This is a genomic window from Arthrobacter sp. TMP15 (assembly GCF_039529835.1).
In the GTDB taxonomy this organism is placed as follows: Bacteria; Actinomycetota; Actinomycetes; order Actinomycetales; family Micrococcaceae; genus Specibacter.
This window is the reverse complement of record NZ_CP154262.1, coordinates 460,010-690,695: the sequence shown is the minus strand read 5'-3', so window position 1 is coordinate 690,695 and position 230,686 is coordinate 460,010. Positions and strand designations below refer to the sequence as shown.

Annotated in this window: 186 protein-coding genes, 1 tRNA gene, 6 rRNA genes, 5 pseudogenes and 2 riboswitches (1 of these 200 only partly in view); of the genes and pseudogenes, 109 read left to right on the top strand and 89 right to left on the bottom strand. The window is 57.8% G+C overall.

Going from position 1 to position 230,686, the window contains the following annotated elements; genetic code table 11:
- A protein-coding gene (gene groL / locus AAFM46_RS03045; protein WP_283530829.1) for a chaperonin GroEL crosses the window boundary here: on the bottom strand, positions 1 to 1,375 show its 5' portion. It extends 254 nt beyond the left edge of the window; the window shows 1,375 of its 1,629 coding nt (coding positions 1-1,375); its start codon is at positions 1,373 to 1,375; its stop codon lies off the left edge, out of view.
- Positions 1,376 to 1,833: 458 nt separating this feature from the next.
- Here groL and AAFM46_RS03040 point away from each other — a divergent pair, with 458 nt between their 5' ends.
- Positions 1,834 to 2,382 carry a TM2 domain-containing protein gene (locus AAFM46_RS03040; protein ID WP_343319489.1) on the top strand — a complete coding sequence of 183 codons (549 nt, stop codon included), beginning with the start codon at positions 1,834 to 1,836 and terminating at the stop codon, positions 2,380 to 2,382.
- Between the two features lie 99 nt (positions 2,383 to 2,481).
- Here AAFM46_RS03040 and AAFM46_RS03035 read toward each other — a convergent pair whose 3' ends face one another.
- Positions 2,482 to 3,081: a LytR C-terminal domain-containing protein gene (locus AAFM46_RS03035; RefSeq protein ID WP_343319488.1), complete on the bottom strand. Its 600-nt coding sequence runs from the start codon at positions 3,079 to 3,081 to the stop codon at positions 2,482 to 2,484.
- 41 nt (positions 3,082 to 3,122) lie between these two features.
- Positions 3,123 to 3,398: a DUF3263 domain-containing protein gene (locus tag AAFM46_RS03030; protein ID WP_343320337.1), complete on the bottom strand. Its 276-nt coding sequence runs from the start codon at positions 3,396 to 3,398 to the stop codon at positions 3,123 to 3,125.
- A gap of 304 nt (positions 3,399 to 3,702) precedes the next feature.
- On the opposite strand from AAFM46_RS03030, the gene AAFM46_RS03025 reads away from it, so the two are divergent.
- On the top strand, positions 3,703 to 4,359 hold the full coding sequence (locus AAFM46_RS03025) for a uracil-DNA glycosylase (protein WP_283530877.1): 657 nt from the start codon (positions 3,703 to 3,705) through the stop codon (positions 4,357 to 4,359).
- A gap of 76 nt (positions 4,360 to 4,435) precedes the next feature.
- Positions 4,436 to 5,290, top strand: coding sequence for a siderophore-interacting protein (locus tag AAFM46_RS03020; protein ID WP_343319486.1), 855 nt, complete (start codon positions 4,436 to 4,438; stop codon positions 5,288 to 5,290).
- A gap of 34 nt (positions 5,291 to 5,324) precedes the next feature.
- Here the strand turns inward: AAFM46_RS03020 and AAFM46_RS03015 are convergent, their stop codons facing one another.
- From AAFM46_RS03015 to mmsB, 8 genes are all read right to left on the bottom strand, one after another.
- A complete protein-coding gene (locus AAFM46_RS03015) occupies positions 5,325 to 7,106 on the bottom strand; it encodes a threonine/serine exporter family protein (RefSeq protein ID WP_343319484.1) in 1,782 nt (593 codons plus the stop codon).
- Positions 7,107 to 7,176: 70 nt separating this feature from the next.
- Positions 7,177 to 8,250, bottom strand: a complete 1,074-nt coding sequence (locus tag AAFM46_RS03010) for a peptidoglycan bridge formation glycyltransferase FemA/FemB family protein (protein ID WP_343319483.1) — start codon at positions 8,248 to 8,250, stop codon at positions 7,177 to 7,179.
- Between the two features lie 128 nt (positions 8,251 to 8,378).
- Positions 8,379 to 9,968, bottom strand: a complete 1,590-nt coding sequence (locus AAFM46_RS03005) for an MDR family MFS transporter (RefSeq protein WP_343319481.1) — start codon at positions 9,966 to 9,968, stop codon at positions 8,379 to 8,381.
- Positions 9,965 to 10,594, bottom strand: a complete 630-nt coding sequence (locus AAFM46_RS03000) for a TetR/AcrR family transcriptional regulator (RefSeq protein ID WP_283530837.1) — start codon at positions 10,592 to 10,594, stop codon at positions 9,965 to 9,967. The genes AAFM46_RS03005 and AAFM46_RS03000 overlap by 4 nt, the downstream gene beginning before the upstream one ends.
- A gap of 165 nt (positions 10,595 to 10,759) precedes the next feature.
- Positions 10,760 to 11,578, bottom strand: coding sequence for an enoyl-CoA hydratase/isomerase family protein (locus AAFM46_RS02995; RefSeq protein ID WP_343319479.1), 819 nt, complete (start codon positions 11,576 to 11,578; stop codon positions 10,760 to 10,762).
- The gene (locus AAFM46_RS02990; protein WP_343319477.1) at positions 11,575 to 12,810 is read right to left on the bottom strand and encodes a CoA transferase; all 1,236 of its coding nucleotides are present in this window, start codon (positions 12,808 to 12,810) and stop codon (positions 11,575 to 11,577) included. The genes AAFM46_RS02995 and AAFM46_RS02990 overlap by 4 nt, the downstream gene beginning before the upstream one ends.
- The gene (locus AAFM46_RS02985) at positions 12,803 to 14,296 is read right to left on the bottom strand and encodes an aldehyde dehydrogenase family protein (RefSeq protein ID WP_343319475.1); all 1,494 of its coding nucleotides are present in this window, start codon (positions 14,294 to 14,296) and stop codon (positions 12,803 to 12,805) included. Before AAFM46_RS02985 ends, AAFM46_RS02990 begins: the two co-directional genes overlap by 8 nt.
- 10 nt (positions 14,297 to 14,306) lie before the next feature.
- Positions 14,307 to 15,221: a 3-hydroxyisobutyrate dehydrogenase gene (gene mmsB, locus AAFM46_RS02980; RefSeq protein WP_343319474.1), complete on the bottom strand. Its 915-nt coding sequence runs from the start codon at positions 15,219 to 15,221 to the stop codon at positions 14,307 to 14,309.
- A gap of 178 nt (positions 15,222 to 15,399) precedes the next feature.
- On the opposite strand from mmsB, the gene AAFM46_RS02975 reads away from it, so the two are divergent.
- Complete coding sequence (locus AAFM46_RS02975; RefSeq protein ID WP_343319473.1) at positions 15,400 to 16,326, top strand: LysR family transcriptional regulator; 927 nt, start codon at positions 15,400 to 15,402, stop codon at positions 16,324 to 16,326.
- A gap of 40 nt (positions 16,327 to 16,366) precedes the next feature.
- On the opposite strand, the gene AAFM46_RS02970 is transcribed toward AAFM46_RS02975, so the two are convergent.
- From AAFM46_RS02970 to AAFM46_RS02960, 3 genes are all read right to left on the bottom strand, one after another.
- Positions 16,367 to 17,758 carry an MFS transporter gene (locus AAFM46_RS02970; RefSeq protein WP_283530843.1) on the bottom strand — a complete coding sequence of 464 codons (1,392 nt, stop codon included), beginning with the start codon at positions 17,756 to 17,758 and terminating at the stop codon, positions 16,367 to 16,369.
- 185 nt (positions 17,759 to 17,943) lie between these two features.
- On the bottom strand, positions 17,944 to 18,684 hold the full coding sequence (locus AAFM46_RS02965; protein WP_343319471.1) for an SRPBCC domain-containing protein: 741 nt from the start codon (positions 18,682 to 18,684) through the stop codon (positions 17,944 to 17,946).
- 30 nt (positions 18,685 to 18,714) lie between these two features.
- On the bottom strand, positions 18,715 to 19,839 hold the full coding sequence (locus AAFM46_RS02960; protein ID WP_343320335.1) for an alcohol dehydrogenase catalytic domain-containing protein: 1,125 nt from the start codon (positions 19,837 to 19,839) through the stop codon (positions 18,715 to 18,717).
- A gap of 454 nt (positions 19,840 to 20,293) precedes the next feature.
- Here AAFM46_RS02960 and AAFM46_RS02955 point away from each other — a divergent pair.
- From AAFM46_RS02955 to AAFM46_RS02910, 10 genes and pseudogenes are all read left to right on the top strand, one after another.
- Positions 20,294 to 22,183 (top strand): annotated as a pseudogene (locus AAFM46_RS02955) (ABC transporter ATP-binding protein).
- Positions 22,180 to 24,072, top strand: coding sequence for an ABC transporter ATP-binding protein (locus tag AAFM46_RS02950; protein ID WP_343319469.1), 1,893 nt, complete (start codon positions 22,180 to 22,182; stop codon positions 24,070 to 24,072). The pseudogene AAFM46_RS02955 and the gene AAFM46_RS02950 overlap by 4 nt, the downstream one beginning before the upstream one ends.
- 91 nt (positions 24,073 to 24,163) lie before the next feature.
- Complete coding sequence (locus tag AAFM46_RS02945; RefSeq protein WP_343319468.1) at positions 24,164 to 24,679, top strand: MarR family winged helix-turn-helix transcriptional regulator; 516 nt, start codon at positions 24,164 to 24,166, stop codon at positions 24,677 to 24,679.
- Positions 24,676 to 25,098, top strand: a complete 423-nt coding sequence (locus AAFM46_RS02940) for an organic hydroperoxide resistance protein (RefSeq protein ID WP_283530848.1) — start codon at positions 24,676 to 24,678, stop codon at positions 25,096 to 25,098. Before AAFM46_RS02945 ends, AAFM46_RS02940 begins: the two co-directional genes overlap by 4 nt.
- A gap of 151 nt (positions 25,099 to 25,249) precedes the next feature.
- Positions 25,250 to 25,813, top strand: a complete 564-nt coding sequence (locus AAFM46_RS02935; RefSeq protein ID WP_283530849.1) for a DNA starvation/stationary phase protection protein — start codon at positions 25,250 to 25,252, stop codon at positions 25,811 to 25,813.
- Between the two features lie 202 nt (positions 25,814 to 26,015).
- Positions 26,016 to 26,786, top strand: coding sequence for a sulfite exporter TauE/SafE family protein (locus AAFM46_RS02930; RefSeq protein WP_343319465.1), 771 nt, complete (start codon positions 26,016 to 26,018; stop codon positions 26,784 to 26,786).
- Between the two features lie 220 nt (positions 26,787 to 27,006).
- Positions 27,007 to 27,540: a 2-oxo-4-hydroxy-4-carboxy-5-ureidoimidazoline decarboxylase gene (gene uraD, locus AAFM46_RS02925; RefSeq protein WP_343319463.1), complete on the top strand. Its 534-nt coding sequence runs from the start codon at positions 27,007 to 27,009 to the stop codon at positions 27,538 to 27,540.
- Positions 27,537 to 27,878, top strand: a complete 342-nt coding sequence (gene uraH, locus AAFM46_RS02920; RefSeq protein WP_283532377.1) for a hydroxyisourate hydrolase — start codon at positions 27,537 to 27,539, stop codon at positions 27,876 to 27,878. Before uraD (AAFM46_RS02925) ends, uraH (AAFM46_RS02920) begins: the two co-directional genes overlap by 4 nt.
- 3 nt (positions 27,879 to 27,881) lie before the next feature.
- Entirely contained in the window at positions 27,882 to 28,793 is a 912-nt protein-coding gene (gene pucL / locus AAFM46_RS02915) for a factor-independent urate hydroxylase (RefSeq protein ID WP_283532378.1), read from the top strand.
- 171 nt (positions 28,794 to 28,964) lie between these two features.
- Entirely contained in the window at positions 28,965 to 30,467 is a 1,503-nt protein-coding gene (locus AAFM46_RS02910) for a nucleobase:cation symporter-2 family protein (protein WP_343319461.1), read from the top strand.
- A 117-nt stretch (positions 30,468 to 30,584) separates the two neighbouring features.
- Here AAFM46_RS02910 and AAFM46_RS02905 read toward each other — a convergent pair whose 3' ends face one another.
- Complete coding sequence (locus AAFM46_RS02905; protein ID WP_343319459.1) at positions 30,585 to 31,427, bottom strand: SDR family oxidoreductase; 843 nt, start codon at positions 31,425 to 31,427, stop codon at positions 30,585 to 30,587.
- A 292-nt stretch (positions 31,428 to 31,719) separates the two neighbouring features.
- Here AAFM46_RS02905 and aceE point away from each other — a divergent pair, with 292 nt between their 5' ends.
- On the top strand, positions 31,720 to 34,461 hold the full coding sequence (gene aceE, locus AAFM46_RS02900; RefSeq protein ID WP_343319457.1) for a pyruvate dehydrogenase (acetyl-transferring), homodimeric type: 2,742 nt from the start codon (positions 31,720 to 31,722) through the stop codon (positions 34,459 to 34,461).
- A 237-nt stretch (positions 34,462 to 34,698) separates the two neighbouring features.
- Here the strand turns inward: aceE and AAFM46_RS02895 are convergent, their stop codons facing one another.
- Entirely contained in the window at positions 34,699 to 35,454 is a 756-nt protein-coding gene (locus tag AAFM46_RS02895; RefSeq protein ID WP_283532354.1) for an IclR family transcriptional regulator, read from the bottom strand.
- A 206-nt stretch (positions 35,455 to 35,660) separates the two neighbouring features.
- Here AAFM46_RS02895 and AAFM46_RS02890 point away from each other — a divergent pair, with 206 nt between their 5' ends.
- Genes AAFM46_RS02890 through AAFM46_RS02875 form a run of 4 tightly spaced genes read left to right on the top strand, consistent with a single transcriptional unit; the run spans position 35,661 to position 40,766 of the window.
- Entirely contained in the window at positions 35,661 to 37,067 is a 1,407-nt protein-coding gene (locus AAFM46_RS02890) for an NAD-dependent malic enzyme (protein ID WP_343319455.1), read from the top strand.
- A complete protein-coding gene (gene aceB, locus AAFM46_RS02885) occupies positions 37,064 to 38,671 on the top strand; it encodes a malate synthase A (RefSeq protein ID WP_343319453.1) in 1,608 nt (535 codons plus the stop codon). The genes AAFM46_RS02890 and aceB overlap by 4 nt, the downstream gene beginning before the upstream one ends.
- Before the next feature lie 2 nt (positions 38,672 to 38,673).
- Positions 38,674 to 39,942: an aldolase gene (locus AAFM46_RS02880; protein ID WP_343319451.1), complete on the top strand. Its 1,269-nt coding sequence runs from the start codon at positions 38,674 to 38,676 to the stop codon at positions 39,940 to 39,942.
- An 11-nt stretch (positions 39,943 to 39,953) separates the two neighbouring features.
- On the top strand, positions 39,954 to 40,766 hold the full coding sequence (locus AAFM46_RS02875) for a bifunctional allantoicase/(S)-ureidoglycine aminohydrolase (RefSeq protein WP_343319449.1): 813 nt from the start codon (positions 39,954 to 39,956) through the stop codon (positions 40,764 to 40,766).
- 92 nt (positions 40,767 to 40,858) lie between these two features.
- Here the strand turns inward: AAFM46_RS02875 and AAFM46_RS02870 are convergent, their stop codons facing one another.
- A complete protein-coding gene (locus AAFM46_RS02870) occupies positions 40,859 to 41,170 on the bottom strand; it encodes a hypothetical protein (RefSeq protein WP_343319448.1) in 312 nt (103 codons plus the stop codon).
- A gap of 161 nt (positions 41,171 to 41,331) precedes the next feature.
- Here AAFM46_RS02870 and AAFM46_RS02865 point away from each other — a divergent pair, with 161 nt between their 5' ends.
- From AAFM46_RS02865 to sucB, 6 genes are all read left to right on the top strand, one after another.
- Complete coding sequence (locus tag AAFM46_RS02865; RefSeq protein ID WP_283532360.1) at positions 41,332 to 42,126, top strand: TIM barrel protein; 795 nt, start codon at positions 41,332 to 41,334, stop codon at positions 42,124 to 42,126.
- Positions 42,127 to 42,160: 34 nt separating this feature from the next.
- Positions 42,161 to 43,039 carry a 2-hydroxy-3-oxopropionate reductase gene (locus AAFM46_RS02860; protein ID WP_343319446.1) on the top strand — a complete coding sequence of 293 codons (879 nt, stop codon included), beginning with the start codon at positions 42,161 to 42,163 and terminating at the stop codon, positions 43,037 to 43,039.
- A 152-nt stretch (positions 43,040 to 43,191) separates the two neighbouring features.
- Positions 43,192 to 44,970 (top strand): glyoxylate carboligase, encoded by a 1,779-nt coding sequence (gene gcl, locus AAFM46_RS02855; protein ID WP_343319445.1) that lies wholly within the window; start codon positions 43,192 to 43,194, stop codon positions 44,968 to 44,970.
- 9 nt (positions 44,971 to 44,979) lie between these two features.
- Positions 44,980 to 46,137, top strand: coding sequence for a glycerate kinase (locus tag AAFM46_RS02850; RefSeq protein WP_343319444.1), 1,158 nt, complete (start codon positions 44,980 to 44,982; stop codon positions 46,135 to 46,137).
- The gene (gene allB, locus AAFM46_RS02845; protein WP_283532364.1) at positions 46,130 to 47,521 is read left to right on the top strand and encodes an allantoinase AllB; all 1,392 of its coding nucleotides are present in this window, start codon (positions 46,130 to 46,132) and stop codon (positions 47,519 to 47,521) included. The genes AAFM46_RS02850 and allB overlap by 8 nt, the downstream gene beginning before the upstream one ends.
- Positions 47,514 to 48,902 (top strand): 2-oxoglutarate dehydrogenase, E2 component, dihydrolipoamide succinyltransferase, encoded by a 1,389-nt coding sequence (sucB, locus tag AAFM46_RS02840; protein WP_343319443.1) that lies wholly within the window; start codon positions 47,514 to 47,516, stop codon positions 48,900 to 48,902. The genes allB and sucB overlap by 8 nt, the downstream gene beginning before the upstream one ends.
- 99 nt (positions 48,903 to 49,001) lie before the next feature.
- On the opposite strand, the gene AAFM46_RS02835 is transcribed toward sucB, so the two are convergent.
- From AAFM46_RS02835 to AAFM46_RS02825, 3 genes are read right to left on the bottom strand one after another with little or no spacing between them, the layout of a single operon-like run.
- The gene (locus tag AAFM46_RS02835; protein WP_283532366.1) at positions 49,002 to 49,832 is read right to left on the bottom strand and encodes an SDR family oxidoreductase; all 831 of its coding nucleotides are present in this window, start codon (positions 49,830 to 49,832) and stop codon (positions 49,002 to 49,004) included.
- Entirely contained in the window at positions 49,829 to 50,395 is a 567-nt protein-coding gene (locus AAFM46_RS02830) for a MarR family winged helix-turn-helix transcriptional regulator (protein WP_283532367.1), read from the bottom strand. The genes AAFM46_RS02835 and AAFM46_RS02830 overlap by 4 nt, the downstream gene beginning before the upstream one ends.
- Positions 50,388 to 51,131 carry an SDR family NAD(P)-dependent oxidoreductase gene (locus AAFM46_RS02825; RefSeq protein WP_343319441.1) on the bottom strand — a complete coding sequence of 248 codons (744 nt, stop codon included), beginning with the start codon at positions 51,129 to 51,131 and terminating at the stop codon, positions 50,388 to 50,390. Before AAFM46_RS02825 ends, AAFM46_RS02830 begins: the two co-directional genes overlap by 8 nt.
- Positions 51,132 to 51,372: 241 nt before the next feature.
- Between AAFM46_RS02825 and bcp the strand changes: the two genes are divergently transcribed.
- The 5 genes from bcp (at position 51,373) to AAFM46_RS02800 (ending at position 55,685) form a co-directional block, all read left to right on the top strand.
- Complete coding sequence (gene bcp / locus AAFM46_RS02820) at positions 51,373 to 51,840, top strand: thioredoxin-dependent thiol peroxidase (protein ID WP_283532370.1); 468 nt, start codon at positions 51,373 to 51,375, stop codon at positions 51,838 to 51,840.
- Positions 51,841 to 52,213: 373 nt separating this feature from the next.
- A complete protein-coding gene (gene uraD / locus AAFM46_RS02815) occupies positions 52,214 to 52,747 on the top strand; it encodes a 2-oxo-4-hydroxy-4-carboxy-5-ureidoimidazoline decarboxylase (protein ID WP_343319439.1) in 534 nt (177 codons plus the stop codon).
- The gene (uraH, locus tag AAFM46_RS02810) at positions 52,744 to 53,085 is read left to right on the top strand and encodes a hydroxyisourate hydrolase (protein ID WP_283532377.1); all 342 of its coding nucleotides are present in this window, start codon (positions 52,744 to 52,746) and stop codon (positions 53,083 to 53,085) included. The genes uraD (AAFM46_RS02815) and uraH (AAFM46_RS02810) overlap by 4 nt, the downstream gene beginning before the upstream one ends.
- Positions 53,086 to 53,088: 3 nt before the next feature.
- Positions 53,089 to 54,000 carry a factor-independent urate hydroxylase gene (gene pucL, locus AAFM46_RS02805; RefSeq protein ID WP_283532378.1) on the top strand — a complete coding sequence of 304 codons (912 nt, stop codon included), beginning with the start codon at positions 53,089 to 53,091 and terminating at the stop codon, positions 53,998 to 54,000.
- Between the two features lie 182 nt (positions 54,001 to 54,182).
- Complete coding sequence (locus tag AAFM46_RS02800) at positions 54,183 to 55,685, top strand: nucleobase:cation symporter-2 family protein (protein WP_343319435.1); 1,503 nt, start codon at positions 54,183 to 54,185, stop codon at positions 55,683 to 55,685.
- Between the two features lie 93 nt (positions 55,686 to 55,778).
- On the opposite strand, the gene AAFM46_RS02795 is transcribed toward AAFM46_RS02800, so the two are convergent.
- A complete protein-coding gene (locus tag AAFM46_RS02795) occupies positions 55,779 to 57,230 on the bottom strand; it encodes an MFS transporter (protein ID WP_343319433.1) in 1,452 nt (483 codons plus the stop codon).
- 110 nt (positions 57,231 to 57,340) lie between these two features.
- Here AAFM46_RS02795 and AAFM46_RS02790 point away from each other — a divergent pair, with 110 nt between their 5' ends.
- The 3 genes from AAFM46_RS02790 (at position 57,341) to AAFM46_RS02780 (ending at position 59,408) form a co-directional block, all read left to right on the top strand.
- Positions 57,341 to 57,829 (top strand): MarR family winged helix-turn-helix transcriptional regulator, encoded by a 489-nt coding sequence (locus tag AAFM46_RS02790; RefSeq protein ID WP_343319431.1) that lies wholly within the window; start codon positions 57,341 to 57,343, stop codon positions 57,827 to 57,829.
- 61 nt (positions 57,830 to 57,890) lie between these two features.
- Positions 57,891 to 58,394: a MarR family transcriptional regulator gene (locus AAFM46_RS02785; RefSeq protein WP_343319430.1), complete on the top strand. Its 504-nt coding sequence runs from the start codon at positions 57,891 to 57,893 to the stop codon at positions 58,392 to 58,394.
- 36 nt (positions 58,395 to 58,430) lie between these two features.
- On the top strand, positions 58,431 to 59,408 hold the full coding sequence (locus tag AAFM46_RS02780) for a zinc-binding dehydrogenase (protein ID WP_343319428.1): 978 nt from the start codon (positions 58,431 to 58,433) through the stop codon (positions 59,406 to 59,408).
- A gap of 85 nt (positions 59,409 to 59,493) precedes the next feature.
- On the opposite strand, the gene AAFM46_RS02775 is transcribed toward AAFM46_RS02780, so the two are convergent.
- Positions 59,494 to 60,828, bottom strand: coding sequence for an LLM class flavin-dependent oxidoreductase (locus AAFM46_RS02775; RefSeq protein ID WP_343319426.1), 1,335 nt, complete (start codon positions 60,826 to 60,828; stop codon positions 59,494 to 59,496).
- Between the two features lie 16 nt (positions 60,829 to 60,844).
- Complete coding sequence (locus AAFM46_RS02770; protein WP_343319424.1) at positions 60,845 to 61,609, bottom strand: 3-oxoacyl-ACP reductase; 765 nt, start codon at positions 61,607 to 61,609, stop codon at positions 60,845 to 60,847.
- A gap of 71 nt (positions 61,610 to 61,680) precedes the next feature.
- A riboswitch (TPP riboswitch) is annotated at positions 61,681 to 61,774 on the bottom strand.
- A gap of 224 nt (positions 61,775 to 61,998) precedes the next feature.
- Here AAFM46_RS02770 and nrdI point away from each other — a divergent pair.
- The 7 genes from nrdI (at position 61,999) to AAFM46_RS02735 (ending at position 71,817) form a co-directional block, all read left to right on the top strand.
- Positions 61,999 to 62,481, top strand: coding sequence for a class Ib ribonucleoside-diphosphate reductase assembly flavoprotein NrdI (gene nrdI / locus AAFM46_RS02765; protein WP_283531686.1), 483 nt, complete (start codon positions 61,999 to 62,001; stop codon positions 62,479 to 62,481).
- A complete protein-coding gene (gene nrdE / locus AAFM46_RS02760; protein ID WP_283531687.1) occupies positions 62,478 to 64,640 on the top strand; it encodes a class 1b ribonucleoside-diphosphate reductase subunit alpha in 2,163 nt (720 codons plus the stop codon). Before nrdI ends, nrdE begins: the two co-directional genes overlap by 4 nt.
- A gap of 26 nt (positions 64,641 to 64,666) precedes the next feature.
- Positions 64,667 to 65,692 carry a class 1b ribonucleoside-diphosphate reductase subunit beta gene (gene nrdF, locus AAFM46_RS02755; RefSeq protein WP_343319421.1) on the top strand — a complete coding sequence of 342 codons (1,026 nt, stop codon included), beginning with the start codon at positions 64,667 to 64,669 and terminating at the stop codon, positions 65,690 to 65,692.
- Positions 65,693 to 65,838: 146 nt separating this feature from the next.
- The gene (locus AAFM46_RS02750; protein WP_283531689.1) at positions 65,839 to 66,681 is read left to right on the top strand and encodes a pyruvate, water dikinase regulatory protein; all 843 of its coding nucleotides are present in this window, start codon (positions 65,839 to 65,841) and stop codon (positions 66,679 to 66,681) included.
- A 60-nt stretch (positions 66,682 to 66,741) separates the two neighbouring features.
- Positions 66,742 to 69,156: a phosphoenolpyruvate synthase gene (gene ppsA / locus AAFM46_RS02745; protein WP_343319419.1), complete on the top strand. Its 2,415-nt coding sequence runs from the start codon at positions 66,742 to 66,744 to the stop codon at positions 69,154 to 69,156.
- Between the two features lie 247 nt (positions 69,157 to 69,403).
- Entirely contained in the window at positions 69,404 to 70,801 is a 1,398-nt protein-coding gene (locus tag AAFM46_RS02740; RefSeq protein ID WP_343319417.1) for an MBL fold metallo-hydrolase, read from the top strand.
- A gap of 80 nt (positions 70,802 to 70,881) precedes the next feature.
- A complete protein-coding gene (locus AAFM46_RS02735) occupies positions 70,882 to 71,817 on the top strand; it encodes a sulfite exporter TauE/SafE family protein (protein ID WP_283531692.1) in 936 nt (311 codons plus the stop codon).
- A gap of 217 nt (positions 71,818 to 72,034) precedes the next feature.
- Here AAFM46_RS02735 and AAFM46_RS02730 read toward each other — a convergent pair whose 3' ends face one another.
- Together AAFM46_RS02730 and AAFM46_RS02725 are read right to left on the bottom strand one after the other, a co-directional pair.
- Positions 72,035 to 75,010 carry a glycoside hydrolase family 2 TIM barrel-domain containing protein gene (locus AAFM46_RS02730; RefSeq protein WP_343319415.1) on the bottom strand — a complete coding sequence of 992 codons (2,976 nt, stop codon included), beginning with the start codon at positions 75,008 to 75,010 and terminating at the stop codon, positions 72,035 to 72,037.
- Between the two features lie 19 nt (positions 75,011 to 75,029).
- Positions 75,030 to 75,317, bottom strand: coding sequence for a hypothetical protein (locus AAFM46_RS02725; RefSeq protein ID WP_343319414.1), 288 nt, complete (start codon positions 75,315 to 75,317; stop codon positions 75,030 to 75,032).
- 238 nt (positions 75,318 to 75,555) lie between these two features.
- Between AAFM46_RS02725 and AAFM46_RS02720 the strand changes: the two genes are divergently transcribed.
- A complete protein-coding gene (locus tag AAFM46_RS02720; RefSeq protein ID WP_343319413.1) occupies positions 75,556 to 75,930 on the top strand; it encodes a hypothetical protein in 375 nt (124 codons plus the stop codon).
- A gap of 24 nt (positions 75,931 to 75,954) precedes the next feature.
- Here AAFM46_RS02720 and AAFM46_RS02715 read toward each other — a convergent pair whose 3' ends face one another.
- A complete protein-coding gene (locus tag AAFM46_RS02715; RefSeq protein WP_343319411.1) occupies positions 75,955 to 76,362 on the bottom strand; it encodes a hypothetical protein in 408 nt (135 codons plus the stop codon).
- Between the two features lie 157 nt (positions 76,363 to 76,519).
- Entirely contained in the window at positions 76,520 to 77,674 is a 1,155-nt protein-coding gene (locus AAFM46_RS02710) for an ROK family protein (protein ID WP_343319409.1), read from the bottom strand.
- Positions 77,675 to 77,909: 235 nt separating this feature from the next.
- Here AAFM46_RS02710 and AAFM46_RS02705 point away from each other — a divergent pair, with 235 nt between their 5' ends.
- The 5 genes from AAFM46_RS02705 (at position 77,910) to AAFM46_RS02685 (ending at position 83,697) form a co-directional block, all read left to right on the top strand.
- Positions 77,910 to 79,175 (top strand): extracellular solute-binding protein, encoded by a 1,266-nt coding sequence (locus tag AAFM46_RS02705; protein WP_343319408.1) that lies wholly within the window; start codon positions 77,910 to 77,912, stop codon positions 79,173 to 79,175.
- 148 nt (positions 79,176 to 79,323) lie between these two features.
- Entirely contained in the window at positions 79,324 to 80,154 is an 831-nt protein-coding gene (locus AAFM46_RS02700; RefSeq protein WP_343320334.1) for a sugar ABC transporter permease, read from the top strand.
- Positions 80,154 to 81,068 (top strand): carbohydrate ABC transporter permease, encoded by a 915-nt coding sequence (locus AAFM46_RS02695; protein ID WP_343319406.1) that lies wholly within the window; start codon positions 80,154 to 80,156, stop codon positions 81,066 to 81,068. Before AAFM46_RS02700 ends, AAFM46_RS02695 begins: the two co-directional genes overlap by 1 nt.
- A 52-nt stretch (positions 81,069 to 81,120) precedes the next feature.
- Positions 81,121 to 82,794 carry a glycoside hydrolase family 13 protein gene (locus AAFM46_RS02690; RefSeq protein WP_283531701.1) on the top strand — a complete coding sequence of 558 codons (1,674 nt, stop codon included), beginning with the start codon at positions 81,121 to 81,123 and terminating at the stop codon, positions 82,792 to 82,794.
- Positions 82,795 to 82,896: 102 nt separating this feature from the next.
- Positions 82,897 to 83,697, top strand: a complete 801-nt coding sequence (locus AAFM46_RS02685; RefSeq protein WP_343319403.1) for an ROK family protein — start codon at positions 82,897 to 82,899, stop codon at positions 83,695 to 83,697.
- 33 nt (positions 83,698 to 83,730) lie between these two features.
- Here AAFM46_RS02685 and AAFM46_RS02680 read toward each other — a convergent pair whose 3' ends face one another.
- Complete coding sequence (locus AAFM46_RS02680; protein ID WP_343319401.1) at positions 83,731 to 84,603, bottom strand: sugar phosphate isomerase/epimerase; 873 nt, start codon at positions 84,601 to 84,603, stop codon at positions 83,731 to 83,733.
- A gap of 18 nt (positions 84,604 to 84,621) precedes the next feature.
- The gene (locus AAFM46_RS02675) at positions 84,622 to 85,644 is read right to left on the bottom strand and encodes a Gfo/Idh/MocA family oxidoreductase (protein ID WP_343319399.1); all 1,023 of its coding nucleotides are present in this window, start codon (positions 85,642 to 85,644) and stop codon (positions 84,622 to 84,624) included.
- A gap of 150 nt (positions 85,645 to 85,794) precedes the next feature.
- On the opposite strand from AAFM46_RS02675, the gene AAFM46_RS02670 reads away from it, so the two are divergent.
- Positions 85,795 to 86,841, top strand: coding sequence for a LacI family DNA-binding transcriptional regulator (locus AAFM46_RS02670; RefSeq protein ID WP_343319397.1), 1,047 nt, complete (start codon positions 85,795 to 85,797; stop codon positions 86,839 to 86,841).
- Here AAFM46_RS02670 and AAFM46_RS02665 read toward each other — a convergent pair.
- The 3 genes from AAFM46_RS02665 to AAFM46_RS02655 are packed head-to-tail and all read right to left on the bottom strand — an operon-like array spanning position 86,838 to position 89,848.
- Positions 86,838 to 87,737 carry an ATP-binding cassette domain-containing protein gene (locus tag AAFM46_RS02665; protein WP_283531706.1) on the bottom strand — a complete coding sequence of 300 codons (900 nt, stop codon included), beginning with the start codon at positions 87,735 to 87,737 and terminating at the stop codon, positions 86,838 to 86,840. The two genes, AAFM46_RS02670 and AAFM46_RS02665, sit on opposite strands and share 4 nt — an antisense overlap.
- A 13-nt stretch (positions 87,738 to 87,750) precedes the next feature.
- Entirely contained in the window at positions 87,751 to 88,794 is a 1,044-nt protein-coding gene (locus tag AAFM46_RS02660) for an ABC transporter permease (protein ID WP_283531707.1), read from the bottom strand.
- 58 nt (positions 88,795 to 88,852) lie between these two features.
- On the bottom strand, positions 88,853 to 89,848 hold the full coding sequence (locus AAFM46_RS02655) for a substrate-binding domain-containing protein (protein WP_283531708.1): 996 nt from the start codon (positions 89,846 to 89,848) through the stop codon (positions 88,853 to 88,855).
- A gap of 272 nt (positions 89,849 to 90,120) precedes the next feature.
- On the opposite strand from AAFM46_RS02655, the gene AAFM46_RS02650 reads away from it, so the two are divergent.
- The 3 genes from AAFM46_RS02650 to AAFM46_RS02640 are packed head-to-tail and all read left to right on the top strand — an operon-like array spanning position 90,121 to position 92,864.
- Positions 90,121 to 90,861 carry a GntR family transcriptional regulator gene (locus AAFM46_RS02650; protein ID WP_343320333.1) on the top strand — a complete coding sequence of 247 codons (741 nt, stop codon included), beginning with the start codon at positions 90,121 to 90,123 and terminating at the stop codon, positions 90,859 to 90,861.
- A 17-nt stretch (positions 90,862 to 90,878) separates the two neighbouring features.
- Positions 90,879 to 91,772, top strand: a complete 894-nt coding sequence (iolB, locus tag AAFM46_RS02645) for a 5-deoxy-glucuronate isomerase (protein WP_343319394.1) — start codon at positions 90,879 to 90,881, stop codon at positions 91,770 to 91,772.
- Between the two features lie 39 nt (positions 91,773 to 91,811).
- Positions 91,812 to 92,864 carry an ROK family glucokinase gene (locus AAFM46_RS02640; RefSeq protein WP_283531710.1) on the top strand — a complete coding sequence of 351 codons (1,053 nt, stop codon included), beginning with the start codon at positions 91,812 to 91,814 and terminating at the stop codon, positions 92,862 to 92,864.
- A gap of 33 nt (positions 92,865 to 92,897) precedes the next feature.
- Here AAFM46_RS02640 and AAFM46_RS02635 read toward each other — a convergent pair whose 3' ends face one another.
- From AAFM46_RS02635 to AAFM46_RS02605, 7 genes are all read right to left on the bottom strand, one after another.
- Positions 92,898 to 94,325, bottom strand: coding sequence for a sugar porter family MFS transporter (locus tag AAFM46_RS02635; RefSeq protein ID WP_343319392.1), 1,428 nt, complete (start codon positions 94,323 to 94,325; stop codon positions 92,898 to 92,900).
- A 163-nt stretch (positions 94,326 to 94,488) separates the two neighbouring features.
- Positions 94,489 to 95,502: a Gfo/Idh/MocA family oxidoreductase gene (locus AAFM46_RS02630; RefSeq protein ID WP_343319390.1), complete on the bottom strand. Its 1,014-nt coding sequence runs from the start codon at positions 95,500 to 95,502 to the stop codon at positions 94,489 to 94,491.
- A gap of 79 nt (positions 95,503 to 95,581) precedes the next feature.
- Complete coding sequence (locus AAFM46_RS02625; protein WP_343319388.1) at positions 95,582 to 97,078, bottom strand: CoA-acylating methylmalonate-semialdehyde dehydrogenase; 1,497 nt, start codon at positions 97,076 to 97,078, stop codon at positions 95,582 to 95,584.
- Positions 97,079 to 97,096: 18 nt separating this feature from the next.
- Positions 97,097 to 99,013 (bottom strand): 3D-(3,5/4)-trihydroxycyclohexane-1,2-dione acylhydrolase (decyclizing), encoded by a 1,917-nt coding sequence (gene iolD, locus AAFM46_RS02620; RefSeq protein ID WP_343320331.1) that lies wholly within the window; start codon positions 99,011 to 99,013, stop codon positions 97,097 to 97,099.
- 18 nt (positions 99,014 to 99,031) lie between these two features.
- Positions 99,032 to 99,943: a deoxyribose-phosphate aldolase gene (locus AAFM46_RS02615; RefSeq protein ID WP_343319386.1), complete on the bottom strand. Its 912-nt coding sequence runs from the start codon at positions 99,941 to 99,943 to the stop codon at positions 99,032 to 99,034.
- Positions 99,940 to 100,926 (bottom strand): 5-dehydro-2-deoxygluconokinase, encoded by a 987-nt coding sequence (gene iolC / locus AAFM46_RS02610; RefSeq protein ID WP_343319384.1) that lies wholly within the window; start codon positions 100,924 to 100,926, stop codon positions 99,940 to 99,942. Before iolC ends, AAFM46_RS02615 begins: the two co-directional genes overlap by 4 nt.
- 249 nt (positions 100,927 to 101,175) lie before the next feature.
- Complete coding sequence (locus AAFM46_RS02605; protein ID WP_343319382.1) at positions 101,176 to 101,580, bottom strand: tautomerase family protein; 405 nt, start codon at positions 101,578 to 101,580, stop codon at positions 101,176 to 101,178.
- A gap of 180 nt (positions 101,581 to 101,760) precedes the next feature.
- Between AAFM46_RS02605 and AAFM46_RS02600 the strand changes: the two genes are divergently transcribed.
- The 8 genes from AAFM46_RS02600 (at position 101,761) to AAFM46_RS02565 (ending at position 111,545) form a co-directional block, all read left to right on the top strand.
- Positions 101,761 to 102,915 (top strand): ROK family transcriptional regulator, encoded by a 1,155-nt coding sequence (locus AAFM46_RS02600; RefSeq protein ID WP_343319380.1) that lies wholly within the window; start codon positions 101,761 to 101,763, stop codon positions 102,913 to 102,915.
- 63 nt (positions 102,916 to 102,978) lie between these two features.
- Positions 102,979 to 104,049, top strand: coding sequence for an extracellular solute-binding protein (locus AAFM46_RS02595; protein WP_283531719.1), 1,071 nt, complete (start codon positions 102,979 to 102,981; stop codon positions 104,047 to 104,049).
- A 75-nt stretch (positions 104,050 to 104,124) separates the two neighbouring features.
- Positions 104,125 to 105,210 carry an ABC transporter ATP-binding protein gene (locus tag AAFM46_RS02590; RefSeq protein WP_283531721.1) on the top strand — a complete coding sequence of 362 codons (1,086 nt, stop codon included), beginning with the start codon at positions 104,125 to 104,127 and terminating at the stop codon, positions 105,208 to 105,210.
- A complete protein-coding gene (locus AAFM46_RS02585) occupies positions 105,207 to 107,030 on the top strand; it encodes an iron ABC transporter permease (protein ID WP_343319378.1) in 1,824 nt (607 codons plus the stop codon). The genes AAFM46_RS02590 and AAFM46_RS02585 overlap by 4 nt, the downstream gene beginning before the upstream one ends.
- Complete coding sequence (locus tag AAFM46_RS02580; RefSeq protein WP_343319376.1) at positions 107,011 to 108,504, top strand: lyase family protein; 1,494 nt, start codon at positions 107,011 to 107,013, stop codon at positions 108,502 to 108,504. Before AAFM46_RS02585 ends, AAFM46_RS02580 begins: the two co-directional genes overlap by 20 nt.
- Complete coding sequence (locus AAFM46_RS02575) at positions 108,501 to 109,439, top strand: carbohydrate kinase family protein (RefSeq protein WP_343319374.1); 939 nt, start codon at positions 108,501 to 108,503, stop codon at positions 109,437 to 109,439. Before AAFM46_RS02580 ends, AAFM46_RS02575 begins: the two co-directional genes overlap by 4 nt.
- Before the next feature lies 1 nt (position 109,440).
- Entirely contained in the window at positions 109,441 to 110,487 is a 1,047-nt protein-coding gene (locus tag AAFM46_RS02570; protein WP_283531726.1) for an amidohydrolase family protein, read from the top strand.
- Between the two features lie 50 nt (positions 110,488 to 110,537).
- Positions 110,538 to 111,545 (top strand): NADP-dependent oxidoreductase, encoded by a 1,008-nt coding sequence (locus tag AAFM46_RS02565; RefSeq protein ID WP_343319372.1) that lies wholly within the window; start codon positions 110,538 to 110,540, stop codon positions 111,543 to 111,545.
- A 21-nt stretch (positions 111,546 to 111,566) separates the two neighbouring features.
- Here the strand turns inward: AAFM46_RS02565 and AAFM46_RS02560 are convergent, their stop codons facing one another.
- Genes AAFM46_RS02560 through AAFM46_RS02535 form a run of 6 tightly spaced genes read right to left on the bottom strand, consistent with a single transcriptional unit; the run spans position 111,567 to position 117,666 of the window.
- Positions 111,567 to 112,103 (bottom strand): histidine phosphatase family protein, encoded by a 537-nt coding sequence (locus AAFM46_RS02560; RefSeq protein ID WP_343319370.1) that lies wholly within the window; start codon positions 112,101 to 112,103, stop codon positions 111,567 to 111,569.
- A complete protein-coding gene (locus tag AAFM46_RS02555; protein ID WP_343319367.1) occupies positions 112,100 to 113,227 on the bottom strand; it encodes an ABC transporter ATP-binding protein in 1,128 nt (375 codons plus the stop codon). Before AAFM46_RS02555 ends, AAFM46_RS02560 begins: the two co-directional genes overlap by 4 nt.
- A gap of 20 nt (positions 113,228 to 113,247) precedes the next feature.
- Positions 113,248 to 114,978: an iron ABC transporter permease gene (locus AAFM46_RS02550; RefSeq protein ID WP_343319365.1), complete on the bottom strand. Its 1,731-nt coding sequence runs from the start codon at positions 114,976 to 114,978 to the stop codon at positions 113,248 to 113,250.
- A gap of 60 nt (positions 114,979 to 115,038) precedes the next feature.
- Positions 115,039 to 116,049: an ABC transporter substrate-binding protein gene (locus AAFM46_RS02545; RefSeq protein WP_343319364.1), complete on the bottom strand. Its 1,011-nt coding sequence runs from the start codon at positions 116,047 to 116,049 to the stop codon at positions 115,039 to 115,041.
- 55 nt (positions 116,050 to 116,104) lie between these two features.
- The gene (locus AAFM46_RS02540) at positions 116,105 to 116,941 is read right to left on the bottom strand and encodes a metallophosphoesterase (RefSeq protein WP_343319361.1); all 837 of its coding nucleotides are present in this window, start codon (positions 116,939 to 116,941) and stop codon (positions 116,105 to 116,107) included.
- A complete protein-coding gene (locus tag AAFM46_RS02535; RefSeq protein WP_343319359.1) occupies positions 116,935 to 117,666 on the bottom strand; it encodes a tyrosine-protein phosphatase in 732 nt (243 codons plus the stop codon). The genes AAFM46_RS02540 and AAFM46_RS02535 overlap by 7 nt, the downstream gene beginning before the upstream one ends.
- 381 nt (positions 117,667 to 118,047) lie before the next feature.
- On the opposite strand from AAFM46_RS02535, the gene AAFM46_RS02530 reads away from it, so the two are divergent.
- Positions 118,048 to 119,520, top strand: a complete 1,473-nt coding sequence (locus tag AAFM46_RS02530; protein WP_343319357.1) for a cytosine permease — start codon at positions 118,048 to 118,050, stop codon at positions 119,518 to 119,520.
- Complete coding sequence (locus tag AAFM46_RS02525) at positions 119,507 to 120,172, top strand: cyclase family protein (RefSeq protein ID WP_343319355.1); 666 nt, start codon at positions 119,507 to 119,509, stop codon at positions 120,170 to 120,172. Before AAFM46_RS02530 ends, AAFM46_RS02525 begins: the two co-directional genes overlap by 14 nt.
- 172 nt (positions 120,173 to 120,344) lie before the next feature.
- Here AAFM46_RS02525 and AAFM46_RS02520 read toward each other — a convergent pair whose 3' ends face one another.
- The gene (locus AAFM46_RS02520) at positions 120,345 to 121,148 is read right to left on the bottom strand and encodes an isocitrate lyase/phosphoenolpyruvate mutase family protein (protein ID WP_343319353.1); all 804 of its coding nucleotides are present in this window, start codon (positions 121,146 to 121,148) and stop codon (positions 120,345 to 120,347) included.
- 370 nt (positions 121,149 to 121,518) lie between these two features.
- On the opposite strand from AAFM46_RS02520, the gene AAFM46_RS02515 reads away from it, so the two are divergent.
- The 14 genes and pseudogenes from AAFM46_RS02515 to AAFM46_RS02450 all read left to right on the top strand — a co-directional run bounded on the left by AAFM46_RS02515 (position 121,519) and on the right by AAFM46_RS02450 (position 137,820).
- A complete protein-coding gene (locus tag AAFM46_RS02515; protein WP_283531739.1) occupies positions 121,519 to 122,388 on the top strand; it encodes an aldo/keto reductase in 870 nt (289 codons plus the stop codon).
- Between the two features lie 69 nt (positions 122,389 to 122,457).
- Positions 122,458 to 123,159, top strand: coding sequence for a type 1 glutamine amidotransferase domain-containing protein (locus AAFM46_RS02510; protein ID WP_343319351.1), 702 nt, complete (start codon positions 122,458 to 122,460; stop codon positions 123,157 to 123,159).
- A 399-nt stretch (positions 123,160 to 123,558) separates the two neighbouring features.
- Positions 123,559 to 124,722 (top strand): ROK family protein, encoded by a 1,164-nt coding sequence (locus AAFM46_RS02505; protein ID WP_343319349.1) that lies wholly within the window; start codon positions 123,559 to 123,561, stop codon positions 124,720 to 124,722.
- Positions 124,723 to 124,896: 174 nt separating this feature from the next.
- Positions 124,897 to 125,418, top strand: coding sequence for a PTS sugar transporter subunit IIA (locus AAFM46_RS02500; protein WP_343319347.1), 522 nt, complete (start codon positions 124,897 to 124,899; stop codon positions 125,416 to 125,418).
- 66 nt (positions 125,419 to 125,484) lie between these two features.
- Positions 125,485 to 125,757, top strand: a complete 273-nt coding sequence (locus AAFM46_RS02495) for a PTS sugar transporter subunit IIB (protein WP_283531744.1) — start codon at positions 125,485 to 125,487, stop codon at positions 125,755 to 125,757.
- A 33-nt stretch (positions 125,758 to 125,790) separates the two neighbouring features.
- Entirely contained in the window at positions 125,791 to 127,329 is a 1,539-nt protein-coding gene (locus tag AAFM46_RS02490) for a PTS ascorbate transporter subunit IIC (protein ID WP_283531745.1), read from the top strand.
- Between the two features lie 135 nt (positions 127,330 to 127,464).
- Positions 127,465 to 128,559 (top strand): annotated as a pseudogene (gene tal, locus AAFM46_RS02485) (transaldolase); the annotation flags it as partial.
- A gap of 33 nt (positions 128,560 to 128,592) precedes the next feature.
- Positions 128,593 to 130,299 (top strand): phosphoenolpyruvate--protein phosphotransferase, encoded by a 1,707-nt coding sequence (ptsP, locus tag AAFM46_RS02480; RefSeq protein WP_343320330.1) that lies wholly within the window; start codon positions 128,593 to 128,595, stop codon positions 130,297 to 130,299.
- A 32-nt stretch (positions 130,300 to 130,331) separates the two neighbouring features.
- A complete protein-coding gene (locus tag AAFM46_RS02475; RefSeq protein WP_343319344.1) occupies positions 130,332 to 130,607 on the top strand; it encodes an HPr family phosphocarrier protein in 276 nt (91 codons plus the stop codon).
- Positions 130,608 to 130,789: 182 nt separating this feature from the next.
- Entirely contained in the window at positions 130,790 to 132,868 is a 2,079-nt protein-coding gene (gene tkt / locus AAFM46_RS02470) for a transketolase (protein ID WP_343319342.1), read from the top strand.
- Positions 132,869 to 132,886: 18 nt separating this feature from the next.
- Positions 132,887 to 133,594: a deoxyribose-phosphate aldolase gene (gene deoC / locus AAFM46_RS02465; RefSeq protein ID WP_343319340.1), complete on the top strand. Its 708-nt coding sequence runs from the start codon at positions 132,887 to 132,889 to the stop codon at positions 133,592 to 133,594.
- An 80-nt stretch (positions 133,595 to 133,674) separates the two neighbouring features.
- On the top strand, positions 133,675 to 134,868 hold the full coding sequence (locus tag AAFM46_RS02460; RefSeq protein ID WP_343319338.1) for an ROK family protein: 1,194 nt from the start codon (positions 133,675 to 133,677) through the stop codon (positions 134,866 to 134,868).
- 137 nt (positions 134,869 to 135,005) lie between these two features.
- Positions 135,006 to 135,365 carry a hypothetical protein gene (locus tag AAFM46_RS02455; RefSeq protein WP_343319336.1) on the top strand — a complete coding sequence of 120 codons (360 nt, stop codon included), beginning with the start codon at positions 135,006 to 135,008 and terminating at the stop codon, positions 135,363 to 135,365.
- Positions 135,366 to 135,714: 349 nt separating this feature from the next.
- Complete coding sequence (locus AAFM46_RS02450; RefSeq protein WP_343319334.1) at positions 135,715 to 137,820, top strand: DUF262 domain-containing protein; 2,106 nt, start codon at positions 135,715 to 135,717, stop codon at positions 137,818 to 137,820.
- A gap of 1,905 nt (positions 137,821 to 139,725) precedes the next feature.
- Here the strand turns inward: AAFM46_RS02450 and AAFM46_RS02445 are convergent.
- On the bottom strand, positions 139,726 to 140,091 hold the full coding sequence (locus tag AAFM46_RS02445; protein WP_343319332.1) for a hypothetical protein: 366 nt from the start codon (positions 140,089 to 140,091) through the stop codon (positions 139,726 to 139,728).
- Between the two features lie 788 nt (positions 140,092 to 140,879).
- Between AAFM46_RS02445 and AAFM46_RS02440 the strand changes: the two genes are divergently transcribed.
- Complete coding sequence (locus tag AAFM46_RS02440; RefSeq protein WP_343319330.1) at positions 140,880 to 141,806, top strand: hypothetical protein; 927 nt, start codon at positions 140,880 to 140,882, stop codon at positions 141,804 to 141,806.
- 57 nt (positions 141,807 to 141,863) lie between these two features.
- Positions 141,864 to 142,307 carry a hypothetical protein gene (locus AAFM46_RS02435; RefSeq protein WP_343319328.1) on the top strand — a complete coding sequence of 148 codons (444 nt, stop codon included), beginning with the start codon at positions 141,864 to 141,866 and terminating at the stop codon, positions 142,305 to 142,307.
- Between the two features lie 1,161 nt (positions 142,308 to 143,468).
- Here AAFM46_RS02435 and AAFM46_RS02430 read toward each other — a convergent pair.
- Positions 143,469 to 143,894 carry a transposase gene (locus AAFM46_RS02430; protein WP_343319326.1) on the bottom strand — a complete coding sequence of 142 codons (426 nt, stop codon included), beginning with the start codon at positions 143,892 to 143,894 and terminating at the stop codon, positions 143,469 to 143,471.
- Complete coding sequence (locus tag AAFM46_RS02425) at positions 143,872 to 144,792, bottom strand: transposase (protein ID WP_343319325.1); 921 nt, start codon at positions 144,790 to 144,792, stop codon at positions 143,872 to 143,874. Before AAFM46_RS02425 ends, AAFM46_RS02430 begins: the two co-directional genes overlap by 23 nt.
- 6 nt (positions 144,793 to 144,798) lie before the next feature.
- Between AAFM46_RS02425 and AAFM46_RS02420 the strand changes: the two genes are divergently transcribed.
- Positions 144,799 to 145,197: a DUF4192 family protein gene (locus AAFM46_RS02420; protein ID WP_343319323.1), complete on the top strand. Its 399-nt coding sequence runs from the start codon at positions 144,799 to 144,801 to the stop codon at positions 145,195 to 145,197.
- 238 nt (positions 145,198 to 145,435) lie between these two features.
- Here the strand turns inward: AAFM46_RS02420 and AAFM46_RS02415 are convergent, their stop codons facing one another.
- From AAFM46_RS02415 to AAFM46_RS02405, 3 genes are all read right to left on the bottom strand, one after another.
- Positions 145,436 to 146,740, bottom strand: coding sequence for a hypothetical protein (locus AAFM46_RS02415; RefSeq protein WP_343319321.1), 1,305 nt, complete (start codon positions 146,738 to 146,740; stop codon positions 145,436 to 145,438).
- The gene (locus AAFM46_RS02410) at positions 146,727 to 150,137 is read right to left on the bottom strand and encodes an AAA domain-containing protein (RefSeq protein ID WP_343319320.1); all 3,411 of its coding nucleotides are present in this window, start codon (positions 150,135 to 150,137) and stop codon (positions 146,727 to 146,729) included. The genes AAFM46_RS02415 and AAFM46_RS02410 overlap by 14 nt, the downstream gene beginning before the upstream one ends.
- Before the next feature lie 935 nt (positions 150,138 to 151,072).
- Positions 151,073 to 151,699 carry a hypothetical protein gene (locus AAFM46_RS02405; RefSeq protein ID WP_343319319.1) on the bottom strand — a complete coding sequence of 209 codons (627 nt, stop codon included), beginning with the start codon at positions 151,697 to 151,699 and terminating at the stop codon, positions 151,073 to 151,075.
- Between the two features lie 544 nt (positions 151,700 to 152,243).
- Here AAFM46_RS02405 and AAFM46_RS02400 point away from each other — a divergent pair.
- The 13 genes from AAFM46_RS02400 (at position 152,244) to AAFM46_RS02340 (ending at position 164,625) form a co-directional block, all read left to right on the top strand.
- The gene (locus AAFM46_RS02400; protein WP_343319318.1) at positions 152,244 to 153,605 is read left to right on the top strand and encodes a site-specific integrase; all 1,362 of its coding nucleotides are present in this window, start codon (positions 152,244 to 152,246) and stop codon (positions 153,603 to 153,605) included.
- A 1,189-nt stretch (positions 153,606 to 154,794) separates the two neighbouring features.
- Positions 154,795 to 155,151 (top strand): hypothetical protein, encoded by a 357-nt coding sequence (locus AAFM46_RS02395; protein ID WP_343319317.1) that lies wholly within the window; start codon positions 154,795 to 154,797, stop codon positions 155,149 to 155,151.
- Between the two features lie 241 nt (positions 155,152 to 155,392).
- A complete protein-coding gene (locus AAFM46_RS02390) occupies positions 155,393 to 155,608 on the top strand; it encodes a hypothetical protein (protein WP_343319316.1) in 216 nt (71 codons plus the stop codon).
- 110 nt (positions 155,609 to 155,718) lie between these two features.
- Positions 155,719 to 156,018: a thioredoxin family protein gene (locus tag AAFM46_RS02385; protein ID WP_343319315.1), complete on the top strand. Its 300-nt coding sequence runs from the start codon at positions 155,719 to 155,721 to the stop codon at positions 156,016 to 156,018.
- Between the two features lie 60 nt (positions 156,019 to 156,078).
- Positions 156,079 to 157,431 (top strand): NAD(P)/FAD-dependent oxidoreductase, encoded by a 1,353-nt coding sequence (locus AAFM46_RS02380; protein WP_343319314.1) that lies wholly within the window; start codon positions 156,079 to 156,081, stop codon positions 157,429 to 157,431.
- An 808-nt stretch (positions 157,432 to 158,239) separates the two neighbouring features.
- Complete coding sequence (locus tag AAFM46_RS02375) at positions 158,240 to 158,758, top strand: hypothetical protein (RefSeq protein ID WP_343319313.1); 519 nt, start codon at positions 158,240 to 158,242, stop codon at positions 158,756 to 158,758.
- Positions 158,759 to 158,865: 107 nt separating this feature from the next.
- On the top strand, positions 158,866 to 159,468 hold the full coding sequence (locus tag AAFM46_RS02370) for a DUF305 domain-containing protein (RefSeq protein ID WP_343319312.1): 603 nt from the start codon (positions 158,866 to 158,868) through the stop codon (positions 159,466 to 159,468).
- An 83-nt stretch (positions 159,469 to 159,551) separates the two neighbouring features.
- Positions 159,552 to 160,439 (top strand): F510_1955 family glycosylhydrolase, encoded by an 888-nt coding sequence (locus tag AAFM46_RS02365; protein WP_343319311.1) that lies wholly within the window; start codon positions 159,552 to 159,554, stop codon positions 160,437 to 160,439.
- A 4-nt stretch (positions 160,440 to 160,443) separates the two neighbouring features.
- Positions 160,444 to 161,193 (top strand): cytochrome c biogenesis protein CcdA, encoded by a 750-nt coding sequence (locus AAFM46_RS02360; protein WP_343319309.1) that lies wholly within the window; start codon positions 160,444 to 160,446, stop codon positions 161,191 to 161,193.
- A 26-nt stretch (positions 161,194 to 161,219) separates the two neighbouring features.
- Positions 161,220 to 162,776, top strand: coding sequence for a multicopper oxidase family protein (locus AAFM46_RS02355; protein ID WP_343319307.1), 1,557 nt, complete (start codon positions 161,220 to 161,222; stop codon positions 162,774 to 162,776).
- Between the two features lie 12 nt (positions 162,777 to 162,788).
- Positions 162,789 to 163,721 carry a prolipoprotein diacylglyceryl transferase gene (gene lgt, locus AAFM46_RS02350; RefSeq protein WP_343319306.1) on the top strand — a complete coding sequence of 311 codons (933 nt, stop codon included), beginning with the start codon at positions 162,789 to 162,791 and terminating at the stop codon, positions 163,719 to 163,721.
- On the top strand, positions 163,714 to 164,349 hold the full coding sequence (locus AAFM46_RS02345) for a DUF3105 domain-containing protein (RefSeq protein ID WP_343319304.1): 636 nt from the start codon (positions 163,714 to 163,716) through the stop codon (positions 164,347 to 164,349). Before lgt ends, AAFM46_RS02345 begins: the two co-directional genes overlap by 8 nt.
- Positions 164,350 to 164,379: 30 nt before the next feature.
- On the top strand, positions 164,380 to 164,625 hold the full coding sequence (locus AAFM46_RS02340) for a hypothetical protein (protein WP_343319303.1): 246 nt from the start codon (positions 164,380 to 164,382) through the stop codon (positions 164,623 to 164,625).
- A gap of 68 nt (positions 164,626 to 164,693) precedes the next feature.
- Here the strand turns inward: AAFM46_RS02340 and AAFM46_RS02335 are convergent, their stop codons facing one another.
- The 3 genes from AAFM46_RS02335 to AAFM46_RS02325 form a co-directional block, all read right to left on the bottom strand.
- Positions 164,694 to 165,500 carry a M23 family metallopeptidase gene (locus AAFM46_RS02335; RefSeq protein ID WP_343319301.1) on the bottom strand — a complete coding sequence of 269 codons (807 nt, stop codon included), beginning with the start codon at positions 165,498 to 165,500 and terminating at the stop codon, positions 164,694 to 164,696.
- 5 nt (positions 165,501 to 165,505) lie between these two features.
- Positions 165,506 to 165,707, bottom strand: a riboswitch (cyclic di-AMP (ydaO/yuaA leader).
- Positions 165,708 to 166,071: 364 nt separating this feature from the next.
- A complete protein-coding gene (locus tag AAFM46_RS02330; protein ID WP_343319299.1) occupies positions 166,072 to 166,263 on the bottom strand; it encodes a hypothetical protein in 192 nt (63 codons plus the stop codon).
- Positions 166,264 to 166,366: 103 nt separating this feature from the next.
- The gene (locus AAFM46_RS02325) at positions 166,367 to 167,320 is read right to left on the bottom strand and encodes a LysR family transcriptional regulator (RefSeq protein ID WP_343319298.1); all 954 of its coding nucleotides are present in this window, start codon (positions 167,318 to 167,320) and stop codon (positions 166,367 to 166,369) included.
- A 97-nt stretch (positions 167,321 to 167,417) separates the two neighbouring features.
- Here AAFM46_RS02325 and AAFM46_RS02320 point away from each other — a divergent pair, with 97 nt between their 5' ends.
- The 4 genes and pseudogenes from AAFM46_RS02320 (at position 167,418) to AAFM46_RS02305 (ending at position 171,970) form a co-directional block, all read left to right on the top strand.
- Complete coding sequence (locus AAFM46_RS02320; RefSeq protein ID WP_343319296.1) at positions 167,418 to 168,614, top strand: TDT family transporter; 1,197 nt, start codon at positions 167,418 to 167,420, stop codon at positions 168,612 to 168,614.
- 766 nt (positions 168,615 to 169,380) lie between these two features.
- Positions 169,381 to 170,004, top strand: a pseudogene (locus AAFM46_RS02315) (STAS domain-containing protein); the annotation flags it as partial.
- Positions 170,005 to 170,381: 377 nt separating this feature from the next.
- A complete protein-coding gene (locus AAFM46_RS02310; RefSeq protein WP_343319295.1) occupies positions 170,382 to 170,699 on the top strand; it encodes a PadR family transcriptional regulator in 318 nt (105 codons plus the stop codon).
- Positions 170,696 to 171,970, top strand: a pseudogene (locus tag AAFM46_RS02305) (APC family permease). Before AAFM46_RS02310 ends, AAFM46_RS02305 begins: the two are co-directional and overlap by 4 nt.
- A gap of 347 nt (positions 171,971 to 172,317) precedes the next feature.
- Here the strand turns inward: AAFM46_RS02305 and AAFM46_RS02300 are convergent.
- From AAFM46_RS02300 to AAFM46_RS02280, 5 genes and pseudogenes are all read right to left on the bottom strand, one after another.
- Positions 172,318 to 173,400 (bottom strand): annotated as a pseudogene (locus AAFM46_RS02300) (MBL fold metallo-hydrolase); the annotation flags it as partial.
- Positions 173,401 to 173,537: 137 nt separating this feature from the next.
- On the bottom strand, positions 173,538 to 173,933 hold the full coding sequence (locus AAFM46_RS02295) for a DsrE family protein (protein WP_343319293.1): 396 nt from the start codon (positions 173,931 to 173,933) through the stop codon (positions 173,538 to 173,540).
- Between the two features lie 241 nt (positions 173,934 to 174,174).
- Positions 174,175 to 174,570: a metal-sensitive transcriptional regulator gene (locus AAFM46_RS02290; RefSeq protein WP_343319292.1), complete on the bottom strand. Its 396-nt coding sequence runs from the start codon at positions 174,568 to 174,570 to the stop codon at positions 174,175 to 174,177.
- A gap of 7 nt (positions 174,571 to 174,577) precedes the next feature.
- Positions 174,578 to 174,889 carry a rhodanese-like domain-containing protein gene (locus AAFM46_RS02285; RefSeq protein WP_343319290.1) on the bottom strand — a complete coding sequence of 104 codons (312 nt, stop codon included), beginning with the start codon at positions 174,887 to 174,889 and terminating at the stop codon, positions 174,578 to 174,580.
- Between the two features lie 64 nt (positions 174,890 to 174,953).
- Complete coding sequence (locus AAFM46_RS02280) at positions 174,954 to 175,718, bottom strand: methyltransferase domain-containing protein (RefSeq protein WP_343320328.1); 765 nt, start codon at positions 175,716 to 175,718, stop codon at positions 174,954 to 174,956.
- On the opposite strand from AAFM46_RS02280, the gene AAFM46_RS02275 reads away from it, so the two are divergent.
- From AAFM46_RS02275 to AAFM46_RS02265, 3 genes are all read left to right on the top strand, one after another.
- On the top strand, positions 175,708 to 176,073 hold the full coding sequence (locus AAFM46_RS02275; RefSeq protein WP_343319289.1) for a thioredoxin family protein: 366 nt from the start codon (positions 175,708 to 175,710) through the stop codon (positions 176,071 to 176,073). The genes AAFM46_RS02280 and AAFM46_RS02275 overlap by 11 nt on opposite strands.
- Before the next feature lie 139 nt (positions 176,074 to 176,212).
- Positions 176,213 to 176,620, top strand: coding sequence for a hypothetical protein (locus AAFM46_RS02270; RefSeq protein WP_343319288.1), 408 nt, complete (start codon positions 176,213 to 176,215; stop codon positions 176,618 to 176,620).
- Complete coding sequence (locus AAFM46_RS02265; RefSeq protein WP_343319286.1) at positions 176,557 to 176,853, top strand: hypothetical protein; 297 nt, start codon at positions 176,557 to 176,559, stop codon at positions 176,851 to 176,853. Before AAFM46_RS02270 ends, AAFM46_RS02265 begins: the two co-directional genes overlap by 64 nt.
- Before the next feature lie 288 nt (positions 176,854 to 177,141).
- On the opposite strand, the gene AAFM46_RS02260 is transcribed toward AAFM46_RS02265, so the two are convergent.
- Complete coding sequence (locus tag AAFM46_RS02260; RefSeq protein WP_343319285.1) at positions 177,142 to 177,399, bottom strand: hypothetical protein; 258 nt, start codon at positions 177,397 to 177,399, stop codon at positions 177,142 to 177,144.
- 26 nt (positions 177,400 to 177,425) lie between these two features.
- Between AAFM46_RS02260 and AAFM46_RS02255 the strand changes: the two genes are divergently transcribed.
- A complete protein-coding gene (locus tag AAFM46_RS02255; RefSeq protein ID WP_343319284.1) occupies positions 177,426 to 177,833 on the top strand; it encodes a class II aldolase/adducin family protein in 408 nt (135 codons plus the stop codon).
- Between the two features lie 93 nt (positions 177,834 to 177,926).
- On the opposite strand, the gene AAFM46_RS02250 is transcribed toward AAFM46_RS02255, so the two are convergent.
- The 4 genes from AAFM46_RS02250 to AAFM46_RS02235 all read right to left on the bottom strand — a co-directional run bounded on the left by AAFM46_RS02250 (position 177,927) and on the right by AAFM46_RS02235 (position 180,576).
- Positions 177,927 to 178,337 carry a DUF302 domain-containing protein gene (locus AAFM46_RS02250; RefSeq protein ID WP_343319282.1) on the bottom strand — a complete coding sequence of 137 codons (411 nt, stop codon included), beginning with the start codon at positions 178,335 to 178,337 and terminating at the stop codon, positions 177,927 to 177,929.
- A 56-nt stretch (positions 178,338 to 178,393) separates the two neighbouring features.
- Positions 178,394 to 179,881, bottom strand: coding sequence for a multicopper oxidase family protein (locus AAFM46_RS02245; protein WP_343319281.1), 1,488 nt, complete (start codon positions 179,879 to 179,881; stop codon positions 178,394 to 178,396).
- Positions 179,881 to 180,156 (bottom strand): SHOCT domain-containing protein, encoded by a 276-nt coding sequence (locus tag AAFM46_RS02240; protein WP_343319279.1) that lies wholly within the window; start codon positions 180,154 to 180,156, stop codon positions 179,881 to 179,883. The genes AAFM46_RS02245 and AAFM46_RS02240 overlap by 1 nt, the downstream gene beginning before the upstream one ends.
- Positions 180,157 to 180,318: 162 nt before the next feature.
- Positions 180,319 to 180,576 (bottom strand): metal-sensitive transcriptional regulator, encoded by a 258-nt coding sequence (locus AAFM46_RS02235; protein WP_186760291.1) that lies wholly within the window; start codon positions 180,574 to 180,576, stop codon positions 180,319 to 180,321.
- Positions 180,577 to 180,766: 190 nt separating this feature from the next.
- On the opposite strand from AAFM46_RS02235, the gene AAFM46_RS02230 reads away from it, so the two are divergent.
- Complete coding sequence (locus AAFM46_RS02230; RefSeq protein WP_343319277.1) at positions 180,767 to 182,167, top strand: MBL fold metallo-hydrolase; 1,401 nt, start codon at positions 180,767 to 180,769, stop codon at positions 182,165 to 182,167.
- Positions 182,168 to 182,368: 201 nt separating this feature from the next.
- Entirely contained in the window at positions 182,369 to 183,568 is a 1,200-nt protein-coding gene (locus AAFM46_RS02225) for an MFS transporter (protein WP_343320327.1), read from the top strand.
- 571 nt (positions 183,569 to 184,139) lie between these two features.
- On the opposite strand, the gene AAFM46_RS02220 is transcribed toward AAFM46_RS02225, so the two are convergent.
- The 3 genes from AAFM46_RS02220 to AAFM46_RS02210 all read right to left on the bottom strand — a co-directional run bounded on the left by AAFM46_RS02220 (position 184,140) and on the right by AAFM46_RS02210 (position 185,970).
- Entirely contained in the window at positions 184,140 to 184,904 is a 765-nt protein-coding gene (locus AAFM46_RS02220; protein WP_343319275.1) for a sulfite exporter TauE/SafE family protein, read from the bottom strand.
- Positions 184,901 to 185,509 (bottom strand): rhodanese-like domain-containing protein, encoded by a 609-nt coding sequence (locus tag AAFM46_RS02215; protein ID WP_343319273.1) that lies wholly within the window; start codon positions 185,507 to 185,509, stop codon positions 184,901 to 184,903. The genes AAFM46_RS02220 and AAFM46_RS02215 overlap by 4 nt, the downstream gene beginning before the upstream one ends.
- A 158-nt stretch (positions 185,510 to 185,667) precedes the next feature.
- Positions 185,668 to 185,970 carry a rhodanese-like domain-containing protein gene (locus tag AAFM46_RS02210; protein WP_343319272.1) on the bottom strand — a complete coding sequence of 101 codons (303 nt, stop codon included), beginning with the start codon at positions 185,968 to 185,970 and terminating at the stop codon, positions 185,668 to 185,670.
- A gap of 677 nt (positions 185,971 to 186,647) precedes the next feature.
- Here AAFM46_RS02210 and AAFM46_RS02205 point away from each other — a divergent pair.
- The 3 genes from AAFM46_RS02205 (at position 186,648) to AAFM46_RS02195 (ending at position 188,269) form a co-directional block, all read left to right on the top strand.
- Positions 186,648 to 187,013: a thioredoxin domain-containing protein gene (locus AAFM46_RS02205; protein WP_343319270.1), complete on the top strand. Its 366-nt coding sequence runs from the start codon at positions 186,648 to 186,650 to the stop codon at positions 187,011 to 187,013.
- A gap of 120 nt (positions 187,014 to 187,133) precedes the next feature.
- A complete protein-coding gene (locus AAFM46_RS02200; protein WP_343319268.1) occupies positions 187,134 to 187,322 on the top strand; it encodes a hypothetical protein in 189 nt (62 codons plus the stop codon).
- A 119-nt stretch (positions 187,323 to 187,441) separates the two neighbouring features.
- Positions 187,442 to 188,269: an IS30 family transposase gene (locus tag AAFM46_RS02195; RefSeq protein WP_343319267.1), complete on the top strand. Its 828-nt coding sequence runs from the start codon at positions 187,442 to 187,444 to the stop codon at positions 188,267 to 188,269.
- A gap of 74 nt (positions 188,270 to 188,343) precedes the next feature.
- Here the strand turns inward: AAFM46_RS02195 and AAFM46_RS02190 are convergent, their stop codons facing one another.
- The 5 genes from AAFM46_RS02190 to AAFM46_RS02170 form a co-directional block, all read right to left on the bottom strand.
- Positions 188,344 to 189,114: a hypothetical protein gene (locus AAFM46_RS02190; RefSeq protein WP_343319265.1), complete on the bottom strand. Its 771-nt coding sequence runs from the start codon at positions 189,112 to 189,114 to the stop codon at positions 188,344 to 188,346.
- A complete protein-coding gene (locus AAFM46_RS02185) occupies positions 189,111 to 189,494 on the bottom strand; it encodes a hypothetical protein (RefSeq protein WP_343319264.1) in 384 nt (127 codons plus the stop codon). The genes AAFM46_RS02190 and AAFM46_RS02185 overlap by 4 nt, the downstream gene beginning before the upstream one ends.
- Positions 189,495 to 189,939: 445 nt before the next feature.
- Positions 189,940 to 190,575 carry a hypothetical protein gene (locus AAFM46_RS02180; RefSeq protein WP_343319262.1) on the bottom strand — a complete coding sequence of 212 codons (636 nt, stop codon included), beginning with the start codon at positions 190,573 to 190,575 and terminating at the stop codon, positions 189,940 to 189,942.
- A gap of 1,071 nt (positions 190,576 to 191,646) precedes the next feature.
- A tRNA-Thr gene (locus AAFM46_RS02175) sits at positions 191,647 to 191,720 on the bottom strand.
- Between the two features lie 197 nt (positions 191,721 to 191,917).
- Positions 191,918 to 192,823, bottom strand: a complete 906-nt coding sequence (locus AAFM46_RS02170; RefSeq protein ID WP_343319261.1) for a thioredoxin domain-containing protein — start codon at positions 192,821 to 192,823, stop codon at positions 191,918 to 191,920.
- Positions 192,824 to 193,059: 236 nt separating this feature from the next.
- Between AAFM46_RS02170 and AAFM46_RS02165 the strand changes: the two genes are divergently transcribed.
- From AAFM46_RS02165 to AAFM46_RS02150, 4 genes are all read left to right on the top strand, one after another.
- On the top strand, positions 193,060 to 194,511 hold the full coding sequence (locus tag AAFM46_RS02165) for a trehalose-6-phosphate synthase (RefSeq protein WP_283531839.1): 1,452 nt from the start codon (positions 193,060 to 193,062) through the stop codon (positions 194,509 to 194,511).
- On the top strand, positions 194,508 to 195,344 hold the full coding sequence (gene otsB / locus AAFM46_RS02160) for a trehalose-phosphatase (RefSeq protein WP_343319259.1): 837 nt from the start codon (positions 194,508 to 194,510) through the stop codon (positions 195,342 to 195,344). The genes AAFM46_RS02165 and otsB overlap by 4 nt, the downstream gene beginning before the upstream one ends.
- Before the next feature lie 160 nt (positions 195,345 to 195,504).
- Complete coding sequence (ugpC, locus tag AAFM46_RS02155; RefSeq protein WP_343319257.1) at positions 195,505 to 196,608, top strand: sn-glycerol-3-phosphate ABC transporter ATP-binding protein UgpC; 1,104 nt, start codon at positions 195,505 to 195,507, stop codon at positions 196,606 to 196,608.
- A 100-nt stretch (positions 196,609 to 196,708) separates the two neighbouring features.
- Complete coding sequence (locus tag AAFM46_RS02150) at positions 196,709 to 198,076, top strand: DUF4032 domain-containing protein (protein WP_283531842.1); 1,368 nt, start codon at positions 196,709 to 196,711, stop codon at positions 198,074 to 198,076.
- 148 nt (positions 198,077 to 198,224) lie between these two features.
- Here AAFM46_RS02150 and AAFM46_RS02145 read toward each other — a convergent pair whose 3' ends face one another.
- The 10 genes from AAFM46_RS02145 to AAFM46_RS02100 form a co-directional block, all read right to left on the bottom strand.
- The gene (locus AAFM46_RS02145) at positions 198,225 to 199,610 is read right to left on the bottom strand and encodes an FAD-linked oxidase C-terminal domain-containing protein (RefSeq protein ID WP_343319255.1); all 1,386 of its coding nucleotides are present in this window, start codon (positions 199,608 to 199,610) and stop codon (positions 198,225 to 198,227) included.
- 148 nt (positions 199,611 to 199,758) lie between these two features.
- Positions 199,759 to 199,875 (bottom strand): 5S ribosomal RNA (gene rrf, locus AAFM46_RS02140).
- Between the two features lie 238 nt (positions 199,876 to 200,113).
- A 23S ribosomal RNA gene (locus AAFM46_RS02135) occupies positions 200,114 to 203,288 on the bottom strand.
- A 584-nt stretch (positions 203,289 to 203,872) separates the two neighbouring features.
- Positions 203,873 to 205,408 (bottom strand): 16S ribosomal RNA (locus AAFM46_RS02130).
- 815 nt (positions 205,409 to 206,223) lie between these two features.
- Positions 206,224 to 206,340: ribosomal RNA gene (rrf, locus tag AAFM46_RS02125) — 5S ribosomal RNA — on the bottom strand.
- A 244-nt stretch (positions 206,341 to 206,584) separates the two neighbouring features.
- Positions 206,585 to 209,759 (bottom strand): 23S ribosomal RNA (locus tag AAFM46_RS02120).
- Between the two features lie 584 nt (positions 209,760 to 210,343).
- Positions 210,344 to 211,879 (bottom strand): 16S ribosomal RNA (locus AAFM46_RS02115).
- Together the 16S, 23S and 5S rRNA genes form the textbook arrangement of a ribosomal RNA operon.
- Positions 211,880 to 212,333: 454 nt before the next feature.
- A complete protein-coding gene (gene glgB, locus AAFM46_RS02110; RefSeq protein WP_343319253.1) occupies positions 212,334 to 215,981 on the bottom strand; it encodes a 1,4-alpha-glucan branching protein GlgB in 3,648 nt (1,215 codons plus the stop codon).
- A complete protein-coding gene (gene treS / locus AAFM46_RS02105) occupies positions 215,981 to 217,768 on the bottom strand; it encodes a maltose alpha-D-glucosyltransferase (protein WP_343319251.1) in 1,788 nt (595 codons plus the stop codon). Before treS ends, glgB begins: the two co-directional genes overlap by 1 nt.
- 3 nt (positions 217,769 to 217,771) lie before the next feature.
- On the bottom strand, positions 217,772 to 219,790 hold the full coding sequence (locus tag AAFM46_RS02100) for an alpha-1,4-glucan--maltose-1-phosphate maltosyltransferase (protein ID WP_343320326.1): 2,019 nt from the start codon (positions 219,788 to 219,790) through the stop codon (positions 217,772 to 217,774).
- 346 nt (positions 219,791 to 220,136) lie between these two features.
- Between AAFM46_RS02100 and glgP the strand changes: the two genes are divergently transcribed.
- Entirely contained in the window at positions 220,137 to 222,752 is a 2,616-nt protein-coding gene (glgP, locus tag AAFM46_RS02095; RefSeq protein WP_283531429.1) for an alpha-glucan family phosphorylase, read from the top strand.
- Between the two features lie 164 nt (positions 222,753 to 222,916).
- Here glgP and glgX read toward each other — a convergent pair whose 3' ends face one another.
- The 6 genes from glgX to AAFM46_RS02065 form a co-directional block, all read right to left on the bottom strand.
- Positions 222,917 to 225,109 carry a glycogen debranching protein GlgX gene (glgX, locus tag AAFM46_RS02090; protein ID WP_343319250.1) on the bottom strand — a complete coding sequence of 731 codons (2,193 nt, stop codon included), beginning with the start codon at positions 225,107 to 225,109 and terminating at the stop codon, positions 222,917 to 222,919.
- Between the two features lie 8 nt (positions 225,110 to 225,117).
- Positions 225,118 to 226,107 carry a 23S rRNA (guanosine(2251)-2'-O)-methyltransferase RlmB gene (rlmB, locus tag AAFM46_RS02085; protein ID WP_283531427.1) on the bottom strand — a complete coding sequence of 330 codons (990 nt, stop codon included), beginning with the start codon at positions 226,105 to 226,107 and terminating at the stop codon, positions 225,118 to 225,120.
- 245 nt (positions 226,108 to 226,352) lie between these two features.
- Positions 226,353 to 227,771 (bottom strand): cysteine--tRNA ligase, encoded by a 1,419-nt coding sequence (cysS, locus tag AAFM46_RS02080; RefSeq protein ID WP_343319248.1) that lies wholly within the window; start codon positions 227,769 to 227,771, stop codon positions 226,353 to 226,355.
- Positions 227,768 to 228,304 carry a 2-C-methyl-D-erythritol 2,4-cyclodiphosphate synthase gene (gene ispF, locus AAFM46_RS02075; RefSeq protein ID WP_343319246.1) on the bottom strand — a complete coding sequence of 179 codons (537 nt, stop codon included), beginning with the start codon at positions 228,302 to 228,304 and terminating at the stop codon, positions 227,768 to 227,770. Before ispF ends, cysS begins: the two co-directional genes overlap by 4 nt.
- Before the next feature lie 12 nt (positions 228,305 to 228,316).
- Positions 228,317 to 229,096 carry a 2-C-methyl-D-erythritol 4-phosphate cytidylyltransferase gene (gene ispD / locus AAFM46_RS02070; protein ID WP_283531424.1) on the bottom strand — a complete coding sequence of 260 codons (780 nt, stop codon included), beginning with the start codon at positions 229,094 to 229,096 and terminating at the stop codon, positions 228,317 to 228,319.
- 186 nt (positions 229,097 to 229,282) lie between these two features.
- A complete protein-coding gene (locus AAFM46_RS02065) occupies positions 229,283 to 229,765 on the bottom strand; it encodes a CarD family transcriptional regulator (RefSeq protein WP_283531423.1) in 483 nt (160 codons plus the stop codon).
- Between the two features lie 275 nt (positions 229,766 to 230,040).
- On the opposite strand from AAFM46_RS02065, the gene AAFM46_RS02060 reads away from it, so the two are divergent.
- Entirely contained in the window at positions 230,041 to 230,595 is a 555-nt protein-coding gene (locus tag AAFM46_RS02060) for a hypothetical protein (RefSeq protein WP_283531422.1), read from the top strand.
- Positions 230,596 to 230,686 lie beyond the last annotated feature (91 nt).

The following is a 230,686-nucleotide window of genomic DNA, read 5'->3' as shown; positions in this document are numbered from 1 at the left end:
CAAATCCTGCGTTGAAAGCAATCTGCTTCAACGGAGCATCGATGGCAACGCGAACAATGTTAGCTCCGGTTGCTTCGTCGCCCGTCAGGTTAAGTCCCTCGAATGCCGTCACGCCAGCCTGGATGAGAGCAACGCCACCGCCGGGGACAATGCCTTCTTCAACAGCTGCCTTGGCGTTGCGCACTGCATCTTCAATACGGTGCTTGCGTTCCTTGAGCTCAACTTCAGTTGCGGCTCCGGCTTTGATGACTGCAACTCCACCGGCCAGTTTGGCCAGGCGTTCCTGCAGCTTCTCGCGGTCGTAGTCGGAATCGGAGTTTTCGATCTCGGCACGGATCTGAGCCACACGACCGGCGATGGCTTCGGCGTCGCCGGCTCCATCAACAATGGTGGTCTCATCCTTGGTTACAACAACCTTACGAGCCTTGCCCAAGAGATCCAGAGTGGTATTTTCCAGCTTCAGGCCAACTTCTTCAGCGATGACCTGGCCACCGGTGAGAACAGCAATGTCTGCCAGCTGGGCCTTGCGGCGGTCACCGAAGCCCGGAGCCTTGACGGCAACAGACTTGAACAGACCGCGGATCTTGTTCACGATCAACGTGGCAAGTGCTTCGCCTTCAATATCTTCGGCAATGATCAGCAACGGCTTGTTTGAAGCCATGACCTTCTCCAGAACGGCAACGAGGTCCTTGACGTTGGAGATCTTGGAGTTAACGATCAGGATGTACGGGTCTTCAAGAACCGTTTCCTGGCGTTCGGTGTCGGTGACGAAGTAAGCGGAGATGTACCCCTTGTCAAAGCGCATGCCCTCGGTGAGCTCAAGCTCCAGACCGAAGGTGTTGGACTCCTCAACAGTGATAACACCTTCCTTGCCAACCTTGTCCAGAGCTTCGGCGATGAGTGCGCCGATCTCGGGATCCCCAGCGGAAATGGACGCGGTGGCAGCAATCTGCTCCTTCGTCTCAATTTCCTTGGCGGAGGCGAGTAGCTGCTCGATGACGGCTGCAACAGCCTTCTCGATGCCGCGCTTCAAGGACAGCGGGTCGGCGCCGGCAGCTACGTTGCGCAGGCCTTCCTTGACCAGTGCCTGTGCCAACACAGTGGCTGTGGTGGTGCCGTCTCCTGCGATGTCGTCAGTTTTCTTGGCGACTTCCTTGACCAGCTCGGCGCCGATCTTCTCGTAGGGATCGTCAAGTTCAATTTCCTTGGCGATGGAGACACCATCGTTAGTGATTGTGGGTGCGCCCCACTTCTTTTCAAGAACAACGTTGCGACCGCGCGGCCCCAAAGTGACTTTGACGGCGTCGGCGAGGATATTCAACCCACGCTCAAGACCGCGGCGTGCCTCTTCATCAAATGCAATGAGCTTGGCCATACAGGCTTCAGTCCTTTCAGAACAGTCCTTTCGGGACTGTCGTTTCGGATACAAAGTTCCTCATTGCGGCGCCCGCGACGGACGGATACCCTGCCACTGATCTATTTACAGTGGCCGTGAACCCTCGCCCAATGAGGAAAGTTTAATCCTCCGACGGCGGTTGGACAGCTAATAATTAGCAGTCGCCACCTCAGAGTGCTAAGTCAATAATTAGCACTCGATACAGCAGAGTGCAAGCGCAGAGGCCGGTATGAGCTTGAGGCGAACGCGCCTCGAGCAGCTAAGAGGTCATAATCATGGGCAGCATCCCCACTCCGTGGGCACGCAACACTGGCAGAAGCGACCGTATAGACCCATGTCTAGGACACTTTCTTAGAACTTCAGTGTCCTGCACTTCCGGCTGGGCCCCTAAGCGGATATTGTGGGATCTGTAAGTATTCCGATGCACGCATACGCAAGTGACACCCACTGCCCCGGCAGCGACGCGTGCCACAGCTCAAGCACCAGGAGACACCTTGACTGAGAACATTAAGCCAGAGCACACCCCCGAACAACCGGGCACTCCCAATGACATCCCCGCAGGCTACGACGCGCCCGCCAAGACGGGCTATGAAACCCCTAGTTATCAAGCACCTGCTGCACCGGTAGCTCCCGAAGCGCCAGCCTACGAACAGCCCACCTACCAGCAGCCCGGGGCGCAGCAGGGCTACCCGCAGCAAAATATGCAGCAGCCTTACCAACAGCCTGCCTACAACGCAGCTCCGGGTACCGAGCAGAAGTCAAAGGTTGTTGCAGGTATTTTGGGCATCCTGCTTGGATCTTTGGGTATCCACAACTTCTACTTGGGCAAAACCAAGATCGCGTTGATCCAGCTTCTCGTGTCTGTGATCAGCCTGGGTATCCTCGCACCGCTTATGGCGATCTGGGGACTGGTTGAGGGCATCTTGATTCTCGTGGGCCAAGAAGGTTACCGCACTGATGTCAATGGTGTTCCGCTGAAGGACTAGTTTCCGCATTCACACCTGCACCACGCACGCGAGAAGCCACTTATGGTGTCCAAAACCGGGTTTTGGACACCATAAGTGGCTTCTCGCGTTGAAGAGCGTTTAGGCGCCTGGCCCAAGAACCACGGCCAGCGGAATTCCGAGCTCAGCGGTATCAACCAGCACCGTAATCTTTAGCACCGCGCCTAGCTCATCCGCGTTGGCTTTCTGTTCAATGCCGTTGTAGAAAATAACCGATGTGTTTTGACGCTGCCCTGCCCAGTTGGCCGACTGGGAGACTGCCCAACCGTCGGCCGTAACAAGCCCCGAATATCGGGCAGCCAGCCCGGGGGTGCCCGTTGCGTTGAATATTGCTACGGGAGCGCTCTTATCAACAACGGAATCCGGCGCAGCCTCAGTAGTCGTTTCAGGTTCCGGAGCCGGCGTTTCCACAGCAGAAGTAGCAGGAGCCTCGGTGGTGGCCTCTGCTTCCGCGCTTTCGGCCGGAGCGGAGGTGGTTTTCGCAACAACCGGCGCGTTCGTAGTGTTGAGCATCTTAGGCATGATGATAAATGCCAACAGCCCAATACACAGAGCCACAACACCAAAGATCATCAGCGGCATTAGGGAGCGCCCTTGCGGATCCATCGAAGCCCGGTGAACGCCGTGGCGTGCCGAGCTTTCCTCTACGGCGTCGAATTCATCCCGCGGGTATTTACTCATTGTGCAGTGCTGTCCTTGTGGGTGCGTTGGGTGAGGTGGCGTCAGTTGCCCAGCCGGCGCGCGGACCGGGCCTGTTGACGTGACACACGTAGTCTACGCAACCGTTTGACCAGCATGGGGTCATAAGTCAATGCAGCTTCCGTGTCGATCAACGCGTTCAGCACTTGGTAATAGTGAGTTGCTGAAAGGTCGAACATGTCGCGGATGGCTTGTTCCTTGGCACCAGCGTACTTCCACCACTGCCGTTCAAGGTCAAGCATCTGAGAGTCACGTTCGGTGATGCCGCCTTGAATTACCGGTACTGCGGCAGGGCCCACCGAGTCTTGCTCGTGCTGGATAGCATCGGCCACAATAGCCTCCCTTGAAAATTGCGCATAGGGCCATGATTCATGACCCGCTCTGTCCATAATAAGGGCGAATCACAACTATGTCATTTGAGCTCCTGTGGAAAGTCTCTGTGCATGCTCCGGGTGTGCGGGAATGGACGTACACCTCCTTGCATGAAGCACAATGGAAACCATGGAAAGCACACCCGGACTCTTTGACCTACCGGCACAAGACCCGTGGGACTCGCAGCAACTGCATGCTTTGGCCGCATTGCGGAACGATCCCTTGGGCCAAATGGCTTCCGATTGGGCTGCGGCGCTGGCTCCGCTGGATGCCACCTTGCGCAGCTTAGGGGCCATGTTGACCAAGGAGTACGACGCCGGAACTCGCTTCCTGCCACCGCCCACCCAGGTGCTGCGTGCGTTGAGCACACCCATGGTGGACGTCAAAGTTTTGGTCGTTGGCCAAGATCCTTACCCAACACCGGGACACTCTGTGGGTTTAGCATTCGCAGTTGATAAATCTACACGTCCGCTACCCCGCAGCTTGAAGAACATTTATAAGGAGCTGAGTTCTGACTTGGGCTTCCCCGCAGCCGCTCATGGCGATCTCAGCGCGTGGGCCAACCAAGGCGTTCTCTTGCTGAACAGGGTCCTGACGGTAGCCCCCGGCGCAGCCGGTTCGCACCGCAGACGCGGGTGGGAGGAAGTCACGGAGGCAGTCATCACAACCCTTGTCGCCAGAAAAAAGCCTCTGGTGAGTGTTCTCTGGGGCAAGGATGCGCAACGTCTAGCCCCGCTATTGGAGGGCACTGCTGTGATCGAGTCGGCTCACCCGAGTCCGCTTTCAGCCTCGCGAGGCTTCTTTGGCTCTAAACCTTTTAGCCGTGTAAACAATCTGCTTGTAGCTCAAGGCGCTTCACCGATCGACTGGATGATCCCCGTGGCCTAGACTGGTTAGGATCACCTAACTTCGCGCTATTGACGCGCTCACCACGCCGGGCTCTGCCCAGCCCAAGGAGCCCACTGTGACATCCCCAGACACTGCCGCCGCTGAAACCCCGGCCCGCACCACCCGGCCACGCGCTCAAATCACCCTTGAAGTTCTTCGCAAAGAACAGCTCAGCCCGCACATGGTGCGCATCATTGCCGGAGGCCCGGAGCTGGCGAAATTTGAGGCCAAGGACGCCACCGACATGTATGTAAAGATACATTTCCTGCGCCCTGATGTGCAGTACGCCGAGCCCGTGGACGTGTTCGCACTGCGAGAGGTGATGCCGCGTGAACACTGGTCAGTCACCCGCACTTATACCGTCCGCTGGATCAACATGGCCGCCAAGGAGATCGCCATCGACTTCGTAGTACACGGTGAGTCCGGACTTGCAGGGCCGTGGGCGGCGGCTGCAGCACCGGGTGAGCGCATCATATTCGTTGGCCCAGGCGGCGCCTATAAACCCAATCCCGATGCCGATTGGTACCTCTTTGTGGGGGACGAATCTGCCCTCCCGGCAATAGCCTGCGCACTTGAATCACTCCCGAACGATGCCCGCGGCCACGCATATATCGAAGCAGACACGGCGGCAGACATCCAGCCCATGGCCAAGCCCGACGGCGTAGAACTGACCTGGGTTTTCCGCAACGGCACCGCGCCAGATAAATGCACGCTGCTTCTAGATGCTGTTACCAACGGAGCATGGCCAGCCGGTACCGTAGACGCCTTCGTCCACGGTGAACGCGAGTGTATGAAGGCGTTGCGCGATCTACTGTTCAAACAGCGTGGACTTGAGCGTTCACAAGTATCCCTGTCGGGATACTGGGCTTATGGCCGCAACGAGGACAACTTTCAAGCCGAAAAGCGTGAGCCCATCGGCAAGATCCTCTAAAGTCCCCCACTGCGGGCGTAGCGCCCGTAGTTGATTAGCGCCTGCGGTTGCTGCGCTTGTCCTTAAGCCCGTTGCTGCGTGTGAATGGTCTGGCAGCATTATCCCCAAGCACCACACCCGCAGCAACGGCAAGGATGATCACCAAAGCGTTGAAAATGCCAACGGCACCGATCGCTGAATCTTCTGGTGTCAGCGTCATAACAAACATGGCCCGGAAGATGGACAAACCTACCAGCAGGAATATGATGGATGGCACGGCCACGACTAGTTGCGGAGCATCCAAGCGCAGGGCAACAACACGGGCAAGCATGCCAATAACAACAGCGGCAACGGCCGGGGCAAAGCGGTCACCCAGTCCGATTTGCAGGCCGAAGTGAAAAACAACGTAACCGGCCAGTGCCACCCCCATGGTGGGCAGCAGCAATCGAACCGCAGTTTGTTCAGCAATACAGATGGCCACGGTAGCCACGGCCACGAGCGCGAGTGCCCCATACAACGGCAGAGACGGCGTGAGAGTCTCAGCAACATTTAACCTGTCGGCCCCAAACATTGCACTTGAAACAAGGGCAACGGCGATGCCTGCCACAATGGCACCAAAAGTCAGAAAAGCCGAGAGGAAACGGCCCGCAGCTGTAACGGGGAACCCGTTGATAGCATCTTGGACAGCAGAGACCAGACGCCCCGAGGGAAGCATCAGCAAAATTCCGCCGGCAACCACAATTGAGGGGCTCAACGGCACTTGCGCCATGAAACATAACACCGCCACAACTGTGACAATAAATGAGCTGCTGGCGGTAATGAAGAAGTCAGGTACCCGCCACTTTCCAAGGACTCTTGCCACCTGTCCGGCCATGAATATGGTCACGAAGGCAACCAGCATGCCGAAAGCAGTCCCACCAATAACACCTACAACGGCGGCCGCAAATACAGCCTCCGCCATTGAAACCATCCACCGTGGAAACGGCTTGGGCCTTTTGACTATGACATCCAGGCGCCTGTGCGCTTCATCTCTGGAAACACCACCACTAGCAATATCTGTCACGAGCTCATGAATCTCCACCAAGCCTGCGTAGTTATTGGTCCAAGAACGCACCACCCGCAAAAGAGTGATGGGAACAGCATCCCTCGGCGCATAATTCAAAACTACCGACTGGTTGGTTATATCAACCTCAATGGTGCGCAGTCCCAGGGCTGCTGTGACAGCAATAATGCTCGTCTCAACTTCAAGTGCTCCGGCACCGTACCGGAACATGGTCTCAGCCAGGCGAAGAGCTAAATCAATCGTTTTTCGGGCAGACTCTTCGGCCTTGCCCACTTGGATCGTGAAGTTTGCATAAGGAGTACCGGCGAGCCTGTCGACGATGGACATGGGCGCCGTAGGGGGAGCCTCACCCTGCACGAGTTTACGCAGCACGGTCCGTGCAGCCTTGTTGGGACGGGCAGGAGCCACCACAGGAATCAGCCCGGCGACAGGTGCCGTAGTGTTCTCGCCCTTGGCCACTTTGACTTTCTTTACCGAACGGCCGTGCGCACTTCCGGCGTGCACGGTTCCGTCTTGCACACTCCCGCCTTTGGCACTGCGGCCTTTGGTACTGCGCTCTTTGGCAATGCGGTCTTTGGTACTGCGCTCTGGTACTTTGATGCCTGGCACGCTGGCGTTCGGCACCTTGGTGCTTGGGACCTTACTGCGCTGGACTTTGCGGCCCTGGCCGTTATCGCCCTGACCGTTATCGCCCTGGGCCGCATCCTTGGAGGCGCCATCACTGTGGGAGTTGCCTGCAACGTCTTGGTCCCGGCTACTGGGTGTGCTTGTCATTCATGCTCCCTGAGCCCTCGTTACCGGTGCTGGCGTTCTGATCCAATGACGCCTGCACCACAAAAAATAATTAGTAAAACTGCTTTCCGGTGCGGCGAGTGTAAAGCTGCCTGAACACGCGCTCACCGGCCCTAGACCATAATTTATACCGCACGGGGCTGAGCACTAAGTCATAGCAACCTACAAAATCGGTGACTGTTTTAGAGAAGCTCGTTTTAAACAAACCTAGGCCGTGGTGTGGGTGAGTGGGATCCTTGAGCCGGTCCGCTGGCGGCGTGCCACAGAAGTCGTACTCGAGAGCGCCAAGTTCCTTCATGTCATTGATGGCGGCCCACTGCACTAGGTGGGAATCTCCATACTGGCTGCGCTTCTGCAGCGAGCCACCATCCTTGTAGGTGGCTTTGGCACCGTAGTTAATGACAAACGCACCCACGGAGGCGACGCCGTCTTCAAAGACAAAATAGAAATGTCCCTGTTCGCGTTGGGTGAACTCTGTCCAGAACTGCCGGTAGTACTCAAAGTCGCGGGCCTGTGTGGTGGCTTTGGCAGCGATGGTGCCTACCATCAAGGAGTACATTGTGCGCATAGTTGATTCTGTCGGATCCATGCGAACAACTTCGACGTTTTCGCGGATAGCTCGACGCACTGCGTTGCGGCCGCGAGAATGCAGCTTGCGGAGTAATTCACTGGATTCCGGGGAAATATCAAGCAAAGCTGTGCTGTCGTTGGGCTGCAGGTCTGGAACCTCAACCAGGCCCGCCCCCCGAAGAACTGAATGGGCTTCTTCGGAAGCCACGATGTCCGGTTCTATCTTTACCGCAAAAACGTGAAGTTTGGCGTGTTTGACGAAGACTCGCAAAGCCTCGAGCACGGCTGGGACCTCAAAAACATCAGCAACATCGGGGCCCTTGATGAGATACCACAGCTTACCCAGCACCGGAAAAGACTTTTCCAGGACCAAGTTGTAGCTGGTGTAATGCGGTCCTTCAAAAGCCAAGAATTGCGTGTCCCAGCCGTAGTTCTTTTTAACGGCCGCAAAAGCCTCAGACTGGAGCAGGTTACCGCCGTTGGGATTGGCAGTGACGAGTGTGTCCCATTGTTCAATCTCGGCGGCTGTGGCAAAGCGGGCAGTAAATTCTGGCAAGAGACCCTCAATTACGTTGGCATGTATTCGCTTCGTCTACTCTACCGGCCATCAATACCCCCGCACACTCGCCAGCACACTCTCTGCACACGCTACTTATCAGCGACTTACGGCCACACGTTGGACGTCTACGACAGTTCCCGTGTAGAAACATCGACAATATTCTCCCTGTCGGCTTTTGTTTCCAGCGCAATTTCCTTCACGAAGCACAGCACTATCGCGGCAAGGACAGCCAGCGGGACCATGAACAGAAACAGCGGAATCAAGGCTTCATTATATGACTCGATGATGAGGGACTTGACGGGTTCGGGCATGCTGTTCACCAGGTGCGGGGTGAAGGAGCTGGCGCCACCGCCTCCAGTGCCACCGGGGATCTTTTCCGCAATGAGATCGTACAAGCGCGTGGCGAACATGGCGCCAACAACGGCCGAGCCCAGCGTGGCGCCGACCTGGCGGAAGTAGTTCTGCCCCGCCGTGGCCGTTCCAACAAACTTCAGCGGGAAGGAGTTTTGTGCCACAAGCGTGAGGATTTGCATGCTGGCGCCCAGGCCTATACCCATGACACCCAAGTAGATGCAGATGAAGTAGATCGGGGTGTCGGTGGAGATCGTGGAGAGCAGCAGTAGTGCCAAGGCGAGGATCGCGCTGCCCACAATGGGAGCAACCTTGTAGCGGCCCGTGGTGGAGACGCGGCGGCCCACCACAACCGAGACAATTAGCATGCAGGACATCATGGGAATCATCAGCAGGCCGGCTTCAGCGGCTGAGAAACCCGTGGCCATCTGCAGGTAGGTGGGCATGTAGCCGATGGCGCCGAACATGGCGATGCCCGTCAGCAGCCCGGCGATGGTGGTCAGAACAAAGTTGCGGTTCTTGAACAACAGCATGGGCATAACCGGCTCAGATACGCGGTTTTCCACAATGACAAAGAGGGTTCCGGTCACTACGGCTGCGATGGCAAGACCGATGATTTGCGGAGAATTCCAGTCATATTGCGACCCGCCCCACGTACCGACCAGGACCAGGGCCGTGGTGGCCAGGGCAATGAGCATCATGCCCACGTAGTCGATCTTCGGACGCGTGGCATGGACCTTTCGGGGAACATGCAGCAAGAAGATGGTGGCCGCAATTGCCAGAAGCGCCAGCGGCACGTTCATCCAGAACGCCCAGCGCCATCCCGGTCCCTCGGTCAAGCCGCCACCGATGAGCGGGCCGGCAACGGAGGAGAATGCGAAGACGCCGCCCATAATACCCATGTACTTGCCGCGTTCGCGGGCCGGCACCACGTCGGCGATGGTGGCTTGCGAGAGGATCATCAAACCGCCACCGCCAAGGCCCTGGACCACGCGAGCAATGATGAGCACGTTCATATCATTCGCCAAGGCACCAATGACGGAGCCAACAAGGAATATTGAAATCGCGAACAAGAGCATGGGCTTGCGGCCCAGCAGGTCCCCGAGCTTGCCGTAGACCGGCATCATGATGGTGGAGGCAAGGATGAAGGCCGTAATGACCCACGCCATGTGTTCGACGCCGGAGAGCTCACCGACGATCGTGGGAAGAGCACTGGAGAGCACCGTTTGGTTCAGCGATGCCAGCAGCATGGTCACCATCAGACCGGCGAACAGGAGGATGATGTTGCGTTTTTCGCTGTGATCAGGGTGCCCGTGGGCTGCAGGGGCATCTGGGACTGCGGCTTTTATTTTGGTGGAACTCATAGGGCTGCCTTAATAGTGTCTCTAAAAATTTCAATGGCCTCTTGCACGGCCGGACTTGATTCGTTGGTGGTGGCACTAGGATCCTTGGCGAAGGCGAACCGCATGACGGTTCCTGCCAGCATCAAAAGTGCCAGTGCGGAGTCCCTGCCGGGAGGTAGTCCTGACCAGGATTCTTCCTGGGGACCACTGGGATAGCGCTCAAGCAGCACGGCTTCCACCAATTCCTCACAGGCCCGCAAGTGTGAGACAAGATTTCTCGCCAGTTCCGGATGCCGCTCCTTCAGGATCCTGCGCCGATCTGTGCGGGAGGCCTCGGGAAACATGGAGCGGATGACTGTGACCATGAGGTGGACAGTCCGGCCAAAAAGATCCCCGGCCCCGCCGGCGCGGAAACAGGCAATGGTCTCCTCTGAGAGGGTGGGCCCCTGAATACCAAGGATGGCGTCTTCCTTGGCAGGGAAATAATTGAAGAACGTGCGCTTGGAAACTCCTGCCGCGTCAGCGATGGCTTCCACGGTTGTATTTGCCAGGCCTTGCTCACAGGCAAGCTTTGACGCCTCATCATGAATCAGCGCCCATGTCTCGAGGCGGTTGCGTTCGCGCAAGCTAACAGGAGGTTTATGCATAATCACAGTTTATGCACTCACGCACAAATTGCACAAGTGCAAAGTTTGCAATCACATGGCCACCGCTGCTCTTAACGACGACGGCGTGCCATGCTGGCGAGGGCCCCTGAAGTTTCAGACGCCCTCGCCAGCATGGCACGCCGTCGCGCTTGGCGAACGGGTTAGTCAGCTGTCCTGAGGCCGCAACCAGGTGAAATGCGGTGTTTCCTTCGCCAAAAACGCCGCAACGCCAATGGCCGCATCCCCACTAACAGCCATCTGTCCTTGCCAATAGTTGCTTAGTTCAGCTATCTGCGCCTCACTAGCGGCTGCGCCGATGGCATTGACAAGTGCTTTGTGGCCCTGCGCAGAGAACTGCGAGCGCCCAGCCAAGCGGAGCGCGAATGAGTGCACTTCCGGCCAGAAGGCATCGGTGGCAATGACTTTGGTGGCCAGTCCCAGCTCCAGTGCCTGCGCGGCGTTGACAAAGTCACCCGTGAGCAATAGGTACTTGGCCGTGGCCGGACCAGCTAACTGCACCAGACGTTTGATCCCGGACAATGGATAAACAATGCCAATCTTGGCCGGCGTGACACCGTATATGGCACGCTCGGAGGCCAGCCGGATGTCACAGGCTCCTGCGATTTGCCACCCTCCGCCAACACAGTAGCCATCGATCGCAGCTATTGTTGGTTTGCGAAATTTGGCCAGAGCGTCCTCAGCCACTGTGATGTCGCCGCCGTCGCTGTGACCGGTGGCGGGGTCGTGCAGGATCTTTTGCACAGAAGCTATATCCGCACCTGCGGAAAAGTGCTTTCCGGCGCCTCTGAGCACCACAACTTTCACACCATCATCTGCATCCAGTTCTGCCAGCACGTTGGTAAATTGTTGCCACATGCCTTGTGTAATGGCGTTACGCATCTCCGGATTGTCCATAATCACAGTGGCTACGGTTCCGGAGCGCTCAATCCGCAACTGGCCCGTCGGAGCAGGCTCGGCACTCATGCTGGCTGCTCTTGGCCCAAAGTGGCAGGCGGAGCCAGCACAATTCCGGCGTCAACCAGTCCGGCAATTTGCTCCGGCGTCAGGTCAAGATCTGCTAAAACGGCAATTGTGTCTTCGCCCAACGTTGGCGGCGCTTTGCGGATCCGGGGCGCCAAACGGTTCAGCGAAATCGGTCCGCGCACAAGCGGCAACGGCGTGCCGTCTGCACGGTGGATGATCTGCACCATGTTAAGCGCTTTGACCTGCTCGTCAGCGAACGCCTGTTCATAGTTGTAAATGGGCCCGGCGGGAATGGCTGCTGCGCGTAGTATCGGCAGCCATTCACCGGCGGTGCGGACAGCCAGTAGCGCCTCCAATTCCCCCTCAAGGGCACAAACATTGGCGTGACGCAGCTTCCCTGTACCGTATTCCGGACGCTGAACCAGTTCGGGTGCACCAAGCAAAGTACACAATTGCTGCCATTGCTTTTCATTCCCAACAGCAATAATGATGGGTATATCAGCTGTAGCAAACACGCCGTACGGCGTCAGTGCCGGGTGCGTATTGCCCAGCGGCACCGGCACCTCTCCGGTGCTGAGGTATTTCTGGCCCTGAAAGGCGCCAAGCGCAAGCCCTGTTTCCAAGAGTGAGGTGGCCACTTCCATCCCCGCCCCGGTACGGGCTCGGCCTACGAGCGCCGCGGCGATACCCAAGGCTGTGTTGATACCTGAAACCATGTCAATGATGGGTACGCCCACCCGGAACATGTTCTGAGCATCGGCGCCCGTCACGGACATCAACCCACTCATTCCCTGCGCCACCTGGTCCAGACCCGGAGCCTGGGCCAGTGGCCCGGTGGCACCAAAACCGCTAACTGAGGCAATGATCAGCTCGGGTTTCGCAGCGCGAAGCTCTTGCGGGTCAAGGCCCATTGTGCTCAGCACGCCGGGGCGGAAGTTCTCCACCACGACGTCGGCACTCATGGCCAGCTGCCACAACAAGTCCCGGCCCGTTGGAGAGTAGAAATCGATGGCGATGGATTCTTTGCCTCGGTTGGCCGAGTCAAAGTACAGGCTGTGATCATCCTCGAAGGGCGGCCAGGACCGGCTGGAGTCCCCACCACGGATACTCTCGGTTTTGATGATCGTTGCACCAAGGTCTGAGAGCAGGGCCGTGGCGTAAGGCCCGGCAAGTGCGCGGCTTAGATCAAGGATGCGGATGCCGTTAAGTGGAAGCTCCGATGGGTTACCCATTGGATACCCCGCGCAGCCGGACGTTGATCTGCTTGGTTTGGGTGAACCCGGCGAGCATGCCCTCAAGTGAGACTTCCCGCCCCATGCCACTTTGTTTGTAGCCACCGTAGGACTGCCCCATCACTTGACCGCCACCCTGGTTGACCTGCACCCAACCCGCCTGAACTTGGTGGGCTGTGTTCAAAGCGTCGTCAAGGTTGTGGCTCCAGACGTAGGCCGCCAGCCCGTAGTTGGTGTCATTGGCCATGGCAATAACATCGGCAGTGTTCTTCCACGGGATAGCCACCAGAACGGGGCCGAAGATTTCTTCTTGGGCCACCCGGAAATCATTCTGCGCACCGCTGAAGACTGTGGGCAGGTGGTAGTAACCTTCCATTAAGGCCCCTTCAGTGGGTGCGTTGCCGCCAAGTACCGCCTTCATTCCCGGAGTTCCCCGGCCCTCGTCAAGGTAGCCGGTGATGGAGGCGTGCTGCTTGGCATTGATGATGGCCCCCATATCGCTGGCCTCATCCATAGGGTCACCCACTTTGAGCGCGCCGAGCTTTGTTGTGAGCCGGGCCAGTACCTCATCGTAAATATCTTCGTGGAGGAACAATCGCGAGCCGGCGGTGCAGCTTTGGCCCTGCCGAGTGAAGCGCGAGGCCAGGAGCAGACCGTCGATGAGCTCGTCGTCGACCGCGTCAGGAAAAACGATAGAAGGGTTTTTGCCGCCCAATTCCAATGACATGTGCGCCAGCCGGCCGGCCGCCGTTGCAGCCACCCCACGGCCCACTTCGGTGGAGCCGGTGAAGGAAACCTTGTCAACGCCGGGATGGTGAGCCAGGGCCTCACCAATAACTGAACCGCGCCCGGTCAATGCATTGACGACGCCGGCGGGAAGGTGCCGATTGCATACTTGTGCAAGCAGCAAAATGGTGAGCGGGGCGTCGTCGGCCGCCTTCATGATGACAGTGTTGCCTGCAGCCAATGCTGCCGGAATTTTAAACGCGGCGATCATTAGCGGAGAGTTCCAGGGCAAGATCGCGGCCACCACACCCAATGGTTCCAAACGGGTGTATTGCAGCTGATTCTCTCCTGCCGGTAAGGTGGTGCCCTTGACCTCACCGGCTACCCCGGCAAAGTAGCGGAACATCGAAACCATGGTGGTGGCTTCGGGCCGGGCCTGAGTGCGCAGGGCATTTCCTGTGTCAAGAGCTGTCAGCTCCGCAAACTCTTCAGTACGTGCTTCAAGCTCGTCGGCGATAGCCAGCAAAGCTTTGGCCCGACCGCTGAAATGCTGCGCACGCCAAGCAGGGAACGACGCGCGGGCAGCGGCCACCGCACGGTCCACGTCAGCCTCATTGCCGGCAGGGACCCGGGCAATGACGGCCTCACGGCGTGCCGGGTTCTCAACATTGCGCCACTGCGCACTGGCCGAGCCCACTTCCTCACCGTTGATCCACATGGGCCAGTCGCGCACGGCTGGAGCGCCTTGAACTTGCGTCATTAGAATTTCCTTATCCGTTTGTTGTGGCAGATGTGCTCAGGGTGCCATCCACCAGGGAGACAATCCTGCTGCAGTCTTTGCCGCCTTCACCCTCATCAATGAGACGTTGGAAGAGTTGCTGTACGTGTTCTCCGATTTCCAGTGGAGTACCCGTGCTGTGTGCGGCCGCAATAGCCAAACCGATGTCCTTGTTGGCCAGCTCGGCGGTGAACGATGGAGCAAAGTCGTTATTGGCAGGCGAGGTGGGAACAACCCCTGGCCGCGGGTACCACGTGCGCAATGCCCAACTATCCCCCGATGAGACCGAGGCGATGTCCCAAAATACCTGCTTGTCCAAGCCCAGGCGTTCCGCCAGGACCGCACCTTCGGCGGTGGAGGCCAAGTTGATGAACAACATGAGGTTATTGCAGATTTTGGCGGCTTGTCCCGTGGTGGCACCGCCCGTGGGAATGATGTTTGCCGCCATTGGGTCTATATACGCGGAGGCGTCAGTCACGGCACCGCTTTCACCGCCAATCATGAACGTAAGGGTTCCGGCGACCGCTCCGCTCATGCCGCCTGAGACGGGGGCGTCTACAAAGCGGAAGCCGGCGGCAGCAGCGGCGTCGTGCACGTCCTTGGCAGTTTCTACATCAATCGTTGAGGAATCAATGAGCAGACTCGTCTGCGCAGCGTTGGCCAAGATGCCGTGGTCGCCAAAATACACGCTGCGGACATGGTCTCCTTTGGGCAGCATGCTAAAGACCACGTCTGCGCCGCGAACCGCATCAGCTATTGATGTGGCCGGGCTGACTCCGGCAGCAACTGCCGCATCAAGAGCTGCCGCGCTTAAATCAAAGCCGCGGACAGTATGCCCTGCCGTAACCATGTTGGCCGTCATGGGTCCGCCCATGTTGCCCAAACCAATCCATGCCACTACCGCCATGATGAAAGCTCCCTTGCTTACGTTTCCCATTATGTCTCAGGGCCCCAATGAAGGGACGATATGACCAGCATCACACCCTGTTAGAGTGCAAACAAGGCCGAAATAAGCAGAGCCCATGTGCATACTTGCACAGACCGCCCTCGGTGCGGAAGCCGCATATATAAGGAGTAGGTACTTGGTGGATTTCAAACGTTTTCCCAGTCCCGACGATCTACTCATCCTTTTGACAGTAGCCAGACTTGGCCGCTTCACTGCGGTTGCAGATGCGCTGGAGACCACCCACACCACAGTCTCGCGAAGAATTTTGGCGCTGGATAAACAAATGGGTGGGCGCACCTTGGAGAGAACCCCGCAAGGTTGGGAACTGACGGAGTTGGGCCGGGCAGCGGTGGCTGCTGCCGAGGGAATTGAAAAGAGCCTGCATTCCCTCACGGCAGGCCTACGTGAAGGCGTTGACGTTATCTCCGGAGTGGTGCGGGTGAGTACCTCTGATGGTTTCGGGGCACTGATTGCCGCGCCTGCGCTGGCACGTCTGCAAAAGAAGCATCCCTCCTTGCGGGTGGAACTGCTCAGTGCCACCCGCAGACTCAGCCAAAACCGCTCCGGCGTGGACATCGAGGTAGTGGCCGGGAGCGTAGAAGCTGGTAAATCCGAAACCATGCTCCTGTCCGATTACGCGCTGCGCCTGTACGCCGGCACCGAGTATGTGAACGAATATGGCCTACCGGAAACCGTGGCCGAACTCGCAAACCACCGGTTCATCTCCTACGTGGAATCAACCCTGCAGGTTGCCGAGCTGGCTCTGCAACGAGGTTCGCTGACAACAGATCCCGCACAATTTCAGTCCACCAGCGTGTTTGCCCAGATCGAAGCGGTCCGGGCCAATGGCGGAATCGGAATGCTACCGGCATTCATGGTCCATGGGCAGGAGGGCTTCATTCGTGTTTTGCCCGACGACGTGGAACAGGTGGTGCAGTTTTGGGCAGCGGCGCGCACAGAATCCCTGCGCTCCCCCGCCGTCCAAGCCGTGGTGACAGCTTTTTTGCAGGAGACGCACCGCCTGCAGGGCCAGTTACTACCATCAGGTCAACGCCAATCTTCCTAGCGCTGCGGTAGTGCCGGCCCTGCGTTTCTTAATAACGGACTCAGCTGGAGGTGTTGGCTGCTTTGGCTGCTGCGGTGCGAGCTAGCGCCAGTGTTCCTGCCGCGTCGGCCTGATCAATGTCATGCAGGGAGACACCCTTTGTTTCCTTCAGGAAGAACACTGCAAGCGCCGTCACCATGCAGGCCCCGAGTAAGTACAGGGCTACCGGAACCGATGAATTGTAGTGTTCCACCAGACCAGTGGCAATGAACGGGGCCATGGATCCTGCCACGATGGAGGTCACCTGATAGCCCAGTGAGACACCCGAGTACCGCATACGGGTGGGGAACATTTCGGCCATGATGGCGGGCTGCCCGGCATACATGAGCGCGTGGAAGAGCAGGCCGATCGTGACGGCAGCCAAGATCATGAAGTTGTCCTTGGTATCCATCATGGGGAAGGCAAAGAAGCCCCACGTGGCGCCCGTGAGCGCACCAAGCATGTAGGTGGGGCGGCGTCCTATTGCATCGGAGAGCTTACCAACCAGCGGAACCACAATGAAGTGGATCCCGTGTGCCACCAGAAGAAGCAACAGGATGCGGGAGGTATCGATGTCAACGATGATCTTGAGGTAGGTGATGGAGAACGTGACTACTAGGTAGTACAAAATGTTCTCGGCAAAGCGCAGTCCCATGGCCGTGAAAACCCCACGAGGGTAGCGGCGGAGTACTTCCAACACACCGTAACCGGCCTCGGGGTTGTCCTCGATGTGCTCCTGGGCTTCCAAGAAAATCGGGGCGTCACTGACCTTGGTGCGGATGTAGTAGCCAATCAGGACGATCACAGCTGACAGCCAGAAGGCCACGCGCCAACCCCACCCCAGGAACGCCGCTTCACTAAGCACGGAAGCCAGGGTCAGCAGTACTCCGGTAGCAAGGAGGTTACCCAGCGGCACAGCCGATTGCGGCCACGAGGCCCAGAAGCCGCGGGACTTATTTGGGCTATGTTCTGCCACCAGCAGTACCGCCCCGCCCCATTCCCCGCCGACGGCGAAGCCCTGGATAAAGCGTAAGGCCACCAGAAGTGTTGGCGCCAAATACCCCACTTGGGCAAAGCTGGGCAGGCAGCCCATCAAGAACGTGGAAACACCTACCAAGATAATGCTCAGCTGAAGAAGCTTCTTGCGGCCAAATTTGTCGCCGAAGTGGCCAAAGACGATCCCGCCGATGGGCCGGGCAACGAAACCAACGGCGTAGGTCAGAAACCCTGCCATGATCGCGTCGAGCTCCGAGCCGGAGTTGGGGAAGAACATTTTGCCAAACACCAACGTAACGGCCGTGGCGTACAAGAAGAACTCATACCATTCCACCACCGTGCCAGCCATGGAGGCGGCAACTACTTTCCGCAGTCCCGACTCTTTGGTTGTGGGGGTCGATCCAGCCTGTGAACTCATTTTTACTCCTTCGCACCGGAGTGCGCTTGCCGACATTGACAAATGAGCCAGTCCACGGGGATACGGGTTGTGATCCACGCCACTTTTGCTCGTCTGCCTGAGTATCGCAGCATCTGCAAAGGAACATCAATGACCAATACCGCAGAGTTGGTGCGCATAAATGCACACCCAACGACCACTGACGGCTACTGGGGGAACTGTCTCTTGAGCCACTCTTCCCACGCTGCACCCGCGGCATCTGCATCTCCACCAACTGCATCTCCACCATCTGCAGCTCCACCATTGGAATCGTCATCATCGGCAAAGAGGTGCACACTTATCCCGACAAGGGCACCAAAGGCATTACGACCAAAGAAACGAATCATGGTGTCACTGGTGCGTAAGCCAATAAAGTTTGGATCCAGATAATCCACTGTGGCCTCCACTTTCCCCAGCCCGGCAATGGTGAGGCTGAGGTGTCCTCCGGCACCGCCGTCGGCTATCCCCAACGCCTTTTTCACAGTTTCAAAAGCGTCAGGGGCACCAGAAGCCTCGGGGCCTTCCAGCTGCGCAAAGGCGGCCTGCCTGCCGGAGAAATACTGCACATATTGGCCCAGTGTGTGCAGGTAGAAGGCGGTGTGCTGCGTGGCGGCGTTGTACTGGTTGTCCCAGTCCGCAAAGAACACGCCCTTGTGCGTGTATTTTAGCCACGTTGTGCCGTTGGCAAGTTCGCGTATGTCATAGCCAAGTTCGTTGAAAAACCCACCCTCACCTTCCAACCGATTGGCGAAGCGATGCGCAGGATCCCACGCTGTGATGGTGCTGCCAAAGGGGCCCTCACCGCCGAGTTTGGGCTCAATCTCCATGGGCCACATCCAGCCCGAGGTCCCGGTTGTAACAGCTTGGAACACCTGCGCCGGGGTGCCCTCGATCTCGGATTCATGCACAATCTAAAATTTCTTAGTCATCTTCTCTCCTCATTTCGCCGAAAAAGTAAATAGGCGCCGTACCACTTGACCGTCAGCGAGCGCGTCAAGACTCTCGTTGATCTCGCTCAGATCCTTGGTATCTGTGTGAAGTAGTTCAATGGGCAGTCGCCCGTCCCGCCACAGCTGAATATAGGCAGGGATGTCCCGAGCCGGGTCAGCGTCCCCCATGTAGGAACCAATGAGCCGCTTGCCCGTTCCGGCGAACAGCAGAGCAGGCACTTCAAGCATCTGGTCCGGGTGTGGCAACCCCACCGCGACCAGGGCGCCCCCTCGAGTGAGCAAACCAAGGCACGCTTCCATCACCGATGCGCTGCCCACAGCCTCCACGGCCACGTCAACGCCGTCGCCCGCGTGTGCAGCCACCAGCGCGGGCGCCTGCTCCGGTGCGCCGGCGAAATGTGCACCACATTGCAATGCCAACTCCTGCTTCTGAGCCAGTGGGTCGATGGCGATGACTGTGCTGCCAGGGATCTGCGCGGCGGCCATGACGGCCGCGAGACCCACAGCACCCAAACCAAACACAATGACTGATTGGTCTGCACTAAGACGTGCGGAGTGGATAACAGCGCCAATCCCTGTCAGGGCCGCGCAGCCAAACATGGCGGCAATATCCAGTGGGACATCTTTGTCAATCACCACCAAGGATTCACGAGCAACCACGGCATACTGCGAGAAAGCCGAGACACCCAAATGGTGGTTGATCCGCTCGCCCGACTGCGAACGCAGAACAGCTTCCCCATGCAGGAGGTCACCACTACCATTTGCCGCGGCACCGCGATGGCAGAGCGCCGGACGCCCACTGGCACAGGCACGGCATTGCCCGCAACTTGGCACAAACACCAGCACAACATGCGCACCAACTCCAACGCCCTCCACGGCGTCTCCGACAGCCACGACGATTCCGCTTGCCTCATGTCCCAGAGCCATGGGAAGGGGGCGAATACGCGAACCATTGATAACGGAGAGATCAGAGTGGCACAGGCTGGAAAATTCGATTTTGACCAGCACCTCCCCGGCTCTCGGCTCAGGCACGGGCACTCGTTCCAGCGTCAGTGGCTCACTGAGCGCATACGGCCGTGCCGTGTGGGCGGTGCGCAGTACGGCGCTGGTCATCAATGCGGGCTCAGTCATGAATTGATCCTTAGTAGCTGGCGTTGCAAGGTGAGGTGCGCTGATCCAACGGGTTTGAAGTGATCATACTCGCGGCCGTGCGCGCGTGCTCAGCTGCCGTCAGCGCGTGCTCAGCGGCCGTGCGCTCCCGGATCAAGCACGCAATTCTGGCAGGCAGCGCGTATATGCGGCATTGAGGATGCACGGCGGCGGAATACAACTGCGCACATTCCTGGTGCTTCCACTGCCTGGACCTGCAGGAAAAAAGGGGCTGTAGTGCGCTGACGCTAGAACCAAACGAGAGTTTGGATAGCTCAGGCTGCCCTCATAGAGGCTCGTTCGCAGGGTTCTGCAGAATGTCGGTGGCCTGTGGGAGGCTTTCAAATAGCCACATCGTCATTGGCGTAAGGTGGAAAAACCATCAGTATTTCCGGCATGAGGGCAGTCAATTAAACCTATGGCATCCAAGAAGCAAAGCACACTTTGGCAGTCGCTGGTCCGGCTGGCACCTCAACTGCGGCCGATGATGTGGCCCCTGATATGGGGATTCCTGTCTGCACTAGCAGCCAGCGCCGTGGCTTTGGCGATCCCGCAGGTGTACCGATAACTTGTAAACACGGCACTGCTGCCCGGACACGGCGTCCAGGCGTTGTGGGCTGGAGCCGGGATCGTGCTGGTCCTGGGTCTACTCGAGGCCGGATTAATTGCCCTCCGGCGCCAATTCGTCATGGTTCCGGTCACCACCGTGGAAACACAGATGCGCGCCTCTTTCTACCGGCATTTGCAGCAGCTTGCCATCGAATTCCATGACCGTTGGGGCTCCGGGCAACTACTCAGCCGGGCCATGAGCGATCTGAACTTTATGCGTCGGTGGATGGCTTTTGGTGCCATCATGCTGGTAGTGACGGCACTGACGGTGGCTATCGGTGTGGGATTGATGTTCTCCATGAGCTGGGAACTGGGCCTGATTTTCTTGGCGGCAACCGTACCCATCGTCATTTTTGGATTCCGTTTCCGGCGCTCTTACGGACGGGTCAGTCGCAGGAGTCAGGACCAGGCTGGGGATCTTGCCACCACAGTGGAGGAATCGGTCCACGGCATCCGCGTACTCAAAGCGTTCGGCCGTGGCCAGGAGGCCCTGGATTCGTTTGCCGGACAGGCGCAAGAGCTCCAGGCAACCGAGATTCACAAGGCCAAGTCTCTTGCTGTTTTCTCCCTGGTGGTCACGCTCATACCCGAGCTCGCCCTCGGTGCGGCGCTGGTAGTGGGGATCCTGTTGGTTTCCACTGGCAAGCTCGACGTCGGGGCTTTGGTTGCGTTTTTTGCCACAGCTGCCGTCGTGGCTGGCCCCGTGGAGTCCATGGGACCGTTGCTAGCCATGACCTTTGCCGCCAAAACAGCCTTGGACCGGCACTTTGAGGTCATGGATGCAGTGAACACCACCACCGATCCGCTCAATCCGCTACTTCTGGAGGATGTACGCGGAGAGCTGGAGTTCCGCGACGTCCATTTCAGGTTTCCGGACACACCGGAGGGAGCACCTGACTTACTCAACGGCGTCAACCTAAGACTGCACGCCGGGGAAACCATGGCGCTGGTAGGTGTGACCGGGAGCGGCAAAAGTGCCTTGCTGAATCTAGTACCACGCCTTTTTGATGTCAGCGCCGGAGCGGTTTTATTGGACGGCACTGACGTCCGCCACCTGCCGTTGGCACAGTTGCGCCGGCATGTCTCTGTGGCTTTCGAGGACACCACGCTGTTTTCCCATTCGGTCCGTGGGAATGTTTTATTAGGAGCGGGTGACTACCCCGGGCGCTCACCCGAGGAAGAACTTAAACGCGCTTTGGAGGTGGCACAAGCTGACTTCGTCTATAACCTCTCCGACGGGGTTGACACCCTGATTGGCGAGGAAGGGTTGAGTTTGTCCGGCGGTCAACGTCAGCGCATCGCTCTGGCTCGGGCCATCGCTGCCCGCCCGGCCGTGCTGGTCCTTGATGACCCCCTTTCAGCGTTGGATGTCAACACGGAGCAGCGAGTCAGCACCCGGCTACGTTCGGAACTCAAGGGGACCACCACTTTGATTGTTGCTCACCGCCCATCCACGGTGGCCACGGCCGATCGGGTAGCACTTCTTCAAGATGGACGCATTGCAGCTGTGGGCACTCACACCGAGCTGCTCGCCAAGAATAGTCACTATAGATATGTTCTGGCCAGCCTCACCGAGGAGCCTCGTGATCTGGATAGTGGTGTGGATGAGGAGCTCCCCGATGATCTCGGCGCACAGTGCCTCACGGGAAGTTCACCCAGCCCCGTAAACTCGGGTACACAGAAGGGACCCACAACATGAGGGACGGAAAAAAGCGTAGTTCGGAGTCGGCGTCCTTTATTGCCCCTCAACAGATAGGACAACAGGGGACCACTGGTGAGGACAGTGTAAATCTCAGCAGTGAGGCGAGCCGCGCTGTGCGGCGCCGATCCGTGCGACTTTTACGGACCCTGTTGCGCCCGGTCCGGCTACGTTTCGCCGTCACCGTGGCCCTCGTGGTGCTCTCACAGGCCGCTAAGGTGGCCGGTCCCCTGCTGATTGCCTACGGAATTGATACGGCACTGCCAGCACTGAGCACTAAGCCGGATGCCTATGTCCTGCCGCTGATCGTCACCGGTGGAGGGTATATCTTTGCGGCGCTGATTGCTTCTTGGCTTACTGCGGCGTATCTCACTGCCACGGCACGGCTCAGCCAGGCGATGCTGCTGGATCTGCGCATTCAAGTTTTTAGACATACCCAGCGCTTGAGCATGGAGTTTCATGAGTCCTACACCTCAGGACGCATCATTTCACGCCAGACTTCGGATTTAGAGGCCCTGCGCGAGCTACTTGATTCGGGTATTTCATCGCTTGCTTCAGGGCTGGTTTTCATGGTCCTGACAGTCGTTTCCATCTTTTCCCTGGATTGGATCACGGGGCTGCTGGTGATGGCTTCGGCCCTACCCATGTTCTGGTTCTCGCGCTGGTATCAAAAGCGTTCGCAGGCGGCCTACCGCTCCTCTCGGGTGGTCTCCGCGCGGCTCATTGTGCATTTCATCGAGACCATGACGGGCATTCGTGCGGTTAAGGCTTTCCGTCGTGAAGAGGAGAATGCCACCCGCTACGAGGAGCTTGCCGAGGATTACCGGCGCGTAACTGTGCGCTCCATCAATCTCAACGGGATCTTCCAGCCCGGGCTTGTCCTCATTGGCAATGTGGCTGTTGCGGTTGTTTTATTAGTCGGCGGTTTCCGCGTGCTGGGAGGCGCCTTGGAAGTGGGCGCACTGCTTGCGTTGCTGTTGGCCACTAAACGTTTCTTCCAACCTGTGAGCCAGATGGCCATGTTTTATAATTCATTTCAGTCTGCCCAGGCCGCGCTGGAGAAAGTCTCGGGGTTGCTCGAGGAGGTCCCCAGCGTACGTCCCCCGCGCCATCCAGTCCCGCTGCCTACCGCCACGGGCGACATCCAATTTAGCGCAGTAGAGTTCCGCTATGGCAGCGGGCCTCTGGTGCTGCCGAGTCTTGATTTACATATTCCCGCGGGCCAAACGGTGGCAGTAGTGGGTGCCACGGGTGCTGGTAAGTCCACGTTGGCCAAGCTCATGTCCCGTTTCTACGATGTCAGCGCTGGTTCGTTAATGCTCGACGGCGTGGAGTTGCGGGATCTTTCTAGCGCTGACTTGCGCCGGGCTGTTGTCATGGTGACGCAGGAAGCATTTCTGTTCAGCGGCACTGTCGCGGAGAACATCGCCTTGGGCAACCCTGCCGCAAGCCGCGCACAGATTGAGGCAGCGGCGCGCGATGTCGGGGCCGACGAGTTCATTCGGGCGCTTCCGGATGGTTACGACACGGATGTCAACAAACGTGGCGGCCGCGTCTCTGCCGGGCAGCGTCAATTGATTTCCTTTGCACGGGCGTTTTTGGCAGATCCAGCCGTTCTGATTTTGGATGAGGCCACATCCTCTCTGGATATCCCCTCAGAACGGCTTGTTCAAGACGGATTGCACAAGCTCCTAAGCTCCTCCGATGGCACAACGGGAAGCCGAACCGCGCTCATCATTGCCCACAGGCTTTCCACGGTGGCCATTGCCGAGCGGGTTCTTGTGGTGCATGAGGGCCGCATCGTTGAAGATGGCTCGCCAGCGCAGTTAATCTCAAGCGGCGGGCGTTTTGCCGACCTGCATGGAGCGTGGCAGGACTCGCTCGTGTAGTCCTGCCTCTCAGGTCTCTCCGGCGCCTCCGGCAGTAGTGAGTAAACAATTGAGTTTGATTGTGCACAATTAAATTGCGTACAATCAATACATGCCAGACAATGATTACCACCTAGATTCAATGGTCTGCTTTGCCATTTACTCGGCATCAAACGCCGTGGCCAAGGCCCACAGGCTTGCATTGGAGCCGTGGGAGCTGACATACACGCAGTACATTGCATTACTGGAAACCCGCCGTGCACCGGAGGGGCTTACCGTCAGTAAACTGGGCGCCAGAATGAGCCTGGATTCCGGCACGTTATCCCCCCTGTTACGCCGATTGAACCAACGTGGCCTTCTCTCCCGTGACCGCACCTCAGCCGATGAGCGAGTCGTTACCGTCAAGCTCACAGCAACCGGGGCTGCGGTACTAAAAGATGTCATAGTGGCGCTGGACAACTTGAGTGGCGCCTACGGCTTTCAATCACCAGAGCAGGCTCAGGCGCTTGTCCAAGAGCTGCACCGCATCACCGAAGGTATGCGCGCACTCAGCGCCCCGGTGCGTTCATCGAGCACGCCAGTAACCAATGGTTCTTCCACCAACACGTCCCCGAAAGGCTCATCATGAATCCTCTCTACACAGCCGAAGCCATCGCCACCGGAGCTGGTCGCGACGGACATGTCCGCTCTTCAGATGGCGGCATTGACTTAGACCTGGCTATTCCCACGTCTATGGGAGGCTCCGGGAATGGCGCAAACCCTGAGCAGCTGTTCGCCGCAGGCTATGCGGCATGCTTCCACTCGGCCCTACAGATTGTTGCCCGCGCCCAAAAAGTAAGCATTGCCGACTCCTCGGTGGGAGGGCGCGTTCACTTGGGTTCCAACGGGAACGGTGGATTTGAACTTGCAGTGATGCTGGAAGTCATCATTCCCGGACTCGATCGGGACACAGCACAAGCATTAGCGGACGCAGCGCACCAGGTCTGCCCTTACTCCAATGCAACCCGAGGCAACATTGATGTCACCATCACTGTTGCGGATGACTGATTTACGCAGCTAATCGGTGGAAACCCACCTCGGGTTCACCATCAACAAAACCGGAGGCAGACACCAAACACAACTGGAAAGTTGTTTACAATCGCACTACGGTAGAAATATAGCGGCTGGCAAAGATCAGCCGATTTCGAGAGGAGTTCTAATGGTTTCCAAGAAGACTTCAACCGGGAAATACACGGTTCCAGGCTTAACACTTAAGGACGGGCACGCAGTTGCCACAATCCTGCAGGCTCGCCTTCATTCCTTGAATGATCTCCAGCTCACTCTTAAGCATGCCCATTGGAACGTCGTTGGACGCGACTTCATCGGTGTCCATGAAATGCTTGACCCTCAAATTGAGCTCGTTCGGGCCATGGTCGATGAAACAGCAGAACGCATCGCAACATTGGGAGTCTCCCCCAACGGTCTGCCCGGGGCCCTAGTCCAAGACCGCGGTTGGGATGACTACGCGATTGGCAGGGCTACAACAACTGAGCACCTGGCTGCCTTGGATATTGTCTACGACGGCGTCGTTTCTAGCCACCGTGAAGCTATCGCGGCCGTGGGAGAGCTAGACCCCATCACCGAAGACATGCTCATTGGGCAAAGTGCCAAGTTGGAACTTTTCCAATGGTTCATGCGTGCCCATCTGGAAAATGACACCGGATCGCTGATCCACGGAAACGCCGAAAGCGAAAAAGACGCCGCAAAGTCGGCTAAAAATTAATATGCGGCAATCGGGCGTAGATACGCAGGATCGCACCGTGCAGGATTGATCTTGCGGAAACTTTGCCAAACTCAAGGGGTGTGCCCCGGCCTTCTGGCCGGGGCACACCCCTTAGCTGTTGCACTAGGGTAAATAGCAGCAAACTGTCGATACCCTCGCAAAGGTTACCCCTGCCGGGCAATGTATTCACCGAGAGGCTCCCATGTTTGAGATGTCAGCAATATTCCTGGCGGGCTTCTGGGCTGGCATGATCAACGTTGTAGTGGGCTCCGGGACGCTTGTGACGTTCCCTGTCTTGCTGCTTTTCGGATACCCGCCCATCGTGGCCAATATTTCAAACAATATTGGTCTTGTCGCCGGCGGACTCTCGGGAGTCTGGGGTTACCGCAAAGAACTAGCCCCCAACAAAGAACTGATAACTCTGCTGCTGCCAGCCTCAGCCGTGGGTGGGCTTGCGGGGGCTTTATTGTTGTTCATACTGCCGCCTTCAGCCTTTAATACTGTTGTTCCCACGTTGATCATCGCCGGAATTCTGATGGTTGCCTTTGGCCCGTCTTTACAGCGTCGTGTTGCTCAACGCCAAAGAGTCGCCACCAACGACCAACCTGGCAGAAAACCTATTGTGCTGATTGTGGGTGTCTTTGTTCTGGGCATGTACGGCGGCTATTTCGGTGCGGCCCAGGGGATCCTCATTGTTGGGCTCATGGGCATTCTCACCACTGTGGCCCTTCAACAGATCAATGCCGTTAAGAACGTGCTCACAACGGCAGTCAATGGGATTGCGGCGATCATCTTCATGGTTGTTGCTTGGCAACTCATCAATTGGCAGATCACCGCCCTCATTGCCGCAGGCTCCCTGCTGGGCGGCATGATGGGAGCCAGATTTGGGCGCAAACTCCCGCCCATGGCCTTACGCGCAACGATTGTTTTGGTGGGCCTGGTTGCTTTGACGAAATTATTGATCTTCCCGTAACACGCAAAGTGACTTGTAGCGTGCCTTGTACCTCGGGCACCCCGTCAGCTCGCTACTCCCTTAGGCCATCAGTACCTAGAGCCCAATTGATCGAAAACTTAAGCCACCGAACAGGGATTGTTGTGATTGACATCTCGGCTGTGATGCGGTTCACTATTCATATGCTGAAATAACAGTTCCACGATACGAAACTATTTGTGTTGTTCGTATAGCCGACACCGTGGATGCCAGCAATGACCTAGAAGGAATACAAGCAATGCTGCTTGAGGACTTCAATCACGCCGCGCGAACAGAACTCGAACCTGTTTTGCGTCCCTGTATCGATATCCAGCGATGGATCGATGAGATCATCACTGCCCGGCCCTTCGCTACCATCAATGATCTTCTTTCCTGCGCTGGTAACGCTAGTAATCCCTTCACTACCGAAGAAATAGCCTCAGCGATGGCTCATCATCCCCGAATCGGTCAACGCGCCCCCGGCACCAGTACCGAAGCTACGCTTTCTCGTTCCGAGCAAGCAGGGGTAGATCCCACCGATCCGGCCATCACCACCGCCCTGACCGAGGGAAACCGGGCCTACGAAGCCCGTTTCAACCAAGTCTTTTTAATACGGGCCGCTGGCCGGTCCCCACAGGAAATCATCAACACCCTCCACCAACGCCTCAAGAACACCCCCGAAGAGGAAAACCTCATAGTTGCTGGGCAACTACGAGAAATCGCAATGTTACGACTCCAAGGAGTGATCAACGCATGAGCGTTTCCCACATAACCACCCACATCCTGAACACCGCAACAGGAACACCGGCCACATCCGTCGCCGTTGAACTCCACACCCGCGAGGGCCACACATGGTCCCAAATCGCTACCGCCACCACCGATACAAACGGGCGGGTGAAAGACCTCGGCCCGGAAAAACTACCCACCGGCACCTACCAACTACGGTTCAATACCGGCGCCTACTTCGCCAGCATCAACACCGAGACTTTCTTCCCAGAAATCTCCCTGACCTTCACCCTCCAGCACAGCCAGGACCACTACCACGTACCCCTGCTGCTAAGCCCCTTCGCCTATTCAACATACAGAGGAAACTAGACAATGACTGAGAACAACATCATCCTCGGCGCCAACCAATTCGGCAAAGCCGAAGTACGCGTGGTAAAAATCACCCGCGATACCGACCGCCACGAGATCGAAGACCTCAACGTCACCTCAGAAGTACGCGGCGACTTCAACGCAGCCCACATCGATGGCGATAACGCCCACGTCGTCCCCACCGACACACAAAAGAACACCATCTACTCCTTCGCCCGCGATGGCATCGGCTCCCCCGAAGCCTTCCTGCTACGCCTAAGCGAACACTTCACTAAAGAATTCGCCTGGATCAATGGCGGACGCTGGTCAGCTGAACAATACGCCTGGAACCGCATCCAAGCCAACGGCACAGCCCACGATCACTCCTTCGTGAAAAGCAACCAAGAAATCCGCACCTCCGTCGTCGTTAAAAACGGCGACACCACCCACGTACTCGCCGGCCTCAAAGACCTCACCGTTCTCAAAACCACCCAATCCGGCTTCACAGGCTTCCCCGTGGATAAATACACCACCCTAGCCCAGACCAGCGACCGGATCCTCGCCACCGACGTCGCCGCCCGCTGGCGCTTCAACCCCGAAGCCATCAATAAAAACTTCGACTTCAACACCTCCTACGAATCCATCAAAGCCCTCCTGCTAGAAGGCTTCACCGAAGGCTTCTCCCACGCACTCCAAAACACCCTGTTCGAAATGGGCAAAAAAGTACTCAACGCCCACCCAGAAATCGATGAAATCAAATTCTCCATGCCCAACAAACACCACTTCGTCGTTGACCTCACCCCCTTCGGCCAAGACAACCCCAACGAAGTCTTCTTCGCAGCAGACCGCCCCTACGGCCTCATCGAAGGAACCGTCCTACGCGAAAACGCCTCCAATGCAGGCAACATCTGGGACGGCGTCGCAGGCTTCTGCTAAACACCACCCCACCCAACACCAACCAGCACCAACCAGCAGTACTGAGTAAAGAGTGAGTTGTACTGAGTAAAGAGTGAGGCGGGGGGCCACGGCCCCCCGCCTCACCAACACGGCAACCCCCACAGCGCGTTGTCGTCAAAGATGTTAGGTAAGCAGACAAGGAGGTCCGCTATGACCAAGAAAACACGCACCACCACCATAGCCACCACGAAAACAGCCAGACCAGAAGATGAAAAACTAGGAATCGGCGCCAGCTTCGCGTACGGATTCCAACACGTCCTCACCATGTACGGCGGCATCATCGCCGTACCCCTAATCGTGGGCCAAGCAGCAGGACTAAAACCAGCAGACATCGGCCTACTCATCGCAGCATGCCTCTTCATGGGCGGCCTAGCCACCCTGCTCCAAACCCTAGGCCTACCCTTCTTCGGCTCTCAACTACCCCTAGTACAAGGCGTCTCATTCGCCGGAGTAGCCACCATGGTCGCCATCGTCAACGGCGGCGGCGGCATCCAAAGCGTCTTCGGCGCCGTGATCGTCTCCTCAGCACTAGGCCTACTCATCTCCCCCATCTTCTCCAAAATCATCAAATTCTTCCCACCCGTAGTCACCGGCACCGTGATCACCGTCATCGGCCTCTCCCTCATGCCCGTAGCAGCTAACTGGGCCATGGGCGGAAACAAAAAAGCAGAAAACTACGGCGACGTAACCAACATCGCCCTCGCCGCCGGAACCCTCGTGATCGTGCTCCTACTCAGCAAACTAGGAAACAGCACCATCTCACGACTCTCCATCCTGCTAGCAATCGTCATCGGCACACTCATCGCCCTCGCCCTAGGAATGGCCAACTTCTCCAAAGTCACCACCGGCCCCATCATCGCCTTCCCCACACCCTTCCACCTCGGCATGCCCACCTTCCACCTCGCCGCGATCATCTCCATGTTCATCGTGGTCCTGGTCATCATGGTAGAAACCTCCGCGGACATCCTGGCAGTAGCAGACATCGTCGAAACCAAAGTCGACTCCCGCCGCCTCGGCGACGGCCTCCGCGCCGACATGGCCGCCAGCGTCATCGCCCCCGTCTTCGGCTCCTTCACCCAAAGCGCCTTCGCCCAAAACGTCGGCCTCGTCGCCGTCACCGGCATCAAAAGCCGCTTCGTCGTCGCAGCAGGAGGGGTCATCCTCGTCATCCTGGGCATCCTACCCGTCATGGGCCGCGTCGTAGCAGCAGTACCACTACCCGTCCTCGGCGGAGCAGGAATCGTCCTCTTCGGCACCGTCGCAGCCAGCGGCATCCGCACACTCTCCACCGTCAGCTACAAAAACAACATGAACATGATCATCGTCGCCACCGCCATCGGCGCCGGCATCATCCCCATCGCCGCACCCACCTTCTACGACAAATTCCCCGAATGGTTCGCCACCATCTTCCACTCCGGCATCAGCTCCGCCGCCGTAGTCGCCATCCTCCTAAACCTCCTCTTCAACCACTTCACCCTCGGCAACCCAGACAACCCCTCCGTCTTCGCCGCCGGAACAGACCGACTCATCCCCGCCGAAATAGCCCACTGCCTCCAACACGGAGACCACTGGGACAACGGCAAACTCCTCGACGCCAACAACCAAGAAATACCCATCACCGCCAGCATTCCCATCACCCCCACCACCCCCTGACACCTCCAACAAAAAACCAACAGTGGCCACCCCACAAAAACCGGGTGGCCGCCGTCGGCGATCTGTGTAACGTGCTCATAGGTGGTGAGGAGCTCAACAGCTCCTCACCACCTATGCTCAGCCTCGACCAATAAAAGGCATACCTGCGGCTGTAACTACCAAGTGGCCAATATTGGTGCTGGCGGGCAGGCTCGCCATGAACAGCACGGTGCGGGCGGCTTCCTGAACTGGGAACATCGGTTCCACCATCAGTGTGCCGTTGGCTTGCAGGGCACCGGTTGCTACGTCCAGGGTGGCCATGATGTCAGTGGCGGTATTCCCAATATCTATTTGTCCGGCGCTAATACCGAAAGCTCGTCCGTCCAACTCGATCGACTTAGTCAAGCCGCTGATGGCGTGTTTGCTCACGGTGTAGGCAACCGAGCGCGGGCGCGGTGAATGGGCGGAGATTGAGCCGTTGTTGATGATCCGCCCACCTTGCGGTTGCTGGGTTTTCATCGTCCGGATGGCTGCCGCGGCGCAGAGCATGGCACCGGTAAGGTTCACCGCCATAGTGGCGTTCCAGTCGCTGAGGGAGATTTCATCCACAGACCCGGCGGGACCAAAAATGCCAGCATTGTTGAACAATACGTCAACCCGCCGGAATCGTTCCACTGTCTGGGCGAACAAGGCCTCCACCTGATCTGGGTCGCACACATCTGTTTGAACAACCAGCGCTTGTGGATGGCTACCCGCAGCGGATGCCAGTTCGGGTTCACGCCGGCCGGCCAAGACCACACGAAAGCCGGCAGCAAGACCTGCTTGGGCAACTGCTCGGCCAATACCGGAGCCTGCGCCGGTGACCACCAGCACCTTGGCATCACTTCCGTTCCAGGCACCTGCATAGTGAGTGCTGGCGTTCTGGGTGCTTTCATTCTGGGTATCGCTGGCTGGTACCGGTAGTTCGTCTTCGCTGTTCATGCCTGCTCCTTACTGGGGCCTGATATTGGAGAGAATTATAGGATTCACCTCACTACCCGTCAAACCTCAGGCCACAAAGACGTCCCGAAATGGATGCGTCTTGCATCTCTGATCTGAGCGCAGTAATCTCAACATACAAGATTTTGTTTTCATATAGTGATAATTACATGATGGGGCACTTGACCAGTCCGCCCCACATCCCTGCCACGTTCGACGAAGAACGAATGGCGGGCCAGACTCCGGCGCCTCTCCATCGCGGGGGTGTACGAACACAACGTGGAAAGAGGTACCAATGCTCCATCCCGAGAACAACTCCCATATCCTTAGCGGGTTGACTAATCAGCTCCCTGATCGTGATCCGGAAGAGACTGCTGAATGGCTTGAGTCTTTGGATTCGTTGATTCAGGAGCGTGGCACTGAGCGTGCCCAGTACATTATGCGTAGTTTGCTCCAGCGTGCTGGTGCGCAGAGTGTTGGTGTGCCGATGGTGACTACGACTGATTATGTTAATACGATTCCTGCTGATCAGGAGCCTGTTTTTCCTGGTAATGAGGAGATCGAGCGTAAGTATCGTGCGTGGTTGCGGTGGAATGCTGCTGTGATGGTGCATCGTGCGCAGGCTCCTGAGATTGGTGTGGGCGGGCATATTTCTACTTATGCTGGTGCTGCGACGTTGTACGAGGTGGGTTTCAATCACTTCTTCCGTGGCAAGGATCACGCGGGTGGTGGAGACCAGATTTTCTTCCAGGGTCATGCCTCGCCTGGTATGTACGCTCGTGCTTTCCTTGAGGGGCGTTTGAGTGAGGAAGACATGGATGGTTTCCGTCAGGAGAAATCCAAGGAAGGCCACGCACTGTCGTCTTACCCCCACCCACGGTTAATGCCGGAGTTCTGGGAATTCCCTACGGTCTCGATGGGTATCGGGCCGATGCACGCTATTTATCAGGCGCAATCGAACCGGTATTTACATAACCGTGGCATTAAAGACACCTCTGAGCAGCAGGTCTGGGCGTTTTTAGGTGATGGTGAAATGGACGAGCCTGAATCGCGTGGGCTGCTGCAACTGGCCGCTAATGACAAGTTGGATAACTTAACGTTTGTTATTAACTGCAACTTACAGCGCTTGGACGGTCCGGTTCGTGGAAACGGGAAGATCGTTCAAGAACTCGAAGCGTTCTTCCGTGGTGCTGGCTGGAACGTGATCAAGGTTTTGTGGGGTCGTGAGTGGGATGACCTCCTTGCCCGCGATGAAGATGGTTCCTTGGTCAAGGTCATGAATGACACTGTTGATGGTGACTACCAAACGTACAAGGCAGAATCTGGTGGGTTCGTTCGGGAGCATTTCTTCGGGCAAACACCCCAGACTAAAGAACTCGCCGCACATCTTTCTGATGACGAGGTTTGGAACCTCAAGCGTGGCGGCCATGATTACCACAAGGTCTACGCCGCGTATAAAGCTGCAAGCGAGTTCAAGGGTAAGCCCACCGTGATCCTGGCCCACACCGTGAAGGGTTACGGACTCGGGACACACTTCGAGGCACGTAACTCCACGCACCAGATGAAGAAGCTTACGCTCTCGGACTTGAAAGATTTCCGTACTCACCTGCGTCTGCCGATCTCTGATGAAGTCCTTGAAGCGGACCCGTACCGTCCCCCGTATTACCATCCCGGGATGGATACCCCGGAAATTCAGTACATGATGGAACGCCGCCGGGTCCTGGGCGGGTTCGTGCCCGAGCGCCGCTCTGAACACACCGCGTTAGAACTCCCCGGGGATAAAACCTACGAAGTCGCTAATCGTGGCTCGGGTAAGCAACATGCCGCGACCACGATGGCGTTCGTGCGTTTACTTAAAGACCTCATGCGCGATAAGGGTATTGGTCAGCGTATTGTCCCGATCATCCCGGATGAAGCACGGACCTTCGGTATCGATGCGTTCTTCCCGACCGCGAAGATCTACAACCCCAACGGGCAGAACTACCTCTCCGTGGACCGTGATCTGGTCTTAGCGTATAAAGAGTCCATTTCCGGGCAGATCGTTCATGCCGGTATTAACGAAGCAGGCTCCGTCGCGGCGTTTACCGCTGCCGGTACCGCGTACGCCACCCACGGGGAACCATTGATCCCGGTCTACGTGTTTTACTCCATGTTTGGTTTCCAACGCACCGGGGATCAGTTCTGGGCTGCCGGGGATCAAATGACGCGCGGGTTCATTATTGGTGCCACCGCCGGGCGGACTACCCTCACCGGTGAAGGCCTCCAACACGCTGATGGGCACTCCCCCCTCCTGGCCTCTACCAATACGGCAGTGATCACCTACGATCCCGCCTACGGGTATGAGATCGGGGTGATTATCCGCACCGGTCTAGAGCGGATGTACGGTAAAGACTCCACGGATCCTAACGTGATGTACTACATCACTGTTTATAACGAGCCGATCATTCAACCTAAAGCACCCGAAGATATCGATGTTGAAGGGATCACCCGCGGGATCTATCTGCTCAAGAAAAGCGAGCATGACGGGCCCCGTACCCAGCTCCTGGCTTCAGGAGTCTCCGTGCCCTGGGCCCTAGAAGCACAGCAAATCCTTGCCGATGAATGGGGGGTCGCAGCCGATGTCTGGTCAGTAACATCCTGGACCGAGCTCCGTCGCGATGGCCTCGCGGCTGAAGAAGACGCGTTCCTACACCCGGAAAAAGAGCCACGCACCCCGTACATCACAGCGAAAATGGCTGACGCGCACGGACCCATCATCGCCGTGAGTGACTTCATGAAAGCAGTCCCGGATCAAATCCGTCAATTCCTGCCTAATGACTTCGCGACCCTCGGCGCAGACGGCTTCGGTTTCTCCGATACCCGCGCAGCAGCACGACGCTACTTCAAAATCGACTCTCACTCCATAGTGGTACGCACCCTGCAAATGCTCGCTAAAAACGGTGACATCGACATCAACACACCACAACAAGCAGCCCAAAAATACGACCTCCTCAACATCAACGCAGGAACCACCGGCAACACCGGCGGCGACAGCTAACCAACAAGAGTAAAAAAATTGCTAAGGGACGCCATCAGAAGATGACGTCCCTTAGCTATTTCGTGTTCTTGGCCGTTGTACCAGCGCAGCCCCGGAGGGCGTGGCGACCCCCGAGGCTCAGCTCTCCCGTTGAGGTTGGAGCTAATGACGCCCCTTCATCCCCTCCGCGGTGTCATTAGCTCCAACCTCAACGGGGTGCGAACGGCATCCTCGAACCCGCCCATCCGGCTAAGTGCGCTAGTTGCGGTTGAGTTCCTTGGAGATGACCAACGCTGCTTGCTGCAGCATCGGGATTGCACGATTGGCAAAGAGTTCATCGACGCGCTGCACCGGTCCGGAAACGGAAATCGCCGTCGGGGTGGGAGCATCGGGGACAGCCATGGCAAAGCAACGAACACCGATCTCTTGCTCTTCCTCATCGATGGCATAGCCGCGTTCCCTGATAACTTCCAAGTCTGCCAGCAGGGTCTCTATAGTCCCGTGACTCTTGATCGTTGGCGTGGGCATTCCCTTGCGATCAACAATGCTGCGCACAGTCTCATTGTCCAGCTGGGCCAACAACGCCTTGCCCACTCCGGTGTCATGAGTGTGCGCCCTACGTCCAACTTCCGTGAACATGCGCATGGAGTGCGGGGATGGGACCTGGGCTATGTAAATCACCATGTCGGTGTCAAGTACCGCCATATTGGCCGTTTCCCCTAGCTCACGCACCAGCGTATCCAGCTGAGGCATAGCCATGGCGCCAAGCTGCTTGGTGGCACCGTCTCCCAAGCGGATCAGTCTGGGCCCCAACGCGTAGCGGCGGCTGGGGAGCTGGCGAATGTAGCCAAGGGCAACCAATGTGCGTAGCAGCCTGTGAATAGTGGGCAAGGGCAGCTCAGTGGATGCGGATAGTTCGCTGAGCGTGACGTTGCCACCGGCATCGGTGATGAGTTCGAGCAGTTCGAAAATACGCTCTACGGACTGCACTCCACCGCTTGCTTTTGCTGCCATGGTCTGTCTCCTACGTAGTCCTACGACACCAATAAATCCACATGGTGGCATGTATATTCCAAATACCCAACATACCTCACTCTGCATCCCGTCGTAGAAATATCCTACAGAGCTTGAAATTCCACCAGATAGATAATAATATCCATTATACGAAAACAATCGTAAGTGTCGACTCGCCCATACGGGCCCAATCTCAAGGAATCTCAATGGCGAATCCTAGCCCCGGCAACTCCATCACCCTTCGCGTGACCGCTCCTTCAAATTTCACCGTCACCAGCGAACTCGCTGCTGCCGCCGCTTCGGCCGGTGCCGCCGTCACAGCGTTGGACATTGTTGAATCCCAGCACGAGAGCGTCGTTGTAGACATCACCGCAAACACCACAGACGACGCCCACGCAGACCGTATCAAGGACGCCCTCGAGGCACTTGACGGCGTTCACGTGATGCACGTTTCAGACCGCACGTTCCTGATGCACCTGGGCGGCAAGCTCGAGGTCAACTCCAAATTCGTCATTCGCAACCGCGATGACCTATCACGGGCCTACACTCCCGGCGTCGCCCGTGTCTGCATGGCTATCCACGAGGATCCTGCCGCGGCCCGCAACCTCACCATCAAGCGCAACACCATCGCAGTTGTCACCGACGGCACCGCCGTTCTGGGCCTGGGCGACATTGGTCCGGCTGCCGCACTCCCCGTCATGGAGGGTAAAGCAGCACTGTTCAAGCAGTTCGCCAACGTCGATGCCTGGCCGGTTTGCCTTGACACCAAGGACACAGAAGAGATCATTATGATCGTCAAGGCCATGGCTCCGGTATACGGGGGCATCAACCTTGAAGACATCGCCGCTCCTCGCTGCTTTGAAATTGAGCGTCGCCTCAAGGAAGAACTGGACATTCCGGTCTTCCACGACGATCAGCACGGAACAGCCATTGTTACCCTCGCAGCCCTAACCAACGCCTTGAAGGTTGTTGAAAAGAAAATCGAAGACGTCAAGATTGTGGTGGCGGGTGTTGGCGCTGCTGGCAACGCCATCATCCAGTTGCTTCTGGCACAGGGCGCCAACAACATTGTGGCCTGCGGCCGCAATGGCGCAGTCAACCGCGACGAGACCTACACGGATGCCCACCGCACCTGGCTGGCCAACAACACCAACCCGGAGAACTTCACCGGCACACTCCACGACGCCGTGGTCGGAGCTGATGTCTTCATCGGAGTCAGCGGGCCCAATGTCCTGGGCGAGGAACAGGTTGCCGCCATGGCACCGAAGGCAATCGTCTTCGCCATGGCAAACCCCACTCCAGAAGTTGACCCGGTCATTGCCTCCAAGTACGCCGCAGTGGTGGCCACCGGACGCAGCGACTTCCCAAACCAGATCAACAACGTTTTGGCTTTCCCGGGCTTCTTCCGCGGGTTGCTGGATGCGGGCGTTTCCGATATCACAGATGAGATGCTGGTAGCAGCTGCTACCGCCATCGCTGAGCGCGTCGATGAATCCGAACTCAATGCAAGCTTTATCATTCCCAGTGTCTTCGACCCGCATGTGGCCGGCGACGTTGCAGCAGCCGTGGCTTCCGCAGCAGCTTCAACACTTTCCGAAAGGACCAACGCATGAGCAACCAGTCAGTAACAGTCACCGATCCAACACCGATCCCGCGCGCCGAAGAGATCCTCACCCCTGAGGCCTTGGCTTTTGTGGCCGAGCTCAACCGCCGTTTCAACCCTGTTCGTCAGGAACTGCTGGCTGCCCGCGGCACCAAGCGCGAAGCTGTTGCCGAAACCGGCAAGTTGGATTTTTTGCCGGAGACCAAATCAATCCGCGAAGGCGACTGGAAGGTTGCCCCCGCACCTGCCGCCTTGGAGGACCGTCGCGTAGAAATGACCGGCCCCGCTTCACCGGCAAAGATGGCCATCAATGCGCTGAACTCCGGCGCCAAAGTATGGCTGGCAGATCTTGAAGATGCCTCCACCCCGCTCTGGTCCAATGTGGTTGACGCCGTATTGAACCTCAAGGACGCCGCTGAAGGCGCCCTTGCTTACACCTCGCCCGAAGGCAAAGAGTACAGTTTGCGCACCGATGCTCCGCTGGCAGTGGTTGTTGCCCGCCCCCGCGGCTTGCACCTGAGCGAAAGCCACATTCTGGTCGACGGCGAGCAGTCATCAGGTGCGTTGGCAGACTTTGGTCTCCTGTTCTTCCACACGGCTAAAACACTTATTGCCAACGGGCAGGGGCCTTACTACTACCTGCCAAAACTGGAAACGTACCGTGAAGCACGGCTTTGGAATGACGTCTTCGTGTTTGCCCAGGATTACCTGGCCATCCCCCAGGGCACCATCCGCGCCACTGTGCTGATTGAAACCATCCCGGCCGCCTTTGAAATGGATGAAATCCTTTACGAATTGCGCAATCACGCCTCGGGCTTGAACGCCGGGCGCTGGGACTACTTGTTCTCCATCATCAAGTACTTCCGTGACGCCGGTGAAGCCTTCACCTTGCCGGACCGCGCTCAGGTCGCAATGACGGCTCCGTTCATGCGCGCCTACACCGAACTGCTGGTAAAAACCTGCCACGCTCGCGGCGCGTTTGCCATGGGCGGCATGGCCGCTGTGATCCCCAATCGCCGCGAGCCGGAAGTGACGGCAGCAGCGTTTGAAAAGGTTCGCAATGACAAAACCCGCGAAGCCAATGACGGCTTTGATGGTTCATGGGTGGCCCACCCGGATCTGGTTCCTGTTTGCCAGGAAGTCTTTGACGCGGTTCTTGGTGACCGCCCGAACCAGTTGGACAAGCTCCGTCCCGAGGTCAATGTCACGGCAGACCAGCTCTTGGACATCTCTTCTGCCCAGGGCGAGGCAACTGAAGCAGGCCTAAGGCTTAACCTTTATGTGGCTGTTGCCTACACAGCAGTCTGGATTTCAGGTAACGGTGCAGTAGCCATCCACAACCTTATGGAAGATGCCGCCACTGCCGAAATCTCCCGTTCACAGGTTTGGCAGCAGATCCGCAACAAAACCAAGCTTGCGGACTCCGGCAACGTTGTCACCCGTGAGCTCGTCACCGGCATCCTTGCCGAAGAGACGGAAAAGCTGCGCGGTGAAGTGGGCGAGGAAACGTTCCAGAAGTACTACAAGGACGCCAGCGCACTAATCAGTGATATTTGCCTCTCCGAGGATTACACCGACTTCCTGACCATTCCCGCCTACGAACTGGTGGGCTAAGAATGGCTGCGAAACCCTCACTGAATGCGGCAGATTTGGCGCATATTGAATCAGAGTGTGCCGCAACGGATCAGCTTCTTGAAAAGAACTACCCAGGAGATGACGGCACCCGCCAGCCGGTCCACACGGTCTACGTACCGGCAGATAAGTTCACTCCCACGTTTGCCGCAGATTGGGGCGCACAAGGTTTAGCCGCCATTGACGCTTACGGTGGACTGGAAAAGCTCGGCGCACTTCTGGGCCAGGACGCGGAGTTGGCAACAGCCATTGCAACTCGCGTAGCTAACAAGTTAGCCAGCGAGCCCATTGAAGACCTGCGTCTTGATTTCGAAGACGGCTTTGGTGATCGTGGTGACGAGGCAGAGGATGCTGCAGCAGTGGCAGCCGGTAAGGCTGTTAGTGCCGCAGTGGACGCCGGCACGGCACCTCCGTTCATTGGTATCCGCTTCAAATGCTTCGAAGCCCCCACCCGTGCCCGCGGCGTACGGACCCTGGATTTGTTCGTCTCAACACTGGCCTCGGCCGGCGAACTGCCAGAGGGCCTGGTACTGACGCTCCCTAAAGTCACCACAGTGGATCAGGTCAAGGCCATGGACTTCGCGGTGAGCCGCCTAGAGGAAATCCACGGTTTGACCCCCGGACGCCTGCGCTTTGAGGTGCAGGTGGAAACCCCACAGCTCATTTTGGGTCCTGCCGGAAATTCTCCAGTGGCCCAACTGGCCCATGCTGTCCCCGGCCGCATCAGCGGTCTGCACTACGGCACCTACGACTACAGTGCCTCGCTGGAAATTTCCGCCGAGTACCAGTCCATGGAACACCCCGTTGCCGACCTGGCCAAAGAAATCATGCAGTTGGCAGTTGCCGGAACAGGTATCCGCCTCTCCGACGGCTCAACCAACATCATGCCAGTGGGCGACGGCGCCGAGTCGGCTTGGGCTTTGCACGGACGCTTGGTGCGCCGCTCTTTGGAACGCGGCTATTACCAGGGCTGGGATTTGCATCCGGCCCAGCTGCCGAGCCGTTTCAGTGCAACGTATGCCTTCTACCGCCAAGGGCTGCCCGGCGCGGCCGTGCGGTTGCGCAACTACGTCCTGCAGACACCAGGCGCTGTCATGGATGAGCCGGCAACGGCCCGCGCCCTGGCGAACTTCATTTTGCGCGGTTTGGTGTGCGGTGCCTCCAGCGCCGGTGAAGTGCTCTCGCTGACAACTCTTGACCAATCACAACTCACGGCGCTGGCTCACCCCCGGCTCGCCACAGTTTCTAGCTAAAGGACTCCCCTATGGGCAAGTATTACTCCCCCGAAGGCGGCCTACCGCCGCAAACACATCTGACCACCGAGCGTGCCATTGTCAAGGAGGCCTACACGGTCATCCCCAAGGGCGTCATGACAGACATTGTCACCAGCACCCTGCCGGGCTTCTCCAACACCCGCTCTTGGATCCTGGCCCGCCCGATCTCCGGTTTCGCCACCACTTTCTCTCAGTTGATCGTTGAGATCGGCGCCGGCGGCGGTGCCCCGCGCGCTGAGTTCGAGTCCGGCGTGGAAGGCGTCATCTTCGTCACCAAAGGCAAGGTCAACCTGACGTTGGAAGGTGAGCTCCACCAGCTCGAAGAGGGTGGCTACGCTTATCTCGCCGCCGGTGACGCCTGGGGTCTGGAGAATGTCTCCAACGACGTCGTGACTTTCCAGTGGATCCGCAAGGCCTACGAGCGCCTCGAAGGCTATGAGGCAAAGTCGTTTGTTACCAGTGACAGCGAAGTTGAGCCCACGGCCATGCCGGACACCGACGGCGCGTGGAAGACCAGCCGGTTTACGGATTCTTCCGACTTGGCGCATGACATGCAAGTGAATATTGTTACGTTTCAGCCAGGCGGGGTTATTCCGTTCCCGGAAACCCACGTCATGGAACACGGCATTTACGTGTTGGAGGGCAAAGCCATGTACCTGCTCAACAACGACTGGGTTGAGGTGGAAGCAGGAGACTTCATGTGGCTGCGCGCCTTCTGCCCGCAGGCTTGCTACGCCGGTGGCCCGGGCGAGTTCCGTTACCTGCTGTACAAGGACATGAACCGTCAGATCAAACTGACATAAGCACCACAGCGTGGCTTCGGCCCCCGGTTGCGTGATAAGCCCCCCGTTGACGGGGGGCTTATCACGCAACCGGGGGCTTTTTATGTCACGGCTCAGAAATGCGCCGACTTTCGCCGCACGGCTGTGCGGTACCCGGACCAGAACGCCAGCAACATCAACCCCAGCGCCATGCTCGCCAGTCCAACTTTGGCCCGTGGCCCGATGAAGAAAAGAGCGTTCGATGAAACCATCTCATTCGATAGCGGCGCATACGCAAACCAGCCAACTTCGGCGCTTCCACTAGCCCCCATCGCCAACAGGATTCCGGTTATCACCGCCGCCAGGGCCAGAACCGGCACTACGGCAGCTCTCATCCGTGAGCCCCATGAGCGCCCCTGACTGTCTTGTTCACCGGCAGAATTCATGCGCGCCAGACTAGCACGGCAACGATTATGGCGTGGAACACAACTAAGTCCTCCTGCCACCTTGACTACGGGAGAGACCTTCTCTAGACTTTTCATTAGGCAGAAACTAATTTCCACAATATGAGAACTCAGGAATCGTCGATTCCTTGGAAGGACCTAAAATGTCGTACACAGTGAACTGCTCCATCCTCCTGACGGAGCTTCCCCTGCTGGAACGCCCCGCAGCAGCGAAGGCCGCCGGTTTTGATGCAGTGGAATTTTGGTGGCCCTTTGACTCCTCCGTCCCGGCCGACGCCGACGTTGCAGCTTTTGAGCGCGCCATCACCGATGCTGGCGTGCAGCTGACTGGATTGAACTTCAACGCCGGGAACATGCCTGGCGGAGACCGTGGCTTGGTTTCCTGGAAGGGTCGCTGCTCCGAGTTCAAGGACAATATTGCTGTCGTGGCAGGTATTGGCGAACGTCTGGGTTGCAAGCACTTCAACGCCCTCTACGGCAACCGCCAGGAAGAATTCACTGCACAGGAGCAAGATGAACTTGGTGTGAAGAACCTGGTCGCAGCTGCGCAGGGGGTTGCTGCCATTGGAGGCACTGTACTTCTGGAACCAGTCTCAGGCACACCCGCTTACCCGTTGAAGACCGCCGCGGATGTCATGGGCATCATCGCCCGGACCGAAGCAGCAGGGGTAAACAACGTCAAGCTACTTGCAGATTTCTACCACCTCGCCGTCAACGGTGACGACGTCCCCGCCGTGATTGAAAACTACGCCAAGGACTTTGGCCACATCCAGATCGCCGACAACCCCGGCCGCGGCGCCCCCGGCACCGGCACGCTTCCCTTGGGCGAATGGATCACCCGCAGCCGCGAACTTGGCTACAACGGCCCCATCGGCCTGGAATACAAGGCCGCTGCAGCAGATGCCTTCAGCTGGGCCATCCGCCAGCCGGCCAACTAAAACTCCTCCTCACATTTCACGCAAAGGACACATTATGAGCAACGTTGCAGTAATCGGACTCGGCATCATGGGCCTGCCCATGGCCGTCAACCTCATCAAAGCAGGCCACACAGTTGCAGGTTTCAACCGCAGCCAAGGCGCCATTGACAAGCTCGTCACCGCAGGGGGGCGTGGCGGAACTTCCATCGCCGATGTCGTCAAAGACGCCGATGTCATCGTCACCATGGTTCCTGACTCCCCGGATGTAGAAGGAGTAGTCAACGGTGAAGAGGGCGTCTTTGCCAACGCCCGCAAGGGTGCCATCTGGGTAGACGCCAGCTCCATCCGCCCGGACGTTTCCAAGCGTCTCTCCGAAGCAGCCGTATCAGCTGGCATTCGTCCCTTGGACGCACCGGTTTCCGGCGGCGAGCAGGGTGCCATTGACGGCGTACTTTCCATCATGGTTGGCGGTGACGCCAAGGACTTCGCCGATGCCGCTGATGTTCTTAACGCTGTGGGCAAGACCATAGTCCACGTGGGTCCCTCCGGCTCAGGCCAGACAGTCAAGGCAGCTAACCAGCTGATCGTGGCAGTGAACATCCAGGCACTTGCCGAAGCTATTGCTTTCCTTGAGGCCTACGGAGTGGACACCGACGCCGCCCTTAAGGTTCTTGGCGGCGGTCTGGCCGGCTCCAAGGTCTTGGAGCAGAAGGGCCAGAAGATGCTTGATCGCAACTTCGATCCCGGCTTCCGTCTGGCCCTGCACAACAAGGACCTCGGCATTGTCACAGCAGCAGCCCGTGAAGCCGGCATCTCGGTTCCCTTGGGTGGCGCTGTTGCCCAGCTGGTCACCGCCATCGTTGCCCAGGGCGACGGCGGCTTGGACCACTCGGCCCTGTTCAAGCAGGTCCTGGCTTCCTCCGGAAACAAATAAAAAAAACTACTCCGGGGTTCGCCCTCAAACTTCCCGCCGTCGAATGATCTTCGAGACGTTCGACGGCGGGAATCCCACCTTAGAAACACCACCGCCGCACCGTTCTACTTTGCCCATACCGGGCAACCACAAATTTTTAAAGGAGCAACACCATGGCTAAGATGCGCAGCGTTGACGCAGCCGTTTTGATTTTGGAAAAAGAAGGCGCCACGGAGATCTTCGGTCTCCCCGGAGCAGCCATCAACCCGTTCTACTCAGCCATGCGTGAGCATGGCGGCTTAAACCACACCCTGGCCCGCCACATGGAAGGTGCCTCACACATGGCGGACGGTTACTCACGTGCCGCCGAAGGCAACATTGGCGTTTGCACCGGTACCTCCGGCCCCGCAGGTACTGACATGATCACAGGATTGTACGCAGCCCAGGCTGATTCCATCCCGATGCTGTGCATCACCGGCCAGGCCCCCGTTGCCAAGTTGCACAAGGAAGATTTCCAGGCTGTGGACATCGAGTCCATCGCGGCTCCCTTGACCAAACTTTCCATGACCGTCAAGGAGCCTGGCCAGGTTCCCGGCGCTTTCCAGAAGGCGTTCTACCTGATGCGTTCAGGGCGTCCCGGCCCGGTTCTGTTGGACCTGCCCATCGACGTGCAGATGGCAGAGATCGAGTTCGACATCGACGCTTACGAGCCGTTGGTTCCGAACAAGCCCGCCGCGACACGCAAGCAGGCTGAAAAGGCACTAGATATCTTGCTCGCTGGCGAGAAGCCGCTCATCGTTGCTGGTGGCGGCATCATCAACGCCAACGCCTCAGCACAGCTGGTGGAGCTGGCCGAACTTCTGAACATCCCGGTCATCTCCACACTCATGGGCTGGGGCACCATCGCCGATGATCACCCACTGAGCGCCGGCATGGTTGGCCTGCAGACTTCGCACCGCTACGGCAACGCCACGTTCCTGGAATCAGATACCGTCATCGGCATCGGCAACCGCTGGGCCAACCGCCACACTGGCGGCCTTGACACCTACCGCGGAAACCGCAAGTTTGTGCACGTGGACATTGAGCCCACCCAGATCGGCCGCGTATTCGCACCGGATCTGGGCATCGTTTCCGACGCCGGAGCAGCCTTGGAAATACTCCTGGAAGTTGCTCGTGAGCGCAAGGCCGATCTCGGTGTGCCGGACTACGGCACCTGGTCAAAGGACTGCCAGGCTCGCAAGGGTTCCCTGCAGCGCAAGACTCACTTCGATAACGTGCCCATGAAGCCACAACGCGTCTACGAAGAAATGAATGCCGCGTTTGGTCCCGACACCACCTACGTCTCCACCATTGGTCTCTCGCAGATCGCCGGCGCCCAGATGCTGCACGTCTTTGGACCCCGCCAGTGGATCAATGCCGGACAGGCCGGCCCCTTGGGCTGGACCCTGCCGGCAGCCTTGGGCGTTGTCCGCGGCAAGCCGGGCCAGACCGTTGTTGCCCTGTCCGGCGACTACGACTTCCAGTTCATGATTGAAGAGCTGGCCGTGGGCGCACAGTTCAACCTCCCCTACATCCACGTGGTTGTGAACAACTCCTACCTGGGCTTGATTCGTCAGTCCCAGCGCGGCTTCAAGATGGATTACCACGTGTCCCTGGCGTTCGATAACATCAACTCACCGGAGACCAACGGCTACGGTGTTGACCACCTCAAGGTTGCCGAAGGCTTGGGCTGCAAGGCCATCCGTGTAGAGCGCCCCGAGGATATGGCTGCCGCGTTCGCCGAGGCAAAGCGTCTCATGGAGGAGTTCAAGGTTCCTGTGGTTGTTGAGGCCATCCTGGAGCGTGTCACCAACATTTCCATGGGCACCGAACTGGACAATGTCAATGAAATCGAAGACATCGCCCAGTACGCAGCTGACGCCCCCACCGCCATCTTGGCCCTGCAGGACTAGGGACGAACCATGCGCATCATCCTCGCCCCCGACAAGTTCAAGGGTTCCCTTTCAGCCCCGGAGGTTGCCAAGTATTTGGCGGCCGGCCTGCGCAGCGCGCACGCCGGGCTGGAGATTGATCTCATGCCCGTAGCCGACGGCGGCGAGGGTACCATCGACGCCGTGGTTGCCTCCGGCTTTACCCGGGTCAGCGCTCTGGTGCAAGGGCCCACGGGCCAACCGGTCACGGCCGACTACGCCGTCGACGGCAAAGTGGCTGTGATTGAAATGGCGGCAGCTTCCGGGCTCGCTGTTTTGCACAATGGCCAACTCTCCCCGTTGGCCGCAACTACCTATGGCACCGGCCAGTTGGTCTCCTCCGCCATGGATCATGGCTGTACGGAGATTGTGCTCGGTGTCGGTGGAAGCGCGTCAACTGACGGCGGCTCAGGGATGCTTGCGGCGCTGGGAGCAACATTTAAGGACGCCGCCGGGCAGCATTTGCCGCCCGGCGGCGGGGCCCTGTCCCAGGTCACCAACATTGATCTCACCGGACTTGACCCACGCATGGGAGCCGTTACTTTCACATTAGCCAGCGACGTGGACAACCCACTGCTGGGACCAGACGGTGCGGCAACAATTTTTGGTCCGCAAAAGGGAGCCACCACCGCCCATGTGGAACATTTGGAAAAGTCCTTAGAGCGCTACTTCCGTATCATGGCCAATGCCCTTGGCACAGCGGCTGTAGACGCCATCGACGCACCCGGCTCAGGTGCAGCTGGTGGCACTGGCTACGCCGCACTTGCGGTACTCTGCGCCAAACGCCGCCCTGGCATAGAGGTGATTCTGGGTTTGACCGGATTAGCCGAAAAAATGGGCAGCGCCGATCTTGTCATTACAGGCGAGGGTAGCCTTGATGAACAAAGCCTCTTTGGCAAGGCGCCCATGGGCGTAGCAACCGCGGCCCGCGCCGCGGGCGTTCCCGTTGTTGCCGTGTGCGGGCGCACCACCTTGTCGCCGGAGATTTTGGCCAATGCCGGCTTTGCCCACAGCTACGCGCTGACGGACATTGAAGCCGACACGGACGTTTGCATGAAAAACGCAGGGGCCCTGCTGACTGAAATTGGTGCCTTGATTGGCACCCGACTTGCCCAAACAGGTAAGGAAGAGGAGAACTCGTATGTCTAATATTGCAGGAAGCGACACGAACGACGGCGGCTATGACCTCGTTATTCGCGGCAACCGGGTACTGACCACCGCCGGCATTGCCCCGCGTGAAGTGGGCGTCCGTGACGGTGTTGTCATTGCTTTGGAGCCGTTGGGGAACAACCTCCAGGGCAGGGAAGTCATTGAGCTAGCTGATGATGAAACGTTGATTCCCGGCTTGGTCGACAGCCATGTGCACGTCAATGAACCCGGACGCACCGACTGGGAAGGCTTTGCCTCAGCCACTCGTGCCGCCGCGGCAGGCGGGGTGACAACCATCATCGATATGCCCCTGAACTCCATTCCGGCCACCACCAACGTGGACGCCCTGGAACTCAAACGCAGCGTAGCGCAAGACCAGGCGTTTGTTGACGTTGGATTCTGGGGTGGCGCCATCCCCGGCAATATCTCAGACTTGCGCGGTTTGCACGACGACGGCGTGTTTGGTTTCAAGTGCTTCCTACTGCACTCTGGGGTGGATGAATTCCCGCCGCTGGATCCTGATGAGATGGAAGCGGACATGCGGGAGCTAACGGGGTACGACGCCCTTATGCTTGTCCATGCCGAAGACTCACGCACCATTGACCGTGCACCCACAGCCCAGGGCGATCAATACTCCAAGTTCCTGGCTTCGCGTCCGCGCGGCGCCGAGAACCTGGCCATTGCCGAGGTCATTGAACGTGCCCGCTGGACGGGCGCCAAGGCGCACATCTTGCACTTGAGCTCCTCAGATGCCTTGCCCATGATTGCCAGTGCCCGCCGCGACGGTGTGAAGCTGACCGTGGAAACGTGCCCGCATTACCTGACACTCATGGCAGAGGAAATCCCCGACGGGGGCACCGCTTATAAGTGCTGCCCGCCCATCCGGGAAGCCTCTAACCGGGAAAAGCTGTGGCAGGGACTGCGTGACGGCGTCATCGATTGCATCGTCTCAGACCACTCCCCCAGCACCCTGGATCTTAAGGACCTGGAAAACGGTGACTTTGCCGTGGCCTGGGGCGGAGTCTCCTCCCTCCAGTTGGGTCTGTCGCTGATCTGGACCGAGGCCCGCCAACGCGGTATTGAGTTGGAGCAGGTCATCCATTGGATGTCCACCGCTCCGGCGGAGCTTGTCCAACTGCACCGCAAGGGCAAACTGGCACCGGGATACGACGCCGACTTCTCCATTTTCGCCGCCGATGACGCGTTTGTGGTCGATGTGAAGAAGCTCAAGCACAAAAACCCCATCACCCCTTACGACGGGCGTGCGCTCTCCGGTGTTGTCAGGCGCACATTCCTGCGCGGTCATGAACTCGACGGCATCACCCCCACCGGCCGGCTGCTGCGCCGCGGCGAAATCACAGTGGAACGGACGGTAAATGACTGAGTCAGTGCTGCTGCCCGCTCTGGGCGAAAGCGTCACCGAAGGAACTGTTACCCGTTGGCTTAAAGTCGTGGGCGACACCGTCAGCATTGATGACCCGCTCGTGGAAGTCTCCACCGACAAAGTGGATACCGAAATTCCTTCACCGTTCGAAGGAATCCTGCAGAGCATCGTGGTGGCCGAGGACGAGGTTGCCGAAGTCGGATCCGTCCTTGCCATCATCGGCTCCGCGGATTCAACCCCTTCGACCGACTCCGGGACAGCACCGGCGGCTGAGCCAGTTGCAACCCCGGCGGCTGCGCCAGTTGCAACCCCGGCGGCGGGGCCCCCGGCGGACCGGGATTCCCTCGGCGGCTTTCCGGCCAATCGGCCGCGGACGGCCTCGGCCTCCCTGACGCCGCCTGCGGAAACCCAGGCTCCCCCGGCGTTGGCCGGATCAGCCACCTATGTCACTCCGCTGGTGCGCAAGCTGGCACGCCAGCACGGAGTTGACCTTGCCACGGTGAGCGGTACCGGCGTTGGTTCTCGCATTCGTCGCAGTGACGTTACAGCCGCTGCCGCTGCCGCTTCACCGCCTGAGCCAAGTGCCGCCGTCGTGCCTCCTGCGCCAACACAAGTACCTAAAAATGCACCAGTAGCTGGGGCTCCCGCGTCCGCAAATCTGCGTGGAACGGTAGTGAAGGCGCCACGGATTCGTTCTGTGATCGCCAAGCGCATGCGCGAATCCCTGGACACCTCCACGCAGCTCACACAGGTGCACGAGGTGGATGTCAGCGCCATTGTGCGATTGCGGGCGCGGGCAAAGGAGTCATTCGCTGCTGCCAATGGGGTGAATCTGACGTATTTGCCGTTCATTGCTCAGGCAGTGGCGGAGGCGCTGAAGGTTCATCCCATGCTCAACGCTTCCTTTGACGAGGCCGCTGGAAACATCACCTACCACGATGGTGAGCACCTCGCCTTCGCCGTGGATGCGCCTAAGGGTCTGCTGGTACCGGTGGTTCGCAACGCTGGAACGTTGAATTTGGCCGGTTTGGCAGCTGGTATTGCCGATGTTGCCGCCCGTACACGCGATGGTTCCATCACGGCCGATGAGCTCAGCGGTGGAACGTTCTCCATCACGAACATTGGTTCGGTGGGTGCACTCTTTGATACCCCCATCATCAACGCCCCGCAGGTGGGAATCTTAGGTGTTGGTGCCATTGTTAAACGTGCCGTGGTGGTCACGGGCCCGGACGGGGATGATCTTCTGGCTATCCGCCACATGATGTACCTGTGCCTGACCTACGACCACAGGCTCGTGGACGGGGCCGATGCGGGCCGCTTCCTTCAAACGGTCCGGATGCGTCTTGAGGGGGCCGCTTTCCAGGACGATCTGGGCTTGTAATACATTCGCCATGATCCAGAGATAAACCAGGGAGCCGCAGCGTTGAGCTGCGGCTCCCTGTTTGTATTTAGATTTTGTTTTCCTCGCACGTGCCGGGAGCTAGTCCCAGATGTTGTCCCCGCGCAGTGAAGCATCTGCTCCGCCATCGGTGTAGATGGTTTGTCCTGTTGTGTGGGTGTTTTCTTCGCTTGTCAGCCAGGCCAGCAGCTTGGAGATGACAATGGCTTCTGAATGGTAGTTCAGCGGCATGGGAACATGGGAGTCCACCATTGTCCGGCCTTCTTCAGTAGCGAGGAGCTGTTCCGTCATGGGCGAGATGACAGTCCCTGGTGCTACCGCGTTCAACGGAATACCAGCCCCGGCCCAGGTGGGTGTGATGGATTCCCGCCGCACCCAGCGGCTCAGTGCCCGCTTACTCGAGGGATAGTTCAGGTAGCCGGCCTCCGGGCCCGAGGCAGCCAGCGTGGCGCCAATAGCCACCGCTTTTTCTTCATCACCGGCGAGCTGTGCTTCCACCAGTTCCGGGGAGTTGGGCTGCAAAGAAGCCATGGAACTGACGACGACGGCACGCGGGCTTGCGCTTTTTGCCAGGGCAGGTGCCAGGTGCTGAAGAAACTCCGTGACACCGAAAAAATTGACGCTTACTGTCAGCGGGATGGGTGCGGAGATCCCGGCGCAGGCAATGACGGCGTCGATTTTCCCGTCAGCTGCCGTGAGGGCCAACTCTGCGGCTTCTTTTCGTCCGGCCGCTGTGCTGAGATCTGCTTCAACATCGGCACCGCGGAGGTCAACTCCCACTACGCGGGCGCCACGTTCGCGCAGGAGATTGGTTGTTGCAAGTCCAATGCCTGAGCCGGCACCGGTGATGACGTAGGTACGTTGCTGCTGATTGTTGCTGGAGTTCTCTGTGGGGTTGGATGAAGCACTCATTGCGGGTCTCCTTGAAGTGTTTGAGGGGTAGGTGAAGGATCGCGTCCTTCGGTGGGGACTTTTGCTGTAATGCTCTTGGCCAGTTTCACTGTGGCAGATTCAAGTTTTTCCAACGAGACGAGTAGGTCATCTCGTTCTTGAGGGCTCCAGCCGTGTAATAGTTCTTCCACAAGCCCGTCACCGGCACGCACAAACGTGTCTGCAACACGTTGACCATCCGCGGTGAGTGCTACCAGGTGAGCACGTGCGTCACGAGGATCTGCAATCCGCGCGGACAATTTTGCCGCCGTCAGCCGGGCAACGATCTTGGAGATGTTTGATGCTCCCGTCACCATATGCCTGGCCAGCACCGATGGCCGTTGCGGGCCCTGATCGGAGAGGATGGTGATCATGGTGATTGCCCCGGGATCAAGGTCCACTCCTTCCCGCGCGACCACCGCTGTGAGGAAGTCCGGTGCCGACCATTCGCTGATGATCCGCGTCAGGGAGCTAATCAGCGCGGCTCGTTGGCCATCGCCACCGCCCACGGTTTGGCGCTCTTGAGCTTCGGAGAGCTTAGGCATTGGTGCCACCGTCAACCGGCAGTATGACACCGGTAACAAAGCTGGCTTCCTTGGAGAGCAGCCATGCCACGGCATTGGCAATTTCTTCCGAACGGCCCAGCCGGTTCATTGGAACTTCAGCAGCGTAGCCGGCCTTGGCATCCGCTGGCAGGGCCGCCAATGCTGCGGTTTCAATGGCTCCAGGGGCCACCGCATTGACACGGATTCCATGCGCTGCGTTCTCCAATGCCACGCTGCGGGTGAGGCTGACAACGCCATGCTTGGATGCGCCATAGGGAGTTAGTTTCGGCGTTGCTGAGATACCCGCAATTGAAGCCACATTAACTATGGCACCACCATTGTTTGCACGGAAGTGGGCAACTTCAGCCTGCATGGACAAGAAGGTCCCGCGCAAGGTGACGTTGATGGTGCGGTCCCAGTCATCGATGGTGACGTCTTGGATATCCTTGGGCATGGCGCCCAAGCCCGCGTTGTTGACCGCCAAGTCCAAGGAACCAAAGGTTTCAACGGCGAAAGTTACCAGTGCGCTAATGTCTTTGGATTTGCTGACATCGGCATGCTTGTAGGCGGCCCGTCCCCCAGCTGCAGTGATCAGGGCCACGGTTTCGCCACCGGCGGCGTCATTGACATCGGAAACAACCACCGCCGCACCTTCTGCGGCAAGCCGCTGGGCAATGGCGCGGCCAATTCCGGCTCCTGAGGCGGTGACGAGTGCGGTTTGCTGATCGAAGAGCATGATTTCTCCTTGGGGTTGGTATCCCGGCAAATTTTATGTCGTACAGACAGCATAACACTTTTACTGTCGTTGCGACACTAAATAGCAGTATTGCCAGCCGCCACGCGCTCCGATCCGGCAATGCGAGACACTAAGGTAGCGCCCGCATGCCGGACACGACGTTGACGTTGCATGCCGGTGTCATTATGCTGTTCCATACAGCAAAATAATTATTCCGCATAATGAAAACATTGGAGCAAAAATGTCAAAGCAACTCAGCGCCGCTCAAACAGCCCCTGGCTTCAGCCTTCCGAATGCCAACGGTAAAACCGTTTCACTAACCGACTACGCCGGGCGCCAGGTCATCGTTTACTTCTACCCGAAAGCCGCCACCCCCGGCTGCACCACCGAGGCTTGCGATTTCCGCGACAGCCTCACTGCACTTCAGGGCGCCGGAGTTGACGTTGTGGGCATCTCAACTGACCCGCAGGAAGCGTTAACCACTTTCGCCGAGGAGTTCAGCTTGAACTTCCCCCTCCTCTCTGACGCCAATCACGAGGTGGCTGAAGCCTGGGGAGCATGGGGTGAAAAGGTAATCAACGGCAACACCATGATCGGCACCTTGCGCTCCACGGTAGTGGTCAATGCCGATGGAACGGTGCGCAGTGCAGAATACAACGTCAACGCGGAGGGTCACGTAGCCCGCTTGCGCACGGAACTAGGACTCTAAGCCCACACCCTCGAGCAGCGCACCAGCGGCATTCTGCCGCGGTGTGCTGCTTTGCCATGCCTTGAACCCATACCCTCAAAGCAGCCCTCAAAACCTGGGCCTCGGTTGCGCTGCACGAGCCCGGCACGGGCAGTGAAGACTTTCAGCCTCAGCCCTGGCCCCTACCGGCCACGGACCCGCCCACCTGCCTGCCCGCCTTGTTGCAGCAATGATTGTACGCAGCCACCCGCCAGTAAACAGGAGCTTCTTTGCCGCCAGCATTACACACAGTTGTTGTGATTGACATCTCGGCTGTGATGCGGTTCACTATTCATATGCTGAAATAACAGTTCCACGATACGAAACTATTTGTGTTGTTCGTATAGCCGACACCGTGGATGCCAGCAATGACCTAGAAGGAATACAAGCAATGCTGCTTGAGGACTTCAATCACGCCGCGCGAACAGAACTCGAACCTGTTTTGCGTCCCTGTATCGATATCCAGCGATGGATCGATGAGATCATCACTGCCCGGCCCTTCGCTACCATCAATGATCTTCTTTCCTGCGCTGGTAACGCTAGTGATCCCTTCACTACCGAAGAAATAGCCTCAGCGATGGCTCATCATCCCCGAATCGGTCAACGCGCCCCCGGCACCAGTACCGAAGCTACGCTTTCTCGTTCCGAGCAAGCAGGGGTAGATCCCACCGATCCGGCCATCACCACCGCCCTGACCGAGGGAAACCGGGCCTACGAAGCCCGTTTCAACCAAGTCTTTTTGATACGGGCCGCTGGCCGGTCCCCACAGGAAATCATCAACACCCTCCACCAACGCCTCAAGAACACCCCCGAAGAGGAAAACCTCATAGTTGCTGGGCAACTACGAGAAATCGCAGTGTTACGACTCCAAGGAGTGATCAACGCATGAGCGTTTCCCACATAACCACCCACATCCTGAACACCGCAACAGGAACACCGGCCACATCCGTCGCCGTTGAACTCCACACCCGCGAGGGCCACACATGGTCCCAAATCGCTACCGCCACCACCGATACAAACGGGCGAGTGAAAGACCTCGGCCCGGAAAAACTACCCACCGGCACCTACCAACTACGGTTCAATACCGGCGCCTACTTCGCCAGCATCAACACCGAGACTTTCTTCCCAGAAATCTCCCTGACCTTCACCCTCCAGCACAGCCAGGACCACTACCACGTACCCCTGCTGCTAAGCCCCTTCGCCTATTCAACATACAGAGGAAACTAGACCATGACTGAGAACAACATCATCCTCGGCGCCAACCAATTCGGCAAAGCCGAAGTACGCGTGGTAAAAATCACCCGCGATACCGACCGCCACGAGATCGAAGACCTCAACGTCACCTCAGAAGTACGCGGCGACTTCAACGCAGCCCACATCGATGGCGATAACGCCCACGTCGTCCCCACCGACACACAAAAGAACACCATCTACTCCTTCGCCCGCGATGGCATCGGCTCCCCCGAAGCCTTCCTGCTACGCCTAAGCGAACACTTCACTAAAGAATTCGCCTGGATCAATGGCGGACGCTGGTCAGCTGAACAATACGCCTGGAACCGCATCCAAGCCAACGGCACAGCCCACGATCACTCCTTCGTGAAAAGCAACCAAGAAATCCGCACCTCCGTCGTCGTTAAAAACGGCGACACCACCCACGTACTCGCCGGCCTCAAAGACCTCACCGTTCTCAAAACCACCCAATCCGGCTTCACAGGCTTCCCCGTGGATAAATACACCACCCTAGCCCAGACCAGCGACCGGATCCTCGCCACCGACGTCGCCGCCCGCTGGCGCTTCAACCCCGAAGCCATCAATAAAAACTTCGACTTCAACACCTCCTACGAATCCATCAAAGCACTCCTGCTAGAAGGCTTCACCGAAGGCTTCTCCCACGCACTCCAAAACACCCTGTTCGAAATGGGCAAAAAAGTACTCAACGCCCACCCAGAAATCGATGAAATCAAATTCTCCATGCCCAACAAACACCACTTCGTCGTTGACCTCACCCCCTTCGGCCAAGACAACCCCAACGAAGTCTTCTTCGCAGCAGACCGCCCCTACGGCCTCATCGAAGGAACCGTCCTACGCGAAAACGCCTCCAATGCAGGCAACATCTGGGACGGCGTCGCAGGCTTCTGCTAAACACCACCCCACCCAGCACCAACCAGCACCAACCAGCAGTACTGAGTAAAGAGTGAGTAAAGAGTGAGTTGTACTGAGTAAAGAGTGAGGCGGGGGGCCACGGCCCCCCGCCTCACCAACACGGCAACCCCCACAGCGCGTTGTCGTCAAAGATGTTAGGTAAGCAGACAAGGAGGTCCGCTATGACCAAGAAAACACGCACCACCACCATAGCCACCACGAAAACAGCCAGACCAGAAGATGAAAAACTAGGAATCGGCGCCAGCTTCGCGTACGGATTCCAACACGTCCTCACCATGTACGGCGGCATCATCGCCGTACCCCTAATCGTGGGCCAAGCAGCAGGACTAAAACCAGCAGACATCGGCCTACTCATCGCAGCATGCCTCTTCATGGGCGGCCTAGCCACCCTGCTCCAAACCCTAGGCCTACCCTTCTTCGGCTCTCAACTACCCCTAGTACAAGGCGTCTCATTCGCCGGAGTAGCCACCATGGTCGCCATCGTCAACGGCGGCGGCGGAATCCAAAGCGTCTTCGGCGCCGTGATCGTCTCCTCAGCACTAGGCCTACTCATCTCCCCCATCTTCTCCAAAATCATCAAATTCTTCCCACCCGTAGTCACCGGCACCGTGATCACCGTCATCGGCCTCTCCCTCATGCCCGTAGCAGCTAACTGGGCCATGGGCGGAAACAAAAAAGCAGAAAACTACGGCGACGTAACCAACATCGCCCTCGCCGCCGGAACCCTCGTGATCGTGCTCCTACTCAGCAAACTAGGAAACAGCACCATCTCACGACTCTCCATCCTGCTAGCAATCGTCATCGGCACACTCATCGCCCTCGCCCTAGGAATGGCCAACTTCTCCAAAGTCACCACCGGCCCCCTCATCGCCTTCCCCACACCCTTCCACCTCGGCATGCCCACCTTCCACCTCGCCGCGATCATCTCCATGTTCATCGTGGTCCTGGTCATCATGGTAGAAACCTCCGCGGACATCCTGGCAGTAGCAGACATCGTAGAAACCAAAGTCGACTCCCGCCGCCTCGGCGACGGCCTCCGCGCCGACATGGCCGCCAGCGTCATCGCCCCCGTCTTCGGCTCCTTCACCCAAAGCGCCTTCGCCCAAAACGTCGGCCTCGTCGCCGTCACCGGCATCAAAAGCCGCTTCGTCGTCGCAGCAGGAGGGGTCATCCTCGTCATCCTGGGCATCCTACCCGTCATGGGCCGCGTCGTAGCAGCAGTACCACTACCCGTCCTCGGCGGAGCAGGAATCGTCCTCTTCGGCACCGTCGCAGCCAGCGGCATCCGCACACTCTCCACCGTCAGCTACAAAAACAACATGAACATGATCATCGTCGCCACCGCCATCGGCGCCGGCATCATCCCCATCGCCGCACCCACCTTCTACGACAAATTCCCCGAATGGTTCGCCACCATCTTCCACTCCGGCATCAGCTCCGCCGCCGTAGTCGCCATCCTCCTAAACCTCCTCTTCAACCACTTCACCCTCGGCAACCCAGAAAACCCCTCCGTCTTCGCCGCCGGAACAGACCGACTCATCCCCGCCGAAATAGCCCACTGCCTCCAACACGGAGACCACTGGGACAACGGCAAACTCCTCGACGCCAACAACCAAGAAATACCCATCACCGGGGAACAACCACTCACACCCCAACAGACCTAAGTAAAAAAACTAAACACAAGGCGCCGCCGTCGGGCACTAAAAAAGCAGGCTTCAGGGATCTCACCCTGAAGCCTGCTTTGTGCTCAGATTAATTTAAACCCTGGCAGGCTCACTACTGACGTGAACATTGACCGGTACAGCCTTCCGGTGGCGCGGGATCAGCGATGCCAAAACGATGGCTGCCGCTGCGGCACCGGCCGCAGCAACGAATGTCAGCTGGAACCCTTCCATGGTGGGCACCGCGAGATCTCCCACAGTCATTGTCATGTTCGCCAGAATGACTCCCATAACAGCGGCTGAGGTGGAGGTGCCTACGGCACGCATCAGGGAATTGAGCCCGTTGGCCGCACCAGTTTCCGTCTGTGGCACAGCACTCATGATCAGCGCAGGCATAGCCGCGTATGAGAGTCCGATTCCGGCGCCGATCACCATCGACGCAGTTACTACCTGCCAAACATTTGTGGTGAGGAAGAACGCCAGAACGTAACCTGCCCCAATGACCACTCCACCTATCAGCAGGGTTGTTTTTGGGCCTCGCCAGGTTGTTATGCGAGCGGATACCGGCGAGAGCGCCATCATGACAATGCCGCCGGGGGCCAGTGCCAAGCCGGCCTGCACCATAGACAGGCCGAGCCCGTATCCGGTTGAGGAAGGCGCCATGAGCAACTGCGGGAAGGACAACGTCATGGCGTACATGGCGAAACCCACTGCAATTGAGGCGAGGTTTGTGAACAGCACGCGGGGACGCGCCGAAACGCGCAGGTCCACCAGTGGTTCCTTTACACGGAGCTCAAAAACTCCCCATAGGACCAGAATAACAACGGAAGCTCCAAAGAAGCCCAGCGTCAGCAGGCTGCTCCAGCCCCAGTCCGCACCCTTGGTAATGGGAAGAAGCAGGGCCATCAAACCCGCAGCGAGGCCGGCTGCTCCGACCCCGTCAAAGCGTGCAGGTGTGCGCATTGTGGACTCGGGCAACACTACGAAGACCATGACTATAGCGATGATGCCAAGTCCGGCGGAGGCCCAGAACAGGGCATGCCAATCTGCGCTTTGGGCTATGACCGCAGCAACGGGAAGCCCAATTGCTCCGCCCACCCCCATGGTGGCGCTCATCGTCGCAACTGCGCCACCAATCTTTTCCCGCGGCAGTTCATCACGAAGGATGCTGATACCCAACGGAATGGCACCCATCGCCAGCCCCTGCAGTACTCGTCCCACGAGCATCAAACCCATGGAATCTGTCAACGCGCAAAGCACGGAGCCCACTACTAAGGAGATCAGGGAGAACATCAGCATGCGTCGTTTGCCGAAAATATCTCCCAGCCGGCCAGCAATCGGGGTGATGACTGCCCCGGCCAGAAGGGTGGCTGTGATAATCCAGGAAGCATCTGCCGATGTGGTGTTCAACAACAAAGGTAGTTGTGGAATGAGTGGGACTACCAGGGTCTGCATCAGCGAAACCACAATTCCCACGAAGGCCAGTACAACGATGGCCAAGCGTGGAGAAGGTGATTTGGGAACTTTTACCGGGGGGCTTTGCGTCATGGGGCTCCTGTACGAACGGAAAGATTGAATTAACTAACTCTATTGTAGAGTACACAAGCTTTGCATCATACATGAAATATGTCTCATTCAAGGCTTCGCTAGAATGGGTCATGGAAACGGAGCAAACAGGGAGCGCCATGACAGTATCCAGCGATTTGCTGAAGTCGATGCAGTACGAGCTCATGCTCTTTTCTCGCTATCAACTGCGCCCGTTTTACCATGACGATCCAGCGTTGGAGCGGTCCGCTTATGTGCTCCTTAATCGTCTGGAGCCCGTGGGGCCCATGACACTGAAGGAGCTCTCCAGGGCCCTTCGCCTCGACACCTCAACCATCCACCGTCAGGTTGGCATGCTGCTGCGCCATGGCCATGTTTGCTATGTAGCGGGCACCCCGGGCGAGGTTGCCCGCCGCATTGCCCCCACTACTGCCGGCATTGACGCGCTCATTGCCACTCGCAAAGTCTATGAAGAAGGGCTCAATCGCGTGGTTGGCAATTGGCCCGAAACCAAGCAGGCGCAGTTCATGGAACTGCTTCGGGACTTCAATCAAGATGTTGAGGGTCTCGAAGAGACCTCCTGGCCCAGGGTGCAAGAGTAAAAGTCCTGGCACGAAATGAAATTAACTTGTGCACAAGTATCTTGTGTGCAAAGCTTTCTGGATGGAAGACCAGCCGCACTCGCCACCAATCGATTCAGACCCTCTTGAGCCGATGCTCTGCTTTGCGCTATATGCTGCGGCCAGGGCAACGAACCGCCGCTATAACGCCCTGCTTGAACCGTGGAGTTTGACCTACCCCCAATATCTAGCCTTGGTTCTTTTATGGTCTCGCCGGTCCCTGACCGTGAAGGAGGTTGCAGAGAATATGATGCTGGACTCGGGCACAACGTCACCCTTGATCAAACGGCTTGAGACACGGGGTTTCATTAGACGGGAGCGATCAACAGCTGACGAACGGACAGTGATTGTTTCCGTGACCGACCCCGGACTGGCCTTACGTACTGAGCTCGCCCACATTCCTCTGCGCATCGCGGCGGCAACCCAGCTGGATCAAAGTGACGGCAAGAATGCACTGTCGATTTTGCACAAAGTTATTCGCAACCTTTCTGCCACGCCAATGCTGGATAACGATTCTTCAAAAACCACTCCCCCCACCCACGCTTGAAGAAAAGCGTCCGGGTCAAACACGATTGAGAGCAATATGCGCGCCCTAATGCACACCACGTTCGGAGACCCCAGCAAGGTCCTTGCAGTTGAAAATATCCCGATCCCAGACCCCGGCGCCGGCGAGGTCCGCGTCCGCATGGTTTTGGCAACGATTCACAACCACGATCTACTCACCATCCGTGGCAGCTACGGCTTCAAACCCGAGCTGCCTGCCCGTGCCGGAACCGAGGCCATGGGGGTCATTGACGCTCTCGGCACAGGTGTCACCGGGTTTACTCCGGGCCAACGTGTGAGCACCGGCGGCACTTTTGGCGTGTGGGCTGAGTACTTCATTGCAAAAGCTGCAGCTGTATTCCCTGTCGATGACAGCATTAGTGATGAGGCAGCGGCCCAACTGGTGTCGATGCCGTTCAGCGCCATCAGTCTCCTTGAATCACTGAAACTCAACAAGGGTGATTGGCTGGTACAAAATGCTGCCAACGGCACTGTTGGCCGACTTCTAGCCCAGCTAGCAACTGCCCGCGGCATCAACGTTATTGGGTTAGTGCGCCGAAGCGCAGGCGTCAGGGAACTCGCTGATCAGGGAATCGGCAACGTCGTTGCCACGGATACTGACGATTGGGCTGAGCGCGTTCGTGCCATCGCCGATGGTGCCCCGATTACTTCTGGCGTTGACTCCGTTGGTGGACGGGCCAGCGGGGACGTCCTTTCACTGCTGGCGGAGAATGGCACGCTTGTGGTGTTTGGCGCCATGAACTCCCCGCTCATGGAGATCAGTTCCTCAGATGTCATCTTCAAACAGGTCACCATCCGTGGTTTTTGGGGTAGCAAAGTCAGCACATCCATGCCGGCCCAAGAACGCGGTGCCCTCATGAAGGAACTCCTTGAGCGGCTCGCCTCCGGAGCACTAACCCTTCCCGTTGAGGCAAGTTATTCACTGGAGGATGCCCAGGATGCGGCCCGGGCAAACTTTGTTCCTGGCCGCACCGGCAAGATCATGCTGCACCCCTAACCAGCACCAATAGTTAGCCACGTGGCGCCTGAGATTCACTCGGCTAGTCGGGTTGAGCCGGCTAGCCGAGTCAATCTAAACCGCCCTAGGTAGTGTGCCCGGCAAAAGATTTCAATTCAGGCCGGGACAGGCCCAAATTATCTCGCAGAGTACTGCCCGGGTATGCGGTTCGGAAGATCCCACGGTCCTGCAAAATCGGTACTACCAAGTCAACAAAATCCTTCAGGGAGTCCGGGTAGGCCGGACACATCAGGTTGAACCCGTCACAAGCACCAGATTCAAACCACTCCTGAATTTCATCGGCAACTTCGGTGGGCGTGCCAATCATGGTGGCATGACCACCTCCGGCTGCCAGGAAGCCCAGTAGTTCCCGCAATGTGGGCTCCTTGGTTTCAATAATTCGTTGCACTGTCAGGTACCGCCCCTGCGGGCCCGTGAACGTCGCCGCTGGCGGCAGCGGAGCCACCGCATCATCAAGCCCATGGGTTCGGTAATCCTGGCCGGTAAACACGTTCAGTTGGGCGATTGCCGCTGGAATATCCAGATAAGCGTCAAGTGCGCGTTTCTTCTCCAGCGCCCCTTCCCGGGTTGGTGCCACATAGGTGACTAGTCCAGGCAGGATTGGAACCACGGTTTGAGAACGATCGGCAACAGCTAGGCGCTCTCGCATATCGGTGGCGAACTCTAGTGCCGAGTCCTTATCCCAAGAAACAGAATAGATAGCCTCGGCAAATCGAGCCGCGAATGCTCGCCCTACTTCCGAGGACCCGGCCTGGAAAAGCACCGGCCTGCCCTGCGGAGGACGCGGAACGTTGAGCGGGCCCTTCACGGAAAAGTATTTGCCCTCATGGTTGATCGGTTGAATCTGCTCCGCATCAATAAAGGTCCCGCTCTCCCTGTCAGCGGGAAGCGCCTCATCCGACCATGAATCCCACAACGTCTGGATTACTTGGACAAACTCATCAGCCCTTTCATAGCGGTCAGCATGGTTTGGCAGTGCCGCCAACCCATGATTTTGGGCTTCAGCATCAAACATGGAGGTGACAATGTTTGCCCCCACTCGCCCACCGCTGATGTGATCCAATGAGGCAAGCATGCGTGCAGCATGGAAGGGTGTATAAAAGCTTGAGGAAACGGTGGTGACCAAGCCAATGTTTTTGGTGGCCCTGGCTATGGCGCTCAGAGCCGTAATGGGCTCCAGAAGCCACGGCACTCCCGCGGTGTAGGTCCGGTTGATGGCGTGCCCGTCCGCGAAGAAAATGGCGTCAAGGCAGCCACTTTCGGCCAGTTGCGCCAGTTCCTCGAAATAGGAAATCTCACCTACCCGCTCGGCACTGGAATTCGGGTGCCGCCAACCCATTGTGTGATGCCCTGCCCCGAAAAGAAAAGCATTGATATGTAATTCTCGTGTGCTGTTCATGAGAACTCCCCCGTCCTTAGTTCATGACCAGTCCGCCGTCGACCACAAGATTTTGCCCCGTCACGGCTCGGGACCACGGTGAGGCGAAGAAGAGTGCGGCATCGGCAAATTCGGCTGGAGTGGTGACTTTACGCAGCGGCGTTCCGCCGGCGATCAAGTCAAAAACCTGCTCTGGCGTGGCTGCGGAGGCGTCAGTGGTGCGCAGCAGCCCACCTGAAACCATGTTGACGCGGATATTTGATGGTCCTAGATCGGCCGCGAACGTCCGGGTCAACGCCAGCAGGGCAGCCTTCGCCGCGGTGTAGTCGTGGTATGGAACCACGGGGTTTTGGAACAGGTTTGTGCCAACGTTAACGATGGCGCCAAACCCAGCTTCCTTCATTCCCGGCACTACTGCCTGGATGGTATTCAGGGCACCTCCCACAACTCCGGCAAATTGTGCCCGAAATTCCTCGTAGCAAATCTCTTCGGCCTTAGAACGGCCGTCGCCGTTGAAAGAAAAGTCCGGCAAAGCGTTGTTGATCGCCGTGGTGATGGGTGTAGCAAAATGTTCGGTTGCCGCAGCGACCATGGCATTCACCTCGCCAGCATTGGTGACATCTGCGCGTAACGCAATCGCTTTTTCTGAACCGAATTCACGGGCTAGTTCCTGCGCGGCGACTTCACTGTTGCGGTAGTTCAGCACCAGGCGGGCGCCTTCACGGGCAAAGGAACGGGCCACGTCGGTGCCGAGTCCGCGCCCAGCGCCGGTAATGAGTACAACTTGGTCTTTGATCAGCATGTGTGCACCTTTCATATGAGTAAAAGGATGCCCAAAAGCACGATTCCCACGCTGCTGCGAGCGCTATGGCCTTTGTTCTGGACCGGCATCCCTTCGCTCGGATTATCGAAATCAGGTTCAACGGGTCTAGCTCTCAGCCGCAATGCGGCACCCCGTGTCGTGTCCAGAACCCAAGCTACCACGGTTGCCAGGGCCCTTACGCACGCCTCACTCGGCCTAATTCTCACACACCTCAAAACGCCACTGGGGCAGACGGAGAGAACAATAATTTCGGTGCGCCTAACTTTTAAGTTCAGATTAATGATACTACTAGATGCAGCGTCTTTTAGAGTTACAGCCACTAGATGTAGTGGTCTTGAGGCGGATCGCTAAAACAGATAGGAACCCTAGTGAGCCAGGACAGAGCCAAGTCGGCGGCTTTTAATCCCCCCAGTCGCAGAGCATCTTCGGATCTTGTGGTGTTCTCAAGCGTCTCTGAAAATACGCTGCGCTTTGTGAAGCGTTTGGACCGTCATTCCGTACGAATACCGCTGCGTCCCAAGCTGGAAGGCCAGATCCAACTCACCCGCCCTTTTGTCATGGTGGTCCCCACCTATGGCGGTGGTGCACGCGAGGGAGCGGTACCCAAACAAGTCATCAATTTCCTCAATGACCCGGTCAATCGGGGTTTCCTGCGAGGGGTTATCACCGCTGGGAACACAAACTTTGGCGAGGACTACTGCTTGGCAGGGTCCGTGATCGCCGGGAAATGCAAGATCCCTGAGCTGTATCGGTTCGAACTGCTGGGCACCGACTATGACGTTGAACGAGTCAATGAGGGCCTCACCCGGTTCTGGGCAGAGGCCGCCACCAAGGAAAAGGATCAACTATGAATTCCACCGTTGTAATAGCCGAAAAACCCTTGCACAAAGGCATTGGAACCCGGAAGGAGCACCACGCACTTAATGCGCAGTTGAACCTTTTCGCACCGGATGGCTCAATCCAACTTGAGAAGGATCAACAGGCCCTGCGCGAATACTTCCGCCAGGACGTCATCCCAAACACTGCCCACTTTGAGAGCCTCGAGGAAAAAATTGCTTTCCTGTTTAAGCATGACTACTACGAGGAAGCGTTCATCAACGCTTATGACTGGTCCTTCGTCAAGGGGGTCTATGCCCAGGCTCAGCAGGCTGATCACCGCTTCGCTTCCTTCTTGGGCGCTTTCAAGTTCTACTCCTCTTACACACTAAAAACCTTCGATGGCAAGAGCTACTTGGAAAACTTTGCCGATCGCGTGGTCGCCACCGCACTCTACTTAGGCGCAGGGGATGAGAAGCTTGCTACAAAATTAGTTGAGGAGATCATCTCCGGCCGATTCCAGCCCGCAACCCCCACGTTCCTGAATGCCGGAAAGAAGCAGCGTGGTGAAATGGTCTCATGTTTTCTCTTGCGTATGGAGGACAACCTTGAATCCATCGGTCGCAGCGTAAACTCCGCGCTGCAGCTCTCCAAACGCGGTGGCGGCGTTGCCTTGCTGATGACGAACCTGCGCGAGTCAGGCGCGCCTATCAAGCAGGTTCAGAATCAGGCCTCAGGGGTGGTTCCGGTTATGAAGATCTTGGAGGATTCATTCTCCTACGCCAACCAGCTTGGAGCCCGGCAGGGAGCAGGAGCTGTCTATCTCCATGCCCACCACCCCGATATTATGGCCTTCCTTGACACCAAGCGGGAAAATGCTGATGAGAAGATCCGCATCAAAACCCTCTCACTTGGGGTGGTCATTCCTGACATCACTTTTGAGCTGGCTCGCGACAATCGCGACATGCACCTATTCAGTCCCTACGATGTTCAGCGCGAATATGGCACGCCCTTATCTGACATCTCCGTTGGTTCCCGCTATGAAGAACTGGTAGCCAACCCCCGCATCCGAAAAACCACCATCAGTGCCCGCGGTTTCTTCAAAACGCTGGCGGAATTGCAGTTTGAATCCGGCTACCCTTACGTACTTTTTGAAGATACTGTCAACCGTGCCAATCCCATCTCCGGATGGATCAACATGTCCAACCTGTGTAGCGAAATTCTGCAAGTCAACACCCCCTCTAGCTACGACGCCGCGATTGGCTACACAGAGGTGGGGCGAGATATCTCCTGCAACCTGGGCTCCTTGAACATAGCTCAAGCAATGGCCTCACCAAACTTCGGCGCAACGATCGAAACGGCAGTGCGCGGACTAACCAGCGTCTCTGACCAATCGGTTCTGGATGCTGTCCCCTCTGCCGCAGCAGGCAACGATGCCAGCCACGCAATTGGTTTGGGGCAGATGAACCTGCACGGCTACCTCGGCTCCCAGCGCATCCACTACGGCAGCGCCGAGGGAGTGGATTTCACCAACATGTATTTCTATACTGTTGCCTATCACGCTCTGCGTGCCTCACATCAGATCGCCGCCCAACGCGGCGTCACATTTGAGGGCTTCGCCACCTCCACGTATGCAGATGGCAGCTACTTCAACAAGTACACCGATCAGGCCTGGGCACCCTCCACTCACCGTGTGCGTCAGCTTTTCGCAGAGGCCCGGATAGAGATTCCTACTCAGGAGCACTGGCGTGCGCTGAAGGCCGCCATCCAGAGGGATGGCATTTACAACGCCTACCTGCAGGCGGTGCCACCCACCGGCTCCATCTCCTACATCAACAACGCCACGGCATCGATCCACCCAATCGCCGCGAAAATTGAAATCCGCAAGGAAGGCAAACTGGGCCGTGTCTACTTCCCCGCGCCGCACATGGATAATTCAAACCTTGAATTCTTTGAAGACTCCTACGAAATTGGCTACGAGAAGATCATCGACACCTATGCGGCGGCCACCCAGCACGTAGACCAGGGCCTGAGCTGCACCTTGTTCTTCCAGGACACGGCAACAACAAGGGACATCAACAAGGCACAGATCCATGCGTGGCGAAAAGGTCTCAAAACCCTGTATTACATCCGTTTGCGCCAACTGGCTTTAGCCGGGACGGAAATTGAAAACTGCGTCTCCTGCGCCCTCTGACTCCAACCCTCTAAGGAAGCACTCTCATGACACCCTCTGAAAAAACCCAGGCGACTGCCCAGCTCTCAGTGACACCTCCTGGCTACCAGCATGATCCTCAAGCCCGTCTGCGTCCCATCAACTGGAACCGGATTGTTGATGAAAAGGACCCCGAAGTGTGGAACAGGCTCACCACAAATTTCTGGCTCCCTGAGAAAGTCCCGCTCTCCAATGACATCCCGGCGTGGCAGTCAATGACCAATGAGGAGCGCACCTTAACCATGCGCGTCTTCACCGGGTTGACAATGCTGGACACCGTGCAGGCAACTGTTGGGGAGGTCTGCCAGATTCAGGACGCCCAGACCGAACATGAAGAAGCGGTTTATACAAACATCGCGTTCATGCAATCGGTGCATGCCCGCTCCTACTCCAGCGTCTTTTCCACTCTCGCCAGCACGCCCGAGATTGATGATTCATACCGCTGGGCCGTGGCAAACGATCTTCTGCAAACACGTTCCAAGAAGGTTTTGGAACATTACTACGGAAATGATCCGCTTAAACGCAAGGTCTCTTCAACCCTGCTGTCTTCACTGCTGCTTTATGCGGGCTTTTACTTGCCACTGCACTTCTCCGTGCACGCCACGCTGACTAATACAGCGGATATGGTCCGCCTCATTCTTCGAGATAAAGCAGTGCACGGCTACTACTCCGGTTATAAGTACCAGCGTGGGCTTGAAAAGCGCAGCCGGAGCGAGCAGGAGGAAATGCGCAAATTCACCTACGAGCTGCTGGAAGAGCTGTATGAGCTGGAGCTTCAGTACTCCGGTGAGCTCTATGAACCGTTGGGTCTTATGGAGGATGTGGCCGTTTTTGTTCGTTACAACGCCAACAAGGCCCTGATGAATCTGGGTTATCCGGCCCGTTTCACGGCTGAGCAGACTCAGGTTAACCCGGAGATTTTGGCGGCACTGTCCCCTGGTTCCAATGAAAACCATGACTTTTTCTCCGGGTCTGGTTCCTCGTATGTCATTGGTATATCGCAGGACACGGACGACGGCGACTGGGACTTCTAAAGTCCGGCCCTTTGCGCTCCTCCCGGCAGTTTTGGCCAAAACCGCCGCCGGGAGGGGCACACGGCACTCGATTGTGGCGTCAGAAAAAATCGGGGGTGATAGCTTGTTTCCTGTGAGCACGACCCACGAGTCAAGGAAGACCCACGATGGATCAGAGCCAAAACGTACAGAACATCATTGAGGTACCCCACCCGGTTTTCTTCCTCTCGGACAGCACCGGCATCACGGCGGAGACGCTAGGGAACACCTTGTTAACACAGTTCCCGGCAAGCATCTTTGAGCGCAACACTATTCCTTTTATCACCAGCGTCAATCAGGCGAAAACAGTGGTGGCAACTATCAATCGGCTCACCGCCGAGGGTAGTGCCCCGCTGGTGTTTTCCACGGTTGTGGGTGCTGATATCCGCGAGGCACTCTCGGCGTGTCAAGCCACCATGGTGGATTTGATCGGCACTCACGTGGGCCAATTAGAGCAGGCTCTGGGTGTGGTGGCCAGTGGCGAACCCGGACGTGCACATGGTCAGGGAAACGCCGCCCGCTATCAGTCACGGATGAGCGCTGTGGAATACGCCATGGAGCACGACGACGGGCAAAGTTTGCGAGCGCTGGAGAAGGCTCAGGTGATTTTGGTGGCCCCTTCCCGGTGCGGGAAAACACCCACCACCATGTATTTGGCGCTTCAGCACGGGATCTTTGCGGCGAACTTTCCGCTGGTTGATGAGGATTTCGAGAGGGAGGGGCTGCCCGCACCGCTGCGCCCCTTTGTACAGAAGTGCTTTGGGCTCACCTCCAACCCTCTTCGGCTCAGTCAGGTGCGCACTGAACGCCGCCGCGGCTCCCCTTATGCTTCACTGGGACAGTGTGGTTTTGAGCTGCGCAGTGCCGAGCGGCTGTATTCGGCGCATGGGATTCCGTATTTGAACTCGGCGAGTGTGTCGGTGGAGGAGATGGCTGCGACCATCTTGGCCCAAATGAGACTTAAGCGTTAGAAAAACATACTTCGCGTGGCACTCGCCCCGCGCGCCATTCATTGCAAAGGAGCAATAATCATGACGACGGACATTCTGTGGTTCTCAGAGCTGGGGCTCGCTGATCTGGACCGGGTGGGCGGAAAAAATGCTTCGCTCGGGGAAATGGTGCAAAACCTGACGTCGGCTGGCGTTCAAGTACCTGACGGTTTTGCCACGACGGCGGATTCTTACCGCCGTTTTCTGGCCGATTCGGGCTTGGATGCACGAATTGTTGAACGGCTCCACGGCTTGGATACCGATGATGTCAGTGCACTGGCTGCTGCTGGCCAGGAAATCCGGGGATGGATGCGCCAAACATCCTTCCACCCCGACTTTGAAGCGCAGATCCGCTCCTCGTACCAAGAGTTGGTGGATAAGCACGGTGGTTCAGCAGAGCTTTCCTGGGCTGTGCGCTCCAGCGCAACGGCGGAAGATCTTCCCGAGGCTTCCTTTGCCGGGCAACAAGAAACGTTCTTGAATGTTCGCGGGATTGAGAATATTTTGTTGGCTGTAAGGGACGTCTTTGCTTCTCTCTACAATGACCGTGCCATCGCCTACAGGGTGCACCACCAGTTCGAGCATGCCGAGGTGGCCCTCTCGGCCGGTATTCAGCGCATGGTTCGTTCCGACGTTGGAGCTTCGGGGGTCATGTTCACCATGGACACCGAGTCAGGGTTCCAGGACGCCGTATTCGTGACCTCCTCCTATGGACTGGGCGAGGCCGTGGTTCAGGGTGCCGTTAATCCGGATGAGTTCTACGTTTACAAACCGGCATTACAGGCCGGCCGTCCCGCCATTCTCAAGCGCGGGCTTGGCGAGAAGGCCCTGCAGATGACGTACACGGAGAATCAAGAGGTTGGCCGCACCATTGATTTTGTTCCGGTGGCGGCGCAGCTGCGAAACCGTTTTAGCATTACGGACGACGACGTGGAGCAGCTCGCCCGCCATGCCGTCGCCATCGAGGCCCACTACGGCCGTCCCATGGATATCGAATGGGGCAAGGATGGCATTGATGGCAGCCTGTACATCCTGCAGGCACGTCCGGAAACTGTCCAGTCCCGCCGGGCAGCAGGACGGCTGAGCCGCTTCCGTTTGAATGAGACCGGCGCCGTGCTGGCAGAAGGCCGCGCAATTGGTCAGCGGATAGGTTCCGGCCGGGTCCAGATCCTTAGCTCCATTGACCAGATGGCCAGCTTCAAAACCGGTGACGTCCTCGTTGCAGACATGACGGACCCGGATTGGGAACCGATTATGAAGCGGGCTTCGGCCATCGTCACCAACCGTGGTGGACGCACTTGCCACGCCGCAATCATCGCCCGCGAACTGGGGATACCCGCCGTCGTTGGTACAGCGGATGCAACAGATATTCTCTCCGAAGGGATAGAAGTGACAGTCAGTTGCGCGGAAGGGGAAACCGGGTTTATCTACCAGGGGCTGCTTGATTTCAGCTTGGAGGAGACCGAGATTGGCGAACTCCCCGAAGCGCCGGTGAAAATGATGATGAACGTTGGCACACCGGAGCAGGCGTTCACGTTTGCGCAATTGCCCAATGATGGTGTGGGCTTGGCCCGGCTCGAGTTCATCATCAACCGCCAGATCGGAATCCACCCCAAGGCGCTGCTGAATATGGACGATCAGCCGGTGGAGGTGGCTGCCGAAATTAGGGAGCGGATCGCGGCCTACCACGGCCCTCGGGATTACTACATCAAGCGTCTAGCCGAGGGGGTGGCAACTATCGCCGCCGCCTTCGCACCGCATCCGGTCATTGTGCGCATGTCAGATTTCAAGTCCAACGAGTACGCGAACTTACTGGGTGGTTCCGCGTACGAGCCGCATGAGGAGAACCCCATGCTGGGCTTCCGTGGCGCCGCGCGGTATTTGGAACCCTCCTTTAGGGATTGTTTTGACCTTGAATGCGAAGCACTGTCCTTTGTCCGCAATGAGATGGGTCTAAGCAACGTCAAGCTCATGATTCCTTTTGTCCGCACACTCGAGGAGGGTCGCGGTGTGATCGAGCTGCTTGCCGAGAATGGACTGCGCCGAGGTGAGAACGGCCTGGAAGTGATCATGATGTGTGAACTGCCAGCCAATGCACTTTTGGCCGATGAGTTCTTAGATCTCTTCGACGGCTTCTCCATCGGTTCCAATGACATGACCCAGCTGACGCTTGGGCTGGACAGGGATTCCGCCATTGTGGCGGGCAGCTTCGATGAGCGCAATCCGGCGGTCAAGAAGCTTCTCAGCATGGCCATTGCGGCGTGCAAAGCCAGAGGGAAATATGTGGGAATTTGCGGGCAAGGTCCCAGCGACCACGCCGACTTTGCCCAGTGGCTTGTCAGTGAAGGCATCGATTCGGTGTCCTTGAACCCTGACACAGTGGTGGATACATGGCTGCGTCTGGCGGGCACTGCGGCCGGCACTGCGGCCGGCACTGCGGCTGACACCGCCAGTTGACGGAGCCAGCTAACGGAGCCAGTTAATGGCGAGCACTTTTAGCTGAGGTCGCACACACGCATAATTGACCGGCACGGGCTCTGAGGAGCCCGTGCCGGTCAATTTTCTTTCTCTACGCACACGGGGGCAATCTAACGCTCAAACCTGCCACCAACCTTCTTTGCACAATACCCTAGGGCGTATTATGATGAGAACTAACCACATACCCCATGGGGTATTGGGATCATTCATTTTACCTAGGAGAGATATGCTTCTCGAACGTATTTATGATGAAGACCTTGCGCAGGCAAGTTACCTCATTGGCTGTCAGGTCAAAGGTGAGGCACTGGTGGTTGACGCCCGGCGCGACATTGCAATTTACCAGCAACTCGCAGCCAGCAACGGTATGAAGATCGTGGCCGTCACGGAAACCCACATCCACGCCGATTACCTCTCCGGAACCCGCGAACTCGCGGCAGCAACCGGTGCCACCACCTACCTCTCAGGAGAAGGCGGAGAAGACTGGCAGTACGGCTTCGACGGAGTTCGACTTTATGATCAGGACACCATCACACTGGGAAACATCGCCATCCAGGCTCTGCACACACCCGGTCACACTCCGGAGCATCTCTCTTTCCTGATCACCGATGGTGCGTTCAGTGACCAGCCGGGTTTCTTGCTTTCCGGAGACTTTGTCTTCGCAGGCGATCTAGGCCGCCCGGATCTTCTGGATGAGACCGCCGGAGGTGCTGATACCCGCTTTTTGGGAGCACACCAGCTGTTTGCCTCACTGAAGGAAAAGTTCCTAACACTCCCTGACTATATTCAGGTATATCCAGGCCACGGATCTGGTAGCGCTTGTGGCAAAGCACTGGGCGCCATCCCCTCCTCCACTGTTGGCTACGAACGCAACTTTGCTTGGTGGGGTCCGTACTTGGCCGCCAATGACGAGGCAGGATTTATTGCAACTCTCCTTACTGGCCAGCCCGATGCACCTGCGTATTTTGGCCGGATGAAACGGCAAAACCGACAGGGCCCGGCCGTTCTGGGCAGTAGGGACGCGCTGACTGAAATTTCAACGGAAGAGCTTGGCACCCGCTTGGCCGCCGATGAAATTGGGCTTGTGGATACCCGGCACCACGCGCTAGTTCATGAAGGCACTGTAGCAGGGGCGCTGAACATTCCTGCGGGTTCCAAATCTGCCAGCTACGGCGCTTGGGCGTTGGATCCGGAAACCGATAAGCGCCCAGTTGTGCTGCTGGCATCTGACCAAGATTCAGCCATGGAGATGTGGGATCACCTTATCCGTGTCGGTATTGATGCGGTTGCTGGCTTCATCACCTCTTTGACGGGCCTGCCGGTATCTGCTGCGCGCACTATTTCCCCCGCTGAGCTGGCCGCATTCGATTCCGCACTGTTGCTTGATGTTCGCAACAAAAATGAACACGAGGATGGTCATGTGCCCGGCTCCAAACAGCTCAGTGCTGGGCGGGTGCTCTGGAATACAGATCAGTTACCGGAGACCGGCACCATTGTCAGCTACTGCCAATCCGGCGTCCGCAACTCCGTGGCCGCCTCCGCTTTGCGCCGTGCAGGGTTCGACGTCGTTGAACTCGAAGGTAGTTATGCCGGCTGGGCTGACTGGCACCAAAGGCAGAACGGCTAATACCGTCCTGCTTAGCTCTCCTGCCGGCACCACTTCTATAGATAAACACGCGCTAGACAAGCACAGACGGGGCCTATCCAATGACAGTTACTCTCGTTGCCGTCCTCCTGCTTTCGGTGCTGATCGGGCTTTCCTTGGGTCTGCTCGGCGGTGGTGGTTCTATTCTTACCGTGCCGATCCTGACTTACGTGGCCGGGATGAACCCGAAGGAAGCGATTGCTGCCTCGTTGTTCGTGGTCGGCGCAACCTCAGCTGTCAGCGCAGTTAATCATGCGCGCAAAAAGAGGGTGCGGTGGCGCACCGGACTGATTTTCGGTGCCGCAGGCATGGTCGGGGCGTTTGCAGGAGGACTCCTTGGTGGCCACATTCCCGGCACCATCCTTATGCTTGCCTTCGCACTGATGATGGTGGCAACATCCCTGGCCATGATTCGTGGGCGCAAAGAGCCCACCTCTGCAACCGGTGAGGGGAGTAACCGGGGTGGTGAGCTGCCGGTCACTAAGGTCATCCTCGAGGGCCTCATTGTTGGGCTGGTGACAGGCCTTGTTGGCGCCGGCGGTGGATTCCTCGTTGTGCCGGCACTGGCGTTACTGGGCGGGCTGTCCATGCCTGTGGCCGTCGGCACCTCATTGGTGGTGATTGCCATGAAATCCTTCGCAGGCCTTGGCGGCTACCTCACTATTGTCAGCCTAGACTGGGCCCTGGTAGGAGGGGTAACAGTAGCGGCCATTCTCGGCTCATTTATTGGTGCGCGTCTAGTCGGACGCATCCCCGAGGCCCGTCTGCGCACAGGGTTTGGTTACTTTGTGCTCCTAATGGGCGTGTTTGTCTTGGTACAGGAGCTGGCCACGCCGGCTAACTTCATTATTGGCATTCTGGGCATTGTGGCCGCTGCTATTGGCTTGGCTGTTATGGCCTACCGGTTCTTGAATGCCACAAAGAGGACAGCTGAGAGCGTTAAACCCGCGGATACTGTACCCACAGCAGAAGCTGTCCACACCGCGACGGAAGGCTGAAGGTGTGGGTGGCGTGTGTGAGAACGCCGCCAACAGTCCAGCAAAATCCGTAGCAGTAGGACTACGCGCGGCATCATTATAAGCAACCACCACGCACCTTGAGCCTGCCCAACCGCCGCTGCTCAGCAGAATCACAAAAACACATGTCGTGACTGCTGTTTTGAAACCTGGCTGGCTACGGGAAACTATAAAGCCTGCATTTTCCAAGCGCTGCGGTTTAGCTCAGAACCACCGTGAATGTGCCAGATCCCGGAGCAAGCTGGTATTGGGGCAGCGCCCCCGGCCCGCAAGAGGCTGTTCCAATCCCATGCACCGCAGCGTCAAGTGTGAGGTGAGAGATGCCATCGGCCACCAGGTCCGGGGTGTGCCTGGCGGCGGTTAATACTTGCTGCGAGTAGGGCCGGAGCGTGAAGGAGAAGTCCTCGCCGTGGAAGGAGATGCTCTCGCCTCCTGTTTGTGCAGTGGCTAGCTCCAACCAGGTAACTCCCGCCCGTGCCCCATTTTCCTGCGGCCTGACGTACGGCACCGCCAGCTCCGCAATGGAGGCACTGAACCAACCACGCTGCGCAGCCATGCCCGTGTCAGGGTACTTTTGTCCGGGCCCAAACCCTGCCCAGCTGACACACGAAAACTCACCCGGGAACTCGAAGTCGAAGCCCACCCGCGGCCAGCTGACTCCCCAACCTGCGCTCGGTTCAACGTGTGCGGTCAGTTCCAACAATGTCCCGTTGGTTCGCCACACATAATCAACATCTACATGGTGGCGAGCTACCGGCACGCCGTAACGCACCCGCACAGCCAGCGTTCCGGAGTCGTGAGTCATTGACCGCAAACGCCCTTGTAGAAGGGGCAGCCCGGCACTCTGCCAGATGTCGGCAGCGCGCGGAGACCCGGGCTGGGAATGGTCCTTGCCCTTGTCGTTATCGGTGGGTGAACGCCACAGCGTCAGCCGCGGCCCATTGACGGGCACGGACTTGAAAGCACACAATTCACCAGTTGCCACGCTGAACGTTGCCGGACCAAAACGCAGATTTCCGTCCTGCGCCACTGCCTCAGCGCCGCCCTGAATTTGCAGTTCCACAATTGGCACGAGTGGAAGGCCCTGCTGCGCCCAAGCGATCTCGTGGCCAGCTGGCGCCCATGGCTCATCCGCGGCCAAGGTGGCGCTGATGGTCAAGACCCGCTCCGGTGCCAACTCTGCCGTGATCTCAGGGGGAAGTTCGGCAGTGGTGCTGGCTCCCGCCGCTGTCACCGGGATGTTCAGTGTGCCCGCAGACATCATGCCTTTAGGCCCAGCCACCACCCAGGTGTAGTTCAGATGCGAGGTATCCACGAAGTCATATTTGTTCCGGATAGAGACCTCGCGCCAGTCGGTGGAGATCCCAAGAGCCAAAGGCTCCACTACTTTCTTATAGTCGAGCAGGCCCGGGCGGGGTTCTAAATCCGCGCTGACAAGGCCGTCAATGACGAAGTTTCCATCATGGACGCTCTCGCCAAAGTCTCCACCATAGGCAAAATACGCCTCCCCGTCCGGGGTATGTTGGCGGATGCCGTGCTCCATCCACTCCCACACGAATCCTCCTTGCAGGCGCGGATATCTATCAAAAAGGTCCTGGTATTCCTGCAGCCCACCGGGGCCGTTACCCATGGCATGGGCGTACTCGCAGAGGATAAACGGCAGGTTCCTCCGGTGCCGGTCCTGGTCCTGATCAGGCAGCGGCGCTTCTTTCTGGCGACCAATCAGCTCAACCTCGGCTGGAGAAACGTACATGCGTGAATAAACATCCACGTATGGGCAGGCCCAGTCACCTTCATAATGCACCAGTCTTTCGGGGTCCCGCGCCTTGGTCCACTGCGCCATTGCTTGAAGGTTCGGACCCGTGCCTGCTTCATTGCCCAAGGAGAACATGATCACTGACGGATGGTTTTTATCACGTTCAACGGTCCGCCTCATCCGATCAAGCAGCGCTTCTAAATATCTGGGTTCCGCGCTGGGGTTTCCTGCCCAATCACCGTCCTCAAAGCCATGGGTTTCATAATCGCATTCGTCAATAATGTAAAAGCCCAGTTCATCGGCCAGCTCCAGGAGCATAGGGTGCGGCGGGTAGTGGGCTGTGCGGATCGCGTTAATATTGTGGGCCTTCATTAAGCACAATTCATTGACCATCTGCTCGCGTGAAAGGACCCGGCCGCGATCAGGATTGTGCTCATGCCTGTTCACCCCGCGAAACAGTAACGGCGCTCCGTTGAGTTTGAGCTGAGCGTCGTGAACGGTGATGCTGCGAAAACCCACCTTCAAAGGCATGGTTTGCAGCGGCGTGGCAAGGGTTAGCTCATACAAAGTGGGAGACTCGGCGCTCCAAGGCTCCACGGGCCCCAGCTCAAAAGACTTGGAGATTCCACTCCCGCCTTGCTGTTGGCTAAATTCAAGCACCTCGCTGAAACCAAGCCCGGCAATGCTCGCCACCACATCTGGAAGTGGCGGACTGATTTCTACCCGGAGCGTACCCACTCCGTCAACGGTATAACCGGCATGCACAAAGACGTCCCAAATGGATGCCTGCGGTTGGGCCAGCAATGTCACGTCACGGAAGATTCCTGGCAGCCACCACGCATCCTGATCTTCTAAATAGCTCGACGCCGAAAATTGGGCCACGCGCACCACCAGCACGTTAGCTCCGGCGCGGAGAATACCTGTGACATCGAATTCGTGCACCAGCTTTGAACCCCGGGTGGTGCCCAACAAGTGGCCGTTGAGCCAAATAGTTCCTGCGTTATCGAGCCCATCAAAGCGCAGCACGGCACCGTGGAGGAACTCTGTGCCAACATCGAAAGTGAGTCTGTGGTCTCCCACAGGATTCGCATCGGGAACAAAAGGTGGATCCAGTGGGAATGGGAATTGCACGTTTGTATAAGAAGGGGCCCCGTATCCATGGAAATTCCAGCTCGAGGGGACAGGCAGCGTGTCCCATGCGCCGTCGTTAAACACTTCTTTCTCCATACCGGTGGGAGCGCTAGCCACCGACTCCGAATAGTGGAACCGCCAGTCACCATTGAGTGAGCGGGTAGGCAGGCCGGTTTCCAGGTGCGCACGCGGAGGCAGGCTGCCGGTGCCAGGTCCAGGATTGGTGAGTTCCATCATTGGATCGTAGGGGCCGGCGGCGAGGTTGGCGCGCGAAGGGAGCGGGTTCACAGTGTGGATCCTTTGCATGTCAGGGCGTGGCGGTTTTTACGCGCTCGTACCGTTCCTCGTCAGTTAGTGGCGTCCTTACCGGCGAGTTTTGTCCCAATCCGGTGACTGGGCGGCTAAAGCCGTCATAGGCCGCATGACTGGGGTCTTGAAACCACCGCACAAGGCGTTGATGGAGTTGGGAAAGTACTCCCGCATGGCGTTCATCGCCAATCAAGCAGTGGCATTCTTGCGGGTCTGCTTTTAGCTCGGAGAGCTCATCAGGACCAGCATGGCGGTAAACGTATTTATAATATCCGGTACAGATCATGCGCGTTCCACCGTACTCGTGATAGATCACCACAGCCGTATTCAAATCCTGGCTAGTCCCCTGACGAGTCCCCAGCCTAGTCTTAACCCGAGTCCCCAGCCTATGACCAGGCACAGAACCAGGCACAGTCAGTGGGGACTTGGCACATGATTCCCCCCGCACCCCAAGGATCCTGCGGTTTTTGCACACCGGCTTGTTCCAACAAGGTTGCGTGCAGAGAAACCGCTGCCGTTGTGCGGTGGTCCAAAATCGGCGCAATGCTGCATGGTCTATCGCTGAAGAAAGGGACACGGATCGAATCCTCCCAAACATTCAAGGGTGTGGTGCCGTTGTCTTTGCCCCAGATGCCGTGGTGGCCACAACTGAAACCATTGTCGGGAAGAAAGATGATCTAGGTGTCCTGGCGTGCGCCCAATTCCTCCAAGTCGGCGACCAGCTTTTGTGCACCTTGGTCTACTCCCGTCAGCGCAGCACAAAATCCTCTGAGGGCCTCTTGGGGACAGCGCATGGCGGCGGCAAGCTCGCCGTTGTCCCACTTGTTCCACTTGGACCAATCATGGGCATCTTCGTGGACAATGCTGGGGAAGTCGTACCCCTGATGCAGTGCTCTTAGTAGTTCCGGGTGGTGTTCTGGACCCTATGGCGTCACTGATGTAACCAGGTTCGGTGCGCAATTCGCCATTGTCAGAGACTGCCGCACCGTAGTAGGGGCCCCGCCGGAGAGATGGCTGAACCAGCGGTTGAAACCGGGTGCGGCTTCTCTGGCATCACCCAGCTGCCACTTTCCCGAGTGTGCATAACTGTAACCGGAGGCTGGTAGTAACTCTGGGGTGAATGAGAACGGCTTCAGGTAGTGCACGCCACGGGTTGAGCCTGCATCACTTTCGCCCCGGATCCAGTAATGGACCCCGTGTGCCGATGGCATTCTTCCGGTGGGCAACGACGCCCGAGCAGGTGAACAAACAGGTGAAGCACAAAAGAACTCGGTAAATTCCCGCCCCGCTGCACCCGGCTGGTCAAGGGCAGGGGAAATACGTTCGGGCATAGTTCGCCCCCTGGCCCACGCACCTTGGTCATTGGTCATCGGTCATCGGTCTTTGGTCTTTGGTCTTTGGTCTTTGGTCTTTGGTCATTGGTGATGATCGCAATAAAGTGAGGTTGCATAGCGCAGTGCCCCTATTCTTACGCTTGTTCGCAGGTATCTAGCCGACCAGCAGCAAGTCCAAGGCATGTTTTTCCACATAGTCAAGGGCTAACCGAACCGCACCTAGGCCAACTATGGCGTCGCCAAGGGTAGAGACTTCCACGCGAGGAGGGTTAGGCATGAACCGGACCAGTTCCTCTCGCAGGGGTTTGAGCAGAACCTCCGAAGATGCCGCCACTGCCCCACCAATCACCACAAGTTCAGGATCCGTAAACGTTGCCATGATCGCCACAACCCTGGCGATACGCCTGCCAATGGAATCAAGGATCTGTTGAGCTACTTGGTCCCCCTGTGCTGCCGCGGCAAAGACGGCCTCGGCGGGGATCTCCCCGCTGTGTGCGTCCACTTGGGTAGTTAGGACTGTTGCCGGAGCGCCGGTTTTGCAGGCGGCTAGAGCCATGTCGCGGGCTAATGCCGCAATTCCATCCGGAGTGCCCACTCCATCTACCAACTCTAAAAGTCCCACTTCACCGCTGCGCCCTGATACGCCATGGCGCAGTTGAGCCGAATCCATCAGTCCGAAGCCAATGCGCTCACCTGCCAACATGACGGCTAGATCGCTAACTTCCTTGCCCACACCCATCCAATGCTCGGCCATGGCCGCCAGGTTGGCATCGTTTCCCAGCAGCACGGGCCAGCCGTAGCGGTCACGCAGATTCTCTTGGATGCCAATGTCAAAGCTTTCCCAGAAGAGTTGGCTGTGGGAGATGTTTCCGCTGCGGTCCACCGGCGCGGCAATACCTACCCCAGCAACCAGCACATCAGTAGAGGCAACCCCTGCCTCACCCAGTACCTTCTTGATGGCTTTGTCAATAGTGGCTAGGCGTTGGGCATCAGGAGCAGTGAAACCGCCCAGGTTCTCTGTGGCCTTTGCCAGAATGTTTCCGCGCAAGTCTGCCACCAGTGCAGTGGTCTTGGCCGCCCCGAAGTCCAGACCCACAACCACTCCGGCCAGAGCATCAAATTCGAAGATTCGTGCCGGGCGCCCTTTTTGCACTGTTAGTTTTTGCGACGGTAATTCCCGCACCCAGCCGGCTTCAATCAAGTCATCGCATACCGCTATGACTGTTGCACGCGCCAACCCAGTTGCCTCGATAAGGTCAGTGCCGGTAACAGCTTCACACCGCCGCATGTGCGCCAAAATGACACTCATATTCCTCTGCCGGAGCTGCTGGGGCGTACTTGCCGTGAGTTCCAAGAAATCATCCCTTGACGTCTTACCGTGTGATGTACATAATACTAACAGGAGATAAATTTAGAATCTAAATATATGAGTCAAATTTTCTATAACTGTTCGCTTCCGGGTCGCAACACAGCTCCACTGCTGCCAGAAAGAACAAAGGAGTTTTTATGCAGGCCATTCTGTCATCCACTGCGGGAACTATGCAGTGAGCCCATCCGCCTTCACCCGTCGGAAGCTTTTGTCTCTAGCCACTGTTGCCGGAGCGGCACTGGCACTACCTGCCTGCTCAGGCACCGACGGCATCACCACAATACGTCTGCAGCAAAACAAACCCGAAGTGGTGGAATATTTCAACACTTTGATCAAGGATTTTGAGTCAAAGAATACTGATATCCGCGTCATCCAGGACTTCAATGCCGGCAATTGGGTACCCGGGCTGATCCGCAATAACCCCGCGGATGTTGTCACTAACTCATACTCGGTAACAGTGGCAGATTTCACCAGCAAGGGCATTTTCGCTGACCTCTCCGACCTCCCGGCAGCAACTATGGCCGATCCCAAAGCGCTCGAACTCATCAAATCCTTTGGGCAGTATCAAGGATCAGAGCTCAGCGCGTTGCCCTTTTCATTGGCAGCCGCAGGCGTTATTTACAACAAGACGCTCTTTGCCGAACACGGGGTAGAGGTTCCCGCCACGTGGAGCGAATTTCTCACAGTATGCAAGAAGTTCAAGACTGCCGGGATCACGCCAATCTACGGGACTTTCAGGGACTCCTGGACGCTGGGACAGCCCTACGGTTACACCGCTGGAGGAACAGTGGATCTTGCAGATTTCTTCTCCCACATGCCGCGCACTGCTGAGGAACTGAAAACCAGCACCAAGCTTTCCTTCAGCACCGGTTTCAAGTCTGCCACCGATAAGTTTCTTGAGATTCTAGAATTCACCCAAAAAGATGCTGGCAGTAAGTCCTACACCGATGGCAACGCTGCCTTCGCCAAGGGCGGTGCCGCCATGTATATGCAGGGGCCTTGGGCGTTGTCCGAGCTAACAACCATCAATCCGGACCTCAAAGTGGGCACCTTTGCACTGCCCACAAGCGAAGATCCCGCCGATACGCACGCCCAAGTTACCCTGGACATGACATTTTCAATTGTCCGCTCTTCTCCACGACTTGCAGCGGCAAAACGGTTCGTCAATTACTTGATGGACCCTGCAGTTGTTAGCGCCTACAACAGCAAATTCTCCGCGTTCTCTCCTCTGAAGCAGGGTTCACAAGACATCAACCCTCAGATCGCCGGGCTGCAGCCGTTGATCAGCTCCGGTAAGTACTACCTCAACGTTACCAACTACTTTCCGCCGGCCATCACCTTGAACAATTACTTCCAAACCTTGGCTTTGAACGGAAATGACGAAGCTTTCCTGACCACGCTCGACGACGCTTGGCACCGCGTTGCCACTCGCAACGCCTAGATTTTAAAGGACAATCATGACTGCCCCAGCCGACGTCAGCACACCCACGCCGTCCAGGCCTAGTACCCAACCGACCAAACAGGCCCAACTTGCCGCCGCGCCGGCCCAAACATACCGAGGGCGCAAGGTTGATCCCACGTATTACTGGATGATCATTCCGGTGCTTATTTTGTTCGCCCTGTTCAGCACAGTCCCAGCCATCATTGGCGGATTCTTTAGCTTTACCAATTACGCCGGCTACGGCGATTGGAAAATGATTGGCTTCCAAAATTTCCGGAACATCTTCAGCGATCCGGAAATACTTGCCTCTTACCTTTTCACTTTCTTCTTCGCCATCGTGGCAACCCTCACTGTGAACGTGGTGGCGTTGCTACTGGCCCTGGGTTTGAACGCCAAAATTAAGTTCAAGACAGGTATTCGCGGCATCTACTTCATCCCTATGGTGCTCTCCGGGCTGATTGTTGCTTACGTCTTCAACTACTTGTTCTCCACCACCGTGCCCACCCTTGCCGAGACTTTTGGATTCTCCCCGCTGGCCACCAGCATCTTGGCCAATGAGCATTGGGCGTGGGTAGCAATCGTCTTCGTCACCGTCTGGCAGGGCGCCCCTGGGGCAACCATCATCTACTTGGCTGGTCTGCAGAGCATCCCTGCGGATGTGACTGAGGCGGCGGCCCTTGATGGGGCAGGGGCCTGGCGCCAAATACGCAGCATCAGCATTCCGCTGATCGCCGGGTATGTGGTCATTAATATCATTCTTGGTTTCAAGGGCTATCTGGGCACCTACGAGATTATCGTGGCCTTGACAGGAGGTGGCCCCGGCACGGCAACCCAGTCCGTGGCCATGCGCATTTTTTCCGGTTTTGCTGGCGGGGACTACTCCTACCAAATGGCAAATGCCATCATCTTCTTCATCATTACGCTCATCATTTCGCTGCTGCAGCTTCAAGTTCTGCGCCGCCGGGAGGTTTCACTTTAATGTCAACAGCATTGACAGACCTACGTCCTGAACTCCACGGTCCACAGCAACTAGACGGAACCGTGCATGGAAAAATTCGGCGCGCCAACCGCGAAGGATTCAAGATCAACTGGTGGATGAGCGCATTGCTGCTTGTTGCATCCCTCACCATCCTAATTCCCTTATATTTCACCATCAGTATGGCGCTGAAATCACCGGAGCAAGCAGCTTCGGGAACAGGTTTCGCGTGGCCAGCGGATCCGCAATGGGAAAATTTCTCCCAAGCATTTGTTTTGACCAACTACCCCGCCGCATTCATGTCCACAGCCTTCATCACCGTCATTTCGGTGCTGGGCGCCCTGGCTGCCAGTTCCATGGTTGCTTACGCGATTGTGCGTAACTGGGACAAGAAATTCTTCCGCCTTTCATACATCTACCTACTCTCAGCCATGTTTGTGCCGTTCCCTGTAGTGATCCTTCCTTTGATCAAGCAAACAGCCATGTTTGGGCTAGATAATCCGCTCGGCGTTGCATTCATCCACATTGTGGGTGGCATATCTTTCAACTCCCTACTGTTCATTGCCTTCTTACGCTCGATTCCCATTGAACTAGAAGAAGCGGCACGTCTTGACGGAGCCAGCACGTGGCAAACATTCCGAAAAGTGATCTTCCCGCTTTTAGCACCCATGAGCGCCACTGTAGGCATTTTCGCTTTTCTTGGCTCTTGGAATGACTTTCTACTCCCCCAGATGCTCATAGCCGATCCCGCAATGCAAACCCTGCCGGTAGTCCAGCAGTTGTTTCAAGGACAGTTCAATACCAACTACTCCCTAGCGTTCGCCTCCTATCTCATGGCACTGGCGCCGACTCTTGTGGTCTACCTGTTCGCGCAGCGTTGGATTATGTCCGGCGTTATGCGCGGTGCAGTTAAATAGGCTTCTGCACCCCCAACCTCACACCAAACGCACTAAAACAAAGGAACACTCCATGTCTACTTCCACACCTTCGGCACTGAAACCGCACCTGCTCTCAGATGACCCGAATTGGTGGCGGCAAGCCGCTGTCTACCAGATCTATCCTCGAAGTTTTTATGATGCAAACGCTGATGGGCTCGGCGACATCAAGGGCATCACTGCCAAGGTCCCTTACCTGAAAGACCTAAATATAGATGCTGTCTGGTTAAGTCCGTTCTACCCGTCAGAGCTGGCTGATGGCGGCTACGACGTTGCCGACTACCGCAACGTTGACCCCCGGTTGGGCACGTTGGAGCACTTCGATCAGATGACAGCAGCTCTCCATGGCGCCGGCATAAAACTGATAGTGGACATTGTCCCCAACCACTCTTCAGACCAGCATGAATGGTTCCAAGAAGCACTGGCAGCGAAGAAAGGTTCCGCAGCCCGTGCACGCTACATCTTCCGCGACGGCAAGGGGACCAACGGGGAACTACCACCCTCAGATTGGGTATCCGTCTTTGGGGGGCCCGCCTGGACCCAGGTTGCTGATGGCCAATGGTACTTACACTTGTTCGCCTCCGAGCAACCCGATTTCAACTGGGATAACCAGGAGATCCGTGCGGATTTCCTAACAACCCTTCGCTTTTGGTCAGACAGAGGTGTTGATGGTTTCCGCATTGATGTGGCACACGCCCTGATCAAGGACCTCTCCGAGCCGTTGCCGTCCCAAGCTCAGCTTTTGGAACTACAAGAGCTCCACAACGGGACTAATCCGCTGTGGGATCGGGACGGCGTCCACCAGATATATGCACAATGGCGTACTTTATTCAACGAGTACAACCCTCCCCGCACAGCCGTCGCTGAGGCGTGGGTGGATCACTCACGCCGAGCTCGCTATGCCTCCACTGAGGGCCTGGGCCAAGCTTTCAACTTCGACCTACTCTTGGCTAATTTTGATGCTGCTTCTTTTGCCTCGATTGTGACAACTAACTTGGCTGAGTCCGCCGCTACCGGCGCCTCTTCGACCTGGGTTTTTTCCAACCATGATGTTGTTCGTCATGCAACCCGTTACGGGCTGCCGCAACTCACCGGTACTGAAACAACTCAGGATGGCAAGGCTTGGGTCTTGGCTGGCGGAGCCGAGGATGAGCTGGACCGTGAACTTGGGCTGCGCCGGGCCAACGCCGCCACTCTCTTTATGTTGGCACTGCCAGGTTCCTCCTACCTATATCAGGGTGAGGAATTGGGCTTGCATGAAGTAGCTGACATCCCCGACGCCGATCGTCAAGACCCAGCTTTCTTCCGCAACACCGGTACCGAAAAGGGTCGCGACGGTTGCCGCGTTCCCCTGCCGTGGACCAGTTCAGGGGTGTCATTTGGCTTTGGTGAGGCACCAGCGCACCTGCCTCAGCCGGACTGGTTTGCTCAACACGCCGTAACCGCGCAAGACTCTGCGGCAGGTTCAACCTTGTCCTTGTACCGCGAGGCTTTGGCGCTGCGGCGGTCACTGCAAACAACCGAAGACCTAACCTGGATCACCAATGAGAACCCGGACGTGCTGCACTTTGCCCGTCCCAACGGTTGGAGCGTGGTGACCAACTTTGGCACTGCCGCCGTTGAACTTCCCACAGGAACTGTTGCCCTGAGCAGCGCTGCTCTTGACGATGGCAAGCTGCCAGCCAACGCCACCGTGTGGCTGGTCTAGTCCTTACTAGCCAATAACCCTGCGCTGCCGCCTGCCAAGAACTGGTGGGCGGCACCGCACTTTCTCCGCCCAGAACTGCACCCCACAACGAACGGAACTTCCATGGATACAACTACGCGCAAGGACCTGCGGCTGGGCATTGATGTGGGCGGCACCGCCATCAAATATGGTGTGGTGGATACACACACGGGTAGTTTACTTGGCGATCTTGCACAGCTCCCCACCCCTTACCCGGCTACCCCGGACGCTGTTTGCGATGCCGTGCGAACGGTGGCCACCACTGTTCAAAAGTGGGAGTTCGCCCCAACTCCACAGGCGGCCGTGGGAGTTGCTTTCCCTGCCATCATTCGTGCGGGAGTGGCATGTTCTGCTGCCAACATCAGCGATGAATGGATCGGCCAGGAAGTTGATGCTCTCTTGGGTCAGGCATTGAAGAGGCCAGTCAGCGTCCTTAACGACGCCGATGCAGCAGGCCTGGCAGAGAGTAGGCAAGGCGCAGGAGAGGGCCTAGGTGGAGTGGTTTTAATCTTGACATTGGGCACAGGCATTGGCTCGGCGCTGGTAGTCGATGGGGTACTTGTGCCGAACTTTGAGCTGGGTCACCTAGAGATCGACGGTAGTAAAGCAGAAGCAACCACCTCGGCAGTAGCACGCCAAAATGAAGGTCTGAGCTGGGAGCAATACTCGCGCAGGTTGCAACGTTATCTCTCACATGTAGAGTTCTTGTTCTCCCCAGATTTGATCATTATGGGTGGTGGAATTTCAGTGCGGCACGCTGAATTTCTCCCACAGCTACGTTTGAGTACCCCCGTTCTGCCAGCAAAATTGCACAATACAGCTGGGGTTATTGGTGCCGCACTCAGCGTTGGGAGCGCGGCCTTAGGCTACCGCGCTCACAACTAATGCTTCCCGCCGGAACTACCGCCCCCGAACCAACTACTGCGCCAGCAAGAAGTCCACGCTGCGTCGAACATCGGCCATTGGGCCTTCGCCTTCCGGGGCTTGGCTTAGAATCGCATCCTGTTCCAGGACGTACCAACCCTGATATTTGACGGCGACCAGCGCCGCCACGATCTCGGCAATGCGGCAATCACCTTGGCCCAGGGGAACAAACATACCCGCCTTCACACCTGCGGTGAATCCCAGTTCGCCGCGGCCCACCTGGCCAGCCAGTTCGGCGTTGACGTCCTTTAGATGGGCATGCCCCACCCGTGAGGCGTAATTGCGCACAAGTTCCAGCGGGTCAGTTCCGCCAATGAGCAAATGCCCGGTGTCTAAACAAATGTTGGCACCGGTATCATTGAGCAGCCTTTCTACGGCAGTGGCTGACTCGATCATGGTGCCCACGTGTGGGTGCAGTACGGCAGTAATCCCACGTTCGCCGGCCCGCCGAACAGCCTCATCTAAGTTGGCGCCAAGGGTTTTCCACTGGGCTGGCGTCAGTTCCTGCTTTGCATCATAAGAAACCGCGCCGCTATCGGCAGAAAGCACCAGAACCGTGGCACCACTTGCCTCGAACGCGTCAAGCTCGCGTTCAATAGCGGGCAGCGGATCGTTGCCTTCTTGGTGGAGTACGGAGGGAAAAAATCCACCAATGGCCCCAAGTCCGTAGCTTTGGAGCATCGCGGCTCGCGGGGCGGGTGCCACGGGCAAAAAGCCCAGGGGGCCAAACTCTGTGGCTTTTATCCCCAAATTTTGCATGTCCGCTAGAACACGTTCGGGTGGGAGCTGATAGCCCCAGTCTGCGGCCTCGCAGACACCCCAGGAAATGGGGGCTGCTGCGAGTTGGTTGGCAAGTGAAGAAGTCATGGTGTATTCCATTCCGGTTTAAAGTTTGACCCGGACAGGTACGCCGGTCTCTAGCGATTCTTGTGCCGCGTCCGCCACCTTGGAGGCGGCAACAGCATCTTCGGGCGTGCAGGGGTTTTGGCGCTGCCCAAGGATCAGTTCAACAAAGGCCACCAGCTCAGAACGGTAGGCTGGCTCGAATCTTTCGGCAAAAGTCAGGTGCGAGCCACCGGAGGGAAAATTCACACCTTGTTCAGCCGATCTCAAGGCTACTTTCTCATCCAAGCCCACCATGAGTGAGCCCTTGGAGCCTTGAATTTCAAGCCGAACATCGTGCCCCGCACCGTTGTAGCGCGTAGCGCAGACGGTGCCCACCGTTCCATCCTCGAAGGTTACAAGAGCCAACGCGGTGTCAACATCACCCACCTCGCCAATGGCCGGATCCCCGTTATTGGAGCCTCTGGCGTAGACCTCCACAATCTCCTGTCCGGTCAGCCAGCGCAGAATGTCGAAGTCATGGACGGAACAGTCGCGGAAGAGCCCTCCGGAAGTGGCCAAGAATTCAACCGGCGGCGGGGCCATATCACCGGTGACGGCTCGCAGGGAGTGGATCCAGCCCAGTTCCCCGGCATTGTAGGCACGTTTGGCTTCCAAGTACCCGGCATCAAAACGCCGTTGGTGACCAATCTGTACGGTGCCGTTGTGGGCTTTGATGTATTCAAGTACTGGGAGAGATTCGCTAACATTCACACCCACAGGTTTCTCGCAAAAAACCGGAATCCCCGCGTCAACACCGGCCTTGATCAGCTCGGGGTGAGTGGCTGTGCCGGTGGCGATGACAAGACCGTCAATGCCGGAGGCGATTAGCTCGGTCACAGTCAGGAAAAAGGTGGCCTCCAGACCCTGGGCTATACCGCGGGCATGCTCCACCGCAACGTCTGTCAAAGCGAGTTTGACGGTGACTCCCTGTGGGTTCAAGGCCTGGTTCAGGGCAGCAATGTTATTGGCATGCATGACACCAATACGCCCTACACCAACCAAGCCGAGGGTTATCTCTTTCATGGGGCTCCTTTACCTCAGGGTGCTGACCAGCGGCCCTATAAGTCACTATGTTGGAACGCTCCAACATCTGCTTGCTAGACTAGAGGTTCACCGACACTGCGTCAATAGTTTGTACTAACAAACTGACAAACAACTTGTAAAAGGGGTTCCATGAGCGGCACCCAGCGTGTTCGCGCTGCAACCATCATGGATGTTGCAGCACAGGCGGGTGTTTCCAAATCCGTTGTGTCATTGGTGCTGCGCGGCACTGGCTACGTCAGCGCGGCCAAGCGCACCGCCGTCGAACAGGCTGTTCTGGCACTGGGCTATAGGCCAAACGCCGCCGCCCGCGCGCTCAGTGAATCCCGTAGCCGCACGGTGGGCGTGGTGCTCAATGACATGCGAAACCCCTGGTTTGTCAGTGCGGTTGAGGGATTAAACGCCAAGCTCACGGAGCATGGCCTGCAGATGCTGATGGGCGATTTTCGTCTCGACAGCCGAAGCGGTGAATCCCTGCTGCGCAAGCTGCTGGAAATGAACATTGAAGCACTGGTGCTTGTTGGAACCATGCCTCCCAGCGCCTTGTTGGCAGCCGCTGCCTCTCAGGTTCCCACCGTGGTGCTGGGCGCACCCTCCGGGCCCGGCCCCAACGCCACTATTGTCACCAATGACGATCAGGCCGGCGCGCGGCTGGCCGTGGAGCACCTGATCTCCTTGGGGCACAAGAGTGTTGCCCACGTTTCCGCACCCGGGACAGCTGTGGGGGCACAGCGCAGAAGCGGCTATGTGCAAGCCATGGAAACGGCCGGCCTGGGCGCCTTGGTCCAGCTTGCTGACGGCGGGCTTACGGAGGAGGAAGGTTACCGCGCAGGGGTGGAACTGCTGAACGGATCGCAGCGCCCCAGCGCTATCTTCGCGGTCAATGACATGGCCGCACTGGGGGTGCTCTCCGCCGCTGAGGAACGTGGCCTTGCCGTGCCGCAGGATCTGTCAGTGGCCGGCTATGACAATACGCCGCTAGCGGCATTACGTCGGATCAGTCTGACCTCAGTGGATAATTCCAGCCGCGAGGCTGGCCAGCGTGCCGCCGAACTGCTCTTGGCAAGACTGGTTCCGGGCGCCACCGCGCCGCCGAATGAGATGCTGCCCCCAGCCTTGGCGATCAGGGGCAGCACAGCCGCACCGTCCACAAGATATGGACACGACCAACCCTCTTAGCGGGCGCCTGCCCTGCCCGCCTCTGCCTGAACTTCTTCTACAACATCGCCATGGCCACCGAGCTGCTCAAGCTCGTGGGCCAACTCAGCCAGCTCGGCGCCGCCAGCCATTTGCGCCGTGAGTTCCTCGAGCGTGACATCCTGCTTTTCGTAGTAACCAATCGACTTTCCGCGCTTCAAGAGCAGGAAGCGGTCACCTACGGGATAAGCGTGGTGCGGATTGTGGGTGATGAAGATGACGCCAAGGCCCCGGTCGCGGGCCTGCAGGATGTAACGCAGCACCACCCCGGACTGCTTTACTCCCAGGGCCGCAGTGGGCTCATCAAGAATGAGGACCTTGGCTCCGAAATATACGGCGCGGGCAATCGCCACGCATTGGCGTTCACCACCTGAAAGCTGGCCGATCGGCTGCTCCACATCACGGAGTTCAATCCCCATCTGCGCCAGTTCCTTGAGCGTGATGTCCTTCATGCGCTGAACGTCCAGGCGCTTAAACGGGCCCTTCCCCGTAGTCAGCTCTGAACCAAGGAAGAAGTTGCGCCAGATCGGCATGAGTGAAACCACGGCAAGATCCTGATAAACCGCGGCAATTCCCGAGTTCAGGGCCTCGCGTGGGCTGGCGAGCTTCCGCTCCTGCCCCATGATCTTAAACGTACCCTCATCATGCTGGTGGAGGCCGGCAATAATCTTGATCAGCGTCGATTTTCCGGCACCGTTGTCGCCCAAAACGCACGTCACCCGGCCGTTATCCACGGCCATTGTGACATCCCGCAGCGCAATGATGTTCCCGTACCGCTTGCCCACTGATTCAAGGGAGAGCAGGTGGATCGGTGTGTGGGTCAGTGGATCGGGCTCACCCTGGAGCAGCGTTTGCTGGTCGATTTGTTTTGAGTTCATAATCTTCAGGCCCTTACTTGAGTTCTGCTCGGCGCTTGACGACCAGGTTGACGATGGTGGCGAGCAGCAACATCAGGCCCAAGAAGAACTTGAACCAGTCAGGGTTCCACTGCGCATAGATGATGCCCTTGTTTGCCATCCCGAAGATCAGGGCACCAATGGCCCCACCAACGGCGGAACCATAGCCGCCTGTGAGCAAACATCCGCCAATTACAGCGGCGATGATGTACAGGAATTCATTGCCAATGCCTTCACCGGACTGAACTGTGTCAAAGGCAAACAGGTTGTGCATGCCCAGGATCCAGCCGCAGAAGCCAACAGCCATGAACAGGCCAATCTTGGTTTTGGTCACTGGGACACCCACAGCACGGGCGGCCGCAGCATCTCCACCAACAGCAAAGATCCAGTTTCCCACCTTGGTGCGCAGCAAAACCCATGACGCGACAGCAACCAAGGCGATCCAAATGAAAATAGTATTTTTGATTTCTACCCCACCAATATGAATGGAGGAGGCGAAGATGGCTCGGGCGGAGGCGAAGCCGTCCATAGTGGCGATGGATGGCGATGACACCGAGCCACCGATCAGGCGCGTCAGGCCAAGGTTGAGCCCGGTGAGCATTAGAAACGTAGCCAGGGTGACAACAAAGCTGGGGAGCTTTGTCTTGATCAGGATCCAGCCGTTGATGAAGCCGATGGCCAAGGACACTACAAGAGCCAGCCCCACCCCAACCCAGACGTTGCTGCTGAAATACCAGCTAAAAAGCGAGGCAGTCAACGCCGAGCTGATAACAGCCACACCGGTTGAGAGATCAAATTCACCTCCTATCATCAACAGTGAGACACCCACCGCCATGATGCCGATGGTTGAGCTGCCGTACAGGACAGTCGAGATGGCGTTGGGCTGCAGGAAAGTTTCAGATACCAGGGAGAAGAAAATAAAGAGCACAATTGCTCCCACCAGCGCTCCCACCTCGGGGCGTCCAAGGAGTTTTCGTAGCGAATTGCGTGTCCCGACTCGTTCATCAACAAGTGGTGGTTTGAGAAGTGTTTGCGTCATGGTTGATCTCCTGTTGCGCTCGCTCCCGGGGCCTACCCGGGAGTGAGCTGGAAGCTGCTTAGCGAATACCCTGTTGGGCGAACTTAAGGACTTCGCTGGCGGCGTCCTTATCCACGATGCTTGGGCCTGTCAGAACGGGCTTTCCGCCGCCAATCCGGAATCCGCCACGCTTGGCGAGCCAGAGCGCATCAACTGCCCCGTAGCCCTGCAGCCACGGCTGCTGGTCAACAGTGAAGAGGATCTTAGAGTCAATGATTTGCTGGGCGAGCTCCTTGTTCATATCGAAAGAGGCTACTTTAACCTTGCTGTTGGCTGATTCCACAGCCTTGAGGATCGTCAAGGTGAAGGGTGCGCCAAGGCCGATCATGGCATCGGCGTCCGCGGTGGCCTGGAGCTTTGCTGTGACTGTGGAGGAAACCTGCGTCATGTCCGTTCCGGTGACGTACAAGTTTTCAGTTCCTGCAATCTTCTCCTTCACGCCCGCACAGCGAGCCTCCAGGCCTACGTTCCCCTGCTCGTGTATGACACAGATGGGGTGCGTCATCCCCAGTGATTTGAGTTTCTCGCCCACGGCCTCGCCGGCGATCTTCTCATTGGATCCGAAGTGCGTGAAGGCACCCAACTGTGCAGAGACGTCTTCGCCTGAGTTCAGGCTGACGATCGGAATACCCGCCTCCGTTGCCTTCTTCAGCGCGTCCTTAAGCGCGTCAGCTTTGGCGAGCGTAACGGCGATCCCGTCAACCTTCTGGTCCACAGCCTGCCCTATCAGCTGTGCCTGGCGGCCACCCTCGGGGTCTGAGGTGTAGAGCAGCTCAACGTTGTCTTTAGCCGCTGCCTCCTCGGCGCCTTTGCGCACAATGTCCCAGAAAGTATCGCCGGGACCGGCATGGGTAATGAGTGCAATCTTCAGGCGAGGCGTAGTAACGCCCTGCCCTTCACCGCCAGCCGCCTGCGTTTCTGCGGGCTTGCCGCCAGTACTCGAACAGCCACTCAATGCCAGCATCGGCGCCACGGCCGCCGCCAACAACGCCATCCGCCAAGAAACCTTCTTCACGATGAATCTCCTTTGATTATTAGCTGCACCCGGGGCACCGGTCTGCATGCCTTCCACACAGAGTATGGTGACTTGCATCACCATCTGTCAATAGTTTGTCCTGACATGAAGACGTTTTAACTTAAATTTATTTTGCAGCAGACCATGGTGACCCGCCACACCCTGCTATAGTCGGGGCAATAGAGCTTCATGTCCTATCAAGCGAACATGAAACTAATATGCTCCGGATGGCCAACATTATTTGGCTCATCCCAGTGCCCAGGGAGATAACCGTGGCCAACCACTTGAACTTCACTATCGACCGATCCTCCCCCGTGCCCCTCTACTACCAGGTAGCTCAGGGCATCGAGGCTGCCATCTCCAGTGGCCTGCTTGTTCAGGGCAGCAAACTGGATAATGAAATTGATCTTGCCGCACGTCTCAATCTATCGCGGCCAACAATGCGTAAAGCGATGGATGAGCTTGTGCGTGCCGGACTACTTGTTCGCAAGCGTGGAGTAGGGACCCAGGTGGTGTCCAAGCAGGTACGCAGGCCGCTTGAGCTATCAAGCCTTTATGATGATCTAACCCTGCGGGGCTCCAAGCCCACCACGGATGTTCTCAGCTTTGCTCATGTTGAGGCGGATGTGGCCACCCTGCAGGCTTTGCAGCTTGCCCCTGGCGCACAGGTCTACCATTTCAAGCGCCTTCGCAAGGTTGATGGCAAGCCGTTGGCTCTCATGGAGAACTGGGTGCGCGATGACATCACGAGCATGGATGAGGCTTCTTTGAGCGCGGAGGGGCTCTATGCCATTCTGCGCAATGGCGGCGTGAATTTCCGCTTGGCCTCACAACGGATTGGTGCCATGATCGCCAATGATTACCAGGGACCGTTACTGGAGGCCGACGTCGGATCCGCCTTGGTGACCATGGAAAGAACCGCTGTGGATGACACCGGGCGCATGGTTGAGACCGGCCACCACGTGTACAGGGCGGATTCTTATAGTTTTGAAATGACATTGGTGCAACGCTGAAGTAAGGATGAAAACGTATGGTGAACTGGGTATACCCACGAGGCACAGCAGCACAAACCAACTGGGATGTTTCACTGGGAACAACTGATTCCACTTTGCAGGTGGAGGGCTGGAAACACACAGGGCTGAAGGTGGCAACGCTGGCTCCGCACGGCGCCGTGGTCCTCCCGCCCCACGCCGAAGAACGTATAGTCGTACCGTTGAACGGATCCTTCAGTGTTGACGTTGGGGGAACCGTCCATGAACTTACTGGGCGCGCTAACGTTTTTAGTGGCCCCACTGATGTCCTCTACTCCGGCATCAACACCGCGCTCACCATCTCCTCCACAGACGGCGGACGAGTCGCTATTGCCACTGCCCCCGCCAAAACCAGCTACCCCACCCGTCTGGTCACGGCCGCAGAAATACCCGTTGAGCTGCGCGGGGCCGGCAACTGCTCACGCCAAGTCCACAACTTTGGGACGCCGGCCGCCTTGGAAGCAGATAGATTCATTGTGTGCGAGGTCATCACCCCTGCCGGCAACTGGTCCTCCTATCCGCCGCACAAACACGATGAAGAGAAAGATGGCGAAACCAGCCTCGAGGAGATTTACTACTTTGAGACTCAGGTAGCCGCTGGCTCGTCCGCCCCCGGCGGCACCGACGCGATCGGCTATCAGCGCGTCTATGCCTCAGATGAACGGCCCATCGACGTTGCCGCAGAAGTGCGCACAGGCGATGTTGTTCTGGTCCCGTACGGCTGGCACGGCCCCGCAATGGCCGCTCCCGGTTATGACATGTACTACCTCAATGTGATGGCCGGCCCAGGACCGCTGCGTGAGTGGCTTATCAGCGATGACCCACACCACGGATGGGTTCGCCAGAGCTGGGATGGACTGGACGTGGACCCGCGTTTGCCCTTCTCTCGCTGAAAGTTCCTGGCCCTTTCCACTAGTCGATAGAATTTCATGATGCTCCGCTCACTTCCCGTCCTCAGACCCGCCTTTCGATTCCCGGGCCGTACTGGCGCCAATGCACCACTGGCACTGGGTATTGACATTGGCGGCACCAAAGTTGCTGCCGGGGTAGTGGAGGTGAACGGGGTCATTCGCGAAGAGTTACGCAGTGAAACTCCCAGCAGGGATCCACGCGCTGTGGAACACGTGATTGCTGATCTTGTGCGCGAGCTTGGCTCCCGCCATGATGTGCAAAGTATTGGTATTGGTGCGGCAGGCTGGATGGACCTGGATGGTGGCACCGTCATGTTTAGTCCCCATCTGGCCTGGCGCAATGAACCTCTTCGGGAGAATTTACAGAGTCTGCTAAAACGCCCGGTGACTGTGATTAACGACGCCGATGCGGCTGGCTGGGCGGAATGGCGCTTTGGAGCTGGGCGCGGTCACAACCGGCTCGTGACTCTCACCTTGGGCACGGGCATTGGTGGCGCAATCCTCACTAACGGACGCGTGGAGCGTGGCAGTTATGGGATGGCAGGAGAATTTGGGCATCAGATCATCATGCCCGGCGGTCATCGCTGTGAATGTGGCAACCGCGGCTGCTGGGAACAGTACGCCTCCGGAAACGCCCTGGGCCGGGAAGCACGTGAACTCGCCAGCGCAGGGTCACCTGTGGCCAAGGAACTCTTGGCTGCCGTCAACGGCAAATCCAAGGACATCACTGGAGCACTTGTCACCGAGCTGGCGCTGGCAGGTGAGGCCACCTCCCGCGAACTCGTCCAAGAGGTGGGCGAATGGCTTGGACTAGGCATCGCCAATCTCTGCGCGGCCCTTGATCCGGAACTGTTTGTCATTGGCGGTGGGCTCGGTGCTGCCGGTGAACTGTTGCTGGGGCCAACTCGCCGTGCCTACTCCAAGAACCTCACCGGCAGGGGCTTTCGCCCTGAAGCGAAGATCCTTAGCGCCGTGCTCGGCTCACGCGCCGGATTGATTGGGGCAGCTGACCTGTCCAGGGTCCCCCGCACCAAGCCGCTGGCACGTCGCTTGGGGACCAAAGTCTGCGCCTAAGCCCGCAAACGGAAACTCACAGGCGCAGTCCCGCTACTTCCCGGCCACCACGGCGGACTTGAAAAGCGCCTCCAGCTCCTCTAGGGATTTGCCTCGTGTCTCGGGGACAACTCTTTTGACCCAGACGATCGCGCAGAGCTGCAACGCCACGAAGATGAAGAACGTGGCGGAGATACCAATCCCGGCAACCAGCTGTGGGAAGAAGAAGCCCACCAGGAAGTTGACCATCCACAGCACAAACACGCAGATGCCCATGGCTACCCCGCGCACGTGCAGCGGGAAGATCTCTGACATGGTCAGCCATGTGACGCAACCGATGAATGCCTGCATAAACGCCAGGAACGTGACCATGAAGAACAGCACCAGGAAGCCGCGGAACAGGCTTTCCGGGACCAGCAGGGACACCATGGCGATGGCGAACAGGGACGACGCCGTTCCGCTGAGTCCCAGCACAAGCATGAACTTGCGCGGCAGTCGGGTCATCAAATACATGCCGGCGATGACGGCCACAACCGAGGTGACGCCGTTGAGGACATTGGCGATCAGTGCGCCTTGGTCGCCAAATCCTGATGAGGAAAGAATGGTGGTGCCGTAGTACATGATGGCGTTGATGCCGCTGATCTGGTTGATCACTGCCATGCCCAGTCCCACCACAAAAATCCGCCGGATCCAGGGCACGGAGAGGTCCTTGAAGGTTCCCAGCTTGGATTTGTAGTCCTCGCGGGCTGCTTGCCGCACTTCCTCAAATTCGGCGTTGACCTCCGCCGGTTCACGAACCTTGCGCAGCACGTCCAGAACGGCGTTGAAGTTGCCACCAGCAGCCAGCCAGCGCGGACTCTCAGGCAGCACCAACATGCCAAACCATAGGATGACAGCTGGCAGGGTGGCAATGACAAGCATGTAACGCCAAATGTGGTCTGCGTCGGGGAACATATTGCCTAGCAGCGCGTTGAAGGTGAAGGCCAGGAACTGCCCGGTCACAATCATCAACTCGTTTTGTGTCACGATCCGCCCGCGCTGGGCCGCTGGCGACATTTCCGCCAGATACACCGGAACTATCACCGAGGCCCCGCCCACGGCCAGGCCCAAGACCGTGCGTGCCAGCACCAACAGCTCGGTGGAGGGTGCAATGGAACAACCGATCGTGGCAATCGTGAAGATGATGGCCAGGCCCATGATGGTTTTGCGTCTGCCAAAGTGGTCCGAGAGCCTGCCGGCGGTGATGGCACCAAAGGCGGCACCAAGCAGCAGCGTGGAAGTGACAAGCCCCTCCGTGAGAGGTGTTAGGCCCAGATCGCGCTGCATAAACGGCAGTGCCCCGTTGATGACACCTGTGTCGTAGCCGAAGAGCAGCCCGCCAAAGGTGGAGAACAAGGCCACCTTGCTCATAAACTTTTTGGGGTTCGCGGGCTTGGTGGCCCTTGCGCTTGCGCCGGATTTTTCTGCCAGCAGTGACTTCATAGTGTGCCCGTTTCGTCGGTACGCACCAAAAGGCCGGTGATAGGTGCGGGGGCCAAAACAATCTTCACGAAACTTCACTCCAATACATAAAAAACTCTCTGGTCAAGCGCGCTTAGTTGTACAGTGCCTCTAGTTGTACAGTGTCTCTAGTTGTACAGGGCCACTAGCTGTACAGGGCGGGTTTTACCGCCAGGACCACGGCGGTCTTCGCACCTGTCTTTTGGGCCTCGACCCCCGCTTCACAACAGGCAGCAGTGGCGTAGCCGTCCCAAGCTGACGGGCCACCGATCTCCCCCCGCAATGCAGCATCCACCCATGCCTGGATTTCGACGTCGTAAGCGGCACCGAAGCGCTCCTCAAATCCGGGAGTTACCGCACCGCCCCAGCGGCCCTGTGTCCGAATGTAGGGGCCGGCGTCGGAGCCAATGTTCACGATGCCTTCTTCGAAAGTGGCCTGGGTAGCTACCTCGTAACCAAACTTGGCGTTGACATAGATTTCCACATCGGCCAGCACACCGGACCCTGTTTCAAGGAGCACATGTTGGGGATCGTGCTGCCCGTTTGGTGCAGTCCGGGTGGCTTTGCCCATGCGCACCTGAACGGAGGTGATTTCCTCGCCGGTGAAGTAGCGCACGGCGTCGAACTCATGGACAACGGAATCGTTGATCAACATTTCATTGGTGAATCCAGGCGGGGTGTTGGGGTTGCGGTGCTGGTGGTGGAGCATGAGCAGCTCGCCCAGCTCACCGCCGGTGATGATCGAGCCCAGTGCAGCGTATTCGGCGTCGAAGCGGCGCATGAATCCCACCTGGATTCGTTGGTGACCATGAGCCACCTCGGCTTGCACAATGCGCCATGCACTCTCCGCATCCGGAGTCATTGGTTTTTCGCAGAGGATGGGAAAATCCTTCGCCAACCCCTGGTAGAGGATGTCCTCATGCAGGAAACCGGGGGTGGCAATCAGGACCGCATTGACGTCGCCGTTGGCGAGGGCCTCCTCGGCGCTGGCTAACGCCACCGCTCCGGAGATGCCCGCAATGGCGGCCTCCGCTCGGGCCAAGTCAACGTCTACCACGGCAGCAACCTCTGCTCCGTGAATGCGGCTGTTCAGACGTTTGATGTGGTCCGCGCCCATGCGCCCGGCTCCAATGACAGCTACGCGAAGAGTTTTAGTCATAGTGGTTCTACTTTCTGGGGTTCTCTTGGGGTTTCTTTGGGTTCTGCGATTGGTGCTGGGCGCTAAAGCGTGGACAGAACTAGTTAGAGGGGAAGTTGTATGAAGCCCCGGATGCGTGCTTGGGCTCGGGCCAGCGCGAGGTGACAACTTTTCCGCGAGTGTAGAAGGCCACACCTTCTTCTCCGTAGATGTGCTTGTCGCCAAAGAGGGAGTTCTTCCAGCCGCCGAAGGAATGGTAGGCCACAGGTACGGGGACGGGTACGTTGATGCCGATCATGCCCACGTGGACACCGCGCTGGAATTTACGCGCGTTAGCTCCGGATGAGGTGAAGATGGCCGTGCCGTTGCCGTACGGGTTGGAGTTGATCAAGGCGATGCCTTCCTCCACTGTCTCTACTCGAACCACTGCCAAAACCGGGCCAAAGATCTCTTCGGTGTAGGCGCTCATATCAGTGGTGACGTTATCAAGGACAGTGGGCCCAACCCAGTTGCCGTCCTCTTTGCCCTGCACGGTGAGTTCCCGGCCGTCCACCTTCAAAGCGGCGCCGTCGGAAGCTGCTTCGGTGACGATCTTAATGACGCGAGCCTTGGCCGCGGCGGTGATCACCGGGCCCATATCGGCGTCGGCCTGCGTGCCATCGGCCACCTTGATGGCCTTGGCACGCTCGGAGACCTTAGCCACCAACGCATCGGCGGCGTCGCCTACTGCAACCGCCACGGAGATGGCCATGCAGCGTTCTCCGGCGGAGCCGAAAGCAGCGGCGGAGAGGTGGTCAGCGGCATTGTCCAGATCGGCGTCGGGCAGAATAATGGCGTGGTTCTTGGCACCGCCCAGTGCTTGGACGCGCTTGCCGTGTGCTGTGGCCGTTTCATGGACGTACTTGGCAATGGGAGTGGAGCCAACAAAGGAAATCGCATCAACGTCAGGATGAGTCAACAGGCCATCCACTGTTTCCTTGTCCCCGTGCAGCACCTGGAACACGCCGTCGGGCAGGCCAGCCTCGGTCCACAATTTGGCCAGCAGCATCGCGGCGGAGGGATCGCGCTCAGAGGGTTTGAGGATGAAGGCGTTCCCGGCAGCAATGGCGATGGGGCACATCCACAACGGCACCATGACGGGGAAGTTAAACGGGGTGATCCCGGCAACTACGCCCACAGACTGGCGGAAGGAGAACACGTCGATGCCCGTGGAGGCCTGATCGGAGTAGTCACCCTTAAGGAGCTGCGGGATACCGCAAGCGAACTCAATCACTTCAATGCCACGGCCAATCTCGCCCTTGGCATCAGAAAGAACCTTGCCATGCTCAGCGGTGACCAGGGCGGCCAACTCGTCCACGTGCCCCGCAACCAGTTCGCGGAACTTGAACAGCACCGTGGTGCGCTTTGCCAAGGACGTCTCGCCCCAGGAATCGGCAGCCTTGCGGGCCGCGGCAACTGCTGCGTCAAGGTCCTCTTTGTTGGCTAGGCGCAGCTGTGCTCGTTCGGCACCGGTTGCAGGGTTGTAGACGGGCTGGGTCCGGCTACCTGATCCAACGGTTTCAGCGCCGTTGATGAAATGCATAATGGTCTCAGTCATGATGGAATCTTCCTTTGTTCAGCCGAGCAGGGGACGCTGGCGAGTCTTATGGTCGGTGTAAGTGGCGAAGGCTTCTTGGGTGGAGGCCAGCTCGGATAACGCCGAGACAGGAACGTCCCACCATGATTCGGAGGCGGGAGCGTCAAGCAGGGGGTCGGTTTCCACGTGGATCACAATGGGTCCGCCGTTCTCCGGTGCTGCCTTGGCAGTGGCCACAGCGGCCTCAAGTTCGGCAATAACGTTTTCTCCGGGTTCTATCCGGATCACCCGGACTCCGAGACTTTCAGCGTTGGTGGCCAAGTCAATCGGCAGTCTCTCACCGTCGTCGAAGCTGTGCTGTTCCTTGTTCAGGGTGCGGTATTTGGTTCCGAAGCGTTGCGAACCCAGGGATTCAGAGAGTGCCCCGATGGAGGCGTAGCCGTGGTTCTGTACCAGTACCACTATCAACTTGATCTTTTCAGCTACGGCCGTAACAAGCTCGGTGTGCATCATGAGGTAGGAACCATCGCCCACCATCACCACAACGTCGCGGTCTTCTCCGGCTGCTAGGACTGCGCGTTTTACACCCAGTCCGCCGGGGATTTCGTAGCCCATGCAGGAATAGGCGTATTCCACGTGGTAGCCGAAGGGGTCCCGGACGCGCCACATCTTATGCAGGTCTCCGGGCAGTGAGCCGGCGGCGCACACCACTACATCACGAGCATCCATGGCCCTGTTGGTGGCGCCGATGATCTCGTTTTGTGATGGCAACGGGGTGAATCGAGTGTCAAAGGACGCCTCAACAATGGAGTTCCAACGCCGTTTTTGTGCAGCTATGGTGCTCTCCAAGTCACCGCCTACGCGGTATCCGCCCAAGGCTTCGGTCAGCTTGAGCAGAGCCTTGCGGGCATCGGCCACGATGGGTAGCGAGGTCCCGTGCTTGTAAGCATCAAGGGGTGCCACGTTAATGTTGATGAATTGCACGCCAGGGTTCTGGAACGCCGTGCGTGAGGCGGTGGTGAAGTCTTCGTAGCGCGTCCCAATCCCAATGATCAGGTCCGCGTTGGCGGCTAAGGCGTTGGCCGCCGTCGTACCTGTAGAACCAACCGCACCCACGGAGAACGGATGATCCCACGGCAGTACGCCAACCCCGGCCTGGGTGTTGCCAACGGGGATGCCTGTGAGCTCTGCAAAGGCGGCAAGTTGCTCATGGGCAAAGGCGTAGAGAACGCCTCCCCCGGCGATGATCATGGGTGCTTTGGCGCCGCGGATTGCCGCGGCGGCGCGGCTAATGTCAGTGTCTTCAGGCTCGGGGCGGCGGATGCGCCACTCGCGTTCGGCCAGAAATTCCTCCGGGACATCGAGCGCCTCAGCTTGGACATCCTGTGGCAGCGAGATGGTGACGGCACCGGTGTCGGCCGGATCAGTGAGCACGCGCAGGCCGCTGTACATGGCGGAGAAGAGCTGTTCTGGCCGGGACACCCTGTCAAAGAAGCGTGACAGCGGCCGGAACGCGTCATTGACGGTGATGTCATAGGCATCCGGACGTTCCAGCTGTTGCAGTACGGGGTCGCTAACGCGCGTTGCGAACGTGTCGCTGGGCAGCAGCAGCACCGGCAGCCGGTTGGTGGTGGCCAGCGCTGCACCCGTGAGCAGGTTGGTTGACCCCGGCCCCACCGAAGTGCTGATGGCGAACGTTTGACGGCGGCGCGTATGCCGGGCGTAACCCACCGATTGGTGCGCTTGCGCCTGCTCATTACGGCCCTGGTAGTAGGGCATCAGTGTGGGATCAGAGACCTGAAACTGCTTCAGGGCCTGGCCCACACCGGCCACGTTTCCGTGCCCAAAAATGCCAAACATGCCCGGAATCAGACGTTCGCGGTACTCCTGGCCACCAATATTATCAATGGTGTATTGCTTGCCAAGGAATTCCACCACGGCCTGGGCAACGGTCATTCTTCGTGTAGCCATGAATTACTCCGATACTTCTACAGTGGTGCGGTTCAACAATGAGGCGGCCGTGGCAACTGCGCCGGCAACATCACCGTCCTGCGGGTAGAGCAAGGTGCGGCCCACAGTGAGCCCCTGCACGCCGGGCAAGGCTAGAGCTTCCTGCCAGCTGGCAAAGACTTCCTCTGGGGAACCGTGGGGATCACCGCCTAAGAGCACAGTGGGGAAGGTGGTGGCCGCGAGCACGCGCTCCATCTCCTGCACCACAGGTAGTTTCATCCAGGTGTACGCGCTGCTTGCGCCCAAACCCTGGGCGATGGCGACGGATTTTATGACGGCATCGGTGGAGAGATCATTGCGGACCATACCGTTGGCACGCACCGAGAGGAATGGTTCCACCATGGCGATCAACTGATGTGCCGCTAGCGAATCAATGGTCTTGGCGGTGGCTTCGAGTATGGATACCGTGTCCGGATCCTCCAAGCAGATGCGGGTGAGCATTTTGCCGCCGTCGGCCCCTAACTCGGCTAGTGCGGCCGCGGTGTGCCCGGTGAAGCGGTCATCGATCTCATTGACCAGCCCGGCTAGTCCGCCACGGTTCATGGAACCAAAGACGAGTTTTCCCTCCAGCGCGCCCAACAACAGCAAGTCATCCATGACATCCGGGGAGGCTAGAACACCGTCCACCGCGGGGTTTGCCAGGGCGATCTGCAAACGGTCCAAGAGGCTGCGGCGGTCTGCCATCGCTACCGGGTCGGCGCCAACGGCTAAGGCGCCGCGGGCGGGGTGATCGGCGGCAACAATAAAGTTCTGGTGGCCGTATCTCACGCCGGGATGGCGTTGGCGGGCCGTGGCCGCACGCCTAATAGCTGCCGGGTCTTCTAGCCGGATGGCCGTCAGATGTTCGTAGCGGCGCGGGTCTAAGGTATCTTTCACTGCATTGCCTCTTCTGGGATGGGACGGCCACGTTCGGCCAGCAATGCAGTGACTTCGGCTGGAGTGGGCATGGCATCGGCACAGGAGAGCCTGGATGCAACAATTGCCCCGGCTGCGTTGGCGTAGTCAAGTACTACAGTGAGCGGCCAGCCGGAAAGAAGCCCGTGGCAGAACGCGCCGCCAAAGGAATCTCCGGCACCCAGACCATTGACAGTATCCACCGGAACAGGTGCCGAGACCACGCGCTCGGTGCGGGTCTTTGCCATCACCCCTTCTGGGCCCAATTTCACCACAGCAATTTCAACGCCGGCGGCTAGTAACCGGTCGGCTTGTTCATCGGCAGTGCCCTCCCCCACTGCTACAGCGCACTCCTTGTCATTGCCTATTGCTACCGTGACATGGGGCAGAATCTTTGCCACTTGTGCACGGGCGGCGTCTTCTGACTCCCAGAACATGGGCCGGTAGTCCAGGTCCAGAATGGTGAACTGTCCTTCTGTCAGCTCGCTCCGGTCCCGCGCCAGGTGGGCGGCAATATGAGCGGAAGCGCTGGGCTCCTGACTCAGACCGGTGACGGTTGACCAGAAAATTCCGGCTTTGCGAATGGCGTTCAGATCCAGTTCATCGGCTTGGATCTGCAGATCCGGAGCCGTTGGAAACCGGCCGTAAAAGTAGAGCGGAAAGTCTTCCGGGGGTTTGATGGCGCAGAACGTAACGGGTGTTTGGAGATTTTGCACCGGCGTGACGAAGCTGTCGTCAACGTTGAACTTACGCAGTTCGCGGTGCAGGTAGTTACCGAAGGAGTCATCGCCTGTTCGGGTGATGACTCCGGCCTGGCGTCCGTGCCGAGCGGCGGCTACGGCAACGTTGGATGGTGAGCCGCCCAAGTACTTGCCGAAGGATGTGACATCCTCCAGATCCGCCCCGACATCGTTGGGATAAATGTCTACGCTAATACGCCCGATGGTGAGCACTTCGTGGATCACGATGATCGTGGACCTTTCTTTTGCTTGAACTCTTACCTTGAACTCTTACCTCAGTACGGTCCATGTACCGGCGCCGGGCTGGTCTGCTCCTGTGAGCGGAACCACAACCACTAGTTTGCACCAATTTTCATGTCACGTCAAAGGTTTGTACTGACATACTTACATTGAGAAGTTGATTGATATGGCTCACCGCCCCACAGGCCCTGCAACAGCGTGGATTTTTGCGTTTGAGCACCCGCTCAATGACACTTATTTTTTTGGAACGGCGAGCTCCCCGGTCACATATTGGGCTCTACCAAAGCCGAAGGACCAGTCACTGGCGGTGTTTTCAACATAGCCCAGGAAAACATCCTCACCAGCAATGCCCAGAGCCTGAAGGCGGCTCGCAACAGCCGCGAACAGCGACTGCTTATCACCCTGACTCCGCCCACCCTGAGTGAAGATCTGAATCATGACAACATCCGGGGTGCGTTCAAAGCCGAGCCCGGCGTCTTGAGCAATGATCTGGCCCTGGGGGTGCTCGGTGAGAATGTGGAAGTAGTCACGCTCAGGGATTTTATATTCGGCCACAATGGCACTGTGAATACCCTGACTCAGTGCCCGCAACTGCTCGGGCGTACGGCCTTGAATAACATCAACGCGGACGAGTGGCATCAGCTTCTCCTAAATAGTTTGTCCTGACATACTAACAAACTATGGAAGTTGTATGCAAAATTGACCCGCTCGAACATCTCGGATGCATCGCTTAGCTGACCACCGGCATCCTGTGCTCAAAGTGGGAATGCGTGGCAGACATCACTTGCATTCTTACTTTATTCAACGTATAAAGTAAGTATGTTACTTAAATCACAGCGCGCGGCTCCCACAGGACGAAATGCCCTGCGTCGGATCCGCGTCGGGGCAATCTTCAGCACCTTGCTGTCGTCCGGCCCCTTGGCTAGGACCGATTTGGCGCAATTGACCGGCTACAGCCCCTCAGCTGTGACAGGTATTGTGCAGGATCTAAGTGACGCCGGTTATCTGAGAGAACTCGGCCAGCAGGAATCCACAGGAGGGCGCCGCCGGACCCTGTTTGAGCTCAACCGCTCCTCAGTGACTGTCGCCGTAGTTGGATTCTCCGCCTCGAAGGTGTGGTGCTCACTAGTTGATCTGGATGGTTTTCGACTGGATTTCCAGGAGCATGACTTTGATCCGTCGCACCCAGTGGAAAGTATTGCCGAAACGGTCACTGCCGTGCATGGACGGGCTCAAATTCGCCCTGTTCACATCGTCATTGCTCTACCCGGTGTGGTGACCAACGACGGTTCCCTGGCATTGGCCCCCGCGTTTGGCCCTATGGCCCATCTTCGGCTAGCGGAAGAGCTTGAGGCGAATACGGGTCTGCCCACAACCGTAGAAAACGATGTCAACCTGATCGCTTTGGGGGAACGCTGCTCGGGTGCCGGAAACGGCGTAGATGACCTGGTGTTAATCCACGTGGATGACGGTATCGGCGCAACCATCATTACTGGTGGCGAGGTTCTAGAAGGGGCCAGCCGCTCAGCGGGGGAAATTGGCTTCCTGCCACAGAGCCTGCAAGCCAAGCCCCAAGGGGAACACGGCGACTATGAAACCCGCTGGAACGCACAAGGAATCCAAAAATTGGGCGCCCAGAACTCTCTCAGTTTGCGCACCGAAGACGTCATTGGATCCCTGTGCCAATCTGTTGCACCACAAGCCGGTGAGCTACTAACTGAAGTCCTCCAAGCCTGGGCCTTTGCCGCCATCGTGTGCATATGCATCGTCAACCCCTCTCGTGTCATCTTTTCTGGACATGCGGTGCATCTGGACGAAAGCGCTCGGGCCGAACTGCGTGAAATGGTGCAACGATCTGCTCCTTCCTACACCGACGTGGTCTTCGCGGAACTGGGAAGCACCGGGATCCTCCACGGTGCTATCGCCAAAGTTCTGAAAGCACCCGAAAAGCTGTTTACCGAAGCTGCAAGCTAATTGGAACACCCTCATTTTTCATTTTCAAACAACTACCTGACAAAAAATCACTAGGAGATATCAATGACGAAAAATCCACTGCGATTCATGTTGCTTGCTGGCGGGCTCGCACTTAGCCTCGGTATGACAGGCTGCGGACTCGACTCGAACGCGGGTTCCGGCGAGGATGATGGGTCCAAAGAATCAGGCTCACTTACTATTTACACCGCCCGGGATAAAGGCCTGGCCACGGAAGTTGTGGCAGATTTCGAAAAAGCTAACCCAGAATACGCCGGCAAAGTACAGCTACTGACCTTGGGTGCTCAGGAAGCCCTAGAGCGTGTCAAGGCTGAGAAAGCAAACCCGCAAGGCGATATCTGGTGGGGTGGAACACAGCAGCAAATGCAGCAGGGCGCCACCGAAGGCGTCTTCTCCCCCGCACCTAAGGACGTCATCGACGCAGTGCCCGCCGCGCAGCGTGACGCCGACGGTCTCTGGGTCGGTGAAATGAAACTTGCTGAAGTTATTTTCTACAACCATGACATGATGACCGCCGAGCAGGCACCGAAGGACTGGGACGATCTGATCGCCCCAGAAATGAAGGACAAAATCGCTATCCGCGACGTTCTCGCCTCAGGTACTATGCGCAGCATTTATGCATCCATGATCGACCGAAAGTATGATTCCGCTGGAAGCGCGGAAGCTGGTTATGACTGGCTGCGCAAGCTAGACGCCAATACTAAAGTCTACGCCGCCAACCCTACCGACCTGTACTTGCGAATCACTCGTCAGGAGGCCGCGGCGACGGCTTGGAATCTTCAGGACGTCATGTTGCAGATCGAAAAGCAGAAGGCTCCCTTCACCCCAGTGGTGCCCACTTCCGGTGCTCCGATGCTGATTGACGGCGTTGCCAAGATCAAGGACGGCCCTTCTTCAGCTGGCGCGGATGCGTTCCTTTCTTTCTTGGTTGGCCAGGAGGAGCAGAGCAAGCTTGCCGAGAAGTACTTCCAAATCCCGACGATCTCTTTGGCATCTGAGCCCTCATGGTTGGCTGACCTGGACCTGAAGGAAATGGATGTGAACTGGGAGCGAGTGAACAAGAACGAGCCCGAGTGGAGCAAATACTGGGCGGAAAACATCAAGAACCAAGGCTAATACCACTAGCGCTAAGGGGCGGGCCATCACAGCCCGCCCCTGTCAGTACCCGACCAGACCCCCTGTGGAGCAACCATGACACGCGTCTACCTCAACGGAATCACCAAATCGTATTCAGGAGCCAAGCCTTCAGTCTCTGACCTAACTCTTACCATCGAAGACGGGGAGCTTTTCACGCTTCTGGGACCGTCCGGCTGCGGGAAGTCCACCACCTTGCGCATGGTTGCTGGTTTCATCCAGCCCACCAGTGGAAGTATCCACTTCGATGGCAAAGATGTCACCAATACCGCCCCCAATAAGCGGGACACGGGCATGGTGTTTCAAAATTACGCACTGTTCCCCCACATGACTGTCCGTGGCAACGTGGCCTACGGATTGAATATGCGCAAAGTGTCCAAAGTCGATAAAAATCGCCGAATCGATCAAGCACTGGCTCAGGTGGGACTTGAAGAATTTGGCGACCGTCGTATTGATCGGCTTTCCGGCGGTCAACAACAGCGGGTCGCGCTTGCTCGCGCACTCGTCATCAGCCCTAAAGCACTGCTTCTAGATGAGCCCCTGTCCAACTTGGATGCGAAACTCCGTGAAGAAACACGAGCAGAGATCAGGTCCACCCAACAAGCCGCCGGCACCACGTGTTTGTACGTAACGCACGATCAAGCCGAAGCCATGGCAATGAGTGACAGGGTGGCTGTTCTAAACGAAGGTCTGCTGCATCAGGTGGCATCTCCCCGCGAGGTTTACAGCCAGCCGGCAACCTCATTCGTGGCACGATTCATTGGCCGCTCCAATGTGCTTCCCTGTACTGTCTTGGGACACGAAAAAAACACCGTCAGTATTAAGCTTGGTGATGGCACCATCTTGAGCGCACCCCGGGTTGATGGGACTTTTTCAGCCGGGGTTGTTGCTGGCGAAGAAGCGGCAGTTTCACTGCGGCCTGAATCCATTCACCTCAGTGTCATCTCGGGCCAAGAGGAATCAGGACACTTCACCGGCAGGGTCCTCACTGCCGAATTTACCGGCGCAGTCAACGTGTACGAGATCGCGTGGCAGGACATGAAAATTGTGGTCTCAGCCCCGGATGCTTTTAATCGGGCCGAGCCTGGGGATCTGGTGTCTATGAAGCCCGCTCAAGAGCGAGTGTGGATGGTGCGACCGTGACGGGTGCGCTTCCGGTCCCTCGCCGGAGATCTTCCCTGACCTCTTCGGACCGTTTTGTTTATATCCTTGCAGCACCCTTAATTCTGGTGCTGCTGGTGTACATCGTGGTGCCCATGCTTGCAACGGCAACCACCAGCGCCGAGGGAGGCGGTAGCGCCTATGCAGGGTTCTTAGACGGTGCTTCAAAAAATGCGCTGATTCTCTCCGTCACCATTTCTCTGGTTTCAGTCCTGACCACAGGATTGCTCGGCACGGGACTGGCAGTTTTACTTTCACGCTTCGACTTCCCTGGACGGAAAGTTCTGCGGCTCTTTGCACTTCTGCCCATGGCATTACCACCCCTTATTGGCGCAATTTCCTTTTACTTTCTGTACGCCGAGAGTGGGATCGTACCGCGTTTCTTGGCCCGCTACTTTGGCGTGGACGCAGCAGATTTTTCCGTCAATGGCATTTGGGGTGTGCTCCTAGTCCACACCATGACTATGTACCCCTACTTCTATTTGGCCGTCACTTCAGCTCTGGCTGGATCCGATGCCTCAATGGAGGAGGCCGCACTGAACTTAGGCGCCAGCCGTTACCACATGTGGCGTACTGTCTTGCTGCCCATGCTTACCCCTGCGCTGGTTTCAGGCGCGCTGCTGACCTTCATGGTTTCCATGGCTTCATTCACAGCTCCACAGTTCTACAACGTCCAGACGTTGACCATGCAAATCGTCGCCTCACGCACTAGCGGCGCCTACGATGTTGCCGCTGCCCAAGCAGTAGCCCTCTCGGTTGTCTCCATCTTGTTCTTGTTGGCTATGCGCTGGTATGAAAATCGGCGTATCCACCGCGGTTCTTCCAAGGGCACACCACAAGCTATTAAAGTCCTCCACGGTGTGTTCCCAAAGGTAGCCGCCGGTGTTGGTTCTTTGCTGCTAGTCCTGTTTCTTATGGCTCCTGCAGCAACCATAGCCTTGTTGTCATTCACGGTTGACGGATCATGGACCATTCAGATCCTCCCACCCGAATACACCCTGGAGAACTTCACCCGCCTCTTTACCGACCCTGCAACCCTGCGACCCATCATGGTCAGTGCACAGATGGCGTTTATTGCCATGCTTGGTTGTGTTGTTTTCGGTGTCCTTGCCGCTTGGGTTGTCACCCGGTGGAAAGGCCCCGGCAAAGCCATGCTCGATATTATGGTGATGCTGCCTTGGGCGCTACCTGGGACCGTCATCGGGGTAAACATTGTGACAGCCTTTGCGACCCCGACGCCGTTCAACTTTGGCCAGGTGCTCATCGGCTCGCTGTGGATCCTACCGGTAGCCTATTTCGTGAGGTTCCTGCCGCTAGTCTTCCGGTCTGCGAGCGCCTCGCTGGCGCAGATTGACCCTTCTGTAGAAGAAGCCGCACGCAGTTTGGGCGCCGGGCCTTGGCAGGCATTGCGGACAGTGACTGTTCCACTGATGTCTAGGGGCATCATGGCAGGTGCACTGATGGCCTTCATTCAGGGGTTCGGAGAATATGTGGCCTCGGTAGTGATCTATCCGGCCCGTTACGCGCCACTGTCCGTGGAGATTTACAACAGGATTTACTCAAATGAATTTGGCACGGCGGCCGCCTATGGAACCCTGCAAATGCTGCTTATTCTGATCGTCCTGATCATCTCCCAACGGCTGGAGACTCCGCGGCGGATAAAGAAAGTACGTAACTTCAAACCCAAGGGTCCCGCATTAGTGATCGCGTCGGCTCTTACCCCTGCACTCCAGCAAAACCAGAAAAACGGTGACACATATGAACACGACCCACAACCAGCCAATGCCACGTCCAGAACTTAAGGACCGCCCCGAACTATCCATTTATTGGGACAACCACTTGAGAGTTGCTTTCGAGGAGGCGGCACCGCATATCTACCCGGCGATGGTCGAGGCCAGCCTGGCGCACGTGTACATGCTCACGCACCAGGACATTTTGCCTCGCAGCCGGGGGAAACTGCTTTTGCAGGGTCTGTTGGCGCTATGGAAAAAGACCCAGGATGGTGAGCAGGAGTTTCACTTCGATGGCAGTGTTGAAGATCCTTATTACTTCCTAGAACAGCAATTGGCGCAGGAATGTGGCATTCCCACCTCGGAACTTGATGTGCAGCTTGCCCGTAGCCGCAACGATCTCGACGCCGGAGTGTTCCGGATGGTCCTGCGCCGTCAACTTCTGGAGCAAACGGCATTGGTGGTCCAATGCGCTGCGGACGCCGCCGCACAGGCAGCCGTCCACGCCGAGAGCCTCATCATTGGTTTCACCCACCGCCGTCCGGCTCAGCCCACAACAATCGGCCATGTACTGGCAGGCCTGTCTGAGGCCATGCTCAGCCAAGCCACTGAAATGCTCAGTATCTACGCCGAACTCAACATCTCCCCGCTGGGATCCGCAGCCTTCACCGGTACCGACTTACCTATCGATTCCGCGCTGGTCGGGAAACTGACAGGCTTCGATTCCAGCTTCACCTCCAGCTATGAAGCAGTAGCCGGGGCCGAGCATTTCATGCGTTTGGCTGCTGTCCAGGCTCGGATCACAGCCACCGGTGCCCGTTTTTCACGGGTATTGCTGGAATGGATGACATTCAAGTGGGTCCAAACACCCACCCCTTATACACAGGGGTCATCGATCATGCCGCAGAAAAAGAATCCCGTGGTCTTGGAACACATGGTCTCCATGGCTGGCGCCACCGCCGCTGATATGGCAGCAAGTTACGCAAACATTGGTTCGGCTTGGTACGAAGACTCGAACAACGCCACCACAGACGTGCAAAAGCACCTGTGGCGTGCCGGAGACCGCGTAGTTCGGTTCATGCGTATGCTCGATGGCTTGTTGCTGGACCTAAAAGTTGAGCAGTTGCCAGACCCTGCGGAAATCGTTGCTTTGGGCGCCACCACCACTGCTGTGGCTGAGGCTTTGGCTGCCCAGAGCATCCCTTGGCGCGCAGCCCATGACATTGTGGGTCAGTTGGTACGTCAGCATGCCCCCGCCGACTGGACCGGCGAGGACGTCACCGCAGCTTTCGAGGAAGCAGGCCAGACTGCAACGGCAGAACTGGTGGAAACGACGCTCAGCGCGGGCCAGCAGCCGGCGCTGATTCTGCAGCGCCAGCAGACCGGTAGCCCCGGTATTGGTGCCGTGCGCGTGAACGCCGCAGCGTCGAAAGATCGTGCAGCGGCATTAGGGCAGAAAATTCACGAGCGCCTGACGGTGTTGGAGGAGACCAGAAACGGGCTGCTTGACACTGCACACGCCGCAGTTCAGGACGGTCACTGGTGAAGGCTGGAATCACAGTAGTCGGAAACACCAACCTGGATATTATTGTCGCAGATACGAGTGAGCTTCCAGCACCTGGAACCGAAACCGTAGTCCCTACCATCAGCATCCGGTTGGGCGGTTCAGCAGGAAACCTTGCTGTGCGATGTGCCGGGCTTGAACTGACAACCCAACTAGTCTCCCGGGTAGGGGACGATTCGTCCCTGTTAATCTTGGAGGCGGAGCTTGACCGGCCGCGTTTGGAGTCGCACCTGTTGCGAACCGCTGGAACGGCGAGCGGGATGACCGTTGCAGTTGAAGCTCCCGGACGAGACAGGGCATTCCTATCCTCTTTGGGACCCATGTCTGCCATGTGCCCTTCAGACATTACCGAGCAAATGCTGGACTCCTCTTTTCTCGCTTTGGCCGGTTACTTTCTCTTGCCGGGCATGCAAGGGCCGGCGCTGACAGAGCTGTTTCGGCGTGCCAAAGCCGCAGGGGCAAAAACAGTCTTAGATACCGGCTGGCCACCACAAGGCTGGACCAAGGAAACCCGCGCAGAAGTACTCCTAACGATGGATGAAGTAGATCTTTTCCTTCCGAACGACGATGAACTCCATGGTTTAGCTGGCCATACCGATACGGAACGGGCGGCCCGCGAACTGGCAGTGTCCACAGATACCTTGGTTGTGGTGAAAATGGGAGCCCGGGGTGCTGGAGTTGCCACCGCGCTTGGTGAGTGGTTTGAACGTTCGGCGGCACCGGTACAGGTAGTCGATTCAACGGGGGCAGGTGACGGGTTCAATGCCGCGTTCTTAGTCGCCTTGGATCGGGGTGCGGATACGGCTCACGCCTTGGCCGCCGCCGTCGAATACGCCACCAAGATGGTCTCGACAGTTCCGGAAGAACGCGACCATGTGGTTCTGGGCGCGATCCCTGCAGCGATAGTAGTGAGCTGAAATGGATAATCAGATGAAAAATGGGCGTCCCACTGTTCAGGGCCTCTCGATCGTTGACTTCCACCTACACTTCCGTATGCCCACCGATCCTCTCACTCAGGTGCTGGCCGGCGGCCAATTCGGCGAAGATTCCGCTGTTGGCAGGGATGCTTGCGACGCGTTCGATGCCGGTCAGGCAGCACGGACTAGAGCTGTTGCGCAAACATCAGCGAAGTGGCGTCGCAGCTGGGATTTTGCTGATCCCGAACCGCTCTCAACCGACGCCGGTTGGGAAGCGGAGGCGGACAGGTGGACGTCCGAGTTAGCTACGAATGGAATCGAATACGCGGCTTTTGTTACGGCAGGCGGGAATGAGCCCATGTCTGCCTTGGTAAACCGTGGCGCCGGCAAATTTTTGGGCATGGCCGCCATGGCCGATCCTTTTGTGCCGGGCGCTGCCAAGGCGTTTGAAGACGGCATCACACGAGGTGGCCTCCGTGGGTTGAAGCTCTTCGCTCCCTTGGCGTCGGCGCGTATGGATGATGCGGCGGCAAATCCCGTGTGGGAGGTGGCTGCGCGGAATCAGGTTCCCGTACTTATCCATTTCGGTCATTGCGGTTCGGCCGGCGGCATTGCCCATAACGCATTCAGTAATCCTGCCACCCTGGAACAAACTGCCAAACGTTTCCCAGAGGTTACATTTGTGATCCCGCATTTTGGTATTCAGCATGTTCAAGAGGTCCTGTTTTTGATGTGGGCCTGCCCTAATGTCATTGTTGACACTTCTGGATCGAACCAGTGGGTCAGATATATGGCGCAGCGGCTCACTTTAGATGACTTGTTTCGCCGTTTTTACGAAACTATGGGTCCGGATCGGATCGTCTTTGGATCTGATTCCTCGTGGTTCCCGCGGGGCTTTGCCCGCCGCTATCTAGTTGATCAGTTGCGGATCTGTTGGGAGATGGGCATGCCAGAGGCTGAGGTGCAACAGATCTTTGGCGGCAATGCTGCGCGCTTACTTAAAATTGCTGGCTGGCAGCCAGCAACATTGGACACACTCGATCCGTAGTCTGACGGTTTTTCTGACCGACTCACCGGTGAGAGGCATACGCTGTAGCCATGGATTCTTACGAAGTTCAGCTGGCCAGTTACCCGGACGACGCCGTCGAAGCCAAGGATTTTTTTGTCACTACAGCGGAGGTACCCCCGCTTGGCGAGGGACAGGTGTTGGTACGCCTGCGCAGGCTGGGTTTGAACGCGGGCATGGCCAACCGCATTGGCGGCCCCGATACGGCTTACGGTCCGGGCATCAGCATTGGTGATGTGCCGGCCAGTGATGGCGTGGTGGAGGTTCTTGAATCCCGTAGCGATGCTTTCAGTACGGGCGATCTCGCTGTGCGCAAGTCTCCCTGGCGCGGTGTTGACGTTGCCGATTCCAACGAACTGCGTCCCATCGCCGCTTTGGAAGAGGGCGTCGCGCTAGAGGCCCATCTGACAGTTCTGGGGCACGTTGGATTCACCGCATATACGGGAATGATGCGTTTTGGCAGTGTCGATGCGCAAGACACTGTCTATATTTCTGGTGCGGCGGGCGGGGTGGGTAGTTGTGCCGTGCAATTCGCCAAGGCCGTTGGCGCCACAGTGATTGGCAGTGCAGGCACCCCTGCGAAAGTACAGCTGCTCAAGGAGTTGGGCGCGGATACCGCTTTTAATTACCACGACGGCGGCGCTCTTGACCTGCTGCGAGCTGCAGCGCCGGACGGGATCGATTTGTTCTATGACAACGTTGGCGGGGAGCAACTCGAGGCCGCCCTGGAATCCCTGCGCTTTCGTGGGCGGATCGTAATTTGCGGGGCAGCCTCTCAATACGGCAAGGCCGGCGAGCGCCGTGGCCCGGCAAACTACATGGCCATGATCCACCAACAACTGACCATGCGCGGCTTCGATGTGACAAACAATGAAGACCTGCGCCACGATTTTGAAACCGATGCCACCCGCTGGCTAAAAGCAGGGAAAGTTCGCAGTGTTCACACCATTCTGGACGGTTTTGAGAAGATTCCGGAGGCGTTCGCCGCGCTCCTATCCGGCGGCAACACCGGACGCATGATTGTTAACTGCGAGCACTGAATATGCCCCTCAGAGCCTAGTTCAGCGCCCGGCTGGTACAAGTTCCTGCTGAAGAATAAGAACTTCACCGTTGGTGATCCGCGTGTGTGCGCGGCCGGTAAGTTCCCCCATGACCAGTCGCAGGAGACTGCTGTGGCTAACAATAACAAGCCGTTGTTGCGGGTAGTCTGTGCGAAGCCGCACCAAGGCTGATATGCCGCGTTCAATCACGTCTTGTTCAGCTTCCCCCTTCTGCATCAGGGCATGTTTAGCTTCCCCGTCAAGATATTTCACACTTCTGCCCTCCATGGCCCCATAGCAGCGTTCCACCAAGTCAGGGACCTCAACAACGTTCTCAAGATCCAGACGGGAGGCAATGATCTGTGCAGTCTCCCGAGCTCTCGCCAGGGGCGAGCAAACCACCACGTCCCACACTCCGGAACTCAAATGATCAGCCGCCCGCTCAGCCTGCTCCCTTCCCCGGTTGTTCAAGGGGATGTCGCTTGAACCCTGCAGGCGGCGTTGGAGGTTCCATTCAGTTTGCCCATGCCGGACCATTGCCCACGCCACGGTGCTCACGCCGCGGACTCCGTAGCTAGGCATGGGGCTGATTCATTGCTAAAAACATGCGCGTGAAAAACCACCGGCCGCACCAGATCCCCCACGGCGGGTATCCACCCACGAACCAGCACCCGCACGCTTGTTCCTGCCCAATCCAGGCTCGTTTCATATCCATGCTGGCCATAAAGGGCCGAGGTCACCCGTGCACCCGTTGTTTCTCCGGCCGGGACGGGTTCCAGCTCAATCCCCGTTGGTGGCACCGCGGCAACAACACGCCTCGCCCGTGCCCAGGCAGTGGTGAGTGTGCCCACCATCCTGGTTCCCTTTCCAGTCATGGTTTCTGTGCGCGCAGGCAAACGTAATTCCGGATGATCGGCGTGGAATCGCCCATTGACAAGTGTGCCGGGAAACACCGCTGAATCCGAGACGAAGGAGGCAACAAATGCATTGGCTGGTTCCTCTAATAACTGCGCAGCGCTACCTATCTGCTGGATCTTCCCGTCATTGAGCACCACAATACGATCCGCCAGCCCAAGTGCTTCGGAACGATCGTGGGTCACATGGATGGCTGTCAAACCAGCGTCACGTGTCAGCGAGCGCAGCTCAAGACGAAGCCTGGCACGCAAGGGCTCATCTAAAGCCGAGAGCGCCTCATCAAGAAGCAGTGCCTGCGGTTGGGCAACAATGGCCCGTGCTAAAGCCACGCGCTGCCGTTGTCCACCGGATAACGCCGATGGTTTGCGCTTAGCAAGCTCCGCTAACCCCACCTGTTCGAGCACCGCTGTGACTTTTTTATTGATCTCGGGACGGGGCACACCCGCGCGTTTCAGCGGGTAGCCCACATTGGAAGCAACGTTTAAGTGCGGCCAGACCGCGTGGTCCTGGAACACCATTCCCAGCCCACGGCGTTCCGGCGGGATCCAACTTTTTGGTCCCGCAACACTCTTCCCGCCAATCTCCAATGTTCCGGACGTGGGACGCAGAAATCCGGCAATAGTGCGCAGCAGGGTGGTTTTACCGGAACCTGAGGGGCCCAACAAAGCCAGGAATTCGCCGTCGGCTATGTGCAGGTCAATGGAATCCAGACCCACGTGACCATTGGAATAGTGGTGGCTCAGCTGCGCCATTTCAATGCTTGCCATGGTGGCCTTTCAGAGGTTGATTATTTGTTAGCCAGGCGGCTGGTTACGGCAGCTGTCATCGACAGGCCCACAATTCCCACAACCGCCACCAGCAGCGCCAGTGCTGCGGCACCGCCATAGTCTCCAGCTTGTTGAAGATTGAAGATGCTCACACCCAAGGTTTGAGAGCCCGGTGCCACCAACAAAATGGAGATGGTCAATTCACGCACGGCTGTCAGTAGTACCACCACACCACCGGTGATGGCCGCAGGGACAGCCAACCGGGCCGTGACATCACAGAGCGCCCTGAACGGAGAGGCACCGGCAACACGTGCGGCTTCCTCCAAACTTGATGACACCGAACTCATAGGCGCGCGCACAGCCTGAACCACTAGGGCAAGGAAGGCCATGATGTAGGCCCCTAGAATCACCCACCCCGTATTGAAGATGCCCAGCATTGGCGCAATAAGCAGCCAGCCCACAGCAACCACAAGACCAGGAAGTGCCTGCGGCAGGGTCGCCACAGCATCCAATGCCCCGTTGCTTCGATGCTGACTGCGGGTCAGCAACAGTGCCACGGCCAAACCAAGAACGGTGCAGCATGCAGCAGCCAGCCCGGAGAGCATCAGCGAATTGCCTATACCCTGGAGTGTGTTTGGTGAGCTGGCAGCCACCATCAAGTTCTCTAGTGTCAGGTTCTCCCAGGTCAGGGGCACACCCGGCGCTGGGAGCAAAGCCTGCGCGGCCAACGCCAGCAGCGGTACCAGGCAGATGCCAATGGTCCAGATCCAGAGCAGCGCTGCCAGGGGGATTCGTGCCCGGCCCAGCTCCAGGGCCATGCCCGAGGGCCCGCTTCCCAGTTCGGTACCTGTGGGAAGTTTGCGTTGCGCCATAACAGCAAGGATCGCCATAACCAGCAGGACCAATCCAATGGCGGAGACCGCCGGTAAGGGATTGCTCGTGGTACTTGAGGCCAGAAAACGGTACACAAGCGTGGTGAGCGTTGTATAACGCTCCGGTAGTCCAATGAGTGCTGGAATGCCGAAGTCCGAGAGGTTGGCGACCATCGTCAGAACAAAAGCTGCCAAAAGTCCCGGACCCAGCAATGGCAAGGTGACAGTCCGTAACACGCTCACTGTTCCTGCCCCGGAAATGCGTGAGGCTTCCTCAAGGTTCCCGGGAATTCGCTTGAGCGCAGCACTGATCACCAAATACGCCATGGGGTAGGAGTGCACCGTCAGTAAGAAGACCACACCCCATCCGCCAAAAATACTCACGGATTGCCCGCTCCCCCACCCTTGAAGGGTTTTGTTCACGGGACCGTTGGCACCCAGCAGTGACATCCACGCCATGGCCCCGATGAAAGGTGGGATCAAAAATGGTAAGAGGACAAGCCACCGCAGCATCATTCTCGATGGCAGGTTGCTGCGCTCTAGCAAAATGGCGAGCCCGGCGCCAATAATTGTGGCTAGTACCGCCGATCCCCCGGCGCTTCCCAAAGAGTTCAGCGCCGCTTCGGCAACGGCGGGATCGGCGAAGATGGCGATGGCCTCTGTGCCTGTGCCTTGCAAAACCAAGGCCGCTAGTGGCATCCCAATCAGGAGGGCTAGCGCCAGCCACACCACGGATCGTAAAACACCGAAGCCATCATGTAGCCGTGTCTGGGCGTTGGGCCAAACCCTACTTTTCAGGCGAAGCAATGCCGTCCCTGGGCGAAGGCGCCGGTACCTCTGGCCGGGAGCCGGCACAGCTTCGCGTGCGGGGGCTTCCATTGGAGCGCCCGGGTCACTGGCAGGTGGAGAAGTAGTGGTTTGGCTGACCATCAATTGCAACTATTTCAACAACGAGTTGAAGAAATCTACTGCCTCAGTTTGGCCGCCGGCAATTGATTTCAGGTCCGGATCCACTAGCTTGATGTCTTTCAGAGCCGGGGCGCCCTTGGGCACGCCTGCATCCTCGCGCACCGGCAGGTAGGACTGGCGCACGGCAATTTCCTGGCCTTCTTTGGAGATGAGGAAATCCACGAATGCCGTGGCTGTTTTTTGGTTGGCAGAGTCCGTGAAGACCCCTGCAGGCTGGGACACGTATGGTGCACCGTCGCTGGGGTAACTCACCGCGATGGGTGATCCTTTGGCTGCCAGTTCACGTGCAACATAGTCAACAACGATGCCAATTTCGGAGCTTCCCTCAGCCACTGCTTGACCAACGGGTCCGTTACTTTCCAACACGAGCGGGGCGTTTGCCACCAGGTCCTGCAGCCAGGTCTTGCCCATGACCGGTTCCTGGAACCACACAGAGGTGTTGAACGCGGCAGCACCGGAGACATCCGGGTTGGGCATGGCGATTTTCCCTTTGTATTTTTCGTTGGTCAGGGCCATCCAACTGGCCGGGGGTTCAGACTGCGCACCGGTGTTGTAGGCGATGATCGTCGGGATGATCCGGGTGCCAACCCAGTAACCTTCGGGGTCAATGAACTTCTTATCCAGTGCTGAGCTGTTTTGCACATCAAGTTTGGAGAGCACACCTTCTGAAGCGTACTTTTCAAACGTGGGCACATCTGCGGCCAGAATCACGTCGGCAGTGATCTTTCCGGCTTGACGTTCGGCGGCAATGCGCGTCTTGAGCTCACCGGTGGCGGCACGGAAAACCTCCACCTTGACGCCGTCGTTGGCTTTTTCAAAAGCTTGGACTATCTCATCGATCTTCTTCTGTGGCTCCGAGGTGTAGACAATGAGCTTCTTGTCTTGAGCGGCTTCGGGTGCACTTGAGGTGCCTGAGCAGGCGCTCAGCCCCAGTGCTGTGACGAGAAGCATGGGAGCGATGAGGTGGAGGCGATTTTTCATTTTTTCCTAAGTGTTTACTGCGTGGTTTGAGGGTTGGTACAGGTGCGTATTGGTTTTAGGCGATGGCTGGTTCGGGGGTTAAACCGCGGATCTCGCAGCTAAAGGAGGCAGCGGGTGCGTTGATGTGTACGGGTGTTACCGAGAGGTTTTCGGCGTCAAGGGTGATGACGCTCAACCAGCTGGTGTCCAGGCCCTGAATGTGGGTCTCCGGGGCGAACAGGTTCAGGTTGTAGGACACTGCCGGAGCCGCCCAGACAGGGATGGTACCCAATGCACCCACGGCAGAGGAGTGGTAATGACCGCAAAAGATACCCCGGATGTCACTGCCGGCAAGAACCGCTGCCAAATTTTCCGGGTCCGCCAGCCCTCGTCCGGCCTGTGCCAACAGCACGGAAGGAATCGGAGGGTGGTGGAGGGCCAGCACCGACCCGCGCGGGGCCGCCGTCGTTAGTAAATCAGCGAGCCATTGCAGTTGCTCCGACGTCAGCCAGCCGGCCCGCTCCCCAAATCCATGGCTGTCCAAACTGATGATTCGTAAGCCGGCCACCTCGTGAATAGTATCGCCAGGGAACGGTCCGCTAGCGAGCCGGGCGCGGTTGAATTCGTTGCCCACGGAGCCGGCCGGATCGTGGTTGCCTGGCATCGTGATGATGGGACATTGCAGGTCCTGTTGAGCTTGGGCAAACAATCTGGCGGCGCTGGGGTAGATGTTTTGGCCACGGTCAGCAATGTCGCCTGTGATTAGCACGGCGTCAGGGTTGAAATGTGCGGCTGCACTGAGAGCAGCAACGGTGCGGGACCAGGTATTGATGTGCCCGTGTAGCAAGCCGTTTTCGCCCAGCAGGTGGGTATCGCTGAGTTGCACCAGACGCAGCACATTGCTTTTCAGCATTGGGTATCCGGCGCAGCCGCGTCATGGGAGCCTGCCAAATGCGCGCACAAAAGGGTCAGCTCAGCCAAGGACAATCCATTGGCCAGGAGAAATCCGGCGGCGCTTCCGAAGTGAGAAGCCACCCAATCTAATGAAGTCTCCAAAGCCTCTGCGGGACTTTCCAAATGCAGCTGTAAGGCTGTTGCAATGTCCTCCGCGCTACCAAGTGCCAGGGAAAGCTCGTCCCTCTTCATTTCCTGGTAGCTTTCGGTCATACTTTTCGCGCTTAGTGCGTAGTCAGCCAGCACGGTGGTTCTCTCCGTCCCCACGGCTTCAAGAATGAGCGCCAACACCAGTCCGGTTCTGTCCTTGCCAGCAGCACAGTGGATCAGGACTCCGTGCGGAAGTGCGGCAGCAACAATGCCAACGGCTCTGGCAATTTCGGTTCCACGCGTGGTCAGCAGATCCGAATAGACCTGTTCAATGGGAGTGGAAACCGGCAAAGCACCGTTGTAAAGGGGAGCCGAGACGTGAATAGCGCCTATTAACACTCCATCAACAGGAGCTAAGGACTCAAACGGTTCGCGGAGGTCAACAACAGTGCGCAATTCAAGGCGCTCAAGCTGCGCAACCGCCGCTGCGTCAAAGCCTGTGGGCGCCGCGGAGCGATAGAACTTCGCCAACAACGGGGCCGGGACCCTGCGGAGGTTGGATAGCCGCGGCGATGCTGCGATCAAACGTGGCACTGTTTTCCCTCAATTCATGGCCGTGGTTCCGCAGTAAGGAGGAACGGCTTCGAATTGATTTGATCGTGCAAAGATTACCAGCTGGTGAACTACCGGCTACGTCGTGATGGCTTTGAATGAAATCTTAAAGTTTCAGTTTTCTAGCAGCTAGGAGGGAGCGTTCCGGTACTGCTTGCTCCGGGGTTTGACTTGCTGATTCTGGAGGCAGTGAACAGAAGCTTTCAAAACATGAAACCCAGTTCTTGCAAGGAATCCGGAACAATTGCCCTGGACCTCACTACATGCGTCAGCGCCACACCTTGACAATGTGTCAAACAACACACAAGATAGTACGACAAAAGTTTTCTTGGGGGCAACATTTGTTTACCTACTAATCCGCTAATGAATGTTGAGGCGACAGTGCCCATGAATATCGATGTGAGGGCTTCATCATCAAGCAGCCCCTCCCCCTGGAGCCGACTCTCCAAACGATTGAATGCTGACTCCGATGGATACGGTCCCATTAAGGGCACTCTCGGCACCCGGCGTATTGGTCTTATCTGGCTGGCAGCTAATCTGGTGGTCACTACTTTGCTGACGGGAACCTTGTTTGTGCCAGGCGTCTCGTGGCCTCTGGCCATCGGGCTGATCATTGCAGGATCTCTTGTGGGCGGCGTGGTACTGGTACTCATCGGCAATATAGGCACACGAACAGGCCTTCCCACCATGTCACTGACCAAAGGTGCTTTTGGTCTTCGTGGATCCTTCTTGGCAGTCGCCGCCAATGTGGTAATCCTGATGGGCTGGAGCTGGGTTCAAGCCATGCTGGCTGGAGTGACGGTCAACTTTCTGGTGGAGCAGGCTACTGGTTTCTCCAATCCTGTACTTTTCTCGGTCTTGTGCCAGTTATTCGTTGTGGGGTTGGCAATATTTGGCCACGCTGGGATCGCCAAGGTTGAGCCGTGGCTTGCCCTAGTCATCCTCGCCATCATGGCGTATATCTTTTTCGTTGCCTTCACCTCATACCCGCCTGCCGATTTTGCCGCCCTCAAGGTTGACGCCACTTTGGGCTGGTCGGGAATTACCGTGCTGGACGTGGTTATCGCCACCGCCATCTCGTGGACGGTACTCTCAGCTGAATTCAACCGGCTGGCCAAGACGCAAGCTGCGGGGGTTGTGGGTTCCGGTATTGGTTACGTTCTCTCAACGGTCTTGTCGATGAGTTTGGGCGCCACGGCAATCGCCTACGTGGTACTGGCAGGCGGGGAGCCTGTTGGATTCGATCCGAGCGTTATTGTTGGCGCCTTCGGCGCTCCGCTGGCAATCGTCATTTTCCTGTCCGTGATGGCCACCAACACAATGGTGGTCTACGGCATGGTTTCCTCAGTGGTGAATATGGCCCCCACCCGCAGGATTCGTTTCCTTCCAACCGCGCTGGTTTTGGGCGCCATTTCGGTCTTGGGCGCCACATGGCTGGCGCTCTTGGAGCAATTCACCTCATTTCTGACCGTTGTTGGCGCCTTGTTCCTCCCCGTCTTTGCCATCATGATTGTGGATTACTACATTGTGCATAAAGGCCACTATGGGCCAGATATTTTACGCGGCCGCGGCGGACAGTTTTGGTATCAAGGCGGGGTGAACATAGCCGCTATTGTTGTGTGGCTGGTTGGCGCCAGCACCTCAGTGATCCTGACCTACGTGACTCCCAGTCCTATCGGCGCCACCATTCCCACCTTTGTCATCTCGTTTGTCTTGTACCTGGGGTGGGCCTTGCTCTTCCGCCGTATCAGGGCGGACAGGCCAATCTCCCACCACCTGACGCAGACAGAGAATGCAATCGCTAACCCAGAGAGTCAAGAAAATGCACATCGTTGATCTGAGCCAGCCCGTTTCCTCCGGAATGCAGGTTTTTCCCGGCGATCCCATGGTTTCATCGCGAGCAGTCGCCACCAACGCCGCGGATGGATTCCAGGTCGCTGAGCTCCATCTCGGAACACACTCAGGCACCCATGTGGACGCCCCACTTCACACCATCGACGGCGGTATGGCCGTTGACGAGCTGAACCTGACTGCGCTGTGCGGGCCCGCACGCATCATTCGCGTTCTGGGAGCAGAACCACGCAGCATGATTAAATTCAGCACTGTAGCCGCGCAGCTTGAGAACCTGACCGCCGGGACCATTGTGCTGTTCCACACTGGCTGGTCCGTGCACTTCAACACACCTGCCTACCTTGAGCATCCGCATCTAGACCCGGACATCGCCAAGCATTTGCTGGCACAAGGCGTTTCAGTCATCGGTGTGGACACCTTGAACCCTGACCCCACACCGGAGGCCCAGACGGATGGGCCATTGCACTTGCCTGTGCATCAGCACATTCTCGGAGCAGGTGGGGCCATCATTGAGAATTTGAGCAATCTGGCCGCCGTGACCTGGAACAACCCAATATTTGCGGCACTCCCGCTGCGTCTGATCGGCTTGGACGGTTCCCCCGTCCGGGCCGTGGCTATGCGCGCCTTGCCCGCATAGCACCAGCACCCGCATAGCACCAGCACACTCATAGCACCCGCACGCTGCACTGGCCTCGGCAGCAAAGCTCCCGCCCACAACACTAGATCCGTGGATGGGACAAACTGCAGCCGTGGCGCCTCCAGTCCCCACGCACAGATCAATGAGCCAACGTACAGCTCTAAAAATATCGTCAGTCAGGGGTGGGCATCATGCGGGGAGGCCGCGCGTTGAAGGCCACGAGTTGCCTCTGCACCTCCGCGTAGGCAGTGGCCTCCGGTAGTTTTAGACCAGCACGCAAGGCCGTGACAGTTTCCAGAGCTGCGTCCACTGCTGCACGATAGGGCAATGAGCCAGAGCTTACTCGCCGTACTCCCAACTCTCCCAGCTCAGCAACTGTGAGGAAGGGATGGGCCAACACATTCACAGGCAGCTCAGTGCCACCAGCGATGGCTCTAATCCCTTCAGGGTCTGCAAGACCGGGGACAAATATTCCGTCAGCACCCGCGTCTTCGTAGGCGTGGATGCGCAGCAGGACGGCAGCTACGGTTGCTTGTTCGGCAAACCAGAGATTGTCCACCCGTGCGTTAACAAAAACGCTTGGGGCTCGCCGTTTGACCTCAAGGACTTTGCTGGCAAAAATCGCTGGATCCACTAAGTGTCCAGAGGTGCTGTCTTCGATGTTCACACCCACCACTCCATGGGCTGCCAATTCAGCCACAAAATCCGCCACCTCACTGGGGTTTTCTGAGTAGCCATCTTCAATATCGGCGGTGAGGTGCACAGGTAGCCGACCCAGAATCGTTGTGAGGGCGGCGGTTGCCTGTTTGCTGGACCGTCCCCCGTCGGGGCTGCCCGTGCTGACTGAGATACCGAAGCTTGTAGTACCAATGGCAGGGAAGCCTGCTGCGGCAAAGGCTAAGGCTGAGCCAACATCCCAGGCATTCGGGAGCACGAGGGGAGCTTCAGCGTGATGGAGATCCTGAAACGAAGCCATTGTCATTCCCATTCTGAACAACCGCAAAGGCAGATATTTCTTCAGAGTACTCCTGAGAGCTCAAGGCGCAAGGGCTCGCGTTGATTTTCTCAAGTGGTCACACAATCTATTGGCGCAGCGAGGAACTGCTGCTGTGCTGGTGGGAGAAACGTGAGTTACTGACAGTCTGCGCGCAGCGACACGACAACTCAGTAAGCTGCGGAGCGCTTTTGGTCTGAAAAGAAGGGCCTACGCAGAATCCAGGCGAGAGTTGCAGCACTGAATGTGACTAAACACTCTCCTCTGGGCCTAGATACGGATGAGAGTTGTTTCCTACGCCGCTCCAGAGGCATGAGGGAATACACGGTAAGCATAGGCGGTTATCGCCCCTATGAACCATGACAACGCACAGAATCTTCAAGTATCAGCCACCATCGATCTGTTGGATCTTGGACGGGTCCATCGTCTGGGGTTCGGTGCAATGCGCATCGTCGGGGACGGGGTTTGGGGTGAGCCTGCGGATCGGGACGCCGCGATCGCCGTCGTACGCCGTGCCGTGGAACTCGGGGTCGACTTCATTGACACCGCTGATTCCTATGGGCCCAACGTGAGCGAGGAAATCCTGGCCGAGGCGTTGCACCCCTACAAGGATGGCCTGAGGATCGCCACCAAGGTGGGCTTTACCCGCACTGGACCCGACATGTGGGTGCCGGTGGGCCGCGCCGAGTACCTGCGTCAGCAGACCGAGCTGAGCCTGCGCAAGCTCAAGGTGGATTCCTTGGATCTGTTGCAACTGCACCGGATAGATCCCAAGGTGGATATGGAAGAGCAATTTTCGGTTCTGCGTGATCTGCAGAAAGAGGGCAAGGTTAAGGCGCTGGGCCTGTCGCAGGTCAGCGTGGCCGAGCTCGAGGAAGCCGGGAAATACTTCACCGTTGCCACTGTGCAGAACCGCTACAACCTCACGGACCGCAGTTCCGAGGACGTGTTGAACTATGCCGAGAAGAACGGTATTGGCTTTATCCCGTGGGCGCCAATTTCCGCTGGTGAACTATCACAGCCGGGTGGACCCTTGGATGAGGCTGCCAAAAGGCTCGGTGCCACAACCTCGCAGGTGGCTTTGGCGTGGCTGCTGCGCCGTTCGCCGGTCATGATGCCAATTCCCGGCACCAGCTCAGTGAAGCACCTCGAAGAAAACTTGGGCGCGGCCGCCGTCGTCCTCGATGACGACACCTACGCGGAACTCGAAGCAGCGCGCTGACCGCTTCCTACTGAATCAGCAACACACCATTCGCTGGCCCAGAAGGGCTGGCAGAGCAGGAGAAAGAACATGGCTAAAATACTGATGGTTGTTTCCGCAGCCGATTCCCTCACCATGAGGGATGGCTTCGAACACCCCACCGGATACTGGGCAGAGGAGCTTGTGGTTTCCCACAAGACCCTGCTCGACGCCGGCCATACGGTTCACATCGCAACTCCCGGAGGCGTGAAGCCCACCGTGGATCAGGTGAGCCTGATGGACGATTCGGCAGGGGGGAAAGAAAGGGCGGATAGTTTCCGCGATTACATCGCCTCGATAGACGCTGAGCTGAGCGCCCCACTGGTGCTGGCTGAGGTGAGCGCCAAGAACTATGACGGCGTGGTCATGCCCGGTGGACACGGCCCCATGACCGATCTTTGCAAGGACGCGGATATGGGCAGGCTGCTGATTGACGCCAATACGGCCGGGAAGATCATTGCCCCGTTCTGCCATGGCCCAGCGGCTCTGCTCAGCGCCGTGGATGATGAGGGTAAGTTCGCGTTCGCGGGGCGCCGCCTGACGGTCTTCACCAACGAGGAAGAACTCAATGGCGGGACCGGACCCAACACTCCTTGGTTCGTTGAGGATGCCCTGCAGGAAAAGGGCGCCATCATCGAAAACTCTGATCCCTGGAGCTCGCATGTGGTCCGCGACGGCAACCTCATCAGCGGACAAAACCCGCAGTCCAGCGAAGACGTCGCCAAGGAAGTTATCAAAGCACTGCAGAAATAACAGTCGCCTGAGACGGGGCTGGGGTTCATCTCAGGTGGGGCTCCGTCCGCGGGGTAGCGCCGGGAGCACCTGCGTTACTGCTGACAGATCTTGTGGTCACGGCCTACGAACTGCCAAACACGCAGGCGGTCCATATAGGCTCAAATTATCAAGGACCCCGGCACAGCCACTGGAGTAAAAAGGGTCTCGTGGCAGGCTACGAGAACTATTGCCGGGTCCCGGGGACAAGAGTTCTTGACTTAGCGGTTGAATAATTCGCACCCGACGCATCAACCTGCTGACTGGAATCGCTACCGAGCTGCCCGGCTCAGTGCCGCTCTGCTACCTTTAGTGTAAAAGTAGTCTTAAGTCGTTTCCCGGAGGCAAATCCGGTCGGCCTTCAGAAGGGAGCAGAAATTCATGGCACATGTCTTCTCCACGGGTTCCGGAGTTGCCCTGAACCTGATTCGTTCCGGTCAAGCAACCTCACGGCGCAACCTCATTGATCAGCTTGGCTGGTCGAGGATAACCTTGGCCAGGCGCCTGGATGAACTCCTTGAAGCAAAGATCATTATCAGTGTGGGCCAGTCAGACTCCCAGGGTGGCCGTCCACCGGAAGAATTTGCCGTCAACCCTTCTGCAGGTCTCCTCCTGGCCGTGGACATTGGCGGCTCCCACACCCGGCTAGCTATCACTGACCTAGTTTCCACCGTCCTCATTGAAGATGAGGCTGACATTGGTCCCAGCGAAGGTCCCACCGAGATATTTGATTGGGCCGGCCAAGTATTCGACCACATGTTGGAGCGGCTTGGAAAAACCCATCAGGATGTAGTTGGCATTGGAGTTGGGGTTCCTGGCCCCGTCGATTTTGGCAGCGGCCGGCTGGGCAGCCCCCAGCTTGATCCACAATGGGAAAACGTACTGGTCAAGGAATTCTTTGCACAACGCTATGGTCACGCTGTTTTTGCTGTTGACCGGGACGTCAATGTACTTGCCTTGGCCGAAGCGCGGCGCGGCTGGCGAGAATACACCGATGTCATTGTCCTCAAAGCCGGCATCGGCCTTGGATCTGCGTTCGTGCTGAACGGCGCTATCTACCAGGGATCCCGCGGCGGAGCCGGCGATCTAAGTTACACCCACGCTGGAAGCGGCCGCCTCCAGCGGCTGGAACATGTGGCTAGCGGCGGCGTCATCCGCAAAGAACTCCTGCGACAAGGCCACAAGGTGCGAACAAGCAAAGATATTGTCAACCTTGCACGGGTCGGCAACGCAGAAGTGTTGCGCCTTCTCGCGGAAAACGGCACCATCATCGGGGAAGCTCTCGCCAACATAGTCGGTGTACTCAACCCCCAGGCAGTGGTTGTTGGTGGCAACTTGGCCGAAGCAGGCGAAGCCTTCGTAGCAAGCATCCGGCAAGCCATTTTTTCCGGAGCCAGAGACTACTCCCTGAAATCTCTGGTGGTTGAGCCTTCTCGACTTGGCTCAATTGCAGGCGTTACCGGAGCGTCCCTCATTGCACAAGACGCCCTCTTTGAATCCGACAGGATCAGCAAACTAACCCGCACCAACACCAAGTCTCTCTAGCCTCACTCACAGCGCGCTCCCCCGTGACGCGGCGGGGGTTACACCAGAGCGCGCCCGCCGATGCAGACACCAGCAGTGTAGGCGCCCTAGACCTCAGACCTCAGACCTCCACAACGATTCACACAAATAGTTACTTTGGTCTATTTGTAGACAAAAGGATTTAATGCCTGTAGCGTGATTCACGGCACAAGCCCTCCGGGGTTGATGCTCTCAATTTTCACTGACGAAAGAATCACCATGGCAATAGATTTGGCGCAGGCCCTCTGTTCAATCACCACCAAAGCCACCGCCAAGGATTGGCGCGATGCGATCCGCCTCTCTGGCGCAGGGCTCGTTGCCGGTGGGGCCGCAACAAAGGAATACACCAACCAGATGATTGCCGCTGTTGAGGAACACGGCCCGTACATCGTCATTGCCCCTGGCATTGCTTTGGCCCATGGCCGTCCCTCCGATGCTGTCCTGACAGGTGGCCTTAGCTGGGTCAGCCTTAAGGAGCCTGTGGAGTTCGGCCACCCCAAGAATGATCCCGTCTCCCTTGTTATTGGTTTGGCCGCTGTTGACCACACCACTCACATGGAAGTTCTGAAGGCTTTGGCGGGGATCCTCTCTCAGAAGGGCAAGCTGGAACAGCTCGTGGCTGCAAGCACGGAAGATGAGTTGCGCTCACTTTTGACTGACGCAGCTTCCGCTGCCTGAATCCTCACCGTTTTCTCGCTAAACTTCCCCACCCGATTTTAAGCAAATTCAACGAAAGGCACCACCATGAAAATAGTTGCAGTGTGCGGCATGGGCATTGGCACCTCAGTGCTGCTCAAAATGAACGCAGAAAAAGTACTCGACAAGCTGGGAATCGACGCAGATGTTGAAGCCGCAGATATTGGAGTTGCCAAGGGCGCGGCCCAGACGGCTGAGATCGTGCTGACTTCTGATGAGCTCGCTGGCGAGCTCGGGGATGTGCCAGCCAAGGTCATCATCATTGATAACTTCTTTGATCTCGAAGAGATCACTACCAAACTCACCGAAGCCCTCCAGTAACCTGGCCCACCCGCATCGAAAGGACCATCCATTATGGAGTGGCTCGTTGTAGTACTCAATTTCATTGGGCAGCAAATCCTCAATGTCCCCGCGTATCTCATCGGTATCATCACTGCTTTGGGCCTGATGGCCCTTCGCAAAAACGCCGGACAGGTCATTGGCGGTGGGCTAAAGGCAGCCATCGGCTTCCTGATCCTCGGTGCGGGTGCAAATGTTGTGGTTGGCTCACTGGACCCCTTGGGCCAGCTCATCCTCAAGGTCACCGGTGCACAGGGCGTCATCCCCACCAACGAAGTCATCACGGCCATGGCCCAGGATGACTTTGGCGCACAGAGCGCGTACGTACTGACACTTGGTTTTGTTGTCATGCTGATGCTCGCCCGCTTCACGCCACTAAAGTACGTGTTCCTGACCGGCCACCACATGGTCTTCATGGCCACCATGCTCACAGTTGTCCTTTCAGTAGGCCTCGGCGCTGACCTTGGCTGGCTTGTTGTGTTGATCGGAGCTATTTTGCTCGGTGTCATCATGGTGGTCATGCCAGCATTCATCCACCCATGGACCAAGAAAATCACCGGCAATGATTCAATCGCCATCGGTCACTTCGGCTCGCTGGGATACTTGGCTGCTGGTGCGGCCGGTCAAGCTACAGGCAAGCGAAGCAAGTCAACAGAAGATATCAAGTTCCCGCAGAGCCTGAAGTTCCTGCGAGACTCCATGGTTTCCACCTCTCTGTCCATGGTTCTGATCTACATGGTCTTTACCGTGTGGGGCTTGATCGCCCTGCCCATGGATGAAGCGTTGCCGATCTTCGGTGCTGCTGATGGCGGCGCGTTCATCATGGCGGGCCTGTCTCAGGCCCTGCAGTTTGGTGTTGGCGTGGCAATCATTCTCTACGGTGTGCGCACCGTCTTGGGCGAACTGGTCCCCGCTTTCCAGGGCATCGCTGAAAAAGTTGTTCCCGGCGCAAAGCCTGCACTGGATATCCCCATTGTGTTCCCGTTTGGCTCCAACGCAGTGCTCATTGGTTTCCTGAGCTCCTTTGCCGGCGGCCTCCTGGCCCTGGGCCTGTTGGCTATCTGGCTGCACCCGGCCTTCGGACTGGCATTGATTCTGCCCGGCATGGTGCCGCACTTCTTCACCGGCGGCGGTGCCGGTGTCTACGGCAATGCCACAGGTGGCCGTCGTGGCGCCATCTTCGGCGGGTTCATCAACGGAGTCATCATCACCATCCTGCCAGCGATCTTGCTGCTGGTACTGGGTGACTTTGGCTTTGCCAACAGCACCTTTGGCGATGCAGACTTCGGCTGGTTCGGCACACTGATCGGTGTCAGCTTGCGCGGCGGTACGGCCCTGGGAGCAGTTTTGACTGTTCTGATCGCCGTTGTGCTTGTCATAGCGGCCATCATTTTCCAGGTCAAGGTCGTCAACCGCGGCTGGGTACCCGGCGCAAAACGCGATGCGTGGATTGCTGAAGAAAAAGCTGCAGAGGCTGCCATTGCCGCTCAGGCTAAGGCGGAGCTCGCTGCCCAGAAGGAAGATGCAAAGGCCGCTGCCAACGCAAGTTCCTAACAATCATCTAAGCGCCAGATCCCTGACTCCTCAAAGAATGTGGGCTCTGGCACCACTTATCACCACCCCCGTGAGCCTGCCCGGAGCGCAACGCTCCGTGCAGGCTCACCCTTTTGAAACGTCCAGGAGCATTGTATGACTTCCACACCAACCGGCCAGTTATCAGAGGCAGGAGTATCCATTTGGCTCGATGACCTCTCCCGGTCACGGCTCTCCAGCGGCAGCCTGCTAACGCTCATAGCTGAGAAAAATGTGGTTGGCGTGACCACTAATCCCAGCATTTTCCATGCCGCCATTACCTCCAGCAGCGATTACAAAAGCGCCATTGCCGATCTTGCCGCGCAGGGAGCCAGCGCTGAACAAGCCGTTTTTGATATTACGACGGCGGATGTCACCGAGGCGTGCACCCTCCTGTCCCCCATCGCGGTAGCAAGCAACGGCGTCGACGGTCGTGTATCCATCGAAGTGGATCCCCGCCTGGCGTGGGATACCGAAAGCACCATTGCAGAAGCACGGACCCTGCATGCCACGGTGAACAAGAGCAACGTCCTGATCAAAATTCCGGCCACTAATGAAGGTCTCCCCGCAATCACCACCGTTCTCGGTGATGGGATCAGCGTCAACGTCACCCTCATTTTTTCCCTGTCCCGGTATGCCGCCGTTCTTGATGCTTTCCAGAGTGGTTTGGAGTTAGCGGCAACGAACGGTCATGACCTTTCCACCATCCATTCCGTTGCCTCTTTTTTCATATCGCGAGTAGATGCTGAGATTGATGGCCGCCTGGATGCCCTCGGTACCCCAGATGCCTTGGATCTGAAAGGAGCCGCCGGTGTTGCCAACGCCGTGCTGGCTCACCAGATTTTTGCCAACAACCTCTCAACACCGCGGTGGAAGGCGCTGGCAGCGCTCAACGCCGTGCCGCAACGCCTGTTGTGGGCCTCCACTGGCTCCAAGAACGCCGACTACTCCGATACCAAGTACGTCAGTGAATTAGTCACCGCCGGAGTGGTCAACACCATGCCGGAGGCAACATTGCTGGCCGCCTTTGACCATGGCGTTTTCACCACAGACACCATCACAAGCAACTATGAATCCGCCGCTGACACCTTGGCAGCGCTGGACAAAGCCGGTGTCTCCTACGAAGACGTCACGGCACTCCTAGAGGCTGAAGGCCTGAAAAAATTTGTGGCCAGCTGGAAGGATTTACTCGCGGATGTTGACTCTGCTCTGCGGCGAGCGCGCAACACCCACACCGCAGCCACCGTGTTCCACGGAGTGGGGGTCAATGCTGGACGAGTGCTTGGACAGGTGTTACAAATGCCGGCAACTGTCGCCGAACCAGCAGTAACCTCCCCCAAGGACGCTGGGGCATCGTTGGAGGCAAACAAGGCCGCCATCAAGTCCGCTGCCAAGACGGTCCAAACGCAGCTGCGCAACCGTGCCGAAACTGCCTCTGCAGAGAGCAAGGACATCCTGCACGCGACCGCCCAGATGGCTGGCGATCCCATGCTGATCAAGGCGGCCGGCAAACTAGTCTCACCGGATGCACCCGGGGGTCCGCGATCCCCGGCACGGGCCATTTGGGAAGCCGGTCAGACGGTGGCAGATACACTCACGGCCTTGGGCGGCTATATGGCGGATCGCGCAACCGATGTTCTGGACGTGCGCTCACGCATTGTTGCCGAGCTGCAGGGCCTTCCGGCACCGGGTATTCCAGTCTCGCCAGCCCCGTATATTCTCGCAGCCACTGACTTGGCACCGGCAGACACCGCCACATTGGACCCCACAAAGGTCCTGGCTTTGATCACTGCAGAGGGTGGCCCCCAATCACACACAGCTATTCTGGCGCGCATGCTGGGTTTGCCGGCCATTGTTGCGGCCCCCGGCGTGGACGGCATTGTCGATGGCACGCAGGTCTACGTTGACGGGGCAGCCGGGAGCGTCACCACCAACCCTGATGAAAGCATGCGCACAGCGGCCGCCACGTGGGCTACGCAGGCAGCACAGATGCCCGCCTTTACCGGCCCAAACACGCTGGCCGACTCACTGCATATCCCGCTGCTGGCCAATGTTGGCACCGGCGACGATGCCCGCAAGGCAGCGGCAGCGGGAGCAGAAGGTGTTGGTTTGCTGCGCACCGAGTTCTGCTTCTTGGACCGCGAGAAAGAACCCACAATTCAGGAACAGGTGGCAGCCTATGGCGCTGTGCTTGCAGCATTTCCGGGGAAAAAAGTTGTGATTCGTACACTGGATGCCGGTGCCGATAAGCCATTGCCTTTCCTGACCCCGGCCGATGAGCCCAACCCTGCCTTGGGTGCGCGCGGGTACCGTACCGTTGCCACCTCCGCCGGTGTACTGGAACGTCAACTCACCGCCATTGCCACGGCCACGGCCGCTCATGAAGCGGAGGTGTGGGTCATGGCCCCGATGATTTCCACCGCCGAGGAAGCTGCCCAATTCACAACACTGGCCAAATCTGCCGGACTGCAAACGGCAGGCGTCATGGTGGAGGTGCCCTCGGCAGCCTTGACGGCTTCCGCCATTCTTAGTTCAGCCGATTTCGCCTCGTTGGGTACCAATGATCTAACTCAGTACGCGATGGCGGCCGATCGGCAATTGGGCCCGCTGGCAACGCTAAATGACCCGTGGCAGCCTGCCGTGCTCAAGCTCATCAAGCTGACGGTCGAGGGCGCTTGCCAAGCGCAAGTCTCCACAGGTGCACCCAAGCCAGTGGGAGTCTGCGGTGAGGCGGCCGCGGACCCGGCTCTCGCCGTCGTACTTGTGGGATTGGGCGTCTCAACCTTGTCCATGAGTGCCCGTTCCCTGGCGCCTGTGGCCGCTGTTCTTGCAACGCTCACAATGGCGGAAGCTCAGCGGCTAGCTGCCGTGGCGTTGCAAGCCGTCAGTGCCACATCCGCCCGGGAATCGGTGCGTGAGCAGCTTCCGATCCTTGCCCAACTTGGCCTCTAAGCCTTTCTGACCCATCGACCAAAGGAATACAAATGATTGAACGTACCGCCACCGTTGCCACTCGCGTAGGCCTGCATGCACGCCCGGCAGCAATTTTCTCCGAAGCCGCTGCCGAATTTGACCTGGACATCACCATTGCACGCGCGGGTGAGCCGGCTGAGGATGCCATGGACGCTGCCAGCATGCTCTCACTCATGAGCTTGGGCATTGAATGTGGCGAGGTGGTTATCCTGCGCACAGAAGGCGCCGGAGCGGAGGAGGCATTGGAGACGCTGGTCCGGATTTTGGAAACAGATCACGACGCATAATTACACAACCTGGATTTGAAACGGCTGGGCGGACCTGTGGGTGCGCTCCAGCCGTTTCGGCTTTAACCCCACCGAGGTTGCTGCCTTTCCTCCCATTCGCACTTATTGCTTATTTGGTTATTAGTGCTTAGAATTTAGTTATAAGTGCTTTGTTTTGCCCGTAGATCTCTCAAGGAGTGCCCATGACGAACACCTTCACGCTTGAATCCACCGCTGATGCCATTCGATATGCGAGGGTACTTCCGCTGGACGTGGTCCAGGCCAAGGGATCAGGGCACGCCGGGACAGCTGTGGGACTGACTCCCTTTTTATTCACGCTGTTTCAGGAATACCTCCGCCATGACCCAAAGGACCCCTCATGGTTGGGCCGGGATCGTTTTGTACTCTCTTGCGGACATACCAGCTTGTCGCTGTATGTCCAGCTGTACATGCATGGGTACGGGCTGGAAATGGCGGACCTGCAGGCAGCGCGAACCCTGGACTCACTCACACCAGGGCACCCCGAATTTGGACACACCGCGGGCGTTGAAACTACAACGGGACCGTTGGGACAAGGCATCGGGAACGCTGTTGGAATGGCCTTGGCCGCGCGCCGGGTAAGGGGCATGATGGACCCCGGCGCCGAAAGAGAAACCAGCGCCTTTGACCACAAGATCTTCTGCTTGGCCTCTGATGGGGATATGCAAGAAGGCATCAGCCACGAAGCCGCATCACTGGCTGGCCATTGGAAGCTGGAAAACCTCGTCTTGATCTGGGATGACAATGAGATCTCCATCGAGGGCTCAACAGCTATCGCCACCAGTGATGATGTCTGCGCCCGGATGGCCTCCTACGGCTGGGCGGTCCTTGAAATCTCAGATGCCGAATCTCAAACGGACATTCGCGCCGCGCTGGATGCTGCCCTTGAGGTGAGCGGTGCTCCCGTGTTCATCCGACTAAAGTCCCGGATCGGCTTCCCCATGCCGACCCTTGGCGGGACTGCAAAGGCACACGCGGGCGCTCCGGGCGCCGATGAAGTGGCCGCAACCAAGTCTGCGCTGGGTCTGGATCCTGCCATAAGCTTCTTCATGCCCACCGAGCTGTTGGCGGCAACCCGGGGCGCTGCCACCGCACGGGCCAAGGAGCTCAAGAGCCCGTGGGAAGAGAAGTTCACCGCGTGGCAGAAAGCCAACCCTGCCCAGGCCACACTGTTGACGCGCCTACTGAAGGGAGAACTGCCCGAAGGCTTCAATGCCAATTTCCCCACCTTCGAACCGGGCAGCAGTGTAGCGACCCGCATTGCCAGCGCCAAGGTTCTCGCGGCCGCCGGTCACAGTGTTGAAGAACTCTGGGGCGGATCTGCCGACCTGGCCGAGACCAACGGGACCTGGTCCAACGAGTTTCCGTCCATGCTGCCTCCCGGAGTTGAAAGCACCCAGTGGCCCGGAAACGAATACGGCCGAGTCCTGCACTTCGGCATCCGTGAACACGCCATGGGATCCATCCTCAACGGCATCGCCCTCAACGGGCTGACACGAATCTTCGGGGCAACCTTCTTTGTCTTCTCTGATTACATGCGCCCTTCGGTTCGGCTCGCCGCGTTGATGCGACTACCTGTTACCTATGTTTGGACCCATGACTCTGTTGCCGTCGGCGAAGACGGCCCCACCCACGAACCGGTGGAACATTTGTGGGCACACCGGGGGATCCCGGGATTGTCAGTAGTACGCCCCGGGGACGCAAATGAAACCGTTGCCGCCTACGAACGGGTGTTCAAGGAAAACTCCGGCCCAACCGCCATGGTCCTTAGCCGGCAGAACATACCCACACTGGAGCAGGTGGATGCTGTCCGCGAAGGAACAAAAAAGGGCGGCTATATTCTGCAGGACAGTGCAGACACCCCTGAGCTGATCATTATCGCCACTGGCTCGGAAGTTCACTTGGCAGTCCAAGCCGCCAGCACTCTCACCGAACAGGGCATTGCAACTCGTGTGGTGTCCATGCCGTGCATTGAATGGTTTGATTCTCAGTCGCAGGACTACAAGCAGTCAGTACTCCCCCGCTCAGTGAGTGCACGCGTCAGTGTTGAAGCCGGATCCGACCAGGGCTGGTACCGCTTCCTTGGCACGTTCGGTGAGGCTGTTTCTGTTGAAGGATTCGGCCTTTCCGGCAACGGCGCTGAGGTGCTTAGCCGCAAGGGCATCAGTTTGGAAGCCGTGCTGGCGGCAGCACAAAAGACTCTGCGCAGCAGCGCATCATTGACCGCAACTCTCAGCAACTGAAACAAAAGGAGCTTTTCCATGACGAACAATGATTCTTCCCCCTCGATTTCCGCAACGGCTCTGGCCCACTACATTGACCACACACTGCTCAAACCAGAGGCCACTGCCGCGGATGTCCAGGCAACGCTTGCCGAAGCTCTTGAGCTGGGCACCTATTCCATCTGCGTCTCACCCAACATGCTCCCGCTCGCCCTGCCAGAATCGTCTTTGCTGAAGATTGCAGCCGTGTGTGGGTTCCCCAGCGGCAAACACGCCTCCAGCATCAAGGCCAGTGAAGCGGCGCTTGCTGTGACTCAGGGTGCTCACGAAATTGACATGGTCATTGATGTTGGTGCCGCTGTTGCCGGGGACTTCACCAGTGTTCAAGCAGATATCGCGGCAGTGCGTCAGGCCGTCCCGGCCCCTACTGTCTTGAAAGTCATTATCGAGTCCGCTGCCCTCACTCCTGAGCAGATTGTTGGCACTTGCCGTGCGGCGGTGGCAGCCGGGGCTGACTTCGTGAAAACATCCACCGGTTTCCACCCTGCCGGTGGAGCAAGCGTGGAAGCTATCAGGCTCATGTCTGAAACTGTTAACGGCAAGCTTGGCGTCAAGGCATCAGGTGGTATACGCAGCCAAGAAGTTGCTCTGGCGATGATTGCCGCCGGCGCCACGCGGCTGGGCGTCTCCGGCTCCCGTGCCGTCTTGTCTGAAGCGGCACCAGCCTCCGGAGCCGCCGGCTACTAATCCCGGATTCGGGCCCCATTAGTGCCTCACTGGCATTTCCCTTACATTGGTGGGACAAAGCAAGCGAAGGACGCTAATTCATGGGCAAAGAAGGCAACGCAAGCCAGTCTTGGGGATCAACTGGTCCCGGGATGCTGCTGCGGCTGATCCGGACCGCGGACCGTTGGACCAAAACAGAGCTGGTCCGCGAGTCCGGTTTGGCGCGTACTACGCTTATTGAACGCCTTGAACACCTCCAGAGTGCAGGCTATGTAACTTCCAATAAGCAGCCCACCCAAACCGGCGGGCGCCCGGCCGAGACTTACTCCTTCAACGATCAGGCAGGGTACCTGCTGGTTGCCGATATTGGTGGAAGTCACGTGCGCGTGGGTGTCACCGATTTAGCCGGTATCCTGCTGGCGACCTCGGAGAGAGATCTAAATCCTGAAGACGGGCCGGACGCTGTGCTTGGCGGTGTGATCGACGATCTAGACGGGCTGTGCCGGACGGGCAAACTGGATCCTTCCCGTATTCGCGCCATCGGTGTGGGTGTGCCGGGCGCGGTCCACGAGGGAGTGCTGTCCCGCCCGGAAATCTCGGGGTGGGAAAGCACATCTGTGGCGGGTTGCTTTGCCCAGGCTTTTCCGCAGGTCCCCGTGTTGGTGGATAAAGATGCCAACATCATGGCCAGGGGTGAACAGCGTCAGAATCCCGAGAAATACCAGAACATGCTGGTTCTCAAAGTAGGGATGGGGTTGGGCTGCGGAATTGTTGTCGATGGCCGAATCCTGCAAGGTGCAGCGGGCGCGGCAGGCAGCATTGGACACATCCCACGGGGCGGGAACGTGCAGTGTAGTTGTGGTCAGTGGGGGTGCTTGGAGGCCGTGGCCAGTGGGCGTTCCATTGCCAAGGCACTACTTGATGCGGGGCAGGAGGTTCACACGAGCCGCGACATTGTTAATTTGGTGCGAAAGCGTGACAGGCAGGCATTGGATCTTGTGCGCCAGGCAGGTCGGGAGCTAGGGGAAATGCTCGGACTGGTTGCAGCGGTGATGAACCCTTCCATCATTATTGTGGGTGGGAACTTGGCAGAATCGCCGGAACCTTTACTGGCAGGCATTCGCGAGTCCATTTACAGCCGCTTCCTCCCGTCCCTGACAAGCGGGTTGGAGATCCGCCCATCAGTGGTGGGCTCCGCGGCAGGACTCACCGGTGCCGCCGAACTGGCCCTTGAAGCGTTACTGGATCCCGCACGCATCGACGAATCGATTACTCTGGGGCAATCGTGGCGCTAGGTTTCCTTGGATGCGGGTCAACCTGCGGCGCCTGCCTTAAGAGAGGTTCACTGCCTTTGAACCACTGGATTTTGCTCGACGATCACAAAGGCACGGCCGCCTCATGGTTATAGCTGGATCAGTGGCAGCTTTCTTTGATGCTGGCAGCTTTTATTAGCTGGCAACGGTGGACGTTGCGGAGGCGTTCCACCTCTGCTGTGCTTTCCGCCAAGGAACTATCCACCACGGCAGAAAAAGATGTTCATACCGCGCTGGAGAATCTGTTGATGTTTGAAGAACAATTCACGAGCGCTGGGGACCCTGGCAGCGCTGCTGAAGCGCAGGTCTATGATCCTGGCGCCTCCCATCAAACCGCGCACACAATTGCGCTACTGCGCGCTCATGAGGCGCGGGTTGAGCCTCTGAGCTGGGCGTATGGGACCGAGGCTTTTGGCCGATTTTGGCTAGAATTTTTTGACGGCGGTGTGCAACGGACGACCGCGGGTCTAGTGAAATAAATGGTGTTGGTTCAGCTCCAACAACCATCCCTACATGTCCGCACTATATTTCTTCATCTAGATCCGATCGGATTCGAACCGACGACCCCCGCTTGCAAAGCGCCGGTCCATTCGAGGTTGCCAATAGGCCCTTATGACCTATTCCTGCATGGCGTGTTTGCAACAATGCAAGATACTAAATAGTCGCTGTTCCGCGTTCAAAAGTATGAGTTTTGGATGACGTGGTGGGAACTCCCGCCCGACTGCTGCACGACCTAGATCATAGCTATTCAGCCACCAAGGAATACATGTTATTCTACCCTTTCCGAGCGCATGAAACGTGCTCGATGTTTACGGTAGATTTGTATTCGTGGAGACTTTCAAGCGGACGCCGCTGCAGCTGTTCAATCTGCCGCAGAATTTTGTAATCCCGCTATTTCAGCGCCCTTACGTTTGGAAAGAGGTCGAGCAGTGGGAACCACTGTGGAAGGACATTCGCCGAGTCGCGGAACTCCGGATCGCTGAGCCGCATCGCAACGTCACCCACTTTCTCGGGGCCGTCGTGATTCAGTCGCACGAGGCTCAGAGCGGACGCCTGACGACGTGGAACGTCATCGACGGCCAGCAGCGGCTGACTACTCTTCAAGTTCTTGCTGATGCAACCCGCTCTTTGCTCGGGCAGGCTGACTTCTCAAAGCTTGCCGGTCAGCTCGCAGACCTAACCCACAACTCCGAGAAGTATGTGGAGGACGGCGACAGTCCGCTCAAGCTCCGCCACCTGAACAAGGACCGGGAGCCATTCGACGAACTTATGGCCGCAGAGTCGCCTATCGACTACGAAGATCTTGTGCACTCGGACTCACAAATTGTTGCCGCGCATCAGTACTTCTCTATTGTTGTAGACCAATGGCTTGGGACGCAGGGCACGGATAAGTACTCGGCCAAAGCCAAAGAGCTGACCAATGTACTCCTGGACGGCCTACAGCTTGTGTCGATTGAGCTAGAAGCAACAGAGAATTCGCAGGAAATATTCGAGACTCTTAACGCGCGAGGGACGCCCTTGACGGCCGCCGATTTGGTGCGAAATTTCGTGTTCCAGCGCCTCGACGGTGAGGGCAGCGACACTAAGAAGGCGTACCGAGAGGACTGGCCCTTCGAGACTAAATTTTGGATGCGAGAAGTGAGCGTAGGTCGGAATCTTGTCAGCCGCAGTTCCCTCTTTCTCAACCAATGGTTGGTGGCGAGGACTGGGGAAGAAGTTAGTCCGCAGGCCACCTTCTATCGGTTCAAGTCATGGGTGGAACTGGAATCGGGTCAGAAGATGGCAGACTTGCTGCCGGTGATCAAGCATCAAGCCCAGCAGTATCAGGCGTGGACCGAAGACGCCGCGCTGCCTAGTGGGTCGTTCGGTTCTGCGGTGATGGCTTTTTATCGAATGCGAACCAGTGGTGTTGAGGTCTTGAAGCCGTTGCTGATTTGGCTGTACGAACCGGGACGCAATCTTCCACAGGAAACTATCGACAAGATCATTCAGGCTGCCGAGAGCTGGGTTTATCGCCGCCAGATGCTCCGTTTGACGGGCAGCGATTTGGGACGCATCGTCGCCGACGTTATCTCAGCCAGCACTGGCGTATCCGCCAGTGAATTCCCGGAGCGGGTGATCGGTCATTTAGCTCGCCTCAATGTCGTCAGCACCTATTGGCCCGGGGATGAGGAGGTTCGTCGGACCCTAGGCACAGAGGCTGTGTACTCACGTTTCCCACGAGGCAGGCTGCGCATGTTCCTCGAGGCTATCGAGGACCACTATCGCTCCGAGACTGGTCAACCGCAGGTTGAGCGTAAGGGGTATCCGATCGAGCACATTCTGCCGCGGACTTGGAAAGACACCTGGCCGGTGGAGACCCCGGAGGCTGACGAAGAACGTCAGGCAAGGGTGCACCGGCTGGGGAACCTCACCCTTCTAACGAAGTCGCTGAACTCCAAGGTCTCTAACGGGCCTTGGTCAGCCAAGCGCGCTGCCCTCCTGCAGCACAACACTCTTACGCTCACCGGCCGTGTCGTAAGCAAGACGGAGCACCACGACTGGGACGAGTCGCTCATCGACAGTCGCTCTGCAGAATTGATCGACGCCATTCTCGATATCTGGCCCGTGCCCGAGGGACATCTCGGCAAGGTCGTCGATCCTCAGACGAAAGCTGGTGATTGGGTCGAGCTCAAGCACCTGATCGAGGCGGGGCTTCTGGGAAGCGGTGACATATTGTCGGCGACCCACAGGGACTTCAAGGGCAAAGAAGCGGTGCTGACGTCCGATGGTGCGATTCTGCTTGATGGAAAGCGGTACACGTCGCCATCTGCGGCTGGTCACGCTCTACGGAAGAAGGCAACGAACGGCTGGTATTTCTGGGCTGTGGGTGATGGACGACGACTGCGTGACGTCCGTGCCGAGTTCCAGACCATTAATAGTCAACCCGACTGAGCGTTTTCGTTCGCCATTATGACGTCAGTACCTTATCGATGACACTCGGACACCCTGGGAGCTGTCCGAGCCATCCAGCCAGGCACAGCGGGGTCTGCTGTCGGCGGCGTGAGCACAAGAACGGATCGAAGCAGCGCTGTAACTCCATCAGGGCGCAAAGGGTGTTCGACCAGGGAATATGGACAAGTTTCGATTCCACGGGTATTTTTGCTGCGCTGCTTTGCAGGACGCCGGGAGACTTAGGAAGCCCGGCGTCTTCGTATCCGCTGCTGAAGCGCGAGTCAAAGACTGCTGGTCGGGCTTAAACTCGGTAGGTATTAGTTTGTGGCTCTGCAGCCAGGCTCGGTACGCTATCCAATATGGCAGCACGACTTGTGGGTTCGGCCGGCACAACGCCCGCACTTATCAGGGCGAGAACCGGGTATGTCAGAACGGCGGTAAGCCGACGGATGCCAAGGCGCGCACCCGAACGTAGCCAACCACTTGTCCTTTACGTCCAGTCATTCCCAAGACCCTCCATCAGTTATGTCTAACCATAGACGAGCCAGACTCTGATGGACGTGACTTTGTGGCGAGTGAGACCTGTTCTATTGGGTACATCCCGATGAACGCAACTCAGCTCCTGCCAGGATCTCGGAGATTGGTGAACAAGCGAAAAACGCGATTGCAGCAACCAATCCAACCGCTGAACAGCTATGGAATTCGAACCGAAACTGCTTGACGAGACGGCTAGCCAAAAAGTCTCGCAGAATTAGCAGTGAAATCTATCGCCGCAGGTCAGAGCATAATGAGAGCTCAAAACCCTTGGTTAGTTATCAACGCTTACTATCCCCGCTTTAGAGAAACAGGGTTATTAAAGCTTGTCAATACCCCATTTACCCCTTTGTTCTAAGTTAACAATCGGAACAATAGAAGGTACTAAGTAGTCTCTAGTTTTCGTTCATTCTGGTGGGTTTATGACGCGTCGGTCGGAACTTCCACACCGGCCGTTGGTCAACTACGGTCTAGTCAGTCAGCCACCGTTCCCCATAGTTGGTGGTGATATTTTATCGGGACACTGATTCCCTCATAATTTAGGATCAGCAATTGCTATTTATGGTCACTTTGGATCATTACCGGGCGGTGCCACCACCGAAGTCATTGTGTTGGACATCCACTCTTTGGACCCTACGGGAACATGGGTCACTATCCTATGGGACAAATTTGGGCACGCCCAGCACGCATGGATGGAAGCCGTCCCAGACGAAATCTGGCGAGGTTCGGTACTCCTGATCTCACCGGATCCGGCGCAGATTCAAGTCCATGGACCGTGGCCCGAAATCTACTACCTGTCGGCGGCTGACTACCACGCCTTTGCACCTGCGGATGCGCTCCCTTATGTCGGGCATCCAAAAAAGGGCATTCACTCGTCGAGGTAAGCCCACCCAAAGGTAGCAGGGACCATCCAAACCAGCCGCTGGAGATCGAAAATATCAGGCAGTGTGTGAGCCCGCATATCCCTGCCAACTTAATCCCGCACTATCTCATTGACATCATGCAGATCCGGTCTTCGAGACCGGATGTTTACCCGTGATCGTTCGGCATCTTGAGCACCGATTTTTGCTGTCCATTTGGATGTCGTTGTTCGCTAGGCCGGGTGTGGCAAACGTAAGGACAGTAGTGGCGGCCCACGCCAATGCTGGGCGGGGATAAGTGGGGCCTCCCTCAGTGGTGGGGCCGGTCTGGCTCGCCCGATATTGCAAAGCTAGTGGTAGGTGACCGTTTGCCGCCATTCGCATTGAGTAGGAGGGAATGGAACAGCAGGCTTCGGAAGTGAACACGCGCCCAGTTGGACCGGCACACCCACTCGTCGATGTATTCCTCGAACTCTTCAGGGGCTCGCCGATCCTTGCAGGTGACCATGATCTACCCCTTGACCAGGGACAAGAGTAGATGGATACCCGGCATCACCTCGTGCCCAGGTTTCCCCGAGGCGGCGATCGAGGTGCCCTTGCGTGCGTACTTGTCTCTAATGGCCGCAAGATAGGCGCTCCGTCCGTAGTTGAACACGAGGTTTGACGCCTCGACCCCGGATTCGAAGAAGGCGGCCAGGCTTTCCGCGCGGACATCGGGTAAGAGACCAAGCATGAACCGTCTCAAACCGTGCTCTTCGAGTTCAACAGCGTCTTTGAGAAGCAACTTTCCCCGTGCGCCACAGCCAGGCCACCTCTGTTCCGGGCCGCCAAGGAATGATTCGTCGGCCTCCCCCGACCACGCCACAGACCCGGTCACGGAGGGGCACCCCCTCTCCGTCCTGCATCGGCGCAGCATCGCCCTCCGGTCTTGACAGAACCCAGCTCCATCTCGCGTTGCACTTGAATCGCCGAAAACCGACCAATCTGCGCCCATCCTCCAGCCGTTGGCCAACGGCCAACCATACCGTCAGCGGGGTCCGCATCTCGTCAGAGGTTAGCCCTCCGGCACCAGTACACGCCGGTCACAGTCGGCACATCTCCACCGCCTATCAGCGGCTCGCCCACCATGTCGACCGTCGCACTTGGTCTGACCTACCTATCGATCCAGTACAGCCGCTCCAAATGGTCCAGACAATTCCAATCCTGAATAAACCAGGCTCGCATCTGCACGCAGGAACGAGGGTAGCCAAAAACTACAACGCCGACATGACGGACATCGGACTTGTGTTCTGGTTTTCGACTAATGGACTCAGCCGAGCCAGATGAATGCATAGCCCCCCACGTCAGACTGAACGAGGAAGGTCCTCAACGAGCATGATCGGGCCAAGTCTGAACGACAAAAAGCATTCCCAAGGCCTAAATCGAAATCCCTCGGCGCAAGATCCGAGAAACATTTGTAATGTTCGCACCGGAACCACCTGAACGGGGTAGCATCAGCTGCAAGAGAGGTCCGCTTCCAAACGGAGGGATTGTGAGCCGGACACGTGAAGATTTAGAATTCTCGCCAGTCTCTACAGAGACACGTGAATTTTTGATAGCTCAAGCCGAAGTACTCATTTCCTCCTCGGGTAGTAGCTAATAGAGATAGATCGGGAGGAAACCTCATTGACCGTCGTTCACGAGACAAACAGCGTCCAAACGGGAGAAACAGTTCAAAATCGGACGTTTTGGAGCAGCCCGAAGCGTAGAGATGTACCGGGTACACAAAAGTCTCTCTGGCCGTTTTTCGGACTTGCCGATCAATACATAGTTCCCTTGCAATTACCGAAATTTTCCGGGACAAAGGTACACAGCTTTGGCGGAGACATTCTCGTAATTCGAACCAGAGGACTCGCTGGCAGTAATCATAAAGATAAACGGACTCAAACTGCAGCGGATCTGCACCTCCGGAAAATTGGCCAGGTTTGCATAATCAGCCAGAACGACGCAGTGCTGTACGGAAAAGTAAGAGAAATTCAGCACTTACTGCAAATTATGCCGCTTCCAGACTTCTTACCACGTGGGAAATTTGAGATTTCCACGTGGGGATTGGGGATCATTATGACTCGTGAAAAATTTCAAAACGGTGATAATCAGGCAAAATCTGTTACCATCGCCGGTGACGAATTTGTTCAATTCTCGAAGTCTCCTGATTCAGTTAGCGCAACATGGTCCTCAGATCTATCCCTGACAGAGGCAATTTCTAATCTGAGCAGCATATACGGAAAACCTAAAAATGAAGGAAAAGGCTATCTTTCCATTGTAGAGGATGGGGAGAGTTATCACGGCGAAATTCTCATGAATGAGCTAATGCCATACTTGGATGAAAATCCTCAAAATGTGAAATTTGTGCGGCTTGCTCTAGTTGGCGCAAATTTCTCATGGCGATCAAGTCGGAAGAGATTTATCACAAGCAAGGTTTCCCATAGTGAAATCGGCCTAAAATTCTATGATCTCATCTATCGCAGCGAGCTAATTGACGCTTTGAGCCTAAGCGGGACTGACGAAGTTCGATCAAAAACAGGAAATATTGCAAAACTTCTAGAAATGTAGCCTGGTTAGAGTTTAATTGCCCTAATGCAATAAGAATATCATAAAGGGATTCAGTCAATGCCACCACTTTTTTCGCACAGAAGGCGACCTCGTCAATCGGAGATTGCTTACAAGGAACTTGAGATTCCGCATTTAGAGGGGGTGGTAATTCAATGTTCGGTCGAAGAATCAACTGATGGCAAGAAAATTGAATACATTCGAATCGTCAATTGGACCGCAGATCATGTCAAGGTCACGGTGCACAGCGAAATTCGGGATCCTTTCTCACTTTTGTATCTTGAGACAACCGAACAGGGCAGCGTGGCCGAGTTGCATGATTGGATAGCTCATGGTATTTACGGAGAAACTCTTGATACTGACAATCCGAGCGGTCCCTACGTACACTTCCTTTCTCCATTTCCTTCTTATGGAGAGATTCGCGTGGTTGTTGAAGTCTGCCGGCGTGGGGTCGGCGAAAAAAATATTCCAACTCCTATCCCCGACTTGGTTTGGGCCCGTTAGCCGTGTCGGTTCTTCCTTTTGTTAGTGCAATTCTCTTAATTTTATGCTTGAACTTTGTACAGTTCTTCGTAAGAAATAGGATTGTAAAATATATTGAAAGATCATCGCACGGGGTAGCAGTTCCCGATCGGATCCGACCCAGCGCATTGGGCCGCCTCTTTGATTACGGATTCGATATGATACAATTCTTTTCATATATCTGCGTGATGCTTGTTGGATTAAATTCGGCCGGTGTGACTAATTCTACGTTTTTGTCATATGCGAATATTGTGATAGTTCTGGTTCTTATTGCTGGCCTACTAATGCTTTGTCAAGTGCCCGCATACAAGTATGCCTATTATTCAAATATTGTATCTAGACGTATCCCGTCAAATCGTGGCAAGAGACTTCGTGCCTTGAAGAAATTTCTTACGATTTCACCTGTGACTTGGGTTGGATTAATCTCAAATACTTTACTTATTATTATAGTCAAGCTGTTTGTTCGTCCTGAAATTGTTGATTCTTCGTCCGCATTGGAACATGCAATTAGCGCGGGCTTGTTGAATTTTTGATCTTTGAAACGTACATTGATTTCAGGACTAATCCCGTTGGTTTCCTTGGAGTTCTTCTTTCTGATCGTCTCTGCCTATTCGAACCAGGGCGTCGGCGGTGTGTTGACCTTAGAACTTAGGATTAGCAATTGCCGCTTGGGGTCATTGTTGAACATTGCCCGTTGATACCTAGATTCCGGGCACATCGGGTGAATGAGCGCTGCGCGCTACCGGTCAACAATGGTCATTATTGACGGTTTCCGGTGGGTAAACGGTGGGCGGTACGATGCCGGACTAAGTGTCAGTACCGAGGCCGTGTCTTCTGATAGTGATCGATCGATGCCGGCGGGATCCGCCACGGAGCAGTTTTTCCTCTGCCAGTTTTGTAGGCACCTTGAGCGCCTAGGTGCGGCAGTGGGTGCGGATAGATGATACTGGTTCTCGAAGCATCTCGGCAACCTCCTCACGCGTAAAGGCGCGCACGACGACGGGTTGGGTTTGCTTGTTCTTTTTCATGGTTCAAAGTACCCGACCCGGCCCGGGCATCGACCGCCTCCCCGTTCAACTGACATTCACTGCCGTGGCCTTGTGCGCCGGTTATGGGGCTCTCCGCGTTTCGTGGTGAATTCCCTTATTGCAATGGAAAGTTCACCGCTGTTCTGGCGGCGCTTCTGAGCATAATGCGTGTTGTGTAGTTGGTGCTATTGACGAAGCCGCGGCCTGTCCTTTTGATGTGTTTGATGCTGGTGTTGTTTGCTTCTACTTTCCCTGTGGTGGCGCCGGTGACGATGAGGACTTCAATCTCTGTCCACCACCGGCAAAGCGTCCGCCACAGCCTGGTCGTCTCAGGTTGGTCGGATTCCTTCACCAGCCGCTCGAGGTCTTCCTTGGCTAGTTCGGCGTCTTCCAACGAGCCGGTGCGCAGCAGTGTTCGTACTTGTTCTTTCACGTCCCAGGCTGCCTTGAGTTTCCCGATGGGGTCATCCGTTGCGAAGACTTTCTCCAGCCTTGCCTTGGCTGCTTCCGACAGTGAATCAGCGCCCCGCAGGAGCAACATCCGGTGTGCCCAGGCCGGATCCACGGCCCGGCCACGACGCCCCCCGCACCTTGTGAGAAAGGTGTTGGCGTACCTCTGTCAGTGCCTGATTTGTTAGTTGGATGAGGTGGAAGTGATCAACGGAGACGGCGGTGCGGGGCAGCCACATCCGCAAGGCTTTGCGGAATGCTGCTGAGGGATCGATAGCTACAACTTGAACGCCGAGCCGCCACTCCAGGGGGCGCTTGATCAGCCATGCTCCGACTCCGGTGTGGTCCCTGCCGTCAACAACACCCAGGATCTGCCCGGTATCTAGGTCAACGATCGTAGTCATCCACGGTTCGATCCGCTGCCACGTATTGGTCTCGGTGTTTTTGAAGAAGCGCACGGACCGGAAGCGGTGTTCATCGATCCCGAGCATTCGTGGTCGGAGGAGATCAACGTTGGGTAGTTTCGTTGCCGCCATGGTCAAGGCTTTTTGCACAAGCCACCATGAGACGCCATGGGCGATGGCTGTTTCTGTCGCTGCCCGCCCGGAAGAGACCACCGCATCAACGAGTGCGCCATGGAGCCGGCGGGTAGAGCGAGCCCTGGCTGGAACCTGGGCAGTGGCCTCAGAAAAGGTCTTTCGCTCGCACACTGACTCATCGCAAAAGTAGCGGCGCTTGCGCCAGAGTACCTCGACCGGGCCAGCGATGGGGATGTCCCGGACTCGCTGCCAGCGTCTGGAATGGCACCGAGTACCGATCACCCCGCACCCGGGGCAGCCTGACTCGACGGTACTTTCAACATGAACGCGGCGTTGCCCATAATCAAGGATCTGAGTCTCAAGAACCCGGTAATCCTTGAGGTTGAAGATCGTGGTGGCAGCATCAGGGTGCGGCAAAGTAAGCTCGTTCAAGGCTCGTAGTCCTGTCATCGATGAATGCGTCAGAACATCCATCACAACAGGGCTACGAGCCACCTTTGTTCAAGGACACGAAACCAGATTTCACCACGAACCACGGAGAGCCAGCAAAGCCCCCACTGGCAGCGCGTCGACCGCGCCTCCGAAGTCCTATTCCAGCTCTACATGCGCACAGACGGTACCGATGCCGCCCCCGTGCTCACGAGCCTGGGCGTCATCCAATGGTGGGAAGGCCACGGCAGCAAGGCCCACGAGTGCTTTCAACGTGCCCTCGAATCAGACCCGGAGTACCGACTCGCCCAACTCACCGACCACTTGGTCCGCGAAGGAATCGTCTCCGACTGGGCCACAGACAAACAAACCGCCTACCAACCACCTCACACCCGCGGGCCCGAAATTGGCGGAATGGGGTTGTAACAGGCGACTAGTCTTGATTCTTCAATATTTACTTTTGCAAAGATTCAAATTCGAGGTCAGAACCGAACTAAGGCCGCTAAGTTAAACAACGAATATTGAAAAACACTGTCCCCGTACATATCTAGTCCCACTTGGAAGACTCGACGTCTCAGCATAGACAATCTCGTAAATCGAATCGACAAACATTTAGGGCCCACGGAACAAAGATAAATATTCCACAAAAATACATCCTAAATTCTCAAAAAAGAAACTCGGTTAATTCATTGAATTTCGCATCGGAATATTCGCGGCCTTGAACCAGGGTACCTTCGTGCAACATTAGAGGTTGGGGTGAATGAGGAACATCATCTAACCAGCCAAAGCTTGTCTCCACCCACGAATCGTCGAATATTAAAGTGTTGGACGTATATTCATGATCCAAATCCACCGAAAGGCTGGCCGGATACCTCGCCGACAGTTTGGACAGCAACCCCAAAGGATCCTTGTCAGTCGCAGCACTCTTTTGCGGTCTATTGAATGCCAACTTAACGGTCACACCAGCCTTTAGTAGATCCGCAATCTTCGGAAGAGCATAAGATTTGAAAAATTCGACATCGACATCGCCTGTTGCAATAAGTAGACGTCTATTTGTTACACTAAGACCGTCCTCGAGCAGGGCCCTGTGCTCAAAACCAAGAACTCGAGCTACCTGACTCAATGAAGATGTTCCGGAATTTATTTCCGGCGATGAACGCCGAGCTTCACGGGCCACTTCAAGTTCATCACTAAGTTTCGGGCGTAAAACATCGCGAGAAACCTCAATGCCGAGACGCTTTGCCACGTCCAGGGAGATCAACGGAAGTTCATGACTCTGACTTAGATCTTCATCGACAATCAACGCCAATTCAAGATCGCTATTTACGGAATCAACGTAAATTAGTATACCAACTGGCAAATATCTATGCGTATTACCAGAAAGTTTGGTGATGCGCAGTATGTCTATTTCTGAACTACCGATATTACCCTTTCGTATAAGTGCATTAAGGTTCGACACCGCAATATCACGATCTCCGATTCGCGAAGATTTGATCGCCGGCAGTATGAGTTGATCAGCATCGCGAGCCTGGCCCTTGGAAATTAATTCATTGGAGTCATAGCCCGCAACACACCACAGGGTTCGGTCGAAACAAACCTTGAACTGCCGTTGCACGGGTTTTATCGTGGCCATATCGATTGCCATTTTCTCACCGAAAGGAGTAAGCGCAAGAACGCCGTCTTGAACTCCATAAATCAAATTCCCACTCGCCGCAAGACCAGCGGCGCTTGATTGAATGAGGCTATCAGCCACACCTGACAGCTGCGCTATTCTGCGAATCCTACCCTGGCCCAAGCGAATAGCCCGCAGAATAAATTCATCCAATAGGGGTATTCCTTTTTTTTCCTGGGCTATTACAGATGTACTCACGACCGTTACTGGCAAAGCCGCCTTAGATACTGCGACCAGAATTCTTCCTGCCCTCGACGATCCATATCGACTGAAGAGATCACGGTTATCTGCGAACATCCACTTTCCTAACTTCGCAGTCGTCTGCATTGTTTGACATGTAATTTAGTATGTTTGCCAAAGGACCAGCTTTTTGGCGACAAAATTCCGCATCTCCCACAATGGTTAATCCAAATCGGGCACGGGACATGGCAACGTTAATGCGCCTCCAGTAGTCGGGGCCGATGAAACCAAAACTTCCTCGACTATTGCTGCGCGTAACAGTTACAAATGCCAAGTCAGACTCTTTGCCCTGTACTGCATCTATGGATTCAATACTCAACATCAAATGTTTTGGAGCCCATCCTGCTACTTCACGTCTGAGAGCGTCCAACTGGCTTCGATATGGTGCAATTAATAAGACAGAAACCAGTTCCGTGTCATCTCTCAGTTTGATAAGTCCCCTATCTATGGCACGATCAATGGCCTTAAGGCGATCGTTTAGCACTTGGGCCTCAAATCGGTTGAAATAACTCCCCTTTGACATGGGGTCCATTTCTTCACGCCGACGGTCTCCGAACTTGCTCGTATCTAGCCATAAGACAGGCTTGCCGAGTGAAGAATATCCTGGAAGCAGTTGATCGCTGACCGAGTTTAGCTGACCGTCATAAAAACATTTTGAGATCATGTTTCCTATGGCACTCGTCATTCGATACTGATCGGTAAGCAGGAATTGCGAATGCGTTGGCAGCTGGGAAGTCAGCCTCTCAAAGAGAGTTTCAGTAACGAGCTCCCTAGAAAGGCCAAATTCTTCCATCACGTCAGTCTGGCGGAGAAGTTCTTCTTCCATCGGAGGCAATTGATTCCCGTCACCGACCAGTATGAACTTTCGCGCCTTCACTAGTGGGACCAACGCTTCCGTCGCGGTCGCTTTTGATGCCTCATCCAAAATGCAAAGATCGAAAATAAGGTCTCGAGCTGCTGGATGACCGACAAAGCCGAGACATGTACCAGCAACGACATTTGCGGTTTGGAGATAAGTTTCAATCAGACTGGAGTCTGTGGAAATTCGCTGCAACCAGTCAGCCTGTAGCTTGAGCAATTCAAGCAGTTCTGGCCCACGTTGACCAGTATCCAAGATGAGCTCGACCGACGTTGCTAGGTCCTCAAGCGATGAGGCTCGATCCACAAGTAGATTGCCGCCATTTTTGGTCTCAAGTTGATTCCAGAGCTGATTCTCATCATCTACGAGATGATCTAGTTGCTCCTGCAGAACCACGGCATCCCTCGCAGCAGTAAGTTCTGCCGTCAGTTCGTAAGTTTCTGCGGTCGGTTCAAGTGGAATGCGGTCTTCTATTTCTTTACGACGGCGTCTCAGTGCAATAAGTTGTTCAAGCATTGCTGCCGACTGTAGCTGCGCTATGGGGATGCCTGCCTGCGAAGACAGTTCGGCAATGAATTCTGCGGCCGCACGTTGAACCTCAGTGGCCCATTGAGCCATCTTCTTATCAAGCAGGAGGTGTGAAACGCTTTTGGCAATACGTTCGTCATCCTGTTGGCCAAGTCGAACGATATTGCCAATTCCGGCGGCGTTGAGGCGCTCGAGGGCATTGTCAACGGCGACATGTGTCTGACTCACAACTAGGATTCTGGCATCTGGATTTCGCTTGAGCAGCTGATGGATGGCTTCAGTAATGAATCGAGTCTTTCCCGTGCCGGGGGGCCCTTTTACAACCATCGCATCCATAAGCCCGAGCGAGGCTTTTACAGCCGTCTGTTTTGCCGGATCCAGCTCAGACTGCCAGCTAGGATTGGGCTGATCTTCGGGAGATCTAACAACGGACGGGTCCACCAAGATAGAAAGTAGATCCAGGTGAGCGGCTTCCCCTCGTTGTAGTGTCCGGATTGCATCGCTCTGCCGCTTCATTGCGACCTGAGTCGCGCCTAGATGCGGGACCAATACGCCCTGCCGTGAAATCGCTGAGCCTCTTTGTGTTCGTCTGCGCACGATCACCGCATCATCTTGATGGCGGACGATCTGAACCCTGGGGCCATATTCCGCTTCTTCGTGCGGCTTCAGTATCCAGTCTGTGTTCAATAGATCCTTGGTAGGTGCACTGGAAACTGTCAGTTTGATGTCCTTGCCCACATGCTCGCTCTTGGTGAACCTGATGGTCGTTCGTTCCCTCCGTTCAAGTGCCTTTCTGGCGTCTAGAAGGTTATTCCACCTGTCCAAGAGTGCGCTCGACTGAGCATCTTCCGCGGCAGATTCATTCGCGTCAAAGTGCCGCCGTAGTTGGTCAAGTACGAATTCCTGTGTCTTTCGGGCAGCTGACTTGTCTAGCGGTTCAAGAAGGGAGAAACTTCCAAGGTCGGCTGTGGGTACACCATTTCGGCGCGTCCACTCCAGTGTCTCAAACTCTGCTTGGCGCGCAGAGATGATCACGAAACTTCCTGCGTTGTCAGGCTTTAGTGAGTACCTAAATGAGTCCCCTGCTAGTTCAAGCGTCTCCTGGTCAAAAGTTCTCGACTCTTTGCTCCAAGTGAATGAAATATGTCCACCCCCAGAGAGATCTCGATCAATCAAACCAGGTACATCGATACTTCCCGGAGCGGAGTCCACCAACATGCGTTTGACAGATTCTCTGAGTGTCAGCCAGATCCGATGTGGCGAGCGGGGCAGGGGGAAACTCTCGGCCATGGACGCTTCAAGTTCAGCCAACAACGCAGCACCACTGGTTGGACGATCCTCAGGATTAAAGCTGATGCATCTAGAGAAGAGTTCTTTGATCACCGCGGGGAGGGAGGTTGCCTCTAACGCGGCTTCGAGCTGGAAGTGCTCGTCTAGGGGCATGGTGGCAATTGACTCGATAAAAACTACGGCTATAGAAAAGACATCACGAGCATATGGAAACTCTTCGCTCGACTCAGGCGGGGCATACAGGTCTGTTTTCCAAGCCCTCATGGTCATGCCGTTGGCGCTCACTGCCACTTGGCCAACACTATTTTTGCCGATACTAAAATCCGCCAATAGCGGTACGCCGTCCACTGTAACCAAAATGTTCCCTGGCTTCACATCGCGGTGAACCACCGATGCTAGATGGGCGTGGCTCAATGCGGACACCAGAGGCAACACAATTCGATTGAGGACTTCCACTGGGGTCCCCTGAATTCCCTTGTCCAGAACATCCCTATACGAAGCCTCTATCCAAGGTAGGACGAGGTACGGCGTACCGGTCTCATCTACACCTTGATCCAGCAAAGGGACTACGTTGGCGTGCTTAGCCAGCTTCAGTGCATCTGCTTCACGATCGAATATCAGTCGAGTCATTTCGTCTGAACGTCCAACAATGAACTTGAGAGCCAGCTCTTGCCCGGTTCGTGTATCTACGGCCTTTCGAACCGTTGAGTGGGCACCAGACCTTGGCTTAATGGCTCCAAGAATCATGTATTTTCCGTCAATGATCTCAGGATTCATTCGTGGTCTTCTCCTTCGTCCGAGCGTAGGCGCTTCGCAGCTGATAACAAATTTGCCAATAGCTGGCGAAGCAAGGTAGTCGGTCAGATGCAAACCTAGAATGAGCCATCCGAAGTACTTCACGAAACCAGGCACCGCGATTCAGCCTACCCAATTGGGCAAGCCCAGACAGTATCGAAGGCGATCCAGGTCAAGTATTAAGTCGGTTCTCGCCTGCAGAGTCATATTCCACTCCTGTCTACAGCTCTCGTGCGCACTTGCCGATTGCCGTGACGACAAAGGGATAATGGGCCTTGTCCGGCCTCCCGGCACTACGACTCGCAGATTGGAAGAAGACTCACACACCAACTACGACCGCCTGCAACATGGTGAAGTACCACGCCCAGATGTTCGCAGAATTTGTTGGATCTCAACTTCTCGAACGGGACTCTACGTCTACATCCAGCAGTTTCTGATCGATGCGTCAACGTTCGTTACTAGCAGATCTAACCTATGCCGGACGGTAGTCGATTCCTGTGCTCCTGCCGACTCATCGCTGTTTCGAGAGCGTCTCCCACAATAGTGAATCTCCCACCAAAAAAGCCTTACACTTCTGGCACCCAGGCAAGTAACCGTCACAACCCGCGTGACGGCAAGTCATGGTGAAATCCCACTCGACCCACCACGGAGGAGTTCTACTACGCGCATTCGCACGGAATCCAGTTTCAGGTTCGAGCCGGCAAGCGAACGATTCCATTTTTGTCGCCCAATGTGTAGCCACCGTCAGTGGCAAGGAAAACACCGGAAACGCTGCATCGTGGGACTTGGCCGGTCATCATCATCATGTGGGATCCTGCGTGTACGCCCGTTTCTACGTTTAGCATCCCTCGCAGTCATCCACTCAATTGGAGACAGGTCTACTTCTACTGGAGGCAGTGCGGATACGGTTATCTCGGCTACGTGATCGTCTCTACAGACAGAGCCCTCAGCCAGCCGTCTGTGGTTTCGCCGTCGATTGTGGCCTCCCCCATCTCCACAATCATCTGGACCTTAGTTTCGTCCTGCCACTCTGCCGCGTCTGCCTTGTTGACGAACACGGAAAGGTCTTGGGCTCCCCCTTGTGCCTTTAGCATGACCGTGAACTCCCCGGTCACCCCAGTCGTCCACAGATCTGCCATAAAGAGCTCACCGCTCAGTTGAAACCGGTCCCCCACTTTGATTCCACTAGATGAGGGGGAGTTGAGTTGATCTAGTAACTCATCGACTGTGATAGCTGTGACCGCCGGGACAGCAGTGGCCGGTGCGACTGCTGGCGCGCTTGCTTCACTTGTCACTATTTGAGATGGCGCTGGCGACGGAATAGTCTCGGCACCCTTGCTTTGATTATCGCCGCCTCCAAGTGCATTAATGATGAGCAGCACAGCTACGAGAAGCGCGAATAGGCTGCCGCCAAGCCCGATCAATTTCCACGGGATCTCTGCTTTTGGACGCCGGAAGGCGAGCTCAGAACGAACCGTCCCTTGGGTCTGAGAGACGAACTCCCAGCCTTCTTTCTCCAACTTGGCCCTAGTACGCGCTTCCATGCCTCGAACCGTTTTTGCGGTCCTAGTTTCGTATCTCACGTTCGTTACTGTCATCACGCCATTCCCCCTGGTCTCAATGCGGCACAAGGCGTGGCCTTGTGCGCGCAGAAAGGCCGGGTCTGGCCCGGCCACAAGATTACGAAAGTGATTCTGGATCCGCAAAGCAAGCTAGATGCTCGACTTGTCAGCCGCATCGCTCCCGGATAATTGTGGTGACCAGTTGGTTGGCCACTCACTCAAGTCATGCAACTTTGATGACTATATGCCATGGACTACTGAATGCCGCACAATTAAGGAGACCCCAATGCCAGATCAACCAGCCAGCTCACCAACCGCTCGAAGTTTCGCTGAAGAGTGGTTGTCCCCGAACGCAATCTGCCGAGAGCTACAGATCCCGCTGCCAACCTTTTACCAGTGGCGTTCAAGGGGAGTTGGCCCCCACGCATACAAGACCGGGCGGCACGTGCGCGTCAGCCGAACGGATCTTGATCACTGGATCTCGCGCCAATCGGAGACTTGACGGCTATGACAAGGAGACCATCTGATGAGTCGACAACCCCTCCCCCTCGGCGCGTGGGGAACCATTCATACCAAACGTACGTCAGCCAAGACTTCGCTCGCTGAGACCCGCTACCGCGACATGGACGGAAAAGTCCGGCGGGTGGAGGCGCGGGGCCCCTCCGCGGCTGCCGCCCGCCGAGAATTGCAACAGAAACTCGCCAACCGCAAGACTCCGCGATTCGGGCTGGTCACCAGTACAGACAAGATCGACCGCCTCATTGAGATCTTCCTTGTGGACTTGGAGGCGTCCGATAGGGCTGCGCGCACCAAGGACAAATACGCCTACATGGTGAAGAAACACATCTCCCCCAGGATCGGATCAGTCAGAATTGGCGAAGCGACCTCGGGCCTTGTGGACCATTTCATTCGCTCGATCGTCGAGGACTCTGGGCCATCCACCGCCCGAACTTGCGGCGCCGTGCTCTCGTGGATGTTCAAGGTTGCCCTGCGCCACGACGCCGTCACCGTCAATCCGGTCCTCGGGGTATCGATCCCCCGGCTTCGTACAAAGAAACCGCAGGCCTTGGATCCAGAGCAGTATCAGGACCTGCGGAAGAAGCTCATTGTGTGGGAAAAAGCTTCGGCGCTCGGCCGTCCGCGTTCACAGGAACTCCATGAATTCGCGGATGGCATGGTCGCTCTGGGTGTCCGGCCCGGTGAGCTCTTCTCACTTCTATGGGAAGACCTCGACCTGAAAGCCGACCCGCCCATCATCTTCGTCCACACCACTGTCATTAGAACCACCGTTGGCGGAGTCAGAATCCAGGATCATCCAAAAACCAAGCACAGCATCCGCCAGCTCACGGTCCCTGACTTCCACGTCAAGCAGCTTCGCAAACGCCGTCTCCGCCAAACCAAATCAGCAATGCCCAACCCTCTCGGGCTGATCTACCCCTCCTCCACCGGCACCGTGATGGATGCAAACAACGTGGGTAAAATCTGGCGCGTGGCGTCCGACGCCATCGGGTACGACTGGGTGACACTAAAGACCTTCAGGAAAACCAATTCGACCATCGTTGCCAGGACCATGGGCCCGGAGGCAGCCGCCTACCAAGCTGGCCATTCAAAGGTGGCCATGACACAGGAGCACTACATTGAGGAGCGCCGCGGAGCTTTGGACACTAGGGCAGCCATTGACGCGTTCAAGCCAAAACGCAAATCTCGAAAAGCCCGCCCCCTGCCAGAGCAGCCCCAAAAAGCTGACGAACATGCTCCACACACGCAAGAGACGACCGCGGCGTTGGAGGTTCAATCCCCACCGCCGAAGATTGAAGAGTCTCCACTTTCGGAGGATCATGGGCCTCATGAGGACCCTCCAAAAACAGCGGAAACTAGCGGCAAATAACGAAAATGGAGAGTTAATCTGGAGAGTTTGTGGAGAGTTAAGGACGAATGGCCCCTTTCGGGGCCATCCGCACTTCCAAGATCCCCGTCATTCCGGGTTTTCTGGGCCCCCTATCGGATTCGAACCGATGACCCCCGCTGTCGCCTCTATCATCCAATTCGACTTGTCAAAAGTCGCTCCTGGGCTTTGGCAGTGCGACGGGCGCATAACAATAAATGGTACTGAATAGGCGGCAGTTGTGGCCCAATTTAATGAGTTTCTAATGAGTCGGTTACATTCAGCCTGGCGTTGCAGGCATCTGTCCTGTCCCTGGCACCATCGGCTCGCACAGCCGACGAAAGCCAGCCGGGGGTCACGGATTCCCAGCGGGCCCTGCAGGTGCAGGCTTCGTGAGTAGAACACGACTGACTGACTCGTTTGCCCGAACCCATGCGGAAACCTCCGCCGAACGAAGTTGAATGAGGTCCAGAATCTAAGCCAGTTCATCGTTAAGATTTCTGGCAAAATCGGTTCGTGATGAGCCATACGGTTCCGCAGCTTCCTAATGACTTCCAGGTCCGAGTAGATACGACTCCGGAGGTCGGCTTCAACTGCCACTGCCGCGTTGGGGAACAGCGAGAGAATATGGCCGTCCCACAGACGTGCATCAAACCTTTGCGTGATCATTTTCTGCCAGAACACGAACTTCAGTTCAGCCACAACCTTGTCGGTCGTGGCTTCCCTGGCACGCACGGTTACCAGTTCACTGCGTGGATTGAACCCCCGATGGGGAGAGGGGAGACTGAACTCGAAGCTGTGGTTCCATGGCCATCTGGGCCCATAAACTGACTCAAGGGCCTCGGAGACGGTATTCCTGGTCGACACCTCGACAAAGTGCATCGGCAGCATAAGCGATGACGCCACAGCGGCATTCCACCGAATATTCCGACCTCGGAATATCGAGTGGAACTCTGAACTATCGTCAGCAATCCTCCGCGATCTGGCCCATGAGGAGGTCGCTGTTCGAAACGCCCTTGACGCTCAGTTGGCACCGGTCTTTTCTGGTTGGGCAGCGGAACCAGCACCTAGTTGGTTGCACCTGCGAAAACGGCACGCAGCGAGTTCGTCTCCGACAGCAGAGACTCAACAGCGACGGGCTGAAACTGCTTCGCAGCTCTCAACGCGATATCGGTGCCGAGTCCACCATGGGATGGTCATAGCCAGACTGTCCTTCGGCTTTTGGCAGCTCCTCATCACACCCAGGGCACGAGAAGGTGCACTCTGGGCTCCTTATCTACACAACGCTTTTCCACGCGGAACAGCCCGTGCCGACGTCGCGAAGTTTCTGGAGTACGCCGTCAGCCTACGAAACCGGCTGGCCCACCTCGAACCCGTCGCCAGCGACTCTACAAACGTCACGAGCCGACTGGCAGACATGAATTCCCTCTTCAAACTCGTTTCACCGGAAGTCCATGACTGGATCACGGACATCAGCGACGTTACAGAAATCATCAACCGCGCACCCGTCAACGGGCTGATATCCATGAGCATCACGCGAACCCCATAGAACGGGCGGGCCAATATTGGCCAGCGTAATAGTGCCATCCACCCGCAGATTCCAGTTGCACCAGCAACGATCATTGGTTGCAGTGCCAGTCAAGGTTCCTGAGGTCCCCTATCTGGAGCGCCCGTACGCTATCGCCGTCATCGTTGCGATCGGAGGCTTTGAGCTGGCGGCCTGACAAATTCTCCCGATTGTGAAGCCAGGAGCAGCGTTCACCGGGTCACCAATGCGTTGGGTCAATTTCATGACAACCTGCATCCTCTTCACCGTAGCGACATTGATCGGTATCCTCATGCACACCACTTTCATTGCAAACATTGGTGCCACCGCTGTGCTCTTCGGGCTTCTCGCCTCTGTCGCTTTCGGAGCAAGCGCCCTCGTCTTGAGGACAGCAGTGAAGCGCGGACTCCTAACCGGGATATTCCAAGACGACCCTGAGCACGGCATCCCTGCCCCGTAGACCGACGTGCTTCACACTTTGCGTACGTGCTAATTACGCTGGTGCGTTCAGAAAGGTTTCGCCTGTCCCGGTCAAGGTTGCACTGTGGTGCAAGGTTTAGTATGGGTGCCATGGAGATCACCTTGCAATATTTCAACGGATGCCCGAACTGGCTGATTGCCGCTGAACGGCTGGCCCTCATTGCACAAGAGCGCACCGACATAACAGTGACGCACCTTTTGGTGGAGACGCCCGAGGAAGCGGAGGCTACCGGCTTCCGCGGCTCACCAAGCATCCTGCTCGACGGCGCGGATCTTTTCCCGGATCGAACCTCTTCCGTGGGGCTCTCCTGCCGCCTTTACCAGACGCCCGACGGTATCGCCGGAGCGCCGACACTTGAACAACTCCGGGCAGCGATCTCCACCATCTAAGCAGAACGACCCCGACCACGACTCACGAGACCGGCACCACTGGCAAGAAGGAAATATCCCATGGACGAGGAATACGATCTGTTTGTTATTGGTGCCGGGATGGCTGGCACGACGGCGGCGAACAAATGTGCGGCCCGGGGATGGCGGGTGGGAATCGTGGATGCACTCCCTTACGGGGGCACCTGTGCGCTGCGTGGTTGTGATCCCAAGAAGATCCTCCGTCGTGGCGCGGAAGTGATCGACGCGGCCAACTTGATGCGTGACAAGGGCATTACCGAGGACCGGCTGTCGATCGATTGGCCGGCGCTGATGCGCCACAAGCGAGGCTTTACCGACGGTGTGCCGCAAGGCATGGAAGATGAACTCACTGGCAACGGGGTAAAAATCTTCCACGGCACTGCCCGGTTCACCGGGCCGAACCAGATCGACATCAACGGGACAGAGCACCATGCGAAACGTTTCCTCATCGCAACCGGCGCACACCCACGCACACTCACTTTTCCCGGCCATGAGCATCTGATCGATAGCACCGACTTCTTGGACCTCGACTCGCTACCGCAGAGAATCGTGTTCATCGGTGGAGGGTTCATCTCCTTTGAGTTCGCGCATATCGCCGCCCGCGCCGGCGTTGAGTGCGTGATCATCGACCACGGTGAGCGTCCCTTGAAGGAATTCGATGCGGACCTGGTCAAAAACCTCATCCACAGAAGTGAGCAGGTTGGAATCCAAGTGCTATCAAACACTACGCTCACCCATGTGAGAGGAACCGCCACCGGGCTGAAAGTGACCGGGGAAAAAGACGGGAAGACATTAACCCTCGGAGCCGACTTGGTGGTGCACGGCGCCGGCCGCACCGCCAATCTGGAGACTCTGAACCTCGAAGCCGCCAACATCGCGTCCGGGCCCCGCGGAGTCACCGTGAGCGGGCACCTGCAAAGCACCACAAACCCTGCCGTGTATGCCGCGGGCGATGCCGCCGATACCCCTGGGAAACCTCTGACCCCCGTCGCAGTGTTCGAAGGGAAGATCGCCGCCTCCAACATGCTCAAGAGCGTTACCACCGTCCCTGACTACACCGGCGTTCCCACCACTGTATTTACCATCCCGGAACTCAACCGGGTCGGCGTCCTTGAACAGGAAGCTCGAGACAGGGGTATCGACATCGTGGTCGAGACCAATGACACCAGCGGCTGGTACTCCAACTACCGGGTGGGCGAGACCACCGCCAGCACGAAGATCATCATCGATAAAACCACGGATAAAATCCTCGGCGCTCACCTGCTCGGGCCCGGCTATGCCGAACTCATCAACATTTACGCCCTCGCCATCAAACTGGGCCTAACCTCCAAGCAGCTGAAATCCATGACCGCCACCTACCCATCCATCGGCTCAGACCTAGGCTCCATGCTCTAGAAAGAAACCGCAGCAAAAAACTTCGGCTGCACACCATTTACCGCTGCGGTTCACAGACTCGATATATGTGCGTGCACTTTGCAGGTTGGTCCTTTGACGGCAGGTAGTGTCAGCCACACGAAGCGTTGGATTTTGTTGTACTGACCGAAGTCTAAGACGGCGTCGTCAAGTTTAGGTGCCAGTTCGTGGCTGACACCGATCAGCATCTCTTCCCCGGTTGGACGGTCCCAATCATCGCCGGTATCCCCTCCATCCCGCTCTGGACCGTTGAGTAGGCATCGAAGCAGCTTCTTCGGTTCCGTCCGTGAGAAATACAGGCCCTGCTTGCGGCAGCCACCCTTTCCTTAGTAGCAATGCAAAACACCGCCGAATACATCGATCATGTGCACCGCCTCCGCGGTCACAGTGAAAGCGCCATGGTCGGGGGTTGCTTACTTGTAGATTCTGCCCATCCAGTGATTACGCCATATGTCCGGCTTTCTCATCGATGGACGTGGTGCGTGAACGGTTCTAGGCCAACTACCGCAAGATGTGACAAAACCTGATCTGTGCCACTGGCTACAACATCATTTCCGTCCTGTTGGCCGCGGGAGTATTGGCAGGCGCTGGTTCTGTACTCTCCCCCGCTGCAGGAGCAGCACTCATGTCTCTGTCAACCACCGTGGTGGCATTGAACTCTCAATTACTGCGCAGACTCAAGCTCAACCCGGCTGACGTTAGCTAGTACTAGGCTCACCGGAACCACACAGCCTCCCCCGATAAGCTACACACCGACACGCATCTCCAAACCACCAGGAAGGATCCAGCCATGCAGGCGTTCAGCACCCTGTCACTACCAGGATCCTTCCTGCGCTGGGGCGGACTGTTAGCCCTTGCCCTTGCCATCATGGGCGGACTTATGGGCATGCATATTCTCGGTGGCGTGCAGGCGGGGCCCATGATACCGACACACGCCAACAGTAATAGTGCCGGAATCACAGCTGTTGCGATCACTTCGCCAGTGAGCTCAACGGCGACCCCGGCCGATCCACACCCCTCAGCAGCACCCTCCATGTCTATCGAGAATCATGGCGAAGTTTTGGCTGCGCTAAACCATTTGGGCAGCAACGCGGGGTGCGAGTACGAACCCTCAGGCTGCGAGATCTCCATGGCCAGCCACGGATCCTGTATGCCCGCTCCTGGTGCCGGAACGCCAACGGCCCCGCAACCCGGTCTCGTTCCCGACCCCTCTGCCGTTGCCACCGCATCGGATCAGGCTGGATACAAAATCTCGGGCCGCCTTCTGGATCCGCCTTCCTTGACTCAACTCTCCATCAGCAGGACGTAAAACGTTCGATTCTGACCTGTCACCGTGTGACGGGTCCTCGTTAACGCACCCCACCGAGGGGTGACGTCCACCTGTAACGAAACTTTTTGAGTTGAGGACTGTTCCCTGTGAAGAAAATTCTGACGATCTCCGTCACCGCCCTAGCCGCAGTTATTACTCTGTCCGGTTGTTCCACCAGCACCGATGCAGGCTCCATGAAAGGCATGGACCACGGCAGCTCGGCCATGCACACCACGCAGACCCAAGCCATCGGTGCCGGCCATAACGCCGCGGATGCGATGTTCGCCCAAATGATGCTGCCCCACCACTCCCAGGCAGTGGAGATGAGCGACATCATGCTCGCAAAGCCCGGCATGGACGCAAAAATCATAGCTTTGGCCAAGGAGATCAAGGCCGCCCAGGCCCCGGAGATCAACACTATGACCAACTACCTGAGCGCGTGGGGCGAACCCACTACCATGACGAGCGATCACGCCATGGCCGGCATGATGACCAGCGCCGACTTGGACAAACTCAAGGCAGCTCAAGGCAACGAAGCGGCAAGAATGTTCCTGGTCCAGATGACCGCCCATCATGAGGGCGCCCTGGAAATGGCCAAGACAGAAGTCACCTCCGGCAAGAACGCCGACGCCATCACCTTGGCCACGTCAATTGTTTCCAGCCAAGAAACTGAAATCAATGACATGAAACAACTGCTGGCCGGCCTCTAACGGACCCCGCACGCCAACCATCGGAGTCGGACCGGTCCAGTTCTGACCGCCACCGACCATCTTCGCCCCCTTTGGAGATCTCTGTGAACCCCCGCACCACCCTTTCTCGGAACCGCGCCCGCTACTCACTTGCCGGCGCCGTCCTAGGCCTTCCTTTAGTTCTAGCCGCGTGCGCCCCAACAACTACCGCAGCCCCGGAAACTGCAGCAGCCGCCTCCACTCAACACGTCCATGAAATCTCCATCGACCGAGTGACCACAAACATCATCCTCGCCACCCATGATGGTCTTTACGATGCCACCGACAGATCCCCTGTCCTTGTCGGCACCGACGCTATTGACTTGATGGGATTCACAGCTACTGCCGAACCCCAGGTGTTCTACGCCTCAGGACATCCCGGTCCCAGCTCGACACTGCCGAACCCGGTCGGGCTTATCCGTTCCACGGATGCCGGTAAAACATGGGAGCCAGTCTCCCTTCAAAAACGATCGGACTTCCACGCCTTGACCGCGTCCGGGAACAGCTTGGTCGCCTTCGACGGGCAACTGCGCACCAGCACCGACGGGACTACCTGGGACACCTCATCGGCAACGTTCGTGCCGATGGACTTGGCAGGCAGTCCAGCTACGACGGTTGTGCTTGCAACTACTGAAGCCGGGTTGCAACGCTCTACTAATAGTGGGATGACCTGGGCCACAGTAGCGGGAGCCCCGATTTTGCGGTTAGCAGCCTTCGCTGCTTCTGACGAGAGGGCCCCTACCGAAGCCGTAGGGGTGGGCCCAGACGGGAGCGTCCACGTCTCCACCGATGCCGGGCTGACATGGACTCCCGCCGGGAAGGTTGAGGGGCAGGTACAAGCCGTGACAGCATTGGCCGGTACAGCCGGTAAACCCGAGATCTGGGTGGCCACAGCTGAAGGCGTTCAACGCTCCTCCGACGGCGGAGCCACCTTCGCCCCGGCCACTCCCTAACGCCGTGGGTATCGGGGAGTTCTTTGCCACCAACGTCACCGACGGCGCCCTGCTCTTTGCCATGCTGCTGGCCCTGATCGCTGGCATAGTGTCCTTCCTCTCTCCGTGTATCCTGCCGCTAGTACCCGGATACCTAGGCTATGTATCCGGGCTGTCCAATCCAAACGAGCCCGGCAACCGCCGCCGCGTCCTGACCGGGGTGGGCTTGTTCATTCTGGGATTCGCCGCCGTGTTCACCCTCTACGGCGCAGCATTTGGACTGATCGGGTCCTGGCTGCTGCGCTGGCAGGACCTACTCATGCGCATCCTAGGAATCGTGGTCATTCTGATGGGTCTGGTGCTGCTGGGCGGTTTCTCTTGGCTCCAACAAACCCGCAAAATGAACCTCACCCGCCGCACCGGGCTCGGCGGCGCCCCGCTGCTAGGCATCGTGTTTGGCTTGGGTTGGACCCCCTGCATGGGCCCAACACTCAGCGCCGTCCTCGCCCTGAGCGTCTCCACAGGCAGCGCCGGGCGCGGGGCCCTACTGGCCTTCGTCTACTGCTTGGGCCTCGGCATACCGTTCGTCCTAGTGGCCCTGGGACTGGGCTGGGTCACTCGTGTCCTGGGCCTGGTACGCCGGCACATCCGCGTGGTCAACATCATCGGGGCAGCCATACTCATCGCCCTGGGCCTGATGATGGTCACCGGCCTATGGATGAGATGGATCTATCAATTGCAAAACCTCGCCGGCACCTTCATCACCCCCGTCTAACCGGCCACCAACAAAAGGATTTCATTATGAACACCACCCCCACCCGGCGCTCCTTCCTAGGACTATCCGTGGCCGCTGCAGCCATGGCCGCACTCAGCGCCTGCACTCCCCCACCGGCTGTGTCCGGCGCGAACCGGATACTGCCCACGGATGTATTGATCGCAGAGATCGAAACCGCCCGCGCCGCCACCGGCACAACCATCACGGCGACGCTGACCCCGGCAGCGCTAACCACCACAATGACAGGCAAGACCATCACCACCGCCGGATACAACGGCTCCCTCGTGGCACCAACCCTGCGCGGCACAGTGGGCGACCAGCTCAACGTCACTCTTGCCAACAAGCTCACCGAGCCCACCAGTGTGCACTGGCACGGCCTGGCCCTACGCAACAATGACGACGGCGTTCCCGGCCTCACCCAGGACGCCTTCGCCCCCGGGTCCCAGAACGGCTACGACTTCAAACTTCCCCACCCCGGCACCTACTGGTACCACTCACATGTGGAAATGCAGCGCGAACAAGCTCTCTACGGGGCGCTCATCATCGATGATCCCAACGAGACACTCGTTTATGACAAAGAGTGGGTGATCGTCCTTGACGACTGGCTCGACGGCATCACCGGCACCCCCACCGATGTTCTGAAGGAACTTTCCCACGGCATGGGCACAGGTAGCGGTGGAATGAAAGGTATGGACCACGGAAACACGAACCAAGGAAAAATGGACCAAGGCGGCACCATGGACATGGGCCACATGCTCATGGGTGCCTCCAGCGACTTTTTGGGCGGCGACGCCGGTGACGTCGCCTACCCCTTCCATCTCTTCAACGGCAAGGACCCAGGGAATCCGGAAACGTTCGCAGCCAAACCGGGTGAGAAGATCCGTCTGCGCATCATCAACGCCGCAGGCGACACCGCCTACCGCGTCGGCGTCCCGGGCCAGCAGCTGACTCTGACCCACACCGACGGGTTCCCCATCCAGCATGCCATGGTCGACGCCGTCGTACTTGGCATGGGCGAACGCATCGACGCCCTCCTGACCGTCCAGGACGGCTACACACCGTTGCTGGCACTGGCTGAAGGGAAAGGGCAGATGACCTACGGGCTGATCTCCACCGGGACCGGGACAGCGCCGGCCCGGGACAGCCTGCCCAGCACCCTGACCGGCACAGCGGTCGACGGCGGTCAGCTCACCGCAGACCCCTCCGTGATGCTGCCCACCAAGAAGCCCGACCGGGTCCATGAAGTGCACCTGACAGGAGGGATGATGAAGTACGACTGGGGTATCAACGGCCGCCGCTTCGACATGACCAAGCCATTTGAGAACGCCTTCGACCTCAAAGCCGGAGAACGGGTGGAAGTGAAGTTCATCAACGACACCATGATGTGGCACCCCATGCACATCCACGGGCACACCTTCCAGATCGGGACCAAAGGCGCCCGCAAGGACACAGTCATCGTCCGGCCTATGGAAACCGTGAGCGTCCAATTCGAGGCGGACAATCCGGGCCAGTGGCTCTTCCACTGCCACAACGCCTACCATGCCGAACGCGGCATGATGGGCGTCTTCTCCTACCTCAGCTAAGGCCCAACCATCATGAATCCCACAACACTGACCACCGCGTTCCTTCCGTCCCCCACCGTGGCGGCTTTCCAACTCGGACCGCTAACCATCCGCTTCTATGCCCTGTGCATCCTGGCAGGAATCATCATTGCCGTCTGGCTCGCCGGACGGCGATTGACCGCCCGGGGCGGAACACCGGGGGTGATCCTGGACATTACGATGTGGGCGGTCCCCTTCGGCATCGTCGGCGGACGCCTCTACCACGTCATCACGGACCCCGAACTGTATTTCGTGCCCGGGAAAAACCCTTGGAACGCTCTGAAAATTTGGGACGGAGGCCTGGGTATCTGGGGCGCCGTCGCCTTGGGCCTGCTCGGTGCCTATATTGGCTGCCGCCGCCACAATGTCCCGTTCACCACCCTGATAGACGCTGCCGCTCCTGGTCTGCTGATCGCCCAAGGCCTAGGTCGGTGGGGGAATTGGTTCAACAACGAACTTTACGGCGACCCGTCCACGGCACCGTGGAAACTGCAGATCCACCAGATGGACTTCACCACCGGCCGCGCGGTCCTCGACAATGCCGGGACACCCGTGGTGCTCGGCTACTTCCAACCAACATTTCTCTACGAATCCCTGTGGTGCCTAGCCGCCGCCGCAGTACTGCTGATCCTTGACAAAAAATTCCGTCTCGGTGCCGGATCCGTGTTTGCGCTCTACGTTGTTTTCTACACATCCGGACGGTTCATCTTCGAACTGCTGCGCTCCGACTATGCCAACACCATCCTGGGACTACGAGTCAACACCTGGGTCTCAGGCCTGCTCTTACTGGCCGGGGCTGCTTGGTTCCTCGCTGCGCGCCGCAAGCCACGCTCCAGCGTCAATTCCTCAACCGTAAATCCAGCGGAGCCCACCAGTTCCCCCAACGACGCTGTGAAGCCTTCAACCCCGGGATCCCCCCATGAGTGATGCCAGTGACCGTCAGGCCGAGCGCCAGATAAAAGTCAACGCCGTGTTGGCCGCGCACCGGAGCAAGCAACGTAAGCGGAACATGTTCGTCTACGGCGGCTTTGGCCTGCTGGTCATCGCTGTCATCACCATCGTCACGTTCGTCATCACCGGCTCAGTTCAGACCCGAAGTGCCACGCAGGAGGCTGCCAAGAAGCCCATTGCCGGCGTCGAGACCTACTCGAACCTGACCCGCAACCACGTCCAAACTCAGGTGGGCTACCCGCAGGTCCCTGGTGTCGGCGGTGACCACTCGGCGACCTGGACGAACTGTGGCATATACCCGGAACCTGTCAATGAAGAGCGGGCTGTCCACTCCCTTGAACACGGTGCAGTGTGGATCACCTACAAACCCGGGCTTTCCCCAGCGGATTTGGGGACGCTGACAACACTGGTTAAGAACAAGCCTTATGTCCTGCTCAGCCCCAACCCGGAGCAGACCTCCGCTGTCACCGCCTCCGCGTGGGGCATCCAACTCAGCGTCCCGAACAGCGAGGATACCCGCCTGCCCATCTTCATCAAGGCGTACGCCATGGGCCCACAAACACCCGAGCCCGGGGCTGCCTGCTCCGGCGGCACCAACGGCTGACCCCACCACACCTCTAAGGAGACACACGCCATGACTAAGAACCTCCCTGGCAGCGACGCTGCGAAGGACTATCGGCACCACCGCTTTTTGGTCCGAATGGGACAACTCATCATAGCCGTCGGGATCCTGGTGGGACTCTCCCACTGGATCGCCCACGTCGCCATCACTGGGGGCCCACCCGGCATCCAAGACCTCTTCATCGGCTATCCCACCGCCGCAGTCCTCATGATCCTCGGAGCCGTTCTTGCCGGACGGGCCACTCCCAAGAAACGCTGACGGATGACCAGAGAGGCCGGCTGCCTGGTGGCAGTCGGCCTCACCGGCGTTTGGCGCCGTGGAGTTGGCTAGAGGTACGGGGCAGGATTGACAGTTTGGCCATTTTCCATTACTTCGTAATGCAGGTGGCAGCCGGTGGAATTCCCTGTTGTTCCGACGCCGGCAATCTGCGCACCAGCACCGACCGTCTGGCCAACGCTGACAGCGATGCTATTTAAGTGGTTGTACGTGCTCTGAATACCGCCACCATGGTCAACAACAATGCGGTTGCCGCCACCGTACTGGCTCCAGCCCGCCTCCGTCACCGTGCCAGCACCAGCGGCGAACACCGCAGTTCCGCATGCAGCACCAAAGTCAATACCCGTATGCATTTCCGCCGCCGCGCCTGTCAACGGATTGGTGCGGTATCCAAATGGAGAGGTCACCGTCAAAACGGCCAGAGGCGCGCGCAGCCCGGCGGCCGGTTGTTCAGCCGGGGCTTGTGGCGCAGCAGCGCCCAACAGCGCGGACTGATCTGTAGCGGCCGGCTTTACCGTATCAGCGAGCGAGACCGGAGGTGCAGGCTTGCTTGACACCAAGGGCCTGGCAAAAGTCACCACAACATCCTTGTCGGCAATCACTGCCTGCTGCGACGTATTCGCAGCCGCAGGAGCCCCTGCGGTGACCGCCGGTGCCAAGCGGTGGGATTCGGCATGGGCCACCGGCAAAGCAGTCAGGGCAATGGCTCCGGCTACTAAGACGACACCTATCTGCTTGCGGCCTACGCCGCCTCTGAATCTCGACTCGATTCCGGGGGCCCAATGGCGCCCCGGCAATGAGGGCGAAGATTTGGTGGACGTGGCTCTACGGCGGCCATGCTGGGGTGCGGCAGACAAAATGGCAATCCTCTCGACGCCGGCGAAGTTAGCTGTCGGATTCGGGCGAGGTGCCTGCCCGGCCCGCCCAACACACGCATGTGAGATCCATGATGTGTCAGGTGGGCTTCACCCCAAGGCGCACTATGGCGCCGATGGTGGTTCCTCCGCCCCCGTCAAGAAGCTGAATAGTCGCGGTCCGCCGACGGGGTTTGGCGAAGCGGCACACGAACATACCCTTCTGGGGTATGTATTTTTATTAGCTTAGCGGACATCGAGCCAAAAGTTATAACTTCGTTACCTATTAATTGTGGGCACCATTGCCATCGTCAGTTTCTCCACGGTCCGAGCCAAGGCAGTGCATACTGTCGCCTCTTGCGGTTCGATAAAATAATGGCCAACTCAGGTACCGGCCGCCGATAAGGAAAAACTAACCTTACCCCCGCACCAGTAATGCCGTACTGGATGGCTGAGAATCAATGCAACCTGCCAGTCACACCCCACGTCAGGCGGCCCTTGTGGCAGCCACATGATTCCATTTTGGCCCCGTTTAATGGCCTACCTTCAAGGCCCCAACACCAATACTGGCTAACTAACACGCATCCACTAAAACGGCGGCCATCTGGAACCTGCTGGCGTTGTGGACGCGGACAAAAAGTACTTCTGAGACGGCGGGGACCACGGCACCCTTGGTTTCGGCCAGGTTCTTCTGACGGTTAGCGGCAAATCGTGCTGTGGCTGCTGGCAGAAAGGTGCGGATCGGTGAGGTCCGCACCTGTGCCAAGTAAGACTCGAAATCGACTGCTTTAGACAGCGCTTCCTACTTTTCTGCGACCATCGGGCGGGGGACGTTTTGATCACGCTCTTTGCTCCGAAGCCGCCGGGTCTCATACCTTCCGGCGGGTGCCGGATATTGGTAAAACACTGGCGGCGATGGCTGTCAGATCTCTGGCCGGCCCTAGAGGAGGTGAGCCGCCGGCCTGCCAGAGAGCAGTCAGTGTCCGGCGTAGGGGCAGACCGCGGACGGGGACGACGACGAGCCGGTGCAGGGCAAGGTCGTCACGGACGGCCAGTGCACTGAGCACACCGGGGGCTGTGCCAGCGGCAATAGCGGAGCGGACGGCCGCTGTTGTTGATAGTTCCACCAACGGTTCCGCTAGAGTCTCGGCTCCGGCGGTCGTGAGCAGGTGCTCAAGCACATCTCGGGTGCCGCTGCCGTGTTCCCTGGTCACCAGTGCTGTTGCTGCCAGTTCCCTTGTTGTGACGGGTGTCCGTCGCCTCGCCCAAGGATGCTCCGGCGCGACAACCAAGACCATCTCGTCGTCTTGTACCGCGGCGGCGCTCAGGCCCGGGGGAAGGTGGGGGCTTTCGATGAAACCGAGGCTCGCATGTCCGGTGCGGACCATAGCCACGGTGGATTCACTGTTGCCCACCGTCAATTCCACGACCGTGGGAGTGAGCCCCAGACTCTCCTGCTGCCGGCGCAGTGCAACCAGCCAGAGCGGCACAAGATGTTCAGCGATTGTCTGACTGGCTGCGATCTTCAGCTGACGAGCGGCGTCGGATCGGAGCGAGGCTATCCCAGCATCGAGCCGCTCCGCGGCGGCAAGGACCTCCGCAGCCCACCCCGCGACTAGAACACCGGCCTCTGTGAGGGTGGATCCCCTCGGGGTCCGGGTCAACAGCGCCGACCCGATCTGGGACTCCAAGGAACGCATCCGAGAGGAGACGGCCTGCTGAGAAAGCCCTAAGTGTTTCCCAGCAGCAGAGAGAGATCCTAGCTCATCAACTGAAGCGAGCATTTCCAAAGCGGAGAGCTCCGGTATCCGAGGACTGAGCATTGAGGATTCTCCTTCAAAAAGAACGCTTGTGATACAAGTCAGGCTTGTAGCCTAACAAGTCTATGCCCCCTACTGCGGCAGCTCCAAGACCGGGATCATGGAAGACATGGGAACAATGCTACTGACCACCGAACAACACCACACCACACCACAGGCACTGCCCTTGGGAGGACGTACTACCGGCCGTCGTGTCCTGCGCCTGTTGGAGAGGCCCTCTGACCTGTTTGCGAACCTGACCCCGAACTGGTTCGCATCCATCATGGGCACCGGGATCGTCGCGACTGCCGCTGCGACGCTTCCCTTGCAGTTCCCCGGCTTACGCACCGGCGCCACGCTCGTCTGGGCCCTCGCGTCATTGCTGCTTATCCTGCTGACCGCCGCGACAGGGGTGCACTGGCTCAGGCACCGAGAGACTGCCAAAAGCCACCACTGGAATCCTGTGATGGCGCATTTCTACGGCGCACCTCCGATGGCGCTGCTCACCGTCGGGGCCGGGACCCTGCTGCTGGGCAAAGATATCCTTGGCGAACAGCTGGCGCTCGGCATTGATGTAGTGTTGTGGACCGCCGGGACCGTACTAGGTCTGGCCAGCGCCGTCGCGATCCCGTATCTGCAGTTCACTCGTCATGAGGTCAAACAGGACAGCGCGTTCGGTGGCTGGTTGATGCCAGTGGTCCCACCGATGGTCTCAGCTTCTACCGGAGCGCTGCTGCTGCCGTACGTCCCGGCCGGACAGGCACGGATGACGCTGCTGATGGGCTGCTATGCGATGTTTGGAATGAGTCTACTGGCCTCGATCATCATTATCACCTTGATTTGGAGCCGGTTGGCCGAACATAAGATCGGGGCCGCTGCGGCAGTCCCCACTCTGTGGATCGTTCTGGGTCCACTAGGCCAGTCCATTACTGCCGCGAATCTGCTGGGCGGGAATGCCCACTTCGCCGTGTCCGGGACCCTAGCCCGGGCGATGGAAGCCTTCGGCGTCCTCTACGGGGTTCCAGTCCTAGGCTTCGCACTCATGTGGGCAGCCCTCGCAACCGCCATCACCATCCGCACCGCCCGCCAGGGCTTACCATTCTCCCTAACCTGGTGGTCCTTCACTTTCCCCATCGGAACCTGCGTCACCGGATTGACCGGCCTCGCTGCCCACACACACCTGGCCCTGTTCGAGTGGATGGCCGTCACCGGCTACGCCGTCCTGGTAACCGCCTGGATCATCGTCGCCGCCCGAACCTTCCACGGCAGCATCCTCGAAGGCACCCTTCTCCAAAAGCCCGCAACGATCACCCGGTAAGAGAACCCAAGGTTCCCCTCCGGAACAGATCCTAACTCAGCTTGAATCCGAGGTTTGGTTCTACCGAAGTGAGACGTGCGCCACGAGGCGCCTGTTGTTCGAATGGAGGTGTGAGACCTCGGTCTGCTGGCACTCGTAGGTGCTGGTTGAAGCTGACGGCAGCCGGGCCCATGGATTGATGGGTGACGTGGGAGCAGCCGTGACGAAGTCGGAACGGTCCGGGATTCCTTGACGGGCAGGGTCTGGTGAGCGAGGCGGAAAGGTATACGTAAGGAACCGGTGTTGTTAAACCTCTTCAATCAGTGCCTGCTCAAATCAAGGAAATATGGGCAGGGGTGCGGCGCGTACCCGTTCTCTTCCACAGGTAGCGGGAGCGGCGGGGAACTCCTGGTTCGGTTTGCCTCGTTGGGGCCAGGAGATCACGGTGAAGGTCTACGGCGTAGCCGTGATGATGCCGCAGGGGTAAAGCCGGGTGCCTCACTCGCTGATCGAATGCAAGTGAACCAGGGAACCAGAATCCTCGCGTTCCGTGCCGCTGTGTTTTGGTGGGGCGGATAGACACTTTGCCTGTTGAAGGGCGTTTTTGGGGCGGAGCCGCCGTAGTAGTCCGAGGCAGGGAAAGCCGGCCACATGGCCAAGGGCGGCAGTGTGTCAGGTAGTGGAATCGTGTAAAGGGTTGGAGGTTCGCTGGTGAATATCGGTGATGACATGCGTGCACGCAGTAATGCGGCGTCGGTGTCAGTACAACGGATGCAGGTAAAGCTACATCAAGGCCTCCGTTGCCCGCACCCGGATCTCGACCTTCCTCGCGGGCGTGTTCCTGCTGATCCCGGTCGTCGCGTTGGGCGACATCGTTGCCTTGATCCCGATGGCTGCGCTGGTGGCGGTGATGATCTTCGTTTCAGCGGCCACCTTCGACTGGCACAGCATCAGGGCCTCCACCTTGCGAATGATGCCCAAGAGCGAAACCACGGTCATGCTCGCCACCGTGGTCTTCACCGTCGTCACCGACAACCTGGCCATCGGAGTGGGTGTGGGCGTGCTCACCGCCATGGTCCTGTTTGTCCAGCGCGTGGCGCACTTCGTCACGGTGAAGCGAAGTATCGAGGAACACTTCGGGCAGCAAATCGCCAAGTACGAGGTGGTCGGTGAACTGTTCTTCGCCTCGTCCAACGACCTCTACACCCAGTTCGAGTATGCGCAGGATCCGAGCCACATCGTCATCGACATGTACAACTCGCACCTGTGGGATGCTTCCACGATCGCTGCAGTGGATGCCATCACCGAAAAGTACAAGAAGTACGGCAAGACCGTCGAAATCGAGGGTCTGAATGCGGCCAATCTGAAGATGCGCGAGCGCATGGCAGGGAGACTCGGAGGCGGACACTAACCTACCACCACGACGCGGTTGGGCTTGGCGGTTCGGCCCGAAAGGCGGAACAACCAAGCCAGCTGCAGTTAAATCCGCAGCTAACCCATCATACGCATGTGACAGTCACAGCCTTGGCGGTCTCCTCCCCAGCATGTTCCGTCAACGTTCGTTACCGGACGCATCGATCTTGTGGAATGCGCACTTTTCGCGGCACGGTGTTCCGTTCCAGGTCCATGCTTGTCGACGGCGACGCAGTGCAGCCATGGGTCCGGTCAGCGCCGTCGAAGGTTTCCCGGAAATACTCCGTGCCGGCTGACATTCGGGGAAGGATCTGACGTAGTATCCACCATAGATATCGTTTCCCGATATCGGATATCGACAGATTGGGGATTTTGATGCGTGAATTGATGCGTGCGGCGGTGCGGCTGCATATCCTCCACCACGCCGCGGAGGAAGACATCCATGGAGCTTGGATGGCCGAAGAGCTGGCCACCCACGGGTATTCCATTTCCCCCGGGACCCTGTATCCGACCCTGCATCGAATGGAGGAAGAGGGCCTGCTCCTCTCCCGCCCGGAAGTCGTCAGCGGCAGGCCGCGCCGGGTCTACCGGGCCACGAAGGCAGGCCTGGACGCACTGGGTGAGGGCCGCCGGTCCGTTGCCGAACTCGCCGCCGAAATCCTTCCACAGCCTACCGAAAGAGAACAGTTATGAGTAGCCCCCAGGGCCTGGCCCGCCGGCTGGGCACCTTTGACGCTGTGGTCATTGGGCTGGGCTCAATGATCGGGGCAGGAGTTTTTGCAGCTTTCACCCCGGCTGCTGCCGCTGCCGGGTCCGGTCTGCTGGTCGGGCTCGCCGTCGCAGCCCTGGTGGCCTTTTGCAATGCCACCTCCTCAGCCCAGCTCGCTGCCATCTACCCGACTTCGGGTGGGACCTATATTTACGGCCGTGAACGCCTCGGCCCATGGCCTGGCTACCTGGCCGGGTGGGGCTTCGTGATCGGTAAGACCGCCAGCGCCGCGGCCATGGCCATGACCTTCGCCGCCTACGCAGCGCCAGCCGGTTGGCAGCGCCCAGTCGCCATCGCCGCCGTGATCGTGCTCGCCGCGGTGAACTATCACGGAGTAACCCGAACGGCGGGGCTCACGCGCATCCTGGTCATTGCCGTTCTGGCGGCCCTGGCAATCGCCATGGCGGCATCATGGGGCGGCTCAGTGGCAAATCCGGCCACTGTTCTCGGAGACGGGTTGCTGGCTCACGGAGCGTATGGGATCCTACAGTCCGCCGGACTAATGTTCTTCGCGTTCGCCGGCTACGCCCGGATCGCAACGATGGGTGAGGAAGTCCGTGACCCCAAACGGACCATCCCCCGCGCGATCGGAATCGCCCTAGCCATTACCGTTGTGGTCTATGCCGTCATCGCGGTCACCATCCTGGCAGCCCTGGGCCCGGATGGGGTAGCTGGGACTCCCACACCCCTGGCCGCGGCCGTCGGCGCCGGTTCCTGGGCATGGGCCGGACCAATCGTGCGGATCGGCGCGGCCCTCGCATAGCTGGGGGCGTTATTGGCGCTCATCGCCGGGCTGGGGCGTACGAGCCTTGCCATGGCCCGCGAGCATGACCTGCCACACTGGCTTGCCGCGATCCACCCCCGCTACAAGGCCCCACACCGGGCCGAGGCGACCTTGGCCGTGGTGATCTGCGCGGTCATCTCCGTCGCGGACTTGCGCGGGGCGATCGGCTTCTCCTCGTTCGGCGTGCTCATCTACTACCTGGTGGCCAATATCGCCGCTTTCACCCAACCCGCCACGGACCGCCGCTACCCCAAAGCCATCCAGGTCCTTGGAGCGCTGGCCTGCGTGGTCTTGATTGCAACCCTTCCGCCGCTGTCCGTGGGGCTTGGCATCCTCATGTTCGTAGCTGGCATCATCCTGCGAATCATCCGGCTGCGCAAAAAACCTCACGCCACCATCCAATCTCCCTGAGAACATTAACGCCACAAGAGAACCCCTGTTAATCGGCCATTAAGCGCTGCGAATTTGCTGCCATATAGCTATGCGATTCACAACTGAGGATCCTAAAGTGTCTCGACCGACTGTCTTGAAACCCATGGGATACGAGACGGATATTTTCTGTAATTTTCGGAGTCCTTTGACAACCTTTGTACGGCCTCCAAGGATGCCAACCACCAGGCAGGAGAGAGGGGAACCAAGCAGCCGAGATCGTCGACGCCCATGACGCACTCCTTATCGGCCACTAACCGCGGTCAAAACCACGCCACTTATCGACGCGACTCACAGTCCAGGACCTTTTCGCCCGCTCCGCACCCGGTCAGCACTTCCTCCCAACCGGTCCGGAGGTAGGACGCTGTGGGGGCATCCGGGGCCAGGGCCTGTGGGTCGGTTCCCAGGGCGGCCTCTGGGGAGTTGATGCCAATGCGTGAGAGGTCCCGGATTGCGTTCTCCACATCCTCCCGGGACCCTAGAAGGGTCACCTGCTCACCCCAAGGCAGTATCCAGCCGAGGTAGGTTGTGAAGCTGGACCCGTCTCCGTATTCAAAGCTGATGCTGCCCTGGAGATGGTTGGGCGCGAACGCGACCCTCTGACGGAGATCCACAACCCATTCGCCGGCTTCGAGCCGGCGCCGAAGCTCGGCAGGGTCCACGGATTCGGGAACGCCGAGGTCCGCCGGGCCCGGACCCTGGGTGTTGACCGGGCCCATGTGGGCGTAATACGACGGGTACGCGCTCAGGTTCGCGATCAGCTCCTGGACGAAGTGCTCCTCATCGGCATCCGTCAGGGCGTGGTTTACGTGCAGTTACTCACCGACAGTGGAGGACCCGGCCCCAGTAGCCGGGCCCGAGGAACAGAAAGAACCGAAGCCGTGGGTGGGGAACATGTCCGCGCTATGGTCTGCCTCGTGGGCCAGCGCACGCACTGAGGCGTACTGGTCCCGGGTCAGCCCGACTGTGTCTTCAGGGGCGACCAGGTCGGTGCGCCCCACCGACCCGTAGAGCAGGCTCCCGCCGGAGAACACCGCTTCCTTCTCTCTGTCCCGAACGATGTATGACAGGTTCGTATTGGTGTGCCCGGGGGTGGCGACGGCCTTGAGTGTGAGCCCGCCGATCCGCACAAGCTGCCCATCGATAACCGGTTCGCGCTCAAACGGGACCGGGTCGGCAGCGTTCACCAACTACACTGTCCCGTGGGCGCGCGCCAGTTCCAGGCCACCGGTGAGGTGATCATTGTGCATATGGGTTTCGGTCACATGGGTGATCCTCACCCCCGCATCCCGCGCTGCGGCATCGACCCGATCGGTGTCACGCTGCGGATCAATGACCAGGGCCACGTCCCCGTCATGCACCAGGTAGCTGCGGTCCCCCAACTGCGGGGTTTCAATAACAACAACGTCCACCATGTCCTCACTCTCCTATATCAACTAGCGGAACGCCATGGCGCCCCCCTCAACAGGGTCCGGGGTACGGGCCGAAGCGATCGGCGCTACGGCACGGCGCGGGCTGGTCATCACCCCACCTGCCCCCTGTTGTCTTATCAGAGCCTGATGTAAGCCCAACCGGCCCACTGTAGGCGGGCCAGATACCCCACGGCGGCAGGTACGGTTCCCACCCCGGCAGTGAGGCCTGTGGCCTCGAGGCCGACCGAGCGGAGGCTGTTTCCGCAGGCCAGGACTTTTACCCCGCGCCTGAGCAGGGCCTCCAGCTGGTCCGCGGCGGCGTGGCCCGGGACCAGCAAGGCAACGCCAGGGCCCTGGATCACGACATGGATGTCGGTGCCGGCGCCGAGGTCCTCGGCGGCGTTGGACGCTGCGCGGAGCACATTCGGCAGCCAGGTGCCCGGATCCGGTCCGGTGCCGTGAAAGACCAGCCCGGCCCGCCCGGCCGGAACCACCCCTCCTGTCGGTGAAGATGAAGTACTGATGTCTGTCAAAGTAAAACCTTTCTGTGCTCCCCGGCCCAGCCATCCCGTTCAGGATGCCTTAGGCGCCGGAGGTGTGGAGTGGAAGCAGATAGGGGCACTGTTGCTTGGGAGTTGGTGATCAGGCGAGGGGGAGGAAGAGTTTGTGGATCTCCTCCAGCGACAGTGCTCCCGGACCGGCGGTCCCGTCCCCCTCCTCCGGGGCGCCGGTAAGGCAGTCGCGCATCGCGGTGGAAATGATGGAGAAGCCAGCCTAGTCCAGGGCAGCCCGGACGGCGGAGAGCTGGGGAATCAAGACCGGGCAACCCGCCCCTGACTGCATCGCCGCGATCACCGCGCCGAGCTGGCCGTGGGCCTTCCTGAGCCGGTTCACCGTCCGCCGCTGCTCCGTCCCGGCCGCGACAGCCGGGACCAAGATCCGACCCGGGCTACAACCGCCCTGCGCTGGGCGGCCCAGCACGGAACGGTTCTTCCGCTGACCGGCAGACTGCACCGGGGCATGGGCCAGGCCGAGGGCTGCCGCTGGTGGGGTCTGGGCTGTGGTGGACATTGCGCTCTCCTGATGGTGGTATTTTCGGTCCCGACCCCCACATAAGGGTGGGTAGCCTTCCCTGGGGCCGTTGCCGAGGGACCGGCCAGGGCAGGGCACGTGTTCGCTACTTGACGGTGCCGTAGGTGACGGGGTGGCCGTTGCGATACCACTCGGTAATGCCGCCCATGACGTTCACCGCGTCATAGCCATGCTCGCTCAGGTGGGCGGCAGCGCGGGAACTCCGACCCCCGGAGGCGCACATCAAATACACCGGGCGTCCAGGTGGAATATCACCCATTGACGCTGCGAGCCGGGAGAGCGGGACGCTCTTTGCCCCGGGTACCCGGGCCTCTGCGTACTCCTCGTCCTCGCGGACGTCGATGATAGGCGCGCCGGTTCCCTGGGCGGCCAGCTCGTCAACACTGATGCTCTTCATGGCGGGTGTCCTTATCTTTCAAATGAAACGGCAGGCATGAACCAATTTTATACCCCCAAGGGTATTACCGGCAAGGGCTGGTGGCCGGTGGCTGTTCTTCGCGGATGGCCATCACGACGCAGTCCAGTGCCGGCCTGAGGGACCCGGCCACCGGTCGGGAGCGGGTCTCGGCGGTGAGAACCGTCAGCCCGGCGCTTGCCAGCCAGTCGCTGACCTGCTTCGGGGTCTGCAGCACGTCCGGATCCTGCGGGCCTCCGTTGCCTCCGGCCAGGTTCGCCAAATCGTGGCTGACCAGCAGGAAACGGCCCCCTGCGGTCAGGGCGGCCGCGGCTGAGGCGACGGCGTTTTCCAGCAGGTCCTCGGGCAGTTGCAGATATGCCAGCAGCGCTAGGTCCAGGCTGTCCGGAGCGGCGGCAAAGGCCGTGGCGTCCGCGACGGTCCAGGTGATCCGGTCCCCCACGCCCTCGGCCGTGGCCTGCCGGCGTCCGGCCTGCAGGCCGGCGGCGGAAAAGTCGACCGCTTCAACCTCCCAACCGCGCCCTGCCAACCACACCGCGTGCCGGCCCTCCCCGGCCCCCAGGTCCAGCGCCCGGCCAGGGGGCAGCCCATTCAATTCCGCTGCGACCCACCGGTTGGGCTGATGGCCCCACACGACGGCGGTTCCACTGTAGCGCCGATCCCACTCCCGTGCTCCCATAGGAGGCGGTAATGACTCATTCATAGTTGATTCCTTCCCCTCTGCGGGCGGCCTCTGCCTGCCGCCCTGCGTCTTTGCTGATTCTTGCATACTGTACCCCAGGGGGTATATTATTTTGGCTATGGCAACCATAGATATCACCGAAAAAACGTTCGAGGACACCGTCACCGGCCAGGGCATCGTGCTGGTGGATTTCTGGGCCGCATGGTGCGGTCCCTGCCGGTCCTTCGCCCCCACCTTCAGCGCCGCCTCCGAAAAGCACCCGGACATCGTCTTCGCCAAGGTCGACACGGAGGTCGAACAGGGCCTGGCCGCCGCCGCTTCCATCACCTCCATCCCAACGCTCATGGCGTTCCGTGACGGAACCCTGGTCCTCTCCCAACCCGGGGCGCTGAATGCCTCCTCCCTGGATGAGCTCATCGACCGCATCAAGGACCTGGACATGACCGAGGTCCAGGCCAAACTGGCATCGCGCCAGTCAGCCTGAGGCCCCAAAAGGTCCATTGGAGCCATCCACACCCCACCAAACAGCTCGCGACAGCGGTGCCCAGGCCCAGCAGCAAGCCTAACCACCCCGTGCGCCGCCATCCTTTTCCACCCTCGTATGCCACGTCAGGACTCTGCGCATGAACCACATCGGACACCCGCAGGGCACGGCCGGGAGATCCACCGCTCCGCCGGCCACCGGGAGGCGGCTTGCCCGGGCAGGCCTGCGGGCAGTACGGACGGCGACGGTGCTGCGGCGCTGGCAGTGGTCCCGCTGGGTAGTGGCGGCCACCGCCACGCTTTTGGTACTGGCGGGGCTTACCGCTGCCGGCGGGTTTCTTTCCGGGGCCCGGCCTGCCGCTTTTTCCGGCCCGGGCATTCCCGTCCCGTGGTGGGATTACCCCCTTGTTGCCGTCACCGCCATGCTCGCCGGTCTCCTTATTGCCAGTTATGTCCGTGCGCCCATCGGTGCGGAGGCGACGCTGTGCGATACCCGCTGGCCGGCACGGCCCTGGCCACCGGCCCGTCCTCTGGTGATAACCTGCTGACCCAAGTGTTTGCCGGCAGCTCCCCGGCCCTGCTGGCCGAGCTGATACAGCCGGTCCTGGGCATCGCCGCGGCAGCGCTGCTGGCCCGGGCCCTGGCCACCCGCCTGTCCCGCGAACGCAGTGCTCTCACACCGTCCACCGATGAAACCGGTGCAACAGACCAAGGCACATGCGTGAGCTGCCGTCCCCTCTTCAACCCCCGCCGTGGACCGTCCACCGCCGCCGGAGAATAGACACACCAGCGCACTCACACACCAGACGATCTAATGAGACAAAAACTGGAACGGGTTGACAATCGGTCCGCCACGCGCCTGGCGGCAGCATACCAAAAATGGTAGGTCCGCACCCCCTCTGCTACGCAGCATGGACATGGACACGACCAGGAATTTTTGCAGTTGCCGTTGAGAGAAACCGAGATACCGAGGACAGAAACCATGAACACCAACAACCATCCCAGCCTCACAGAGAGCAAGGAAGCTATCCTTGCCGCGGCCAGGCACCTGTTCGCTTAAGGTGTGATGTCACACTCCGGAAACGCCAACCTCAGTGCCCGAACAGAAGGGGACCGGTTCGTCCTGACGGCCACCGGCGCCGTGCGGAACCTGCGGGCCGACCAGCTGGCGACCGTCAGCCTGGCCGGAGAAGACCTGGAAGGGACGCTGGGACCCGAGAACACCGAAATCGTGGCCATGCACACCGTTATCTACACCCAACGCCCGGAAACCGGCGCCGTAATCCACACCCACTCCCCGGCCGCTACCGCGTTTGCCCTCGCCCAAAAGCCGCTGTCCTGCCGGGCGGACCGTTGCTGCGGTTCGGCCAGGCCCAACCGGTCCCGGTCATTCCCTGGGGGCCGCGCGGATCAGATACCTCCGTGCGCGGCATCGCCGAAGCGCTCAAGGACAACCCAGGAACTTCCGCCGTCCTGCTGGCCAACCACGGTCTGTTGGTATTCGGGTCCGACCCTCTGAGCACCGCCCGTCTCGTTGTTGCTATCGAGGAAAGCACCGAAGCCGAACTCGAGGCCACCGCCCTGGGCGGGGCCGTGGATTTCCCCCCCGGACGCTCTGGACGCCGTGCGCGCATCCATGGCCGCAACGCTGCCCTGAATCAGGACCCGGGCGAAGAGGCCCGGCCAACACAGGAACCCAAACTTCTCCCCCTCCGGGAGCGTTCCAGCTTCGTATCCGGGCCGGCCTCATCAGGGCAATGACACCAACGGCCCTGGCGCCACAAAGGCCACAGCTGAGGCAAATGTTCCCAACCTTCACCCCTTGGTTGTTCTTCCCCAGGCCGGCCCAGGTCTTTAGGCGGTTTCGAGTTCCTTTAGGGCTGCCAGGAGTCGGTGATCGGCGTCGGCGGCGACTTCGGCGACTGCTGGGGCGTCGCTAAGCTGCACCATTGTCTGCGGGTCGATGGCTTGGATAACGGTGGTGTCGCTGTCGGATCCGCGCCTGATCACGACGTTGCAGGGCAGTAGCAGTCCCATGTCAGGGTCCGCGGCGAGAGCTTTCTGCGCTAGGGCAGGATTGCAGACGCCCAGGATGAGGTAGTCGCCTAGGCCTTGGCCGGCATCGGAGCCGAGCTTGGCCTCGAAGGTGGCGCGGACATCAATTTCGCAGAGAACGCCGAAGCCCTGCTCCGAGAGGGCTTCACGGGTCCGGGTTACTGCTTCGGCGTAGGGCAGGGCGACGGTGATGGTGTGTGCGTAGCTCATTGTTGTGCTCCTTCATCGGTTTTCTCAATCATGCAAAGAACTGTAAGGCCGCTGGGTTACCGGACTTCGATCAGGCCCATCATGCCGCTGTCCTCGTGGTCCAGGATGTGGCAGTGGTAGACGGTTTTGCCGGTGAAGTCATCGAAGGCGATCCGGACCCGGGCACTGCTGCGGGCCGGGACGTTGACCACATCCTGCCACACGACGCTATCCACGGGCCGGCCGGCCTGTTCGATGATCTGCATCGGCCAAACGTGCAGGTGCACAGGGTGGTCCATCGGGCTGGTGTTCCGCAGGGTCCATTCCTCGATGGCACCGGCCGGGACCGTGGTGTCGACCCTTGCCGGATCAAACGGCCTGCCGTTGATGGTGAAACTCATCATCCCCGACCCCATCCCACCGCCCATCCCACCGCCGTTCATGCCCATATCCATGGCGAAGACTAGCTCCCGGTGGGCGGATACCGGGGTGGCCCGCAGATCCCGCGGTGCCGGCTGGGTAGGGACGGGCCCCAGCCCAACGGCCGGTGCGCCGGTAACAGAAAGGGTGGCCAAGACGGTTCCGTCCGGGCCAGGCCGGGATTGTCCACCTCCGTTGTTGCCGCCCATCATGGATCCCATGCTTCCCCTGTCCACGGGCAGGGTACGTAGGATGGCAGTCCCTATGGCGGTGGTGACAAGCAGATCAGCCCGATTGCCCGGGGCCAGCAACACCTCCTCAACGTCCCTGGGACTCTGGAAGCGGCCCGAATCCAGACCCAGCAGCTGCAGGTGCTGGCCATCTAGGCGCAGTTTCAGGTACCGGGAGTTGCAGGCATTGATGATCCTCCACCGTTCACGCTCGCCAGGCCGGGCGGTTAGCGCCGGGCTCAGCTGGCCGTTGACCAGGACCATGAGACCCTCCCGGCCCATTATTTTTTCCATCTCCGACACGGCCGCGATGGAGCCGCCCTCAGTGAGGGAGATATCGGAGATGACTAGGACCCGTTCCCGGGTTACCGGTACGGGCTGGGAGTCCTCGATGATGATCGCCCCGTACAGTCCGCCGAAGATCTGGTCGGCGACGCTTCCGTGGCGGTGCGGGTGGTACCAGTACACACCCGGCGGATGGTCCACCGGCAGCCGGTATTCATAGTCAAAGGACGTTCCCGGTTCGATTGAAACCAGCACGTTGTCGCTGTTGCCCCGCGGGGATACGTGCAGTCCGTGGACGTGGAGGTTGGTCGGATCCGCCAGCTTGTTCTCCAGCGTCACGTTGACCCGGTCCCCGGCCTGCAGAAATAGAGTGGGGCCGGGTAGGGACCCGTTATAGGACAGCGCAGTGGCGTCCTTGCCTGCGATGCGCATTTGGCCCAGAGCCGCTGAAAGTTTCACCTGAAGACGGCCATCGGCACTGTGCAGGGCCTGTGGTTCGATCAGTTCCTGGCCGACGGCGGCTTGGAATCCAGGACCCTGTCCCCACAACAGGCCTGCCGCACCCGTTGCGGTGGCCACGACCCCGGCACCTCCCAGGAACAAGGCACTGCGGCGGCTGAGGGGTTGCATCAGGTATCGTCCCTGAGGACGTTGAGCCGTTCGCGGTATTCTTCGGTGCTCAATTCTCCCTTGGCGTAGCGTTCGTCCAGAATCCGTCGGGCGGTAGTCTCACCCACAGTGCCGAGGGGTTCCGTACCCGCTCCTGGACGCCGGCCGGTCCTAGGCCGGGTGATGCCCCCGGAAAAGGCTCGCACGGCAAAGATGACCAGCAGGACAATGCCGATAATCAGGAGCAGCCAGAACAACCACGTCCAACCCATCGCCGAACCATATCCGTTCATCATTTTCCTTCTCCGTTCTTTCTCCACCGGCAGCCTCGGGAGTCGTGGCGGGACCGGTGTAAGGATTGCCAATAAAGTGCCCGGCCACATTGGACCCTAAGTGCTGTCTGGAACCGGCACGCGAGACAAACTCGCCGTCCGTGGGTTTGGTGTGGTGGTTGCGGCTCAGGCGAGGGACAGGAAAAGTTTTTCCAGGTCCTTCTTGTTCATGCTGGCATCTTCTTTGGTGATGCACTGCTCCAGGCCGGTGGCGATGATAGCGAATCCTGCCCGGTCCAACGCCTTGGAGACCGCTGCGAGCTGCGTGACGATGTCTTTGCAGTCCCGGCCTTCTTCGAGCATGCGGGTGACGGCGGCGAGTTGGCCCTGGGCGCGTTTGAGGCGGTTGATAATCGGGGTGATTTCTGTTGAATCAAGTTCCATAGTGTGCTCCAAAGCTCGGTAGGTATTTTCTACATTGTATACCCAGGGGGTATAAAGGCTAGTGGGCACGCGCCTGCATCCGGGCGGGTTCGGTCCGCTTGCAAGATACCCCATGGGGTATTATCGTTGTGAATAGAGGAACGGAGAATCCCTCCCGGAAAATCCCTACCGCCCAACGAAGGAGAGCCCCATGCTTATCGAGCGCATTTACGACGAAGATCTATCCCAGGCCAGCTACCTGATCGGCTGCCAGTCCAAAGGCGAAGCACTCGTTGTCGACCCCCGACGTGACATCGCTGTGTACCAGTCCCTGGCTGCAGCGAATGGAATGAGAATTGTGGCGGTCACCGAGACCCACATTCATGCGGATTTCCTCTCCGGTACCCGTGAACTGGCCGCCGCGACCGGAGCCACCGCGTACGTCTCCGGTGAGGGCGGGACGGACTGGCAGTACGGTTTCGAGGCCGAACGCCTCAATGATAATGACGAGATCACCCTCGGGAACATCACCGTCAAGGCCCTACACACCCCGGGGCATACCCCCGAGCACCTATCCTTTTTGATCACCGACGGCGCATTCGCGGACACTCCGGGCTACCTGCTCTCGGGTGACTTCGTGTTCTCCGGAGATCTGGGCCGGCCGGACTTGCTCGACGAGGCAGCCGGCGGCGTTGATACCCGCTTCGCCGGGGCCAAGCAGTTATTCGCCAGCCTGCGGGATAAGTTCCTAACCCTGCCCGACTACGTCCAGGTCCACCCCGGCCACGGTGCTGGCAGCGCCTGCGGCAAGGCTCTGGGTGCAATCCCGTCCTCCACGGTCGGCTACGAGCGTCTCTACGCCTGGTGGGGCCCGTATCTCGCAGCCAACGACGAGGAAGGTTTCATCAACGAACTCCTCGACGGCCAGCCTGACGCCCATGCTTACTTTGCCCGGATGAAGCGCGAAAACCGGGAAGGGCCTGCCGTGATGGGTGCACGCGCCCAGCTGGCAGAACTTGCCACGGCCGACGTCGTCCGCGACCTTTCCCAGGACGCGGTGACGTTTGTCGACACCCGCTCCAACGCTGAGGTCCACGAAGGCACGGTTGCCCGGTCTCTGAACATCCCGGCCGGGAAGTCCACCGCAAGCTTCGGTGCCTGGGTTGTGAATCCTGAAACGGACACCAACCCACTCGTGCTCCTGGCCCCTAGCCAGGCTGCCGCGCAGGAGATGTGGGACCATCTGGTCCGGGTCGGCATCGACACTGTCGCCGGCTACGTCACTAGCATCGACGGCTTGCCTACCAGCACCCCGCAGCTCATCCAGTCTGAAGAACTGGACAGTTTCGACGCAGCGATGGTCTTGGATGTTCGCAACCGCACCGAACACGCTGCCGGTCATATCCCTGGCTCCCACCAGCTCAGCGGGGGCCGCCTCATGTGGCACTTGGACGAGCTCCCGAGGGAGGGAACCATCGTGTCCTATTGCCAGAGCGGGGTCCGGAACTCGGTGGCTGCCTCTGCCCTGCGCCGGGCTGGCTACGACGTCGTCGAACTTGACGGCAGCTACGCCGCCTGGCAGCAGGAACGCGAAGCTGTGCCCAGCAACTGAGACTGTCAGTACCTGAATTAGACGATTGACAGCGTTGGCGGCGGTCGGGTGTCCCGACTGCCGCCAACGCATGTCCAAAAGAGCTGGAGTTCCAAGATGTCGCCCCGCAGCAACCCGTCACCGCAGGACCGCACAGTGCGGCGCGAACACCCCCAAGGCACCGCTGTCACGCTGGGGCTGCGTCAGAACCTGGCCCAGTTCATGCTCCTGGTGGCCGTCAACGCCCTTGTCGGCGGAACCCTCGGCCAGGAACGGACGGTGCTGCCCCTGCTGGCGGACCAGGTCTTCCACTTGGACCTTTACACATCCGCGCTGACGTACATCCTGGCCTTCGGGCTGGCCAAAGCCGGAACGAATTACTTCGCCGGCACCCTTTCCGATCGCTACGGTCGAAAGCCTGTCCTCGTTACCGGCTGGTTCATCGCCATCCCCGTCCCACTGCTACTGATTCTGGGACCTTCCTGGGGCTGGATCGTGGCCGCTAACGTGATCCTGGGCATCAGCCAGGGCCTAACCTGGTCCACCACCGTGATGATGAAGATGGACCTCGTCGGACCCTCACGTCGCGGCTTGGCCATGGGCCTGAACGAAGCGGCCGGCTACCTCGGCGTCGCCGCCACAGCACTGGCCACCGGCTATATTGCAGCCAACTATGGGCTCCGTCCGGGACCGTTCCTACTCGGCGCCGCCTACATCGCCCTGGGCCTGGGCCTTTCCGTTTTGTCCGTGAAGGAAACCCATCACCATGCCCAACTGGAAGCCGCCAACCACACCGTGGCCCATCCCAGTGCACGCGCGGATCTGAGCAATCGGCAGGTCTTCACGCTGACCAGCTTCCGGGACAAATCCCTGTCCTCGGTCAGCCAGGCCGGCATGGTGAACAACCTCAACGACGGCCTCGCCTGGGGGCTGTTCCCCGTCCTGTTCGCGTCCGCCGGACTGAGCATCGAGCGCATCGGTATCCTAGCGGCCGTTTACCCAGCTGTCTGGGGTGCGGGCCAGCTCGTCACAGGCGCACTGTCAGACAGGTACGGACGCAAACCATTGATCGTGGGCGGCATGCTCGTCCAGGCTATAGCCCTGGGAATGGTTGCCCTCGGGCAAGACTTCGGGATCTGGCTCGCTGCCGCCGTGCTGCTGGGCGCCGGCACCGCCATGGTCTACCCCACCCTGCTGGCCGCGATCGGTGACGTCGCCCACCCAGCCTGGCGCGCACGCTCCGTCGGAATCTACCGACTCTGGCGCGACGGCGGATTCGCCGTCGGCGCCCTGGTCGCCGGTATCCTCGCGGACGCCTACGGCATCCCAGCGGCGGTCGCCGTCGTTGGCGCCGTCACCGTATTATCGGGAATCCTCGTGGCTGTACGGATGCGTGGCACCGACCACAAACCTGCCCTCTAGCGGCCTGCTTCCGGGAAAGGTACGCGTTGGCCCAGATGCAACAACCCAACAGCGCTGATCCCTCACAAAGTGCACTTACCGGCCCCCCATCCAGCCTGTCTGACCATACTGATCACCCCTTCCGTGCGGTCCCCGGTTCGGCTTAGCAACGAGCTGGTGCATGACTTGCGCTCTCTTTTGGCATACTCGCGTCATGCCCCACCGGGCCCATTGTGGTCAATGTCTGGCGGGCGAAGTATGTCGGAGAACACTCAATACCCCATGGGGTATACTAATGGGACAATCCATCCAGACGAAGGAGCAAGCAGATGTGCCGTGCAGTGACATGTAAAAAGTGCCAGAAGACGACGTGGGCGGGCTGTGGCCAGCACGTTGACCAGGTCATGCGCGGGGTTCCCGCGTCCCAGCGCTGTCGCGGGCACGAGCAGGAAAAGTCGGCTGGCAAGGGCTTCTTCGCGAAGCTGTTCGGACGGTAAATCCGCCCTAACGGAACCCAGAAACAGCTGTTGGGACAAAGGAAGAGCCGGAGGACATGTCCTCCGGCTCTTCCTTTGTCCCCTTGCCGCGCCTCTCAGGAGAGTAGTGCTTGTAGTGCGACGTAGGCGGCGATCACCAGGACGAGGATGGCAAAGCCGCGTTTGAGGGCCTTGTCCGGGATTCTGGTGCCGATCCGTCCGGCCACGAGTGAAGCAGCCATCGCGGTTACGGCGAAGGCTGCCGTGACTGTCCAGTCGATCTGTAGGTCTCCGAGATGGGCGGCGAAGCTGGCAGCTGAGTTGATGGCGATAATGACCAGGGACGTCCCGGCCGTCAGTGCCATGGGGAGTCCGAGCACCAGGGTGAGTGCCGGGACGATCAAGAAGCCGCCACCGACCCCGAGCAGGCCGGTGAGGAATCCGACGACGGCGCCGGTGGCGATTGCCTTGGGAAGGCAGCTGCGCCAGTTGATCCCGCCGCCGGGCAGCGCGCAGGCACCTCCAGCACTAGTGGTGGGCATGAGCATCCGGATGCCGGCGAAGACCATGATGACGGCAAAGGTCAGCAGCAGGATTTTAGGGTCCAGGAGACGGTTGACTGCCGCTCCGAGGTACGCCGTCGCAGTTCCGGCGGCGCCGATGATCAAGGCCAGGCGCCAGTTCACTCCGTTGCGTAGCCGGGGCAGGACCGCGACGGCGGAGGAAGCGCCGACGACGACCAGTGACGTCGGGATCGCCGCGGCAAGCGGCAGCCCCACGCCGTAGACCAGGGCGGGCACGGCGAGGATGGATCCGCCGCCTCCGACCAGGCCCAGCAGTGCCCCGACGATCAGCCCAAACGCGGCCGCGGTTACGATCATGCCCGCGTGCTCAGGTTCTGTAGCGCTTGGTGGGCGGTGGGCTCGTTAGCGGAGCGGTTCCACGGCATCTTGGAGAGCATCTGTCCCATGGCGCAACTGTTCGTTGCAGCAGAGAATGTCAGTCCGGCCCCGATCCCGCCAGCAACCAGGCCGAGTTTGGGGGAGACGAATTTCGCCGCGACGATGCTGGCGAGCACCAGGGAGCCGGCGGTCATCCGAACCTGGCGTTCCAGAGCCCACGGTCCACTGCCGCGGACGACTTTTCCGCCGGCAGCAGCGTAGGCGGGAACGCCTCCGGAGAGGACACTGGCGCCGGCCAGGCCGACGGAATCAAGGTGTTTGCGGGCCTGCTCTGCCCGGTTGCCCGTCTGGCAGACAAGCACCACACGGGTGCCCATTTTTGCAGCGAATTCGTCCGCGTGCTCGCTGAGCATCGCCAGGGGCACATGGTAGGAGCCCACTATGTGCAGGGAATCAAACTCTGCGCCATTGCGCACATCAATGATCATCAGATCTTCATGGTTGTCTTGCCAGGATTGCAGAGTCGAGGCATCGATGGACTGAGGAGGGGAATCAATGGTGCTGGTCGTCTTCAAGGAAGTCATGATCTCTTTCGGTCTATTGTGGAGCATTTCAGGTGGCGGCCCCGCGTTTGCGCGAGGCCGCCATCCACCGTCCGATTGGCCATGTCAAGGACAGGCTCTGGGAAAGTGGAAGTCCGGGCGGCACGTGGGGACATGCCGCACGGAAGGTCTGGTGGGGGTCAGCTGACGGGGAGGCCTGCGGCTGTCCAATCAAGCATCCCGCCCGGCACGGTGTAGGCGGTGAAGCCAGCGGCTGTGAGCTGGTCCGCGGCAGCCGCACTGCGGCGCCCGCTGCGACATATGGCGATGACGGGACGGGACATATCCAGGTCCTTGAGGCGCTCTGGCAGTTCGCCCAGGGCGATGTGCTTCGCGCCGGGGATCATGCCGTCGGCGACTTCAGCTGCTTCGCGGACATCAACAATCTGGGCGTCGTAGCCGCCCTTGAGCTGTTCGGCGAGCTGCTGTGGGGTGATTTCCATGGGGTGGACCTTTCGATAGTCCAGGGCTCTCGCCCTGTAATGAAGTGAACTTATAAGAAGTGAACTTAGTGGCTCCTCCGGGAGGAGACAGGCGCATGCTCAGGTCAAGAGCATGCAAAGTGGGCGGATGTCTGCCAGCGGCGCTCGTTGGCAGACATCCCCGGACCTCACCGCCTCTGACGCTTGGACGTCCGCAGGCGCTGGGAGACAGTCGCGGATCGCCGTCGAGATCACTTTCAATATGCCTTAACCAGGACCGCTTGGGTGGTTACCAGCTAGGTGACTACGTTGCTGCTCTCAGTCCCAGATTCGACGCCGGCAATCAACTGGAAGGGTGTCCCTGGTCGCGATAGAGGCGGGTGACGGTTTGGTATCTTCCGACATCGGGGCCAGATTGGTGCTCCTGGAAGTTGACGGTCGAGGCCATCCTGACTTGCCACCACTCTGGTCAGTGACCGAGTGACCCTTACAGCACCCCTCGGTGACACCCCCATGACATTGACCGCATCGCAGTCTTCCCTAGTAACGCTCTTCATTACTGGTGTCCTTTCGCGATGCCCAAGAGCCGGATGGGCGTCTTCTTCTCCCATCCTAATACCCCCATGGGTATTTATGCGAAACTGCACAGCCCTCTTCTAGCCTTCAATAATATACCCCATAGGGTATAAAGCTCTGTCATGGCAACTATCGATATTTGGGAAAAGATTTTCAACGACACCATCAGCGGCAAATACATCGTGCTGGTGAACTTCTGGGCAGCCTGGCGTAGGCCCTGCAGGATGTTCGCCCCCACTTTCAGCAAAATATCCGAGATCCATACGGACATTGTCTTCGCGAAGGTGGACACCGAGGCCGAACCCGGACTCTCCGCCGCCGCCCGCATCACCTCCATTCCTGCCGTGATGGCCTTCCGGGAAGGGATCCTCGTCTTCTCCCAACCGGGAGCCATGAACGCAGCCGGACTCGAACAGCTCATCAGCAGCATCAAGGAGCTGGACATGGAAGAAGTGCGGGCGGAAATGGCCGCCGCTACGGTCTCGTAGGAAACCACCGGGCCCACACCCCGGTCCTCGAGCCTGATAATCGCCCAGCTGAGGCTACGAGAAGCCTTCAGGAGCAGCAAGCCCTTCATCACAGCTTCCGGCGGCGCAAAGCTGGCCCTCATGGCCATGGATCCGGCGGTATCTAGCCGGTACGCGTCGAGTACCGAGGCGTTGGCCGGTCGGGTCCTTAATTCAAGGCTACTGCTGACACGGTTTCCTCGGGATGGCCGTGGTGGCTGTCGTCGTCTGCACCGCACAGATCGCCGCCACCCGCCGGCATTGACCGGGGAAAAGTCAACGCGCGGCTGATTTCCCTGGGTGCTGAATGGCATGGTGACTGTCGCCGGGGCCACCTGGTGTAATGCCCTGATTGTTGCGGTGGGGGCGCTTCTGAAAGGTTTGGTGGCTGGCAGTTATTCTGGAATCTGTTGCCGACGAGCTCAACGGCCGCCCCCTCGCCGTCCCAGGATTCTTCACGCCACGCGGAGTATTCACCAAGCTACTTAACGACAATGTTGCTAAGACGGCTTGGCACCACCGCCAGCGTTGAGACCATGACGAAATCACCCGACGCCGAAGGCCGCACCGTCTCCCATGAGGCCATTTACCGGTGGATTTACGCCCTGCCCAAAGGTGAGCTGGCGAAGTCCGGGATCCTGCTCCAGTCAAAACGCACGAAGCGCAAATCGGTGAAGCCGCTGGGCGAGCGCACGGGCGGGAGGATCATCGGGATGGTCAGCATCGACGACCGTCCAGAAGCGGCATCTGATCGTCGTGTTCCTGGATCGTGGGAGGGGGATCTCGTGGTCGGCAAGGGAGGCAAGAGCGCTATCGCGACCCTGGTGGAGCGGCACAGCAGGTTCTTGATCATGCTGGGCCTGCCGGAGGGCAAGAAGGCCGACGGGCTCGCGGATGCGCTGATCGATCGGGTCAATGACCTGCCGGCGCTGATGCGCGGCTCCCTGCCCTGGGACCAGGGCACACAGATGGCCCGCCACGCCCAATTGACACTGGCCACAGACCTGCCGGTCTACTTCGCCCACCCGCATTCACCGTGGGAGCGGCCCTCGAATGAGAACACCAACGGACTCATCCGGGAGTACCTGCCCAAGGGCATCGAACTGACCAGTCACCAGCCCTACCTAGACTCCATCGCCGACGAACTCAACGACCGGCCCCGCGCAGTCCTGGGATTCCTGACACCACGGGAAGTATTCACCAAGCTACTCAACGACAATGTTGCTAAGACGGCTTGACACCGCCACCGGCTGTGACCTTGAAAGAAAGCCGACAAGGTATGTCAAAGCTGCTGATACTAATCTCTTGCACGCTAGCGGGAGTTGGCGCCGTAGAGCTTGAGCACGGCTTTCAGATCGCGGTCTCCAGCATAAATTTCTTGTTCAGAGACAACGGCGATGGGGTCGGCCGACAGTCCCAGGTCGCGGCGCCTGAGCCAATACGCCCAGCACTTACTCGTTCCATATTTCGAGTGGAACTTGATGCCATCGGCATAGCCCCCGTCGTCCAGGACCTGCTCTCGGATCCACTCGGCAATCATGGTGGTCGCCAAGCGGTTGTTGCCGGTGAATGTGCCCAGGGTAATTTCAGGCTCACCGATACTGCCCAAGGCCACACCGAGCTCCCGGTTGAGTGCCGCGATGGAGACAGCGTCCGTGAGATCAACCCATTGGGCGGTAGCTGGCACCTGGAGCTTGTACATGAGCCGGCCATCGCGCCAACTGGCGGGAAGCCAGCCGGGGACCATATTGCCATTGGCAATCCAGTCTTCCTCGACCATGTGTTGTGCTTCAGCCAGTGTTTTCCCGAAGTGTTCAGCAGCAAACGCAATTGCAGAACGAAACTCTGCGCTGAGCCGAATAGGTGCCAAGGTCTCCAGAAACGCCGTGCGCCTCGTGTCAGCAATATAGATAGTCGACCCAACAGTATCGAACCGAGACCAGGCAGCACGATCCTCCGCTCCCAAAGGCATCGCCCCGTGAGGAAGGGGCGACAGCGCCCCATAGGAACTCTTCGCTATCCGCCACCCCACCAACGGCCGCGTCAGAACAGCGAGACCGGTGATGTTACATACACGCTTCATCCAGCGAAACTATCCTCGATCATGGCCTGAGCCGCAGTCATGACCTTTTTTGATTCAAGGTTGCTGATTGCTTCAATGGGTGAAACCTCGTCCAACCAAGGGTTGGCGCCGATGAACCACAATCTTGCAACGTGCTCGCCTTCATTCGCGGACACAGCGGTCCACGCCCTGTGGGCCAGCAACAGTCTCTGCACTGCCTCCGGTCGGGGCTCTGGACCGTTTTCACGGGCCCACTTGTAGCTGACCCGAGGATCTTTGCTTCCCGTAAGAGCCGCCACCAAGGTTGCCCCCAGGGCGCCGTTGAGTTGCCTCACGACTTCACGAATCCCAAGACGCGCAGTTCCTGCAAACCCTGCATTCGTAATAGTTGCAATGCTCATGATTTTCCTCGTCGTAGTAGTGATATCCCCACTCTACCTCTCCGAACGAGACTTAATCCACTAAAAAGCCACGATAAATCCACGGTAAAGGAAATGGATCGTGACCAACGGGGTGCGGTGGCTGTGACGGATCCTGGATTGCACCTGCCCAGCCTCAGCATGGATATGGAACATGCTGCCTCTGGGCGCGCGACCGGCCGTCTGCCACCACGCCACACGCTCAAACCAATGCACGGGCGTCACGCCCCGTTCCAGCGACGACTCTCACACCCAAAACTCACCGGACCGCCGGACGCCAAATCCACGTCCATACTCTCCATGCCGCCCAATCTACCCATAAGCACTGAGAAACAGCCGCGAATCTCACCGCTGAACTTTCCATCCCGCGAGCGTCAGAAACACGCCCCAAATCGACAGAGCTGGGGAGATATTTTGTAAGTGTGGGCTAGAGGTACGGCTTCCATGCATCAAGTACCGACGTGAGCTCTGAGGCGAAGGTGTTTGTCGACATCGTAGCCAGAGCGCACTCTTCGTCTGAGCCTGTTTCGCAAACTTCACCGGCCTTCTCATCTCGGATAAGTTCAAGCACGCCAACCGTTCGAGCAACGAGGGCCGCCAGCTCGGCAGGAGGCTCTCCCAGCTCGGTCAAATTTCTCGCGGCCGTCTTGGACGTCAGCCCAATGGTACTGACGGTGTACCCGCACGCAATTTGCAAGGCATTACCTATGGCCGAATCGTCATAGGAGGCGCTCACACATTCCGGAACTTTGGCATCATATTCACGCCAGTCCGCCTCCTGCTCCGAAATAATGCTTGCAAACTGCGAAGCCGTGGGGCCAGCTGGCACCTCCACTGCGGCCGCAGTTGAAGCGTCTGGCGTAGTCGCTGCAGCCATTGCATCCGGAGCCGCCGACGAGCACCCAGCCAGCGCTAGAGACGCGGTGAGCGCCAAAACAATAAATGACTTCTTCAAAATTCCCCCAAAGTTGCTTACGCTAATTCCCGCCAGCGTAGCAACAAGGGGTGACATTGCGGCAATCAGTCCGACGCGTCCAACACCGTACTTCAGGGTGGGGGCCATGTCACGCTGGGAGACGTTGTTGCACCCCTCGTGGGATCGCATGCACTTGTCCGGCATGACCGAGCAAGAGATCGCGGACTTTATTGGCCGGGCTCGCTCCACCCTGCACCGATAACTGCAGGTCAGGGAAAAGTACAACGAAGTCTTCTGCACCGTGCACGGAGCTGCTAGGGCAGCGCAGCGCCGCTGTACACCCGACGGATTTCTCGACGACTGGCTCCTCAAACAACGCTGGCAACACCGTGCCGGCGCACTCCACCCCGCCAAGCTACAAGCAGTCAACCAAGTCTGGCCGGGTTGGTCGCAGGAGGCGCAAGATCTCGGAAGCTGGCCTGAGCAGTAAAGCCACACTCTACTGACTCCCTGGTCCCAGAGCGGCTGTCAAGATGGACACCCGGCTAACGATAAACGAGGAATGCGCGCTCATCGATGCAGATACGTTCGACCGTTTACCCACCGGGAAGATCAAGGTGAACCGTCTCGAGTTTGTTGCCGCTGTATTCTTCAGAAAACTCTCGCTTGTGCGCAGCAAGCTTACGGCCGGGTGCCTGCCCCGTACCGCGGCAGCTTCCGTGTCCAGCATCGCTAAATGCCAGCCTCACGGCCCGCTTGTCGCCAAAACAGAACATCCTGATACCGTACCCAAAAGAAATCTAACCGACGAGATTTAGGACAATGCGGTCGTAATATTCAGCCATGCCTTACTGGGCGTTTCCTCACTGTCAGAGGGAACCCATCCCTCCCCTGCCACATCCCGTACTCCTTCCGATACCAGAAGGCGCCTCATCAACGACAGGTCTTCAGTACCAAGGCAATGCAATGACAACGAATGAGAAGATTCTGGCTAGTTCTTCATCATCAACAAGCCTGGCTTGCCAGCACTATCTGACTCAGCCTCGACCCGGCATCAGCCAAAAAGTGTTCATGGCAGGGACGATTCCCGTCCAGAAAGAGGGGAAAACGGGCTTCAATCTGGAGGGTTTATGGAGGGTTTGTGGCGCGTTAAGCTGAAAATGGCCCCTAAAAAGGACCATTTTCATACCAAAAAACCGCTAGATTCTGGGCTTTCTGGGCCCCCTATCAGATTCGAACTGATGACCCCCGCTTTACAAGAGCGGTGCTCTGGCCAGCTGAGCTAAGGAGGCAAACGCAATCAAGCGCTAGACAAGGCTACCGTACGCCTTGCTGAAAATGAAAATCCGGACCCTCTGCACTGGATCAGCCACGAACAGGAAGTTCCGCAGAGCCAGCTCAAACTGCCGCAAAAACAAGGTGCTGCGCCCGCACCCGGCGAGCGCAGCATCTAGCAAAACCCAAAACAGAAACCCAAAGCAGAATCAATCTACTTCTTAGCGTCCAGCACCTTCGTTGTGAAAGCTGCGAAGTCCTTATCAGTCTCCGGCATCCACTGCTGGCCGTCAACAAAGACGGTCGGTGTGGCACTGACACCGGCGGCTCCGGCAACTGCTCCGGCGTAGGCAACGAACGGGCGGAACGTCTTCTCGCTAATGCAGCTGCTGATATCGGCCGCACCAGCTTCGGTAGCCAGCTTCTCCAGCTTGGCGTTATCCAGGCCCTTGCTGTTTTCAGCAGGCTGGTTCGTGAAGAGGGAATCGACAAACGCCTTGTACTTATCCGGGGACTGATCAACCACGCATGACGCAGCGGCCGCAGAACGTGAGGAGTAGTTGGTGCCGGAAGAGAAACGGTCCAGGAACGGCAAGGCACGGTATTCCACGTTCACCTTGCCTGCACTGCGTAGCTCATCAAGTCCGGGGCCGTAGTTCTGCTCAAAGCCGTTGCACGCAGGACACATGAAGTCCAAGTACACCACTACCTGTGCAGGCTTACCGGAGGCTGAGGCCTTGATGCCAATCGCTGCAGGATCGGCCACGGTGGTGGGCCGCTCAGCAGGCTGCTCAGGAACTGAAGTGATGTCAACAGTTTTTTCAGTGGTGGTCGGGGCAACAATGGCCCCGTCCTTGCTCACCGTGACACCACCGTAAACGTTGGCGTTGGCAGGCACCGCGCCGGCATCTGCCACAGGCTCATTGGCCTTGGTGGTGTTGATGACTATCAAGGCAATGATGATGATGACCGCAATGACGCCCAACAAAACGCCACCACGAATCAGCCAACTGTTGCGCTTTTGGTTTTTCAGCTGTGCATCACGAATAACTTTTGCCTTTTCACGGGCAGCTGCCGTGCGCTGAGCATTTGTCATCCGCGGTTCGTTTTTAGAGCTCATAGTTCCTCAAGTCTTTGGGCATGAAAAAAGGCCGTTCAACGGCAAGTCCTCCATCATCCTAAATGAATAACCTTGGAAGAAGCCGTATAGGACCGCCACGCCCACCACAACGCACGAACAAGGCACGAACAACGCACGAACAAAGCCAGCACAACCACAAGTCATTAGACACAGGACCGATTTCTCCCCACACGCTAAACTGGACCAAAGTGTAGATCTACTTATGGGAGTTGCACGTGCCAGTCGATTCGATCAGTAATCCTGTCCACCATCCGGGCAGTTCCGACTTCATTGTCGTCTCAAACCGGCTGCCCGTGGACAGGGTCCCGGCTGAAGAGTCAGAGGACGGCTGGCGGCGCTCCCCCGGAGGCCTTGTCACCGCCCTTGCCCCCGTCATGGCTACCCGCGATGGCGCATGGGTTGGTTGGCATGGCGCTCCGGATGAAACCCTTGAGCCCTTCCACCACGGCAATATGGATCTAGTTCCGGTCCCTTTGTCCGAGGAAGAAGTGGAGCTCTACTATGAGGGCTTCTCCAACTCCACGCTCTGGCCGCTCTACCACGACGTTATTGCCCCACCGGAATTTCACCGCACCTGGTGGGATGCCTACCGGACGGTCAATCACCGCTTCGCCCAGGCCGCTGCGGACACCGCCGCACCCAACGCCACCGTGTGGGTGCAGGATTACCAACTTCAGCTGGTTCCACGTTACCTGCGCCAGCTGCGCCCCGATCTGCGCATTGGCTTCTTCAACCACATCCCATTCCCTCCCCCGGAGATCTTTGCCCAGCTTCCTTGGCGCAAGGAAATCATCACTGGATTATTGGATGCTGACCTCATCGGTTTCCAGCGCGCCAGCGATTCAGCGAACTTCCTACGCTCAGCCCGGCGCTTTGTTGGTGCCGGCGTCAAAGCGGCCCAGGTCCAGATCAAGGACAATGACGGCAAGGTGGTGCACATTTCCCGTGCCGCACCGTTCCCCATCTCCATTGACGTGGGCCAGATCAAAGCACTTGCGGCTAAACCGGAGGTCATTGCCCGTGCCAAGCAAATCCGCGAGGATATGGGCAATCCAAAGACTATTCTGCTCGGCGTGGACAGGCTCGATTACACCAAGGGCATCACCCACCGGCTCAAGGCTTATGGCGAACTCCTTGCCGAGGGGACTATCAAAGTCCAGGATGCCGCACTGATTCAGGTGGCCAGTCCCAGCCGCGAACGGGTGGAATCCTACCGCCTGCTCCGTGAGGAAGTTGATGGCATGGTGGGCCGGATGAACGGCCAGTTCGACACCATCTTGAACACCGCCATCCGCTACCTGCACCACAGCTACCCTGTGGAGGAAATGGTTGCCCTGTACCTGGCCGCCGACGTCATGCTTGTCACCTCCCTGCGTGATGGCATGAACCTGGTGGCCAAGGAGTACGTTGCCGCCCGCAGCGACAACACCGGTGCTCTGGTGCTCAGTGAGTTCACCGGCGCCGCTGACCAGCTCAAGTCAGCCCTCTTAGTGAACCCGCATGACATTGACGGTCTCAAGGGCGCCATTGTGCGGGCCATGAACCTCTCCCCCGCCGATTCCAGCCGCCGCATGCGTGCCATGCGCCGGCAGATCCTCTCGCACGACGTCCAGCGCTGGAGCGAGGAATTCCTAGCCACCCTCCAAACGGATGCCGTTCAGGTATGAGTCTGCCCACCGATCTGCGCGAGGCCGTCCTCACCCTTGCCCAAACCCCCCACCTGCTCCTTGCCCTGGACTTTGACGGCACCATGGCCCCTCTTGTCAGCCGAGCCCAGGACGCCCGCCCACTCCCTGGCTCTGCCGCAGCCTTTGCCGCACTAGCCACTTTGGAAGGTACGACGACGGCACTCATCTCAGGCCGGGCACTGGCAAGTTTGCGTCTGGTTGCCTCCCCTCCGCCACCAACATTGTTGGTTGGCAGTCACGGCGCGGAAACCTGGTGGGGGCCCAACTCTCCTGCCCTGGAACTCACCCCGGCCCAGGAAGAGGCGCTGGCGCATGCCCGCGCCGCGGTTGCCAGCGCCGTCAGTAGCTTTCCTGGCACCGTCGCGGAACAAAAGCCGGCCGGCGTCGTCCTGCATTACAGGCTGGCCAGCGACACCGATGGGCAGGCCGCCGTCCACCGTGTCAGGACAGCACTGGATGGTGACCCGGCGTTCCACATCACCACCGGGAAAATGGTGTTGGAAATTTCGGTACTCAACGCCAACAAGGGTGAGAGTCTTACCGCACTGCGTACCTTTAGCGGTGCAACGGCAACGTTCTTCGCCGGTGATGACGTCACGGATGAGCACGCCTTTGCCGCACTGCAACCCGGAGACCTGGGTGTGAAAGTGGGCCCCGGGGACACCTCAGCCTCCTTCCGCATCCCGGATGAGAGCGCACTGCCTGAGCTCTTGGAACTACTCCTGGAAACCCGCTCACGCACCCACCCGGCACAGTCCCCAAACACAAACGCCAGCGCAAACCCCAGTACAAACACCAGCGGCGCTCCCTAATCACACCAACGTGACGCCCGCCATGGGGAACTGGGCGCAAATGTGTCATACTTCATATGTTGGCTTATGCGCTGCCTTGTCAGTGCGCGGCTAATGCTTTGAAAAACCATTCACTTGAGGATCGTTCGGCACGTACCTGCCGATGAAGGGATTTATTGCTGTGGCTACAGTAACTTTTGATAACGCAACCCGCATTTACCCGGGCACCACCAAGCCCGCTGTTGACAAGCTCAACATTGACATCGCCGATGGCGAATTCCTTGTACTCGTTGGACCTTCCGGTTGCGGAAAGTCCACATCACTGCGCATGCTCGCAGGCTTGGAAGATGTCAACGCCGGCCGCATCCTGATTGGCGACCGCGACGTCACAGACGTTCCGCCCAAGGACCGCGACATTGCCATGGTTTTCCAGAACTATGCGCTATACCCGCACATGTCCGTTGCCGATAACATGGGCTTTGCCCTGAAGATCGCCGGCATCCCCAAGGAAGAGCGCGCCACCCGCGTAAAGGAAGCCGCAAAGCTCCTTGACCTGGAGGCTTACCTTGACCGCAAGCCGAAGGCACTCTCCGGTGGTCAGCGTCAGCGTGTGGCCATGGGCCGCGCCATTGTGCGTAACCCGCAGGTCTTCCTCATGGATGAGCCGCTCTCTAACTTGGATGCCAAGCTGCGTGTGCAGACTCGCACCCAGATCGCCTCACTGACCCGCCGCCTGGGCGTCACCACCGTTTACGTGACCCACGATCAGGTTGAGGCCATGACCATGGGCGATCGCGTTGCAGTGCTCAAGGACGGTCTGCTGATGCAGGTTGACACCCCTCGCAACCTCTACGATGCCCCGCAGAACGTGTTCGTTGCCGGCTTTATTGGCTCACCCGCCATGAACCTGCTGGAACTGCCTGTTGTTGACGGCGGAGTGAAGTTCGGTGGTTCAATTTACCCCGTGCCCAGCGCTGTGTTGGGCGAGGCTGCAGGGCACACTGTCACCGTTGGTATCCGTCCCGAGGACCTTGAAGTTGTTGGCGCCGGTGAGGGCTTGGCTGTAGAGTCCGACGTCGTTGAAGAGCTGGGTGCCGATGCTTACGTTTACGGTCACGCCATCATCGACGGCAACGAGCGCGACATGGTTGTTCGTGTTGACGGCCGCCGCCCACCGATGAAGGGCGACACCATCCACGTTCGCCCGCAGGCCGGCCACGTTCACCTCTTCGACGCCACCTCCGGTGCTCGTGTTGGAGATAAGTCAGTGACCCGCGACCTCTAATCGCTACCCGCTCCTTTGGGGCAAGAATTTGCGGCGCGGTTGCCTCCTGGATTTTTTCCAGCAGGCAGCCGCGTCGCTCCTTTTAAGAGAGACTTAAGTTATGACTGAGCATCCCGGCGCCAATTGGAACAACGAACCAACAGACTTTGAGCAGATTGGGAAGTTGCCGCGGAAGAGTGTGCCGCCGGCACAGGTGATGGGTTCACTGAACATCACCGCGGCCACCACGGATCCAGGTCTGCTTGATCTGCCCTGGCATATCAAATTAGAGGAATGGCCGGCCGCGAATTTGGCTGCCCTGCCCCGCGGTATTTCCCGGCACGTGGTCCGCTTTGCCCACCTTGACGGCTCCGTCATTGCCATTAAGGAAACCTCGGAGCACGTAGCCAAGCATGAATACCACATGCTGCGTAAGCTGGCCCGGCTGGATGTGCCCTGCGTGGAGCCTGTCGCTGTGATCAGTGGGCGCACCACCCCCAACGGTTCACCGCTTGATCCGGTGCTAGTTACCCGGCACTTGAAGTTCTCCATGCCTTACCGCGCTTTGTTCTCACAGAAGCTGCGCCGGGATACCCTCACCCGTTTGATCGATGCCCAGGCCCTGCTGCTGGTGCGTCTGCACCTGGTGGGTTTCTACTGGGGAGACGTTTCCCTCTCCAACACCTTGTTCCGCCGCGACGCTGGCGCCTTCGCCGCTTACCTGGTGGATGCCGAGACGGGCGAGCTCTACCCCGATCTCTCCACTGGACAGCGTGAATACGATCTTGAAATTGCCCGCGTGAACATTGCCGGTGAGCTGATGGATCTACTCGAAGGTGGGCTCATTGAGGAGAAGGTGGATCCGGTGGCCACCAGCGAGCTGATCATGGATAGCTACCGCCGCCTGTGGGCAGAGTTGACGGAGAAGGAGTCCTTTGAACTCGGTGACCGCTGGCGTGTGGGCGCCCGCATTCGTCGCCTGAACGATCTGGGCTTTGACGTTGAAGAGTACGCCATTAAAACAACTCCTGACGGCTCCACTATTCAGCTCCAGCCTAAAGTGGTCGACGCCGGGCACCACCAGCGCCGCTTGCTGCGCCTGACCGGTCTGGACGCCCAACAAAACCAGGCACGCCGTCTGCTCAATGACATGGACTCATTCCGCAATGATGTTTCCCCGGATAAGGATGAGGAGATCAGCGCCCACGAGTGGGTCAGCACCATCTTTGAGCCCATAGTCCGCTCTATTCCGCGTGAGCTGGGCGGGAAGCTGGAACCAGCCGAGGTGGTTCATGAGGTCCTGGAGCACCGCTGGTACAAGTCTCAGCAGGAGGAGCGCAACGTGCCCCTGGCCGAGGCTGTGCAGTCTTATGTGGATGACATCTTGCGTTTCCGCCGGGATGAGGATGCCATCATGCTCAGCGATGACACGGCCACCATCAAAATGCTAGAAGGCGGCGTCCTCCCCGACGCCGACTTCGAAGACTAACCCGACGCTCGCTCACTCCACGTCGCCTTTTTCCCGACGCTCGCTCACTCCACGTCCACAAATGACGAACGCTCCTGCAGCAACTGCTTTCACAAGCGCAGTTACTGCAGGACCGTTCGTATAAACACGACGTGGAGTGAGCGGGGGTCTAGGGGATGGCCTTGCCAGGATTCAAGATGCCTTGCGGGTCTAAGAGCGCCTTGATGCTGCGTTGCAGCTCCAGCACCTCCGCCGACTGTTCCAGGGGCAGCCACCGCAGTTTGTACTGGCCGATCCCGTGTTCACCTGTAATGGTGCCGCCTAATTCAAGCGCCTTATCGATCGATTCATCCAACGCATCGTTGAGGGCCTTGATACTCGCAGCATCCATCCCTGGCACCGAGAACGTGGGGTGCAGGTTGCCATCACCGGCGTGGGCAATCACGTGCAATTGAACACCGTGGCGGACAGCCATCTCTTCAAGGGCAGTGATGTAGTGCACCAGCTGTGACCGCGGAACAGCAACGTCTTCTCCCACACGATTTTCCGCGTCCACATCTAGCCCGCGGTTATTCCGTCTCAAGTCAACGAGACGTTGCGCCTCCATGGGGTCCTCCCGGCTGACCATGCCACCGATTTCTTCAAGGACTTCTGCAGCTACGGATTCCTCTAGTTCAGCCGCTAGACCGTCGAATTGAATCAGTAATAATGCTGTGCCGCGGCTGGAGAGCTTTGTCCCGTTGCGGAAATCTAGTTCCTTGAGAGACGGCCCGTCCAGGAGTTCAAGAATGCACGGCTGCACGCGGGCTGTCCCCAGAGCCAAAACACCTGCAGCCGCCGACTGTACATCCGGGAAGAATACGGCCAGTGTCCGCACAATGCTTGGGAGGTACTTCAGCCGGAGGGTTGCACCAACAACAATGCCCAGCGTACCTTCAGAACCTACGAAGAGACTGGTCAGATCGTAACCCGCAACACCTTTGAACGTCCTGTGACCTGTATGGATCAGGGACCCGTCTGCCAGCACCACGTCAAGTGCCAGCACAGCGTCACGCGTAACCCCGTACTTGGCGCAGCGCAGACCACCTGCATTGGTGGCAATGTTCCCCCCGATGGTGGAGATCTTGTAGCTAGCCGGATCTGGTGCAAACATCAGCCCAAATTCGCTCACCGCCGCATTCAAGTCTCCGTTGATCACCCCGGGTTCAACACGAGCGATCTCATCGGCCGCATTGACCTCTAGAATCGTATTCATCCGCGTCAGGTTCAACACCACTGAGCCGGAGGTGGCGTGAGCTCCGCCAGAGACACCGGTGCCGGCGCCCCGTGTCACCAACGGGACATTATGGGCTGCAGCAGCCCGCACTACGACTTGGACATCGGCCACGTTTTCCGCCCAGATAACAGCAACTGGTTCTTGGTAGTCCGTTACGGGCCCCTGGTCGACGGCGTATGTCTGCAGGTCCGCTGTGGCCACGCTAAGTTGATTCTCGCGGAGGGACTCTCGCAGCGCAGCTGCAAACTCTTCATTTAAGTGATGTTCCTGTACAGCCATGTCCTGCAGAGCCTTCTTTCAACGCCGGTGTGTGCCATTTTAGTTGAGGCTGTTCATTCTCTGCACACTGTGCTCTTTTGTGGAGGGGGGTGTTAAATGAGGGAGGCCCCGCACCGTGTGGTGTGGGGCCTCGACCTTTTTATGTGTTGTCCGGCGGTGTCCTACTCTCCCACATCCTCACGAATGCAGTACCATCGGCGCTGTGGGTCTTAGCTTCCGGGTTCGGAATGGGACCGGGCGTTTCCCCCACGCTATGACCACCGTAACTCATTCCCCACGGGCCAGCACGACTGTGTTGGTGTGGGTGGTTTGTTGGGTGTTCTTGTGATGAACAACTTCTCTTTTATTATACATGTAATTACCATTTCTATAAACCTTTGTTTAGGGGTTTATAGGTTTTGGTGGTGTCATGTTTTTTTTGTTTCCTGTCCGAACAAACGGGTGGGTTTGTTGGTTGGGAACCACATAGTGAACGCGAGCATACTTGTTTTTATAAAGTGTGTGTGGTGTAAGTTATCGGCCTATTAGTACCGGTCAGCTTCACGAGTCTTTAGTCCTCGCTTCCACGTCCGGCCTATCAACCCAGTAGTCTAGCTGGGGGCCTCTCACACTTTTACGTGTAGGGAAATCTCATCTTGAAGCGGGCTTCCCGCTTAGATGCTTTCAGCGGTTATCCCATCCGAACGTAGCTAATCAGCGATGCACTTGGCAGTACAACTGACACACCAGAGGTTCGTCCGTCCCGGTCCTCTCGTACTAAGGACAGCCCTTCTCAAATTTCCTGCGCGCGCAGCGGATAGGGACCGAACTGTCTCACGACGTTCTAAACCCAGCTCGCGTACCGCTTTAATGGGCGAACAGCCCAACCCTTGGGACCTACTCCAGCCCCAGGATGCGACGAGCCGACATCGAGGTGCCAAACCATGCCGTCGATATGGACTCTTGGGCAAGATCAGCCTGTTATCCCCGAGGTACCTTTTATCCGTTGAGCGACGGCCATTCCACAATGTGCCGCCGGATCACTAGTCCCGACTTTCGTCCCTGCTCGAGGTGTCCCTCTCACAGTCAAGCTCCCTTGTGCACTTACACTCGAAACCTGATTGCCAACCAGGCTGAGGGAACCTTTGGGCGCCTCCGTTACTCTTTAGGAGGCAACCGCCCCAGTTAAACTACCCATCAGGCACTGTCCCTGACCCGGATTACGGGCCGAAGTTAGATGTCCAAAGTGACCAGAGTGGTATTTCAACGATGACTCCATAACAACTAGCGTTGCTACTTCACAGTCTCCCACCTATCCTACACAAGCCACTCCGAACACCAATACCAAACTATAGTAAAGGTCTCGGGGTCTTTCCGTCCTGCTGCGCGTAACGAGCATCTTTACTCGTACTGCAATTTCGCCGAGTTTATGGTTGAGACAGCGGGGAAGTCGTTACTCCATTCGTGCAGGTCGGAACTTACCCGACAAGGAATTTCGCTACCTTAGGATGGTTATAGTTACCACCGCCGTTTACTGGGGCTTAAATTCTCAGCTTCGCACACAAGTGTGCTAACCGGTCCTCTTAACCTTCCAGCACCGGGCAGGAGTCAGTCCGTATACATCGTCTTGCGACTTCGCACGGACCTGTGTTTTTAGTAAACAGTCGCTTCCCCCTGGTCTCTGCGGCCCACACACGCTCACGGACAGCTAGTGTCCTTCACGTGGCAGGCCCCCCTTCTCCCGAAGTTACGGGGGCATTTTGCCGAGTTCCTTAACCATAATTCTCTCGATCGCCTTAGTATTCTCTACCTGATCACCTGTGTCGGTTTGGGGTACGGGCAGTTAGAACCTCACGTCGATGCTTTTCTAGGCAGCATAGGATCACCGAATTCCCCCCTACGGGGGTCCCATCAGATCTCAGAATCGTCATTGAAGACAACACAACGGATTTGCCTATCGTGTTTCCTACGTCCTTAGACCGGGACTACCATCGCCCGGCTCGGCTACCTTCCTGCGTCACACCTGTTAATACGTTTACCTCCCCGGTTCAGTTCCCACGCTCCCCACACATCCTGGTCCCGAAGGACACTCAATGATGGTTTGGGTGGTTAGTATCACCGGTTCAATATTGGCGGTTCTTCACCGGTACGGGAATATCAACCCGTTGTCCATCGACTACGCCTGTCGGCCTCGCCTTAGGTCCCGACTTACCCAGGGCAGATTAGCTTGACCCTGGAACCCTTGATCATTCGGCGGACGGGTTTCTCACCCGTCTTTCGCTACTCATGCCTGCATTCTCACTCGTGTAGGCTCCACCGCTAGTTCACACTGCGACTTCAATGCCCACACGACGCTCCCCTACCACTCCAAACCCCTGAAAAACACTCACGAGGAACATTTTTAGGGTCATGTTTGAAATCCACAACTTCGGCGGTGTACTTGAGCCCCGCTACATTGTCGGCGCGGGATCACTTGACCAGTGAGCTATTACGCACTCTTTTAAGGATGGCTGCTTCTAAGCCAACCTCCTGGTTGTCTAAGCAATCCCACATCCTTTCCCACTTAGCACACGCTTAGGGGCCTTAGTTGGTGGTCTGGGCTGTTTCCCTCTCGACTATGAAGCTTATCCCCCACAGTCTCACTGCTGCGCTCTGACTTACCGGCATTCGGAGTTTGGCTGACGTCAGTAACCTTGTAGGGCCCATTAGCCATCCAGTAGCTCTACCTCCAGTAAGAAACACGCAACGCTGCACCTAAATGCATTTCGGGGAGAACCAGCTATCACGAAGTTTGATTGGCCTTTCACCCCTACCCACAGCTCATCCCCTCCATTTTCAACTGAAGTGGGTTCGGTCCTCCACGCGCTCTTACACGCGCTTCAACCTGGCCATGGGTAGATCACTTCGCTTCGGGTCTAGATCACGCCACTAAACTCGCCCTATTCAGACTCGCTTTCGCTACGGCTTCCCCACACGGGTTAACCTCGCGACGTAACACTAACTCGCAGGCTCATTCTTCAAAAGGCACGCCATCACAAGAACAACTACCCACAAGGGGCACGCTTGCTCTGACGGATTGTAAGCACACGGTTTCAGGTACTATTTCACTCCCCTCCCGGGGTACTTTTCACCTTTCCCTCACGGTACTTGTCCGCTATCGGTCATTAGGTAGTATTTAGGCTTATCAGGTGGTCCTGACAGATTCACACGGGATTTCTCGGGCCCCGTGCTACTTGGGATACTCACCCAAGGGAGTGCACTGCATTTCAGTTACGGGACTCTCACCCTCTACGGTCGGCCATTCAAAACCGTTCACCTATACATGCACCATTCCCCTTCCTGAACCGGCAGATCCAGATCGGTAAGTCCCACAACCCCGCACCATGCAACGCCCGCCGGCTATCACACATGACACGGTTTAGCCTGTTCCGCTTTCGCTCGCCACTACTAACGGAATCACTTTTGTTTTCTCTTCCTGTGGGTACTGAGATGTTTCACTTCCCCACGTTCCCTCCACACATCCTATATATTCAGATGCAGGTCACTACCTCGTCTTGCAACGGGTAGCGGGGTTCCCCCATTCGGACACCCTCGGATCAAAGTTTGGTTATCAACTCCCCGAGGCTTATCGCAGATTCCTACGTCCTTCTTCGGCTCCTAATGCCAAGGCATCCACCGTGCGCCCTTAAAAACTTGACCACACACTCTGGTCACTCTTACTTATCGAGAGAACCATGAAAACCAACACCACCACCCCAAAAGGGTCGTGACATCAGATCCAGGTTCAATTATCTCAAAGAAATTGCTTCTTTATAAAGATGCTCGCGTTCACTATGTAGTTCTCAAACAACAACCCCACCACACACCCCACCAACCACAGCAACACACAAAAGAGTGTGTCACCGAACAGGCCAGAGAAGTCATGTGCGGGAAACCAGGCACAACACAACCACCAACACCACACCCCCCAACAGGTAAACACCCAACAAACAGGCACTCACCCACAGGAAACACGATAATCAGCGGTCCTTGTTATTCCAGGACCCAACAGTGTGCCAAACACAACAACAACAACTACCAACAACCCCTAACAGCTCTTTCCTCACACCCACCAAAGGATGCGGTACTCAAACCAAGGCCGCGATACTCATCATCAGCTATCTTATTGATATTCCACCCTTGAGCAACTCACCCAGAAACAGACGTCCTGGCAATGAGTCTTTACTCCTCCTACCACCAACACAACCCATGCGGGCCATACCGTGATACTCGGTGCTCCTTAGAAAGGAGGTGATCCAGCCGCACCTTCCGGTACGGCTACCTTGTTACGACTTAGTCCCAATCGCCAGTCCCACCTTCGACAGCTCCCTCCCCACAAGGGGGTTAGGCCACCGGCTTCGGGTGTTACCAACTTTCGTGACTTGACGGGCGGTGTGTACAAGGCCCGGGAACGTATTCACCGCAGCGTTGCTGATCTGCGATTACTAGCGACTCCGACTTCATGGGGTCGAGTTGCAGACCCCAATCCGAACTGAGACCGGCTTTTTGGGATTAGCTCCACCTCACAGTATCGCAACCCATTGTACCGGCCATTGTAGCATGCGTGAAGCCCAAGACATAAGGGGCATGATGATTTGACGTCGTCCTCACCTTCCTCCGAGTTGACCCCGGCAGTCTCCTATGAGTCCCCACCACTACGTGCTGGCAACATAGAACGAGGGTTGCGCTCGTTGCGGGACTTAACCCAACATCTCACGACACGAGCTGACGACAACCATGCACCACCTGTAAACCGACCGCAAGCGGGGCACTTGTTTCCAAGTGTTTCCAGTTCATGTCAAGCCTTGGTAAGGTTCTTCGCGTTGCATCGAATTAATCCGCATGCTCCGCCGCTTGTGCGGGCCCCCGTCAATTCCTTTGAGTTTTAGCCTTGCGGCCGTACTCCCCAGGCGGGGCACTTAATGCGTTAGCTACGGCGCGGAAAACGTGGAATGTCCCCCACACCTAGTGCCCAACGTTTACGGCATGGACTACCAGGGTATCTAATCCTGTTCGCTCCCCATGCTTTCGCTCCTCAGCGTCAGTTAATGCCCAGAGACCTGCCTTCGCCATCGGTGTTCCTCCTGATATCTGCGCATTTCACCGCTACACCAGGAATTCCAGTCTCCCCTACATCACTCTAGTCTGCCCGTACCCACCGCAGATCCGGGGTTGAGCCCCGGACTTTCACGGCAGACGCGACAAACCGCCTACGAGCTCTTTACGCCCAATAATTCCGGATAACGCTTGCGCCCTACGTATTACCGCGGCTGCTGGCACGTAGTTAGCCGGCGCTTCTTCTGCAAGTACCCTCAACCAGCTAAACACTGGCCTTGTTCCCTACTGAAAGAGGTTTACAACCCGAAGGCCGTCATCCCTCACGCGGCGTCGCTGCATCAGGCTTTCGCCCATTGTGCAATATTCCCCACTGCTGCCTCCCGTAGGAGTCTGGGCCGTGTCTCAGTCCCAGTGTGGCCGGTCACCCTCTCAGGCCGGCTACCCGTCGTCGCCTTGGTGAGCCATTACCTCACCAACAAGCTGATAGGCCGCGAGTCCATCCAAAACCAATAAATCTTTCAACCAAACCCCATGCGAGGTAAAGTCAATATCCAGTATTAGACCCCGTTTCCAAGGCTTATCCCAGAGTTAAGGGCAGGTTACTCACGTGTTACTCACCCGTTCGCCACTAATCCCCCCACAAGTGAGGTTCATCGTTCGACTTGCATGTGTTAAGCACGCCGCCAGCGTTCATCCTGAGCCAGGATCAAACTCTCCGTTAATAACTAAACAGACACACACAAACACACCGGAAAAAGGTCATGAATGCATGCACTAAATTCGAAACCAGCTAAACAACCATTCATCACCACAGGGGCGGCAACAAACAGTCAAATAACCAATTCAATATAAATAAATTGGTATCAATAAAACTTGGCACACTATTGAGTTCTCAAACAACAACCACACCCAGCCAACACACCACAAACAAAACAACTTATTCACGATGATCAGCGCCGAGGCAACTTTCCAACCTTACCCATAAAGCCTCAACAATGCAAATCCCTCAACCAGCAGACCACACCACCAAAACACAGGAAAAGAACCAACAAAACCAGTCCCAAACCCAGGCAAACCATTCCCCCAACAAGCAGGGCAACTCGAAAAACAATACACACAAAAACACCCACACGCAAATCGGCTCCCGGCCTACAAGAACACCCGTGCGCATATGCCTACAATCCGCGGATCTGCCATTCCGGGGGCTTGGGCGATGACAGCTCGGGGCCTTCTGCGGCGCGTAGAGAACACAACTGGATCCAGGCGGAGGGGTAACCGCAGAAGACTGCTCTCGTGGGCGCTGGCGTTCCCTAGAGGCAAGGTTCTGAGCCGTGCCAGAGCCCCGCAAGGCCAATACGTCAGATACTCCTGGGCCACTAGTCAAAAGTGATGCCGGCTTATTGTGCCCGGCCTGTGGGACTGCGCCGTGCGCACCTTGGGGTGGTCTTTTGTTGGGGTGGGGCTGGCCTTTAAACGTGTGTTAAATTGAGGGAGGCCCCGCACCGTGTGGTGTGGGGCCTCGACCTTTTTATGTGTTGTCCGGCGGTGTCCTACTCTCCCACATCCTCACGAATGCAGTACCATCGGCGCTGTGGGTCTTAGCTTCCGGGTTCGGAATGGGACCGGGCGTTTCCCCCACGCTATGACCACCGTAACTCATTCCCCACGGGGCAGCACGACTGTGTTGGTGTGGGTGGTTTGTTGGGTGTTCTTGTGATGAACAACTTCTATTTCTATTTTATTATACATGTAATTACCATTTCTATAAACCTTTGTTTAGGGGTTTATAGGTTTTGGTGGTGTCATGTTTTTTTTGTTTCCTGTCCGAACAAACGGGTGGGTTTGTTGGTTGGGAACCACATAGTGAACGCGAGCATACTTGTTTTTATAAAGTGTGTGTGGTGTAAGTTATCGGCCTATTAGTACCGGTCAGCTTCACGAGTCTTTAGTCCTCGCTTCCACGTCCGGCCTATCAACCCAGTAGTCTAGCTGGGGGCCTCTCACACTTTTACGTGTAGGGAAATCTCATCTTGAAGCGGGCTTCCCGCTTAGATGCTTTCAGCGGTTATCCCATCCGAACGTAGCTAATCAGCGATGCACTTGGCAGTACAACTGACACACCAGAGGTTCGTCCGTCCCGGTCCTCTCGTACTAAGGACAGCCCTTCTCAAATTTCCTGCGCGCGCAGCGGATAGGGACCGAACTGTCTCACGACGTTCTAAACCCAGCTCGCGTACCGCTTTAATGGGCGAACAGCCCAACCCTTGGGACCTACTCCAGCCCCAGGATGCGACGAGCCGACATCGAGGTGCCAAACCATGCCGTCGATATGGACTCTTGGGCAAGATCAGCCTGTTATCCCCGAGGTACCTTTTATCCGTTGAGCGACGGCCATTCCACAATGTGCCGCCGGATCACTAGTCCCGACTTTCGTCCCTGCTCGAGGTGTCCCTCTCACAGTCAAGCTCCCTTGTGCACTTACACTCGAAACCTGATTGCCAACCAGGCTGAGGGAACCTTTGGGCGCCTCCGTTACTCTTTAGGAGGCAACCGCCCCAGTTAAACTACCCATCAGGCACTGTCCCTGACCCGGATTACGGGCCGAAGTTAGATGTCCAAAGTGACCAGAGTGGTATTTCAACGATGACTCCATAACAACTAGCGTTGCTACTTCACAGTCTCCCACCTATCCTACACAAGCCACTCCGAACACCAATACCAAACTATAGTAAAGGTCTCGGGGTCTTTCCGTCCTGCTGCGCGTAACGAGCATCTTTACTCGTACTGCAATTTCGCCGAGTTTATGGTTGAGACAGCGGGGAAGTCGTTACTCCATTCGTGCAGGTCGGAACTTACCCGACAAGGAATTTCGCTACCTTAGGATGGTTATAGTTACCACCGCCGTTTACTGGGGCTTAAATTCTCAGCTTCGCACACAAGTGTGCTAACCGGTCCTCTTAACCTTCCAGCACCGGGCAGGAGTCAGTCCGTATACATCGTCTTGCGACTTCGCACGGACCTGTGTTTTTAGTAAACAGTCGCTTCCCCCTGGTCTCTGCGGCCCACACACGCTCACGGACAGCTAGTGTCCTTCACGTGGCAGGCCCCCCTTCTCCCGAAGTTACGGGGGCATTTTGCCGAGTTCCTTAACCATAATTCTCTCGATCGCCTTAGTATTCTCTACCTGATCACCTGTGTCGGTTTGGGGTACGGGCAGTTAGAACCTCACGTCGATGCTTTTCTAGGCAGCATAGGATCACCGAATTCCCCCCTACGGGGGTCCCATCAGATCTCAGAATCGTCATTGAAGACAACACAACGGATTTGCCTATCGTGTTTCCTACGTCCTTAGACCGGGACTACCATCGCCCGGCTCGGCTACCTTCCTGCGTCACACCTGTTAATACGTTTACCTCCCCGGTTCAGTTCCCACGCTCCCCACACATCCTGGTCCCGAAGGACACTCAATGATGGTTTGGGTGGTTAGTATCACCGGTTCAATATTGGCGGTTCTTCACCGGTACGGGAATATCAACCCGTTGTCCATCGACTACGCCTGTCGGCCTCGCCTTAGGTCCCGACTTACCCAGGGCAGATTAGCTTGACCCTGGAACCCTTGATCATTCGGCGGACGGGTTTCTCACCCGTCTTTCGCTACTCATGCCTGCATTCTCACTCGTGTAGGCTCCACCGCTAGTTCACACTGCGACTTCAATGCCCACACGACGCTCCCCTACCACTCCAAACCCCTGAAAAACACTCACGAGGAACATTTTTAGGGTCATGTTTGAAATCCACAACTTCGGCGGTGTACTTGAGCCCCGCTACATTGTCGGCGCGGGATCACTTGACCAGTGAGCTATTACGCACTCTTTTAAGGATGGCTGCTTCTAAGCCAACCTCCTGGTTGTCTAAGCAATCCCACATCCTTTCCCACTTAGCACACGCTTAGGGGCCTTAGTTGGTGGTCTGGGCTGTTTCCCTCTCGACTATGAAGCTTATCCCCCACAGTCTCACTGCTGCGCTCTGACTTACCGGCATTCGGAGTTTGGCTGACGTCAGTAACCTTGTAGGGCCCATTAGCCATCCAGTAGCTCTACCTCCAGTAAGAAACACGCAACGCTGCACCTAAATGCATTTCGGGGAGAACCAGCTATCACGAAGTTTGATTGGCCTTTCACCCCTACCCACAGCTCATCCCCTCCATTTTCAACTGAAGTGGGTTCGGTCCTCCACGCGCTCTTACACGCGCTTCAACCTGGCCATGGGTAGATCACTTCGCTTCGGGTCTAGATCACGCCACTAAACTCGCCCTATTCAGACTCGCTTTCGCTACGGCTTCCCCACACGGGTTAACCTCGCGACGTAACACTAACTCGCAGGCTCATTCTTCAAAAGGCACGCCATCACAAGAACAACTACCCACAAGGGGCACGCTTGCTCTGACGGATTGTAAGCACACGGTTTCAGGTACTATTTCACTCCCCTCCCGGGGTACTTTTCACCTTTCCCTCACGGTACTTGTCCGCTATCGGTCATTAGGTAGTATTTAGGCTTATCAGGTGGTCCTGACAGATTCACACGGGATTTCTCGGGCCCCGTGCTACTTGGGATACTCACCCAAGGGAGTGCACTGCATTTCAGTTACGGGACTCTCACCCTCTACGGTCGGCCATTCAAAACCGTTCACCTATACATGCACCATTCCCCTTCCTGAACCGGCAGATCCAGATCGGTAAGTCCCACAACCCCGCACCATGCAACGCCCGCCGGCTATCACACATGACACGGTTTAGCCTGTTCCGCTTTCGCTCGCCACTACTAACGGAATCACTTTTGTTTTCTCTTCCTGTGGGTACTGAGATGTTTCACTTCCCCACGTTCCCTCCACACATCCTATATATTCAGATGCAGGTCACTACCTCGTCTTGCAACGGGTAGCGGGGTTCCCCCATTCGGACACCCTCGGATCAAAGTTTGGTTATCAACTCCCCGAGGCTTATCGCAGATTCCTACGTCCTTCTTCGGCTCCTAATGCCAAGGCATCCACCGTGCGCCCTTAAAAACTTGACCACACACTCTGGTCACTCTTACTTATCGAGAGAACCATGAAAACCAACACCACCACCCCAAAAGGGTCGTGACATCAGATCCAGGTTCAATTATCTCAAAGAAATTGCTTCTTTATAAAGATGCTCGCGTTCACTATGTAGTTCTCAAACAACAACCCCACCACACACCCCACCAACCACAGCAACACACAAAAGAGTGTGTCACCGAACAGGCCAGAGAAGTCATGTGCGGGAAACCAGGCACAACACAACCACCAACACCACACCCCCCAACAGGTAAACACCCAACAAACAGGCACTCACCCACAGGAAACACGATAATCAGCGGTCCTTGTTATTCCAGGACCCAACAGTGTGCCAAACACAACAACAACAACTACCAACAACCCCTAACAGCTCTTTCCTCACACCCACCAAAGGATGCGGTACTCAAACCAAGGCCGCGATACTCATCATCAGCTATCTTATTGATATTCCACCCTTGAGCAACTCACCCAGAAACAGACGTCCTGGCAATGAGTCTTTACTCCTCCTACCACCAACACAACCCATGCGGGCCATACCGTGATACTCGGTGCTCCTTAGAAAGGAGGTGATCCAGCCGCACCTTCCGGTACGGCTACCTTGTTACGACTTAGTCCCAATCGCCAGTCCCACCTTCGACAGCTCCCTCCCCACAAGGGGGTTAGGCCACCGGCTTCGGGTGTTACCAACTTTCGTGACTTGACGGGCGGTGTGTACAAGGCCCGGGAACGTATTCACCGCAGCGTTGCTGATCTGCGATTACTAGCGACTCCGACTTCATGGGGTCGAGTTGCAGACCCCAATCCGAACTGAGACCGGCTTTTTGGGATTAGCTCCACCTCACAGTATCGCAACCCATTGTACCGGCCATTGTAGCATGCGTGAAGCCCAAGACATAAGGGGCATGATGATTTGACGTCGTCCTCACCTTCCTCCGAGTTGACCCCGGCAGTCTCCTATGAGTCCCCACCACTACGTGCTGGCAACATAGAACGAGGGTTGCGCTCGTTGCGGGACTTAACCCAACATCTCACGACACGAGCTGACGACAACCATGCACCACCTGTAAACCGACCGCAAGCGGGGCACTTGTTTCCAAGTGTTTCCAGTTCATGTCAAGCCTTGGTAAGGTTCTTCGCGTTGCATCGAATTAATCCGCATGCTCCGCCGCTTGTGCGGGCCCCCGTCAATTCCTTTGAGTTTTAGCCTTGCGGCCGTACTCCCCAGGCGGGGCACTTAATGCGTTAGCTACGGCGCGGAAAACGTGGAATGTCCCCCACACCTAGTGCCCAACGTTTACGGCATGGACTACCAGGGTATCTAATCCTGTTCGCTCCCCATGCTTTCGCTCCTCAGCGTCAGTTAATGCCCAGAGACCTGCCTTCGCCATCGGTGTTCCTCCTGATATCTGCGCATTTCACCGCTACACCAGGAATTCCAGTCTCCCCTACATCACTCTAGTCTGCCCGTACCCACCGCAGATCCGGGGTTGAGCCCCGGACTTTCACGGCAGACGCGACAAACCGCCTACGAGCTCTTTACGCCCAATAATTCCGGATAACGCTTGCGCCCTACGTATTACCGCGGCTGCTGGCACGTAGTTAGCCGGCGCTTCTTCTGCAAGTACCCTCAACCAGCTAAACACTGGCCTTGTTCCCTACTGAAAGAGGTTTACAACCCGAAGGCCGTCATCCCTCACGCGGCGTCGCTGCATCAGGCTTTCGCCCATTGTGCAATATTCCCCACTGCTGCCTCCCGTAGGAGTCTGGGCCGTGTCTCAGTCCCAGTGTGGCCGGTCACCCTCTCAGGCCGGCTACCCGTCGTCGCCTTGGTGAGCCATTACCTCACCAACAAGCTGATAGGCCGCGAGTCCATCCAAAACCAATAAATCTTTCAACCAAACCCCATGCGAGGTAAAGTCAATATCCAGTATTAGACCCCGTTTCCAAGGCTTATCCCAGAGTTAAGGGCAGGTTACTCACGTGTTACTCACCCGTTCGCCACTAATCCCCCCACAAGTGAGGTTCATCGTTCGACTTGCATGTGTTAAGCACGCCGCCAGCGTTCATCCTGAGCCAGGATCAAACTCTCCGTTAATAACTAAACAGACACACACAAACACACCGGAAAAAGGTCATGAATGCATGCACTAAATTCGAAACCAGCTAAACAACCATTCATCACCACAGGGGCGGCAACAAACAGTCAAATAACCAATTCAATATAAATAAATTGGTATCAATAAAACTTGGCACACTATTGAGTTCTCAAACAACAACCACACCCAGCCAACACACCACAAACAAAACAACTTATTCACGATGATCAGCGCCGAGGCAACTTTCCAATCTTACCCGCATGAATTCCAATAAGTCAAATCCAGGATTTCAACTAAAGTTCATAAATTGAACACAATCCATCGAGCCTTTTTTCAAGGCTATCTAGTTTGGTCTGGTCCGGATCCGAACTGTTCGTTCAGCGGAGTACTAACTGTAGCACCTGTTGACCGTGAACACCAAATGGCTGGCAGGTGAACGCGAAGTGACAATTCCTACCTCTGAACAGGTGCCAAATACAGTGCACCAAGCGGAGGTACACGCAGCCGCAATGATGCACTTTGGCCGTCCCATGCAAGCTCTTCGGCTTGGAGCTCTCCGGTGTTTCTAACATCGGATCCGCCATAGGTTTCAAGGTCGGTGTTGAGAACTTCTTGCCAGAGGCCCGCTTGCGGCAGCCCAACGCGATAGCCCTCGTACGCAAGGCCGGCAAAGTTGATGACGCACACCAGTGGGTTGCCGATTTTATCCCAGCGCACAAAGGAGACCACGTTATTTTCAGAATCACCACCATTGAGCCAGGTGAAACCGGCTTGGACATTGTCCTGCTCATAAAGGGCTGGGGTGTTGGAATAGCAGTCGTTCAGGTCCTTAACGAGTGCCTGGATGGCACTGTGGGCGGGGTTCTCGGCCAGCCACCAGTCAAGGCCGTGCTGTTCACTCCATTCAGCTTCCTGAGCAAACTCGGTGCCCATGAAGATCAGTTGCTTACCAGGGTGCGCCCACTGGAACGCCAAATAAGCGCGCAAGTTGGCCAGTTGCTGCCACCTGTCCCCTGGCATTTTGCGAAGCAGTGATCCCTTGCCATGGACCACTTCGTCGTGGCTAATAGGTAGCAGGAAGTTCTCCGTGAACGCATAAACCAGGGAGAACGTGATTTGGTTGTGGTGCCAGCCCCTGTTGATGGGCTCTTCGCCTATATAGGTCAGCGAGTCATGCATCCAGCCCATGTTCCATTTCAGCCCAAAGCCCAGTCCGCCACCACTGGTGGGAGCGGTCACGCCGGGGAATGCGGTTGATTCTTCGGCAATGGTGATGATGCCGGGGTTGCGCCGGTAAGCGGTGGCATTCATTTCCTGCAGGAAGCTGATTGCTTCAAGGTTCTCCCTGCCGCCATACCTGTTGGGGCTCCAGGCCCCGTCTTCACGGGAATAGTCAAGATAAAGCATGGATGCGACGGCGTCCACCCGTATCCCGTCAATGTGGAACTCTTCAAACCAGTAGAGAGCGTTGGCTACAAGGAAGTTCCTGACTTCATTGCGGCCAAAGTCAAAGATCAGTGTGCCCCAGTCGGGGTGCTCGCCCAGACGCGGGTCTGGGTGTTCGTATTGAGCCCCACCATTGAATTTGGCCAGCGCCCACTCATCTTTAGGGAAGTGCGCCGGCACCCAGTCCATGATGACGCCAATGCCGGCTTGGTGCAGAGAGTCCACAAGGAATCGGAACTCGTCAGGGTGGCCAAAGCGCGAGGTTGGGGCGTAGTAGGAGGTGACCTGGTATCCCCATGAACCGCCAAAGGGATGTTCGGCCACGGGCATGAGCTCAATATGGGTGAAACCAAGCCATTTGACGTACTCCACGAGCTCGCGGGCCAGTTCTACGTAGCTCAAGCCCACACGCCATGAACCCAAGTGCACCTCATAAACACTCATGGGCGAATTGTGCGGGTCTACCTGGCTTCTTTGCGCCATCCAGTCCCCGTCTTGGAAAGAATAGCTTGATTCAACCACGCGAGATGCCGTTAGCGGGGGCACCTCGGTTCCATAGGCCATGGGGTCCGCTTTTTGCAGCCATTGACCCTGCTCGGTGAGGATTTCAAATTTGTAGCGGTCTCCTGCGGCGACATCCGGAATGAACAGTTCCCAGATCCCACTATTGCCCAGGCTTCGCATGGCGTGTCCACGGCCGTCCCACCCATTGAACTCGCCGATGACCCGAACGGCTTGCACGGCTGGCACCCACACAGCGAAGCTGACTCCTGAGACCTCGCCCAGTGCGGAGTGGTAGCGCTGGACATGTGCACCCAACACAGTCCAGAGAGTCTCATGCCTGCCCTCAGCCATGAGGTGCATATCCAATTCACCCACTGTGGGCATGTAGCGGTAGGCATCATCCATGCGGGTGACACCCTGTGCATAGCCAACATCCAGGCGATAGTCAGGGACATGCCCCGGGTTCTCTGCGCGAATCACAACAACCCAAACACCGCCGTGCTCATGAGCCATAGGGAACTCTGCGCTGCCCGTCACTAACGTAACGGACTGCGCCAAATGCCGCAGCGCACGCACGGTCACAAAACCGTCGCCGTCAAGGTGTGCCCCCAAGACCGAGTGAGGTGCGTAATAGCTTCCCTCGGAGATTCGCGCCAAGACTCCCGCATCGACAGCAAGCGGGGCTACTTTATTCAGTCCCATGTCCACACCACTTTCCCTTGATTCAAGCAATTCCCGCACAGCTTTAATCGGCACCCACGCCCAGCTGGGTCGATTTTGCACTTCATAAACGATTTCATACAGGGCCTTGTCCAGCCACAATGCCACGAAAAGTGCACTGTTGCGTGCGATGACCTCACCGGAGGCCTCCGCATAACCGTTTATGAAGGCGTCGGCACACTGTTTTGACCAGCGTGCGCCCTGTGCCGCCGTCACCTCTTCGGTGGCTGCGGCTTGCGCCCCGGCATAGTCAAATGAGCGCAACATTCCGGCCAGGTCACGCAATGTGACATCGGGCAGGCCCCGATCGGCCAACGGACGCAACGGTTCGCCTTCAAAATCCAGAATGTACCAGCCGCTCTCCCCGGCAGATTCCTTGTGCAGGAGCTGCCCTAGGTGCAGGTCACCATGAATACGCTGCACCGGCGGCAAAGTCTTTATTTTGCGCAGCTGTGTTAAGACGTTTTGGAAGTCAGCCTCATAGGGCCCGACGGCGGTGCCCACCAGCGCCCAAGCCGCCTGAAGCCGAGTGGAGATCGCCTCTATAAATGATGCCTTCTCGCTTGGTTCATAGCTGCGCGCACCCAGGCTGTTGCGCAACCCGGCATGAACGCGGGCCAGGGATGCTCCTATGGCGTGGGCGTGCTGGGAAAAGTCGCATTGCTTTCCAGCCGCTTCCAGTGCCAGTGCCCATCCGTCTTTGGCGCCAGCAATGAAGTCGTGAATCACAAAAAGGGTGGTGTTGGACTCTCCGTACCCCACGGACGCTTGCAACAGTGGAACGTTTACCTCGCCAGCCTCTTGTGCCGCGAGGGCAAGAGCCGCGCCAATTTCAACTTCCGGATGGACGCCCGGTTGGATAACTCGAAAGAACTTAGCAATAAGGGGCATGTTGCCCAGTTGGAATATGACAGAGGTATTGGATTGTTCACTCCGCACCAAGCGAATGTTTGTTGCCGGCACAACACTTTCTGCGCCCAGAGCTCCCAGAGCGGGATTGCGCCATATATGAAGAGCAACGCCAGCTATGCGCGGCACACTATTGGGAGCAAGAACCTCCGCCAGCCACGCCTGCAAAAATGCTGGATCCCCCAAACCTTCATACACGCGCCCACCCGGCCAAGAGGCTCCGGCTTCAGTCTCGCCGGCTTGGACTGCACCTAACAAGGCCCCAAGTTCAACGCCAACATCATTTAGTACACCAGTACTATTTCCACGGATACTCAGCGGTACGTGAAGTGTCAGCCCGGTGCTTACATCCGGAAAATCCACGCTGACAAGTAACACCAGGAGGCAAACCTCCGGGTCATTCGCGTCCAGCTCAAAAACATCCGCAATACTTATTTGCGCACCAATGCCCGCCTCACCCTTGCGTGGGTACCAGCGTTGCTGTGGCAGCCATTGAGCTAAGAGGTCAACGAGCGCGGACATTAGTACCCGTACTCCGTTCCATCAATTACCGGCATGGCCTGCGTTTGTGTGGAAAGCACGTTGGAGGATTGAGAGCGCAGCCGCAGCCAGTAAAAATCGTATGAGCCAAGCGTCAGGCTGAGGTTCCCTTCCTCATCAATGCCGGGGAAAATATCATGACCAAAAACGTCCCGAAGGCCTCTGCCGGAAAGGGTTGGTATATGCAAAATGGCGGCTGCCGGGTTTTGGGAGAGGTTAAAGACGCACAAAATAGTTTCCGGACGCTCTCCTTCCGCATTGCCTACGGGCAGCACTCGCAAGAAGGCGAGCACAGATTCATGCGAGGTGGACACATTCTCGTAGCGGCCCAACCCAAACGCCGGGTGGGTCTTGCGCACACCAAGAATTTGCTTATTCCAATGCAGCAGGGAACTTGAATGCCCCATCTGCGCCTCAACATTGACGTGGTTGTAGTGGTAAACCAAGGACTGCACCACGGGAAGGAACAATTTGCCCGGGTCAGTGTTGGAGAAACCTGCGTTCCTGTCCGGGTTCCACTGCATGGGTGTTCGGGAGGCATCCCTGTCATCGAGCCAGATGTTATCTCCCATGCCAATTTCATCGCCATAGTACAGAAATGGGCTGCCAGGCAGGGCCATCAACAGGGCGTTAATCAGCTCAATTTCGGCCCGTGAGTTATCCAGCAGAGTTGCCAACCGGCGTCGAATACCAATATTGGCCCGCATCCGGGAGTCAGGAGCGTACCAGCCCATCATTGCTTCACGCTCGCTGGGAGTCACCATCTCCAATGTGAGCTCGTCATGGTTGCGCAGGAACGTTCCCCACTGGGCGTTAGCTGGAATGTCCGGGGTGTTGGCCATGGTCTCAATGATCGGGGCGGCCTTTTGATCACGAAGGGCGTAGTAGAGCCGGGGCATGATCGGGAAGTGGAACGCCATGTGGCATTCGGGTTTCTCCTCGGTGCCAAAATAATCCACCACTTCATGTGGCATCTGGTTGGCCTCAGCAACAATAATCCGGCCAGGGAACTCGTTATCAACCATGGCCCGAAGATCCTGTAAAAATTCGTGCGTTTTGGGCAGGTTTTCGCAGTTAGTGCCGTCTTCTGCGTACAGGTATGGGATGGCATCTGCCCGGAAACCGTCAATTCCTTGTTGCAGCCAGAACCGCACAATATCAAAAACGGCTTCCTTGACAGCAGGATTTTCATAGTTCAAATCTGGCTGGTGGCTGAAGAACCTGTGCCAGAAGAATTGCCGTCGAATGGGGTCAAAGCTCCAGTTGGATTCTTCAGTATCAACAAAGATGATCCTGGCGTCCTCATACAGCTCAGTGGTGTCACTCCACATGTAGAAGTCGCCGTACGGGCCCTCCGGATCTTCCCTTGACTCTTTAAACCACCGGTGCTGGTCCGAGGTGTGGTTCAGCGGCAAGTCAATGATGATCCGCATTCCGCGTTCGTGCGCCTGGGTCACCAGGGATTGGAAATCTGAAATGGTGCCGTAAGCATCCATTACCGCCCGGAAATCCCTGACGTCGTAGCCGCCGTCCAGTAATGGCGAATCAAAGAACGGTGGGAGCCAGAGGCAGTCCACACCCAACCATTGGAGGTAGTCAAGGCGTGAAATCAGCCCCGAAAAATCGCCGGCACCGTCACCGTTGGCATCGGCAAAGCTCTGCACAAGCACTTCATAAAAGACAGCCTTGCGGTACCAGTGCGGGTCGTGGGCCAGTCCCGGTGCAATCAGGTTGAACGCGGATGAGCTGTGGCTGTGCGAAAAGGACATGCTTTAACCCCTAACGTGCAAAATGTGGGCCGGTTCAAAGTGAGCGTCCAAACGGAAGTAGTTCTTTTTACTCCAGTTCCAGCTGGCACCGGTGATGAGTTCATCCACGCGGAACGTCCCATCGCCAGACAACCCGTCAAGCTCCAGCGCGTCAAGGTCAAGAGTTACTTCCCCTTCACGCATGCTGTGCGGGTCAACGTTGATGACAACAATAATGGTGTCCTTGCGGGCCGGTTCATCCGCTGTGGCAGCAATATTTTTGTGCTTGCTGAAAACCAGGGTGGCGGGGTCGGAGCTCTCATGCAGCGTCAAGTTCTGCAGATCTAACAATGCAGGGTGGGCACGCCGTATCCCATTGAGCAGCGTAACAAAGGGAGCAAGTGACTTATTCTGTGCCTCTGCGCCAGCAAAGTCCCGATTTTTGTACTCATATTTTTCATTGTCAATGTTCTCTTCGGACCCGGGCCGCGCCACGTGTTCAAAAAGTTCAAAGCCTGCGTACATTCCCCACAGTGGGCTACCCATGGCGGCCAAAATAGCACGAATCTTAAACGCTGCCGGGCCACCGTACTGCAAATATTCGGTGAGAATGTCAGGGGTGTTAACGAAGAAGTTGGGGCGGAAGTAGCCAGCGGATTCGCCGCTCACGTGGACTAGGTACTCTTCCAGTTCCTCCTTGGTGTTCCGCCAGGTGAAATAGCTGTAGGACTGCTGGAATCCTGCCCTGCCCAGCGCCGCCATCATGGCAGGGCGCGTAAATGCCTCGGCCAGGAACACAATGTCCGGGCGTTCGGTGTTGATGGTGCCAATGAGCCACTCCCAAAACCAGACAGGCTTGGTGTGCGGGTTATCGACACGAAAAATTCGTACGCCGTGCTCAATCCACAGCCGCACAATCCGCAAGATTTCCTCCGACAAACCCACGGGGTCATTATCGAAGTTCAGCGGGTAAATATCCTGGTACTTTTTGGGCGGATTTTCCGCGTACGCAATAGTGCCATCAACGCGTGTGGTGAACCATTCCGGATGCGCCGTGGCCCATGGATGATCAGGGGCGCACTGCAGCGCCAGGTCAAGGGCAACCTCCAAATTCTGATCATGTGCCGCCGCCACAAAAGCATCAAAATCGGCAAAGGAACCCAGCTCCGGGTGAATAGCATCATGGCCACCCTCAGCCGAACCAATGGCCCACGGAGATCCCGGATCCGCAGGCCCCGCAGTCAAAGAGTTATTCGGGCCCTTGCGGTTGACCTTGCCTATGGGATGAATGGGCGGCAGGTAAATGACATCGAAGCCCATCGCCGCAACCGCCGGCAACCGGCGGGCAGCTGTGCGGAAGTTGCCACTGGTGAATTCACCGGTCTCGGGATGACGGATCGCCCCTTCCGACCGCGGAAAGAACTCGTACCATGCGCCACGCCCGGCCGCATCGCGCTCAACCTTCAGCGGAAAGGATTCGCTGCGTGTCACGAGGTCACGCAGTGGGAAATGTACGACGGCGGCACGCACCGCAGCGCTGGTGCCGGCGGCCAAGCGGTCATTGATGTTCAGGGACGAATCCGCCACTGTGTGGGCGGCCTTTTTGAATACTGTTGCCGCCTCGGGTGCGGTTGCTTTGGCAGCTTTAGCAGCGTCGCTGAGCAGGAGCACACCTTCAGCCAACATCACCTCAACATCAACCCCGGCGTTGATCTTCACAGTGGCGTTGTGAGCCCAAGTCCCGTACAGATCGCTCCATCCTTCGATGGCGAAACTCCAGTCACCTTCGTGGGCGGGGGTGAGGACACCTTCCCACGAGTCGGTACCCTTGGCACCCGGTTTCAGCCGTGTGCGCTGGACTTCACTGCCGTCTGGGGCAATGAGAATCGCGGTGACGCCCAGAGCATCGTGGCCCTCACGGAACACCACCGCGCTCACGCGAACATCGGCGCCGCGCACGCCCTTGGCAGGGAATCTGCCACCTTCAAGTACGGGCTGGATGTTGGTGATGGGTATCCGCCCAAAACGCAAACCGGATCTGATATCCGGCGCCGCAGTTGCAGCGCCCGCCCTGGCGGCAGCGCCCGCCCTGGCGGCAGCGCCTGCCCTAGCGGCACCGTCCGCCCGGGAACCAGCGGTCTCATCCGATGAGGCAGTATCCGCCGGGGCGGTTGCTGTGGTTGGCACATTACGCGAAGGCTTGGAAGTACTCACAAACTAGACGTTAGCGAGTCCGCGCCCAGATTGCTAAGGTTTTCTGCCATATCCCCCGGATTGGCCGTCACACACCAGCAATAAACGCTCTTTGTCCACCGGCACCGCGTAATGAATGGACAATTAGTCACACTCCACTGACGTGATGGGTAAAAACTGAGCTAATGTGACCGGCATGAAGGCAATCCGCAGATTTACCGTCCGCACCGTCATCCCTACGGAAATTTCCGCGCTGACCCGCCTGGCCACCAACCTGCGCTGGTCCTGGCACCTGCCAACCCGGGCCCTGTTTGAATTCCTCAACCCGGAGTTGTGGGAAACTTCCCGCCACGATCCGCTGGCCATGCTCGCGGCAATGTCTCGTGAGCAGTTGCTGGATTTGGCCACAAACCCCGAGATTGTGGCCCGCGTGGCCGCTGCCGAAACCAGCCTGGAAACCTACCTCAGCGAACCCCGCTGGTACCAGGGGTTGGGTGCAGAGGCGCCTGCTTGCATTGCCTATTTCTCCCCCGAGTTTGGTATCACCGAGGTCCTCCCCCAGTACTCTGGGGGACTGGGCATTTTGGCCGGTGACCACCTGAAGTCCGCCTCCGATCTGGGGGTGCCGCTGATCGGCGTCGGACTCTTATATCAGGCAGGCTATTTCAAGCAGTCCTTGTCCAAAGACGCGTGGCAGCAGGAGAGTTACCCGCTGCTTGACCCGGATGCCTTGCCGCTGACTTTATTGCGTGAAGATGATGGCACACCCATTCAAATCCAGCTCCCACTGCCCGACGACAGGGTGCTGCGTGCCCATATTTGGCGAGCCGATGTGGGCCGCGTGCCGCTGCTGCTGCTGGATTCAAATGTTGCCGAGAATGACGACGCTGCCCGCGGTGTCACTGACAGGCTGTACGGCGGTGGGGGCGATCACCGCCTCACGCAGGAACTGCTCCTGGGCATGGGCGGGGTCAAAGCCCTGCGCGTCCATGCACGGTTGACCGGCACGCCCGCCCCGGAAGTGTTCCACACCAATGAAGGCCACGCCGGCTTCCTGGGGATCGAACGTATCCGCGAATTGATGGACCCTGCTGTGACGGAGCGGGCGCTGAGCTGGGATGAAGCACTGGCAGCTGGCCGCGCGTCAACGGTTTTCACCACGCACACTCCCGTCCCGGCAGGCATCGACAGGTTCCCCCGCGGCATGATTGAGCACTTCTTTGCCGGAGCACTGGCACCCGGTGTTCCTGTGCAGCAGATCCTGTCCCTGGGCGCTGAAAATTATGAAGGTGGCGACCACGACGTCTTTAACATGGCGGTCATGGGGCTCCGCCTGGCTCAGCGCGCCAATGGCGTAGCGAAGCTGCACGGGGTGGTTTCCCGCGGTATGTTCGCAGGGCTTTGGCCAGGCTTTGATCAGGCGGATGTTCCGATCACCTCTGTCACCAACGGTGTCCACGTGCCCACCTGGGTGGATCCGGAGCTGGCCGCACTGGCCCGGGAACGCTTTGGAGCTGATGTTTTGGATGGGCCGGATTGGTCCAAGGTGTATGACGTTAGCGATGAAGATGTGTGGGCGCTGCGTCGACGTTTGCGCTGCGCACTGGTAGTGGATGCCCGGCGTCGTCTGCGTTCCTCGTGGAAGAAGCGCGGCGCCGCGGATGCCCAACTGGCGTGGACGGAAAATGCGCTGGATCCCGATGTCCTGACCATTGGATTCGCCCGCCGCGTGCCCACCTACAAGCGGTTGACCCTGATGCTTCGCGATCCTGCCCGGCTTAAGGCCTTGCTGTTGCATTCCGAGCATCCGATCCAGATCATCATTGCCGGCAAATCGCACCCGGCCGACGACGCCGGTAAAAAAATGATTCAGGACCTTGTCCAGTTCACAGACGATCCCGAGGTGCGTCACCGGATAGTCTTTTTGCCCAATTACGACATTGCCATGGCCCGGACCCTTTTCCCGGGTTGCGATGTCTGGCTGAATAACCCGCTGCGGCCGCTGGAAGCGTGCGGCACCTCGGGCATGAAGGCCGCCATCAACGGTTCCCTGAATCTCTCTGTCATGGATGGCTGGTGGGATGAAATGTACGACGGCGAGAACGGCTGGGCGATCCCCACAGCAAATACTGGCACCAGTGATGAGGAACGCGACGATGTTGAAGCCGCAGCACTGTATGAGCTACTTGAAAACCAGGTTGCACCCCGGTTCTACGGCGAAGTAGTGGCCGCCGCTGCCGGAGCTGCAGGTCCCTCTCAGCCGGGTCAGGGAGCTCTGCCCTCGCACTGGATTTCCATGATCAAGCACACCCTGTCAGCGTTGGGCCCGCAAGTTTCAGCCAACCGCATGGTGGCCGAATACGTGCAGCGTCTCTACCAACCGGCGGCGGAAGCAGGGCGTTTGGCTAAGGCTGACGGCTACGGCGCAACCACAGAGTTCGCGGCCTGGATCCAGCGGATACGCCAGGCGTGGCCCGGGGTGCACGTTGAGCATGTGGAATCGCACGGGCTCGTGGATGAACCTCAAATCGGTGAGACCATGCAGGTCCGTGCTGGTGTGAACTTGGCCGGGCTGAGCCCCGAAGACGTGCAGGTCAGCGTGGTGTATGGAACTGCCGGGGAGTCCGATGAACTCACGGACACGCGCACACTGATACTTGAAGCAGCCCAGGAGAACGGCCCCGGGCGTTACTTGTTCTGCGCCGATCTGCTCATTGACCGGTCAGGGAACTTTGGCTACGGCGTCAAGATCCTGCCTCGGCATCAAGCACTGGCCAATTCAGCCGAGTTGGGGCTCATCGCGACAGCCTAAGCCCCGAACCGTACCCACTCCTCCTGCGCACCCCACGCGCCGTTGCACCCTACGCGCTGTTGAGGTTGGAGATGATGACACCCCGGAGGAACGATGGGTGTCATCATCTCCAACCTCAACAGCCGGCGCAGCGTCGGGGCGCAGCCCAACTGCTCAGTGCCGCACTAAGACTCGGGGAGTTTGTTGCTGTAGAGCTGAACCGTATTAGCGTTGACGCGTACCGGCTCTCCTGCTTTGAACAGCGGGAGGGAACGGGGTAGACGGAAGGTGGGCTCGCCGTCGTCCGTATGAGAGGGAGCCTCTGTTGTCATTCGCAGCATGTAGGGGCTGCTGACGGAAAGATCCGTTTCTTCCTCCACAGGCGCCTCCGAATCGCCATCAGGGGCCGTATCAAAGCGCGGGTTGGCGGGTAGGATAACCTCCTCGTCGGTGACACCGGTGTTGAAGATGATCAGCCCGTCAATTGTGCCATCGGGTGAACCAACAAGCATGGTGAGCACGCGTTCATGCGGATTCGTCCAGCGGTCCCCGGTCATGGGCAGGCCGTCAGCACCAAACCAGTGAATGAAGGACTGCCCGCCACGTGTGGGGTAGCTGCTTGGCTGGGCGGCAAGGAAATCCTTGCGAATCTGAATCAGGCGGGTGGTGGCCGCCAGCATGGTTTTGGACTCCTCGTCCATGCTCCAGTCAACCCATGCGATCTCGTTGTCTTGGCAGTAGACATTATTGTTTCCGCCCTGGCTGCGCCCCAGCTCATCCCCGGCGGTAATCATGGGAATACCAATGGCCAGCAGCATGGTGGCCATCAGGTTGCGGCTGGTTCGGGCGCGCTGGGCCAGCGTTGTCGGGTTATTGGTGATGCCCTCAACCCCGTGGTTCCAACTGCGGTTATTGTCCGTGCCGTCACGGTTGTCTTCCTGATTATCCAGGTTGTGCTTTTCGTTGTACGCGGTCAGGTCAGCCAACGTAAAACCGTCGTGCGCCGTGACCATGTTGATCGAGGCCAAAGAACTACGCCCCGAGGAGGCAAATAACTCTTTGGACCCGCCCAGGGCGTCACCGAAAGTGGCCAGTCCATTGTGGTGGTAACCATCAAGCATGGCTGCCCTGTCGGTGAGCCACACCTCACGCACAGTATCGCGGAAGGAGTCATTCCAATCGGCCCAACCCGTCGGGAAATTCCCTGTCTGCCAGCCGCCGTAGCCAACATCCCATGGCTCGGAAATGAGCTTGGTTGAGGACAGCACGCCGTCAGTGGCTGCCGCCAGCAGGAAGGGGTGCTGGTTGGTGAACTCATGCACACCGTCGCGGGCTAGCGAGACGGCCAAATCAAAGCGGAAACCGTCTATATGGAACTCCTGCACCCAGTAACGAAGGGAATCCATTGCCATCTTGATCACGTGCGGATTGCCGAAGTTCAAGGTATTACCGCAACCGGTGGTGTCATAGTATGCGCCGTCGCGCTGGCGGTAATACTGCTCTTCGGCCAAACCGCGCCAGCTGTAAGTGTGCCCGTTAGGACCACCCTCGGCCGTGTGGTTGTACACAACATCAAGGATCACTTCAATGCCTGCCATATGCAGCAGTTTGATCATGCCCTTGAGCTCAGCCTGCACGGCGGCCGGACCTGATGCGCGTGCGCCGGCGCTGGCATACTCAACGTGCGGGGCAAAGAACCCTAGGGTGTTATAGCCCCAGTAGTTGCTCATTCCGGTTTCACGCAGGTGCGGTTCGTCAATATGAAAGTGAATGGGCAAAAGTTCGACGGCGGTCACACCCAGGTCCTGCAGGTGCTTGATCATGACGGGGTGCGCCATACCCGCATAGCTGCCGCGGATCTCTTCTGGCACGTCCGGATGCAGCATTGTCTGCCCGCGAACATGGGCTTCGTAGAAAATGGTTTCACGCCTCGGGGTGTTGGGGCGTGTGACTGTGCCCCAGTCAAAGTCAGAATCCATGCGCACCGAGAGGTACCTGCTATCACCTCCTGAAGAATCCTCCTGGACTATGTAGTGCCCGTAAGGATCCAACAGCAGCTGCACCGCTTCGGGATCGATCAGCAGCATTTCTTCCTGCGTAGCGGCAAAGTCCGTATAGAAGCCGTAGCGGCTATCCACGGGGATGTTTGCAACAAGACCGTGGTGGACTCCATCGGTTTTGTCAGGGAGTTGAACTGCCTTCCACACCCCGCCGGGAGGCTGGAAACACAGCACCACGTCGCGGTGCGCAGGGGCATAAACTGCCACGTTGGCCGCCGTCGAGCCATGTTCGCTGGGGATTGAACTGATACCTAGCGGAAAATGTCGCGACAGAGCAGCCCCCAGGCTACTTATAGCCTCGATAACTGTAACTGCCATGGTTATGCCTAGACCGCTCGCTGACGCGAGATCTCGTACAGGCTGATGCCCACGGCCATGGAAGCGTTCAAGGACTCCATGGCTGAATCGATCGGGATGGAGACAATCTGGTCGCAGTTCTCGCGCACCAAACGGGACAGGCCCTTGCCCTCTGAACCAACCACGATGCAGACAGGCTCCTGCGCCAAAGTGAGCGCTGGCAGCGAAATGTCGCCATCGCCGTCGAGCCCCAGCACAAAGAAGCCCATCTTCTGAAACGCACCGATGGCACGGTTCAGGTTGGGGGCTTTGGCAACGGGAACGCGCACAGCTGCACCGGCGCTTGTTTTCCAGGCTGCCGCCGTGACTCCTGCGCTGCGGCGCTCGGGGACTATGACGGCGTGACCGGAGAACGCCGACACGCTACGGATGATCGCACCCAAGTTGCGGGTGTCGGTGATGCCATCAAGGGCAACGATCAGTGGGGCGTTGGAGATGTGCCCCTTTTTCCACTTAGCCATGATCTCGCTGGCCGCATCCACGGCATCTTCGTATTCATACGGGGGAATCTGCAGAACTAGACCCTGGTGGATGGCGTCCTCAGTGAGACGGTCCAGCTCGGGCTTGTGCGCTTCCATCAGCGGGATACCGCGCTCCGTGGCCAGCTTGATTGATTCGCGGACGCGCTCGTCCATGTCAACGCGCACAGCAACGTACAGCGCCTTGGCCGGAATACCGGCGCGCAGTGCCTCAACCACCGAATTGCGCCCCGTCACGAGCTCTTCCGTGGCCTTGCCCTTGGGGCCGCTGTTGCGGCGCGGGGAGTTACTGGTGCCGGTGCGCTTGGCCGCCGAACGATCGGCAAGTTCCTTGCTCTTGAACGCCTTGTGGTACGTGCGCTCATCGGCCTTGGGTGTGGGCCCCTTGCCCTCGAGTGCCTTGCGGCCAAGCCCGCCTGTGCCCTTGATGGGACCCTTTTTGAGCTTGCGGACGGCGCCGGAACGGGAACTGTTGGCCATGGTGAAACCCTTACGATTGGTGCGGCGCCCTAGCTTGGCCCCGAAATTCGTCAAACAAATCTATTCGGTGCGCAAATTTTAGGCACACCACATTACGGGAAACTACAAACCCGTAGCTAATAGCTTACGGCCTGATCGCAAATTCAGTGGTATGCAGGCACAAAAGTGTGCATACTCACGCCCGCGCAGGGTGCTTAATACACGCTCCTCGCACACCCTACGTCGATTTTAGTGCCGTGACGGGGCTACTTGCGCAGTGACCAGCTTGAACCCGTGGCCGAATCGGCAATGTCAATGCCTGCCGCGGCCAACGTGTCACGGATCTGATCAGATTCTGCCCAATTCTTCCCCGCGCGGGCCTGGGCACGAGCCGCCAACTGCGCCTGCACCAAGTGATCCAATGCGCCAAGGACTGCCGGGGATCCGGCACCATCAGCCCACTGTTCATCAAGTGGGTTGATTCCCAACGCGGCGCTCATGCCAACGGCGGCGCTGAAGGCGGCTTCGATGCCGGCGGTGTCCTTGGCGGCCAGCGCAGTATTGCCTGCACGGACGCTCTCATGCAGCACCGCCAGAGCTGCGGGGATGTTCAGATCATCATCCATGGCAGCACGGAAGCCATCAGGGATCTGAGAAACAGCTCCCCCATCCCCTCCCGGGAAAAGCTGGCCTGCCGCAGCGTGCATGAATGTTTCAATACGCTCAACGGCGGCCGCAGCCTCGGTTAGCGAGCCCGGGCGGTAGTCAAGCACCGAACGGTAGTGGGCTTGGCCCAGGTAGTACCGGACCACGAGCGGGCGTGCAAGTTCCAGCATCTCGCGCGGGTTGATGGTATTGCCAATGGACTTGGACATTTTTTCACCGTTGTAGGTGACCATGCCGTTGTGCATCCAAAAATTCGCGAAGCCGTGCCCGGCCGCCTGGGACTGCGCCATCTCATTTTCGTGGTGGGGGAAGCGCAGGTCCAGCCCGCCGCCATGGATGTCGAACTCGGTGCCCAGGTATTTGGTGACCATGGCTGAGCACTCCAAATGCCAGCCGGGACGCCCGGCACCCCAAGGAGATTCCCACCGGGCGGTTTCCGGTTCTCCCTGCTTGTAACCCTTCCACAGCGCAAAGTCGCGGGGGTCGCGCTTGCCCCGGGGATCGGCGTCGGGCGCTGCCTGCATGTCATCAATGCTCTGGTGGGTCAGGGAACCGTACGGCCCCCAGGAGCGAACATCAAAGTACACGTCGCCGGAATCATCCAGGGCGGGGTAGGCGTGGCCTCGCTCGATCAGGGTTTCAATGAGGGCGTGCATCTCAGGAATGTGGCCCGTGGCGCGAGGCTCATAGGTGGGTTTCTGGATCCCCAAGGCGTCATAGGCGTCCCCGAAAGCCTGCTCGAACCGGTATGCCAGCGCCCACCACGGCTCGTTGTTTTCTGCCGCTTTGACCAAGATTTTGTCATCAATATCGGTGACATTGCGGACAACCGTAACTCCGTAGCCGGACACCTGCAGCCACCGTGTCAGCTGGTCAAAGGCCAGGGCAGAACGGACATGGCCAATATGCGGCTCACCCTGTACTGTGGCGCCACAGTAATACAGCGAGGCCTGCCCTGGCTTCAGCGGGGTAAAGTCACGAACGGAGGCAGTGGCGGAGTCGTAGAATCGCAAAGTCACGTTTCTAGGCTATCTTGTTGCCTGGGGATCTGCGGCAGCGCTGAGTCTGGACGTGAGTGCGTACTGACAACCAGTGCGGTGGCAACGGCTGTGATCCCCTCATTGCGGCCGGGAAACCCCAAGCCGTCTGAGGTGGTGGCGCTCACTGATACCGGTGCTCCGGCGGCTGCGCTGAGTGTTGCTTCGGCTTCCCTGCGCCGTGGTGAGAACTTGGGCCGGTTCCCGACGAACTGCACAGCAATATTGCCGATTTCAAACCCTGCCCCCCGCACAATTCTTGCCGCCTCGGCCAGCAAACTCACCCCTGAGGCACCTTGGTATTCGGGCCGGTCAGTACCAAAATGAGTGCCCAGATCGCCCACCCCTGCGGCTGAGAACAAGGCGTCGGCGGCTGCGTGGGCAACGGCATCGCCGTCGGAATGGCCACTGAGCCCGCGTTCGCCTTCCCAGAACAATCCAGCCAGCCACAGTGGCGCGGGCTGGTCTTCCGGGGCGAAGGCGTGGATATCAATACCAATCCCTGTGCGTGGCATTATCACAGCCGCTCAGCCCTCAATCCAGCGGGGCCGCAGCGGCCCCTCCAGCATGGCTTCAGCCAACAAAAGATCCATGGGTGTGGTGATTTTGAAACTGTGAGTTGAGCCCTGGACCACGTACACCTCTTCGCCAATGGCTTCCACAAGCATGGCGTCATCTGTGATGCGTGCGGCCGCGTCCTCGTCCAGCGTCAATGCGTGTGCGTAGGCCCTACGTAAGGTTTCCAGTTCAAAACCCTGGGGCGTTTGCACTGCACGAAGTTGGCTTCTGGGTGGGGTCCCCACAACCTTCTCCACCCCCGCACCCGTGGCAGGTAAATTGGTTGGCGCAACGGTTTTGATGGTGTCTGAAACTGCCAGCGCCGGGATGACGGCTTTTGCGCCGTCACGCAGCGCTGCGGCCACACGGTTGAAAACACCCGACGGCGTCAGCGGCCGGGCGGCGTCATGGATCATCACAGTGGTGACGCCAACCGCGATCTCGGCCAGTGCGGCGTAAACCGAATCTGAGCGCTGCGCTCCGCCGTCAACCACACTAAACGTCAACCCCGCGTTGGCAGCTTCTGCGCCTAGCCGTTGGCATAATGTCAACAGTTCCGGGTCCTCTGCAGGAATGGCAATACAAATTTGGGCAGCAATTCCGGCTTTCAGCACGCCCCGAACGGCATGCACAAGCATTGCCTCATTGCCCAGCGGCACTCGCGCCTTGGGAACCCCATGGCCCAGGCGCTGGCCCGAACCTGCTGCAACTATCACCACGGCACACGAACCGGCCTTCACCTCTGTCATAGCAACTACATTAGTCGGCCGCCCGGCGTTCGTGCCGCAGCCGCTAGGCGAATGGCCAGTTACTTGGGTTAGTTCCTCACCTGGCACTGGCATTGGCATTGGCATTGGCACAGGCACAGGCACTGGCACAGGAAAACCCCCACACCAACGGGTGCAGGGGTTTTCCTTTAGAAAAATACTTAGAGCTTATGAAGCCAAAACCTCGTCAAGGACTTCTGCTGCCTTGTCTTCATCAGTCTTCTCCGCCAGAGCCAGCTCGGAAATAAGGATCTGCCGTGCCTTGGCGAGCATACGCTTCTCGCCTGCCGACAAACCGCGGTCATTGTCTCGACGCCACAGGTCGCGAACTACTTCTGCAACCTTAATAACATCACCGGATGCAAGCTTTTCCAGGTTTGCTTTGTAACGGCGAGACCAGTTGGTGGGCTCTTCCGTAAACTCTGCGCGCAGCACTTCAAATACGTGCAGCAACCCTTCTTTACCTACAACATCGCGAACCCCAACAAGGTCTACGTTCTCTGCGGGAACTTCAATTGTCAGATCCCCCTGCGCAACCTTGAGCTTGAGATACATTTTCTCTTCACCACGAACGGTACGCATCTTGATCTCTTCGATCTTCGCCGCACCGTGATGTGGATAAACTACTGTCTCGCCGACCTCAAAAAGCATGTGGATTCTCCCTTTCCAATGAACCTAGTTTACCACGGTTAACTAACCACTCCCTTGAGTTTCCGCAGGTCAGCGGCCGCAGGCGCTACGCTGACCGCGCAATTCCTCCAACAATTGGAGAATTGTTCACCCCTTGACTAAAAATCAATGAGATGCATCGTAGAGGTTGAGGTGCCAACACTAAAGTTGCCACGCCTGGACGGAAGAGTACATTTGTCAGTTTTACGGATAAGCTGGGCAAAGATATTTTGTCTTTTCCATGAGGAGTTATTGACGTGAGAATCGCTGCCGGCATTCGCGGTACCAAACGAGCGCAACGCTTGAGCCTGATTGCAGCCATTGGTGTTGGTGCCATGACATTCACCGGTTGCAGTGCCATCAACCAGCAAAGCACCACCTTGGTTTACTCCGCATCAGATGGAGTCCGCCTGGATATGGGCCAGCTGGAACTGCGTAACGTGCTGATCATCTCCGATGCCGCTGGTGCACCAGGTCGGGTTATTGGCACGTTCTACAACCAGTCAGATTCGGATATCACCCTGACGTTTAATGGTGCCGCGGGCGCACAAACGGAAATCTCCGTAAAGCCCGGTACACCGCTGGTTCTCAATGACAAGGCCGACAAAGCCATTCTCAGCACCGTGGCGCAACGCCCGGGCAGCCTCGAGACCCTTGAACTAAGCCAGTCCGGTGCCGGAAGTGAAAGCGCCACGTTGAAGGTCCCCGTGCTTGATGGCACGTTGGCCGAGTACAAGAACTTGGTACCAACACCGGAGGCCACCACTAAGGCTGCAATGGAACCCACTGCAGAGGCCACCACCGCCCCTTAATTTTTGAGCCGCCTCACGGCCCATGCTCACAGAAATAAAGAAGTGGAGCGGGTTATCTTTTTTAGATAACCCGCTCCACTTCTTTATTTCC

What these genes read in the sequence shown, in the direction of transcription:
- AAFM46_RS02170 (WP_343319261.1), bottom strand. Translation starts at nt 192,823, where the DNA reads ATGAGCTCTAAAAACGAACCGCGGATGACAAATGCTCAGCGCACGGCA.
- AAFM46_RS02735 (WP_283531692.1), top strand. Translation starts at nt 70,882, where the DNA reads ATGACAGTTACTCTCGTTGCCGTCCTCCTGCTTTCGGTGCTGATCGGG.
- iolD (WP_343320331.1), bottom strand. Translation starts at nt 99,013, where the DNA reads ATGACCGTTGCCCAGGCCGTGGTGGAATTCCTTGGCAAGCAATACACC.
- AAFM46_RS02215 (WP_343319273.1), bottom strand. Translation starts at nt 185,509, where the DNA reads ATGACTTCCTTGAAGACGACCAGCACCATTGATTCCCCTCCTCAGTCC.
- AAFM46_RS02685 (WP_343319403.1), top strand. Translation starts at nt 82,897, where the DNA reads ATGGATACAACTACGCGCAAGGACCTGCGGCTGGGCATTGATGTGGGC.
- ispD (WP_283531424.1), bottom strand. Translation starts at nt 229,096, where the DNA reads ATGACAGAGGTGAAGGCCGGTTCGTGTGCCGTGGTGATAGTTGCAGCA.
- deoC (WP_343319340.1), top strand. Translation starts at nt 132,887, where the DNA reads ATGACGAACAATGATTCTTCCCCCTCGATTTCCGCAACGGCTCTGGCC.
- AAFM46_RS02475 (WP_343319344.1), top strand. Translation starts at nt 130,332, where the DNA reads ATGATTGAACGTACCGCCACCGTTGCCACTCGCGTAGGCCTGCATGCA.
- uraH (WP_283532377.1), top strand. Translation starts at nt 27,537, where the DNA reads ATGAGCGTTTCCCACATAACCACCCACATCCTGAACACCGCAACAGGA.
- AAFM46_RS02375 (WP_343319313.1), top strand. Translation starts at nt 158,240, where the DNA reads ATGCAGGCGTTCAGCACCCTGTCACTACCAGGATCCTTCCTGCGCTGG.
- AAFM46_RS02275 (WP_343319289.1), top strand. Translation starts at nt 175,708, where the DNA reads ATGGCAACCATAGATATCACCGAAAAAACGTTCGAGGACACCGTCACC.
- AAFM46_RS02865 (WP_283532360.1), top strand. Translation starts at nt 41,332, where the DNA reads ATGTCGTACACAGTGAACTGCTCCATCCTCCTGACGGAGCTTCCCCTG.
- iolB (WP_343319394.1), top strand. Translation starts at nt 90,879, where the DNA reads ATGGTGAACTGGGTATACCCACGAGGCACAGCAGCACAAACCAACTGG.
- AAFM46_RS02390 (WP_343319316.1), top strand. Translation starts at nt 155,393, where the DNA reads ATGACAACCTGCATCCTCTTCACCGTAGCGACATTGATCGGTATCCTC.
- AAFM46_RS02690 (WP_283531701.1), top strand. Translation starts at nt 81,121, where the DNA reads ATGTCTACTTCCACACCTTCGGCACTGAAACCGCACCTGCTCTCAGAT.
- AAFM46_RS02940 (WP_283530848.1), top strand. Translation starts at nt 24,676, where the DNA reads ATGAATCCTCTCTACACAGCCGAAGCCATCGCCACCGGAGCTGGTCGC.
- AAFM46_RS03005 (WP_343319481.1), bottom strand. Translation starts at nt 9,968, where the DNA reads ATGAGTTCCACCAAAATAAAAGCCGCAGTCCCAGATGCCCCTGCAGCC.
- AAFM46_RS02525 (WP_343319355.1), top strand. Translation starts at nt 119,507, where the DNA reads ATGCACATCGTTGATCTGAGCCAGCCCGTTTCCTCCGGAATGCAGGTT.
- lgt (WP_343319306.1), top strand. Translation starts at nt 162,789, where the DNA reads ATGAATCCCACAACACTGACCACCGCGTTCCTTCCGTCCCCCACCGTG.
- AAFM46_RS02665 (WP_283531706.1), bottom strand. Translation starts at nt 87,737, where the DNA reads ATGAACTCAAAACAAATCGACCAGCAAACGCTGCTCCAGGGTGAGCCC.
- AAFM46_RS02770 (WP_343319424.1), bottom strand. Translation starts at nt 61,609, where the DNA reads ATGCTGATCAAAGACCAAGTTGTACTCATTACCGGCGCTGGGCGCGGA.
- AAFM46_RS02880 (WP_343319451.1), top strand. Translation starts at nt 38,674, where the DNA reads ATGGCTGCGAAACCCTCACTGAATGCGGCAGATTTGGCGCATATTGAA.
- AAFM46_RS02960 (WP_343320335.1), bottom strand. Translation starts at nt 19,839, where the DNA reads ATGACCAGCGCCGTACTGCGCACCGCCCACACGGCACGGCCGTATGCG.
- AAFM46_RS02795 (WP_343319433.1), bottom strand. Translation starts at nt 57,230, where the DNA reads ATGACGCAAAGCCCCCCGGTAAAAGTTCCCAAATCACCTTCTCCACGC.
- AAFM46_RS02515 (WP_283531739.1), top strand. Translation starts at nt 121,519, where the DNA reads ATGAACCATGACAACGCACAGAATCTTCAAGTATCAGCCACCATCGAT.
- ispF (WP_343319246.1), bottom strand. Translation starts at nt 228,304, where the DNA reads ATGCCACGCACAGGGATTGGTATTGATATCCACGCCTTCGCCCCGGAA.
- AAFM46_RS02405 (WP_343319319.1), bottom strand. Translation starts at nt 151,699, where the DNA reads ATGGAAGCGCGTACTAGGGCCAAGTTGGAGAAAGAAGGCTGGGAGTTC.
- AAFM46_RS02270 (WP_343319288.1), top strand. Translation starts at nt 176,213, where the DNA reads ATGAACCACATCGGACACCCGCAGGGCACGGCCGGGAGATCCACCGCT.
- AAFM46_RS02950 (WP_343319469.1), top strand. Translation starts at nt 22,180, where the DNA reads ATGAGGGACGGAAAAAAGCGTAGTTCGGAGTCGGCGTCCTTTATTGCC.
- AAFM46_RS02905 (WP_343319459.1), bottom strand. Translation starts at nt 31,427, where the DNA reads ATGAACAGCGAAGACGAACTACCGGTACCAGCCAGCGATACCCAGAAT.
- aceB (WP_343319453.1), top strand. Translation starts at nt 37,064, where the DNA reads ATGAGCAACCAGTCAGTAACAGTCACCGATCCAACACCGATCCCGCGC.
- glgX (WP_343319250.1), bottom strand. Translation starts at nt 225,109, where the DNA reads ATGGCAGTTACAGTTATCGAGGCTATAAGTAGCCTGGGGGCTGCTCTG.
- AAFM46_RS02590 (WP_283531721.1), top strand. Translation starts at nt 104,125, where the DNA reads ATGACACGCGTCTACCTCAACGGAATCACCAAATCGTATTCAGGAGCC.
- AAFM46_RS02630 (WP_343319390.1), bottom strand. Translation starts at nt 95,502, where the DNA reads ATGACTAAAACTCTTCGCGTAGCTGTCATTGGAGCCGGGCGCATGGGC.
- AAFM46_RS02875 (WP_343319449.1), top strand. Translation starts at nt 39,954, where the DNA reads ATGGGCAAGTATTACTCCCCCGAAGGCGGCCTACCGCCGCAAACACAT.
- aceE (WP_343319457.1), top strand. Translation starts at nt 31,720, where the DNA reads ATGCTCCATCCCGAGAACAACTCCCATATCCTTAGCGGGTTGACTAAT.
- AAFM46_RS03025 (WP_283530877.1), top strand. Translation starts at nt 3,703, where the DNA reads ATGGCTTCCGATTGGGCTGCGGCGCTGGCTCCGCTGGATGCCACCTTG.
- AAFM46_RS02860 (WP_343319446.1), top strand. Translation starts at nt 42,161, where the DNA reads ATGAGCAACGTTGCAGTAATCGGACTCGGCATCATGGGCCTGCCCATG.
- nrdE (WP_283531687.1), top strand. Translation starts at nt 62,478, where the DNA reads ATGAATTCCACCGTTGTAATAGCCGAAAAACCCTTGCACAAAGGCATT.
- treS (WP_343319251.1), bottom strand. Translation starts at nt 217,768, where the DNA reads ATGTCCTTTTCGCACAGCCACAGCTCATCCGCGTTCAACCTGATTGCA.
- AAFM46_RS02510 (WP_343319351.1), top strand. Translation starts at nt 122,458, where the DNA reads ATGGCTAAAATACTGATGGTTGTTTCCGCAGCCGATTCCCTCACCATG.
- AAFM46_RS02935 (WP_283530849.1), top strand. Translation starts at nt 25,250, where the DNA reads ATGGTTTCCAAGAAGACTTCAACCGGGAAATACACGGTTCCAGGCTTA.
- AAFM46_RS02985 (WP_343319475.1), bottom strand. Translation starts at nt 14,296, where the DNA reads ATGACGCAAGTTCAAGGCGCTCCAGCCGTGCGCGACTGGCCCATGTGG.
- AAFM46_RS02240 (WP_343319279.1), bottom strand. Translation starts at nt 180,156, where the DNA reads ATGATGAACGGATATGGTTCGGCGATGGGTTGGACGTGGTTGTTCTGG.
- AAFM46_RS02345 (WP_343319304.1), top strand. Translation starts at nt 163,714, where the DNA reads ATGAGTGATGCCAGTGACCGTCAGGCCGAGCGCCAGATAAAAGTCAAC.
- AAFM46_RS02695 (WP_343319406.1), top strand. Translation starts at nt 80,154, where the DNA reads ATGTCAACAGCATTGACAGACCTACGTCCTGAACTCCACGGTCCACAG.
- AAFM46_RS02550 (WP_343319365.1), bottom strand. Translation starts at nt 114,978, where the DNA reads ATGGAAGCCCCCGCACGCGAAGCTGTGCCGGCTCCCGGCCAGAGGTAC.
- mmsB (WP_343319474.1), bottom strand. Translation starts at nt 15,221, where the DNA reads ATGGCGGTAGTGGCATGGATTGGTTTGGGCAACATGGGCGGACCCATG.
- AAFM46_RS02830 (WP_283532367.1), bottom strand. Translation starts at nt 50,395, where the DNA reads ATGCCTAAGCTCTCCGAAGCTCAAGAGCGCCAAACCGTGGGCGGTGGC.
- rlmB (WP_283531427.1), bottom strand. Translation starts at nt 226,107, where the DNA reads ATGGCCAACAGTTCCCGTTCCGGCGCCGTCCGCAAGCTCAAAAAGGGT.
- gcl (WP_343319445.1), top strand. Translation starts at nt 43,192, where the DNA reads ATGGCTAAGATGCGCAGCGTTGACGCAGCCGTTTTGATTTTGGAAAAA.
- AAFM46_RS02400 (WP_343319318.1), top strand. Translation starts at nt 152,244, where the DNA reads ATGAGTCGACAACCCCTCCCCCTCGGCGCGTGGGGAACCATTCATACC.
- uraH (WP_283532377.1), top strand. Translation starts at nt 52,744, where the DNA reads ATGAGCGTTTCCCACATAACCACCCACATCCTGAACACCGCAACAGGA.
- AAFM46_RS02790 (WP_343319431.1), top strand. Translation starts at nt 57,341, where the DNA reads ATGGAAACGGAGCAAACAGGGAGCGCCATGACAGTATCCAGCGATTTG.
- AAFM46_RS02565 (WP_343319372.1), top strand. Translation starts at nt 110,538, where the DNA reads ATGGATTCTTACGAAGTTCAGCTGGCCAGTTACCCGGACGACGCCGTC.
- AAFM46_RS02395 (WP_343319317.1), top strand. Translation starts at nt 154,795, where the DNA reads ATGGTCATAGCCAGACTGTCCTTCGGCTTTTGGCAGCTCCTCATCACA.
- AAFM46_RS02970 (WP_283530843.1), bottom strand. Translation starts at nt 17,758, where the DNA reads ATGAGTTCACAGGCTGGATCGACCCCCACAACCAAAGAGTCGGGACTG.
- AAFM46_RS02545 (WP_343319364.1), bottom strand. Translation starts at nt 116,049, where the DNA reads ATGAAAAATCGCCTCCACCTCATCGCTCCCATGCTTCTCGTCACAGCA.
- AAFM46_RS03015 (WP_343319484.1), bottom strand. Translation starts at nt 7,106, where the DNA reads ATGACAAGCACACCCAGTAGCCGGGACCAAGACGTTGCAGGCAACTCC.
- AAFM46_RS02555 (WP_343319367.1), bottom strand. Translation starts at nt 113,227, where the DNA reads ATGGCAAGCATTGAAATGGCGCAGCTGAGCCACCACTATTCCAATGGT.
- AAFM46_RS02495 (WP_283531744.1), top strand. Translation starts at nt 125,485, where the DNA reads ATGAAAATAGTTGCAGTGTGCGGCATGGGCATTGGCACCTCAGTGCTG.
- AAFM46_RS02710 (WP_343319409.1), bottom strand. Translation starts at nt 77,674, where the DNA reads ATGAGTGTCATTTTGGCGCACATGCGGCGGTGTGAAGCTGTTACCGGC.
- AAFM46_RS02455 (WP_343319336.1), top strand. Translation starts at nt 135,006, where the DNA reads ATGCTGGCAGCTTTTATTAGCTGGCAACGGTGGACGTTGCGGAGGCGT.
- AAFM46_RS02700 (WP_343320334.1), top strand. Translation starts at nt 79,324, where the DNA reads ATGATCATTCCGGTGCTTATTTTGTTCGCCCTGTTCAGCACAGTCCCA.
- sucB (WP_343319443.1), top strand. Translation starts at nt 47,514, where the DNA reads ATGACTGAGTCAGTGCTGCTGCCCGCTCTGGGCGAAAGCGTCACCGAA.
- AAFM46_RS02775 (WP_343319426.1), bottom strand. Translation starts at nt 60,828, where the DNA reads ATGAACAGCACACGAGAATTACATATCAATGCTTTTCTTTTCGGGGCA.
- AAFM46_RS02825 (WP_343319441.1), bottom strand. Translation starts at nt 51,131, where the DNA reads ATGCTCTTCGATCAGCAAACCGCACTCGTCACCGCCTCAGGAGCCGGA.
- AAFM46_RS02910 (WP_343319461.1), top strand. Translation starts at nt 28,965, where the DNA reads ATGACCAAGAAAACACGCACCACCACCATAGCCACCACGAAAACAGCC.
- AAFM46_RS02460 (WP_343319338.1), top strand. Translation starts at nt 133,675, where the DNA reads ATGGGCAAAGAAGGCAACGCAAGCCAGTCTTGGGGATCAACTGGTCCC.
- AAFM46_RS03035 (WP_343319488.1), bottom strand. Translation starts at nt 3,081, where the DNA reads ATGAGTAAATACCCGCGGGATGAATTCGACGCCGTAGAGGAAAGCTCG.
- AAFM46_RS02225 (WP_343320327.1), top strand. Translation starts at nt 182,369, where the DNA reads ATGCTCCTGGTGGCCGTCAACGCCCTTGTCGGCGGAACCCTCGGCCAG.
- AAFM46_RS02850 (WP_343319444.1), top strand. Translation starts at nt 44,980, where the DNA reads ATGCGCATCATCCTCGCCCCCGACAAGTTCAAGGGTTCCCTTTCAGCC.
- AAFM46_RS02870 (WP_343319448.1), bottom strand. Translation starts at nt 41,170, where the DNA reads ATGAATTCTGCCGGTGAACAAGACAGTCAGGGGCGCTCATGGGGCTCA.
- AAFM46_RS02425 (WP_343319325.1), bottom strand. Translation starts at nt 144,792, where the DNA reads ATGACAGGACTACGAGCCTTGAACGAGCTTACTTTGCCGCACCCTGAT.
- pucL (WP_283532378.1), top strand. Translation starts at nt 53,089, where the DNA reads ATGACTGAGAACAACATCATCCTCGGCGCCAACCAATTCGGCAAAGCC.
- glgP (WP_283531429.1), top strand. Translation starts at nt 220,137, where the DNA reads ATGAAGGCAATCCGCAGATTTACCGTCCGCACCGTCATCCCTACGGAA.
- AAFM46_RS02355 (WP_343319307.1), top strand. Translation starts at nt 161,220, where the DNA reads ATGAACACCACCCCCACCCGGCGCTCCTTCCTAGGACTATCCGTGGCC.
- otsB (WP_343319259.1), top strand. Translation starts at nt 194,508, where the DNA reads ATGAGTCTGCCCACCGATCTGCGCGAGGCCGTCCTCACCCTTGCCCAA.
- AAFM46_RS02220 (WP_343319275.1), bottom strand. Translation starts at nt 184,904, where the DNA reads ATGATCGTAACCGCGGCCGCGTTTGGGCTGATCGTCGGGGCACTGCTG.
- AAFM46_RS02635 (WP_343319392.1), bottom strand. Translation starts at nt 94,325, where the DNA reads ATGAAGTCACTGCTGGCAGAAAAATCCGGCGCAAGCGCAAGGGCCACC.
- AAFM46_RS02245 (WP_343319281.1), bottom strand. Translation starts at nt 179,881, where the DNA reads ATGCAACCCCTCAGCCGCCGCAGTGCCTTGTTCCTGGGAGGTGCCGGG.
- AAFM46_RS02990 (WP_343319477.1), bottom strand. Translation starts at nt 12,810, where the DNA reads ATGGGTAACCCATCGGAGCTTCCACTTAACGGCATCCGCATCCTTGAT.
- AAFM46_RS02595 (WP_283531719.1), top strand. Translation starts at nt 102,979, where the DNA reads ATGACGAAAAATCCACTGCGATTCATGTTGCTTGCTGGCGGGCTCGCA.
- AAFM46_RS03000 (WP_283530837.1), bottom strand. Translation starts at nt 10,594, where the DNA reads ATGCATAAACCTCCTGTTAGCTTGCGCGAACGCAACCGCCTCGAGACA.
- AAFM46_RS02185 (WP_343319264.1), bottom strand. Translation starts at nt 189,494, where the DNA reads ATGAGCATTGCAACTATTACGAATGCAGGGTTTGCAGGAACTGCGCGT.
- AAFM46_RS02340 (WP_343319303.1), top strand. Translation starts at nt 164,380, where the DNA reads ATGACTAAGAACCTCCCTGGCAGCGACGCTGCGAAGGACTATCGGCAC.
- AAFM46_RS02280 (WP_343320328.1), bottom strand. Translation starts at nt 175,718, where the DNA reads ATGGTTGCCATAGCCAAAATAATATACCCCCTGGGGTACAGTATGCAA.
- AAFM46_RS02505 (WP_343319349.1), top strand. Translation starts at nt 123,559, where the DNA reads ATGGCACATGTCTTCTCCACGGGTTCCGGAGTTGCCCTGAACCTGATT.
- AAFM46_RS02235 (WP_186760291.1), bottom strand. Translation starts at nt 180,576, where the DNA reads ATGGAACTTGATTCAACAGAAATCACCCCGATTATCAACCGCCTCAAA.
- AAFM46_RS02835 (WP_283532366.1), bottom strand. Translation starts at nt 49,832, where the DNA reads ATGAGTGCTTCATCCAACCCCACAGAGAACTCCAGCAACAATCAGCAG.
- AAFM46_RS02540 (WP_343319361.1), bottom strand. Translation starts at nt 116,941, where the DNA reads ATGCTGAAAAGCAATGTGCTGCGTCTGGTGCAACTCAGCGATACCCAC.
- AAFM46_RS02320 (WP_343319296.1), top strand. Translation starts at nt 167,418, where the DNA reads ATGGAAGACATGGGAACAATGCTACTGACCACCGAACAACACCACACC.
- AAFM46_RS02780 (WP_343319428.1), top strand. Translation starts at nt 58,431, where the DNA reads ATGCGCGCCCTAATGCACACCACGTTCGGAGACCCCAGCAAGGTCCTT.
- AAFM46_RS02570 (WP_283531726.1), top strand. Translation starts at nt 109,441, where the DNA reads ATGGATAATCAGATGAAAAATGGGCGTCCCACTGTTCAGGGCCTCTCG.
- AAFM46_RS02995 (WP_343319479.1), bottom strand. Translation starts at nt 11,578, where the DNA reads ATGAGTGCCGAGCCTGCTCCGACGGGCCAGTTGCGGATTGAGCGCTCC.
- AAFM46_RS02660 (WP_283531707.1), bottom strand. Translation starts at nt 88,794, where the DNA reads ATGACGCAAACACTTCTCAAACCACCACTTGTTGATGAACGAGTCGGG.
- AAFM46_RS02530 (WP_343319357.1), top strand. Translation starts at nt 118,048, where the DNA reads ATGAATGTTGAGGCGACAGTGCCCATGAATATCGATGTGAGGGCTTCA.
- bcp (WP_283532370.1), top strand. Translation starts at nt 51,373, where the DNA reads ATGTCAAAGCAACTCAGCGCCGCTCAAACAGCCCCTGGCTTCAGCCTT.
- AAFM46_RS02190 (WP_343319265.1), bottom strand. Translation starts at nt 189,114, where the DNA reads ATGAAGCGTGTATGTAACATCACCGGTCTCGCTGTTCTGACGCGGCCG.
- AAFM46_RS02230 (WP_343319277.1), top strand. Translation starts at nt 180,767, where the DNA reads ATGCTTATCGAGCGCATTTACGACGAAGATCTATCCCAGGCCAGCTAC.
- AAFM46_RS02750 (WP_283531689.1), top strand. Translation starts at nt 65,839, where the DNA reads ATGGATCAGAGCCAAAACGTACAGAACATCATTGAGGTACCCCACCCG.
- AAFM46_RS02625 (WP_343319388.1), bottom strand. Translation starts at nt 97,078, where the DNA reads ATGACTGAGACCATTATGCATTTCATCAACGGCGCTGAAACCGTTGGA.
- AAFM46_RS02725 (WP_343319414.1), bottom strand. Translation starts at nt 75,317, where the DNA reads ATGATCTGTACCGGATATTATAAATACGTTTACCGCCATGCTGGTCCT.
- AAFM46_RS02380 (WP_343319314.1), top strand. Translation starts at nt 156,079, where the DNA reads ATGGACGAGGAATACGATCTGTTTGTTATTGGTGCCGGGATGGCTGGC.
- AAFM46_RS02490 (WP_283531745.1), top strand. Translation starts at nt 125,791, where the DNA reads ATGGAGTGGCTCGTTGTAGTACTCAATTTCATTGGGCAGCAAATCCTC.
- tkt (WP_343319342.1), top strand. Translation starts at nt 130,790, where the DNA reads ATGACGAACACCTTCACGCTTGAATCCACCGCTGATGCCATTCGATAT.
- nrdF (WP_343319421.1), top strand. Translation starts at nt 64,667, where the DNA reads ATGACACCCTCTGAAAAAACCCAGGCGACTGCCCAGCTCTCAGTGACA.
- AAFM46_RS02600 (WP_343319380.1), top strand. Translation starts at nt 101,761, where the DNA reads ATGTTACTTAAATCACAGCGCGCGGCTCCCACAGGACGAAATGCCCTG.
- AAFM46_RS02150 (WP_283531842.1), top strand. Translation starts at nt 196,709, where the DNA reads ATGACTGAGCATCCCGGCGCCAATTGGAACAACGAACCAACAGACTTT.
- AAFM46_RS02385 (WP_343319315.1), top strand. Translation starts at nt 155,719, where the DNA reads ATGGAGATCACCTTGCAATATTTCAACGGATGCCCGAACTGGCTGATT.
- AAFM46_RS02800 (WP_343319435.1), top strand. Translation starts at nt 54,183, where the DNA reads ATGACCAAGAAAACACGCACCACCACCATAGCCACCACGAAAACAGCC.
- ppsA (WP_343319419.1), top strand. Translation starts at nt 66,742, where the DNA reads ATGACGACGGACATTCTGTGGTTCTCAGAGCTGGGGCTCGCTGATCTG.
- AAFM46_RS02310 (WP_343319295.1), top strand. Translation starts at nt 170,382, where the DNA reads ATGCGTGAATTGATGCGTGCGGCGGTGCGGCTGCATATCCTCCACCAC.
- AAFM46_RS02670 (WP_343319397.1), top strand. Translation starts at nt 85,795, where the DNA reads ATGAGCGGCACCCAGCGTGTTCGCGCTGCAACCATCATGGATGTTGCA.
- AAFM46_RS02640 (WP_283531710.1), top strand. Translation starts at nt 91,812, where the DNA reads ATGCTCCGCTCACTTCCCGTCCTCAGACCCGCCTTTCGATTCCCGGGC.
- AAFM46_RS02325 (WP_343319298.1), bottom strand. Translation starts at nt 167,320, where the DNA reads ATGCTCAGTCCTCGGATACCGGAGCTCTCCGCTTTGGAAATGCTCGCT.
- AAFM46_RS02675 (WP_343319399.1), bottom strand. Translation starts at nt 85,644, where the DNA reads ATGAAAGAGATAACCCTCGGCTTGGTTGGTGTAGGGCGTATTGGTGTC.
- AAFM46_RS02930 (WP_343319465.1), top strand. Translation starts at nt 26,016, where the DNA reads ATGTTTGAGATGTCAGCAATATTCCTGGCGGGCTTCTGGGCTGGCATG.
- AAFM46_RS02680 (WP_343319401.1), bottom strand. Translation starts at nt 84,603, where the DNA reads ATGACTTCTTCACTTGCCAACCAACTCGCAGCAGCCCCCATTTCCTGG.
- AAFM46_RS02605 (WP_343319382.1), bottom strand. Translation starts at nt 101,580, where the DNA reads ATGCCACTCGTCCGCGTTGATGTTATTCAAGGCCGTACGCCCGAGCAG.
- AAFM46_RS02430 (WP_343319326.1), bottom strand. Translation starts at nt 143,894, where the DNA reads ATGTTGCTCCTGCGGGGCGCTGATTCACTGTCGGAAGCAGCCAAGGCA.
- AAFM46_RS02945 (WP_343319468.1), top strand. Translation starts at nt 24,164, where the DNA reads ATGCCAGACAATGATTACCACCTAGATTCAATGGTCTGCTTTGCCATT.
- AAFM46_RS02435 (WP_343319328.1), top strand. Translation starts at nt 141,864, where the DNA reads ATGCCACCACTTTTTTCGCACAGAAGGCGACCTCGTCAATCGGAGATT.
- AAFM46_RS02715 (WP_343319411.1), bottom strand. Translation starts at nt 76,362, where the DNA reads ATGCCCGAACGTATTTCCCCTGCCCTTGACCAGCCGGGTGCAGCGGGG.
- AAFM46_RS02785 (WP_343319430.1), top strand. Translation starts at nt 57,891, where the DNA reads ATGGAAGACCAGCCGCACTCGCCACCAATCGATTCAGACCCTCTTGAG.
- AAFM46_RS02145 (WP_343319255.1), bottom strand. Translation starts at nt 199,610, where the DNA reads ATGGCTGTACAGGAACATCACTTAAATGAAGAGTTTGCAGCTGCGCTG.
- AAFM46_RS02285 (WP_343319290.1), bottom strand. Translation starts at nt 174,889, where the DNA reads ATGAAGAGCATCAGTGTTGACGAGCTGGCCGCCCAGGGAACCGGCGCG.
- AAFM46_RS02410 (WP_343319320.1), bottom strand. Translation starts at nt 150,137, where the DNA reads ATGAATCCTGAGATCATTGACGGAAAATACATGATTCTTGGAGCCATT.
- AAFM46_RS02520 (WP_343319353.1), bottom strand. Translation starts at nt 121,148, where the DNA reads ATGGCTTCGTTTCAGGATCTCCATCACGCTGAAGCTCCCCTCGTGCTC.
- AAFM46_RS02420 (WP_343319323.1), top strand. Translation starts at nt 144,799, where the DNA reads ATGCGTCAGAACATCCATCACAACAGGGCTACGAGCCACCTTTGTTCA.
- AAFM46_RS02580 (WP_343319376.1), top strand. Translation starts at nt 107,011, where the DNA reads ATGCCACGTCCAGAACTTAAGGACCGCCCCGAACTATCCATTTATTGG.
- AAFM46_RS02180 (WP_343319262.1), bottom strand. Translation starts at nt 190,575, where the DNA reads ATGGCCCCCACCCTGAAGTACGGTGTTGGACGCGTCGGACTGATTGCC.
- AAFM46_RS02200 (WP_343319268.1), top strand. Translation starts at nt 187,134, where the DNA reads ATGGCCATGGATCCGGCGGTATCTAGCCGGTACGCGTCGAGTACCGAG.
- AAFM46_RS02890 (WP_343319455.1), top strand. Translation starts at nt 35,661, where the DNA reads ATGGCGAATCCTAGCCCCGGCAACTCCATCACCCTTCGCGTGACCGCT.
- pucL (WP_283532378.1), top strand. Translation starts at nt 27,882, where the DNA reads ATGACTGAGAACAACATCATCCTCGGCGCCAACCAATTCGGCAAAGCC.
- AAFM46_RS02210 (WP_343319272.1), bottom strand. Translation starts at nt 185,970, where the DNA reads ATGGAAATCACCCCACAGCAGCTCGCCGAACAGCTCAAGGGCGGCTAC.
- glgB (WP_343319253.1), bottom strand. Translation starts at nt 215,981, where the DNA reads ATGTCCGCGCTCGTTGACCTCTTAGCTCAATGGCTGCCACAGCAACGC.
- AAFM46_RS02250 (WP_343319282.1), bottom strand. Translation starts at nt 178,337, where the DNA reads ATGAGCTACGCACACACCATCACCGTCGCCCTGCCCTACGCCGAAGCA.
- AAFM46_RS02065 (WP_283531423.1), bottom strand. Translation starts at nt 229,765, where the DNA reads ATGCTTTTTGAGGTCGGCGAGACAGTAGTTTATCCACATCACGGTGCG.
- allB (WP_283532364.1), top strand. Translation starts at nt 46,130, where the DNA reads ATGTCTAATATTGCAGGAAGCGACACGAACGACGGCGGCTATGACCTC.
- AAFM46_RS02205 (WP_343319270.1), top strand. Translation starts at nt 186,648, where the DNA reads ATGGCAACTATCGATATTTGGGAAAAGATTTTCAACGACACCATCAGC.
- AAFM46_RS02740 (WP_343319417.1), top strand. Translation starts at nt 69,404, where the DNA reads ATGCTTCTCGAACGTATTTATGATGAAGACCTTGCGCAGGCAAGTTAC.
- AAFM46_RS02415 (WP_343319321.1), bottom strand. Translation starts at nt 146,740, where the DNA reads ATGTTCGCAGATAACCGTGATCTCTTCAGTCGATATGGATCGTCGAGG.
- AAFM46_RS02895 (WP_283532354.1), bottom strand. Translation starts at nt 35,454, where the DNA reads ATGGCAGCAAAAGCAAGCGGTGGAGTGCAGTCCGTAGAGCGTATTTTC.